This window comes from Thermostilla marina (assembly GCF_054657455.1).
The window spans coordinates 2,823,652-3,054,337 of the sequence record NZ_BAAHYR010000001.1; the positions used below are offsets into that span (position 1 = coordinate 2,823,652).

General features: G+C 60.3%; 166 protein-coding genes, 7 tRNA genes and 1 pseudogene (1 of these 174 cut by a window edge). 76 read left to right on the forward strand and 98 right to left on the reverse strand.

Annotated features, from left to right (window positions below; all coding sequences use genetic code 11):
• Positions 1 to 791, forward strand: the 3' portion of a protein-coding gene (locus ACYQ2I_RS10310) for a TIGR01777 family oxidoreductase (RefSeq protein WP_460166930.1). The gene continues 121 nt to the left of window position 1, outside the view; 791 of the gene's 912 nt are visible here — the last part of the coding sequence; its start codon lies beyond the left edge, outside the window; its stop codon occupies positions 789 to 791.
• Here ACYQ2I_RS10310 and queG read toward each other — a convergent pair.
• Positions 783 to 1,934: a tRNA epoxyqueuosine(34) reductase QueG gene (gene queG, locus ACYQ2I_RS10315; protein ID WP_460166931.1), complete on the reverse strand. Its 1,152-nt coding sequence runs from the start codon at positions 1,932 to 1,934 to the stop codon at positions 783 to 785. The genes ACYQ2I_RS10310 and queG overlap by 9 nt on opposite strands.
• Positions 1,935 to 2,014: 80 nt before the next feature.
• Here queG and ACYQ2I_RS10320 point away from each other — a divergent pair, with 80 nt between their 5' ends.
• From ACYQ2I_RS10320 to ACYQ2I_RS10340, 5 genes are all read left to right on the forward strand, one after another.
• A complete protein-coding gene (locus ACYQ2I_RS10320; protein ID WP_460166932.1) occupies positions 2,015 to 2,869 on the forward strand; it encodes a DUF1593 domain-containing protein in 855 nt (284 codons plus the stop codon).
• Complete coding sequence (locus ACYQ2I_RS10325) at positions 2,770 to 3,453, forward strand: nucleoside hydrolase-like domain-containing protein (protein ID WP_460166933.1); 684 nt, start codon at positions 2,770 to 2,772, stop codon at positions 3,451 to 3,453. The genes ACYQ2I_RS10320 and ACYQ2I_RS10325 overlap by 100 nt, the downstream gene beginning before the upstream one ends.
• Positions 3,454 to 3,625: 172 nt before the next feature.
• Positions 3,626 to 4,960, forward strand: a complete 1,335-nt coding sequence (locus tag ACYQ2I_RS10330; RefSeq protein ID WP_460166934.1) for a Gfo/Idh/MocA family protein — start codon at positions 3,626 to 3,628, stop codon at positions 4,958 to 4,960.
• Positions 4,961 to 5,089: 129 nt separating this feature from the next.
• Positions 5,090 to 5,171: transfer RNA gene (locus ACYQ2I_RS10335), tRNA-Leu, on the forward strand.
• Between the two features lie 198 nt (positions 5,172 to 5,369).
• Positions 5,370 to 6,818 carry a glycoside hydrolase family 27 protein gene (locus tag ACYQ2I_RS10340; RefSeq protein WP_460166935.1) on the forward strand — a complete coding sequence of 483 codons (1,449 nt, stop codon included), beginning with the start codon at positions 5,370 to 5,372 and terminating at the stop codon, positions 6,816 to 6,818.
• Between the two features lie 105 nt (positions 6,819 to 6,923).
• Here the strand turns inward: ACYQ2I_RS10340 and ACYQ2I_RS10345 are convergent, their stop codons facing one another.
• Positions 6,924 to 7,883 carry a DUF1207 domain-containing protein gene (locus ACYQ2I_RS10345; RefSeq protein WP_460166936.1) on the reverse strand — a complete coding sequence of 320 codons (960 nt, stop codon included), beginning with the start codon at positions 7,881 to 7,883 and terminating at the stop codon, positions 6,924 to 6,926.
• Between the two features lie 508 nt (positions 7,884 to 8,391).
• On the opposite strand from ACYQ2I_RS10345, the gene ndk reads away from it, so the two are divergent.
• The 5 genes from ndk (at position 8,392) to ACYQ2I_RS10370 (ending at position 17,182) form a co-directional block, all read left to right on the forward strand.
• Positions 8,392 to 8,850 (forward strand): nucleoside-diphosphate kinase, encoded by a 459-nt coding sequence (gene ndk / locus ACYQ2I_RS10350; protein ID WP_460166937.1) that lies wholly within the window; start codon positions 8,392 to 8,394, stop codon positions 8,848 to 8,850.
• A gap of 149 nt (positions 8,851 to 8,999) precedes the next feature.
• Entirely contained in the window at positions 9,000 to 9,902 is a 903-nt protein-coding gene (locus tag ACYQ2I_RS10355) for a hypothetical protein (protein WP_460166938.1), read from the forward strand.
• A gap of 128 nt (positions 9,903 to 10,030) precedes the next feature.
• Positions 10,031 to 10,816, forward strand: a complete 786-nt coding sequence (locus ACYQ2I_RS10360; RefSeq protein WP_460166939.1) for a 3-ketoacyl-ACP reductase — start codon at positions 10,031 to 10,033, stop codon at positions 10,814 to 10,816.
• Positions 10,817 to 11,189: 373 nt separating this feature from the next.
• Complete coding sequence (locus ACYQ2I_RS10365; protein ID WP_460166940.1) at positions 11,190 to 15,530, forward strand: tetratricopeptide repeat protein; 4,341 nt, start codon at positions 11,190 to 11,192, stop codon at positions 15,528 to 15,530.
• A gap of 203 nt (positions 15,531 to 15,733) precedes the next feature.
• Complete coding sequence (locus tag ACYQ2I_RS10370) at positions 15,734 to 17,182, forward strand: sulfatase family protein (protein WP_460166941.1); 1,449 nt, start codon at positions 15,734 to 15,736, stop codon at positions 17,180 to 17,182.
• Between the two features lie 20 nt (positions 17,183 to 17,202).
• On the opposite strand, the gene ftsH is transcribed toward ACYQ2I_RS10370, so the two are convergent.
• A complete protein-coding gene (gene ftsH, locus ACYQ2I_RS10375; protein WP_460166942.1) occupies positions 17,203 to 19,263 on the reverse strand; it encodes an ATP-dependent zinc metalloprotease FtsH in 2,061 nt (686 codons plus the stop codon).
• Positions 19,264 to 19,806: 543 nt separating this feature from the next.
• On the opposite strand from ftsH, the gene ACYQ2I_RS10380 reads away from it, so the two are divergent.
• Positions 19,807 to 21,798, forward strand: coding sequence for a methyl-accepting chemotaxis protein (locus ACYQ2I_RS10380; protein WP_460166943.1), 1,992 nt, complete (start codon positions 19,807 to 19,809; stop codon positions 21,796 to 21,798).
• 199 nt (positions 21,799 to 21,997) lie between these two features.
• Here ACYQ2I_RS10380 and ACYQ2I_RS10385 read toward each other — a convergent pair whose 3' ends face one another.
• The 9 genes from ACYQ2I_RS10385 to ACYQ2I_RS10425 form a co-directional block, all read right to left on the reverse strand.
• Positions 21,998 to 25,138, reverse strand: coding sequence for an outer membrane protein assembly factor BamB family protein (locus ACYQ2I_RS10385; protein ID WP_460166944.1), 3,141 nt, complete (start codon positions 25,136 to 25,138; stop codon positions 21,998 to 22,000).
• A 240-nt stretch (positions 25,139 to 25,378) separates the two neighbouring features.
• On the reverse strand, positions 25,379 to 28,465 hold the full coding sequence (locus tag ACYQ2I_RS10390; RefSeq protein ID WP_460166945.1) for an outer membrane protein assembly factor BamB family protein: 3,087 nt from the start codon (positions 28,463 to 28,465) through the stop codon (positions 25,379 to 25,381).
• A gap of 289 nt (positions 28,466 to 28,754) precedes the next feature.
• Positions 28,755 to 32,129: an outer membrane protein assembly factor BamB family protein gene (locus ACYQ2I_RS10395; protein WP_460166946.1), complete on the reverse strand. Its 3,375-nt coding sequence runs from the start codon at positions 32,127 to 32,129 to the stop codon at positions 28,755 to 28,757.
• A 233-nt stretch (positions 32,130 to 32,362) separates the two neighbouring features.
• Positions 32,363 to 33,646: an Iota-carrageenase A2 gene (locus ACYQ2I_RS10400; RefSeq protein ID WP_460166947.1), complete on the reverse strand. Its 1,284-nt coding sequence runs from the start codon at positions 33,644 to 33,646 to the stop codon at positions 32,363 to 32,365.
• 181 nt (positions 33,647 to 33,827) lie between these two features.
• Complete coding sequence (locus ACYQ2I_RS10405; protein ID WP_460166948.1) at positions 33,828 to 35,663, reverse strand: arylsulfatase; 1,836 nt, start codon at positions 35,661 to 35,663, stop codon at positions 33,828 to 33,830.
• 88 nt (positions 35,664 to 35,751) lie between these two features.
• Complete coding sequence (locus ACYQ2I_RS10410; RefSeq protein ID WP_460166949.1) at positions 35,752 to 37,317, reverse strand: sulfatase family protein; 1,566 nt, start codon at positions 37,315 to 37,317, stop codon at positions 35,752 to 35,754.
• Positions 37,318 to 37,378: 61 nt separating this feature from the next.
• A complete protein-coding gene (locus ACYQ2I_RS10415) occupies positions 37,379 to 39,796 on the reverse strand; it encodes a glycoside hydrolase family 95 protein (protein WP_460166950.1) in 2,418 nt (805 codons plus the stop codon).
• A 49-nt stretch (positions 39,797 to 39,845) separates the two neighbouring features.
• Positions 39,846 to 41,321 (reverse strand): sulfatase, encoded by a 1,476-nt coding sequence (locus tag ACYQ2I_RS10420; RefSeq protein ID WP_460166951.1) that lies wholly within the window; start codon positions 41,319 to 41,321, stop codon positions 39,846 to 39,848.
• 81 nt (positions 41,322 to 41,402) lie between these two features.
• Entirely contained in the window at positions 41,403 to 42,671 is a 1,269-nt protein-coding gene (locus tag ACYQ2I_RS10425) for a glycoside hydrolase family 117 protein (protein ID WP_460166952.1), read from the reverse strand.
• 749 nt (positions 42,672 to 43,420) lie between these two features.
• Between ACYQ2I_RS10425 and ACYQ2I_RS10430 the strand changes: the two genes are divergently transcribed.
• Positions 43,421 to 43,495 (forward strand) — tRNA-Pro (locus ACYQ2I_RS10430).
• Here ACYQ2I_RS10430 and ACYQ2I_RS10435 read toward each other — a convergent pair.
• Entirely contained in the window at positions 43,461 to 43,610 is a 150-nt protein-coding gene (locus ACYQ2I_RS10435) for a hypothetical protein (RefSeq protein ID WP_460166953.1), read from the reverse strand. The genes ACYQ2I_RS10430 and ACYQ2I_RS10435 overlap by 35 nt on opposite strands.
• A 489-nt stretch (positions 43,611 to 44,099) precedes the next feature.
• Here ACYQ2I_RS10435 and ACYQ2I_RS10440 point away from each other — a divergent pair, with 489 nt between their 5' ends.
• Positions 44,100 to 46,538, forward strand: coding sequence for a hypothetical protein (locus ACYQ2I_RS10440; RefSeq protein WP_460166954.1), 2,439 nt, complete (start codon positions 44,100 to 44,102; stop codon positions 46,536 to 46,538).
• 44 nt (positions 46,539 to 46,582) lie between these two features.
• Complete coding sequence (locus ACYQ2I_RS10445; RefSeq protein ID WP_460166955.1) at positions 46,583 to 47,719, forward strand: lipid-binding SYLF domain-containing protein; 1,137 nt, start codon at positions 46,583 to 46,585, stop codon at positions 47,717 to 47,719.
• A gap of 68 nt (positions 47,720 to 47,787) precedes the next feature.
• On the opposite strand, the gene ACYQ2I_RS10450 is transcribed toward ACYQ2I_RS10445, so the two are convergent.
• On the reverse strand, positions 47,788 to 49,905 hold the full coding sequence (locus tag ACYQ2I_RS10450; protein ID WP_460166956.1) for a HEAT repeat domain-containing protein: 2,118 nt from the start codon (positions 49,903 to 49,905) through the stop codon (positions 47,788 to 47,790).
• Between the two features lie 50 nt (positions 49,906 to 49,955).
• Positions 49,956 to 51,233, reverse strand: coding sequence for a Gfo/Idh/MocA family protein (locus tag ACYQ2I_RS10455; protein WP_460166957.1), 1,278 nt, complete (start codon positions 51,231 to 51,233; stop codon positions 49,956 to 49,958).
• Between the two features lie 215 nt (positions 51,234 to 51,448).
• Between ACYQ2I_RS10455 and ACYQ2I_RS10460 the strand changes: the two genes are divergently transcribed.
• From ACYQ2I_RS10460 to msrA, 4 genes are all read left to right on the forward strand, one after another.
• Entirely contained in the window at positions 51,449 to 52,696 is a 1,248-nt protein-coding gene (locus ACYQ2I_RS10460) for a Gfo/Idh/MocA family protein (RefSeq protein WP_460166958.1), read from the forward strand.
• A gap of 213 nt (positions 52,697 to 52,909) precedes the next feature.
• On the forward strand, positions 52,910 to 54,613 hold the full coding sequence (locus ACYQ2I_RS10465; RefSeq protein ID WP_460166959.1) for a ribulokinase: 1,704 nt from the start codon (positions 52,910 to 52,912) through the stop codon (positions 54,611 to 54,613).
• Positions 54,614 to 54,704: 91 nt separating this feature from the next.
• Positions 54,705 to 55,367: an L-ribulose-5-phosphate 4-epimerase gene (locus ACYQ2I_RS10470; RefSeq protein ID WP_460166960.1), complete on the forward strand. Its 663-nt coding sequence runs from the start codon at positions 54,705 to 54,707 to the stop codon at positions 55,365 to 55,367.
• A 43-nt stretch (positions 55,368 to 55,410) separates the two neighbouring features.
• Positions 55,411 to 55,968: a peptide-methionine (S)-S-oxide reductase MsrA gene (gene msrA / locus ACYQ2I_RS10475; protein ID WP_460166961.1), complete on the forward strand. Its 558-nt coding sequence runs from the start codon at positions 55,411 to 55,413 to the stop codon at positions 55,966 to 55,968.
• 116 nt (positions 55,969 to 56,084) lie between these two features.
• Here msrA and lacZ read toward each other — a convergent pair whose 3' ends face one another.
• The 7 genes from lacZ to ACYQ2I_RS10510 form a co-directional block, all read right to left on the reverse strand.
• Positions 56,085 to 59,288 (reverse strand): beta-galactosidase, LacZ type, encoded by a 3,204-nt coding sequence (gene lacZ, locus ACYQ2I_RS10480; RefSeq protein ID WP_460166962.1) that lies wholly within the window; start codon positions 59,286 to 59,288, stop codon positions 56,085 to 56,087.
• 387 nt (positions 59,289 to 59,675) lie between these two features.
• The gene (locus ACYQ2I_RS10485) at positions 59,676 to 60,242 is read right to left on the reverse strand and encodes an EF-hand domain-containing protein (RefSeq protein WP_460166963.1); all 567 of its coding nucleotides are present in this window, start codon (positions 60,240 to 60,242) and stop codon (positions 59,676 to 59,678) included.
• Between the two features lie 174 nt (positions 60,243 to 60,416).
• The gene (locus ACYQ2I_RS10490; RefSeq protein WP_460166964.1) at positions 60,417 to 63,635 is read right to left on the reverse strand and encodes an outer membrane protein assembly factor BamB family protein; all 3,219 of its coding nucleotides are present in this window, start codon (positions 63,633 to 63,635) and stop codon (positions 60,417 to 60,419) included.
• 316 nt (positions 63,636 to 63,951) lie between these two features.
• Positions 63,952 to 64,647, reverse strand: a complete 696-nt coding sequence (locus tag ACYQ2I_RS10495) for a 3-keto-disaccharide hydrolase (RefSeq protein ID WP_460166965.1) — start codon at positions 64,645 to 64,647, stop codon at positions 63,952 to 63,954.
• 194 nt (positions 64,648 to 64,841) lie between these two features.
• Complete coding sequence (locus ACYQ2I_RS10500) at positions 64,842 to 67,922, reverse strand: outer membrane protein assembly factor BamB family protein (RefSeq protein ID WP_460166966.1); 3,081 nt, start codon at positions 67,920 to 67,922, stop codon at positions 64,842 to 64,844.
• 143 nt (positions 67,923 to 68,065) lie between these two features.
• Positions 68,066 to 69,400 (reverse strand): Na+/H+ antiporter NhaA, encoded by a 1,335-nt coding sequence (gene nhaA, locus ACYQ2I_RS10505; RefSeq protein ID WP_460166967.1) that lies wholly within the window; start codon positions 69,398 to 69,400, stop codon positions 68,066 to 68,068.
• Positions 69,401 to 69,539: 139 nt separating this feature from the next.
• A complete protein-coding gene (locus ACYQ2I_RS10510; protein ID WP_460166968.1) occupies positions 69,540 to 71,081 on the reverse strand; it encodes a hypothetical protein in 1,542 nt (513 codons plus the stop codon).
• Positions 71,082 to 71,466: 385 nt separating this feature from the next.
• Between ACYQ2I_RS10510 and ACYQ2I_RS10515 the strand changes: the two genes are divergently transcribed.
• Entirely contained in the window at positions 71,467 to 71,844 is a 378-nt protein-coding gene (locus ACYQ2I_RS10515) for a hypothetical protein (protein WP_460166969.1), read from the forward strand.
• 23 nt (positions 71,845 to 71,867) lie between these two features.
• On the opposite strand, the gene tsaD is transcribed toward ACYQ2I_RS10515, so the two are convergent.
• Genes tsaD through ACYQ2I_RS10530 form a run of 3 tightly spaced genes read right to left on the reverse strand, consistent with a single transcriptional unit; the run spans position 71,868 to position 75,258 of the window.
• The gene (tsaD, locus tag ACYQ2I_RS10520; RefSeq protein ID WP_460166970.1) at positions 71,868 to 72,899 is read right to left on the reverse strand and encodes a tRNA (adenosine(37)-N6)-threonylcarbamoyltransferase complex transferase subunit TsaD; all 1,032 of its coding nucleotides are present in this window, start codon (positions 72,897 to 72,899) and stop codon (positions 71,868 to 71,870) included.
• A gap of 41 nt (positions 72,900 to 72,940) precedes the next feature.
• Positions 72,941 to 74,404, reverse strand: a complete 1,464-nt coding sequence (locus ACYQ2I_RS10525; protein ID WP_460166971.1) for a S41 family peptidase — start codon at positions 74,402 to 74,404, stop codon at positions 72,941 to 72,943.
• Positions 74,389 to 75,258, reverse strand: a complete 870-nt coding sequence (locus ACYQ2I_RS10530; protein ID WP_460166972.1) for a DUF1207 domain-containing protein — start codon at positions 75,256 to 75,258, stop codon at positions 74,389 to 74,391. Before ACYQ2I_RS10530 ends, ACYQ2I_RS10525 begins: the two co-directional genes overlap by 16 nt.
• Before the next feature lie 360 nt (positions 75,259 to 75,618).
• Between ACYQ2I_RS10530 and ACYQ2I_RS10535 the strand changes: the two genes are divergently transcribed.
• The 9 genes from ACYQ2I_RS10535 (at position 75,619) to ACYQ2I_RS10575 (ending at position 90,736) form a co-directional block, all read left to right on the forward strand.
• Positions 75,619 to 77,013, forward strand: coding sequence for an FAD-binding oxidoreductase (locus ACYQ2I_RS10535; protein ID WP_460166973.1), 1,395 nt, complete (start codon positions 75,619 to 75,621; stop codon positions 77,011 to 77,013).
• A gap of 50 nt (positions 77,014 to 77,063) precedes the next feature.
• On the forward strand, positions 77,064 to 78,305 hold the full coding sequence (locus ACYQ2I_RS10540; RefSeq protein ID WP_460166974.1) for an FAD-binding oxidoreductase: 1,242 nt from the start codon (positions 77,064 to 77,066) through the stop codon (positions 78,303 to 78,305).
• 61 nt (positions 78,306 to 78,366) lie between these two features.
• Entirely contained in the window at positions 78,367 to 79,767 is a 1,401-nt protein-coding gene (locus ACYQ2I_RS10545) for a (Fe-S)-binding protein (protein WP_460166975.1), read from the forward strand.
• A 255-nt stretch (positions 79,768 to 80,022) separates the two neighbouring features.
• Positions 80,023 to 81,924, forward strand: a complete 1,902-nt coding sequence (locus ACYQ2I_RS10550) for an HzsA-related protein (protein WP_460166976.1) — start codon at positions 80,023 to 80,025, stop codon at positions 81,922 to 81,924.
• A 157-nt stretch (positions 81,925 to 82,081) separates the two neighbouring features.
• On the forward strand, positions 82,082 to 83,656 hold the full coding sequence (locus ACYQ2I_RS10555) for a CRTAC1 family protein (RefSeq protein WP_460166977.1): 1,575 nt from the start codon (positions 82,082 to 82,084) through the stop codon (positions 83,654 to 83,656).
• A gap of 203 nt (positions 83,657 to 83,859) precedes the next feature.
• A complete protein-coding gene (locus ACYQ2I_RS10560) occupies positions 83,860 to 86,640 on the forward strand; it encodes a multiheme c-type cytochrome (RefSeq protein ID WP_460166978.1) in 2,781 nt (926 codons plus the stop codon).
• A 94-nt stretch (positions 86,641 to 86,734) separates the two neighbouring features.
• Positions 86,735 to 87,937 carry a ligand-binding sensor domain-containing protein gene (locus ACYQ2I_RS10565; RefSeq protein ID WP_460166979.1) on the forward strand — a complete coding sequence of 401 codons (1,203 nt, stop codon included), beginning with the start codon at positions 86,735 to 86,737 and terminating at the stop codon, positions 87,935 to 87,937.
• A 4-nt stretch (positions 87,938 to 87,941) separates the two neighbouring features.
• The gene (locus ACYQ2I_RS10570) at positions 87,942 to 89,426 is read left to right on the forward strand and encodes an ABC transporter substrate-binding protein (RefSeq protein ID WP_460166980.1); all 1,485 of its coding nucleotides are present in this window, start codon (positions 87,942 to 87,944) and stop codon (positions 89,424 to 89,426) included.
• A gap of 44 nt (positions 89,427 to 89,470) precedes the next feature.
• Positions 89,471 to 90,736, forward strand: coding sequence for an ABC transporter substrate-binding protein (locus tag ACYQ2I_RS10575; protein ID WP_460166981.1), 1,266 nt, complete (start codon positions 89,471 to 89,473; stop codon positions 90,734 to 90,736).
• A 94-nt stretch (positions 90,737 to 90,830) separates the two neighbouring features.
• Here the strand turns inward: ACYQ2I_RS10575 and ilvC are convergent, their stop codons facing one another.
• The 4 genes from ilvC to ACYQ2I_RS10595 form a co-directional block, all read right to left on the reverse strand.
• Positions 90,831 to 91,835: a ketol-acid reductoisomerase gene (ilvC, locus tag ACYQ2I_RS10580; protein ID WP_460166982.1), complete on the reverse strand. Its 1,005-nt coding sequence runs from the start codon at positions 91,833 to 91,835 to the stop codon at positions 90,831 to 90,833.
• Between the two features lie 112 nt (positions 91,836 to 91,947).
• Positions 91,948 to 92,448, reverse strand: a complete 501-nt coding sequence (gene ilvN / locus ACYQ2I_RS10585; protein WP_460166983.1) for an acetolactate synthase small subunit — start codon at positions 92,446 to 92,448, stop codon at positions 91,948 to 91,950.
• 162 nt (positions 92,449 to 92,610) lie between these two features.
• Positions 92,611 to 94,344, reverse strand: a complete 1,734-nt coding sequence (locus tag ACYQ2I_RS10590) for a S1 family peptidase (RefSeq protein ID WP_460166984.1) — start codon at positions 94,342 to 94,344, stop codon at positions 92,611 to 92,613.
• Positions 94,345 to 94,498: 154 nt separating this feature from the next.
• Positions 94,499 to 94,738 (reverse strand): ParB family protein, encoded by a 240-nt coding sequence (locus ACYQ2I_RS10595; protein WP_460166985.1) that lies wholly within the window; start codon positions 94,736 to 94,738, stop codon positions 94,499 to 94,501.
• Positions 94,739 to 95,265: 527 nt separating this feature from the next.
• On the opposite strand from ACYQ2I_RS10595, the gene ACYQ2I_RS10600 reads away from it, so the two are divergent.
• The 3 genes from ACYQ2I_RS10600 to ACYQ2I_RS10610 all read left to right on the forward strand — a co-directional run bounded on the left by ACYQ2I_RS10600 (position 95,266) and on the right by ACYQ2I_RS10610 (position 98,735).
• Positions 95,266 to 95,589, forward strand: coding sequence for a co-chaperone GroES (locus tag ACYQ2I_RS10600; protein ID WP_460166986.1), 324 nt, complete (start codon positions 95,266 to 95,268; stop codon positions 95,587 to 95,589).
• A 111-nt stretch (positions 95,590 to 95,700) separates the two neighbouring features.
• Complete coding sequence (gene groL / locus ACYQ2I_RS10605) at positions 95,701 to 97,314, forward strand: chaperonin GroEL (RefSeq protein WP_460166987.1); 1,614 nt, start codon at positions 95,701 to 95,703, stop codon at positions 97,312 to 97,314.
• A 209-nt stretch (positions 97,315 to 97,523) separates the two neighbouring features.
• Positions 97,524 to 98,735 (forward strand): nucleotidyl transferase family protein, encoded by a 1,212-nt coding sequence (locus ACYQ2I_RS10610; RefSeq protein ID WP_460166988.1) that lies wholly within the window; start codon positions 97,524 to 97,526, stop codon positions 98,733 to 98,735.
• Positions 98,736 to 98,749: 14 nt separating this feature from the next.
• On the opposite strand, the gene ACYQ2I_RS10615 is transcribed toward ACYQ2I_RS10610, so the two are convergent.
• Complete coding sequence (locus ACYQ2I_RS10615) at positions 98,750 to 99,733, reverse strand: CPBP family glutamic-type intramembrane protease (protein ID WP_460166989.1); 984 nt, start codon at positions 99,731 to 99,733, stop codon at positions 98,750 to 98,752.
• A gap of 41 nt (positions 99,734 to 99,774) precedes the next feature.
• Positions 99,775 to 100,404, reverse strand: a complete 630-nt coding sequence (pgsA, locus tag ACYQ2I_RS10620) for a CDP-diacylglycerol--glycerol-3-phosphate 3-phosphatidyltransferase (protein WP_460166990.1) — start codon at positions 100,402 to 100,404, stop codon at positions 99,775 to 99,777.
• Positions 100,405 to 100,692: 288 nt separating this feature from the next.
• Here pgsA and murB point away from each other — a divergent pair, with 288 nt between their 5' ends.
• The 8 genes from murB to ACYQ2I_RS10660 all read left to right on the forward strand — a co-directional run bounded on the left by murB (position 100,693) and on the right by ACYQ2I_RS10660 (position 110,630).
• Positions 100,693 to 101,571 carry a UDP-N-acetylmuramate dehydrogenase gene (murB, locus tag ACYQ2I_RS10625; RefSeq protein WP_460166991.1) on the forward strand — a complete coding sequence of 293 codons (879 nt, stop codon included), beginning with the start codon at positions 100,693 to 100,695 and terminating at the stop codon, positions 101,569 to 101,571.
• Between the two features lie 207 nt (positions 101,572 to 101,778).
• Positions 101,779 to 101,852 (forward strand) — tRNA-Arg (locus tag ACYQ2I_RS10630).
• Positions 101,853 to 102,624: 772 nt separating this feature from the next.
• Positions 102,625 to 103,767 carry a leucine-rich repeat domain-containing protein gene (locus ACYQ2I_RS10635; protein WP_460166992.1) on the forward strand — a complete coding sequence of 381 codons (1,143 nt, stop codon included), beginning with the start codon at positions 102,625 to 102,627 and terminating at the stop codon, positions 103,765 to 103,767.
• Between the two features lie 233 nt (positions 103,768 to 104,000).
• Positions 104,001 to 105,083: a DUF1559 domain-containing protein gene (locus ACYQ2I_RS10640; protein WP_460166993.1), complete on the forward strand. Its 1,083-nt coding sequence runs from the start codon at positions 104,001 to 104,003 to the stop codon at positions 105,081 to 105,083.
• Between the two features lie 215 nt (positions 105,084 to 105,298).
• On the forward strand, positions 105,299 to 105,652 hold the full coding sequence (locus ACYQ2I_RS10645) for a hypothetical protein (RefSeq protein WP_460166994.1): 354 nt from the start codon (positions 105,299 to 105,301) through the stop codon (positions 105,650 to 105,652).
• Positions 105,653 to 105,761: 109 nt separating this feature from the next.
• Entirely contained in the window at positions 105,762 to 107,177 is a 1,416-nt protein-coding gene (locus tag ACYQ2I_RS10650; RefSeq protein WP_460166995.1) for a tetratricopeptide repeat protein, read from the forward strand.
• Positions 107,178 to 107,187: 10 nt separating this feature from the next.
• Positions 107,188 to 108,909: a CRTAC1 family protein gene (locus tag ACYQ2I_RS10655; RefSeq protein ID WP_460166996.1), complete on the forward strand. Its 1,722-nt coding sequence runs from the start codon at positions 107,188 to 107,190 to the stop codon at positions 108,907 to 108,909.
• Complete coding sequence (locus ACYQ2I_RS10660; RefSeq protein WP_460166997.1) at positions 108,906 to 110,630, forward strand: CRTAC1 family protein; 1,725 nt, start codon at positions 108,906 to 108,908, stop codon at positions 110,628 to 110,630. Before ACYQ2I_RS10655 ends, ACYQ2I_RS10660 begins: the two co-directional genes overlap by 4 nt.
• A 13-nt stretch (positions 110,631 to 110,643) precedes the next feature.
• Here the strand turns inward: ACYQ2I_RS10660 and ACYQ2I_RS10665 are convergent, their stop codons facing one another.
• The 3 genes from ACYQ2I_RS10665 to ACYQ2I_RS10675 all read right to left on the reverse strand — a co-directional run bounded on the left by ACYQ2I_RS10665 (position 110,644) and on the right by ACYQ2I_RS10675 (position 114,463).
• Entirely contained in the window at positions 110,644 to 111,909 is a 1,266-nt protein-coding gene (locus tag ACYQ2I_RS10665) for a 3-keto-disaccharide hydrolase (protein ID WP_460166998.1), read from the reverse strand.
• An 80-nt stretch (positions 111,910 to 111,989) separates the two neighbouring features.
• On the reverse strand, positions 111,990 to 113,237 hold the full coding sequence (locus ACYQ2I_RS10670) for an outer membrane protein assembly factor BamB family protein (protein WP_460166999.1): 1,248 nt from the start codon (positions 113,235 to 113,237) through the stop codon (positions 111,990 to 111,992).
• 47 nt (positions 113,238 to 113,284) lie between these two features.
• On the reverse strand, positions 113,285 to 114,463 hold the full coding sequence (locus tag ACYQ2I_RS10675; RefSeq protein WP_460167000.1) for a hypothetical protein: 1,179 nt from the start codon (positions 114,461 to 114,463) through the stop codon (positions 113,285 to 113,287).
• Positions 114,464 to 114,725: 262 nt separating this feature from the next.
• Here ACYQ2I_RS10675 and ACYQ2I_RS10680 point away from each other — a divergent pair, with 262 nt between their 5' ends.
• Positions 114,726 to 115,913, forward strand: coding sequence for an iron-containing alcohol dehydrogenase (locus ACYQ2I_RS10680; protein WP_460167001.1), 1,188 nt, complete (start codon positions 114,726 to 114,728; stop codon positions 115,911 to 115,913).
• An 11-nt stretch (positions 115,914 to 115,924) separates the two neighbouring features.
• Here the strand turns inward: ACYQ2I_RS10680 and ACYQ2I_RS10685 are convergent, their stop codons facing one another.
• The 3 genes from ACYQ2I_RS10685 to ACYQ2I_RS10695 are packed head-to-tail and all read right to left on the reverse strand — an operon-like array spanning position 115,925 to position 121,371.
• Positions 115,925 to 119,092: an error-prone DNA polymerase gene (locus ACYQ2I_RS10685; RefSeq protein WP_460167002.1), complete on the reverse strand. Its 3,168-nt coding sequence runs from the start codon at positions 119,090 to 119,092 to the stop codon at positions 115,925 to 115,927.
• Positions 119,093 to 119,105: 13 nt separating this feature from the next.
• The gene (locus tag ACYQ2I_RS10690) at positions 119,106 to 120,551 is read right to left on the reverse strand and encodes a DNA polymerase Y subunit UmuC family protein (protein ID WP_460167003.1); all 1,446 of its coding nucleotides are present in this window, start codon (positions 120,549 to 120,551) and stop codon (positions 119,106 to 119,108) included.
• Positions 120,466 to 121,371 carry an ImuA family protein gene (locus tag ACYQ2I_RS10695; RefSeq protein ID WP_460167004.1) on the reverse strand — a complete coding sequence of 302 codons (906 nt, stop codon included), beginning with the start codon at positions 121,369 to 121,371 and terminating at the stop codon, positions 120,466 to 120,468. The genes ACYQ2I_RS10690 and ACYQ2I_RS10695 overlap by 86 nt, the downstream gene beginning before the upstream one ends.
• 284 nt (positions 121,372 to 121,655) lie before the next feature.
• Between ACYQ2I_RS10695 and ACYQ2I_RS10700 the strand changes: the two genes are divergently transcribed.
• The gene (locus ACYQ2I_RS10700; protein WP_460167005.1) at positions 121,656 to 122,552 is read left to right on the forward strand and encodes a LamG domain-containing protein; all 897 of its coding nucleotides are present in this window, start codon (positions 121,656 to 121,658) and stop codon (positions 122,550 to 122,552) included.
• Between the two features lie 1,064 nt (positions 122,553 to 123,616).
• On the opposite strand, the gene ACYQ2I_RS10705 is transcribed toward ACYQ2I_RS10700, so the two are convergent.
• The 3 genes from ACYQ2I_RS10705 to ACYQ2I_RS10715 form a co-directional block, all read right to left on the reverse strand.
• A complete protein-coding gene (locus tag ACYQ2I_RS10705) occupies positions 123,617 to 124,255 on the reverse strand; it encodes a hypothetical protein (protein WP_460167006.1) in 639 nt (212 codons plus the stop codon).
• Positions 124,256 to 124,385: 130 nt separating this feature from the next.
• Positions 124,386 to 125,219: an RHS repeat-associated core domain-containing protein gene (locus tag ACYQ2I_RS10710; RefSeq protein ID WP_460167007.1), complete on the reverse strand. Its 834-nt coding sequence runs from the start codon at positions 125,217 to 125,219 to the stop codon at positions 124,386 to 124,388.
• A complete protein-coding gene (locus tag ACYQ2I_RS10715; protein ID WP_460167008.1) occupies positions 125,173 to 125,559 on the reverse strand; it encodes a hypothetical protein in 387 nt (128 codons plus the stop codon). Before ACYQ2I_RS10715 ends, ACYQ2I_RS10710 begins: the two co-directional genes overlap by 47 nt.
• Before the next feature lie 574 nt (positions 125,560 to 126,133).
• Here ACYQ2I_RS10715 and ACYQ2I_RS10720 point away from each other — a divergent pair.
• The 6 genes from ACYQ2I_RS10720 (at position 126,134) to ACYQ2I_RS10745 (ending at position 138,848) form a co-directional block, all read left to right on the forward strand.
• The gene (locus tag ACYQ2I_RS10720) at positions 126,134 to 132,409 is read left to right on the forward strand and encodes a hypothetical protein (protein WP_460167009.1); all 6,276 of its coding nucleotides are present in this window, start codon (positions 126,134 to 126,136) and stop codon (positions 132,407 to 132,409) included.
• A gap of 16 nt (positions 132,410 to 132,425) precedes the next feature.
• Entirely contained in the window at positions 132,426 to 132,740 is a 315-nt protein-coding gene (locus ACYQ2I_RS10725; protein ID WP_460168413.1) for an Imm32 family immunity protein, read from the forward strand.
• 942 nt (positions 132,741 to 133,682) lie between these two features.
• Positions 133,683 to 134,870 (forward strand): hypothetical protein, encoded by a 1,188-nt coding sequence (locus tag ACYQ2I_RS10730; RefSeq protein WP_460167010.1) that lies wholly within the window; start codon positions 133,683 to 133,685, stop codon positions 134,868 to 134,870.
• A 12-nt stretch (positions 134,871 to 134,882) separates the two neighbouring features.
• On the forward strand, positions 134,883 to 135,320 hold the full coding sequence (locus ACYQ2I_RS10735) for a hypothetical protein (RefSeq protein ID WP_460167011.1): 438 nt from the start codon (positions 134,883 to 134,885) through the stop codon (positions 135,318 to 135,320).
• Positions 135,321 to 135,410: 90 nt separating this feature from the next.
• The gene (locus tag ACYQ2I_RS10740) at positions 135,411 to 136,688 is read left to right on the forward strand and encodes a hypothetical protein (RefSeq protein WP_460167012.1); all 1,278 of its coding nucleotides are present in this window, start codon (positions 135,411 to 135,413) and stop codon (positions 136,686 to 136,688) included.
• A gap of 774 nt (positions 136,689 to 137,462) precedes the next feature.
• Positions 137,463 to 138,848, forward strand: coding sequence for a sulfotransferase (locus ACYQ2I_RS10745; protein ID WP_460167013.1), 1,386 nt, complete (start codon positions 137,463 to 137,465; stop codon positions 138,846 to 138,848).
• Positions 138,849 to 138,960: 112 nt separating this feature from the next.
• Here the strand turns inward: ACYQ2I_RS10745 and ACYQ2I_RS10750 are convergent, their stop codons facing one another.
• The 3 genes from ACYQ2I_RS10750 to ACYQ2I_RS10760 are packed head-to-tail and all read right to left on the reverse strand — an operon-like array spanning position 138,961 to position 142,108.
• Positions 138,961 to 139,749 (reverse strand): glycosyltransferase family 2 protein, encoded by a 789-nt coding sequence (locus ACYQ2I_RS10750; protein ID WP_460167014.1) that lies wholly within the window; start codon positions 139,747 to 139,749, stop codon positions 138,961 to 138,963.
• Positions 139,746 to 141,062 (reverse strand): radical SAM protein, encoded by a 1,317-nt coding sequence (locus ACYQ2I_RS10755; protein WP_460167015.1) that lies wholly within the window; start codon positions 141,060 to 141,062, stop codon positions 139,746 to 139,748. The genes ACYQ2I_RS10750 and ACYQ2I_RS10755 overlap by 4 nt, the downstream gene beginning before the upstream one ends.
• Positions 141,059 to 142,108: a glycosyltransferase family 4 protein gene (locus ACYQ2I_RS10760; RefSeq protein ID WP_460167016.1), complete on the reverse strand. Its 1,050-nt coding sequence runs from the start codon at positions 142,106 to 142,108 to the stop codon at positions 141,059 to 141,061. Before ACYQ2I_RS10760 ends, ACYQ2I_RS10755 begins: the two co-directional genes overlap by 4 nt.
• 123 nt (positions 142,109 to 142,231) lie before the next feature.
• On the opposite strand from ACYQ2I_RS10760, the gene ACYQ2I_RS10765 reads away from it, so the two are divergent.
• The 3 genes from ACYQ2I_RS10765 (at position 142,232) to ACYQ2I_RS10775 (ending at position 144,849) form a co-directional block, all read left to right on the forward strand.
• The gene (locus tag ACYQ2I_RS10765) at positions 142,232 to 143,434 is read left to right on the forward strand and encodes a hypothetical protein (protein WP_460167017.1); all 1,203 of its coding nucleotides are present in this window, start codon (positions 142,232 to 142,234) and stop codon (positions 143,432 to 143,434) included.
• Positions 143,435 to 143,524: 90 nt separating this feature from the next.
• Positions 143,525 to 144,022, forward strand: coding sequence for a hypothetical protein (locus tag ACYQ2I_RS10770; protein WP_460167018.1), 498 nt, complete (start codon positions 143,525 to 143,527; stop codon positions 144,020 to 144,022).
• Between the two features lie 125 nt (positions 144,023 to 144,147).
• A complete protein-coding gene (locus tag ACYQ2I_RS10775) occupies positions 144,148 to 144,849 on the forward strand; it encodes a hypothetical protein (RefSeq protein WP_460167019.1) in 702 nt (233 codons plus the stop codon).
• Here the strand turns inward: ACYQ2I_RS10775 and ACYQ2I_RS10780 are convergent.
• Entirely contained in the window at positions 144,807 to 145,601 is a 795-nt protein-coding gene (locus tag ACYQ2I_RS10780) for a hypothetical protein (RefSeq protein WP_460167020.1), read from the reverse strand. The two genes, ACYQ2I_RS10775 and ACYQ2I_RS10780, sit on opposite strands and share 43 nt — an antisense overlap.
• 40 nt (positions 145,602 to 145,641) lie before the next feature.
• Here ACYQ2I_RS10780 and ACYQ2I_RS10785 point away from each other — a divergent pair, with 40 nt between their 5' ends.
• On the forward strand, positions 145,642 to 145,995 hold the full coding sequence (locus ACYQ2I_RS10785; RefSeq protein ID WP_460167021.1) for a four helix bundle protein: 354 nt from the start codon (positions 145,642 to 145,644) through the stop codon (positions 145,993 to 145,995).
• A 115-nt stretch (positions 145,996 to 146,110) separates the two neighbouring features.
• Here ACYQ2I_RS10785 and ACYQ2I_RS10790 read toward each other — a convergent pair whose 3' ends face one another.
• The 15 genes from ACYQ2I_RS10790 to ACYQ2I_RS10860 all read right to left on the reverse strand — a co-directional run bounded on the left by ACYQ2I_RS10790 (position 146,111) and on the right by ACYQ2I_RS10860 (position 159,895).
• Positions 146,111 to 148,093, reverse strand: coding sequence for a phage tail tape measure protein (locus ACYQ2I_RS10790; RefSeq protein WP_460167022.1), 1,983 nt, complete (start codon positions 148,091 to 148,093; stop codon positions 146,111 to 146,113).
• Between the two features lie 69 nt (positions 148,094 to 148,162).
• Positions 148,163 to 148,366: a hypothetical protein gene (locus ACYQ2I_RS10795; protein WP_460167023.1), complete on the reverse strand. Its 204-nt coding sequence runs from the start codon at positions 148,364 to 148,366 to the stop codon at positions 148,163 to 148,165.
• Between the two features lie 20 nt (positions 148,367 to 148,386).
• Positions 148,387 to 148,866 (reverse strand): hypothetical protein, encoded by a 480-nt coding sequence (locus tag ACYQ2I_RS10800; protein WP_460167024.1) that lies wholly within the window; start codon positions 148,864 to 148,866, stop codon positions 148,387 to 148,389.
• A complete protein-coding gene (locus tag ACYQ2I_RS10805; RefSeq protein ID WP_460167025.1) occupies positions 148,863 to 149,252 on the reverse strand; it encodes a phage tail tube protein in 390 nt (129 codons plus the stop codon). Before ACYQ2I_RS10805 ends, ACYQ2I_RS10800 begins: the two co-directional genes overlap by 4 nt.
• Positions 149,253 to 149,293: 41 nt before the next feature.
• Complete coding sequence (locus ACYQ2I_RS10810) at positions 149,294 to 149,677, reverse strand: hypothetical protein (RefSeq protein ID WP_460167026.1); 384 nt, start codon at positions 149,675 to 149,677, stop codon at positions 149,294 to 149,296.
• A 55-nt stretch (positions 149,678 to 149,732) separates the two neighbouring features.
• The gene (locus ACYQ2I_RS10815; RefSeq protein WP_460167027.1) at positions 149,733 to 150,164 is read right to left on the reverse strand and encodes a hypothetical protein; all 432 of its coding nucleotides are present in this window, start codon (positions 150,162 to 150,164) and stop codon (positions 149,733 to 149,735) included.
• Between the two features lie 5 nt (positions 150,165 to 150,169).
• Positions 150,170 to 150,895, reverse strand: a complete 726-nt coding sequence (locus tag ACYQ2I_RS10820) for a hypothetical protein (RefSeq protein WP_460167028.1) — start codon at positions 150,893 to 150,895, stop codon at positions 150,170 to 150,172.
• A gap of 583 nt (positions 150,896 to 151,478) precedes the next feature.
• Positions 151,479 to 152,126, reverse strand: coding sequence for a hypothetical protein (locus ACYQ2I_RS10825; RefSeq protein ID WP_460167029.1), 648 nt, complete (start codon positions 152,124 to 152,126; stop codon positions 151,479 to 151,481).
• Positions 152,127 to 152,170: 44 nt separating this feature from the next.
• Complete coding sequence (locus tag ACYQ2I_RS10830; RefSeq protein ID WP_460167030.1) at positions 152,171 to 152,551, reverse strand: hypothetical protein; 381 nt, start codon at positions 152,549 to 152,551, stop codon at positions 152,171 to 152,173.
• Between the two features lie 10 nt (positions 152,552 to 152,561).
• Positions 152,562 to 152,903, reverse strand: coding sequence for a DUF2190 family protein (locus ACYQ2I_RS10835; RefSeq protein WP_460167031.1), 342 nt, complete (start codon positions 152,901 to 152,903; stop codon positions 152,562 to 152,564).
• Positions 152,904 to 152,963: 60 nt separating this feature from the next.
• On the reverse strand, positions 152,964 to 155,099 hold the full coding sequence (locus ACYQ2I_RS10840; RefSeq protein ID WP_460167032.1) for a phage major capsid protein: 2,136 nt from the start codon (positions 155,097 to 155,099) through the stop codon (positions 152,964 to 152,966).
• Positions 155,086 to 156,507, reverse strand: a complete 1,422-nt coding sequence (locus ACYQ2I_RS10845) for a phage portal protein (RefSeq protein ID WP_460167033.1) — start codon at positions 156,505 to 156,507, stop codon at positions 155,086 to 155,088. The genes ACYQ2I_RS10840 and ACYQ2I_RS10845 overlap by 14 nt, the downstream gene beginning before the upstream one ends.
• Positions 156,508 to 156,607: 100 nt before the next feature.
• Positions 156,608 to 156,805, reverse strand: coding sequence for a hypothetical protein (locus tag ACYQ2I_RS10850; protein WP_460167034.1), 198 nt, complete (start codon positions 156,803 to 156,805; stop codon positions 156,608 to 156,610).
• Between the two features lie 474 nt (positions 156,806 to 157,279).
• Positions 157,280 to 159,604 (reverse strand): terminase gpA endonuclease subunit, encoded by a 2,325-nt coding sequence (locus ACYQ2I_RS10855; protein WP_460167035.1) that lies wholly within the window; start codon positions 159,602 to 159,604, stop codon positions 157,280 to 157,282.
• A gap of 66 nt (positions 159,605 to 159,670) precedes the next feature.
• Entirely contained in the window at positions 159,671 to 159,895 is a 225-nt protein-coding gene (locus tag ACYQ2I_RS10860) for a hypothetical protein (RefSeq protein ID WP_460167036.1), read from the reverse strand.
• 134 nt (positions 159,896 to 160,029) lie between these two features.
• Here ACYQ2I_RS10860 and ACYQ2I_RS10865 point away from each other — a divergent pair, with 134 nt between their 5' ends.
• The 7 genes from ACYQ2I_RS10865 (at position 160,030) to ACYQ2I_RS10895 (ending at position 163,752) form a co-directional block, all read left to right on the forward strand.
• Positions 160,030 to 160,272: a hypothetical protein gene (locus tag ACYQ2I_RS10865; protein ID WP_460167037.1), complete on the forward strand. Its 243-nt coding sequence runs from the start codon at positions 160,030 to 160,032 to the stop codon at positions 160,270 to 160,272.
• Between the two features lie 12 nt (positions 160,273 to 160,284).
• Positions 160,285 to 160,485 carry a hypothetical protein gene (locus ACYQ2I_RS10870; RefSeq protein ID WP_460167038.1) on the forward strand — a complete coding sequence of 67 codons (201 nt, stop codon included), beginning with the start codon at positions 160,285 to 160,287 and terminating at the stop codon, positions 160,483 to 160,485.
• 33 nt (positions 160,486 to 160,518) lie between these two features.
• Positions 160,519 to 161,115 (forward strand): winged helix-turn-helix domain-containing protein, encoded by a 597-nt coding sequence (locus ACYQ2I_RS10875; RefSeq protein WP_460167039.1) that lies wholly within the window; start codon positions 160,519 to 160,521, stop codon positions 161,113 to 161,115.
• Between the two features lie 363 nt (positions 161,116 to 161,478).
• Positions 161,479 to 162,204 (forward strand): amidoligase family protein, encoded by a 726-nt coding sequence (locus ACYQ2I_RS10880; RefSeq protein WP_460167040.1) that lies wholly within the window; start codon positions 161,479 to 161,481, stop codon positions 162,202 to 162,204.
• A 141-nt stretch (positions 162,205 to 162,345) separates the two neighbouring features.
• Entirely contained in the window at positions 162,346 to 163,020 is a 675-nt protein-coding gene (locus ACYQ2I_RS10885) for a class II glutamine amidotransferase (protein WP_460167041.1), read from the forward strand.
• A 117-nt stretch (positions 163,021 to 163,137) separates the two neighbouring features.
• Positions 163,138 to 163,365: an AbrB/MazE/SpoVT family DNA-binding domain-containing protein gene (locus tag ACYQ2I_RS10890; RefSeq protein ID WP_460167042.1), complete on the forward strand. Its 228-nt coding sequence runs from the start codon at positions 163,138 to 163,140 to the stop codon at positions 163,363 to 163,365.
• 6 nt (positions 163,366 to 163,371) lie between these two features.
• On the forward strand, positions 163,372 to 163,752 hold the full coding sequence (locus ACYQ2I_RS10895) for a type II toxin-antitoxin system death-on-curing family toxin (RefSeq protein WP_460167043.1): 381 nt from the start codon (positions 163,372 to 163,374) through the stop codon (positions 163,750 to 163,752).
• Here the strand turns inward: ACYQ2I_RS10895 and ACYQ2I_RS10900 are convergent.
• The 23 genes from ACYQ2I_RS10900 to ACYQ2I_RS11010 form a co-directional block, all read right to left on the reverse strand.
• Positions 163,746 to 165,128 carry a DNA modification methylase gene (locus tag ACYQ2I_RS10900; RefSeq protein ID WP_460167044.1) on the reverse strand — a complete coding sequence of 461 codons (1,383 nt, stop codon included), beginning with the start codon at positions 165,126 to 165,128 and terminating at the stop codon, positions 163,746 to 163,748. The genes ACYQ2I_RS10895 and ACYQ2I_RS10900 overlap by 7 nt on opposite strands.
• 330 nt (positions 165,129 to 165,458) lie before the next feature.
• On the reverse strand, positions 165,459 to 167,750 hold the full coding sequence (locus ACYQ2I_RS10905; protein WP_460167045.1) for a DUF3987 domain-containing protein: 2,292 nt from the start codon (positions 167,748 to 167,750) through the stop codon (positions 165,459 to 165,461).
• Positions 167,747 to 168,040: a hypothetical protein gene (locus tag ACYQ2I_RS10910; protein WP_460167046.1), complete on the reverse strand. Its 294-nt coding sequence runs from the start codon at positions 168,038 to 168,040 to the stop codon at positions 167,747 to 167,749. Before ACYQ2I_RS10910 ends, ACYQ2I_RS10905 begins: the two co-directional genes overlap by 4 nt.
• Positions 168,037 to 168,387 carry a dATP/dGTP diphosphohydrolase domain-containing protein gene (locus tag ACYQ2I_RS10915; protein WP_460167047.1) on the reverse strand — a complete coding sequence of 117 codons (351 nt, stop codon included), beginning with the start codon at positions 168,385 to 168,387 and terminating at the stop codon, positions 168,037 to 168,039. The genes ACYQ2I_RS10910 and ACYQ2I_RS10915 overlap by 4 nt, the downstream gene beginning before the upstream one ends.
• 15 nt (positions 168,388 to 168,402) lie before the next feature.
• Positions 168,403 to 170,103: a DEAD/DEAH box helicase gene (locus ACYQ2I_RS10920; RefSeq protein WP_460167048.1), complete on the reverse strand. Its 1,701-nt coding sequence runs from the start codon at positions 170,101 to 170,103 to the stop codon at positions 168,403 to 168,405.
• A gap of 6 nt (positions 170,104 to 170,109) precedes the next feature.
• Positions 170,110 to 170,451 carry a hypothetical protein gene (locus ACYQ2I_RS10925; protein WP_460167049.1) on the reverse strand — a complete coding sequence of 114 codons (342 nt, stop codon included), beginning with the start codon at positions 170,449 to 170,451 and terminating at the stop codon, positions 170,110 to 170,112.
• Positions 170,451 to 170,906 (reverse strand): DUF669 domain-containing protein, encoded by a 456-nt coding sequence (locus ACYQ2I_RS10930; protein ID WP_460167050.1) that lies wholly within the window; start codon positions 170,904 to 170,906, stop codon positions 170,451 to 170,453. The genes ACYQ2I_RS10925 and ACYQ2I_RS10930 overlap by 1 nt, the downstream gene beginning before the upstream one ends.
• Before the next feature lie 4 nt (positions 170,907 to 170,910).
• The gene (locus tag ACYQ2I_RS10935; RefSeq protein ID WP_460167051.1) at positions 170,911 to 171,636 is read right to left on the reverse strand and encodes an ATP-binding protein; all 726 of its coding nucleotides are present in this window, start codon (positions 171,634 to 171,636) and stop codon (positions 170,911 to 170,913) included.
• A 125-nt stretch (positions 171,637 to 171,761) separates the two neighbouring features.
• Complete coding sequence (locus ACYQ2I_RS10940) at positions 171,762 to 172,562, reverse strand: PD-(D/E)XK nuclease-like domain-containing protein (RefSeq protein WP_460167052.1); 801 nt, start codon at positions 172,560 to 172,562, stop codon at positions 171,762 to 171,764.
• A gap of 156 nt (positions 172,563 to 172,718) precedes the next feature.
• Positions 172,719 to 173,300 carry a sigma-70 family RNA polymerase sigma factor gene (locus ACYQ2I_RS10945; protein ID WP_460167053.1) on the reverse strand — a complete coding sequence of 194 codons (582 nt, stop codon included), beginning with the start codon at positions 173,298 to 173,300 and terminating at the stop codon, positions 172,719 to 172,721.
• Between the two features lie 395 nt (positions 173,301 to 173,695).
• Complete coding sequence (locus ACYQ2I_RS10950) at positions 173,696 to 174,658, reverse strand: EMC3/TMCO1 family protein (RefSeq protein WP_460167054.1); 963 nt, start codon at positions 174,656 to 174,658, stop codon at positions 173,696 to 173,698.
• Complete coding sequence (locus ACYQ2I_RS10955) at positions 174,606 to 175,679, reverse strand: SAP domain-containing protein (protein WP_460167055.1); 1,074 nt, start codon at positions 175,677 to 175,679, stop codon at positions 174,606 to 174,608. Before ACYQ2I_RS10955 ends, ACYQ2I_RS10950 begins: the two co-directional genes overlap by 53 nt.
• Before the next feature lie 29 nt (positions 175,680 to 175,708).
• A complete protein-coding gene (locus tag ACYQ2I_RS10960) occupies positions 175,709 to 176,734 on the reverse strand; it encodes an HTH domain-containing protein (protein WP_460167056.1) in 1,026 nt (341 codons plus the stop codon).
• A complete protein-coding gene (locus ACYQ2I_RS10965) occupies positions 176,734 to 178,497 on the reverse strand; it encodes a restriction endonuclease subunit S (protein WP_460167057.1) in 1,764 nt (587 codons plus the stop codon). The genes ACYQ2I_RS10960 and ACYQ2I_RS10965 overlap by 1 nt, the downstream gene beginning before the upstream one ends.
• Before the next feature lie 5 nt (positions 178,498 to 178,502).
• Complete coding sequence (locus ACYQ2I_RS10970) at positions 178,503 to 178,811, reverse strand: GIY-YIG nuclease family protein (protein WP_460167058.1); 309 nt, start codon at positions 178,809 to 178,811, stop codon at positions 178,503 to 178,505.
• Positions 178,812 to 178,850: 39 nt separating this feature from the next.
• Positions 178,851 to 180,473: an HsdM family class I SAM-dependent methyltransferase gene (locus tag ACYQ2I_RS10975; protein ID WP_460167059.1), complete on the reverse strand. Its 1,623-nt coding sequence runs from the start codon at positions 180,471 to 180,473 to the stop codon at positions 178,851 to 178,853.
• The gene (locus ACYQ2I_RS10980) at positions 180,457 to 182,781 is read right to left on the reverse strand and encodes a DEAD/DEAH box helicase family protein (RefSeq protein ID WP_460167060.1); all 2,325 of its coding nucleotides are present in this window, start codon (positions 182,779 to 182,781) and stop codon (positions 180,457 to 180,459) included. The genes ACYQ2I_RS10975 and ACYQ2I_RS10980 overlap by 17 nt, the downstream gene beginning before the upstream one ends.
• Before the next feature lie 10 nt (positions 182,782 to 182,791).
• Entirely contained in the window at positions 182,792 to 183,007 is a 216-nt protein-coding gene (locus ACYQ2I_RS10985) for a helix-turn-helix domain-containing protein (protein ID WP_460167061.1), read from the reverse strand.
• A 447-nt stretch (positions 183,008 to 183,454) separates the two neighbouring features.
• Positions 183,455 to 184,048, reverse strand: coding sequence for a hypothetical protein (locus ACYQ2I_RS10990; RefSeq protein ID WP_460167062.1), 594 nt, complete (start codon positions 184,046 to 184,048; stop codon positions 183,455 to 183,457).
• Complete coding sequence (locus tag ACYQ2I_RS10995; RefSeq protein WP_460167063.1) at positions 184,045 to 185,610, reverse strand: recombinase family protein; 1,566 nt, start codon at positions 185,608 to 185,610, stop codon at positions 184,045 to 184,047. The genes ACYQ2I_RS10990 and ACYQ2I_RS10995 overlap by 4 nt, the downstream gene beginning before the upstream one ends.
• Entirely contained in the window at positions 185,607 to 186,086 is a 480-nt protein-coding gene (locus ACYQ2I_RS11000) for a DUF2924 domain-containing protein (RefSeq protein WP_460167064.1), read from the reverse strand. Before ACYQ2I_RS11000 ends, ACYQ2I_RS10995 begins: the two co-directional genes overlap by 4 nt.
• Before the next feature lie 759 nt (positions 186,087 to 186,845).
• Positions 186,846 to 186,919, reverse strand: a tRNA-Arg gene (locus ACYQ2I_RS11005).
• Between the two features lie 95 nt (positions 186,920 to 187,014).
• Positions 187,015 to 187,087 (reverse strand) — tRNA-Ile (locus tag ACYQ2I_RS11010).
• Between the two features lie 412 nt (positions 187,088 to 187,499).
• On the opposite strand from ACYQ2I_RS11010, the gene ACYQ2I_RS11015 reads away from it, so the two are divergent.
• From ACYQ2I_RS11015 to ACYQ2I_RS11040, 6 genes are all read left to right on the forward strand, one after another.
• On the forward strand, positions 187,500 to 188,747 hold the full coding sequence (locus ACYQ2I_RS11015; RefSeq protein WP_460167065.1) for an MFS transporter: 1,248 nt from the start codon (positions 187,500 to 187,502) through the stop codon (positions 188,745 to 188,747).
• Between the two features lie 3 nt (positions 188,748 to 188,750).
• Positions 188,751 to 189,794, forward strand: a complete 1,044-nt coding sequence (locus ACYQ2I_RS11020) for a Gfo/Idh/MocA family protein (protein ID WP_460167066.1) — start codon at positions 188,751 to 188,753, stop codon at positions 189,792 to 189,794.
• Between the two features lie 68 nt (positions 189,795 to 189,862).
• Positions 189,863 to 190,912 (forward strand): isocitrate/isopropylmalate dehydrogenase family protein, encoded by a 1,050-nt coding sequence (locus ACYQ2I_RS11025; protein ID WP_460167067.1) that lies wholly within the window; start codon positions 189,863 to 189,865, stop codon positions 190,910 to 190,912.
• Between the two features lie 41 nt (positions 190,913 to 190,953).
• The gene (locus ACYQ2I_RS11030; protein WP_460167068.1) at positions 190,954 to 191,589 is read left to right on the forward strand and encodes a cyclase family protein; all 636 of its coding nucleotides are present in this window, start codon (positions 190,954 to 190,956) and stop codon (positions 191,587 to 191,589) included.
• Positions 191,590 to 191,790: 201 nt separating this feature from the next.
• Entirely contained in the window at positions 191,791 to 193,107 is a 1,317-nt protein-coding gene (locus tag ACYQ2I_RS11035; protein WP_460167069.1) for a four-carbon acid sugar kinase family protein, read from the forward strand.
• Positions 193,108 to 193,283: 176 nt separating this feature from the next.
• On the forward strand, positions 193,284 to 195,008 hold the full coding sequence (locus ACYQ2I_RS11040) for an ATP-binding protein (RefSeq protein ID WP_460167070.1): 1,725 nt from the start codon (positions 193,284 to 193,286) through the stop codon (positions 195,006 to 195,008).
• A gap of 45 nt (positions 195,009 to 195,053) precedes the next feature.
• On the opposite strand, the gene ACYQ2I_RS11045 is transcribed toward ACYQ2I_RS11040, so the two are convergent.
• Complete coding sequence (locus tag ACYQ2I_RS11045) at positions 195,054 to 195,749, reverse strand: Dph6-related ATP pyrophosphatase (protein WP_460167071.1); 696 nt, start codon at positions 195,747 to 195,749, stop codon at positions 195,054 to 195,056.
• A gap of 266 nt (positions 195,750 to 196,015) precedes the next feature.
• On the opposite strand from ACYQ2I_RS11045, the gene ACYQ2I_RS11050 reads away from it, so the two are divergent.
• On the forward strand, positions 196,016 to 196,222 hold the full coding sequence (locus ACYQ2I_RS11050; RefSeq protein WP_460167072.1) for a dodecin: 207 nt from the start codon (positions 196,016 to 196,018) through the stop codon (positions 196,220 to 196,222).
• Positions 196,223 to 196,337: 115 nt separating this feature from the next.
• Here ACYQ2I_RS11050 and moaC read toward each other — a convergent pair whose 3' ends face one another.
• The 5 genes from moaC to ACYQ2I_RS11075 all read right to left on the reverse strand — a co-directional run bounded on the left by moaC (position 196,338) and on the right by ACYQ2I_RS11075 (position 201,384).
• A complete protein-coding gene (gene moaC / locus ACYQ2I_RS11055) occupies positions 196,338 to 196,841 on the reverse strand; it encodes a cyclic pyranopterin monophosphate synthase MoaC (protein WP_460167073.1) in 504 nt (167 codons plus the stop codon).
• Positions 196,838 to 197,413, reverse strand: coding sequence for a dCTP deaminase (dcd, locus tag ACYQ2I_RS11060; RefSeq protein WP_460167074.1), 576 nt, complete (start codon positions 197,411 to 197,413; stop codon positions 196,838 to 196,840). The genes moaC and dcd overlap by 4 nt, the downstream gene beginning before the upstream one ends.
• 67 nt (positions 197,414 to 197,480) lie before the next feature.
• Entirely contained in the window at positions 197,481 to 198,206 is a 726-nt protein-coding gene (gene nth / locus ACYQ2I_RS11065; protein ID WP_460167075.1) for an endonuclease III, read from the reverse strand.
• A gap of 272 nt (positions 198,207 to 198,478) precedes the next feature.
• Positions 198,479 to 199,663, reverse strand: coding sequence for a Gfo/Idh/MocA family protein (locus ACYQ2I_RS11070; protein ID WP_460167076.1), 1,185 nt, complete (start codon positions 199,661 to 199,663; stop codon positions 198,479 to 198,481).
• A gap of 203 nt (positions 199,664 to 199,866) precedes the next feature.
• On the reverse strand, positions 199,867 to 201,384 hold the full coding sequence (locus ACYQ2I_RS11075) for a hypothetical protein (RefSeq protein ID WP_460167077.1): 1,518 nt from the start codon (positions 201,382 to 201,384) through the stop codon (positions 199,867 to 199,869).
• 377 nt (positions 201,385 to 201,761) lie between these two features.
• Here ACYQ2I_RS11075 and ACYQ2I_RS11080 point away from each other — a divergent pair, with 377 nt between their 5' ends.
• Positions 201,762 to 203,357, forward strand: coding sequence for an arylsulfatase (locus ACYQ2I_RS11080; protein ID WP_460167078.1), 1,596 nt, complete (start codon positions 201,762 to 201,764; stop codon positions 203,355 to 203,357).
• A 97-nt stretch (positions 203,358 to 203,454) separates the two neighbouring features.
• Here ACYQ2I_RS11080 and ACYQ2I_RS11085 read toward each other — a convergent pair whose 3' ends face one another.
• Both ACYQ2I_RS11085 and ACYQ2I_RS11090 read right to left on the reverse strand, forming a co-directional pair.
• Positions 203,455 to 203,928, reverse strand: coding sequence for a carboxypeptidase regulatory-like domain-containing protein (locus ACYQ2I_RS11085; protein ID WP_460167079.1), 474 nt, complete (start codon positions 203,926 to 203,928; stop codon positions 203,455 to 203,457).
• Between the two features lie 41 nt (positions 203,929 to 203,969).
• Positions 203,970 to 204,914: a DUF1559 domain-containing protein gene (locus tag ACYQ2I_RS11090; RefSeq protein ID WP_460167080.1), complete on the reverse strand. Its 945-nt coding sequence runs from the start codon at positions 204,912 to 204,914 to the stop codon at positions 203,970 to 203,972.
• Between the two features lie 1,375 nt (positions 204,915 to 206,289).
• Between ACYQ2I_RS11090 and ACYQ2I_RS11095 the strand changes: the two genes are divergently transcribed.
• The 6 genes and pseudogenes from ACYQ2I_RS11095 to ACYQ2I_RS11120 all read left to right on the forward strand — a co-directional run.
• A complete protein-coding gene (locus ACYQ2I_RS11095) occupies positions 206,290 to 207,321 on the forward strand; it encodes a hypothetical protein (protein WP_460167081.1) in 1,032 nt (343 codons plus the stop codon).
• A gap of 170 nt (positions 207,322 to 207,491) precedes the next feature.
• The gene (locus ACYQ2I_RS11100) at positions 207,492 to 207,716 is read left to right on the forward strand and encodes a hypothetical protein (protein ID WP_460167082.1); all 225 of its coding nucleotides are present in this window, start codon (positions 207,492 to 207,494) and stop codon (positions 207,714 to 207,716) included.
• Positions 207,713 to 207,940 (forward strand): helix-turn-helix domain-containing protein, encoded by a 228-nt coding sequence (locus ACYQ2I_RS11105; RefSeq protein ID WP_460167083.1) that lies wholly within the window; start codon positions 207,713 to 207,715, stop codon positions 207,938 to 207,940. Before ACYQ2I_RS11100 ends, ACYQ2I_RS11105 begins: the two co-directional genes overlap by 4 nt.
• A 106-nt stretch (positions 207,941 to 208,046) precedes the next feature.
• A complete protein-coding gene (locus ACYQ2I_RS11110; protein WP_460167084.1) occupies positions 208,047 to 209,474 on the forward strand; it encodes a bifunctional DNA primase/polymerase in 1,428 nt (475 codons plus the stop codon).
• A gap of 151 nt (positions 209,475 to 209,625) precedes the next feature.
• Positions 209,626 to 209,862 (forward strand): helix-turn-helix domain-containing protein, encoded by a 237-nt coding sequence (locus tag ACYQ2I_RS11115; protein ID WP_460167085.1) that lies wholly within the window; start codon positions 209,626 to 209,628, stop codon positions 209,860 to 209,862.
• A gap of 353 nt (positions 209,863 to 210,215) precedes the next feature.
• Positions 210,216 to 211,004 (forward strand): annotated as a pseudogene (locus tag ACYQ2I_RS11120) (tyrosine-type recombinase/integrase); the annotation flags it as partial.
• A 184-nt stretch (positions 211,005 to 211,188) separates the two neighbouring features.
• On the opposite strand, the gene ACYQ2I_RS11125 reads toward ACYQ2I_RS11120, so the two are convergent.
• The 3 genes from ACYQ2I_RS11125 to ACYQ2I_RS11135 form a co-directional block, all read right to left on the reverse strand.
• Positions 211,189 to 211,275: transfer RNA gene (locus tag ACYQ2I_RS11125), tRNA-Ser, on the reverse strand.
• Between the two features lie 225 nt (positions 211,276 to 211,500).
• Positions 211,501 to 214,698, reverse strand: a complete 3,198-nt coding sequence (locus ACYQ2I_RS11130) for an outer membrane protein assembly factor BamB family protein (RefSeq protein ID WP_460167086.1) — start codon at positions 214,696 to 214,698, stop codon at positions 211,501 to 211,503.
• Positions 214,695 to 216,182: an arylsulfatase gene (locus ACYQ2I_RS11135; protein ID WP_460167087.1), complete on the reverse strand. Its 1,488-nt coding sequence runs from the start codon at positions 216,180 to 216,182 to the stop codon at positions 214,695 to 214,697. Before ACYQ2I_RS11135 ends, ACYQ2I_RS11130 begins: the two co-directional genes overlap by 4 nt.
• 563 nt (positions 216,183 to 216,745) lie before the next feature.
• Between ACYQ2I_RS11135 and ACYQ2I_RS11140 the strand changes: the two genes are divergently transcribed.
• On the forward strand, positions 216,746 to 219,943 hold the full coding sequence (locus ACYQ2I_RS11140) for an outer membrane protein assembly factor BamB family protein (protein ID WP_460167088.1): 3,198 nt from the start codon (positions 216,746 to 216,748) through the stop codon (positions 219,941 to 219,943).
• Between the two features lie 219 nt (positions 219,944 to 220,162).
• Here ACYQ2I_RS11140 and ACYQ2I_RS11145 read toward each other — a convergent pair.
• Positions 220,163 to 220,236 (reverse strand) — tRNA-Ile (locus ACYQ2I_RS11145).
• Positions 220,237 to 220,699: 463 nt separating this feature from the next.
• Between ACYQ2I_RS11145 and dnaK the strand changes: the two genes are divergently transcribed.
• Both dnaK and clpB read left to right on the forward strand, forming a co-directional pair.
• Positions 220,700 to 222,610: a molecular chaperone DnaK gene (dnaK, locus tag ACYQ2I_RS11150; protein ID WP_460167089.1), complete on the forward strand. Its 1,911-nt coding sequence runs from the start codon at positions 220,700 to 220,702 to the stop codon at positions 222,608 to 222,610.
• A 195-nt stretch (positions 222,611 to 222,805) separates the two neighbouring features.
• Positions 222,806 to 225,451: an ATP-dependent chaperone ClpB gene (gene clpB / locus ACYQ2I_RS11155; protein ID WP_460167090.1), complete on the forward strand. Its 2,646-nt coding sequence runs from the start codon at positions 222,806 to 222,808 to the stop codon at positions 225,449 to 225,451.
• A 275-nt stretch (positions 225,452 to 225,726) separates the two neighbouring features.
• Here clpB and ACYQ2I_RS11160 read toward each other — a convergent pair whose 3' ends face one another.
• The 4 genes from ACYQ2I_RS11160 to ACYQ2I_RS11175 all read right to left on the reverse strand — a co-directional run bounded on the left by ACYQ2I_RS11160 (position 225,727) and on the right by ACYQ2I_RS11175 (position 230,454).
• On the reverse strand, positions 225,727 to 227,103 hold the full coding sequence (locus ACYQ2I_RS11160; RefSeq protein WP_460167091.1) for a hypothetical protein: 1,377 nt from the start codon (positions 227,101 to 227,103) through the stop codon (positions 225,727 to 225,729).
• Between the two features lie 474 nt (positions 227,104 to 227,577).
• The gene (locus ACYQ2I_RS11165) at positions 227,578 to 228,348 is read right to left on the reverse strand and encodes a hypothetical protein (RefSeq protein WP_460167092.1); all 771 of its coding nucleotides are present in this window, start codon (positions 228,346 to 228,348) and stop codon (positions 227,578 to 227,580) included.
• Between the two features lie 128 nt (positions 228,349 to 228,476).
• Positions 228,477 to 229,445: a tryptophan--tRNA ligase gene (trpS, locus tag ACYQ2I_RS11170; RefSeq protein ID WP_460167093.1), complete on the reverse strand. Its 969-nt coding sequence runs from the start codon at positions 229,443 to 229,445 to the stop codon at positions 228,477 to 228,479.
• 82 nt (positions 229,446 to 229,527) lie between these two features.
• On the reverse strand, positions 229,528 to 230,454 hold the full coding sequence (locus ACYQ2I_RS11175; protein WP_460167094.1) for a dihydroorotate dehydrogenase: 927 nt from the start codon (positions 230,452 to 230,454) through the stop codon (positions 229,528 to 229,530).
• Positions 230,455 to 230,686: the final 232 nt, after the last annotated feature.

The following is a 230,686-nucleotide window of genomic DNA, read 5'->3' on the forward strand; positions in this document are numbered from 1 at the left end:
GCATCACGTGGAATCCCGAGGAACGCGAGATCGACGCCGATGAACTTCCGCCCCTGGATGCCGTCGTTCATCTTGCCGGCGAAAGCGTCGCGGGACGTTGGACCGGCGTCAAGAAAGAACGAATCCGCCGAAGCCGCATCGAAGGCACTCGATTGCTCGTCGATGTGCTCGGTGGGTCGGCCGAAAGACCGCCCGTGTTTTTCTCCGCATCGGCGGTCGGTTTCTATGGTCGTCACGGCGACGAAATCATCGACGAAAGCGAGCCTCCGGGCGAAGGTTTCTTGGCCGATACCTGCGCGGCCTGGGAAGCTGAAGCGCAACGCGCCGGCGAATGGGCCGAACGCGTCGTCATCGGTCGGGTCGGCCTCGTGCTGGCCCGCCACGGAGGAGCGTTGGCGCAGATGTTACCTCTCTTTCGCCGCGGACTAGGGGGACACCTCGGCACCGGCTTGCAGTATATGAGCTGGATCACGTTGGAAGACGTTGTCGAAGCGATTCTTTTCCTGTTAGAAGCTCCCAAGGCAACCGGGCCGTTCAACCTGACGGCACCGAACCCGGTGACGAATCGCGAATTCACTCGCACGCTGGCGACAGTGCTGCGCCGCCCCGCATGGTTTCCGGCACCTTCGTTGGCATTGAGACTCGTTCTCGGCGAAATGGCCGAGGAACTTCTTCTGCATGGTGTGCGGGCAATGCCGAAGAAGCTCCAAGAGCATGGTTTCTCGTTTCGTCATGAAACGCTCGACGAAGGCCTTCGATGGGCGTTGTCAATGCAGCGGCCTTCAACGTGATCCCCCGCAACCTTCGTCGCGCCGATCAGACGTCGTTCTCCCGTTCTCCGTAAACCTCAAGACTTCCTCGGCGGCGTGACGAACGATTTCGTCGCGATCGTGTGCCGCCTGATGGAGGGCGGCTCGCTCCCGTGTGTCGAGCCGACCGCCGTTTCGGCGCGCCCGATCGGCCAAGAGAGTGATTGCCGTTCGAAAGAGTCCGCGACGTTTCGCACGCCATAAAGGCGTCGCTTTGAATTTTCGACGAAACGCCTCTTCGTCCAGGGTGAGTATCTCGACCGGATCGAGCGTTCCCGGTACGAACGGCTGGGGAAGGGGCCGCGTGGTTGCTTGCGCCTTTCGATTCCACGGACAGACTTCTTGACAAACATCGCAGCCGAACAACCACCCGGAAAGACGTTCGTGAACGCTTTCAGGAAATGGATCTTGCGTTTCGATCGTCCAATAGCTGATACAACGTCGGGCATCGAGCACATAAGGCTGCGGAAAGGCTTGCGTGGGACATGCGTCGAGACAGCGTCGGCACGTGCCGCAATGGTCTGCAATCCACGGTTCGTCGCAAACCAGTTCGGCCGTGGTGAGTAAACCGCCGAGCAAAAACCAACTCCCGTAATCGCGCCGCAAAAGCATCGAATTCTTTCCGATCCAGCCGAGCCCTGCCCGTTGTGCCCATTCGCGTTCCAGGATCGGTGCCGTATCGACGAATGCCCGCCAGCGCGCACCGGGGATCCTTTCGCCGACGAAACGGCCGAGCCGTTTCAACAACGGACGAAGGACGTCGTGATAGTCGCGACCTCGGGCGTAACGCGCAACTCTGCCGTCCTCGCAAACCGCTCCGAAATTTTGTTTCTCGGCCGGATAACGCCACACGACCATGATGACGCTCCGACAGTCAGGCAGCAGCCTTGCCGGATGCTCGTAGGCTTCGCGTCGCCTCGCCACGTAGGTCATCCCCGCGGCGTAACCGGCTGCCAGCCAGGCATCGAGTGCATCCAGTGTGTTTGCGAGGCCCGCCCGGCACACTCCCACGGCGTCGAAGCCCAGCCGGAGTGCCTCAGCCTTGACGGCTTCGGTGGCCGCGGCGATTTCGGCGGGCGATCGCGAAGTGGCGGATCCATGTTCGCTGCTTGGAGTCTCGTTCATGCCCCAATTATACTTCTCGCATCTGTGCGAATGAGTTCCGGAGCCCTTCGTTGCCGCGTGACTTTTCTGGAGATCGGCTCATGAATCGGCTTGTGCATTGCTGCTGTTTTATCATTCTGGCGACAGCGACCACCGTATCGTTCACCGAGTTGTCGAACGCGGTGGAGACGTCTCCTGCCAAGAGCCGTATCGTCGTGCTGACCGACATTTCGAACGAACCGGACGACGAAGAATCGCTCGTTCGTTTCCTGGTTTACGCCGACCAATTCGACGTCGAAGGTTTGATCGCCACAACTTCGACGTGGTTGCGTCGCGGCCCGCGCGAAGATCTCATCCGCCGCCACTTGAACGCTTACGCCCAAGTGTTGCCTAATCTGGGTAAGCATGCCGCGGGATACCCTTCGGCAGAATCACTCATGGCTGTAACGGCAACGGGACAACCGGAATACGGTATGGCGGCCGTGGGGCCGGGGAAAACCACTCCCGGCTCACGACTGATCCTGCAAGCTGCCCGAAGACCCGATCCCCGTCCTTTGTGGATCACGGTTTGGGGCGGCGCGAACACCTTGGCGCAGGCCCTCGACGACGCACGACGGGAATGCTCGCCGAAAGAACTCCGAACGCTGACCTCGCGGCTGCGGGTGTACACCATTTCCGACCAGGATGACGCCGGCCCGTGGTTGCGCAAGACCTTTCCCGATCTGTTCTACATCGTTTCTCCTTCGACGACCGATTGGAAAGAATACTGGCGCGCGACGTGGACGGGCATCAGCGGAGATCGCCACTACAAGAACGGCCCCTATACTACCATTTCGACCTGGTCGACAACCCTTGGTTGGAAGAAAACGTCATTCACGACCACGGACCACTCGGTGCATTGTACCCGCGACTCGAATATATCATGGAAGGCGATACCCCTTCGTTCCTCGGCCTGATTCGAAACGGTCTCGCGTGGCACGAAAGTCCGGCGTACGGAGGATGGGGCGGTCGCTACGTGTTGTACCAGCCGTACGGCGAATCCCGGCCCATCTGGACAAACAATCATGACAGCCGCGACAGCGTAACGCTTCCCGACGGAAACGTCGTCTGTTCCGATCCCGCAACCATTTGGCGGTGGCGAGAGCATTTTCAGCACGATTTCGCCGCGAGAATGGACTGGTGTGTCGCGTCGCGCTACGAAGAGGCCAATCACAATCCGTTGCTTGTCATCAACGGTGACGCAGGCAAGGACCCTATCCGCCTCTCGGCGCGTCCGGGCGATGTCGTCTCGCTCAGCGCCGAGGGCTCTCATGATCCCGACGACGATACTTTGGCGATCACCTGGTTTGTGTATCCCGAAGCAGGCACATACCAGGGCCCCGTAAATATCAAAATCACTTCACCGGGCGAAGCTCGGCTGCGGGTCCCGGAAACAGATCGCCCCGAAACGATCCACGTGATCGCTCAAGCAGAAGACGACGGTGAACCGTCATTGTTCGCGTATCGCCGCGTGATCGTGACCGTGCAGCCGAAGGAATAGTTTCGGCAGCGGCGGCGCGAAACGATTCGATCCGTCCTTTCGAGTTGACAACAATTCGCCTGCGAACGATCATCACCGTGCAGTCGCGACACGTGAGGGATACCTTCGCAAGTATTGTCGATTGTCGACAATGTAGCGTCCATTCACTTCCCGACCGAACAGGAGGCCTGCCATGCGTTCCCGCCTGACACGTCGTCGTTTGTTGAAATCTGCCGTCGCTGCGTCTTCGATACTCGTCGTCCCCTCGGGGCTTGTCCGCGGATACACCGCGAACGAGAAGGTGAACATCGGTATCATCGGGTCCGGCGGGCGAGGCGGTGCGAATTTGCAGGGAGTGTCGGGCGAAAACATCGTCGCCTTGTGCGACGTCGATTCCAATCGGCTTGGCCGTGCGGCACAACGCTTTCCCCAAGCCCACACGTATCAGGACTATCGGGAACTGCTCGACAAGGAAAAGACGTTGGACGCCGTCGTGGTGAGCACACCCGACCACATGCACGCGCCGATCTCGATCCGGGCAATGCGAGTGGGGCTACACTGCTACTGCGAGAAACCTCTCACGCACGACGTACTCGAGGCGCGACAGATGGTCGAAGCCGCCCAGGCAAAAAACCTCGTTACGCACATGGGCACCCCCGGTCGCGGCGAGGAACACACGGTGCGGACGGTGGAAATCATCCGCAGCGGCGCACTCGGTGATGTTCTCGAAGCCCACTATTGGACGAATCGTCCCATTTGGCCTCAGGGGTTCGACCGTCCCGAAGGTGAAGATCCGGTACCCGACACGCTGGATTGGAACCTGTGGATCGGTTCAGCGCCGATGCGTCCCTTCAAAGACAAGTGGCCCGAAAATCATCCTGTCTACCAATTGCCCGGTCCGCAACGGAAAAGCCAAGTCTATCATCCGTTTGTATGGCGCGGCTGGTGGGATTTCGGCACCGGAGCGCTGGGCGATATCGCGCCGCACGCCATTCATACCGCGTACTGGGGCTTGGAGTTGACCACCCCGGTCAAGGTCGAAGTGGTTGAACGTTCGGGACCGGTCACCGAGATGTTCCCCTTGGCCAGCGTCATTTGCTTTCATTTCATCGTGCCCAAAACGGGAAAGCCGTTCAAACTCTATTGGTACGACGGCGGAAAGACGCCGCCGAAGGATCTGCTCAACGGGCAGGAGGCCCCCTCGGGCGGATGGGTGATCGTCGGTTCAAAAGAAACAATCGGCGTGGGCAATAAATCGATCAATGCGTTTCCCGACGTTCCCAAGACGCTGCGGCGGTACGGATCAATGTACGAGGAATGGCTCGGCGGCATCAAATCCGGCGATCCTGAAAAGCCCAGCTGCCCATTTTCTTATGCCGGTCCGCTGACGGAATCGTACTTGCTGGGCAATATCGCCCTCAAGCTGGACCGCACCATCGAATGGGACGCGAAACAGGGCCGGATTTCGAACATTCCGGAAGCAAACTCGCTTTTGTCGCGCGAGTACCGCTCCGGCTTCGAGCCGTAACGATTCGGCCACTCGTCGACGAATGATTTCAGGTGGCCCCCAACCACCTTGGCGAGAAGGTTGCGCGCCGACTAAAATAAGAGCTCGACAGGGTTGCGCTGGGCAGACGGCCGAGGCGGCGCCCTTTGAGCGGACGTGGTGGAACTGGCAGACACGCAGGACTTAGGATCCTGTCCCGCAAGGGGTGAGGGTTCGACTCCCTCCGTCCGCAGCTTACCCGTCGGAAACGGGGGCTTGTGGGGGATACTAGGATAGGGCCGAAAGCACGATCGCCGTGCGCTTCTGCCCGGGGTTTTGCGAACTCGACCGTTTTCTCGCGCCGAATGCTCGATCGGCACTTGATGTCGGTGTGCGCGATGAGCCCGCGCATTCCGACGAGGAAAACGGTCCGTCTCCAGAGAGGTTTCCCATGAAACGACGCACGTTCAACTGGGCCGTATTGTGTGGCGCCGCAGCCGCCGGCGCCGGAACCTGGACGACCGCCGAACGCAGTTTCGGTCGGCAAAGCGCGGAAACTCCCGTCGAAGAATGGCTGGCAAGAGTTGCCCCACGCCCGCCGATGGGTTGGAACAGCTACGACGCCTACGACTGCCGGATCAATGAGCAAGAGTTCCGCGCGACGGTCGACTTCATGGCCGAACACCTACTTCCGCATGGATGGGAGTACGCCGTCATCGACTTCATTTGGTTCAACCCGGCCCCCGGCGTCCACCAAATGCCTGGAAAGCGCTTTGGACACCCCGACGTGCGGCTCGACGAAAACGGACGTCCGATCGATCGGCTGGCGATGGATCCGTACGGCCGATTGCTTCCGGCCGTCGAGCGATTTCCTTCGGCGGCGGACGGAAAAGGTTTCAAGCCGCTTGCCGACTATGTTCACGGCAAGGGCATGAAGTTCGGCATCCACATCATGCGAGGTATTCCACGCCAAGCCTATTACGACAACACCCCCATTCTGGGCACGAATCTCCATGCCCGCGACATCGCCGAACCGTGGGACACCTGCCGCTGGTGCAACAATATGTTCGGGGTCGACACCACCAAACCCGGCGCGCAGGAATACTACGATTCGCTGTTTCAGCTATACGCCGAATGGGGTGTCGACTTCGTCAAGGCGGACGACATGATGTTCCCCGTGTATCACAAAGGGGAAATCGAGGCGATGCACAAGGCGATTCGCAAGTGCGGACGTCCGATCGTGTTGAGCCTTTCCTGCGGCGAGGCACCGCTCGGTCATGCCCATCACGTTTTCCGACACGCGAACATGTGGCGGATTTCGGCCGATTTCTGGGACAATTGGGAATCGCTCCGCCACAACTTCGACTTGCTGAACGCCTGGTCGCCCTTCATTGCGCCGGGACGTTGGCCGGATGCCGACATGTTGCCGATCGGCCACCTTTCGCTCGATGGACGTCCCCACGGTCCCGATCGCCAGTCGCAATTCAGCTGGCCCGAGCATTACACCTTGATGAGCCTGTGGTGCATCGCGCGGTCTCCCCTGATGATGGGCGGCGACTTGTTGACCTCGTCCGAAAAGTCACTCTCGTTCCTGAAGAACGATGAAGTGTTGGCCGTCAATCAAAACAGCGTCGACAATCGACAGGTCATCAAGGAACGAAACAAGGTAATCTGGATCGCCACCGATCCCGACACCGGCGACAAATACCTCGGCCTTTTCAACATCGGGGAAACCGAAGCCTGGATCCAGTTCGAGTTCGAGTACGAAATGCTTCGCGGAAAGTTCCGCATTCGTGACCTGTGGGCTCACAAAGACCTCGGCGAATTCGAGAAAACGTTCGCCGCAAAACTTCCGCCCCACGGCGCGGGACTCTACCGCATGACGAAGGTCTCGACGTAACCCCGAACCCGCCTTTAGGGGCACGAAAAGCACAACGGCGACCTCGATAGTGCATCCAGGTCGCCGTTGCTGTCGATATCGATAGACTGTCGCGTCGCAAACCGATCAATAGTCGTACCACAACGCCAGGCCGAGTTTCTCTTCGTATTGATCGTAAAACTCGAACTGCTCGCTCTGGCCGACGAAGTACTGCATTCCCATCCGAAACATGTGTCCGGCCGGTGCGAGCCACATCCACCCGGTTTGCACCACGAGGTTACCGCCGAAATCGACCTCTTCCCGCAGGTGCGAGCCGACCGCCACAAAAGGAGCCCCGATGGCGTCGCCCGGCACGGCGGGCGTGTACTCAACCCCAAACTGGAATTCCCACGGCTTCGAACCACCGTCGGAACTGAACGCCCAACCCATTTCGGCGTAAAGTCGCAGTTCATCGATCGGATACCACGACTCACCCAATACGAGAACGTCGCGCGAATAATTCAGCCGTCGTGTTCCGGGAAAGCGAAGTAAGAACTCGTCACCCAAGTGCGAGCTCAGATGATAGTACGCGAACTTGGTTTGCCACTGCCGCGTACCAAAGGTAATCGGAATGCCGAACCGGAAATCGGCCGAGATGACGTCGTTCTCATGCTCCATGTCCAGCCGAGGCAGTCCCGCCCCTTCGATATCGACCTGAAATCCTTCCGGCCGAAAACTGTCGCCCGTACCGTATCGAAAGATCCCGACGCGTCCCCCCAAGGCAATATCCCACATCCAGCCCCAATCCCGTTCGTGCATCCACTGGGACGCAAATCGGGACTCTTTAACACCGGCAAGATAGGAGCGATAGATAAGCCCATCAGGGAGCACCTGCCAATGGTATGAATCCTCCCTTCCGACAGGGGCCATCGAATAGTCACTTGCATCGCCGACGAAGACTTCGTACGACGCTTGCTCGACCGAATCATCCTGACGGAGGGTGTCGGCAAATCCTTTCGACGGCGACAAGTCTGTTTCGACATCGACCGTCATCCGATCAGCTAAGAACGCCAACGAACGGCGGGTTTGCGCGCGCAGTCGCTGCACGCGAGGCCCTTGAATACCTTGGAGGTTTGGAAGATGCCGACGAGCGTTGCCGAAGAATTCGCCTGCTGAGGCACGGATTCGCCCACCCCCTACAATCAAGACCGCCACAAACGCCCCAATGATCAAAAGGCGAATCGACCGTGCGACGCGAGTCACGGCGTAGCGATTTTGCCTCCCTGCTGAGGCGTCCGCTCGATTGACATCGATCACGATTCTCATCCTTGCGTATCACGTGGTCCAACGGCGCGTACCGATGTCGCCATCGTGCCCCCTTCGCATCTCTTTATCGGCAAAGTATGACGATTCGGGGACTTTTTGTCGGCCTCAATCATCAAAAGCCGGACACATCGCCCCCCTGCTATCCCTTCGAGACGCTCGAACGTCCCTTTCCGTTACAATTGCCCAGCTTGTGAGGCGTTTCACCATCGGCTAGACTGTCGCTTTTCATGCCCCGTCTTCCGAGCAAGTCAACAAATACAGGCTTTGCAAAAACTGGAGAAACTGCGAAATGGAGAGAACGCTCGTTCTGTTGAAACCCGACTGTGTTCAGCGACGTTTGGTGGGGCGTGTTCTTGCGAGATTCGAAGATAAGGGCTTGAACATCGTGGCCATGAAACTCATGCGGGTGACGCCCGAGTTGGCCAAGCGTCATTACGCAGAACACGTCGAGAAGGCGTGGTACCCCACCCTCGAGGCGTTCATCACCGGCGGTCCTTTGGTAGCCATGATCGTCGAAGGTCCCGATGTCATTCGCGTGGTTCGCGAAATGGTGGGAGCGACCAACGGGCTGAACGCGGCACCGGGCACGATTCGCGGGGACTTCAGTTCCAGTCGGCAGATGAATCTCGTGCATGCCTCGGACGGGCCGGAATCGGCCGCCCGCGAAATCGAGATTTTCTTCAATCCCGACGAAATCTGTGAATATACCCCCACGATTGAGCCGTGGCTACGGGCCGCCGACGAGTGATCCCGCGCCCCAATGCGCCCATCGGCTCCTGAAACGCGACAATGACGTATTTTGTACATAGATCGCAGCGGCGAACGGGGGCGATTGAAGCACACGCCCTCCCGCGCCGTACCGGTCGTTGATTGCCGTTTTCGGACCGAGGTGGCGCGATGCGCGTGTATCGTCATTGGCATCGAATCGAGGTCAAGGTTCAGGATCCGCACGGGCGCGATTGGTGGCTTTGCGAATTCGGCTGGTCGGAAAACGCCCCGGACGATGCCGTCCGCATGGCCGAAGAGCGTGTCCAGCGACGCCGCAAGCTGCTCGCCGAAGGCAAGTGGCCGCCGCCTCGTGACGAGAACCGCCCGAGGCCGCCTCGAGATTACGAGCAGTACCCCAACCGGCCGCCGCGAGAGGAAATCGTGCGCGAGATTGCGGGGCCGCGGGGTACAGATGCGATCGTTACCCGCAACAGTTACGGGGCTTTAGTTCTTTGTGCCGCCGAACTGATGTTTGTGGACGTCGATCTGCCGCAACTCCCTGCCCCCCCGAAGAAGAGTTGGCTTGCCAGGCTTTTCGGCGATAAAGACCTACCGGAGGATTCCGCAGAATCGATCGAACACGAGTGCTTGGCACGGATTCGCCACACGCTGGAACGTTTTCGCGTGTTGAACGCACGGGTCTATCGCACGGCAGGTGGGTTCCGCTGCGCCGTACTGGATCGCCCGATGCAGCCCGATTCGGAAGAAAGTCGCCAATTGATGGAAACAATGGAGGCCGACCCGCTCTACGTGCGAATGTGCCGCAGGCAAGAATGTTTCCGTGCACGGCTGACTCCTAAGCCGTGGCGATGCGACCTCGAATTGCCGCCACACAGCTTCCCATTCGCCTCGCCGACGGCAGAACAAAGCTACCGCGAATGGGAAGCGTCGTACGACCAAGGGATTGCCGGGTGGAGCGTGTGTCGCCTTGTCGATACGATCGACGACGGGCCCGTGCATGCGGGCTTCGAACCGCTGATCGGCCTGCACGACCAACTCACACGTTGCGACACGAACGCGCCCCTGGCGTAGGGAACCGAACGTCGCTGCTGCGGTATCGGGGCTGTTTCCGGCGTCCCGCGTTTGTGCTATGGTAGCGTACCACTAGGCGAGCGAATGCCGCGTGCAGGCGAGCATCGTACACGGGGGAGAGACCTGAAATGCAAACCGAGGCCAACGGGCAAGTAGCCATCATTACCGGAGGATCACGAGGCATCGGACGAGGCATTGCCGTCGAGTTAGGAAAACTCGGTATGCGGCTGATCGTAAATTACGTGAATCGTGCCGATGCGGCCGAGGAAACGCTGCGGTTGGTTCGCGATGCCGGCGGGGACGGACTCGCCGTTCAAGCGAATGTGGCCGAATTAGTGGATCATCGGAAGCTAATCGATGCCGCATTGGACAGGTACGGCCGTCTGGACGTTTTGGTGAATAATGCGGGCATTACCTCGCAAGGCCGCAAAGATATCCTTGAAGCGACCGAAGAAAGCTGGGATCTCGTGTTCGCCGTCAATCTGAAGGGGCCGTTTTTCTTGACCCAAGCTGTTGCTCGGGAAATGCAGGATTGCATCCGAAACGGCAGGCAAGAGTCGGGGACGATCATCAACATTTCGTCGATCTCGGCGTTCACGGTTTCGGTCAACCGTGCCGACTACTGTATGACGAAAGCCGCCATGGGCATGATGACAAAACTCTTCGCCCAGCGACTCGCCGAGTCGAACATCCGCGTGTACGAAATCCAACCCGGCGTGATCGAAAGCGATATGACCGCTCCCGTCAAAGAAAAGTATGACCGACTGATCGCCGAAGGGCTCTGGCCGATTCGTCGCTGGGGAACCCCCAAGGACGTTGGTTTGGCCGTGCGGGCGCTCGTTTCAGGTGAATTTCCGTTCAGTACCGGGGAACAAATCCGCGTCGACGGCGGCTTCCACATCCGAACCCTGTAGGTGTCCCCGTCGCGCCGGGGACGGTCTTTTCAGGGGGTACGATTCCCTGTCGGGGCAATTATACTGAATCATCCCGGCACGCTTTCCCAAACGCCCGGAAAACAGCCGACAGGCCGCCCGAACTGCAGTGCATACCGTACACTTGTGTTGCGTGCACGGTACGCACTTCAATACAGAGAAGAAGGCTCTATATTGTGTGCGATCAACGGCTGATTGATCGATTTCGACAACGTTTGCGTATATTTGATCGGGCATCGTCCTCACGTCGGGCGATGGGGCAGATTCTTTTTGCGTGGAAACCGAACAACCACCCCGGGTCGCTCTTGCGTCGGTCTCCACGAAACGGACTCGTGCGACAGGAAAATCATTCGCAATGGCTCGACGCACTCTGAATTCCCGTTTTTTGCTCCTTTTGGTTGCCGCCGTGGTGCTGGTCGGTGGTGTCGGGTTCGGGGTACACCGATTTCAGATCTACCGGAACGCCGGCATCTTTTTGGCGCAGGCCGACGCGGCGGAAAAAGAAGAAAATTGGCCGGATGCGCTCAAGTACCTGCAGTGGTACTTGAACCTGCGCCCGGACGATCTCGACGCCAAGGCTCGTTTGGGCAGCATATTGGTCAAGCTCAAAGCCTACGGCCAGGCCTACCGGGTTCTTGAGGACGTCGTGCGCCGCGATCCCGAACGGGCCCAATCACGTCGCGAACTAGTCGAGGTCGAATTGGCAATCGGCCGATTCCGCGATGCGCTAATCCACCTCGACAAGCACCTCTTGAAGGAAGCTCCCGACGATCCTGAGCTGTTGTTTTTCAAAGGGCGATGCCAAGCGGGGCTGGGAGAATACGCAACCGCAGTCGCGACTTTTCGTGAGGCGACGGCTAGAGCATCGGATTATCGGGAGCCCTACGTAGCTGCGGCCGTCGTGCTGAGGGAGCGTCTCAAGCGTCCTTCCGAGGCCGATCGACAAATCGAGGAATTGGTCACAGCGAATCCCGACGATCCGCAAGCGCACCTAGCGGCCGCCCAGTATTACCATTCCTACGACCTATACGAAAAAGCTCGCCAAGAGGCGGAAGCTGCCCTTCAACTCGCTCCGGATGATATCAACGCGCTGCTGATCGCCACCGATTCGGCTATCCGGCTCGAAGATTTCGACGATGCTCAGACACTAGCCGATCGAATTCTCGAGTTACGCCCCGACGCTCCGGAGATCTACTTGCTGCTTGCCAAAACGGCCGCGGCCCAAGACAAGCCGGACGAAGTCATTTCGTGGTTGGAAAGAGGCCTTGCGGCCACGGACAACGATCCCGAATTGCTTTGGAATTTGGTTCGAACGTTCATCGATCAAGACAAACTCGACCAGGCCGAGGCACGATTGGCCGAGCTGGCCGATACCGACTACCCCAAACAGCGCATCGATTTCGTGCAAGCGCTGTTGTTGTGCGCGCGCGGTGAATGGCGGCGGTCGGCGACGATGTTGGAACGAATTCGCCCGCAGTTTGCCCAGGAACCTGATATTCTCAAGCAGATCGATTTCTACCTGGGCTTTTGCTACGGACAAGTGGGCAACACCGACCAGCAAATGGCGGCCTACCAACGGGCGGTAGATACGGATCCGATGTGGGCTGCCGCGAGGGCGGGTCGGGCGATGGCACTTGTCGGTATGGGCCGTATCAACGAGGCCCTAAACGAATATCGCACGTTACTACAGTTGGGCAAAATGACGCCCGAGATGCTCCTTCAGATGGCGCGGCTGATGGTGCTGAAAAACCTCAGCGCACCGGCCGGAACGCGGGACTGGCGCCCCGTCGAAAGTCTCTTGTCGCAATTGGCCGAGCGCGATCCCGACAGTCCGAGCATTCCCATTTTGCGCGCCGAAATATTGGTCTCCGAAGACCAAACGGACCAGGCCGAATCGCTGATTCAGGCGGCCATTGAAAAACATCCGGATCAAGTCGAGCTCCCGCTGGCGTTGGCGGCCTTGAACGCGCGGGTCGGCAAGTTCGACAAAGCCCGCGAAGTCCTCGACCGTCTGCGAAATCAGCAAGGAGACAGCGCGGCCCTGCGACTGGCCGAAGCCCGCTTGCTTCTTCAAGAGGGCAAGGAGGATGAATTCAAAGCCAGACTCGACGAATTTGCGTCGGGAACCGAGCAATTTCCGCGGGAAGATCGCCTGACGTTGTTGTCGGGTTTGGCCGGATTGGCAATTCAAGTTGGCGAGTACGCGAAGGCCCGTACTTGGTGTGCCGAGTTGGCCGAGGCCGCTCCGAACAATCTTCGGCTACAACTGCTGCTGTTCGATTTGTCGGTGCGTTCCCAAGATCCAGAGGCGCTGGCTCCTGTCTTGGACGACATCAAGCGCATTGAAGGTGAAGGGCCGTTGTGGCACTACGGAACCGCCTTGCGACTTTTCCTTTCGGCCGATTCCAAGGACTCTCCGGAACTCGCCGAAGCCGTCTCGCATTTGCGCGAAGTAGAACGTGAACGTCCCAATTGGTATCGGCCCCCATGGCTGCGTGCAATGATCGAAGATTTGCGCGGCAACGAAGACGCGGCCTTGACGTACTATCTGAAGGCCATCGACCTGGGAGATCGCAGCAGCACGTCGATTCAGCGGGCGGTGCAACTCTTGTACGGTCAACAGCGGTTCGTCGAGGCCGATCAGGTCATTCGCCGCATGCAGGAACGCCAAACGCCGTTTTCGTCCGAGTTGGGACGGCTTGCGTCCGACATCTCGTTGCGATTGGAAGAGTACGATCGGGCTCTCGTAATGGCACGTGGAGCCGCGACCGGTTCCGACGACTACCGTGACCACGTGTGGTATGCGACCGTTCTCAGTGTAGCGGGCCTGCGCAGTCAAGCTACCGGTCAAGCGGAACAATCGCAAAACTACATGGACGAGGCCGAAAAGGAATTTCGCCTGGCCACTCAAATGGCGCCCAAAGAAATCCCCGCCTGGGTCGCGTTGATCCAGTTCTATGCCCGAACGAATCAGTCCGACAAGGCGAATGCGGCGATCGAAGAGGCCCAATCGGCAATTCCCGCCGGTCTGGCACCTCTTGCGTTGGCCCAATGCTATGAGGCACTCAAGGATCCCGAAGCCGCCGAACGTCACTACCGCGAAGCATTGGCGGCATCGCCGGATGATCCGACCGTCGTGCGACAAGTCGCGGAATTCTTCCTTCGCGCCGGGCGCACCGACGAAGCCGAATCGCAGTTGCGACGGTTCGTCGCGGGAGAACTAAACGCCAAGCCGGAAGATGTCGTGTGGGCACGGCGGGCAATGGCCCTGATGATGGCCGGCCGCGGCGGTTACTCGAACCTCACGCAAGGTCTCGAATTGATTCGCCAGAATCTCACCAGCGAATCGGCTCGCATTCAAGATCAGCGTGCCGAGGCCATCCTGCTCGCGTCGCATCCGAAGTATCAAATGCGATTGCGAGCCCGAAAGATCCTGGAAGAGGTCGTCGCCAACACGAACGAAAGCACGCCGCAAGACCGCTATATCCTCGCCAGACTCTATATGGCCGATCGCGACGTCGTAAACGCCTCACGGCACATGCGGGCACTGTTGGCCGCCGCCGGCGACAATCCACTTTACGTACGCACGTACGCGCAATTCTTGTTGGAACAAGGAGAAGTCGCCGAGGCTTCGGTGTGGACGAATCGGCTCGAACAACTTGCCCCAGACGATTTCTCGACCGTCGCCCTGCGGGCGGACATCCTCGTTCGCCAAAAACGCTATGATGACGCAATCGCGCATTTGAAGGCCTACCTCGATAAGCCGATCCCAGAGGAAACGACCGGCAACGGCTCGAATCCCCCTCCCGAAGCGACCTCTCCCGGCGGTAACGGCAACCAAACGGCCGAAACCCGGCCGTCGGTGATGGAGTTGCGGGGAGCCGTCGTCGGAATGGCGTTCGAGCGGCTTGCAGCCTATCTGACCTCGCAGGGCAACCAGGAGCAAGCCGACCGCTATTATGGTGAAGCGGAAGCCCAATACCGGCGTTTCATTGAAGCGCATCCCGAAGCTCAACTGATGTTGGCGGCTTTCTTGGCGCGGCGAGGTCGTCTCGACGAGGCGGTCACGATGCTCGAAGAGTATTGGGACGACAGCGATCCAGCTTTGGTGCAGGCGGCCACTTCAGTGCTGGCATTGAAGGTCGTCGGTACTCCCCTATTCGATCGCGTGCTGGCCGTCGTTCTCGCGGCCGCCGATAAGTTCGAACGGCCGCTTCCCCTGTTGATGAATTTGGCCGACATGTACGGCTTCAACCGCGAAATCGAAAAGGCGGTAGCCGTGTACCAGGAAATCTTGCAGAGGGACCCCACCAACATCGTCGCGATCAACAACTTGGCCGTGATGTTGGCATACCTGCGCGTACGCTTGGATGAATCGGCCAAGCTGATCGATCAGGCAATCAAGCTTGCCGGCCCCACCGGCAACCTGCTCGATTCGCGGGCAATCATTCGCATGGCCCGCGATGACCCGCGGGGCGCGTTGATTGATCTCGACGAAGCGATCGCCGACAAACCCAGCGGAACGCTCTTGTTTCACAAAGCCCAAGCCTTGATGCAGTTGGGGCGTATGGAAGAAGCCAAGCAAGTCCTCGCCCGTGCCATCGAAATGGGCCTGACGACCGATGCGTTGCACCCCCTCGAACGTGCCGCCTTCGACGACCTGGTCGCGGCCATCGGTCCCAAAGACGAGTCGTAATCGCACCTCACCTTTCAGAAAAACGCGGCGTTACTCTCTCCCGTTGGCGCATGGCTCTTACAGGGCCTTGCTCGTCGGTCACACACCACGCCGCGCATTCTGCGTATACCGTTTGATTGCCCCGCGTGTTGCACGCAATTACCATAGCGGCAATGTCGTTGGCTCGATCGTTCACTGAAGATACGCTGAGGAAGGCAAATATCATGAAAGTGCGCATGCAAATCTCGGTGCTCGTAAATGCGGCCCTGACGGCATTGTTTTGCCTATCCATTGTCCGGGCGTATGCTGCGGAATCGCAGCCGAACATCGTGCTTGTGATGGCCGACGATCAAGGCTGGGGAGAAACCGGCTATTACCATCACCCCGTTTTGAAAACCCCGAACATCGACGCGATGGCCGCTTCGGGCCTGCGATTCGACCGGTTCTACGCCGGAGCCCCCAACTGCTCCCCGACACGCGCTACCGTCATGACGGGACGATCCCACGATCGTACCGGCGTGCTCAATCATGGATACGCCTTGCATCGCCAAGAAAAGACGATCGCCCAGGCACTTACGAAGGCGGGGTACGTCACGGGTCACTTCGGAAAGTGGCATCTCGACGGATTTCGCGGGCCGGGCGTTCCCATTCTCGCCGACGACACGCATTCGCCGGGCGTGTTCGGTTTCCAAGAATGGCTCTCGGTCACAAATTTCTTCGACATGAATCCCTTGATGAGCCGCAAGGGGAAGTTCGTGGAGTTTGAGGGAGATTCGTCGGAAATCATCGTCGACCAAGCATTGAAATTCATCGCCGAAGTCAGCGCATCGAAAAAGCCCTTCTTTACGGTAATTTGGTACGGTTCCCCGCATTCACCCTTCCGTGCGTCCGACGCCGACAAAAAGGCGTTCGGCGATCTTTCGCCCGGCGATGCCGACCATTACGGTGAACTCGTCGCCATGGATCGCAGCATCGGCACACTACGAAAAGGCTTACGGGAATTGGGTATCGCCGACAACACGTTGGTGTGGTATTGCAGTGACAACGGGGGACTTCCAAGAATTCAGCCCGATACCGTGGGCGGTCTGCGCGGCTATAAAGGTTCGGTGTACGAGGGCGGCCTGCGCGTGCCGTGCGTGGTCGAATGGCCCACCGTCATTCGCAAGGCCCGAGTGACTTCGTACCCGGCGGCAACACTCGATATTTTCCCGACGATCGCCGACCTCCTCGACCTCCCCGACGATGCGATGCTCCATCCGATCGACGGGATCAGCCTCGTCCCGGTCCTTCAAGGAAAAGCGGGGACAACACGTCCCAAGCCCCTTCCATTCCGACACACCGGACGTGGCGCCTGGATCGACAACGACTGGAAGCTCGTCGTGCCCGACATCGCCAAGGACGCGGTGGAATTGTACAACTTGGCGAACGATCCCCACGAAACGACGAATCTTGCCGAACGCGAACCGAAGCGAACGCAAGCGATGCTGGCCGCTTTCCGCGCATGGAGTGCGTCGGTCGACCGATCGCAGGCCGGCCTGGATTATCCGGAAAAACGCGTGTGGGATGACGAACCGGGCTCCCGCGACTGGGCGACGTCGCCGGAATACGCCCCCTACCTCGATATCCTGAAACAACGACCGGAATACGCCGGCCGAATCAAGTCCTCTCGCTGAGCGGGACGACCGCCGCATATTTACCGATCGCTGTCATCGGTCTCACTCGAAGACGACTCTTCGACATCGGGAGTCTCGCCGTCCGCTTCCGACGGGGCTCCCGATTCGGTCTTCGCCGTTTCCTCGCGAGATACCGACGAAGAATCGGTAGAACCGTGCAGCGATTTGTTCGCCGGCGGGCCTAGAATCGCAGCGATCTCCGCTTCTTCGAGGACTTCCGCCTTTTCCAGGGCGGCAGCCAAGGCGTCGAGCTTGTCGCGTTTGTCTCGCAGCAAGTCTTCCGCGCGTCCCGCGGCTTCGTTGAGAAGTCGTGAGATCTCTTCGTCGATCAATTGCGCAGTATGTTCACTGAATTCTCGCGGGCCTGCCATGTCGCGCCCCAAGAAGGGGTGATCTTCGCTGAAACGATAGGACACCGGCCCGAGACGTCGACTCATTCCCCAGTGCATGACCATGTGTCGGGCCAAGTCTGTTGCCTTCTTCAGGTCGTCCGAGGCACCGGCACTCAGCTCCTGAAACACGAGCCGTTCCGCCGCGCGCCCTCCCAAAAGAAAAGCGAGCCGCATGTATAATTCCGATTCACAGATATTGACACGATCCTCGTCGGGCAAGATCTGCGTGACGCCCAATGCCCGGCCTCGCGGAATGATCGTGACCTTGTGCACGCGGTCGGCGTTCGGATCGAACCAGGCCAGCAAGACGTGCCCTGCCTCGTGATACGCGGTGATGCGTTTTTCTTTCGGGCTGAGGACCTCCTCACGTTTCGCGCCCATCAACACCTTGTCGCGTGCATACTCGAAGTCCGACATGTCGACCTTGTCCTTCCCGCATCGGGTCGCCCACAAGGCCGCTTCGTTCACGAGATTGCGAATGTCGGCACCCGTCAGGCCGACCGTTCCTGCCGCGAGTCGCTCCAGGTCGACATCATCGGCCAAGGGGACCTTTCGGCAATGCACCCGGAAGATGGCCAAACGAGCCTGAAGGTTGGGACGATCGACGGTGATATGCCGGTCGAAACGGCCCGGACGCAACAAGGCCGGATCGAGGATGTCAGGGCGGTTGGTCGCCGCCATCACGATCACGGAGTCGTTTTGGGTGAAGCCGTCCATCTCGCTGAGAATCTGGTTCAGCGTCTGCTCCCGCTCATCGTGACCGCCGCCCAGCCCCGCACCGCGCACCCGACCGACGGCATCGATCTCGTCGATGAACAGAATACACGGCGAGTTTTCTTTCGCTGTGTTGAACAGGTCCCGAACGCGACCGGCCCCGACGCCGACGAACATCTGAATGAATTCGGATCCGTTGACCGTAAAAAAGGGAACTCCGGCCTCGCCGGCAACGGCCCGAGCAAGCAAAGTTTTCCCCGTTCCCGGCGGCCCGTTGAGAAGCACTCCCTTGGGTACGCGACCGCCCAACCGCTGAAAACGTTCCGGATTCTTGAGAAACTCGACGATCTCCTGCAATTCGGCCTTGACACCTTCCAACCCGGCAACGTCATCGAACGTCACGCGATCGCCTTCGGCGGAATATCGCTTGGCGGGACTCTTGGTAAAGCCCGTCAACACGCTACCGCCGAGCATCTGGTCGCGCGTGCGCCGAAACATGAACCACACGACTACCACCAGTCCGATCATCACCGCGATATAGACACCGAACATCCAGCTCGTGCTGTCGGGCGGTTCGTCGGCCGAATAGTTTTCGCCCAAGGCTTGGACGAGTTGCTTGTCGAGTTCACTATCTCCCAACGCGGCGGGTGGCAAGACGACAACGAACTCCTTAGGCGCATCGACCAGTTTCTGCAACCGGCGGTCCAACCGTCTGGGAGGCGTCTTGTACTCACCGTACAAGCGCATGCCGCGAATTTCCGCCTTCGCGATGTTGCCCTCGCTCAGAATTTTTCGAAACTCACCGTACGGGATCGTTTCGCGCTGCGCGGTCGTGCGACCGAACATCAACACGGCCGCAAGCAGCGCCAGGACGCCCAGCATCATGATCGCTTGCGGGGGAATCCGACGCACCCCGCCCGGCCCCTTCGGTGATTCTTTCTTCTCTTCCGGACGTTGTTGTGGATTCTGCTCCATCAAGCACCTCATACCGGAGGTATATACCCAGATAGGCTGTTAGGGGGATGACGCCCGCCCCATGATCTCGCGCCACCAAATGCAATCTTGTATTTTACCGCATCGTGCGAAAATCGACGACAGCACGCCCCATGGATGGGGTATTGTCACGCAAGGCAATACCGACAGGGGGAACGTTTCCACGCAAGTACGGCCAGCCTCAAAAATCTTAACGCAATCCCCTGCCCTGGAGGAGGTTACGCGTTCGAAACTTCCGCAAAAAATTCAATCGTCCCAAAAATGTATCTCGCTGCTTTGTGACAACTTATGACCAAATCTGCCTGAAAAATTATTAGCCTGCTCGACACGTTTTCGTTTTGTGGGCTAGATAGTCTATAAAGCAGACTCCCCTACAGCAACACACCTACCCCCCCACCAAAACGGATTCGGCCGATTTTCCGTTATCAGCGGAATGCGAATCCGATTCCCGCAGGCCGAAATCGGCCATGAGGAGCCTGCCCACGTGAAACCGTTCAATTCGTCCCACCGATGAGGAACTGCACCATGAAGTTTTGGCGTAATCTCTCGCTACGGAACAAGCTGCTTGTCGCCTTTCTCGCTCTCGCTGCGATCGCTGTCTGCATCAGCGGGGCCGGATACTGGGGAATTCGTGATCTTGGTTCCGCAGCCGATGTTCTCGGCTCGAAGTGCCTTCCCCGAGTCGAAGCCCTGAACGCCATCGAAAAATGCGATTACAAGATCGGCGGCGCAGCAGCCCTGTTGACGAACCCCGCGCTTCCTTCAGAATCGCGCGCCGCAGCATACGAAGAACTCGCCGCAGCCCGAAAACATGCCCTGGAATCGCTGGAAACGTATCTGGCGACGTTCGACGAAACGGAACAGGGCGACTTGACTTCCCTGACCGATACCGTAAACCGGCTTGTACAAGCAGCAGAGGAGTTTGAAGAACTCGCCCGCACTGCCGACGAGTTCGGAATTGACAACCCCGTCGATTTCTACCGTCAGATGGAAGCTTTTCGCGGTGACCACCACAGTCGCCTGGCAACCGTACTGGAGGCTGTAACCAAGCACACGCCGTTCGACGGAGGCACGGATTCCCATGCCTGCCGATTCGGCAAATGGTCGGCTTCGCTCGATACCAGAAACGCTCGGCTGCAACAATTGGTCGCCGAGGCCGAGCAATCGCACGAGGCGTTTCACGCGGCCGTCGGCGCGATTCGCAAGGCATTGATCGACAAGGACTATGAAAAGGCAAATCAACTGTACTTTGAAAAGATGCAGCCCGCGGCTGAAGCGGTCTTCGCCCACCTCGATGACATGCTGACGCTGGCCCAACGTGCATCAGAGCTGACCCAGACCCGAGACAAGTTCGTCACCACGAATCTGTACCAAATCCGTGAGGAAATCAACAACGTACTGGCTCCCCGTGCCGAGGCCGATCATCTGGTGGAAACTTCGGCCATTGCCCGGGCCGATAACGCCCAAACGCAGGCCGGCCGCGTATTGTGGATCGTATCCGTCCTTGTGGTCGTCGTAGCCGTCGCTTGGGGCACTTACCAATCGAACGCGATCGCAAAGCCGGTTGTCGCCACGGCAAAGGTACTCGATGCGGTCGCCGACGGCGACTACACCGTATCGCTCGACTACGAGTCGGGCGACGAACTCGGCCGTATGTGCCGCTCTGTCAATCGCATGGTCGACGCGGTTCGCAATGCATTGCGCGATATCGCCGAAAGTGCGGAACAGTTTGCGGAAGGCTCCCGCGTGATCGCTGAAAGCTCGCAGTCGCTCGCAGCCGGATCACAAGAACAAAGCTCGGCCGTCGAGCAAATCAACGGTGCCGTGGAGAACCTCTTGAAGGTAATTGAACAGGTTCGACACGCCGCCGAAGAAGCCGCTGAGCTCGGAAACGAAACGTCGCGTCTGGCTGGCGACGGTCGTCACGCCGTCGAACAATCCAATGAGGCTATGGAATTGATCAGCCAAAGTTCGCAACAGATCGCCGAGATCATCCAGGTAATCTCGGAAATCGCCGGGCAAACCAACCTGTTGGCTCTGAATGCGGCGATCGAGGCGGCCCGCGCCGGAGAGCACGGCATGGGCTTCGCCGTCGTCGCCGACGAAGTTCGCAAGCTCGCCGAGCGGTCCAACGAGGCCGCCGGTGAAATCACAAAACTGATCAAGGAATCGACCGTCCGCGTGGAAGAAGGTCGGGATTTGAGCCTACGAACCGCGGAAGCCTTGGAACGCATCACCGAGGGGGTACAGAAGACGGCCGGACAGATCGGCGTTATTGCCGAAAACGCCGTCCGTCAGGCCGACGGCGCCCGCGAGGTTGCCGAGGCCGTCCGCAGCATCGCAGAAGTCGTCGAGCAAACGGCGGCAGGCAGCGAGGAACTGGCGTCCAGCAGCGAGGAACTCGGCGCGCAGGCATCGACCTTGCGAAACCTCGTGCGACGATTCCGATTCGGCGAAGCGACGCCGGCGGCAGAAAGCACCGAAGAGTTCGTCACCGAAGACATCCATGAGTCTTGACGCACCGTCAAGGGCGATCGAACCTAGGGGCAATTTCCACACCTGAGTCTTCAACATTCAGTTTCGGTCGCCGACGGTTCCGGCAACATCGAATGGTGACGAGACGACAACCGAGAGTCCGGGCGCCGCGTCGAATTCACACCTTGACGACGCATCTATCGCGGCGCCCGTGCTGCCGCTTCTTGAAGTAGAAGAGAACTCAACGGTCGTTTCCCAGGCAAAGCACGCTTCCGTCTTGAAGCGAGACGAATAAACGCCCACCCGCCACGGCCATCCCATCCCACACCGGTGCGGCGGGAAGGACAGCTTCGGTCACCGTCTCTCCGGTCCCCGCCGAAACGACGCGGACCCGGCCCCCCAGCCGGCCTTCATAAGCGGCTGCCATGTCGTCTGCGGGAAACGCTACCGGCGTTCCCGCCACGTACACACGATCGGCAGCCCAAACCAATGCCTTGCCGGCAATGGGCATCGACGCCGTCCAAAGTTCCTCGGCTTTGCTGAACACGCGCAACTTTCGGTCCCTGCCGCCCTGCTTGATGGTCACCGATTGGTTGACGGGGCGGTAAATTCCGGCAAAAAGCTGGTATCCGTTGACTCGGGGATCGAACGGTGCCAAACGAGCCGGCGTGTATCCTCGAACCTCGATAAATCGATCGTCGTCCAACACGAGGATATCGCCGTGCGCTGCTTGCTTTCCGGCTGTAATGTCGTAACGGATCGTCGTGTCGATCGTCCAGTACGTCCGATGATGCGGAATCGATTCCAAGAAACCCGCAGAAGGAATCAAATGGGGCGGCCGCGGCGCATCGGGCGGAAGGGGTGTCAAATCGCGTTCAAAAGCCTGATGCCGCATGTAGAGCAACTTCCCGTCGCTCGAAAGAATATCGGCCTTCAGCCCGTCGATGCCGCTGCCGTTGGATAATTGCGATGTGATGACCGGAAAACCGTTCTCGTCGTACGGCCCGTACATGCGGCGTTGATACACCGGTTCTCCCGATTCGGCTTTCACGCCGAAGACGAATACGCCGCCGTCGAGGAAGGAATTCCTACCGGCCGCAAAATAAGCGATACCGTCGACGACCAGAACGCTTCCGCACACCGGCCACGCCGACTCCACTTGTTCATAAGCGCAGATGTCGCGGTCGGGCAATGCCTTGAACCGCCAAACAAGACGGCCGTCGGCGGCGTCGAGGCAATACACCCACCCGTCGTGGGAACCGAACAGGAGTCGGCCGCGATCATACGTCGGAGGCGAGTCGACGCGCCCGCCGGTCGTGTACCGCCACAGCAACGATCCCGATCGAACATCGAACGCACATACGGCGTGGGCATCGACATCGGCCACATAGAGCCGGCCGCCGGCAATCACCGGCGCGCTCGGGCGGGTTGAAACGTTGACCTGCCATTGCGGCGTCAAAGCGACCGGGCCGGCGCTCCCCGTGCGACCGGATCGGGCCGCATCGTGCCGATAGGTCGGCCAGTCCGCGGCAGTCGCTTCGATTTCAACCGGATTTACGTCAGCCGATTCTCGTTCCAGTCGAACGTGTACGTCGACTTTCGGCACGTCGCCCGAACGCTTCACGTCGGGATCCGGTGCCACTGCGTTCATCGCATTCAGCATCACCCAATTGCAACACGAACACGCCGGCGGTCCGCAGTACAAAAGCCCGTTGGCCGGCATGTAACCGATACCACAAGTACTGCGAATCCACGGGTTCGGAAATTCCAAACCGGTCTCAAAGGCGATGAAATCACTTCCCCCGGTCTTGGTGTTGATGTAAAAGCGCTCCGTGATCCGGTTGCGGTAGCAACGGTCATGGCCCATGGGGCCGGTCATCTGCTGCTCGATCGTGCGCAGAATCTCACCACTTGCAGGATCGTGAGCTTCGGAATAGGCCGACCACACGACACCGTCGGCGAGGTACAAGTCGGCCGGCTTGTGGTGATTGAGAATCGCTTTCCCCCGCCACAAAAGCCGTCCGTCGGCCATCGAAAAGGCGCGGACTTCCTTCGAATCGGCCAAATAGGCTGCCTGCGAAGACAACACCAGTGCGACACCGGCTCCCGCAATACCGATACGATCGACCAACGTCACCGGGGCATCGGCTTGCCAAAGCTCCGCGCCGCTTTCCAGATCGACGCACACAAGGGTTTTCTCGGTCGAATAGACGACGCGCGAGCCGACTGCTCCGAGTGATCCGCCCTGGTATCCAGCCGTCTGTTTTCCCTTCAAGGTCCAAAGTGCACGCCCCGTCTCGGCATCCAGCGCCGTGATACGGCTTGTAGGACGTTCCTTCGGCGCGAGGATGGGACCGTACATTTGCGGTGGGAACGCACTTTCGCCGAGCGCGCCTCCCGATCGAATCGATTCGATGTCGGTCTGATCCCCCGTAACAACCAAGAGCATGCCCTTGTGATACACGAACTCCCGCGTTCGCTCCGTTCCCTCGAATACTTTGATCAACTTTCCGGTAGCTGCATCGAATAAAGAAAGGGGCGCATCGTAACCGGGCGTGAAATACAATTGGTCACCGATCACCACAAGTCGGCGTTGGATCTGGACGGGCATGTGCTTCGTCCGAATATTCACCGGTTGCCAATCGGGCAGCCGATGCTTCCAGAGTACGATTCCGCTAAAAGCATCCCGGGCTACCAGGTAGAACTCGCCCGGTAAAGCCGGATGCTCGGCAGGTGCACGATCTTCGACGGTGAAGATGCGCCCTTGTGCTGAAACCATGTTGGTGATCGACGGCATCGTCATGTGGGACCGCATCCACTCCGGTTCCGCGATCCATTGAAACCTTCTGGGAGGACCGACCAGCCGATCGTGCGACACCGCATTGTTGTCGGCGCCGTAATAGTGCTGGGGCCAGTCGTCCATCCCTTCCGGCCAGGGTTTGACCTTCTTTTCCCAACCGTCCGACGTCTTAATCAAGACGACGCCCAACGGTGCCGTCACGCGAAGCAGTTCATCTTCGGAAATCCCGCACGCATCTTCGACGACCAGCAAGCGAACGAGATTGTCGACGTACGGCAGTCGATTCCCTGTCAACTGCTTGACAGAAACCCGACCATAGCAGCCGGCCTGTGCGATTTGCGACCTCGCCTCCGCGATCAACTGGGGATCGGTATCGAGTCCCTGCACCGTCCAAGACTCACCGCGAGCAAGGAGCAGCGTGTTCTCCCCCCGGCCGCAACCGAGGTGCACTGCCAATCCCCCCGAAAGATTCAGAGAATCGACCACCTGATCGAGCGGTTGTGCGGCGTGAACGGTGCATGCCGCCCATCCGACAACAACAGCCAGCATCAATCTTCCCGCCACGCCACAAAACGCTCGCATGGTTCCCCTCCTCCGGGTCATGTCCCGGCAATCGCATTTCGGAAAACGCACGTGTCGATCCGTGTCGCCTTCGGACCTGAAGAGGGGCCCTTAACCTCGCGCAGCGCGTACTGCACCGCCTGGGCCCCGATCGTCCGAGATATGAATTGCCCGAAACGCGCCGAAAGCACGCCGATTCGGACGCGATATCGCGCCACCAAGCAGCGTGTTGCCGCAAACGGCCTTTTCGGGGCAATCTTGCTATTTCGCGGTCGAGTTCTCTGCCGAAAGGCAGAAAAGCCGGCCAGATTGGGAAACGTAGAAAACGCGACCTTCAGCGACGGCGATTCCATCCCACACGGGAGACTCGATCGGAAGAGAAGACACTGTATCGCCGGATTCTCGATCCAGAATCAGCAGATTTCCGTCGGTCGTTCCGGCCATGATACGGTTCCCCGTCAGTGTCAACGCGTCGACCTTCACTGAATCCTGCTCGGCGTCGAACAGGTCGCGCCGCCAGGTGGCTTTTTCGGCAAGTCGCTCACAACGCCAGGCGGTTTTACCGGTCCGGCTGTTGTTGCTTGCCTCCCAACCGGTCATCCAGCGGGTGTCGAACTCTTCTCCATGCTCAAGATCGAAATCGCGCCGATAGATAGTGCGTCGATCCTCCATTAACCCGACGAGCACGTTTTCGCGGAAGGCGACCAACGGCCGCCGCGGCGAATAGGTTTTCGTCCGCGTTTGGTTTCTCGGCCCGTACGACCAGCAATCTTGGGGCGCCCAAACAGCGCGTCCGTCGGTTTCGATTTTCGAAAACACGCGCCACAAATCGACTTGCATGTCACCGCTACGGCGATCGAACCACCAACGCGACATTGCCACACCGTCGCCTTCCTGCCGCAAGAGATCGAAGTTGTCGAATTCGAGCGCGCTCGACGTGTAGTACCCCTTCTGCGGAATCGTGTCGAGCCGCTTCTTCCAGATCGTTTGTCCCGACCGAGGATCGAATGCAACGACGAAAATACCTCCATCGGCAAACGACTGCCGCCCCGCGGCAATGTAAGCGACGTCTTCGCAAATCAACACGCTACCCGGCACGGGCCACGGCGACTCGGGCTGGGCGAATGCGACCATTCTTTCATCATGAGGCGCAATGCGCTTACGCCAAAGGGGCCTTCCATCACGCAAACGGACGCAATGCACGAATCCATCGCTGGATCCGAAAAGACAGGTCCCACCGTACAGGGTCGGCGGCGTGTCGACTCGCCCTTCGGCAAAGTATCGCCAACGCACTTGGCCCGTCGCCACGTCGAGAGCCGTTACTGCCCTGGCGTGAGGAAGCGATACGACGACCGTGCCGTCGGCCACCACCGGCGGCGAAACCGGTCCTTTCACGTAAAAATCTTCCTGCCAATCGATCGCGACCGGGCCGGAAAGAGCCGAATGCGGATTCAAATCGACCTGCCACCCTATCTTCAAATCGTCCGGAACCACCGCAGCGGTGCTTCCCGACCGAACCGCATCGTGCCGGTAGATCGGCCACTCGGTGCGCGGGTCATACGTTTCCGGTGCCGCGTCTCGTGCGGTTGCTTCCTCGCCGGTCGTCTCAACTGGAAACGTCAGCTCGTCGATCGGCCGATCGGCCGGATTGCCGCCTTCCCGCTGAGGCGCCAGGGCCGCATACCCTCGTAACATCGGCCAACACACGCAGTGCTTGGGTGTGACATAGATCAAGCCGTGAGCCGGAACCCAACCATGATCGCGGCCACAAGCCGCCTTTGTGATTCGATTGGCGTCCATTTGGCCGGTCGTCAGATCGGTAAGATTGAGTTCGCCCGAAAACAAGTATCGTGGAGTTGCAACCGGGGGAAAGCAATGCGCCAAGCCGCCGGGCATCTCAGAAAGGACCTGTCCGTCGGGGATGGACAACCCGACGATACGAATCGGCTCGCGCGTATCATCGGCCCCTCGCCCGCCCTCCAACAACCACAGGCGGTCATTGATGAACAACGGCCTCGCCTGGCGCATGTGGTTCATGCCGGGTAAGAATGCTTGGTCGCGGATGGGCGAACCATCGGCTGCCGCGATCAAATGCAAGGCATTTCCGGGACCGTGGTCGTTGAACGTGGATTCTTCGAAGGCCAGAAGACCATGGTAGTACACGGCCCGCGTAGCCCGCACGACCCACGGATAATCATCACGGCGCCAGCGCACCGTTCCCGACGCCGCATCGAGTACGACGATCTCTTGCTTTTGCCCCTTTTTCACGTCACCTTGTGCAAAGGCGACGATGCCTTCGCCCGCAACCGTAAGGCGAATTGCAGAGCCTTCGTATACCCAAAGCGTGTCGCCGGCATCGGGCCGGAACGCCCGAATTCGATTCTGCTCGACGGCAAACAACGTTCCCTGATCGAAAAGCAGATCGGTAACACTTCCGTTTTCTGCCAAGACGCGGACTACCTTCCCTGTTCGCCCATCCAACGCACACACTTTACCGTCGTCGACAACGAACACGAAATCTTCCCAACCGACCGGCGGCGTGCTTCCTTCGGCGGGACGATATCCAAATCCCCCGACTGCGGGCGACGGGCGAATCTCTCTTTCCCACAATCGCATCCCGTTGAATCCATCACGGGCGATCATACCCGCGTAATAGTTTCTTCCTCCGGCGGTTACGACATTCGCCAGCTCTCGCCAAGGTCCGGCCACCCAGCGGACGCGTCGCGGCGGCCCGACGAAGATGTCGTTGGAAACGGCATTCCCCGAAGCGGAGTGCCGTGGATGGGTCCATTCATCCATCCCCGTCGGCCACGGTTTACGGAATGCTTTCCATCCGCTTGGAACAGACGTCGCCGATGCTGTTTCCCAGCCATCGCCGACCTGCGACGGCACGAATTCTTCTTTCGCCAGCAACACGCCGTGCGGACACAACACACGTCGAATCTCGTCCATCTGGTTACGAGAGACCACCGTCCGCACAATTACGACGTTGACGAGATTCTCGGTGTACGGCAACGGATCACCGGGCGACCAACGGATCTCCGACAGCACTCCTGCAAGACCGTCGGTCAGCCGTTTCTCGAGTCTTTTCACGTCGACATCTTCAGGGGCCGTGAGCACCTCGACGACAAATCGGCCGGTTTTCGCAAGCTCTTCCAACGAGGCGTTTTCGGGATCTCCCAGTTGAACACACAGCCCCCCGGGCACGCCCATCCTTTCCACTAAGTCGGGCAACGATGGGAAATCGTCGGCGTACACCCGGCCCTCGGGCGAGATTGCGGCCCCCCAAATCGCGGCGAAGGCGCATAACAACCCCACGACCTTTCGGATGAACGACGCGCGCGGCATGATCGACCTCCTCGTAAGTTTCGCGGATAGAGAGCGAGGACGGGCTCAGGTGGGTGTGCAATCGACGATCTGCGGTTCCGACTACACACGGTACGGCGCGCAAGCATGCGGCAGGAAGAATCGCGGGAATTTCAATCGCTCAACGCACCATGAAACGCAACAGGGGTGTTGCAGATCTTCGATCGGCCCGATCACACCGTATGCAGGATACCCTGTGGCACTGGAGAGAACAACGTTTTTGAGCAAACTTCCCCGTCCGGCAGCGTCGCCGACGGAACCCGCGCATCCATCAACGGGACGACTGCACGACGGAATCGTCGGCCGACTCGATCGCTTCGCGAAACTTCGCCGGGCGCCAGGCTTCGAAGGCGTCGGTAGGATAAAGCGCCACTGAGGCAAACATCGGATAGTTACACACGCAACCGTGGCCCAGCATCGGCCCGCAGAGAACACCGTCGGCCGGAATGAAGCTGGTCGTGCACCCGGCACGCATCGAGTTCACCGGTATCGTTCGATTTCGAATCACGTCGTACAGTTCGGTCGCGGCATCTCGATAACTCAAAAGGAATGCATTTCCCAAGATACGACCGCAGGTTCGGGCCGAAGGAATCTCAATATCATCGTGGATACGTTCGCCCGTTCGAATGTCGACGAAGAATCCCATACCGCCGGTGTACTTACTGAGTGAGAGAACAAGATAATCGTCCAGAATGTTCGGCGAGTAGATACGAAGATCGAATTCCATTTCGGGGTGCTCTTTTTGCCACACGAGTTCCCCGTCGGCTGCGCGATACACAGCAATGTTATTGCCGTTGTGGGCCATGACAACGAAACGGTGTTTGTGATTGTACCCGACAAATGGTACCGGCGGTTTCATCCACGGCCTCACGCCGGCCGGATCGCTGCCCGGCCATCCTCGATACACCACTGATCGCTCCCATAAGCGTTTGCCGGAGGCAACTTCGATGGCAAAAAGCGTTCCCTGTTCGCTCGGTGCTTTCCGTGGCCGGTAAAAATCGTCGGGGGCGCAATCCAAGCCGTACAGAACACCGTCACCGACGGCGTAGGTGATATAGCCCAGCGAGCCGGGACGACGCCAAAGCAACGCTCCCGTGTGTCGATCGATTGCGATCAACTGTTTTCCGACAACCGCCGTCAGAACGTCGCCGCTCAATCGCACCTCGATCCAGGCGGGTTGTGTTCGAACCGCGACTTCTTCCCCCGTTTCCGTGACCATTCGACGCACAGGCAACGTGAAGTCCCATTTGGCAGCGTCTTTCACTTCGTCCGGAAGCGTCAACGTCGCCACGTGTTTGGCGCTCTCTACGTCGATACACCAAATCGAATCATCCAGGACGCAGTACACCCAGTCATCGGCCGCAACGATGTTGCGCTCCGTCGGCCGTCCGTAGAGCCGGTTGTCAAACAACCGCGTGCTGACGTAGGGTGTCATCGGCAACTCGACACACCACAGGTAAGCCCCCGTGTAGACGTCGACCGCATGAACGCGATTCTCAGTTATCAGAAACATCCGCCCATCTTTCACCAGCGGATAGGGATTTCTCGCGTGCTGATAGTGAGCCTCGGGAGTGAAGTAACGGTCAATGTCACCGGAGTACCATAGGACACCGAGCGGCCATTTGACGAGTCGATCTTTACCGACGAAGCTATTGTCGGCATCAGCAGACTCGTGTGTCCAATCGGCACTTCCCGGCGGCAATCCCGTACGCAACAACGTATTTGCTTCAATCCGAAAATCACTTCTTCCGTCGACACAACGACGCACAACCTCTTCTTTCAGACCGGCCAGTTCCAGCTTCCCGGTCAACGGTCTCAGCAATGAAACGGCCCTCCGTACGGTATCTTCGTGTGATCCGAACGCGTTCGGATCGTTCACGATGACCGTTTCCGCCCAATACGGAGTCACAAGTGTGTCGCGAGAAACCGGCACGACGTGAACTCGCCTTGCCGCAATCCCTCTTGCGGCCAATTCGTTTCGCGCGGCGGCCGTTGCCTGCTCGTCTCGTTCCAAGACGACCACCCGAACATTCGGCCGCGCGGCTGCCGCAATGGCGGCTTGGCCGTCGCCCCATCCCAAAACAGCCGTATACGAGGTCAACCGGCGAGCGGTCGCTTCAACGGGCAAACGGGCCGCGATGTCGCTGGTGGGGCCGCTACCGAAGCAATCGATGTCACCTTTGTCGGTCGCCACGACCAGTTTTCCGTCGGCAACGGCTACGTGCACAGGGTTTCCCTCGACCGGCGCATCCCACGAAATCTTCGGAGATTCACCCGGCGACGGAATGTCGATCAACGCGATCCGGTCCACCCCTCCGGCAATCAATCGATCCCCGGCTTTCGCCAACACGCGCAGAGGCGTTTTCAATTCCCACTTCACAGGAAATTCGACCGTGCCGATCTTTCCCCTCGGCTTCTTTCCGCTATCTACGGCATCGCCGCCTACCGACCAAGTGGGCTTCGTGAGGTCGTACGCAACGATCTTATCCATCGGCCGAAAACGAACGAACGTTCTACCTCGCAGCAGCAAATACTTGGCAGGATCGTCATATACTGCCGCGTACGCCGTATCGCAAGTGAACACCGGCTCCGAATATAAATTCTCGTAGCCGCCGTTCGCCACCAGCTCTTCGGGGCGATCGGATCGCAAGAACGGTCGGCGGGCAAGACACGCCAGAGCCGCCTCCGGTTCTTTCGCCGACCAGATCAGCGGTATGACCAGGTCGCTCAGCCCGTCGGGTCTCGGCGGCAGGTAATCCGGATGAACAGCAAACCAATTTCCGCCTTGAACCCACACGTCCTCGTTGCCGGCGACATACCATGTACCCCGCGGTGGTGTGTACTTGACGTAGAAGGAGGTGTAGGGTTCCATCTGCCCGGTTTCGCGGTCGAACCACGCAGCCAGCGTTCTGCCCGAGGATACGACCACATATTTACCGAACACGGCCGTGTAGCCCTGCGGCGGCAATGCCAGATCGTAATTCCGGCCGTGATCGCACATGCCGTCTTCTACAAGGGACAACGCTTCCGATCGCCAGAGAACCTTCCCGGTTGCGGCTTCCACAGCAACGACATAGGCGCCTTCTTCCGGCCAAATGCCGGCCCCAAAATAGATTACACCGTCGGCCAGAACAGGCGCTCCACGGGCGGGCCACCGCGACACCAGACGTCCGTTGATCAACATGCGAGCATCGGGCAATTCCTCCGGTGCACCGCGTGTCCGCCACACCAAACGTCCGTTTTGCGCATCGACACAATACAGAAAACCGTCATCCGAGACGAAATACACCCGTCCTGCATCGTAGATCGGTGCAAACCGCACCGGCCCACCGACGACTGTCCGCCAGCGCAACTCACCCGTCTCGAGGCCGACGGCCAATACCTCGTCGGATACGTTCGAGGGAACAAACACGGTGCCATCGCCGACCACGGGCGCATAAGTCACATCGGCACACATGCGATATTGATGGTCGTAGGCAGGATCCGGTGAGCCAAGAGCAACCCGCCACTGAAGCGAAAGCCGTCGCGGAAGGTTTTCGTCGGTCGCCGCCGAACGCATACCGTCGTGCCGCCATTGCGGCCAGTCCGCGGCCGACGCAGAACCGATCGAGCACACCACGATGAACAGCCATGCCCAACTTTTCATGACGGATTCCTCGCATACGTTCGGACTATGTCGGCCCTTTGAAAAATCCCAATGGCCGAACCGGCGTTGCACGTCGCATTTCCGTTCGTGACTTCTCGGACAGCAAGGTCGTTACACTGTCGCGCTATGACAACCTAGAAAATCCGCGGAGCCGCGAGGAGTTTCGGCACTCACGGCTGCACTTCTCGCTGATTACAGGATCGCTTGTCCCTTTTTCAAACCGTATGCCGCTTTCACTCCGTACTCTCGGCCTTTTCCGAGTAGTAGCCGATCTTCTCGAGATGTTTGCGATGCAGGCGACGGAATACGTCTTTCGAAACGGCGTCTTCCTCGGTAATCACCGGCTTCGTGACGTACTCAAACCCTTCTCCTGTGACGTTTTCGATTTCCACCTTGTACTTACCGGCATAGAGCACGGGCGCGATCGAAGCGCCTCGCAGTTTCCCCGGTTGATTCTCGTTCATGCGAACGTACTTGAGCAGCTCGGGATGAACGTACTTCATGCTGGTCCAACCCCGCTGCGTGTTCGTACCGAAGACGGCATGCACGTTCTTGATCGATGTTCCTTCGGCAAATGTTCCCGGTTCAGATCCCTCTCGGCTCTTTCGCTTCGAAATGAAACCGGGCGCGATTTTCACGGCAAAATCACAACTCACCGCCTCGACACCGTCCACTTTTACAACGCCGTTGTGCGTCGAATGAGGCGAGAGCAACACACATGTACCGGCATTTTCTGATTTGAGGTTTCGCCCCACCAAATCGAAAGCTCCGCCGATTTGTTTCGGGTTTTTCGGACGAACACCCGTCTCCACTCGCATGGCCACCCCGCCGCGAGTGTAGAGGTTCTCGAACAGGATGCGTTTTCCTGCGTGCACCTGCGCGAGGCCGTACCCTCCGCTGGCGTCGAAGACACTGCAGTCGCGAATCGTACCGTCGGTTGCTCCGAAAAAACCTTCTTGATCGGGCGTTGTGTCGGGCGGCCCGAGGATGATCGTGCAGAATTTCGTCCAGCATTCCTGCACGTTCATATTGCAGATGAGGAAGTTCCGCACGAGCTTGCACGACACGACCCGCAAACCCGCTTCGTGGGGCCGGAATTCGACTGTGAACCGCCCCTTCCATCCACGCAAACTGACGTTTTCCACTTGGAGGTCGTCGGTGCCGAAGTGGAACATATTGACTGCGCGACGTTCGTCAGGCGCGATGTACGGCTTCAGTACCGTATCCGCTTCGACAAAGAGGTGGACGTTCGATTTGAACACGACACCGGCAAAGGCGTAGCGTCCCTTTTTCAATACGAGCTTGCCGCCGCCTCGCGCCGACAGTTCGTCGATTGCCTTTTGCAACTTTTCGCTCTGGTCGATCGTATCATCGCTAATCAAACCATATTCACGCACCAGATCGACCGAGGGCGCATCGTCGCTCAATGTCTCTCGGTATTCGGCACGAATCGAAGATGCCGCGATCACCGCAAATAGTACTGACAACCCCAGGTAGCCATAAAAACCTTTGCGCATAGTTCACCCGTACCTTCTCACTGCAACCGAAACCACAAGATGGGTAAGGCGAGCCAAGGGCAGCTCGTCACACCCGCACACCACCAACCGCAAGAAGTCGCAAGCGGCCGATTCGTAAACAATGTGTCGTGATGACATCGACGAGGATTACCGAAGATGCGTTGTCGCTCTTCGGTTCTTACTATTGAGAATTGCGCTCGTGATTGCGGCGCACGTACACGTAGTACGCGTTTGTCAAGATTTGTCCGTCGGCATCCAATAAATCGGCGTCGACCTCGACAACACCGCTTTCCAGTTCGACCTGAAACACGGCACACGTCGCCTCGTCATCGATCTGTTGAACCCATTGCCGACTGTCGACCCGTAAAGCGACCTTCGCAATCGGTAAGGGCTTAAACTCGGCATCGTACAGCAAACCGGTCACAGGCCCGTGAGCCGTCCAGGCATCGACCTGTTTCTTCACCTCGGGCACGCCGGCGAGTGGGGCCTCGCACTCTTTGGCCCAACGCCGAACCTCGAACGTATAGCTTCCCGCACTCGCCACTTCGAGATGCCAAACACCCGCTGCGGGGGTTCCGCGGGCGATGTTGCCGTGGGAGTATCCCCCCTCCCGTAACTCCGAGAGCCCCAAGTAGATTTCATCGTCAGCTTCGGTTCCCACAATCGGCAAAGGCGGATCACGGTCTTGCGGTGTGACGCGATCCCAATAGCGCGAGAACGCTGCCTTCAGGCGAGCCACGACGTCGGGATGTTCCGCTGCCACGTCGTTTTGTTGAGCGGGATCATTCTGCATGTCGTAGAGCTTCTTCAAACCCACCAATCGCCAGCGTTGCGTCATCACGGCGCTGGCCTCGGAAGTTCTCTCGTATCGGCGCTGCCGTTCGACGACGATAACTCGATCCGGCCATTCTCGCTGTTCATTCCGAAATAGCGGGGCCAAACTCTTTCCGTCGAAGTCGATCGAACGCGGAAGCTTCAAGTGGCACAGTTCGACCAATGTCGGCAACCAATCGATGTGCGCCGTCAATGTGTCGATATCCCGCGGCACCCCTAGATCGCCCGCAGGCCAATAGACGAAGCAAGGTACCCGATGCCCTCCGTCGACCACTCCGCCTTTGGCGCCGGTCATGCCCGCATTGAATACGTCGCGCCCCATCGCCGTTCCGTTGTCGGACAGAAAGATCAGCAGCGTATCGCGATCCAGTCGTTGCTGTTCCAAAAACCGGCGCAAGCGTCCCATGTTCCAATCGAATCGCTCGATGCTGGCATAGAAACCAGCCACTTGCGGCGACAACCCGCGGTCGAGGTATTTTTTGTGAAAATCGGGACTTGGGAACGTACAGGGGCCGTGCGGCACATAGGTCGCCAAATACACAAAAAAGGGGCGGTTCCGATCGCGGTTACGGATATATTCCATCGTCGCGTCGAAGAATACGTCCGGGTTGAAGCCCGGCCGGTATTCACGCTCTCCATTGTGCCAATAGTGATCATTGACACGGTCGTTCCAGAAAAAGTCGTCACTGGTACCGACGCCTCCGTCACCGCAGCCAAGCCATTCGTCGAAGCCGCGATCCATCGGCCGGTACGGGTAATTGGCCCCCAAGTGCCACTTTCCAAACATTGCGGTTTGATACCCGTTGTGCCGGAACACCTCGGCCATCGTGACTTCGCCACGACGAAGATGATTCCCACCTTGGATCGTGTGCCACACGCCCACGTGATGCGAGTATTTCCCCGTCATCAACGCCGAACGTGTCGGCGCGCACGTCGGGTCCACATGGAAGTTCGTCAAACGAACGGAAACGTCGTGCAGCGCATCGAGATTCGGCGTGTCGATCCAGGGATTGCCGTGCGCCCCCAAATCGCCGTACCCCTGATCGTCGGACACGACAACCAACACGTTGGGGCGTGTCGATCTCGGCGCCCCTTTGGCCGTTCCGACAAATCCGGCCGTCGAACAGACAAGCAAAATGATCACCGCTCGATACGAGCGCCGATTCGACAGCTCACCGCGCATGGCATGTACCTCACTTCGCCACGAACCTAACAACGGGGTGCTAAGGACCGTTTTTCTGGTCGTGTCCCCAAAACCGACCTCGTCACATTCACGGTTCGGCCGTCGTTTTCCGGCGTTTCTTTTTGCTGTGAATAATCAGCGGTTGCGGCGAGGGAACATCCTCTCCCGGTTTCCGGAACACGTACGGCATCCACAAATCGCGTGCCTTTTTCCATTCCGCGAGTGTGCGTGTCGGATACCAAGCTGGCCATCCGTATCGGTTGAAATCGTATTCGCTTTCGTGTTCGGCCGTCCAATCGTCGACCGTGTCGGTGGGACATGTTTCCGGAAAAACGCCTTCTGCCCGAAACTCGTCGGAAACGCCTTTGTCGTGAATGACGTTCTTACGCCAGTTTTCGAGTTCCGCCATCAACTCCGCTTTGATGTCGGCATACCGCGGGTCGTCCGCTACGTTGTGTACTTCGTACGGGTCCGTCCGCAGGTCGTACAATTCCACAGGCGGCTTATGCGGAGCGAAGAATGCGGCCTGTTCCGGTGTGAGTTTATTCTCCAGGTAGAGTACGCTCATTTCGGCGAGCATCGGATAGGCACCTTCTTTGTACCGATTGAACTGCAAGTACGGTCGCTCGGGCATGAGATTGAGAATCAACTTGAAGTCTTTCGACCGAATCGCCCGCATCGCATCGTGGGTTTCATCCATCTTGTCGCGCGCTGCAAAGATGTATTTTCGGTGCTTAATCTCGTCACCGAAAAGACTTTTGCCGTGCAAAGGAACGGGCGGCTCGACGCCGGCGACATCCAGAATCGTGGCGCAAATATCGATCGCCATGACCAGGGTGTTCGAAACCTGACCGGGAGCGATTTTACCCGGCCACCGCACGATCAACGGCACGCGAATTCCACCGTCGTACAAGAATTGCTTTCCGCGAATGTGGCACCGCCCGTTGTCGGCACAAAAGAATACCAGCGTGTTGTCCGCAAGTCCTTCTTCATCCAAACGTTTCAGCAACTCGCCAACCTCGCGGTCGACTACTTGCATTTGCTCCAGGCCGTTGGCCCAATCGCGACGGCACAAAGGCGTATCGGCGTAGTAAGGCGGCAACTCGACGTCCTCGATGTCGATCGGCCGAACCGGATCACGCTCGAATTGGCGGTGCGTCCCCGAAAACGTGATGCGCGCAAAAAACGGTTGTCCCGGTTCGCGCTGCGACCAATCGGTACCCATGAACAGCTCTTCCTTGCGGTCGGGCAGAAAATTGACATCTACCTTCCAGCTCATCAACGCCGTGAAATATCCGGCCTCTTGCATCAAGAGAGGAATCGGCTTGATTCCGTCAAGCAATGGTTGCTTGTTGTGCTCCCGATGCTGGTTCGCTCCGATGAAATTCTGATGGAAGCCGGTCATCATGGCCGACCGCGACGTCGAACAAACCGGTGCCGTGGTAAACGCCCAGTTGTAACGAATCCCTTGCGAGGCCAACTTGTCGATATTGGGCGTGGAGACCCCTTTGGCGCCGTAACACGAAAGCTCTGTACCCCAATCTTCGATCATGATCCACAGGATGTTGGGGCGAGAATCCTGTCCCCCGGCCTTACCCTCGACCGCAGGCGACGCCACGCACAATATCGTCGTGGCGATCAACGTCGTTATCACCCAGCTTCTCCACATCTCTTACATTCTCCAGTTCAACATTTGATCGATCCCCACACCTCGCTCAGCGAGTCGACGGAGTGGGTTCCGAGGCCTGTCCGTCCCAGCGATAGACGCCTCCCGGAGCGGTTGCAAACGCGAGTCGGTGTCCGCGGTACACCAGCGTGCAAGGCGATCCCTTCTTCGATCGCACAACCACGTTTCGGAGTCGCCCCTCGGTCCACTGCAAATCGATCTCGAAACCGCCTTGAGCGCACAAACCACTTGCGTATCCGTTCGATAGCGCGGTCGGCAGGGCCGGCAACAACCGGATTTCGCCGGAGTGGCTTTGGACCAACATTTCAGCGATTGCCGCACACGCTCCCAGGTTGGCGTCCGTTTCGAATACCTGCCGTTCCCGCCCTCGCACGCCGACAACGAACAAATTGTCCCAGGTGCTCTCGGCCAACATCTCGCGCAGGAGTGCATATGCCCGATCCCCGTCGAGTAGGCGGACATAGCTCGCGATCACCCAAGCGGTAATACCGCGGTACTCGGGCGAGGCCGCCGCACCGTTTGCCACACGTACGTCCAACGCTTTTCGAGCCGCCTCGAATAGCGCCGGGGTTTTCTCACAATCGATCAAGTCGCCGGGACAAAGCCCCCACAAATGGGAAATGTGGCGATGCCCCGGGTTCTGTTCTTGAAACGGCTCGGACCACTCGGCCAATCGCCCGTCAGAGTTGATTTTCAACGGCGGCAGACGCCGCTTCATCGCGGCAAGTCGATCGCGAAACTCGGCGTCTTTCCCCAGGATTTGAGATGCAGAAATGCACGCATCGAAAAGACTGCCGACCAACTCAATGTCCATCGTCGGACCCATCGAAACCGACACTACATGCCCACGCGGGCTGATGAACCGGTTTTCCGGTGATGTCGACGGGCCGGTGACGAGATATCCCGTGCGCGGATCCTCCACGAGATAGTCTACGAAAAATTCGGCCGCTTCCCGCATGATCGGATAGGCTCGATCCTCCAAAAACTCGCGATCAAGGGTATACCGATAGTGGTTCCAAAGGTGCGTACACATCCACGCCGGCGCCATCGGCCATACAGCGTACGGTGGATTTCCGACTGCCGCGGTGAAATACCACGCATCGGTCGCGTGATGTGCAGTGAATCCTCGGCAGCCGTACGTTTCGCGAGCGGTGATCCGCCCACGAGGACGCAGCCGGTCCAGCAGATCGAAGAACGGTTCGTGGCATTCGCTGAGATTCGCGATCTCAGCAGGCCAATAGTTCATCTGAATGTTGATGTTGATGTGGTAGTCGGCGTTGTACGGCGGATCGAGATGTTGGACCCATTTGCCCCACAAGTTGATCGGCATCGAACCGGGCCTCGATGCCGTAATCAAGATGTAACGACCAAGGTGGAAAAACAGGGCAATCAACTGCGGATCCGCCGTTCCTGCACGAAATGCCGCCAGTCGTTCGTCCGTCGGCAACGCGTCGCGCGCATCGCTTTCTCCTTCGTCGTCGGCGTCTGAAAAACGCAGTTTCACGCGACGAAAGAATCGCTGATGGTCGACTATATGCGATTCTCGGAGTTGCCGATACGACTTCTTTGCGGCAGCTCGAATGCGACTTTCGCAAACCAGCCTCGGATCGTCACCGTAATAGTCGGTCGCCGCGGCCAGCAAGATCGTGAACGCGTCGCAAGCTTCCACCCGGAGGCGGCCGTCCTGAATTGTTACTCGCCCGTTTTCGGGTAACACGCGCAGCATTGTGCAGTAATGCACACCGCGCCACCCCGCAACGGTTTTGCCCGTCGCCACCCCCGAAACCACCAGCGTTCCGTCCGGCTGCGGCCGAACATCGGCCTTCGGTCTCGTGAAGTCCAACGTGCAGTTTACACTTCCGGGGCGATCGCCGATCGTCCGCAGGACGAGGATCTGATCCACCGCACTAGAGAAGCACTCACGTCGGTACTTCACCTTCCCGAGGCGGTATTCAACGGTGGTGATCGCCGTGTCGAGGTCCAATTCGCGCCGGTAATCGTTCGGTTCCTCGTTCGCGGCATACTCGAATCGTAGCGTGAGATTGCCGAGTGTTTGGTAGGTATGCATTCCGAACTCAAGCCGCAGTCCGAGCATCTTGTCTTCGATCAATCGCTCGGCCTCGTAATATTTGCCCTGGAACGCCAACTCGCGAGCGATCGGCAAAAAGCGGGCTCCGTCCGGCTTGTCTCTCGGAATCGGTTGCCCCGTCCAAAGGGTGTCTTCGTTTAGTTGAATCGTTTCCTTGGCGACACCGCCGTAAACAACTCCCAACAGTCGGCCGTTTCCCACCGGCAAACCTTCATTCCAATCAACGGCCGGTCGGCGATACCACAACTTCCACTCGGAACTCGCCGCATAATCGGAAGTGAACAAGAACAAGAGAACGACCGCAGCCGACCAGAGAACTCGTCGCCGGACCGGTAACCCGGAAAAGCAAGACATCATATCAACCACGCTGTTCGCCCCGTCCCCGATTGCAGCACCTAGTATACGTTCAACGCGCAGCCGACTGCGTTTCACCGGTATCCACCGTCGACTTTCGTGTCCTCGAACGAACCGCCGGATCCGGTTCGGCTTCCCACTTAGGAAGCCAAGTTCCCAGTTCGCGTTTCACTTGGGCCAAGTCCGGTTGTTCTGCGAGATTATGAAAATCCTTCGGATCGGCGATTTGATCGTACAACTCCTCGGACCCGTCCGCGTATCGAATGTACCGCCACCGCGCCGTGCGCACGGCATGATTGCCGCGCCCTTGAGTGGTCACAATTGCGCGTTGTGATGGTCGGTCAGGATCCCGCAACCAAGGAACGAGGCTTTCACCGTCCAAACCCGCTACCGGAGATAGGCCGCACAGTTCGACGAGCGTGGGGTAAATATCCAACAAGCTGACAGGCGCGTTGCACACGCCGCTTTCGACGCTTACGCCGGGAGCCACGATGATCAACGGCACTCGTGTCGTCTGCTCCCACAAAGCGAACTTTTCCCAGTGCTCCTTCTGTCCCAAATGGTAGCCGTGATCCGCCCACAACACGACGATGGTGTTGTCTCCAATCGGACTTGCATCGAGCGCGTCGATCAAGCGACCGACCATTTCGTCGGCGAAGCTGACCGATGCATAGTAGCCTTGAACGGCCTCCTTCCACTTCCCATGGTCTACGATCCAACGATGCCAGTCACGCCGGGCCATTTTTCGGCCTGCTTCAGGAACGTCTCCCAAATCGTCGGGAATCGTTTCGGGCAACTCGATTTCCTCGAGGGGATGTCGCCGAAAATACTGTTGGGGCGTGTACCACGGAATGTGCGGGCGGTAGATACCTACGGCCAGAAAGAGCGGCCTGTCATGTCGCTTTGCGAGCTGCTCCACCGCCCACCGAACGACTTTCGCGTCGGCCATCTCGTCCGGCTCGATCGGCAGCGGTGCCCAGTCGAAACGTCCGCCGTAGAAAGCTTTGTCGGAGTTCATCGGAATGCGAGGCGGCAACACTTCCTGCGGCATTTGGCGTTCTTTGGACGGAAAATACGCGTCCCAAGGACGAGGATCGAGGTAGCCCGTATAGCCCTCGCGGCTCAATGTCGCCGCATGGTAAATCTTGCCGCCTCCGAGCGTTCGGTATCCGGCTTGCCGAAACCGCTCCGGTAAGGTTGGATGGGACGCAAGTCGTCGGTTCTCGCGCCAGTCTTGCCAGTTGTAGTAGACGCCGCTGGTCGTGGGTGCCAATCCGGTCAAGACGCTCGTTCGTGACGGATTACAAGCAGGCGCGGCACAATGCGCGTTGTTGAACAACACCCCCCGCTGGGCAAGTCGGGCAATGTTCGGCGTCGGAACCGTCGTTTCTCCGTGCATCCCTTCCACACACGTGTTGAGATCATCGACGGCGATAAACAGCACATTGGGCGGTGCCGAATAACCCACAGCTCCGACAAGCCCCCAAACCGCAACCGCCGCAATGCCAAGACGACCGACACAATGCATACCGCGCATACTCCATGGCCACACGAACTGCTTCGGCCATGCAAGCAAGACAAAGCAGCTCGCCGTACCTTACGCCGCCACCTACTTCGACTGCTCGCGCAATTTGCGAGCGGCCTCCAAGGCACGTTCGCGTTGTTCTTTACTCAGACCATGTTGATAGTAGAACTCGGGCGGATAGTAATACGAATGCCGTTTCATGCCCGGATCGTGAACATCCAGACTCAGATCGCAGTCGAACCGCATCAACACCGAATGGCGCTTACCGCGTTCGCCCGCCTGCGTGTTGTGACAAAGCCCCCAGGTGATTCCGCGCCCGTACGACGTATTCGTAAAGGCATCGGGCACAAAAGGACCGGCGGCCGTCGGCATCAGTTCGGTGATCGCGGCGATCTGGAAATTGACACCGTCCGGCGCGTATTGAATGGTGAAGTGCTCGTTACCATCGCGAATCGCGAACGCGGCGATCCCCTCTCGGAACGGGAACAAGGTCGTTTCGTGCCCCGAACTCATGATCGGATTCAACGGATGCTTGTGGAACGGCCCGAGCGGATCGTCGGCAATCGCCAGTCCGTGCATCCGAACGAGTTGCGGATCCCCGTCGAAATCAGACTTGTAGTACAAGTAAATCTTGCCCTTATACACCAGCGGATAAGGATCGTGGATCGAATATTGGTCCCATTCCCCCGGCGCACCGTTCGGAATGACGATCTTGTGGGTCAGTGTCCACGGTCCGTCGGGCGAATCGGCGTACGCCACCGAAACCGGGCAATCATCGCCGCGTGTGCCGCTGGCTTCCATGAAGGCCTGGAAATAAAGGTAGTACTTGCCCTTCCAAACAAGGATGTCCGTCGTCGTCACCGAACGCCAACCGGGATTCGGTTTCGGCGGACGCGGGACCGCCACCCCTTGTTCCTCCCATGTGAAACCGTCTTCCGAAGTGGCATACCAGATTTCGGCCAAGTCCCAATCCGTCGAGGGGATCGTATCGGTGCACTTGGCCGGGCCTTGCGGCGGCGTCGCGGTTTGGCGGTGTGTGTACCACACGTAATACTTGCCGTTGACGAAAATGACTTTCGAGGGATCGCGGCGGCTGATCGTGCCGTCGTGCCCGTGGTAATCGAAACCTTTCAGCTCGGTGTATTTGAACTGCGTATACAGTTCGTTGTCTTCCGGGCGTGCCGCGGGATAGGCCGAGTAGTTCCGCTCGAGGGCGGCACTCAATGGCCGATTGGGCTTTTCTTTGGGCAAGATGAACGGAAAACCGCCTTTGCTCTCTTGTGCCGAGGCATCAGCGGCCACCATCATGATCACACACACCGCAAGCCACCACCGAATCCCATCCTTCTGCATGAATAACTCCCCTTTCATCGAAAAAACCCTCAAACTTCCTGTGCGGCAAGCAGTCGTGATTCCCGTGCACGTTGCTTGCCCGCCTCCACCGGCGCGACGCAAACCAAAACGCCGGCAACTTTTTTCGCAGCCGACAACCGGGCGCCTACACCGTCCGCACCGGTGTTTCTGCCCCACTCGGCGCCTCGTGGGAACCGAGAAGGGCAGCGCAACGCAGCATGCTTCACCGCCGTCGCACAGCCCCAAATTGCGCGCTGGAAAGGCAAATCCCCGTGCGATTCTCGGTCGGCGACCATGACCGGTCATCCCTTACATTCCGCGCGCAGAGCCCGGCGCACGGCTTCTTCGGCATTTTTGCCGATTGTCGACACTCAGTATATTTCAGATGCGAATTGAAAAACAGCTTCCAATAACCCCGACCGCTACCCGGCCCTGAAGAATCCCCTTAAAGCACCTACCTCCGTGCCGTCGGCGGTCACGGATGACACGTTTCAGTCGGCGTGTGGTCGTTTCACTTCGGGGCCCCCGGTGGCGGCCCGATGCGTTCCGGCAAGACGCCCCGACGATTCTTTGCACGGGCAGCCTCCAGCCTGCGCTGACTCCGCCCCGTCAATCGGTCTGTTCGGAGGCCGCTTTCGCCCCCCGCCGGCGTCGTTTCCGCATAGAGAAATGAGAACTTTCGTCGATCGGCCGTGAATCCCGGGCCCCGTTGACCCGCATGGGGGAACGTGGTATTCTTTAATCGCGTTCGGGGCGTAGCGCAGTCTGGCTAGCGCGTCTGAATGGGGTTCAGAAGGTCGCAGGTTCGAATCCTGTCGCCCCGACATTGGCGGCGCGTGTTTCATTGCCGCCCATGAAAAGCCCGGATTCTCCCGGGCTTTTTCGTTTCTTGGCTTTAGCCATTTTGCCCGCCTTGCCATCTTGCACACGCCGGTGCATGCGATTCTGACCTCAGGCGCTCTTTCCCCCTTTGCACAAGCGGGTTTGGGGACCGTTTGGCGTCGAACAAAGTCCGGCACCGGTTTCGGGCCGCGCAAGTCAATCGCCGCGCCAAACTGCGCTCGAACAGCAAGTACCGGATCACCGCCAGATTGTCGCCCATCAGGCACACCAAGCCAGGTACCGTTTCCTGACTCTCGTCAGGCCTTGCAGCCGTCTTCAACGACTACCGGCGGTATCACAGGCCGGGGCGAACGTCGGGTTTTCACAATGATGGTTTACGGGGGCGTGCTATACTAACGGAAATTGTGTTTTCCGCGGCGAGATGCCGTCCTCCCCCAACCGTTTCCCATTCGGAAAAAACTCATGCACGGATCGTCCTCCCGCTCGTCTCAACGTTTTTCGGGCCTTCTCCGGATTGCGACGCTTTTGCTGGCGGTCGTCGCCGGCATCGGAAGGAGCTCCGTCGAATCCCACGAGTCAGCCCCTTTGCCGACGCGGACTTATTCGTTCGGCTACTGGTTGCATGGCTGGCGAAAACCGCCCGAAGATCCTCATCCGGACGTCTTATGCATTGAAACGGGATACTTCGGGCTGCAACTCAATGTCGGCGATCTGAGACACATTCGATTCGGCTGTCTTGCCGACAATCTCGACTACGTGCAGGCGTTAAACGCGGGCGCGTCACGTCTTACGAACCTTCCTGTCGCCACCTTGAACCTTGAAATCGCGCTCGGTGAGACAACTTACCGCGCCGTTGCGTGCCGTGCCGCGCGCAGGCACGACATGAACCGCCTGGAAGATGTCCGACTGTGGGAATCGGGACGTTACGTCCAACGATATGACCTGCTCGGGCTGCAGTTTGAAGATGCTTCCCGAAACGCCCTCCCCTGTGACGCGGTTTTGGAAGTCGTCGCTTGGCCGGACCGGCTCGTCTTCAATCTCGCCGTAAAGCCGAGCGCATCCTCGGAAAACACCGCAACGAATCTCGATTGGTCCGACGCGGTGATGCGCGCCGAGCTGGAATCGAAAGACGGAAACTGGGCGGCCGAACGAAGAATTACGAATCCCCCCGACGCAAAAGAGGTTTTGTCGCTCTCGCTGGCCTGTCCCGTCATTCCCTCGCCCGACGAATTGAACGTCACCTTGCGCGTTCGTTCCTCGGAGCGTTCCTGGCCGGTCGATTTCGACCCGCGGATCCAGGCGCGTCGAGTCACGATCAGCGGACTCGAACGAGATTGGAAAACCGGCTATACCGACATCCGCAACTATGATGAGTTTGTGATTTCTGCCGAAAACCCCGGCGACGAAACGGTCTTCGTACCCTTTCTGTTTTATCTACGCAATCCGGCCAACATCACCGGATTGTGTCCGATTCTTTGCGATGTGCGCGGCGTGCCGCTGGGGGTGCCCGTTCAATTGAGCAAAAACTGGCACGAGTCGTCCCTGGGCAGCTACCTCCGTGCCTACACGATGCTGCCTTCGCCGCCGGGGCGAGCCGATTACTTACTTCGCGTGGTCTACGGGTTTTACGGCGAACTTCCTTCGGCTAGTCACGCGCAACTCTCGTTGGTCGGTTGGGGAAAGCACGGCCGTTGGGACCAAATGGCGATCGGCTGCTGGGGCGAAACGATGTGCCTGGACACCGACATGAGCGCCGTCGATGTTGCAATTACCGACGTGCGCATGCTCATGACCCGTAACGGGAAAAACGGAAAGATGTGGTCGTGGACCGATGCGGGCTGGGGCGGGGATTGGCTGGGTGTTTTCGATGAAGCAGACCGGAAAATTGCTTTTTCCGAGATGAAAGCCGCGTACATCTCGCATGGTCCTTGCCTGACGGACGTTCGATACCACGGATACTACGGACCGCAACGGATCGCCGAAGTGAGGGCACGTGTCTCGACATTGCGGACGGACGACTATGCTCGTACGTTCCACACGCTGCAATACCGTTTCCAAAAGGCAACCGCATCGCGAGCGGCGTGGTTGTTCAAGATGGGACGAACGCACGCCTTGGTTACACCGCACATCGCGTACGGCAATGCCGCGGGATTGATCGAGGAAGCCGATGTACCGTCGGGACTCAAACCGGGCGATGTCTTTCGCGACCACGTCACCTTGGCAGGCGACGGTCCCTGGTGGGTAGCCTTTCCCGGCGCCGAATATACGAACGGCCGAAGCTGGGGAACCGGATATCGAGCTTTGGTCGTTCGTTCGTATCATGCCGTTTTCGGCGGCAAGACGTACGACCGTCCCACCATTTCCTTTCCCGTAAACCGCGTGCAAAAGGACGGCCGTTGCGATCTCGATTTACTGCTCGTGCCGCCCGCCGAAGTCGGCGAGTTTTCGCCCGGCGACGTCGTCGAGGCGTCGCTGGAGTGGATCACCCTGCCGCGCAACGCCGACGATTATTACGGCCCCAACGAAACGTTTCGTCGGCACTTAGCGGCAAATCCCAATTCGTGGAAGACGACATACCGCGAGGCAATCGGAAACAATTTGCATGTCTCGGTCGTCGGGGGACAGGTCGCTGAGACGTATCCGATTCGCATCGTGGTGACCGATCCGGAAGTTACTGTGACCGTTCGCGGCGGCGTGGGGGCCGTACCGATCACGTTTGAGGGTCTGGCCTCGCCATATGGCTACACTCTGTTCGAAAGACTCGGCGAGCGAATTGTCGAGGTCGACCAAAGCATCCACGGAAACGACTTCTGGCAAACGATGTCGGCCCCAAGCGGTAAACGGTACGCCCGAACGTACAACCTTCCACTCGACGGAAAACCGACATCGGTATGGATTCTTCGCCGGGATCCCCCTGAGGGCCGAACACATACTTCAAGCGCATGCTCGAAATCCGGCGGCCAAGACTCTGCCCGTGACGAATCGGCGTTGCCCCGAAGGCCGAAGCGGCGGTACGATGGGTGACGGTGTGATATCGGCTTTTCCCCCGAATGCATGGAGGCTCACGGATGTTCCGCCGTTTACGTGTTGGGCGATTCGTTGCCCTTGCTACGGTAGCAATAATGCTCTTGTGCTCGCAGGCTTCCGCGCAGACACGCGAAGCCCAGACGCTCCGTGATGCGGTCCAAGTTCTCGACGAAGTGATGGCGATCCCTCTTTCCGGGATTCCGCGCAGTCTGTTGGCCGATGCCAAGGGAGTGGCCATCGTGCCGGGGGTCATCAAGGGATCGTTCGTCGTCGGTGCTCGGTTCGGACGGGGGGTGCTCGTGGTCCGGGACGACAACGGCAACTGGTCGGTCCCTAGGTTCATCACGTTGACCGGCGGCAACGTCGGTTGGCAAATCGGCGTTACCTCGACCGATGTCATTCTGGTGTTCCGGACGAAGAAAAGCGTGGAGAACCTCTTGGACGGCACGCTGACCTTGGGGGGTGATGCCGCCGTAGCGGCCGGTCCGGTCGGTCGCAAAGCCTCCGCCGGAACAGATATCTCCCTGCGTTCCGAAGTGTTTTCGTACTGTCGCAGCCGTGGACTGTTTGCGGGGGTGGCCATCGACGGATCGGTGATTCGCATCGACAATGCCGCAAACATGGCGTATTACGGCACCCCCGATCCCTCCCAGGTAACCAGTTTGCCGGAAGACACGCGAAAACTATTGGCCGCGGTCGCGCAGTACTGCGGTACCGGAAAAGAGGAAGCCGCTCCAACTATGATGGCGCCCTCTCAAGGCAATGAATCCTTCGCCGCTGCGGAGACGTTGCGACGCGAGCTGGCCGCCTCGGCCACGGCGATGTACCGTTTGCTACCGCCGGAATGGCAAACGTATTTGGCCTTGCCCGCCGACGTCTTCTCACAGTCGGGGCACCCCACTGCGGCCGATTTGGGTACCTGCCTGGAACGTTATCGACTGGTCGCCGGAGATGTCCGATATCGAGCACTGACCGGCCGTATCGAGTTTCAAAACACGTACGCAGCGCTGCAACAATATCACAGCGTGTTACAGCGCAATTCACAGCCGTTGCAACTACCGCCGCCTCCCGGCGTGCCGGGGGCGGTCGATCCGAATGCCGTGCCGATCAACCGCTTACCCACCGCAACACCGACGGAAACCTCGAGCCGCGCAACGTTCACTCCCGCCCTTCGATAAAAAACGGCAAGGAACGCCGGATCACGTACCGACGTCCCTTGCCGCGCATTTCGAACACGAGGCGGTCCTTACGGTATCGGCAACAGGATTGTTGCGTTTTCGCGGAAGGTAGCTTCGCCTTCGCGTCCGTTCATGCGATACCGGATGCGCAGTTCTTTGACTACGCCGGGCACCGGGTCGCCCCCAAAAGCCTGGTTGTACGACGCGGACGGAAGGACGATCAACGGCATATCCTTGGCCGCTTTTTGCACCACAGCGGTTACGTCTTTTTCCTTTCCTTCCGCTCCGTAACGAGCTTCGAGGATTTCCAGCTTCACGGGTTCATAACCGACTTCTTGCAACAACTCGGTCACCTCGGCGGCAGCGGGCAATTGCTGCGCGATCTGCATGGCCGCGGCTGTTGCTTCTTTACGCACGTCGGCATTCTTTGCAACGTGCACCACCAGCCGCAGCATGTCGAGGCTGGGATATCGCTGCGCGGCATCGAAGACCAACAACACTTCGTCCTTGCGTGTCGCGGCGGCCAACGCGGCACGACACATCGATACACGGGCGGCGTCGTCCATGTCGAATTGGCGAATGAGCCGAATGTAGCCCCGCAAGGCCCGCACCTGATACGGCCCCTTCTGCTTTGCGATCTCCAGCAACACCGGCCCGGCATCGACGGACATCCATCCGCCCAACAGCCGTGTCGCGGCATCTTGCAGCGCTTGTTCCGGGCTCTTCGCAGCCGCGGCCATCGCTTCGAGTGCTACCGGCCCTCCCATTTCGGCCAAGATCTCCATCAAGGCGATCCGGCCTGCTATGCTCGCCTTTTCGGCGGCTGCGGCAAGTTGCTTTGCGCACGCATCTCGATCCGCCATTCGCAAGCAAGCAGTACGCAAAGCCTTCAGCGCGATGTCGCCTTCCTTGTCGCTACGAGGCTGCAACGCGCGATCGATGAGCAACGACAAATCGTCGAAATCGGCGATTTGTCCAAGCGATGTCAGCGCCGCCGTCGAGATTGCCGGGTCCGGGTCGGAGGCCGCGGCTTTGAGGAGCTCGACCGCCGGAATCAGTCGCCTTCCGACCATGCGAATCAACACCAGGCGTTCCTTGCCCTCGGCGGTTTTGAGTCGGCTTTCGATTTCCGCGTCGACTTTTCCTTTCGGCAGCGCCGCCATCGCCTCGACAGCCGCCTCGGCAGCGGGCGCGTCCGCACATACCGCGATGCGAATCAACACGTCGAGACAAGAATCGTCTCCCGCCCGTTTCAAATAGTCGATGGCCGCAAGTTGCACGACGCCCTGCGTCGATCCCGCGAGATCCCGGATGACGGGTAATGCGTCCGGATCGGCGCGATCGGCGATCGCGATCACCAACAACGCCCGTTCATTTTCGGGAATTTGATCGAGCTGCGACAACAGGGCACGAGCAACGCCTTCACCCTGCAGCTCGCGAGCCGCGGCCAACGCCATTTGTTTTGCCCGACGATCGCCGGTTTTCAACTGCTCCACCAGCAAAGGAATTCCAGCGGATTTTCGGGCCACGATCGCTCCGAATAAGCCTTCCGCCCGCCGAACATCGGCAACATCACTGTTGCGTACCAAGTCGTACAATTCCGCGGCCGTGTCGAGATCGCCGGCTTTCCAAGCCTGCTCGGCCGCCAAAATCAGACCTTCGGCAACCGACGACCGAACAGGTTCCTCTGTATTACCAAGGGCCGATCGCAAGGCTGCGATCGCATCGTTGTTGCCGATCTTGCCCAAGGCCACGGCGGCGGCCGAAGCCACCTCGGAATCTTGGGCTTGCAACAGCGGCGAGAGCACTCCGACCGCGTCCGCATCACGCCGCACGCCGATAGAGTTGATAACGCCGATCAGCACGCGGCCGTGCAGTTTTTGTGCCGCATCACGCAAAGCAGCATCGGCGGCCGGATCGGGAATCGCCTCCAGGGCGATCCGTGCCCAACTGGAAAGCTCGGGATCGGGAAGCAGCTCAGCCAACGCCGGAACAGCCTTGCCGCTGCCCCAAACAGCCAGTTTCTTACATGTGATCGCTTTTTCGGACTTGGGGGCATCGGATTGCAGCAAGGCAATCCAGCCGGGCTCGTCTGCCGCGGATCCCACTTCTGCCGATGCAACCGCGGACGGCAGAAGCAGGCCCAATGCCGTCACCGCCATGAAAAACACGATTCGACGATTCATGGTCTATTTCCTCTCGACGTGGTTTGCTTTCGTTCGATCAATGCTTGTGATCACAGTCGCCACGGTTCGCGGAGTGCTTCACCTCGCAGTCGATTGGCTTGTTCGTCATCGGCGAACGTGCATGTCACCGGATCCAATCGAACCGTACGGCCGAGGAACAAAGCGATGTTTGCCGCGTGGCATGCAATGTGGGAATAGCAAGCGACGTCGGCCGAGGCTTTGGGGCGGCTTCGCGTCTTGACGCAATCGAGGAAGTCGCGAACGTGGAACGTGGCCGGATAGCCGGGGATTTCTTCGACTTTCCGCCCTTGCAAGAGCGCCGGCGAGCTCAGCACGAGCTTGCCGCTGTCGCCCGTTTCGACCCAGCCTTCGTCGCCTTCGAAGCGCACCGGGCAAGACCCCAACGGCAGCCAACCGTCTTCCCGCAAGATCAACTTTACTCCGTTTGCGTACTCAGCGACGATCCGACCGTCTTGCGGGGGATTGTAGATTACCGGTGCCGTATGATCGGCACCGACGGCCCACTGGCACAGGTCGACGCAGTGACTTCCCCATTCCAGTACGCCACCGCCGACGAGGCCGCCCCCTTTTTCGAAATTGAACCCATCGAGCAACTTACGATTGAAGGGGCGCCACGCAGCCGGTCCCAGGTACAGGTCCCAATCCACTTCTTCACGGGGCGGTTCCGGTTCGGGCGGAAGCCAGCCGCTCATTTTGGCGGTCATGCCCGCCGGATGGGCGTGTACGGCACGGAGCTTTCCCAACCGCCCCGTCCTCGCCAACTCACAAGCAAAAGCAAAGTGGGGCAGATTTCGACGCTGCGTTCCCGCCTGAAACACGCGTCCCGTCCGACGCATCGTGTCGGCGAGGATCAAGCTTTGTGAAATGTTCTTTGTGCAAGGCTTTTCGCAATAGATGTCTTTCCCGGCCTTCGCGGCGTACACGGCGGCGGTCGCGTGCCAATTCGGCCCGGTGGCGATCAACACCGCATCAATGTCGTCTCGTGCCAAGAGCTCTCGAAAATCGCGGTACGTGGCACAGTCGCTGTTCCCGTACTTCTTGTCGGCGATTTCTTTGACTGCCTTTCGGCGAACGTCTTTCACGTCGCAAACGGCAACGAACTGAACATCGGGCTGCTCGAGGAAACACCCCAAATCGTAAGTACCCCGCCTGCCGATCCCGATTCCACCGAGGACGATCCGCTCGCTCGGCGGCACGGTTCCATCGGCCCCGAAGACGCTCCCCGGAACGATCTGAGGCACCCCCAGCGCAACTGCCGCGGCGCCGAGAAAGCGACGGCGAGAAACAAAAAAACGATGACGCGACATGTTCGGCCTCCTTTGACGGTATGTCTCCCGTTGCGGTTGCCCGTCGGTGTCGACAAGCGCGTTTATGGTAATTGCCGGAAGACCGAAAAGGAAATTGCACGCGTGAAAAATTCCAAAATCGGTTTTGCATGCGATCTCGTTGCCGGATTGCTACGATAACGTGTGGTGGTTTCTTCCATCCGACTTCCAATTCATGCCCTGTGGAGGTTTTCCAAATGGGTTCCATTCGCTACGGATTGGTCGGCGGCGGGTTCTACGCCAATTTTCAACTGCGGGCGCTCCGTCAAGTGCGGGACGTCGAGATCGCCGGGTTGGTATCGCGACGACCGCCCCAAGCACTTTCGGATACGGTGCGATCGCTCGGCATGGGTGAGGGCAGGATTTACCCTACCGTCAAAGACATGATCCCCCACGTCGATGTGGTCGCCATCTTTGCACCGAATTATGTGCGGCTTCCCATCGTCGAAGAAATCGCCGAGGCGTTGTCGGATGGGTACTCCTTGCGGGCGGTCATCTGCGACAAGCCGCTTGCCCGTAACATTCCCGAAGCACGCCGCATGCTCGATTTACTGCGTCCCTTCGGCATTCCGCTCATCTACTTCGAAAACCAGCTGCACATGAAGGCGGTTCAAGCAGTTCGTGAACAGCTCACTCCCGTAATCGAGGCAATGGGGCCGCCGTCACTCGTGCGGGCATCCGAAGAACATGCCGGACCGCACAGCGCGTGGTTTTGGAACCCGGTGGAATCGGGCGGCGGTGTGATGGCCGACATGGGATGTCACAGTGTGGCCGTCGCCTGGTACTTGCTGACGCCCCCGAACCGCCCCGTTCGGCACCTGAAACCCATAGCCGTTTCGGCCGATTTGTCACTCTTGAAGTGGGGACGTCGTCGTTGGCGGGAGGAGTTGCGAGAACGGTTCGGCGTCGACTATGACTCGCAACCCGCAGAAGACTTCGCCACCGGGATCGTGTCGTTTCTCGATCCCGAGACGAACATCGTCTCGAAAGCCCAATTCACTGTGTCCTGGATGTATGACAAGCAGGGACTGCGGGTCATGCTCGACGGCCTAGGCCCCGGTTATGCGTTCGAAATGAACAGCCTCAAGTCACCGCTGGAGGTCTTCGTCGGCGATGCGGCCGCTGCCGGTGTTGCCGATGCCGAATCGGCCCTCGAAAAGCAACAGGCCACGCGCGGTTTGTTGACCGTTCAACCCAACGAACCAGACTTGTACGGGTACGTCGATGAAAATGTCGATGCGGTACGATCGATCCTGACCGGCACGCCGGCTTTGCTCGATTGGGAGTATGGCCTGGAGATTGTTCGCCTGACGATGGCCGCCTATCTATCGGCCGAACGAGGTGAGACCGTCGATTTGACGGATCCCGAGACAATCGACTATCTCGAAACGTACACTCCACTCATCCAGCAAGGTAAAGGGCGAGAGGTACTCCACATCCAGTAACCCCCCCGATGGAACTACCTGGCCGGGTTCTTGCCGTCTCGGCACACGCCAGTTATCGTAACAAGCGAAGTCGAAAAGACTTCCGGCAATACAGCCAAGCGTGTGGGGGGATTCGGATCGCCCTTACTCATCCGCGATGAGCCATGGGGCGGACGGATCATTGAACATCGGTTCATGGTAACGGTCCGAAAGGACCGCCGGGAGAAATACGGAATGGCAACCAAGCGAACGAAGAAAGGGTACGCAATCGGGGTTGACTACGGGACGAACAGCGTCCGTGCGTTGATCGTCGACGTGTCCGACGGCAAAGAGATCGCAACCTACGTCTACGACTACCCCAGCGGTGAAAAAGGGATTCTTCTGGATCCGAAGGACCCGCAACTGGCGCGTCAAAATCCGGCCGACTACGTAAACGGCTTTTTCAAGTCGGTAAAAGGCGCGTTGCGTCAGGCGGCTTCGGTTCGGGGGTTCAAGCCCGAACTTGTCATCGGAATCGGTGTCGACACCACGGGCTCGACCCCAATTCCCGTCGACGACAAGGGGATGCCGCTGGCCTTTCACGACGAATTCGCCGACGATCTCGACGCCCAGGCGTGGTTGTGGAAAGATCACACCTCGCACGCTGAAGCTGCCGAAATCACCGAAAAGGCAGCCTCGTCGCGACTACCCTACCTTGCCAAGTGCGGCGGAAAATACAGCTCCGAATGGTTCTGGGCGAAAATTCTCCATTGCCGTCGGGTGGCGCCGCACGTGTACTCGGCAGCTTACGCCTGGGTCGAACTGGCCGATTTCGTACCGGCATTCATCACGGGGAATCTGTCTCCCGAAACAATGCCGCGCTCGGTGTGTGCCGCGGGCCACAAGGCGATGTACCATCCCGACTGGGGTGGATTGCCGAGCGAAAAATTCTTGGCACGGTTGGATCGGCAACTTGTGCGCATCCGACGACGATACGCAGCCCGGGCGGTGCCTTCCAACGAACAGGCGGGAACGCTGTGCCCTGAAGTGGCCAAAAAAGTGGGATTACCCGCCGGAATTCCCGTTGCGGTCGGAGCGTTCGACGCACACATGGGCGCCGTGGGGGCCGGAATCAAGCCGGGGACGTTAGTGAAAATCATTGGAACCAGTACCTGCGATATGATGGTCGTTCCCGAAGACCAAGACTTACCCGACATTCCGGGGCTGTGCGGCATTGTGCCGGGATCCATCATCCCGGGCATGTACGGCCTGGAAGCGGGACAATCGGCGGTCGGAGACATTTTCAACTGGTTCGTTTCTTATCTTGCTCCCGCAGAGTACACGGCCAAGGGCGATCCGCACGCCAACTTGACCGCCGATGCCGAAAAGCTCTTGCCGGGCGAAAGCGGATTGCTGGCACTGGACTGGAATAACGGCAACCGGACGATCCTCGTCGACCCGCTGTTGACCGGTCTCTTAGTGGGACAAACCCTGCATACGACCGCTCCCGAAATCTATCGGGCCTTGGTCGAAGCGACCGCTTTCGGCGCATTGACGATCATCAATCGGTTCGAAGAATACGGTGTCAAGGTCCACGAAGTAATCAACTGCGGCGGGATCGCCGAAAAGAACCCCTTTGTCATGCAGATTTACGCCGACGTGTGCAATCGTCCGATGAAAATCAGTCGCTCGGCCCAAACGTGTGCCCTGGGCGCGGCGATTTTTGGTGCGGTCGTCGGCGGCGCATATAAAACGGTCGAACAAGCTCAGCGCAAGATGACCGGCACGAAGAAAAAGGTATTCCGACCGCGGAAGGCCAACGCCGAAACGTATGCGGAGCTTTATACATTGTATCGAAAGCTACACGATGCCTTTGGGACGACGAATTACCAAGACACGTTGTACGATGTCATGAAGCGTTTGATCGCTCTGCGAGATCGCGTGCGATCGTGCCGATGAGTTCTTCACCCGGCCGTGCGGTCGCAACATGCTTTTCGTGACACTTGCGACCGCACGGATAGGATTTCTTCGACGACGGAGCGAACCAGCCATGAGTCTCGAGCAACTTCGAGAGATCGTCTGCGACGCGAACAAGGCCCTCGTTCGACACGGACTGGTCAAATTGTTTTCGGGAAATGCGAGCGGACTGGATCGAGCGACAGGGCGCCTCGTCATCAAGCCCTCGGGCGTTCCCTACGATACGTTGACGCCGGACGATCTTGTCGAGGTCGATCTCGTCACCGGAAAAGTCACTGCCGGCAACCTTCGCCCGAGCGTCGATCTTCCGCACCACTTGTATATCTATCGCAACCTGCCGGGCGTGAACGGTATCGTGCACACGCACAGTAATTACGCTTCGGCTTGGGCCGCCACGGAACGCCCGATTCCGGTATGTCTGACATCGATCGCCGATCAATTCGGCGCAGAAATCCCTTGCACTCCCTACGTCGACAACGAGGGGGATCACATCGGAGAGGCGGTCATCCGGCATCGCAACCGCGCCCCGGCCATCTTGCTCGGTCATCACGGTGCATTTACCTGGGGACCGACCGTATCCGACGCACTGCAAGCGGCCGTCGTTTTGGAGGATGTCGCCAAGACGGCTTTTCTGGCAGCCCAGTTGGGTGAATTGCGGTCGCTGCCTCCGCAAGAAGTCCGGAAGTGGTACGACAAGTATCACCACGGCTACGGCCAAAAAGCCGACTGCCGTTAGACGCACAATTCGAATTCGATACTCGTTCTCGGGAGCACTTCGCATGAGCGAGCGACCCGCCTACGACGAAGCCACTTTCGGTGCAGGATGTTTCTGGTGCGTTGAAGCCGCTTTCGAACAACTCGAGGGCGTTGTCGAAACGATGCCCGGCTACGCCGGCGGACACGTTGAAAACCCAACTTACGAACAGGTGTGCACCAAGACCACCGGCCACGCGGAGGTCTGTCGCGTCGTGTTCGATCCCTCAGTGATCAAGTACGAAGACCTGCTCGAGGTGTTTTGGTCGATACACGATCCGACAACACCCGATCGACAAGGCAACGATATCGGCCCGCAATACCGGTCCGTGGTTTTCTACCACTCACCGGCTCAACAATCGGCGGCCGAAGCGATGAAAGAGCGTTTGGACAAAGAGGGTGTTTTTCCCGCGCCGATCGTGACGTCGATCGAGCCGTTACGAAATTTCTATCCGGCGGAAGAGTATCACCGACATTACTTTCGGCGAAACCCGACACAAAGCTACTGTCAAGCGGTAATCGCCCCGAAGCTCGCCAAATTTCGACAACGCTTCGCCGAAAGACTCCATTCTGCCGATCGATGATAGTTCCGGACTGAAGCCTTTTTCCACCGTCGCAAGCAAGAATACGGGCGACCTTGCCGCAGCGGCAATGGTCGCCCGTTGTCGTTCGGGTTACTGCTTTCGAATGCCGATCCCGCCTACGGCGTTATCGGTTCGATGAAGTAGCGGAACAGGTACGGTTTGCGTGGGTCGACGCGATACTCTTCGTGCGTGTCGGCGCCCCACGAGTTATCGCCGCCTACCCCGTATACGACATGGTCGATGTTGACGGTCACCAAATCGCGACGAGGCAGCTCGTAATCGTGAGTTGCCGAAGCCAAGTCTTCCGCCGTGTACGGCCACGCACTGAATTGGAAGGGCTGCTCGACCGCTGCAAACAAAAGTCCGCGGCCTTGATCGTCCAGGAAGGAAGCCCAGCGAACGTCGGTTCGGTTCGCATTGTCTTGCGGGCGCACATATCCGAAGATGAATTGCTCCAACGGCAACTCGTGCAATGCGATTTCAGCACCGGTCTTGCGATCACAATAGGTTTCTTGCGGGCCGCGCCCGTACCACCGGATGGTCGAAAACGGCTTTCGCAAGGCAAGTGTCGTGCCGAACTTCGGCATTCGGTTCTGAGTGGGGCCGCCGACGCCGCGTCCGGGTAAGTACGCCGCGTCGATGTCGATATGTCCGTTGCCGCGAATTTCATATTGCATGAGACAATCGACATACGTATCGGCGATCGGGAATCGGATCCAGGCAATTACCACCACCACTCCGTGGCGTTCTTCGGCTTGGATTTCCTGCAGTTTCTTGTTGCGGCACGCTTCCTTCCAAATCGGCTCGATGCGGGACATCCGGTTGCGGTACTGGTTGTCGTTGAGCACCTTGTCGAGATTCGGCTCCAAGGGAGCCGCCAAGAATTCGGTCCCGCGATATCGGTAAGACGTCAACGCGCCGGACCGCCGATCGAACACCGCTTGGAAATCGGCCCCCGAGACGATCAACTCGGTGGCGGTCGTTTGCAACGACGCAGGAGCAGCTTCGCTCCGCGGCAAGACGGCCCAGCTTCCGGCGCCCACCCGATATTGCTCCCAAGCGACGACGTGTCCTGCCTCGGCCCAAGGCGTATCCGACTTGAGATAGAACTGAATCGTGAGATACTTTTCCAACGAGGGCAATTTGCCCAGTTTTTGCTTCTCGGACGACAAGTCCAAAATCCAATTGGCCCCCGCCGGTACCGAAGGCACTTCAACCTCGCCGGTTGCGATCTGCTTGCCGCCTGCCCGCAGGATCCAACGACAACCGAATTCGTTCAAGTCGGTAAAATGATAACCGTTACAGATATTGAACTTCCACGCGTCCTGCCCTTCTTGCCAGATCTTGACGTATTGATACACCTTCCGCACTTCGTGCAAATGCGGATTGGGACGCCGATCCGGCTGCACCAGGCCGTTGATGCAAAAGTTTCCGTCGTTCGGAAAGTCCCCGAAGTCGCCGCCGTAGGCGAAGAATCGCTTTCGTCCCAAGGCATCCGTCTTGCCGCCGGGGATTTCTTTGTATAAGCCTTGGTCCACCCAGTCCCAGATGAAACCGCCCTGCAACAACGGATACCGCTCGATGATGTCCCAGTAATCTTTGAAGTTTCCGACGCTGTTCCCCATCGCGTGAGCGTATTCGCACAAAATATACGGGGTTGGGTTGTTTTCGTTCCGACCGTAGCGTTCCAACACCTCCGGCGGTGCGTAGAAATGATTCTCGAAGTCATAGGGTGTATCTTGCACCATTACCGGCCGCGAGGGATCGCGGGCGTGCATGAAAGCGGCCATGTCGGGCCACGATTTTTCGCCGCGCCCCGATTCATTGCCTACCGACCAGGCAAATACACACGGATGGTTTTTGTCTCGCTCGACCAGCCGCTTGGCTCGGTTCAAACACGCGAATGCGTAATGATCTTCGCCGGTTACCCATTGCGCGGCGTGCGACTCCACGTTCGCCTCGTCGAGAATGTACAACCCGTACCGATCGCACAGATCATACCAGCGGGGATCGTCCGGATAATGGGACGTCCGAACGGCATTCAGGTTGTTTTGCTTCATGAGCACGATATCTTGGATCATCCGTTCGACCGACATCACGTAGCCGGTCTCGGGATCGATTTCATGCCGGTTCGTTCCCTTGATGTAGATGGGAACACCGTTCACGCGAATCTGCTTCTCCTTGATTTCCACGCGCCGAAAACCGACATTGTGCGATGTTGCCTCAATTAGTCGATCGCCGTCGCTTTTGAGCTGTAAGACCAATCGGTACAGATTCGGCTTTTCGGCAGACCACAACTTCGGACCGACGATCTTCGTGCGCAGCACAGTAGTCGTCGCACCTGCGCCGGGCACCACGGCATCGGATTCGAGAGTGGCCGCCGTTTCCCCCGTCGCCAAGTCGACCAACTCGCCGACGAGCTTCACCTTCGCCGCTTGTGGGGCAAAGTTGCGCAGGTCGACGTCGACCGAAAAATCGGCCTGCGTAAGCGTGTCGTCGAGATCCGGGTGAACGAAGAAATCCCGAATTTGCACCTGAGCGGACGACCACAAGTACACATCGCGGAAGATACCGCTAAGACGCCACATATCTTGCTGTTCGATGTACGATGCGTCGCTGAAGCGGTAGACTTCCACGGCCACAAGGTTCTTACCGGGGCGAACGGCCTCGGTGATATCGAACTCGGCAGGTGTTCGGCTCCCCTCGCTGTACCCGATCTTTCGACCGTTCACCCACACGTAGAACGCCGATCGGACGCCGTCGAAATGCAAAAATACCCGTCGTCCTTGCCAGTCTGTGGGCAAATCGAATGAGCGCCGATAGGATCCGACCGGGTTGCGGTTCTCGTACGTCGTAAATTCCCGCTTGGGCGGCTCACCCATCACGCGCGGCGGGTCGATCTTGAAGATGGGACGGAAGTTCGCGTAGATCGGCACGCCGTAGCCCAAAACTTCCCAGTTGCTGGGTACCGGGATTTCATCCCACGAAGAATCATCGAAGTCGACTTCGTAGAAATCGACCGGCCTCTTATCGGGGTGATTCACCCAGTGAAACCTCCAGGTACCGTTCAGCAAACGAAACCAGGGAGACTTCGTGCGATCCCCCGCCAGCGCAGCCTCGCGGCTATCGAACGCATAAGCCGTCGTTCGCGGCGGTTCGCAATTGACCTGCACGACCAGATGGTTCTGCCACTCTTCCTTTTCGGGCTTCAACGGCCCATGCCCCTGAGCGCAAACCAGTCCCGCGTTGTGAACCAGCACGGCGCACAAAACGGCCAAGGCCCCTTTTCCCCACTTGCTGCGAATCAAGTATTTCACCATCTGAGTCGGCAACCTCCCAAATGCTATCAAAATGGGGCGACGGAGATTCCGTCGGAGTTCTTTCGGATACGCTCAACTTCCACCGGTGGTTCGTTGCACTACACGAGCCGATTGCGACAATGCCGATCGCTTGCACAATAGTGCTCAAAAGGCGGGCCATGCTCGCGGCGACTCACGCAACGAAAACCACAACGTTCCTAGACAGGAGAGCGAATAAACCATCCGGCGGGGTGAGGAAAACACGATCGGGTCAACGGATAATATCCCCCAGCCGAACCAGTGATGCAAGCCTCGGCATCGTTTGCCGAGTTCATCCGCGCGCAAGAAAACGCGGCAGACAAGCCGTAACCCTCGCTTGCCTACCGCGCTTCAATCGTTCAAAAGCCGCTATTTTTTCTGGACAGGCCGTCGCTCCTTGCCGGCCGCCGGACGCTTCTTCCCAGGCCCCTCGCCCGGCTTCGCCGGCCTAGCGTGACCACCATTCCATCCGGCAGTAAACTCTTTCACGTCGATCACGCCGTCCTTGTTCGAATCCAGCTTCGCAAGCAAAGCCTTGGCGGCCGCCTCATCCTTGTTGACCCGCCGGGCTTTGAGAATCTCCTCGATCGTTACCTTTCCGTCACCGTTCGCGTCCAAGCGTTTGAAGACAACTTCCGGATTCACGGTCAGCGCCTTGGCAAACTCCTGGATCGTCACTTTGCCGTCACCGTCGGCATCCACGCGTGCGAAGAAGCGTTTCGCCCGCTCGGCGTCTCCCTGGAATCGCTTGCCTTTTGCGAATTCTTCCAGCGACAGTGCCTTGTCCTTGTTTGTGTCCAGTTCGGTAAACAAGGCATGCAACCTCGATTGGGGCGACGTTTTCCCCTCGGGATTCGGCCTTTTTGCCGGCTGGCCGAACGCGACACCACCCGCCAACACCACCGTCACGGCCACAAGAGCTACCATCCTCCGCATAACAAGCCTCCTCTCAAAGGACCCGCAGGAGCGCACATCGGACCGAATCGCACACCGCGCATACGGTCCCCCACATCGGCATTAACCCCGCAGACGCCTGATGGTTTTGCACGATTCGCCGAAATCCGTTGCCGGTTTCCGACTCCAACGACCTTTCCCCTCCGCGGAGCTATATCAACGGCCGATGCAAACGATTCGCCCGTCGGAAATCGCCACCAATAGCCTGCCTCGTGCGGCGATCATCCCGTCGAAGATCGGGAGTTGTGTCAAGGTGCGACGTTCGAGCAATCGCCCATCGCGGGCCGAAATCGCCAGCAGCTCGGCGCCGTGTCTCCCTTGCAATGCCTCTTCCTGTTCGTGGACAGCAGCCAAATCATCCGCTGTCAAACCGGTACGTTTCAGCTTTGATTCGTCTAATACGTCGGGCGGTCCCGCCGTGAACAACACGTCTCCCGCCAGTACCATCGCCCTCACAAGAATGGGCAGCTTTTGCGTCCAAGCGTAATTGTGGGGATTGACAACACCGGCGGTCGTCTTTTCTGTCTTGGCTCCCGATTTTAGCATGACCGGATTGGGTGCAGGCTTCCATATCTTCGCCGCGGAATACAGCCGGAACTCCAACGGCGTCGTCCAGCGGTAAAACTGCGGTTCCCGTCCAAAGGCAAAGACGCGGTCCGGCCCCACGACCATGATTTTTCCGGCCGGGGCGTACTTTCCCGCCACGTAATAACCGTTCCAGCCGCTCGACCACGTTTCGGCGTACAGCCAGTAAGTCCGGTGGAACGACGTGTCATCGAGGAACCCCGTCGGACAGAACAGGTGGGTCGTTTCTCCGCCTTGACGTTCCCCCTCTTTCGGACCATACACTTTCGGCCCGAGAATCGGGCGATCACCTTCGAACGTGAACACCTGCGACCGCATGTAAAGGTAACGCCCGTCCGTGCTCAGCACATCGGGACGTCCGACGGCCATGTTCAGCCACTGAACGGTGTCGTGGATGTCTTTACCCGTCTTCGGATCCTTGTCGTCCAAGGCCTTCCACGAGAGCAAGCGACCGGTTACCGCGTCGAGCCGGTAGAGCCGCATCCCCCCATCGCAGAAGAGGTTTCGTCCGGCCACGAAGTAGGCCACACCGTCATGAATCAAGACGCTTCCGTGTACCGGCCAGAGCGACTCGAATTGCTCCTTGATCATGGTTCGGCGGTCGCAAGGAGCGGCCAAGAATCGCCACGCAAGAGCGCCGTCCGAGGCCCGTAAACAATACACGTATCCGTCTGCCGAGCCGAACAGCAAACGTCCGCGATAGTATGTCGGCGGGGAGTCGACCCGTCCACCTGCGGTGAATCGCCAAACTTCTTTGCCGGTATCCGCGTCCAGCGCCAACACTTGGTGCCGATCGATTACCGCCACGAACACCTTGCCATCGGCTTCGACCAGGCTCGACGGTGTTCCGCCGATATCCGTCTGCCAGCGTATGCCATCGCCAAGCTCGACGGGCTGCGGACAATACCCCGCTCGATCGTTGCGTCCGCGATAGGTCGGCCAATCAGCGTCCGTCGCCTCACGCCCCAATGGGGCATCATAAGCCGGTCCGGGCTCCAATCGCTTGTCGTCATCGACGACATCGTATCTACGCGGCTCCGGTGCTAAGGCCGTAAAGTGATGCAACATCGTCTCTGCATAGCAGATGCACGGTGCCGGAGGCGAATATACCAGGCCGTTGCACGCCATGATTCCATAAACGCACGCGCCCCGTACCCAATGATTGAGGTCCCAACTTTGCCGCTTGAGATCGACAAACTCGATTCCTGTTCGCGACGTCATCACGTAGTTGACGGTCGCCCGACCGGGATAGCAACGGTGGTGGAACCAATAGATGTCGAAATTCGGTGCGAATCGGGCGCGGACTTCTCCGGTTTTGAGGTCGTAAGCCACTTCTTCGCCGCTCAACCGCCCGTTCGAACTGGCATGACACCACACGAGCCCGTCGATGACGAACAAATCTTCCGGCGAGCTGTACCCAGAAGGTGGATGAGGTGCCTTCCACAGCGTCTTTCCTGTTGCCGCCGACACCGCGGCGAGCGTATCCGATTTCACCGCACCACCACCCGACTTCACGATTCCAGATTCTTCGCCGCAGGCAAGCAACACGACGCCGTCTGAAACCACGAGCTTCGACGCAAAGTAAGAATACTGCTTTTCCGGCGCAGGAAAGGCTTCTTCCGAATGCCAAATCACTTGTCCCGAACGACGATCGAGCGCCGTGATACGACCGGTGACGAAGTTGAAATAGTAGAGATGCTTTTCGTCGACCGCGGGCGTCAAGGCGGCGACCACGTCTTCGTGCGTCCACAATGTTTTCCCCGAATCGACCGATACTGCCGCAAGCGTGCGTTTTTCGGCCGGACGCACGAGCCGTCCGCCGTCACCGATCGAGCCGGGGCCGATCAACACGTACAACACGCCGCCGTCCAGCAGGATTTCTTCCGCTCCGGAGGTTTGTGGATAGGTCGCCACAATTTCTCCCGTTCGCGCATTCAATCGAACGACCGGCCCGTGTAGGTCCAATGTTACGAACACATCGCTTTGGGTAGCCACCAAACGGCGCGGTGCGTCGGCGGGGCCGTCCTTGAGCCCTTTGAATCGCGTGTACCATTCGGGAATTGCTCGTTTCCACAGAAGCTTACCGTTGAACGCATCTCGACAAATCAAGGCCCAATGCGAGGGCAAAAAGATCGAAGCATGAGAACCCTCGTCCAAGATGTAGAATATCCGCCCACCGGCCGATACCATCGCACTGAAACTCGACATGTGATCGTGGTGCCGCGTCCATTTCGGATCGGCTTGCCATTGGACACCACCGGGCGGTCCGACGACCGTGTCCTCGGCAACAGCGTTGTTGTCGGGACCGTGCAAGTAGTGCGTCCATTCGTCGATCGCATCGGGACGCGGCTTGTGAATCGTCCGCGGACCTGTCGCGTGCGTCGTCTGCGCAATCCCATCGGGCGTCAACACGCGGAGGATTTCCGATTCGTCCGCCGCTCCTTGCGCGTCGATCAATACATTGACGACGTTGTCGATTACCGGGATGTTACAGCCGTCCCAACGATCGACACAGATCTTCCCGTAGAGCCCCCGAGCGTCCAGTTCGCGACGCAACTTCGCCACATGCGCTTCGTCTTGACAAAACGCTTGAACGAAAAAGGCGTCGCTCCGCCGCAAATCGACCAGTGACTCGACGGATTCGGCCTCCAACACGACGATAACGCCGCCGGGAACGTCCTCCGGCAACTGCGGCCGGTTCTCTCCCTGGGCGGATAAACCACTCATCGCCGTGAAGATTCCCAACACAACCCAAATACCGGCCGACAGCGTTTTTTTCCTCGTTGCCATCACGACGCTCGCGTCCTCCTAAACGGTGAAGCTGTACCAAAGGAAATGCCGAATCACGCATTCCGGCGCAATCTGCCTGATCGACTCTTGCCAGGTTGACATTGTCCCTCGACAGCCGACAAGGGCAAGTGCCCGATACACACGACAATGACAAAACGCGGCCTTCTACATTCCCGATCACGTCAGACCGCAAACGTGGCGTGGGAAACACCACTCCAAAACGACACACGAGGACGGACACACGATCCGTCCCCGTGTTTCGAACGTCTTTCAGGCCGGTTCTCGTCGCACTCGGCGCGATCCGATCGGATTGTCCCTAATTGGAAAGCGGAACCAACGTCACGGTGCGGAAGTGAATCTCGGCGCCTTCGGACTGCAAGCCGATCGGACCGGCATCCAAGTTCAAACCTCCGGCCTCGTTGACCTTCTTGCCGTTGACGAACAAGGTCAACGTGTCCTTGTAACAAACGATGACGTACTTGTTCCATTGACCGGGTTCGTTCTCGGCAGCCTCGATCTTGGCGACCCCGACGAATTGACCCAACGCCGGATTGTCTACCTTGCGGAAACGGTCTTCCGGTCCGGTAACCGACGCACCGCGGAAGGCCCAAATATCGCCTGCACTTCCACTTTTCAACTGCGCTTCGACACACTTCGGCATGAACCCGATCGGCTCTCCGTCGATACGCAACAAGACGCCGCTGTTACCCGGTTCTTTGCCGGGAGCCCACCGCCATTCGACCACCAGAATGAAATCGTCGAACGACTGTTTCGTTTCCAGGTAGCCGAGAGGCTCTCCCTTGCAGACGAGGATGCCGTCCTGAACACTCCAGACGTCTTCGGTCTTTACGTTGGGATCGACCAGCCTCCCGACCCAACCGTCGAGTGACTTGCCGTCGAACAACGTGACGACCGCCGGCGGATCGGCCACCGCCATCGGCGACGAAACGGTCACGGCGTTTCCCAGCCAAAGGGCTGCACAAAGCATCATCGTACCAATGATCGTACGCATCCAAAGCACCTCCGAACTACCTGACGACTACCAAGTAGTCTCAATGATGGGACCGGTCACCGCGGACCGAAGCCACCATCCTGAGCTTTTCACAATTCAGCGTGTAAGAGAGTATGATCGGAGCTCATCGGCAATGCAACGCGGAAGGCGGCAACTTGCGAATCGCTTGCGGCAAACCCCGTATTTCGAATGCGCTATTTTCGGCCGAAGCATGCTACCTCGCCGTTTTCCAGGCTCAGCAGCAATCGCCCCGGAACGGCGGCCATCCCGTCGAATACCGGCGGCGCCGGAAGCGGATACGTCGCCTTCAGTTCACCGTCTTCGGCCGAAATCACCATCAGAACAGGGTCGAGCGACTCAGACGCCACGAACGTCTGCAGCGCCTTGGCCGACGGTCCCGCGACAAACAACAGGTCGCCGGCCTTGACCATCGCCCGTACGTGGATCGGAAGGAATTTTTCCCATTGTGGTTCGAGCGAGTCCTTCCGTCGGGCAAACAACCGATAGGGTCCGTCGATCAACTGGTTCGACCAGTGCACGTCGCGTCGACCGTAACCGTAGACCGTCGTATCGTCGATCGCCATGATCCTGGCATAGATCAATCCTTTCACGCGGCCCGAACAACCGCAAGCGATCGATATCTTATCGCCGTAGATCCAATACGATCGGTGCGGCCAGCTATCGTCGAGGAACCCGGTGAGTGTAAGCAGATGCGGACGATCGTCTTCCGTCTTGGTACCGTCGTGCGTGTACGACGTATCACGCAGGTACAAAAAATTGTCGTCGGCGACCAGTAAATCTTCCCGTTCGCCGGGCATGGCCGAAGGTGCATATTGCGACAACTGGCGATCCGTTTGCGGATCAAGGCTGCAAATGGCCGTGCGGCCGAGCAGGCGTCCAGTCGCCGTGTCCAGCCGATACAACTGTAACCCGCCGTCCAAATACGTATTCCGGCCGCACACGAACGCCGTCTGACCGCCCAAATCGAGAACGGCCCCCGAAACCGGTGTAGCCGATTCCAGTTTCTCGAAGGCCAACACACGACGATCGATAGGAGCCGCCAAAAAACGCCAAGCCGGGGCGCCGTCGGTGGTGCGCACAGCCTGCACGTATCCATCACGACAGCCGAACACGGCCAGGTTGCCGCAAATCGTCGGCGGCGAATCGACTGCCGTTCCCGTGAGAAGAGACCAATGCGTCTCGCCATTTTCGATATCCAAAGCCGTCAAGCGGTTTTGAGTTTTCGAAGCGACAAACACCTGTCCGTGGGCAACTGTCACAGGCGTCGGGGCATCGCCCACTTGTGTGCGCCACAACGGTCGCAATTCGGCACCGACGGAGGCCGAGGTCGTACCGGACCGTTTCCGATCATGCCGATGCGTCGGCCAACTCAACTGCAAATCGGGCGTTCGAATGTCGACTTGAGGATCGTATGCGGGCCCGCGAAGCAGTCTCGCGGCATCGGGCACCGGCGCGTATTCCTTGCGTGCGACACGCGACGCAAGTGCGTTGAAGCCGATCGTTCGAGTTGCGATGTAACAAGCACAGGCATGCGGCGGCGCATACAGCAATCCGTTGGCGGGCATCACGCCGTATTTACAGACACCCCGCACCCAGCTATTCCACAACACTTCGCCTTCTGCCAAATCGATGAACTCCGTTCCCCGGCGGCCGCCCAAAATGTAGTTCACCGTGGCGACGTTATCGTAGCATCGGTGGTGATGACCGGGATTTTCCGGTTCGATATGCAAAAGCACCTTGCCGGTATTCAAGTCCCGTTTGGTTACGAAGTACGGTCCCCACGCCGGACTTCGTTTTCCCGGAGCGGGCTTGAATCCACCGATCCACAGGGCGCCGTCGATGACGAACGTGTCTTTGATCGAGGTCATCAACGATTCCGATTCCCAGAGTTTCTCTCCCGTTTCCGCGTCAAGAAGCCGGATGTTTTGACCGCCCGCACAGACTACTTTTCCCCCGACGACTTGTCGCAATATCGGCGCGTCGACCGCCCAAAGCGTGCGGCCGGTCGCACGGTCCAGTGCAAACACCTTCGCACCCGACTGGTAGAACACGCGTCCACCTGACGCGGTCAACGTCAACGTTCGCAGATTCCCTACCTCATCGGAAGTTCGCTGCCACAGCACCTTACCGCTCTGCGCGTCGACGGCGGCAATCCGGACCGGTGCCTCTCCCTCCGTTTTTTTGAGCTGCTGGACGAAGGGCAAAGCCGTGTCCCGATCGAAGACCGGAGAGTCGTCCCGTGCCATCAAGGTTTGCCAGTGTTTCCACTGACTGATGCGAGCCGGCGTGGGTTCGCGAATCACCAGAAACAAAAGCCCGCCGTCGCAAATAATTTCTTCCGTCCCTTCCGTGCCCGCGTACGTCATCAAGTGCTCGCCGGTTGCCGCGTCGAGCTTCTGCAACGCCGCAAACAGGCCCGGAGCGACATAGACGGACTCTCCGACCGCCACGATCTTGCGTTGCAATTGCCTGGGGGTTTCTCCCCAGTTGACGATATGTGGAAACCATTCGGCAACCGAACGTTCCCACAGGAAAGCACCATTGAAGGCATTCCGAGCCACGATCTTCCACGAAGGGGCTTGCCGCACGAACGCCGCCGGTGCTTCGTCGACGATATAAAAGATCCGTCCTCCATCAGCAACGACCGAAAGGACACTCGGAATATGCTCATGACTGCGAGCGTAGCCGGGTCCGGTTACCCATTGCATGAAACGCGGAGGCGCCACCAACTGATCGGAAGAAACGGGGTTGCCATCGGGGCCGTGACGATAGTGCGACCAACCGTCGATCGCCCTCGGCCATGACTTGCGATGCAACGGGTTGTTTGCAGTGCGATCCCACCACACCCCGCCCGGAACCAAGACTCGATCGATCTCCTCGCTCAACGGCTTGCGCTCGGTAACGACCAGCATATCGACCGACCGATCGACGAACGGCAGTTCGGGGCCCGCATTTTCGACAACCCAAATCCTCCCGGATCGGCCTTCGTGAAACACTGTTTCTCGAATTGCGGCGGCCCGGTCGGGCGAAACGAGCAGACACACATGCCGGGCGCCCGTTTCCGAGAACGCCGCGGCCAGGTCGAATGCGTCGTCTCCGATCACAACAACCAAGCCCGATCGTGCGGCAATTTCATTCACCGCCGCATTTTCGGCGAAAGCGAATCCCGCCGTCGCGACGGCGACCACCGCTCCATAAACTGCCGACGGACAACGCAAAAACGCCATGCCTCCGCGGTTTCGTGCACGTTCCATGTTCGCCATCCCCCAGACTCAAGACGAAAACGGCCCCATTGGTCGGGTATTATAATACGACGATTAACGACGCGCGCACGGGTTCTGCAAAAATGCGAAGCCATCTAGAAGCCCATGTCGCCGACGCCCGAAGGCCGCCGCATTCAATCCCCGGATTCGGCCTTGGGAAGCGTTTTCGCGAGCAACGCCAATCCGATAATCGCCGAAGAAACAGACCCGGCGAGAATCCCGATCTTGGCTTGCGTACCAATTTGAGGCGAGGAGAAAGCAAGCTCGCTGACAAACAGCGACATCGTGAAACCGATTCCCCCCAAGCAACCGACTCCCACGATATGACTCCACTTCAAGTCGCCGGGCAGTTGCATCCCCAAGATCCGCGTCGCAAACCAGGTCAGCAGTGTCATGCCCACCGGCTTGCCCACTGCCAAACCCAAGATGATCCCCAAAGCGATCGGCGAGGCCAGTGCGGCTGCGCCGCCGTGAAGTTCCACGCCCGCATTTGCCAAAGCGAAAACGGGCAGCACGAAGAACACCAGCACCGGATGCAGGTAGTGTTCCAAGACCAATCCCGGCGGCTCCATTTTGGCCGCCGTCTCGCGAATCTCCGATACGGCCTCGAGTTGGTGATGATCGAATACAAGACTTTCGGTCGTAAGAGTCGACTCACGCAAGTCCGCCATGCGTTTCTCGATATTGGCTACGAACTGCTTCGGCTCGATTTGCGACCGAACAGGCACCAACATGGCGATCACGACGCCTGCGATCGTCGCGTGCAATCCGGAAGCCAGTACCGCCGCCCAAATGAGAAAGATCAACAGGAGGATGATCCCGAGGCGATTGATTTTCAACACGCGGGTGACGACGAACAACGCCAAGAACAAGACGATTGCCACCCCTAAGGCGACCATGCTGATCTTTTCGGTATAGAAAATCGCAATCACGAGCACGGCGCCGATGTCGTCGACGATTGCGGCCGCGGTGAGAAATACCTTGAGCACCAACGGCACGCGTTTTCCGAAGACCGCCAGGGCCCCCAACGCAAAGGCGATGTCGGTCGCCATCGGGATTCCCCAACCGCGGGCCCCGTCTCCTCCAAGGTTCAGCATCGCGTACAAGGCTGCCGGCACGACCATTCCGCCGATCGCCGCCGAAGCGGGCAGTACCGCCTTGCGGAAACTGGACAACTCGCCGACAACCAATTCGCGCTTGACCTCGAGCCCGACCACGAAGAAGAAAATGGCCATCAGGCCGTCGTTGATCCAGTGGTGGACCGTGAGAGCGTGCCGGCTTCCTTGCCACGCGAGGCCGATCTTCACATGCAGAATGTCGTGGTACAGGCCTCCCCATGAGGAATTCGCCCATACCAGTGCGGCAACCGTGCAACAAAGCAATATGACGCTTCCGGCGATCTCGGAATGCAGAAACGCCAAGAACGCCTTTGTGGGCGATTCCGGTACGTTCGAAGATTCTCGACTCATAAAACTTCCGTCATGGGATTCCATTCGGTACCGACGCGAGAATACGTCGGCCGCGAAGCGCTGCGGCGAGAGGTCCCGCCGCAGCCTCGCAAGACACGTTCAAATCGAGTGGATGGGTTCGGAATCGCACGGCGACGACTCAGAACTCCATCTGGTACTTCTCCGTCATCTTCTGGCGAATCCGTACCGTTTCTTCGTTCACTTTGTCGCGAATCTGGAATATGTTCGCCGCCATGGCGCCGCGTTCTTGGTTCATGATTCGTTGGCGTTCGGCGGTCACCGCCCGCAATTCGGCTCCCGGATCGTACACGGCCCAATCACCGGCGTAGCCGTGGCCGTAATAGTACCCGTATCGGCCGTATCGATAACTACCGTATGCATACGGTCCCACCGGTGCCGATCGCACGTTCGACGTCCGAACGTTACCACGAATTCCCATCGTGCGCACGGCTCCCGAACATTGCCGCATTGCCTTGGCGACAAACGTGCCGTATTCGACCATTTCGGGATCGACGTTGAGAATCGGAAGTTGTTCAATGCGTTTCGCGTAGCGATCGAAGTAAACGGACGCCGACGAGACGTTTTTCAGGTTTCGCCAATCACGCTCGAGATCGGTAAACATTTCCTGGACGGTACGGTAGTACTTCAACGTGTTTTGGGCCTTTTGTTGGGCCAGGTCCCCCGGGCTGACGGGCGCATCCAAGCCGGGGGGCGTCTCCGGCGAATCGATCACACTCAAAACCCGACGCAATCCCGATTCCGACAAGTAACCGGACAACGTGACTTCGGTTCCCTGCGTGTTCGCCTGCCATTGATCGAAATCGGCGATGCGGATTCCCGCCCGATCGATCAAGTCGTCGAACAGTTTCTTTGCTACCGGCTTCAGGATCGTCGCATCGGCACCAAAGTCGATGGCCGCCATTCCGGAAGGTTTGTCGCCGATCCGAATACCGAACCGGAGCCCTTTAACCGACGCCAAGAGTTCGGCAACCTGAGCCGCGTTGAGTCCCGTTCCTTCCAGCACATTGGAATCTTCCAGGCTTTTGCGTACATCGATCGCCGAAACGACTCCGTCCAAATCGAGCGCCATGATAATTTCGCTACCCGCTTCGTCGGAGTACGATGCGGCACGTCGCAGGTACGGGGAAAGAGTGGTGAAATCTCCGCCCGACTGCATTTTCCTCGCCCATCGTAGGGCCCATTGACGGTTCGCCGGGGAGAGGACGCCGACCAGGTCCGGCTTGGCAAAGATCGCGAACGCATCGGTCGGCATGCGCAAGGCCTTGAAAACGTCGATCTTGTCGAATTCGGCATTCTGTTCCTTCGCCAGACGCGTGTAATCGATGGGGTGCTTCGTCTTCACCAACATCGCATTCCAGACGGGTTGGACGAATTCGAGATCCAGCTCGCCGCCGAGAACGACTTTCTCGGCACTCGACGGCACGCGTGCCAATCCGTCCCGAAAAGCTTCGTCAAGGCTTTCCGCCCATCCCTGCTCCTGTCCGTACGGACTGTTCAGCATTTTCTCGACGTTCAGCAGCACGATCGCGTTCGCATGGTCGGGCAACATGCCGGCCAGTGTGCGAAATTCTTGGGCGGTTGTCATGCTGCCGGCCGCGATCCAACCGCACACGACCAATCCGGCAACCCACCGACGGAAGGGTGATTCCACACAACACATCACAAAGAGACTCCCGAAAAGCTAGAGAAAGAGACGAAGCGACCCCTCGGGGAAAAAATACCCCTCAAAGTCAGGGCTTGTCGCATTATCATTGCCGAGCGAAATACAGGCAAGTTTTTTCCGAGTCTTTCTTCCACACTCGCACGCTCACGCGCTCACGACCAGCGCGAGACTGCTGCCTGCAGTGCATGACGCATCTGTCGAAACGGCAATGGTTTGCAATTAGATGAACAATCGTTTGCCCGCCCTAGCGAGGGAAGCATTGGATGAGAGGGGGTTTTTTTTGCGTTGCGGGCGACCTACTATGGACGCTTGTTTCGAATCACACATAGGTCTTGAGGTCATACCACCCTCCAAAGCCCCCTGCACCGAGAAAATACACAACATGGGAAAGCCAGCATCCATCGAGATACCGCAAAGCTACCGGTGGCGACGACACGCCATCGGTCTGCTTGGGTTGATCCTCCTTGCTGGGGGATGTTGGTTTTGGTTTTTCCCTCCTCAGGGGAACTTCCAGGCAACCCTCGAGGCTGCGTGCTGGCGCGGCGGCAGCCTGGCGATGGTCGTTTGGATCGGCTTCTATGAGATCGTTCGGCTACCGACCTGGGTGCTGCTGGCGGCGCCGATCGTATTGGTGATCGCCGTCTACCGTCCGCGGTTGCTTTTGGCGTTGATTCCCGTGTTTCTTCTGATCGCGATCTTCCGTCCGCGCAGGCCTTCCGCCGACCGGAAACGCCGGGCACCACGAAGGTCGAAACCGTGACGTCTTTCGTTGTGCGGTTCGGTTCAACCCTGTGTTTGCCGAACAACGCCGGGAACAGCGTCCAACTCTAAAGAATCGAATGCCCCGGCACGAAATCGCGTGACGGCGATGGCGCCCATGGCTGCGTTGTCGGTACACAATCGAAGCGGGGCGATGTGCAATGTTACGTCTCTTTTCGAAGCTTCTTCCTGCAACCGAGTACGTAAGCGTGAATTGGCCGCCACGCCGCCTCCGACACACAACGTAGGAATGCCGGTCTTTTCGATTGCCAAGAACGCCTTCCCGACAAGACAATCGACCACCGCCTCTTGAAATGATGCGGCCAGGTCGGCAACTTGTTGCGGCGTCAATTCGACTTGCGTGTAGTCGTGTTTGCCGGGGCCGGTAATCGCATAGCGAACAGCGGTTTTCAGGCCGCTGAAGCTGAAATCGAAACGGTTCTCGTCGTCCAAGAACGACCGAGGAAACGCGTACGCCCGTGGATTCCCCCCTTCGGCCGCCTTTTGAATCGAGGGACCACCCGGGTACGGCAGCTTCAGCATGGCCGCCACCTTGTCGAACGCCTCGCCGGCCGCGTCGTCGATCGTCGCACCGAGTAATTCGAAATCGAGAGCGGAACGACACCGATAGATGCAGGAGTGCCCCCCGCTGACGACCAACCCGATACAGGGAAACACATCCTCCCCCGCAGCGATTCGACAAGCGTAGACGTGCGCCTGCAAATGATTGATTCCGATCAGGGGAATGCCGAGCGCCACGCAAAGCGTCTTCGCCGCCACGACGCCGACCAGCAGCGAACCGGCAAGACCGGGCGTGTAAGCGACCGCAACCGCATTCAAATCTCGCAGAGAAATACCGGCGCGGCGAACGGCTTCGTCGATCACCGGCATGATCTTCTCAAGATGCGCGCGGGAGGCTATCTCGGGGACGACGCCGCCGTACACGCGGTGCAACTCTTCCTGCGAAGCGACAACCGAGGAAAGAATCGCCTCGTCGTCGCCGATGACCGCGGCGGCGGTTTCGTCGCAAGTCGTTTCGATAGCTAGAATGTACATTGCCTCGCCTGCAAACGCGAAACTTTGACGCTTATCGAGGGTCAACGATCACCCTCGGCGGCACTCGCCGATTTCGTCGATTGTAGGCGGTTCAAGACGATTTGGAATTGGGGGTCGCAGGCAATCCAGGCAGAAAACAATCCATCTGCTGCCGTTTCTTCACGAGCGCCACCGGCTAATTCCCCCCACCGCCGCAGCAATCGTTGGACGGTCGATCGTTCGAGACGCACGGCACATCCCGGGTTCGGATCGACACCCCACACGTCGCCGGGAGCCGGATTGGGCGACCGATGAATGTCGCGCCCGTTGGGCCGAACATATTTTCCGGTAGTCAGCTTGATCAATTTTCCGTCCGTCAGACGCAGAACACTTTGGACCGTTCCTTTGCCGTAGGTGCGCTCACCGACGATCGTCGCGCGGTCGTGATCTTGCAGACACGCAGCCGTCACTTCTGCCGCGCTGGCCGAATAGCGATTCACCAATACGTACATCGGCACGTGAAAATCACGATCCGATGGGTGCGCTGTGTAGGTACGGTCACCGTCGCGAGAGCGAACAGTCACGATCGTGCCTTTTTCTAAGAACAAATCGCACACGGCCGCGGCTTCCTGAAGAACACCGCCGGGATTGTAACGCAGGTCGAGCACGAGCACGCCGATGCCGGAAGGCTCTGCTTCCAACCGCCGCAACAACGATTCGAGATGTTCGGACGTCCCCCGTCCGAAGCGAGTAATCCGCACGTACACGACGGAATCATGCGCCGGCAAGCGATACCGCCAAGCCCCATCCTTCCTTCGCATCCAGCCGACGACATCCTCCAGCGTGAGGCGTTCCCGAATCAATTCGACATCCGCCGGAACCGCATCACGATCACCGGAAACCGTCAGGCGGATCCGCGTGCCGGGTTCGCCGCGCAGGCGGGAAGCCGCCTCGTCGCGCGTCATGCCCTTCGTAGAAATTCCGTCGATGGCTTCGATGTAATCGCCCGGAACGATTCCTGCCTTTTGTGCCGGTGATCCGAAGGAGACTGCCAGCACGCGAATCGCATCGCCCTCTCTTACCAGGTCGATACCGACGTCGATACGTTCCAAATCAACCGCTTCGCGCAGCTCGGGCAACTCCGATTCCGAAGGCAACGTCGAATAGGAATCCAGTTTCGACAACATGGCCCGAACGGCGGCTTCGTACAGCACGTCTCGATCGATCGGCTCCACGTACATTTGTTCGATCAGTTCGACAGTTTCCAGGAACCGACGCTGAAGCCGAAGACGCTCTTCGAACTGCGGATCCGCTTGCCGCAACCGTTCAGGCAGAATCTCATCTTCCTCGTCGTACCACGATGAATTCGGAGAGCGTTCGGTAATCGCTCCGGAGGCCGAATCCGATTCGGACGACTCCTGCGCGCTTGCCGCCACCAACACACCCGCGGCGAATGCGAGCACCACCCACCCCGCAGTCGCAACCAAGAGACAGAGCGGCCGTCGCCGACTCAATAGTCGTACCATATTCCGAGCCCTACCTGCTCTTCGTGCTCGTCGTAGAATTGCCCGAGATCAAGCATCCCGTTGAAATATTGCAGCCCGAACCGAAGCGCCGATCCATTCATACTGCGCCAAAGCCAGCCGGTTTGGAGCGTAAAGTTTCCGCTGAAATCGACATCTTCCCGCAACCGGGAATTGATCGCGAAAAACGGAGCGCCCCACGCGTCGGTAGGCTGCCCCGGCGCGTACTCGATGCCGAACTGGAATTCCCAGGGTTTCGCTCCGCCATCGTCGTAAAAGGCCCAGTCGGCCTCCGCATACAATCGCACGTCTTCGTTTGGTCGAATGCCCGCACCGAGGACGATCGAATCACGCACGTAATTGCGCCGCTCGCGGGTCGGATTCCGAACCCAGTATTCGTCCCCCAAATGGGAACTCAAGTGAACATACGCGAACTTCGCTTCGATCCGCCCTCGCCGCCACGTAAGCGGAATCCCGAACCGAAAATCCGACGTATCCAAATCTCGATCATTTTCCAAGTTGAGGCGCGGGAACGCGGCTCCCTCGATGTCGAGTTGGATGCCCTCCGGCCACAAGGTGTCTAATGTTCCGTACCGCAACAGCCCGACGCGCCCGCCCAATGCGACGTCCCAAAGCCAGTTCTTGTCTTTTTCGTGAATCCACTGCGAGCCGAATCGCGGCTCCCGCGGGCCGGCAATGTACGACCGATAGATCAGTCCCGAGGGCAGCAACTGCCACACCCAGACACCGGAATCGCTCGGCGGTGGTGCCACAACCACGCCTTGCGCCGCGAAATTCTCACCGGGCAAGATCAAGGAACTCTCACCCGGCAACGCATCATCGATCGGAATCGGCATACTCGGCGGCAGCGCATGCGGTTGGGCCGCGACGCCGTCAGCCCACAGAACGGCTACCGCGAATCCGACATACGCAATGATACCAAGAGTCCCGCTTCTCCAGGGCAACGCGGCGGCGACCGCGCCGAGCGTCAACCCCCTCTTTGAAGGTTTGGATCTCAGAAACGCCGATTCCATGGCTTTGCTTACTCCTTAGCCCCACGCAGGGGCTTTGCTCTCGGTATTGCGCTGCCGAAGGTGGCGTAGTGTAGCAACTTGTGTCATCATGTGTTAGAGCTGTTTCAAACGTTGGTTTCCCCAGGGTTCAGCTCGCGAACCGCAAGTCGGTCGTTATTGGAATTGCACAAAGGGCATGTCGTCATGCCGTGGTCGGAATCGGTGGCAAGAGAGCTACGAGCGGTGGTCGGCCACGCCGGGATTCGGACAGATCCGGCAGAGCTCGTTGTCTACGACTGCGACGCCTACACGCTCGCAAAAGCTGTCCCGTGGGCGGCGATCTTCCCCGAAAACACATCCCAGATCGCCCAAATTGTCGCGATTTGCCGAGATGAAAAAGTTCCCATCTTTTCTCGTGGCGCGGGCACCGGTTTGGCAGGTGGATCGACTGCACTCCAGGGGGGCGTGATTCTGTCGCTCACACGTATGAAACGGATCCGGTCGATCGATCTCGCCAATCGACGGATGCTTGTCGAGGCCGGTGTACTGAATCGCCGACTGGCGGAAGTCCTTCAAGGTTCCGGCCTTCACTACGCACCTGACCCGTCGAGCCAGAACGCCTGCACGATTGGGGGAAATATCGCCACCAACGCGGGCGGGCCGCACACGTTGAAATACGGCGTGACGGTAAACCACGTGTTGGGCCTCGAATTTGTCGACGGAACGGGCGAAATTCATCAAATTGGTCCCGAAGACGATCCGGCCTTGCCGGACCTCAAGGGGCTGATCGTCGGCAGCGAGGGAACATTGGGAATCGTCACGGCGGCTTGGTTGCGATTGATGCCCGACCCGCAAGCGTGGCGCACATTGAGAGCAATATTTCCCTCGCTTGAGGCCGCCTGCGGCGCCGTGGGCGAAATCATCGGCGCCGGGATTGTTCCGGCCGCCATGGAAGTAATGGACCGGGGGATTCTGGAAGCCGTGGAGGAAGCGTTCCAATTCGGCTTTCCGCCCGAGGCGCAAAGTGTGCTGGTGATCGAACTGGACGGTCCCGAAGCGATTCTCAGCGAAGAGGCGGCTGCCGTTGCCTCGATTTGCCGAAAGCACGAAGCCGCCGAAATCCTCCACGCGAAGGACGAGGCCGAGCGTTTGTTGCTTTGGAAATGTCGCAAGTCGGCCGTCGGTGCCGTGGGAAGAATCAGCCCTTCCTATTTCATCCAAGACGGCGTCGTACCTCGAACCCGATTGCCCGAACTGGTACGCCGGGTCGAACAGATCGCCCGAGAGTGGGAAATCCGCATCGTCAACGTCGCCCATGCGGGTGACGGTAATGTACATCCGATTTTATTGTTCGACGAACACGACCCGGAACAGACACGTCGCGCCGAGCAGGCAGGCCGCGCCATCTTGCGTGCCTGCATCGAATTGGGTGGCAGCATTACCGCGGAACATGGCGTCGGTGTTGAAAAGATCGATCTGATGCCGGAATTGTTCTCTGCCGAGGAACTCGACACGATGCGCCGCCTCAAAGAGGTTTTCGATCCGGATGGAATCCTGTCGCCGGGCAAGCTGATTCCCGCCGCAAGCCCGGCGACTTGATCGAGCCGACGGTCGCACCGCAAACAGAAATCACCTGGAATCGTTCGCCGATGCACGCCGAATCGACAGACTGGTTACCTGTTTCCTCGCGATATCACGCCGCCTCGACTCCGGAGGTCGCCGATATCGTGAAGGAAGCGTATGCCCAACGGACGGCGGTTTATCCGTCGGGAGGCGGGCGACACATGGATGTCGGAGTGCGTCCGCAGCGTGAGGGTGTCGGGCTCGACTTCGACGGGTGGGCCGAACTGCTTTCCTATCCCGCCGGCGACTTGACGGTCACGGTCTCGGCGGGAATGCCTCTTTCAAGGCTGGATGCGATCTTGGCCGAACATCGGCAGTGGCTTCCCACGGCGGCCGACTATCCTGCGGGAACGACGGTGGGAGGATGGCTCTCGACGGCAATCCCGACCCCACGTCGGGCCCGGTGGGGTGCTATCGCCGACTCCGTCGCTGCCGTCCGGCTCGTTGACGGGATGGGGCGAATCCTGCGTTTTGGTGTTCCCGTCGTCAAGAATGCGGCAGGATACAATCTGGCACGTCTGCCGGTGGGCACGTTGGGAACCTTGGGTATTCTCACGGAAGTGAGTCTGATTGTCCGACCTCGCCCCGAAGTTCAGCGCGTTTACACAACCTCGCTTGCCGACGGCACCGCAATTCAGCGGATCTTCCACGCTTTGCGTGGCGCCTGCGTGCTTCCGTCGGCGGTGATCTGGACAGCCGGACCTTACTGGTCGTTCATCGGAAGCACCTCGAACTCGCCCGAGGGCTCGGGAACGATGTTCGTCGTCTTCGAAGGACGCGAAACCGAAATCGAAGCTGCCGATATGTGGATGGCGAAGTTCACTGCCGACTGGTCGCTCGATTGGCGCCCGCAGAACGAAGACGATCTTCCGCGGTTATGCGGCACGATGCACGACGCCGGGGACGGGACGATCGTGCGATTCTCGGTCGCTCCCGATCGCGTGGCACACTTTTTGGAAACGTGGCGCCGGTTACGGCCCGGCGATTCATTTCAAGTCGACGTATCGTCCGGTACGATCCGAATCGTCTGTCACGGCAGCTTCCGGCCGGGTGATCTCGACTTTATCGCCGAGCCCGACTGGATGACTGCCTTCGGCAACACGTGGGTAATCGAACGCCATGACGGCGGCGACGATTGGAACCGCCGCACAGTATGGGGCCCTCGCCGCGCCGCAGAAAGTCTTGCCCGCCGGATCAAAGATCGTCTCGATCCCAAGCATATCCTGAACCCCGGCAGATACGTTTTTTCGGAAGACGCCGCCGAATGACTTGCAGATTCGAGAAGCCATACTCGCAAACACAGCCGATATTGCTTACGAAAAAAGTTCGATGAACCGAACCCCCGACGACAATCGGCTCGACTTCCACATTCCGGAAGACGTTTTTCGCCGCTGCGTGCATTGCGGTCTTTGCACGTCCGCTTGTCCGACCTACCAAGAACTCGGTGACGAAAACGACAGTCCTCGAGGACGAATCTATCTGCTTCGCCTGATCCAGGAAGGCCATCTTGCCCCCAAGGGCGCGACACTCAAACACTTGGACTTGTGTCTCGATTGTCGCGCTTGCGAATCGGCTTGCCCTTCGGGAGTGCATTACAGCCGGTTGATCGAGCCGTTCCGCCTCGAAGTCGCCTCGCGACAACGGCGCCGCCTGCGTGGATTCGACTGGTTCCGAGAATTGATCCTGCTGCGCGTTTTTCCCTATCCGAATCGTATCCGTGCGGCCATGACGCCCTGGAGGTGGCTGCAACACTTCAAGCTGGACGGTTGGCTGGAACGCGTGGGCGTCCTACGGCTGTTACCGTCGAAAGTTGCGGCCATGACGAGGCTGGCCGGCCCGCCGACGCCGGGCGGCGCCCGACTACCAAAATTTCTGCCCGCCGAAGGACGCCGCCGCGCGCGGGTTGCCTTCTTCGTCGGTTGCGTCGCCGACGTGATGTTTCGCCACGTTCATTGGGCCACCTTGCGCGTGCTGCAGGCAAACGGGTGTGACGTGGTCATCCCTCGGGATCAAGTGTGCTGTGGAGCCATCCACATGCACGCCGGCGACAGCCTCGGTGCGCGTCGCATGGCCGATCAGAACATCGCCGCGTTTTTGCTGGACGAAATCGACGCTGTGGTGGTGAATCACGCGGGATGCGGCGCGATGCTCAAAGAATACCCGGTATACTGGGCCGACGGCCTCCGCGATGCGCGCGCTCGATTCTCGGCGAAGGTCCGAGACGTCAATGAATTCTTGTTCGATCTCGGAATGACGCCTCCGTCAGGGCGACTCGAGGTTAGCGTTGCATACCACGACGCGTGCCATCTCGCGCATGCCCAGGGTGTGCGTACCGCCCCGCGGGCGCTCATCCGCCAAATTCCCGGTGTCCGGCTCGTCCCTTTGCCGGAGAGCGACATGTGTTGCGGCTCGGCAGGAACCTACAACCTGCTTCAGCCGGAAATGGCTGGCCGCCTTGTGGAGCGCAAGGTCGACAATATTCTTCGGACGGGTGCCCCGATCGTGCTCGCGTCGAATGCCGGATGCATGCTGCAAATCGCTCGTGAGCTTCGGCGACGCAAAGCTCGCGTCGCCGTGCTCCATCCAATGGAACTACTCGACTGGAGTTACACCGGAACCGTTCCCCCTGAAATAGGCCGCGTATTCGGCGGTTCCGAAAACGTTCTTCGCACGACGCCGAATTCTGCGATTCCGGGCAACGAAACCACAAAATTGGAATCCGGCGTTTGAAGTTTGCCGCACGCGCCGTTTTCTTGACCCCCATGCGAGCCTACATACAATCGAATCAAAATACTTTTCGGGTCGTATTTTCAAAAAAGGGCGAAGTGGGGGTATGGTGTTTCTGCGAACTCGCCGTTTCCAAATCGGCGACGCTCGTGGCCGCGCGCTCGGCTTCGTCCAACCTCAAGCCGAATTTCTCAAGCGAACATGCTCGGTCTATCCCACCGTGAATCGACCGGTCCACGTGATTCCTCGCGAGTGGTCGTGCACAGTTCCCTCGGGAAGCCACAGGTTACCGGCTTTCGTGGTGGAAACGTGCGCCGGCTAAGCACAGCTTGTGTCTTATGCCTGATTGTGTCGGCGGCCGAATCGTTCACCGGTGCGGTGCTGCGGGCTGGCGAGCCCATTTCGCCCTCAATCGAGTATCCCGTCGTATTGACGCAGGTGCCGGTGGACGAATCACAGACGGTACTCGATTGGGCCAAGGCCCGCCTTGTTCTCTTGACGCCGGGCAACAATCCGCGAATCCTTCTTCCCGATTTCGCGGCCGCATGCGACCCCGACGTATCGTTTGACGGCCAACGCATTTTGTTCGCCGGAAAGCGTTCGCCGAGTGATCCATGGAACGTTTTCGAGCTTGAATTGAACTCGCGTCGTGTTCGCCGCGTGCTGCGCGATGTCGGGAATTGCCGTCACCCCGTATACCAGTCGACGTTCTTCACGATCGATTCGCCCGAACCTGTCTATCAGTTTACGTTCGTTCGATCGGCGGCCGGTGATTCTGCGACGTCCTTGTATTCCGCCCGCCTCGACGGCTCCCACCTGCGCCGGCTGACTTATAACCTTGCCTCTGATCGCGACCCCGTCACCTGCCGCGACGGCCGCATCGTATACTCGGCGGTACAGCGACGTACAGTCGATCAAGTCCGGCATCCACGTTCGATCCTCATGGGAATCAATGCGGATGGAACCGATCCTGCCCGCGTATGTGCCGAAGCAGGTGAAGCCTGGAAAGGTATGCCTTGCGAGTCGGACGGGCTTTTGTGGTTCATCGAAAACGAGGTGCTTCGACCCGATCGCGCGGGCCGTTTGGCCTGCGTCGAAACTCGACGGCCGCTGCATACCTATCGACCTATCACCGATCCCGACGACGGACTATTTCACTCGCCGGCTCCTGATCCCGCCGGTCGCCTGTTGGTTGCGTTTCGCCCCACGGCACCCGATGCCCGTCAAGATTTTGGTCTGTATCTGTTCGATCCCCAAACAAAAACGCGACAAGCCCTATTCGACGACCGCCGATACCATGAGTTGCAAGCAAAGGCCGTCGTTCCGCGCGTCGAACCCGACGGAAGGTCCAGCGTCGTCGACGAAAAAGATCCGTACGGTCATTTCTACGCGCTGGATGTCTATACGACCGATTGGGCCGACGAAAAGACCTTTCCGCGAGGAACGGCCGTATCCTTGCGAGTGATCGAAGCCATCAAGCGAGCCGACCTCGGCGATACGCCGACGTCTTCAACGTCATCGTTCGACGTCGAGCGTCGAGTGCTGGGTGAAGTCCCTGTCGAAAACGACGGCTCATTTTATGTCCGCGTTCCCGCGAACCTCACCGTCGAACTGCAACTACTCGACGCCGACGGCATGGCACTTCAGGATTGCGGTTGGATTTGGGTCAAGAATCATTCACCACAGGGTTGCATCGGCTGCCATGAAGATCCGGAGCGCACTCCGCTCAATCGCGTCGTGGACGCCGTCAAGAAACCGCCCGTCGTCTTGGACACCGATCCCGATGAGCGTTGGTCCCTCGGATTCGAAGAAGACGTATGGCCGAAGTTGATGCGAGATTGCGTTCCGTGCCACGATTCGACAGCAGCACCTCGATTACCACGCAACGCCGAAGAATCGTACCGCCGTTTAGTAACGCAACCGGCGTCCCCTGCGCTGCCGTATATCGTTCCAAAAGCGGCAAGACGCAGCCCTGTCGTGTGGCACTTGCTCGGCAGGAATACCGCACGTCCCTGGGACGGCGAAGCGGCCGAACGATCCGTCAAGCAACTTCCGCCCGATGCGGAGATCGCTCCCGAAACAATCCGAACGATCATCCGTTGGATCGATCTCGGCGCACAATGGAAGCGATCGGGAGCCGCATCACAGCCCGATGAGTAAGCCCATATTTGCCATCAACGTCATCCAGCCCCGCACCGTTATGAAATCGCCCTACACAACTCACGACAATCGTCTTCCTTTTCGAGTAGCGGTGTATCGCCAAGCGTCGCGCTGTCTGCTAACCGCGATTTTTCTCTGCGGAACGGCAGGGCACAAATTGCACGCTCAGTCGGCCGCATCCCTGCCGGTGTTCACCGATGTCACCGACGAGGCCGGTATCGGCTTCAAGCACAGCTTCGGCGATTTCGACTTGTCCAACATCGTCGAAGGAACCGGTGCGGGCGCGATGTTCTTCGATTACGACAACGACGGCGACCAAGACATCTACTTTTGCAACGGCGCCTGGCTGGACGAGGTCAGCGACAATCGCGGGCGATCTCTGCGAGGAAAACTGGCGAACGCCTTGTATCGAAACAACGGCGACGGCACGTTCACCGACGTGACGGCAACGGCCGGTGTCGGCGACATGCACTTCAGTTTCGGCTGTTCCGCCGCCGACTACGACAACGACGGCGATCTGGATATCTACGTGCTCAATTACGGCCCCAATGTGCTTTATCGCAACAACGGTGACGGCACATTCACCGATGTGTCTCGCGAATCCAAGCTCGACAACTCCCTTTGGAGTCTTTCCGCGCCGTGGTTCGACTACGACAAAGACGGTGACTTGGACGTATACGTCGTCAACTATCTGCTTTACGACCGCGGTGCCTTCCGCGCCTATTACGCCGCCCAGGGATATCCGGGCCCCCTCAGTTACGAAGGACGTCCCGATGCTCTTTACCGGAACAATGGAGACGGCACATTTACCGAAGTAACGCACGACGCGGGAGTGTACAATCCCGACGGCCGCGGAATGAGTGCCACGGTAGCCGATCTCGACAACGACGGCATTCTCGACATCTACGTCACCAACGATGCAATGGAAAACTATTTCTATGTCGGGCGGCCCGACCACACGTTCTTCGAAGATGCCCTGGTTCGAGGGATGGCGTTCGGCGAAGGCGGCCAAGGCGTTTCGTCGATGGGTCCCGATGTGGGCGATGTCGACGGGGACTTGCGGCTGGATGTGTTCATCCCTGACATGAGCTACGGATGTCTCTTGCTCAATCGCGGAGAATTCTTCGAAGACCGGACCAACGCTTCGAATCTGGCGATCGTGTGCGGCCAGTACACGGGGTGGGGAGGCCTACTTTTCGATTACGACAATGATGGTTTCCTCGACGTGTTCGTCGCCAACGGTGACGCGCACCATGAGTACCCCGAGGAAGACGTCCTCATGCGAAACAACGGTGACGGCACGTTTTCCGACGTCGCCGCTCAATCGGGAGAATACTTTCATCAAAAATACGTCGGCCGCGGAACGGCATGTGCAGACTACGACAATGACGGCGACTTGGATCTCTTGGTCGTCAACTTGAACGGTCGTGCGCGTTTGCTGCGAAACGACGGGGGCAACAGAAATCACTGGATAATGGTTGCTGCCAAGCTACCCAACGGTCGGGACGCGATCGGCGCCCGCGTCACTGTCGAAGCCGGCGGGCGCGTTCAGTTTCGCGATCTCGTGCCGGTTCGAGGTTACTTGTCACAGTCGGATTCGCGAATGCATTTCGGATTGGGGGTACACGACCGCGTGGATCGCATAGAAATCCGGTGGCCGGATGGCAAGATTTCGATCCGAGAAAATGTGTCGGCCGACCGGCACATTGTGATCGTCCAGCCCCAACCGTGAGTCCGAAAAGAAAAAAGATACGAGCCGTCGCGCCTCATTGAGACAAATCACGTGCTCAGCTCATCACGCCGGCGGGAGAGTGCTCGATGACACGCCCGGAAAAACGTCCGACGACTTCGTTACAAGCGTTAAAACCAGTGATCGCTTGGATGGCGGTCCTTGGACTTTTCATCCTTGGGCACACAGCACCGGCGCAGGGCCCCATGAAACACCCTGTATTTGTCGGTGTAAAGGTGTGCATGGAATGCCACGACGGTCGTCAAATCGCTTCGCAATGCTCGACATGGATGCTTTCCAAGCACGCGCAGGCGTACGCCGCACTGTCGAAACCGGAATCGTTAGAAATCGCCAAGCGTAGCGGCATCGTCGAACCGCCGACGGAGTCGCCCGTTTGCCTGGGCTGTCATGCAACCGGTGCCGATGCCGAACCCTGGGAACGCGATCCCACCTTTTCCATACTCGACGGCGTCCAGTGCGAGAAATGTCATGGGCCGGGAAGCGAATACATCGATCCCGAAATCATGATGGATCGCGATCGTGCCGTGGCGGCGGGTCTCGTCCTCGGCTCGCGTGATTATTGCCACAACTGCCACGCTCCCAAGGGCTCTCATGAAGCCGTCCTGAAACGGCCTCCCCTTGATATGGACAAAGCGTGGAACGAAATCGCTCACCCCACTCCGGAGGACTACGAATACACGGGACGGCGCGAAATCTCACCGCCCATCGCCCCCTCTCGACCGGAATACATCGGTGCTACGGCCTGCGGCGAATGCCATCGGGGGCGTGATTTCGGCTTCCAGTTCAGCCGTTGGAGACTCGGCCCGCACTCGAAAGCATTCGCCGTGTTGGCCACCGCCAAAGCACGGGAAATCGCCGGCAAGGCCGGTGTGCTCGGTGATCCGCAACGCAGCGAGGCCTGTTTGCGGTGCCACACGACGGCTTTCAACGAACCGGGAGGCGGCCTGCGTGATAGTTATTCCCTGCTCGAGGGCGTCGGCTGCGAAGCATGCCACGGCCCCGGATCGACGCATGCCGACGACATGGCGCGCAGCGCAGCCCATCCTGCCGGCGATTTGCGTCCAGTCCTGCGCGATACATGCCTACGGTGCCATGAAAACGCCCACGGCAAACCGTTTGATCTTGGCGATGCTTGGACGGCCGTTCTCCATCCCACACACATCCCGCCGCCGGAAGAGTATGTCGAACCGCCGTATAAGACACCGATGCATATGGCATTCGCTCCCGACTCGTCGCTCTTGTTCGTCACGTGCGAGGCGGCGAACTCCGTCGCGGTGGTCGACACGCAAGCACGACGCAAGGTCGCCGAAATCCCGGTCGGACGAAAACCCCAGGAAATCGCCTTCACACCCGACGGCTCGCGCGCTTTCGTCACCAATCGGCTCGACGACTCGGTTTCGGTAATCGATGTTCCGTCGCGAAAAGTCATCGACACGCAGGCCGTCGGTGACGAACCGCACGGTGTCGTCGTCGACAAACAAGGCCGCTTCGTCTACGTGCTGAACACGCTGAACAACGATATTTCGGTGATCGACGTCGCCGCACTGACTGAAGTCAAACGCCTTTCTGCCGGCAATCGTCCGTGGTCGGCCGCCATCACGCAGGACGGTTCACGCATCGCCGTCAGCAACGTTTTGTCGGATCTCGTCGGCTTTCGACAGCCGGCTCGCTCCGAAATCACGATCATCGATACGGAAAAAGCCGTCGTCGTCGACAGGCCTGTCGCCGATGCCGCAAACGGATTGCGCGGCGTCGCCTGGCATCCGTCCGGTCGCTTCGCCTTAGTTACGATGGCCAGGCACAAGAACCTCGTGCCGATGACCCGCTTGCTGCAAGGCTGGACGATCACCAACGGACTGGCCGTCGTCTGGGAGGACGGCCGCGTCGATCAAGTGCTGCTCGACGATCCGGGCCTGGCATTTCCCGACGTGATCGACGTCGCCGTCACACCCGACGGCCGCTGGGCCTTGGCGACCAGCGCAAGTTCGAACCGAGTCGCCGTCATCGACATCGAAAAACTCATTGCCCTCCTGGAATCGGCCTCGGACCGAGAGCGGAAAGAAATCTTGCCGAATCACTTGGGAACGGCATACGACATCGTGGCAACCCATCTGGAAACCGGCATTTGTCCGCGGGGCATCGTCATCGCCCCGGACGGGAAATTCGCCTACACGGCAAATTCTCTCGACGACACCCTCACAGTCATCGACATCGAACAAAAGCGCGTCGTCGACACCATCGACCTCGGAGGCCCAAAGGAAATCAGCAAGGCCAGGTGGGGCGAACGTCTGTTTCACAGCGCAAACATTGCATTTCGTCGACAATTTTCGTGCTCAACCTGCCATCCCGACGGGCACGTCGACGGCCTGACCTACGACATCGAACCCGACGGACTAGGCGTCAATCCGGTCGACAACCGAACGTTGCGGGGCATCCTCGACACGGCGCCATTCAAATGGGAAGGAATCAACCCGTCGTTGTCGCGTCAATGCGGACCTCGTTTGGCCGTATTCTTTACCCGTCTTGCCCCGTTCACGCCCGAAGAACTCGAGGCGCTCGATTACTACATCTCAACCATTCCACGTCCGCCGAACCGGCATCGCCCATTCGGTGCACCGCTCACCGAGGCACAACGACGCGGCAAATTGCTGTTTGAACGAACGCACACCAACGACGGCCGTTTGATTCCGCCCGAAAAGCGATGCGTCACGTGCCATTTTCCCCCGTTGTATACCGATCGCCGCATCCACAACGTGGGCACGCAAATGCCGCTTGACGAGACCGGCGACTTCGATGTGCCGCAGTTGACGAACGTCTACAACAGTGCCCCGTATCTGCACAATGGGGCGGCAAAAACGCTGGAAGAAATCTGGACGCTTTACAATCCCTATGACCAGCATGGGGTGACCAACGACATGACCAAGGACCAACTCAACGACTTGATCGAATACCTCAAGACTCTGTGACGCGGCACAACGTATGGATGACGCCCCACGCGAAATACCTTGCGGAGTTACCCGCCCGTGAGGACGTTTTTTCGACAAACAGGTGGGATTGCTTATGCTTAGAACACTCTTGCTGTCGGGAATGCTGCTCGGAATCGTCTCGGCTGTTACAGGCCGCGCCGAGGACACGGCACCGTCGCCTCCGTCCGAGGATGCGGCGCTGCCGTATGTATACACCAAGTGGCAACAGTTCGGCACTGATGCCGGATTGCCCAACGATCACATTTTCGCAATTTGCCCCACAAGCGATGCCGTCTGGATCGGCACGGAAGACGGTCTTGTCCGTTACGAAAAGAAGACCGCCCGTTTTCGTGCATGGCGTGAGGCGGACGGACTCCCCTGGCGCGTCGTCTCGGCGATTGATGTCGATCCTAAGACCGGTGATGTGTGGCTCGGCTTGTTCGGCGGTGGACTTGCCCGTTTTTCGGCCGGCCGCTTCGATCATTTCACGCAACTCAACAGCGGCCTGGTCAACGATGTCGTCTATGGAGTGGCGGTCGAAAACGACCACGTATGGGCGGCCACGACGGCAGGTGCCAGTCGGTACGATGTCAAAACCGGTGAATGGACCATGTTCACCGAGAAAAACTCGCCGATGGAAGAAATCTGGAACTACGGCGTCGATTATGCCCCCGAGGCGGGAAAGGTTTTCTTGGCAGTTTGGGGAAGCGGCTGCCTGGAGTTCGACATCAAAACCGAGCGTTGGAAAGTGTATCTCGACCCCGACCACGAGATGGAAATCGACCTCTACCGCGACGACGGCATCATCCACGTGATCACCACCGCGGTCGATTATTGCGACGGTGCCTTGTGGATTTCGACCTATTTCGGAAACTGTCGTTACGACGGGAGACATTGGCGGGGCTACTACGCCGACGAAACCGGTTTGCCGAGCGATTTCACCAATGGTCTCGCAGCACGCAGTGCCGACGAAGCCTGGATGGCCACCGATAAAGGCTTGGGCCAAATCGCCGATTTTGCGACGGATACGGTTGTCGCTTATCGACGGGTGCCGGACGCCCCGCAGGGCACGGCATCCATCTATCGACGAGGCCGCTTGATCAAAGAAATCTCCATGCCTTTGAACGTTCCTCACAACCACATCACTTGCGTGGCCGTCGACGGCAACGATCTATGGGTCGGCACGGCAAAAGGCCTCGCCAGGGCGGTGGGGGACGGCTACTACCCCGGTTTGCGACCGGTCGAAGCCGATACTCATTCCGAAGCGGCCACTGTTGCAACGGATACGGGAGAATAATCCGATGAAAGCCGCGATCCTGACCGCAATCATTCTGGCGGCAACGTGTGCAGCGATCCGGATACGTGCCGCGGAACCGGCCGATCCGGTGCACTCTTCCGCTACAAGCTCGCTGCTGCCTTGGTGGACGAATCCATTGGGAGACGATCCGACGTTGCGCCGCGTCTTGCAACTGTTGGACGGCGTCTCCCCCTACGAGATTCCTCCGCTTCCTCTGCGGGAAGATTCCCGCTACGCGAACACACCCGACGAACTTGAACCCTTCGGTTACGTGAAGCCGTACAAGCGGCATTTCCTGCGCCAGATGGAGTATACCGGAGCCGGCCGCGCAGTTCCCGAGCCGGATCAAATCGACTCGGTAAGGATCGGCTTTTTGGGCCCCATCGAACCGACCGTGTCCGTCGCCACCGGAGGAAAAAGCCACGAAGAGAACCTCGGTCGCAGCATGCTTCGAGGCTGCACCTTGGCGATCGAGCAGGCGAATGCCGCCGGCGGATACCGCAACAAGAACATACCGTTTGAATTGGTGGTTCACAACGACAACGGCCTGTGGGGCGCTTCCGGGAACGAAATCATCGATCTCGCCTACAAAGATAAAGTGTGGGCGATTCTCGGCACGATCGACGGTGCGAACAGCCATATCGCGATCCGAGTCGCCCTCAAAGCCGAGATCGTCGTGATGAATTCCGGGGATACGGACCCCACCTTTACCGAAACCAACATCCCCTGGGTTTTCCGGTGCATCAGCGACGACCGGCAACAGTGCTATCTGTTGATCGACTATATCTACCGCAAGTGCGGCGTCGATCGATTGGGCATCATTCGGGCAAGCAATCGTTACGGCCGGTTCGGTGTGCGTGAGATTCGTGACGGCAGCCGCCGGTTGGGCAAGCCCGTACCGATCGAAATGGCCTATTTCGTGGGCAGTGACGATTTCTCATTGGAGTTGTCTCGACTTCAAGCGGCCGGTGTCGAGGCCGTCATCCACTGGGGTGACGCCGCCGACGGCGCCCGCATTCTCAATCAAATGCGAAAGATGGGCATGCAACAACCCTTTTTCGCGTGCGATCGCTGCGTCTCTCAAGAGTTCGTCGATATAGCCGGGCCGAATGCCGAAGGCGTCGTTTGCGCCGTTCCTTGGAACCCGGAGCGCGACGACCCGCTGCTGATCGCGTTCCGCAAGGCGTATCGGAACCGATTCGGGGAAGATCCCGACACATACGCGGCACACGCTTACGACGGCATGTCGATGTTGATTTGGGCCATCCAGGTGGCGGGCTTAAACCGTGCAAAAATCCGCGACGTGCTCGCTTCCCGACAAGCTCCGTGGCAGGGTGTCACAGGGGCCATCCCGTTTAGCCCGACACTCGATGACGCGGGCGAGGTCTACCTAACCATTCGGAAAGATGGACGCTGGCACTACTACTCGCGCGAAGAACTCGACCTTGCCCCGGTGGCGGCATCGCCGAACCCCAAAACCACCCGATAACCCGCCGCCCCGTGATCTTCCGGACCGTTTCGGAGACACACTCGATGCCCACTCGCGATTTCGGCCGGCAATTACTCGTTGCGCTCGTCGTCGCCTGCTTCGCGACGTCGGCGAAAGCAACTTCCCCCGACGTCGGTGCAACGAGCATTTCGGCACCTTCGTCTCACACGCCGCGAGAGCCTTTTCGTCGATTCCGGCAAACGATCGAGGTTCCGGTAAATCCTCGTGGAAAGGACGCCGCTCGGTTGCGCACGCCTGCGCAGCAAGGGTTTCGTAATGACGAACCTATTCGCATCGGGTATTTCGGCCCCGCCGACATCGATGCTCCCAACGGGGGCGATGCATGGGGCGGTGCCCTTCTGGCTGTCGAATCAATAAACGCCGACGCGTCGTTACGACGCTGTGAACTGGTACCTTTTGGGGCATCTTCGCCCTGGGATTCGGCGGCCGCCGAAATCGCTCGCGCCATTCACGACAAGCACCTGCGGGCAATTGTCGGTGGAATCGACGGTGCAAGTTTTCACTTGATCGAAACGGTCGCCACAAAAGCCCGCGTGCTACTTGTATCCGGTTGTTCAACCGACAAGTCTGCCGTTTTGGCGGGTGTCCCGTGGGTATTTTCAATCTTGCCGGACGAGAGCCGCTTTGCCTCATCACTTTCGAATGCCGTCAAATCCCATCGGTGGCGCACCGTCTGGATTCTGTCGGACAGCACTCACGACTCACGCACATTTTGTCGAGAGACAGAAAGATCGCTCGATCCCAATGACGTGAAAATCCAACGCAAATTGGTCTGCGAACAAGCCAACCTGCCGCGAGAAATCGTATCGGCGCTCGTTGAAGACGATCCCCGGCTGATCATCATTTCTGCAGCGGCCGATCTCGCCGCTTCATGGATCGATCAACTCCGGCATGCCGGCTGCACCGGAGCCGTAGTCGTCGGACCGCTCGCAATTCGCAGCCGTTTTTTTCACGCGGTAGGTGACGATCTGCGCAATGTTTGGGGACCGCACCTCGTGAACATTTCGCAAGCCGATTCCTTTGCCCGCCGGTTTTATGAGAGATTCGGCAGATTCCCCGATCCGACGGCCTACGCAACCTATGATGCCGTTTGCTTGGTCGCAGCAGCCTTACGCCGGAACGAACAGGCCGACTGCATCACGCTCGCGCAAGACATTCGCCGACTAGCCCCATACCGCGGTGTTTCAGGACCCCTGCAATGGGACACCGCCGGCAGCGTCGACCGCCCGGTTCCCGTGCAGCAACTCACGACCGTGAAGACGCAATTGCTCCATTCCGCTGCGCGGTGACGCAATTCCGGTCCACACTAAAAAAACGACACGCCGCCCATGCAAAGGCAGCGCGTCGTGAATGTTGCCGCAAATCGTCCAAACGACGACGGGATCACACTTCCTTCGCGTCGATCCACGACATCATGCGACGCAGCTTGCGCCCGACCTGTTCAAGCAACTGCTCGCGGGCGATCTGCCGCATGCGTTTGAACGCCGGAGCATTTGCCTTGTTCTCGAGAATCCATTCTCGTGCGAACTCACCGGTCTGGATCTCTTTGAGAATTTTCTTCATTTCTTTGCGCGTTTCTTCGTTGATGACGCGCGGCCCGCGGGTGTAGTCACCGTACTCGGCGGTGTTCGAAACGCTGTACCGCATGTAGGTGAGTCCGCCTTCGTAGAACAAATCGACGATCAGTTTCAGTTCGTGCAAGCACTCGAAATATGCCAATTCGGGCTGGTATCCGGCCTCGACGAGCGTTTCAAACCCCGCCTTGATCAATTCGCTGACACCGCCGCACAAAACGACTTGCTCGCCGAACAAGTCGGTTTCGGTCTCTTCGGCGAAGGTAGTCTCGATCACCCCTGCCCGAGTGCCGCCGATCCCCTTGGCGTAGGCCAGCGCGACGGCCTTGGCATCCTCTCCCGCGTTCGGCCCGAGAGCGACGAGGCAAGGTACGCCGGCTCCACGAACGAACTCTGAACGCACCAAGTGACCGGGGCCTTTCGGAGCCACCAAAACGGCACAAACGCCCTCCGGGAAATCAAACTGGCCGTAGTGCACGTTGAATCCGTGCGAGCACACGATAATGTTGCCCGGCTTGAGGTTGTCGCGAATCTGGGTGCGGAAGACGTCGGCCTGGATTTCGTCGGGAAGCAAGATGGTAATCAAGTCGGCCTGCTTGACGGCCTCCGGTGTCGACAACGGCTCGAAGCCGTGCTCGACCGCCAGCTTGTAATTGTCGGTACCCGGCAACTCGGCGACGATCACGTCGATCCCGCTATCCCGCAAGTTTTGGGCGTGAGCGTGCCCTTGCGAACCGTAACCCAAAATCGCGACCTTCTTTCCCTTGAGGACGGCAAGATCGGCGTCTTTGTCGTAATAGACTTTTGCGGGCATGATGAATTTCGCTCCTTGGTAAACCGTGAAAACGACCGGCCCGACGGCCGATCCAATGCTGCTTGGTCGTTCCTATGTGTCCTTGCGTGTTCTCAGTTCAGGCATATCGCCGTCAATCCGAGTCGCCGTTACTCGACGTACTGCCTCGAACCATCGCGATACGCCCGGTTCGCACCAATTCGATGATTCCGAAGGGACGCATCAGGTCAATGAACGATTCGACCTTTTTCTCTTGCCCGGAAATCTCGATGATCAAAGACTCCGGACCGACATCGACGATCCGCCCTCGGAAGATATCCGTCAGCTCACGGATCTCGCTTCGGCGTCCCGGAGGTGCCGCCACCTTGATCAGCATCAAGTCGCGTTCGACGTAGTCTTTCGAACTGATATCTTCGACGCGGACAACCGTCACAATCTTCTCGAGCTGCTTGCGAACTTGCTCGAGGACATTCGTGTCACCGACGACGACGAACGTCATCCGCGAGAGTTTCGGGTCTTCCGTCTCGCCCACCGCAAGGCTGTCAATGTTATACCCGCGCGAGGCGAGCATACCCGAAATGTGGGACAGCACTCCCGGTACGTTGTGAACCAGTGCACACAAAACGTGTCGCATGCGGAAAGTCTCCCAGCCAACATAAAATCGCTATCATAGCCTTGCCCGCCCCCATGGACAAGTGACGCGGTATGCCGGTTCGCTCGCCGGCGGGACCGACTTCAAGTCCGCACACCGGCGACCAGAAAAGCCGGATGGACACGAGAAACGAGCAAAAACGATTCAGCGACGATATTTAGCACGCCTAGGGGGATCACTTCCCCCCATTGCCCGGAAAACGTACGAGAGTATCGTCAAGCACCCCACAACGGCCAGTAGGTTTCGAATTCGTTCACCGAGTGTTTTGCCCAACAAGTCCTCAACCCCGATGACGACTTCGCGCGGTGGATCGGGTTCCTTCGCTGTATCAGGAGCTGTTTCGCCGACAAAGGCTTCGTCTGTGCCTTGTGTCGTCATAGGGGGCGCACTAACGCCGGAATCTCGCGATACCGGCGACGGCAATGTACTCTCGGGAGAACGGAAGCCATCTGCGGCAGTTTCTTGCTCGATTTGACGGGACGGGTTTTCGGACACCACTGGATAGACAGACGCCGAATCGTTCCGAACATAGTCACCTTCCTGGAGATTTCCCACCGTTGCTAAACGAGCTGCCGACTTCGGCCTTTCGGACTCGAATACGGCTCCTCGTTCCATCGCGAAAGCGGAATCCGACGGTCGCGAGCGAAGCGTGGGAGTAGGCTCGACTTCTCGTCGCGACCCCGCAGACAACTGCTCCATCGGCTCGAAATCCCCTCGGCGGGAATCCGCAGGCGTATTTGTCGGCGCGATGTGCGGTGGCCGGCCATTCTCCGACCTCGCCGTGCCCGCAACATTCGCGGAGAGCACTTGTGACCAGTCTGTCGATGCGGAATCAGATCTCGGCTCGAATCCGGCACGAGGGCGAGACAAGGACGCCACCGGCGGCGCCGACTGCCTTGGGGATCCGGTCGACGTTGCAGTAGAAAGCGGCGGCCGTTGGGCACTTGCAGGCTTGTTGGCGTCTGTCAATGTTCCGATCGGTGCCCACGATTGCGATCCGTCGGTAAAACTCTCAATCGGTCCGCCGACGGGAGAAGCCGGGACCGCCGTAACGATCGTTTCTTGCGGGCGGGTTCCCGGTGGTCCGGTTTCCCCGTGCAGTTTCTCAGAGGGCGTCCCCTGAACCGTCGCCTCGCGGGCGGAAAGTCTCGGAGTTTGCCCCGGCGCCGATGCCAACATTCCCACGGGCGGCGGCGGGAGGTTGTAAAACGGCTCTTTCAAATCCGCCAAGAACCAGCGAACGCGGCCGCAGTACGACCCCATCGTTTCGTGGTTTCCGGACCCAAAAAGCACGCCTGCCAATTCCCCTTTTGCGTTGAAGATCGGACCTCCCGAGTCGCCCTGCCGCGCCGTGGTGTTCAACTCGACCATCTCGAACGGGTGATGCGTGCTGGGCGCCACATACTGCGTGCACCGCCCGAAGGACATCCGGTAATCGCCGCTCCCGTAACCGGCTATCGCCAAGGGATCACCCGGCCTAGGGGCCTCGACGGCAATCGGAACGGGATCGACCGGCGGACGCCAGATTGCTAGTGCCGCCAAGTCCCAATCCTTGTCGACTTTCATCACGGTTGCCGGCGACACGAAGCCGCACGGAAACTTCACCAAGATGTTTCCTTCGGCATCGCGGACGACATGCCAGTTCGTAATGACCAAGCCGTGGTGCTCACTGACCGCTACCAACGTTCCTGACCCTAGGGACGCGCCGTTTCGTTCGACGGCGATGATCCGGGCAACGGCAGGATGGGGTGTCGGCGCAGCCCGTGCCCCACCGTCGGCGGCTTTGGGAATCAGCCCCGCGGTCGCGAGCAAGATCGTGAGAAATACCAATCGGGTGGGCACCACTAGTTGCGACCGTCGCGCAAAATGAGAACGCACTTTACGTCTTGGCGGCCTTTGAACGACGCTCGGCATTCCGTCTTGCCTCGTTGGCCACGATGCGACGCAATAGTTCGCGACGTAAAGCCTTCAGTTCCTCCCGATCCGCCGACCGGGCGTTCTTCTTATCGGTTCGAGCTTCGGACATGACGGCTCAGGCGGCAATCGGCCTGCCCCCTTTCAGATCTTCGTCACGAGGCGGGAAATCACGTCCGTCGTTGTATTTTTCTTTCAGTCGTTGCAACTCCGCACGAAATGCCTGCTCCACGAACTTCGTCAACGTCAAACGAGCAGGATACCCCCCTAAGAACACGGCGGCATCTCTCGCTTCCTCCAACAGCTCGACGGGAACGTACAAAGTGGCACGAACCTTCTTGCCGGATCGATACGACACGGGGACATTCCTCAGTTTTGAAAACGGGCCGTGAGGCAAAACGTAACCGCAAACGAAGGTGATCTTCCGATGTCACGTACCCCCGGCGATAAAACGTCGGACGTTATCACACAACGTCGGCAAACCTGTGTCGCCTCGTGAGAAACCGACTGATGCGCGGCAAACTCCACCCACTCTTTGCAATTTTCCACCACTGATTGGCTCTGAGGCATGAGTCGCCTGCCGCAAAGACATCGACTCCAGACTGCCAAAGTGGCAGAGCCGTCGCTTGAATTCAGCCGGATTGGCACACAGACGGAGCGTTCGACGGGCTGTCGATCCCGTTCGACAGCAACGCAAGTTTCCCTTTGAAGAACACTTAAGACGACAGCCCAAAACTGGCACGGAACTTGCAGGGGATCGGGGCAACCTATCGGGAATGAGATGGTGCACCAATAAGCCGACCAGGTCTACCTCGGTCGTGTGGTTGGGCAAGAACGAAACGCGTGAACTCCGTACATTGATTTTCTCTTGGAGGCTTATCGGAAATGGCAAAAAAGAAGGCAGCAAAGAAGAGTTCGGAACTCACGATTCAACCGATCGGTGATCGGGTGGTGGTTGAGCGAGAACCGTCCGAAGAAACCACCGCCGGGGGGATCGTCCTTCCTGATTCGGCGAAGAAGAAGCCTGCCCGCGGCACCGTGGTGGCAGTCGGCCAGGGGCGTTTGCTCAGTAGCGGCGATCGAACCGAGATGCAGGTCAAGGTCGGCGATCGCGTCTTGTTCAGTTCGTACGCCGGTGACGAATTCCGCATGGGCGAGCAGGAACTCGTTCTGTTGCGGGAAGAGGACATCCTGGCGGTCATCGAGTGATCCGAACGGGGAACGTGCCGGACAAGGCGAAACGAATCATCGCTGCGACGACTTCGAACGTGAAGTTCGGTCCGGCAATCGAAACATGAGACACAAAGGAGACGAAGCGATATGGCTAAGATGATTGCTTTCGATCAGGAAGCCCGCGAAGCGATGCGGCGCGGCGTGAGCAAGCTTGCGAAAGCCGTAAAAGTCACGCTCGGCCCCCGGGGCCGCAACGTGATTCTTCAGAAGAGCTTCGGCTCTCCGACCGTCACCAAAGACGGCGTGAGCGTCGCTAAAGAAATTGATCTGGAAGACGTCTACGAAAACATGGGTGCGCGGATGGTCCGCGAAGTCGCCTCGAAGACGAGCGACGTCGCGGGTGACGGAACCACTACCGCGACCATCATGGCCGAAGCCATCTTCAACGAAGGTCTCAAGGCGGTCGTGTCGGGCGTCAACCCGATCGGCCTGAAAAACGGCATCGAAAAGGCGGTCGCCGACATCACCGATAAGCTCCGCAAGATGTCGATCAACATCAAGACCACCAACGAAATGGCCCAAGTGGCCACGATTGCCGCCAACAACGATGCTGAAATCGGCAAATTGTTGGCCGAGGCCATGGAAAAGGTCGGTAAGGACGGCGTCATCACCGTCGATGAAAGCAAGAGCACCGCAACCGAGGTCGAATTCGTCGAAGGTATGCAATTCGACCGCGGGTACCTCTCGCCGTACTTCGTCACCGACCCGCAAAAGATGGAGTGCGTGCTGGAGGATTGCTACATCCTCATCCACGAAAAGAAAATCTCCAACGTCAAAGACTTGGTGCCGCTGTTGGAAGCGATCGTCAACGCAGGCAAGCCGCTGCTGCTGATCGCTGAAGACATCGACGGCGAAGCCTTGGCGGCGCTGGTCATCAACAAGCTCCGCGGTACGCTCAAGTGCTGCGCCGTGAAGGCCCCCGGCTACGGCGATCGCCGGAAGGCGATGCTCGAAGATATCGCAATCTTGACCGGCGGCGTCGCGTTGTTCGAAAGCCTCGGCCGTAAACTCGACAGTGTGACGCTGGCCGATCTCGGTCGCGCGAAGAAGGTCGTCGTCGACAAGGACAACACGACCATCATCGAAGGTGCCGGCAAGAGCGCCGAAATCAAGGGGCGCATCGAGCAACTGCGCCGTGAAATCGAAAAAACGACCAGCGACTACGATCGCGAAAAGCTCGAAGAGCGGTTGGCCAAATTGGCCGGTGGTGTGGCCAAGCTCAATGTCGGTGCGGCTACCGAAGCCGAAATGAAAGAAAAGAAGGCCCGCGTGGAAGACGCCTTGCACGCAACCCGGGCGGCAGTCGAGGAAGGCATTCTGCCCGGCGGCGGCGTGGCCCTGTTGCGGGCATCGTCTTCGTGCAAGCCGAAGGGCCTGACCGAAGACGAAACCGTCGGCTACAACATCGTTCTGCGAGCCTGTCGCGCCCCGATCATGCAGATCGCGGAGAACGCCGGCCAGGACGGCAGCATTGTCTGTGAAAAAGTGGCCGAGATGAAGGACAACATGGGCTACAACGCCCTCACCGACACCTACGAAGACCTGGTCAAGGCGGGCGTCATCGACCCGACCAAGGTCGTTCGCACGGCGCTTCAGAACGCGGCCAGCGTCGCCACGCTGATGCTCACCAGCGATGCCTTGGTCGCCGATAAGCCCAAGGAAGAGAAAGAATCGGCCGCACCGAATCCGGACATGTACTGATAGGCCGGTTACGCGGGCGATGCGCCCGCTTGCCGTGTGATTGAGCCGTCAATGGGAGCGTCTCCGATCCGGGGACGCTCCTTTCTTTACGGTTGTTCCCAGCCGTCGAACGATTTCTGCACGGCGCAACTTTCATTAAAATGAGCAACGTCGTCGAACACCTTCGAGAGCCTTGTTTCCAGCCCGACACGGATATTGGATAGCCGACCATGGATGAATTTCGAGAACACGTCATCTCGCGGATCCACGATTCGGCATCGGCCGGCGTTCTCGTGTGTTCCGGCGGCGGCTCCCAAGCCTTGGCCGACTTACTGACCGTCCCGGGCGCTTCGAGAACCGTGCTCGAAGCCGTGGTTCCCTATTCCGAAGAAGCAGCCGTTGCCTTCCTCGGCGCACGGCCTGAACGATTCTGCGATCCCGAAACGGCCCGAAGCTATGCGATGGCCGCTTTCTTACGAACAGTCCGCTTTCTTGCCCGCAAGTACGACGTGGCCGAAACCGAGGTCACCGAGTCCTTGGATATTGTGCCTTTCGGAGCAGCGGTGACGGCGGCCTTGGCTACCGATCGCCCCAAACGCGGTCCCCACCGTGTTCATGTGGCGATTCAAACGGCCGAAGTCACGGCAAGCTGGTCCGTCGTTCTGGAAAAAGGCGCACGCACACGAGAACAGGAAGAGCGGCTCAGCTCCGACTTGTTTCTGGAAGCCTTGGCTGTAATGGCCGGTATCGCCGATACGCCTTCGATTCCGTGGCGCGATCGTGAGATACCGGAATGCCGAAAGATCGAAGCCCCCAAAGCATGGCAAGATATCCTCTTGGGACGCCGCGACGCCGTGCGACTCGGTGTGCCGCATGATTGGACGGGCGAGTCGGCGGCCGCCATCTTTCCCGGCGCCTTCAATCCTTTGCACAAGGGGCATCTCAAGATGGCCGAGGTCGCACAAGAAATCCTGGGACGCCCTGTCGAATTCGAAATCTCGGTATTGAATGTCGACAAGCCGCCGCTGGACTACTTCGAGATCAAGCGTCGCACCGAACAGTTTTCCGTCGACGAAAGCGTCTGGCTTACCCGCGCCCCGACATTTGAAGAAAAGTCGGCTCGATTCCCCGGCACGACGTTCGTCGTCGGGCTCGATACCATTTTGCGGATCGCCGACCCGCGCTACTACGGAAACAGCCATGCCGCGTGCGAAGCGGCCATCCGTCGAATTGCCGACCGAGGGTGCCGGTTTCTCGTGTTCGGTCGACTGCAAGAGGACCGTTTCTTGACGCTGGAGGACGTTACACTGCCCGAATCATTGCAAATGATCTGCGACGGCGTGCCTGCCGACCGATTTCGGGAAGACGTATCGTCTACCGAACTGCGACGCGGTTCTCTGAATTCGGACAACACCTCGGAGACCGTGTTTCCGTCCGAATGATCGGCCTCCAAATGTTAGCCGCCGTACAACAAAATCCAACCGATCACCGAGACGCCGTTCAGGCACATATGCAGAACAATGCCAGGTACGATTCGATTCGTGCGCCAGAACAAAAAGCCCAATACGAGCGCAAACGGCAACAAAGCAATCGGATCGACGACCCGGTTCGGGAAAAGTTGTGTGAGCGCAAATTGCAAGGCAAGTACAGGCCCCACCGCCACACCTGCCCAAGCTGCCCCAAGGGCGACATCGCCGAGCAGCCGCTTCGGCCGCAGGCCGATTCGATGGAAACGCAGGTTCCGCCCCCATCGCAGCCATCCCATTATGACGACCACCAGCAACACTTCCGTGGCAAGTTGCCGCACCGAAAGGTCAAGAGCCGCTTCCGGTGCAACCAACTTTTCCGGTGATCGTTGATGCACGGCCGCGAACAAGACTGCCACGACCAACCAGGCGATGATTCCCTTGGGCAACTGCCGGCGTCGGTCGATGAACCGACTTTCCAGGGTTTGAAGCCACCCCTGAAACAATAACCGAAAGACGAGTTCTTCGGCGATCGGAGCCGACAAAACGGCCAGTACGAACACCAACACCTTCACCCATAGCGAAGGACGTTGTGCGATCAATTGAAAAAGAGGATGGGCGCGCCGCAACTCGTCCTTCGGAAGGCTTCCCTCGGTCGCGTTCGAGACCTCCTCTTGGTGTGCCGTCGGATCATTGACGCAGTCCAACGCTTGCGTGCGAATCGACGGCGGCACACACTTCTCCCACGGTACGGCCGGCAACAGGACCATCAGTGTTGCCGCCAAGACCAATTCGAGGAAATTCCAACGCGCCGCGCGAAAGCGGCCCTCCCCGATCAAAAATCGCCGAAAACGCCGCGATGCGACTACCGCGGTCCAGCTACCCAACGCCCCGCTCAATATCGCGGCAACGAGCAGCATCAGGCCCCAATTGGGCTCGGGGAGCGTCGAACTATCGGCAAGCAACCAGGACATTCACCGTCCTCGACTCCGGACGCGCATCTTCGCCGCGCTGTTCACTTGAGGTGCTTGGCAGCCGCCACGACATAGATTGCCCCGGAATAGACCGTGGACACCAACGCGGCATAGGTCGAAACGACCAACGCCCACCAGAGCCAAACCGGTTCCCCCGGTGCCGCCTCGACGAACGAAAGGTAGACCATCGCCACGACAACCACGACGCATTGCAGCGCCATCTTGATCTTGCCCGGCCAGTTGGCCGAAAAATCGACTCCTTGTTGTTCCATGAAACTACGGATCACGGTGATCAACAACTCGCGACCGACGATCACCACTACGATCCACGGATGGAGTCCGAAGGCAGTCTCGAGCATTCGCGGCGAGGCGGCCAAAAAGATGAACGTGCCGCTGATAATCAACTTGTCGGCAAAAGGATCGAGGATGCGCCCCAACGTGGTCACCAAACCGAGCTTGCGGGCAAAATAGCCGTCCAACCAGTCCGTTCCGGCCGCCAAGAGAAAAAGCACTAATCCCACAAGATAGGCAACTTGCCCAGGAAACGACAAAACGCCAAACAGCGCAATTGAGAGAAGAATCCTCGCCATCGTAAGGCGGTTGGGCAGATTGTTCATATCCCGCAACAGACTGCCCTCGCCTTGGGGGGACTTGGGGCTGGATGCGCCCATTCTCTCTCTCCTTTCAACGGCGTTTTCGTGCTTCCCAAAACCTGAATCGGCCTCTGGATTCACGATCCCCTGCCCACTCGAAGTTTTCGCCGACCAAATCGAAGAATCATTGTACCGTCCCGCAAAAACCGCCTGCAATTGCCCTAGGGTGATCGTCGCCCCACTTGGCGACACTCTGGATCGCTTTTCGGGCAATGCGAAAGCGGGTATTCTCATGGTAAGCTGCGGCAAGATGTCGGAAGGATGCCGCATTCGTTCACCTGCGCAAAATCGTTACGGAAACAACCTATGAGTAAATGGAGCGGCTTTGAACACCTCGTGCGGGAACAAGAGCCCCTGGCGATGCACACCTGGCTCCAGCTCGGAGGCCCCGCCGAGTTTTTCGCGGAACCCCAAACCGTCGACGAATTGGTCGGCCTGGTGCAACGCTGCCACGAAACGGGAACCCCCATCCGAGTGCTCGGACGTGGTTCCAACTTGCTGATCCGCGACGAAGGCGTCCCCGGACTGGTGTTGCGATTGTCCGCGCCCGATTTCTGTCGCGTTTCGGTCGACGACAACCGTCTGACGGCCGGAGGCGGCGCGCGGCTGGGCCGTGTGGTGACGACCGCTGTGCACGCCGGCTTGGGCGGAATCGAAGTCCTGATCGCCATCCCCGGCACATTCGGCGGTGCTTTACACGGCAACGCCGGAGCACACGGCGGCGACATCGGCCAATGGGTCGCCGCGGCCGATGTCCTGACTTACGACGGACAAGTTTGCCGCCGAACTCGCGACGAACTCGTGTTCGGCTACCGGCGCAGCAGCCTCGATGATCTGGTGATCCTCAGCGCAGTACTCGAGCTCGACCCGGGCGATCCCAAGGAACTGGCACGTCGGATGCAAAAACTGTGGATCCTGCGGAAGTCGTCGCAACCGATGGGCCATCAATGCGCGGCGCGCATCTTTCGTGATCCGCGGGCGGCATCGGCTGCCGAATTGATCGAAGCCGCAGGCCTCAAGGGTACGCGCATCGGTGGCGCCGTCGTCAGCGATCGCCAAGCCAATTTCATCGTCGCCGAGCCCGAATGCACGGCCGCCGACGTTTTGCGACTGATCGACACGATTCGCGAGCAGGTCAACAGTCGCCTCGGCGTCGAACTGGAACTGGATGTCGAGATTTGGTGAGGCCCGACCGTTCGCGTCTCCAGGCACGCCGAAGCGAATCGGTGATTGAGCGACGGCCTGCTGCCGATGGTTTTTCAGGGGGAGTTGCCGCAATTACCGATTTGTGATATGAAAATGGGTGCTATCGACCGACCGGGATCACCGGCAAAGGGGTGTACTTGCCTCACGTTTTGCTAGGTAGCCAGCAACGGTTTGCCTGCTATTTGTGTCCCCGTGGCTCAATCGGATAGAGCGTCGGCCTCCGGAGCCGAAGGTTGCAGGTTCGAGTCCTGCCGGGGACGCTTTTTTTGCGCCAGGTTTCGAATACCCGCACCTCTCGGACACAGCCGACTTCCGTCAACCCGGCGGAGTCGGCTTTCTGGGTATTTCCGGGCGATTCCGCCGTGTACTGTGCCGCATTTTGCGCCCGAAGGCCCCCTATCAGCCCGTTGCACAAGCCGGGGTTGAGGATCGCTTGGGGGCAAATAAGCCCCCGTGGCTGTGTGGGCCACGCGAGGCGGACGTGAACCGGACAGGGACGAAAAACGCCGGCTCTCGAAGCCTTTTTCTGCGTCCGCGAATCGTGCCATCAGAATCTTGGTCCCGGACGCTTATTCCTTCCCGTTTCGTACCGCTATTCTCTACAATCAGCCCTGGTCTGCAATGAGGTTTTGTAACGGGCTGTTAGGCTGCCTAATCGGCACCTCGGTGGCTGTTCCTCAATGGGCTATCAACAAGTTGTCCACCCAGCTGCGAGCTAATTATAATTTCGCCCCCTCCCGCTTCCTGCCTGCGCGGCGGGTCGCCAACCACCTCAACAGGACGGGGCATGTTCCACGCCGTTTTCTCGGTTGGGGGCTGGCGTTTTTGCTCCCTCCTGGCGAGGGAGGCGGGATTTTCAATGCAAAAAATTTGATTTTTTCGCAGCGACGGAAGAAAATGCCCACGGACTGCTAAGGGGCGGTTCGAATGAGGGATTTGATCGTGACGGCTACACACGTTCCTTGCGCAGCGGGCTTGGGGGGCTTAAGAGATTTGTGCCGCTGCGCAATCACGGTGCTCGCGTTAGTGCTCATGTGCGCGGCTTCCCTGGGCGCTCAATCGGCGGATGGCGATTTGGGCAGGCTGCCCGGCCGTGAGCAAGACGCCGCACGGCGACTCTTGACGTTGGGGGCTCGCCTCGCTTTCGACGAAGACGACCAAGGGCATCGATTCGTCGTGTCGGTCGATCTTTCCGGAACATCCTCCCGCGATCGCGAGGTGCGGTACATTGCTGATTTCTGGAACGTGCGGGAAGTTATCCTTGATGGACTACCCGTCACGAATGTGGGGTTGGTTTATCTTGCCGATCTCCAATCTCTCGAGAGTCTTCGGCTGGACGGAACGCTGATCACCGATGCCGGGATGCCGCTACTGGCTGCATTTCCCCGCTTACGAGCGATCTCTTTAGCGAACACCTCTGTGGGCGACGCGGGCATTGTTCCTCTGGCCGAGTCATCGTCGCTGGTTCGACTCGATTTGAAGGGTACGCGGGTCACCGACGGGGCGTGCGAGCCGTTAGGCCGGATGACGAGCTTGGAATATCTCAATATCGCCGACACATCGATCGGCGCCGCCGGCCTGAAATCGTTGAGGTTCCTAGTAAACCTGAAAGAACTCTACCTTCCGCGAAACGTCGATTCGCGCGCAGTGGAAATGCTTGCCGGGTTTCCGCAGTTACGCTTCTTGAGCCTGCGTGGCTGTCGCTTGTCGGAGAACGAACTTGAACCCATTGCCTCGATCGAGAATCTCGAAGGGCTGAGTCTCGGCGATACCCAGGTGCGCGACGGCGTCATCCCGCTGCTCCAGCGAATCCCAAATCTCCGAATGCTCGACGTTTCGGGCACACAACTCAGTGCCGAAGGCGTGCGTCGCTTGGCGGAATTGAGTCAACTAGAATTTTTGGCCGTGGCGCGACTTCCCGTCGACGATGATGCGATCGCCGATCTGAGTGTTCTTGAGAATCTTCGTGTGCTGGACGTGTCGGACACTCAGATATCGGATACCGCTTTAGAAACGCTCGCCCGCTTACCGCATCTCGAGACGTTGAAACTCGAGGCGACGGGTGTTTCGCCGTCGGCCGCGGCACGTTTTGAGGGAAAGTTGCGATCGCGCGTCACAACGGCGGCTGCGGAAGACGGAGAACGTGCCCCCCTGCTGCCACCCAACCCAAAATAGCACTTCAGCGGGAGTGCATTGTGCCCCATGTGGCTGTGTGTTGAGGTTGCATACAAAGAATCCAGCGAACACGACAAAATTCCGTTCGCAAAATTCTTGTCTTCGTCACACTTTTGGTTTATGGATATGGCAGCATGTTGCAACGATGTCGGATTGCGTCGACACGTAACACAGCGGCTAGTGGGGAGTTGATGTTTCTTGTTTTTGCTGAGCGAAGCTCGGAAGGAGGTACCATGATTGTCCAGCTTTGGCGTCGATTATCGCGGTGGAGGGGCTTTACGCTGGTAGAGCTCCTCGTAGTGATCGCCATCATCGGCATTTTGATCGCGCTACTTCTTCCCGCCGTGCAGGCCGCCCGCGAGGCTGCCCGGCGGAGCCAGTGCACGAACAACCTGAAACAGTTTGCGCTGGCGTGTCAAAACTACCACGACACCAACAAGGTGTTCCCGCGGTACAGCTACATCTCCTTCTTGCAAGGAGCCGGAGAGCAGCGGGATCCGTGGCGGATCTGGCAGGGGTTCAGTGTCCACACGATGATCCTGCCGTACATCGAACAGCGTTCGATTTACGAACGCATCGATTGGAATCGTTGGGATGGATGGTATCGCCAAGAACCCGGCGGCGGTCTCGATTTATGGGCCAACGTCATCGAGGCATACCGATGTCCCTCCGCGGAAAGGCCACCCTACCATGCCACCAACGAATGGGCCGGCGGTCCCGGTTGTAACTATGCGGTCAGCGCCGGGCCGACCTTGTTCTGGTGGCGCCACAACAACAGTTGTCCCGGTGCATTCCGCCCCCAACTGGAAACGGCGATGGCCGACATCAAAGACGGTACGTCGAACACAATCTTGGCGGCGGACGTCGTGTCGGGCGACGGTAGCGGTGCGTTCTACAAACCTGGGGAACCGGTGCGCAACGCGCTCCCTTCCTTCTTCGACGTGAACAACCCGTCGACGGGTATCTTCGTGTCGGAAAACGACATTCGGGCGTGGGGCGTCCAATGTGAAGCCAACAAGAACGACCACCTCAGCAGCAACGGTTGGCAGTGGATGGGCGCCAATTATACGCAAAACGTGTTCAACACGATTGCGCCTCCGAACTGGCGGTATCCCACATGTATTGCCGAAAACCCGCCCGGTTACGCTTCGGACCGAGACGGCTTGTATCCGTCGCGGAGTGAACATCCCGGCGGCAGCAACCACGCGTTCGTTGACGGATCCGTCCATTTCATCCGCGAAACGATCGACTTCAACACCTATCAGGCGTTGGGGAGTCGACGCGGCGGAGAAACGGTCAGTGCCTCCGATCTGTAATGGGCGGGCGCAAAGCAACTGTCTCTGTGGTCGGGCGGGGTATATGAATGAGCCCCGCCCGAGCACGGATCAGGTTGCCGTCCACCGTCGGGACGCGCGAACGTCTCGTGGCGTTTGCCATACCTTGGCAAATGGCGAGCGTTCGTCGTCGTAGGACGCGGTTCGTTGTCCTGTCTCAGGTTGCCGACCGCAAAACCAACAGGAGGGATGTTTGCATGAATATTTATCGCTTAGGCTTTGGTTTGTTGATTCTGACGGCAATCGGAATCGGGTGTTCGAATAGCGAAAAGGTCACGCCCGTCGAACGTGCTCCGAAGGACGTCATTCGCGAACGGCTGCAACAGATCATCGAAGGTGGTGCCGCGGCAGTCGGAAGTGGTGCCGGGGAAATCATGCAGGAACTGGCCCCCTTGAGCGAAGAAGATCCCGCCTTGGCCTCATCGCTGGAAAACGATGCTCGCGAACTGATGAGTGCGCCGCCGTCGAAACAGAAGGAAATCGCCCAGCGGATGCTCGACAAACTGAACGCCGCTGGAAGCGGTTCATCTCCGGCTTCCGGAGGCGAGTAGAAACGCGTTTCATCCTAGAAGCTTTCGGCCGACGGCGAACCAATCGAAATACGTTCGTCGTCGGCTCTTTTGCCCAATTCGACAGGTTTGGTCCGGGTGAGTCTCTCGAATGGAAACTGCGGCCTCCGACGGCGTCCTCGAACAAAAGGTGAATGCCGCCGAGTCACGGAAGTCCGCTAACAAAACCGCCGACCGTAGGCGGCTGCGACGGGCGTTGCTTGTCCTCGCGGTGTTGAGCCTTGCGACGGTATGCGCGTGGTGGTGGTACTTATCGACCCGACCGGAGCCTTCGCCGCTTCGCCACATCATTGCCGCTGCCGATCCTGAAGTGGCCTTGCTACTCGAAGAAGCCGACAAGGTCGTCGGTGACTTGCTTTTCCTGTTTCCCGACTCGTCCGAGGCATGGGATCTCGCGGCACAATTGTACGGTCGGTTCGGGAATCCCGAGGCCGCCATCGAGTGCTGGAACAAGGCGATCTCGCTGGATCCGAATTTTGCGGCCGCCTATCAATCGTTGGCGATGCTTGCGTTGGAGGCCGGAGACAACGCCCGCGCCGAAACGTACTATCGCAAAGCGTGGGCTCTCGAGCCTTCTTCGTCTGTTTATCCTACGCTATTGGCCGAAGTGCTCATCCAACAAGGAAAGCTCGAAGAAGCCGTCAACACGCTGCGGCTGTGTTTGCAACGCCATCCGCGATCGATGTCGGCTCATGCGCTTTTGGGCCAGGCCTTGGTCCAGCTGAAAGAATATGACGAAGCCAAGGATCATCTCGAAATCACCATCCGTCAGGATCCCGGCTACACCAATGCGTACTACAGCTTGTTTACGGCACTTTCCAAGCTAGGCTACCGTCGAGAAGCCGAAGAAGCGATGCGAAAGTTTCGAGAGCTGAAAGCCCGCGACGAGCAACGACATCGAACCGAACTCAAGACGACCGAACACTTTCAAGATGTTGCCGACGCGGTCGCGGTCGTGTACGCATCGGCGGCGAAAATTCGGCTCTCGAAAGGCGACGTGGCGACCACCGAGACATATCTCGCCCGAGCCGTGGAACTCGATCCGGATTGCAGCCAGGCGCTTCGTTTGCGCGCGTGGCTTTCGCATCGCCAGGGCAAGCAAGACGAAGCAGTGACGTTGTTGACGGAAGACGCAGAAAACAATCTCGATGACGCCTCGGCCCAAATAGAGATCGGACGATTGTTTCGAGAGATCGGTGAGTATGATCGTGCCGAAGTCGCCTTTAGACGAGCGATCACCCTCACACCTACGGAACCGGGGCCCTATCTTGCCCTTGTATCGTTGTTGATGGAGCACGGCGGCGATCCGCTGGAGATGGAATCCCTTGCGTTGAAGGCCGCCGCCTGCGAAGCAACTCCCGAAACGCTCGTCGTCGTCGCTCGGACCGCGATGGGAACCGGCGACCGCGCGGCGGCGCTGTCGGCCGTCGAAGCGGCCTTGCGCCTTGATCCCGACAACGCCGCCTTGCGCGAATTATTGCAACGATTGAGTTCTGCGTCTCAGTAATCATCTCGTCATGCTGAAAACGACTTCTCATCCGATCGCGTTTTTGGCCGTCTCGTTGTCGAGTGTGGTCTATCTCGGCTGTGGCGAACGTGCGCAGGAACTCTCTCCCGGACCTTCTGATTCGGCGGGGAAGATCGTTCTTCGGGATGTTACCACCGAATCGGGGATCGACTTTGTTCACACCGACGGAAGTTCGGGACGACGCTATATCGTCGAAACCGTTTCGGCCGGCGTGGCCGTGTTCGACTACGACAACGACGGTCTCCTCGACATCTACTTTCTAAACGGTGCGCCGCTGCCGGGCTACGAGGGTGACGACACGCTCCGCAATCGATTGTATCGAAATCTGGGCGGGTTTCGGTTCGAAGACGTAACTGCGCAAGCGGGTGTCGGCGATACACAATTCGGGCTCGGTGTGGCCGTTGCCGATTACGACAACGATGGAGACCTGGACCTGTTTCTCAACAATTACGGCCACAATGTGCTTTATCGTAACAATGGTGATGGGACGTTTACCGACATAACTTCCGAGGCGGGGGTGGCCGGGGAAGAGACGGTGGGAGCCGGGGCCAATTTCGTAGACGTCGACAATGACGGCCTGCTCGACCTTTACGCTGCAAACTACGTCGATTTCACGTTCGAAAACCACAAGGTGCACCGCATCAAGGGTTTCGAACTCTACTCGGGACCGCGCGATTATCGGCCCGTGCCCGACTACTTGTACCGCAACAACGGTGACGGAACCTTCAGCGATATCAGCAAGGAATCCGGAATCGCTCAACTTGCCGGTACGGGAATGGGCTCTATTTGCTCCGACATCGACAACGACGGCGATCAAGATATCTTCGTGGTCAATGACGTCGCCGGGAATTTTCTTTACCAAAACGACGGAACGGGTCATTTCGATGAGATTGCCTTGTTTGCCGGATTGGCCTACAACGGACAAGGTGATGAAACCGGCAGCATGGGCGTCGACTGCGGCGACTACGACAACGACGGACTTCCGGACTTTTGTATGACGGCCTATCAGGGCGAAATGCCCGTTCTGTATCACAACAACGGGGACGGGACGTTTGAAGACCGTACGCTGATCGCGAACGCAGGCGACGGTTGTTTTCCTTACGTGAATTGGGGCGTGGGTTTCGTCGATCTAGACAACGACGGTGATCGTGATTTATTCATCGCGAACGGCCACCTGATGGACAACATCGACCTCTTCGATCATTCGACCGCCTACAAGGTTCGAAACGTCGTGCTCGAAAACGACGGTACCGGACGGTTTCGCAATATCAGCGACACCTGCGGCGACGGGCTTGCGCCGGTGGAAAGCAGCCGCGGCGCCGCATTCGGCGACCTCGACAACGACGGCGACATCGACATTGTCGTTCTCAATTCCCGATCGAAACCGACGATCATCCGCAACGATCAGTCGACCAAAAATCATTGGCTACAAATTCGCCTGCGCGGCGTGCGTTCGAATCGGGACGGCGTCGGTGCCGTCATCCGTGTCACCGCAAGCGGCAAAACGCACGTCGACGACGTGCACAGCGGCCGCGGCTATCAAAGCCACTGGGGGTTGTGGGTACATTTCGGATTGGGAAACGCCGCACGCGTCGAGCGTCTCGAGGTTCGCTGGCCGTCAGGAACGGTCGATGTGCTTTCCAATATCGAGGTCGACCGACGTCTCGTCGTTACCGAGGGCTCGCATCCTGTCGCAGGAGATCAGCGATGAGACGCCCGGGGCTCTGGATCGGCCTGACGCTTCTCGTACTCGTCGGCAGCGGTTGCCGTCGCAGTCCGTCTTCTCCCGCCGAATCCCGGCGAGCAGAAGGCGATGGACCGATCGTCATGGTAGACCGCACGGCCGATACGGGCATCGACTTTGTCCATACCGACGGTAGCAGCGGGCGGCGGTACATCATCGAGCCGATGAGTGCCGGGCTGGCGCTTCTCGATTATGACGGCGACGGACGAGTCGACATCTATTTTCTCAACGGTGCCCCGCTGGAAGGCTACCGGTATGATCCGCGAAATCCGCCGCGCAACCGGCTGTATCGAAACCTGGGGAACTGGAAATTTGAGGACGTGACCGAGCAAGCCGGCGTGGGCGACACAGGCTACGGGCTGGGAGTCGCTACCGTCGACTTCGACAATGACGGCGACACCGACATCTACTTGAACAACTACGGCCCCAATGTCCTGTACAGGAACAACGGTGACGGCACGTTTACCGATGTCACCACATCCGCCGGGGTGGCCGACGGAAACTACGTGGGAGCCGGCGCGTTGTTTCTCGACATCGAAAACGACGGTGATCTGGATTTGTACGTCGGCAATTACCTCGAATTCGATCCGAGCATGGATGTCGATCGTATGGTGGACGGCATGGCGCATTATCCTTCGCCGCGGGACTACCTACCGATCCCCGATGCACTCTTCCGCAACGAGGGAAACGGCACATTTACCGACATCAGTGTAGCCTCGGGCGTGGCTGCCGTGGCGGGCACCGCCATGGGAATGATTGCAACCGACTTCGACAACGACGGCGACGTGGATGTGTTCGTTCTCAACGACGTGGCCGAGAACTTTCTTTTTGTCAACGACGGTGCGGGGCACTTCTCCGAGGAAGGTGTCGTCCGCGGTGTGGCATACAACGCATACGGCGAAGAAAACGCGAGCATGGGTGTCGATGCCGCAGATTGCGACAATGACGGACTGCTGGATTTCTACATGACTTCGTATCAAGACGAGTTGCCGGTCTATTACCACAACACCGGTGACGGTTTTTTCGAAGACGTTACGCACCTCACCGGGGCCGGTGAAAACTTATATCCGCATGTCAACTGGGGAGTTGGGCTGGTCGACTTCGACAACGACGGCGATGTCGACATATTCGTCGCGAACGGACACACTGAAGACAACATCGAGCTGTCGAGCAAAATGACCTCGTGGCGCGTTCGCAACCAGATTTTACTCAACGACGGCACCGGCCATTTTGCCGATGTTACCGATCGAGCCGGTCCCGGAATGCAATCGGTCTATTCCAGTCGCGGAACGGCGTTCGACGATCTGGACAACGACGGTGATATCGATGCCGTCATCCAAAACTCGCGCGAGGCGCCGACAATACTGGAGAACGTGAGCCGCAACGAAAACCACTTTCTTTTCCTCAGCCTCGTCGGCCGCGAAAGCAACCGAGACGGCGTCGGTGCGCACGTTACCGTCGTCACCGGCAAGCGGCGACAACTTCGGGAACGACATGCGGGACGCGGTTACCAAAGCTCGTACGGCGATCGCCTGCACTTCGGATTGGGCGAAGCCGCGATCGCCGATGCGATCGAAATCCGATGGCCCTCAGGCACGGTCGACCGTTTGGAAAACGTACCCGCCGATCAATGGATTCGCATCGTAGAAGGAACCGGCGAATACACAACAGTGCCGTTGCGAAACTAACGCGGGGTTCCCATCATTCGTCTGCTGTGTTCGACGACGGGATCTCGAGTTCGCTGATCTGGATGTTCCGAAAATCCAGATTCGTGGTTGGATCGTGTCCCTGGATCATGATCGTCCCAGGCTCCAGCCGCAGCCCTTTGCGGGGATTCGGGTCGGGAGAGCGGGTGTCGATCCAGTCGCTCACCTGGAAGCCGTTCACCCAGGCCGCCATGTGCGGGCCGTCGGCCAAGAGGGTCAGTGTAAACCATTCGTGATCGTCGGCGACGATCCTGCGGGCGTTTTGGCGACGGAAGAAGCCGCCCGTGCCGCAGTCCTTGGGTTGCGTTCGATCGCCGTTTTCGAACCCGTTGTGAATTTGGCATTCGTAACCGTTCATCTGTTCGCCGGGAATGCACCGGAAGAAAATCCCGGAGTTCAGGTCATCTCCGTTGACGCGAACATCGGTCCGAAAGATGAAATCGCCGAACTGTTCCTCCGTCTCCAATTGGCCGCGGCCGTCCTCGACATGCAACCAGCCCTCTTGCGATACAGTGAATCGGCTGGGCATCTCGGGATACTGCTTCCAACCGTCGAGCGTCTTTCCATCGAACAACGGTCGCATGCCCAGTGGCTTCAACTTGATATTGCAGAACTGGATTTCCCCCTGCCGAAACTGCAATCCGATATGACCGGCCGGAATCGGCTCGGGATCGGTGTACTGCGCCGCGATCTCACCATCGAGCTTGACGACGAAATCCCCTCCGACGGCACGAATCTCGAAGTTGTGCCACTTCGTCAGGTCGCATGAGCCATCGGCCTTTTGTCGTTGAACAAGGCTGCCGGTGGGATAGTCGTTTTCTTCGGGCAACGCGATGTTTACCTCGTAGCAATCCTTCGTCACGTCGACCGGCTCGGGAATCGTGCGTAGAAAGACACCGCTATTGCCGTTTTCGGGCATTCGAAAATCGACCGACAACACAAAATCGCCGAAACGGCTCGTCGTGTAGAGCCACCCCGGCTTGCCGGAACTCGCTTTCAGCACGCCGCCCTCGACCCGCCAATCGGCATCGCCGGTGTTCTTCCAGCCGAACAGAGTTTCACCGTCGAACAGGAGAATCCAACCGTCGGCAATTTCTTCAGCCGACAGCGAATTGCTTGCCCGCGGATCACGAGGAAGCGTTTCCGCTTCGGCTTGACCGTTTGTCTCGACTTCCTGGTCGTTCTTCGCGCATCCGATTATCGCCAGCAAAGCGACAATGCAGCAAGCAAGCGTGTGGAATGATCGAGTACGTCGTGACATGGTAATCTTCCGTTTCTCGCAAAAAGCGCACACCTTGATCGGCCGTTTCCAAGATTGCCGGGTGTGGATCGGCCGCCGGTCTAGTTTCCTTCAGGATACGGAAGTTTGACCAAGAATCGGTCGGATCGCAAGTAGATGCCCGTTTCATCGGCCGCAGGCGACGCGAGAATGTTCGATTCCCAGGAAAATTCGCCGATCTTTTCGGGCCTGTCGCCGCGTTTCACGACGAAGACGGTCCCTTCGTAATTGACGGCGTAAAAGTAGTCGTCGACGATCACCGGCGAGGCCCAAAATTGCCCTCCAAGGCGAATCTGGGCCGTGATACGCCCGCTCTCAGCGTCGGCACATACCAAGATGCCGGGATTACGAATCACGTAGACCTCGCCCCCGTCGGCCGCAGGCGAGGCATTTCCCATCGACAGGCGATCTGCGAACCACAATTCTTGCATCGCCTCTTTCGGGCGAACCATTCGCAGCGCATACAATCCGGCCGCGGGCAGGAATATCGTCTCGTCGTCCCAGGTCGCCGAAGGAACCGTATCGCAGAAATGGCCGAAACTCGCAATCGTGTTGCCCGTCTGAGGATCGATCGCCTCCAATGCCTCTCGCGACTGGACCAGCACGACCGTTCGAGAATCATCCAAGGGATACGGCACCGGCGAAGACCACAAGGCTTCTTTCCGGCGATTGCGAATCCACCGTGTCGAACCGTCGTTCAGGTCGAGGCCGACGACCAATGCATCGCCGCGGCTGTCCGCTTGAACTACCACCGTCTGCCCCACGATTGCCGGTGATGAAGCCATACCGACATCATTGCGCAACAGAGGCCGTTCATAGGCCAGTCCGCGCAGCCACAACAAATTGCCATCGAAATCGAAACAAGCCACGTCGTTCGATGAGTACTGCACGATTACACGATCCGCCGCGCAAGCCGGAGTCGATGCCGCAACTGCCGAGAACGGGTTTACCACCGTATGTCCGGTTGCCCACAGTTGGCGATGCCACAATTGACGACCGGTTTCGGTGTCGAAGCACAATACGTGCAGTCGATCTTGTGCAGGTCCCGAAGCGGTAACGAACACGCGCCCTGCGATGGTTACCGGTGATGACGCACCACGTCCGACCAGCGGAACCTGCCACGCGGGCTGTTCGGCTGAAAGGATGGGCCCGACGTTCTTGCCGGTGTGCAAGACCCCACGTGCCCCCGGCCCGCGAAAACGCGGCCAATCGGCTGCCGTGGTCGTACTCGCAGCCGTGCATACGATCGTGACGGCCATCAGCCCCCATAAGCGGATCTTTGGATTCCCTGTCGCTCTATTTGTATTCATGATATTTCCCTTAGCATTGCATCGCTGAGCTGCATCGTGTTCGATGGTCACTCCCACACCTGCTCCGGAGAGGTCTGAAACGCATCGACCACCTCGACGACTCCGCCGCCGCCCAATGCATCGCAAATCCGCAAGGAGAACTCCCACGGTCGCGCCCAGGGTTGAGTCTGCTCGTTTTGACACAACTTGATCAGCACACTGTTCTTTCCCTCGCGCAATGGGACTTCGACCCTATACTGGTCGGGCTGCACACCGGAGTGATAAATCTCGAAGCCGGCATATTTCTTCCCGTTGACCCACAATGCCACCGCGTTGACCGTCGAAAATCGGACGGAAACCGTTTGAGCTTGCGGACTGACGACACATGCCACGGCGTAGCCGACGACCTCTTTTTCTTCGACCAATGCCGTGTTGAAATCAACCGCCGTCTGGCCTTGGGGAACTTGCCACGGTTTCCACGTGACGGCGCCATGCTTGCCCGCGTAGCTCGCCGACAAATCAGGAAAGGCTTCGGTCTCAGGGGGATATACCTTTGCAAATCCGGCCCGATCGGTGTTGTCGAACGGCCCCGTCAACCACCAAGACAGGACAAAGCCGTCGTGTCGGTTCACATCCGCCGCAACGCCCAGTTCGCGCAGTCGTGTAGCGATCGCCCACACCTGGTCTCGATCGCGTGCGGCTTCAAACGCTCGGTGCAATACGGCTATTGCTTCCTGCTTGTTTGCCTCGGTAATCTCTTGCGGCACGGACTTCAGCAAGTGCGCAACGGCATCACGACGCAGCTCGAGGCTTGGATCGTCCAGCATTTCGGCGAGTACCGATTCACACCACTTGGGTGTTTTGGGGAGTAAGAGTTCATATGCCAAACGTCTTGCCTGCGGAAGTTGCTCGCGATCCAAAACGAATTGCTGAAGGTCCGAGATCGGCAAGCGATCGCCTCGAGTGTTGCCGGCTTGCACCGCAATTTCGACGGCATTTCGCAGGAAGTTGCGGGCGATTGGATTTGCGTGCCTCATTGCGGCAAGCAATTCCGGAACGACCGACGGACCAGCCGCAGCAAGTCGCTGCACGGCACGAGCAGCATCCCTTTGTCCCGCTCCGTTCGGTCCGGCCGCCAAGACAGTCGGTATCGCTTCCGCAGTCGGTGGTTGCGCGAATCCGACCTCGGTCACTGCGGTCGCGACAATGCCGAGCACTATCAACGTGGCGGTTAACTGCCTTTCCATAAGGGCCCTCCGCTTGATCGCAAAAGCCAAATTGTCTGCAATCGACAATCGCCGACGATATGAGGGTACTTGCGATCGGTTCATTTCTCAAGCAATCTCCACGCCCCTTGTCGTTTTTCCGGCTTCGCCTACATTGACATATGAAATCCATACGGGCGGTCTCGGCATGATTGGGTGTCGGAGATTCCAATCGCCTGTAGATTTTGGCCGGTTTGCGGCAGCGAAGACACCGTTCGGCTACCGCGCAGTCAGGACACATCTCATGCCTTTCGAGCTGGACAGTTATCGCTTTTTTGCCCCGACCGAGATTTTTTTCGGATGGGGAGAACACAAGGAATTGGGCTCGCATGTTGCGCGACTTGGACGGCGCGCTTTGATTCTCACCGGCGGTTCCCACCTTGATACTTCAGGGACGTTCGAAGTAATAGCCGATTCGCTCGAACGCGCCGGCATTACCTGTTTGCGAATCGGCAAGCTCAGTCGTGAACCGCAGACGGCGGATATTGATCGACTCGTCGCCGAAATACGAAAGCACGATCCCGGGCCGGGGGATTTTCTGCTCGCCGTCGGCGGCGGAGCGGTCATCGATGCCGCAAAGGCGATTGCGGGACTGGCGTGCGATCCGCGAGATGTAAGCATTGTCGATTTCTTGGAAAACGTGGGGCGGGGTTACCGAATGGTTGCCGAGCCGCTGCCCCTTGCCGCCGTTCCCACAACAGCGGGAACCGGTGCCGAGGTCACCAAGAACGCCGTAATCAGTTCGTTGGACCCGCCTTTCAAGAAAAGCTTTCGGGATCCTCGACTTATTCCCCGAGTGGCCGTAGTCGATCCCCAATTGACGGTGTCGTGCCCACCAAACGTTACGGCCGCCGCGGGAATGGATGCAATCACCCAATTGATTGAAAGTTACATTTCAAAAACGGCGAAGCCGATCCCACGGGCATTGGCGATCTCGATTTTACCTGCGGCATTGCCGGCCCTTCCCTCCGCTTACGAACACCCCGACGACCGACAAGCGCGAACCGTGATGGCACACGCCGCCATGCTTTCAGGAATTTGTCTGGCCAACGCAGGACTGGGAATGGCGCACGGTGTGGCAGCCGCCTTGGGCGTATTCAACCAGGTGCCGCACGGATTGGCCTGTGCCGTGATGCTGCCGATCGCCTTGCGGACGAATCGATCTGTCTGCGCTCAAGCTCTCGTCGAGTTGGCCGTCGCGACAGGAACGGTCGCAGAAGGCACTTCGGTCGGCGCCGCGATCGATGCCTTTATCGACCGAATCGAGACATTGTGTTCGCAGCTTGGAATTCCGCACAATTTGCGCGATTTGGGGGTCGAGCGGTCTCAGTTGCCGGCTATTGCAAAGGCTTCGTACGGCAACAGCATGAACGGAAATCCTCGCACGTTGTCGCCCGAGGAACTGACGGCGATTCTCGAAGCGGCTTGGTAACGGTTACGGCGTCAACAGAAGTTCCGTGATCGCGGCGGCAACCCCTGCAAGGCGCAAGAGAGATCCTCCAATCGCCACGCAACGACGTGTATCACCTGCTGCTGGATTTGAAGGCGTCCGGCAGCCAAGAGCGCGGTCGCTTCGAGCGCCGCGGTGCGCCATCGCTGCCACACTTGAGGTCGCACGATCAAATTCACGATCCCTGATTCGTCTTCCAAGGTCATAAACGTGATTCCCTTGGCGGTACCGGGGCGTTGGCGCACCAAAACGATTCCCGCCACGCGGACGGCGGCTCCATCGTCCATTTCCGCCAATTGGGATGCGGGCACGACTCTCAATCGGTCCAGTTCTTTTCGAATATGGGCAAAGGGATGACCACGGAGCGAATGGCCGGTCGTGCGGTAATCCGCCAAGATTTCCTCCAGTTCGGTCATCACGGGCAGCGTTTCCGAAGATGTCTCGTCCCGCCGACACGCGATGTGCTCAACGCGATCGAACAACGGCGCATCCTTTCGATCGACTTCCAGCACCTGCCAGAGAGCCCGCCGTCGGCTCCCTCCCAAACCGTCCATCGCGCCGGCTTTCGCCAGGCGTTCCAAAACGTGTCGCGGTAATCGTGTGCGCCGTGCCAACTGAACGGCGTTGGAAAACGGGCCGTTCTTTCGGCGTTCTTCCACCAGGCATTCTGCATGCCGTCGTTGCAATCCGGCAATTCTTTGTAATCCCAGCCGAACGGCACACCGTTCTTCCAGTTTTACCGCCGCCGAAGAGAGTGCCGATCCTTTGTGTTCGTTATCACTCGATGGGGCTCGACGCTCCAGCGTACATTCCCAATCGCTGTGATTGACGTCCACCGGCAACACCGTGACTCCATGTCGGCGAGCATCGGCGATCAATTGCGCCGGAGCATAGAATCCCATCGGCTGACTATTCAGTAACCCGACGAGGAATGCCTCGGGATAGTAGCACTTCAACCAGGCCGAAATGTACACCAAAAGGGCAAAACTGGCCGCATGCGATTCGGGAAAACCATATTCTCCGAACCCGCGAATTTGCCGAAAGACCGTCTCGGCGTACTCCTCATCGAAACCGTTGTGCTTCATGCCGTCGATCAAACGACGCCGAAAAGCGTCGATCAATCCCGGCCGGCGCCACGCCCCCATGGCCCGTCGCAACTGGTCGGCTTCTCCGGCCGAGAACCCCGCAGCGACCATCGCCAACCGCATCGCCTGTTCTTGGAACAAGGGCACGCCCAACGTCTTTTCCAACACCGCCCGCACGGCTTCGTTGGGATAGACGACTTCCTCTTCGCCGTTTCGACGGCGCAGGTACGGATGGACCATGTCGCCTTGAATCGGCCCCGGACGCACGATCGCCACTTCGATCACCAGATCGTAGAAGCACTTCGGTCGCAGTCGCGGCAACATGCTCATTTGGGCGCGACTTTCAATCTGAAAAACGCCCATCGTGTCGGCTCGACCGATCATTTCATACACTTTCGGATCTTCTGCCGGAATCGTGGCCGGAGTGTATTTTTGCCGGTAGGCTTCGGCAATCGCATCCAGGATCTTGTGAACGGCCGTCAGCATGCCCAGGCACAAACAATCGACCTTCAAAATTCCCAGTTCGTCGATGTCGTCCTTGTTCCACTGAATCACCGTCCGGTCGGGCATGGCCGCATTTTCCAACGGCACGAGTTCGCACAACGGACTGCGCGTAATGACCATTCCGCCGGTGTGCTGCGACAGATGCCGCGGAAACCCGATCAGTTCGCGAGCCGATTCGACCAACAGCATTGTGCGCCGGTCGTGCGGATCGACGCCTGCCTCCCGACATCGCTCGGCCAACTCGGGCTCCTCGTGGAAATGTTCGATTTTTTTCGCTATGCGATCAACTTCGTCCAAGGCAAAGCCCAATGCTTTTCCCGCTTCGCGAACCGCCGAACGCGATCGGTACGTGATGACTTCCGCCGTGATTCCGGCTCGATCGCGGCCGTATTTTCGGTAGATATATTGCAACACCTCTTCTCGGCGTCGATGTTCGAAATCGACGTCGATATCCGGTGCTTCGTCGCGCTCTCGGCTGACGAATCGCTCGAAGAGGAGGTCCATCCTTGCCGGATCGACAGAAGTGATTCCCAGGCAATAACAAACCGCCGAATTTGCCGCAGAACCTCTTCCTTGACACAAAATTCCGCGTTCGCGGGCAAATCGCACCAAGTCCCACACCGTGAGAAAATACGCCTCGTACCGTAACTCCTCGATCAAGGCGTATTCATGATCGAGCAATCGCCGTACCCGTTCGGGCACGCCGTCGGGATAACGCTGTTCAGCGCCTTTTTCCGTCATACGCCGCAGATAACTCATGGGTGTCTCACCGGGCGGCACGACTTCTTCCGGGTATTCGTAGCGCAATTCGTCCAACGAAAACTCGACCTGCTCGGCGATTTCGACACTGCGTCGAATCGCCCGGCGCGCGGGAGACCAGAGTTCGGCCATCTCCTTCGCAGCCCGCAAAAAGCGTTGCGAATTTCGCAGCAAGTCTTTACCCAAATCGGCAACGGTCGTTCCAAGCCGAATCGCATGCAACACCTCGCACAAACGACGGCGCTGCGGTGCGTGGTAAAGTACATCGCCCACAGCGACCAACGGCAATTCCGTAAATTCGGCAAGATCCTGCAATCGTCGGATTCGGCGACGATCGTCGCCCCCGTAATACAAGGCACCGGCCAGGTACGCCCGATCGCGAAAGATGCTGCGCAGCCGCCGATACATCTGCGCATCGGCCGTCGTCTCGTCTTCTTCCACCAACACGCCTGCGGCCAGGCCGTCGGCATGTCGTTCGATGTCGCCCAATCGCAAAAGATATTTCCCTTTTGCCGCTCGCCGCCGTCCGCAGGTAATCAAGCGACACAAATTGGCATAGCCGGTGCGATTCAAACACCACAACACGATCGGCGGCCCATCCGTCGGCCGAATCGTACTTCCCACGATCAACTTGATGCCCGTTTCTTTAGCCCGCACATGGGCGCGCACGATTCCCGCAACGCTAGCCTCGTCGGTGATCGCAAGTGCCGCCGTTCCGGCTTCGGCGGCTCGCTCGACCAATTCGTCGGGATGCGAAGCGCCCTTCAAAAAGGTGAAATTCGAATACGTCAGCAGTTCCGCGTACTCGGCCATGCGTTGCTTTCTCTTAGTCGAACCATCCGTGGAAGAACCAACGTTCCGTCTTCAAATCACGGAACACCCACAACCGCCGACCGTCTTCCATTTCGAGTTGAAAATAATCACGTGCGATCCCCGACTCGCGCCACCAACCGGTCTCGATTCGTTCCGGTCCCCACCAGCGGGCAACACGCCGAATTTCGCCCCCGATCCGTACAAACCGCGGCGGTCCGGATTTGCCCGGCCCGCAGAAAATCGCGACGGGCGGTTCCAGCAGTCTCAAAGGGCGAGGGGCCGTGTTCCGTCGAGCGCCCTTGTGTCGTCGTTTTCGTCGCAAACCTCTTCGTACCGGAATCAATCGCATCGTCCGCTCCGGAGTCGCCTCGAAAACCTCTTCGGCAACACACACATGTTCCTCTCCCAGACGTGCAATCAAGCGTTCAAGCAACCGTTCTACGTTTCGCCGTATTTCGTCTTGCCGTTGCGTGTCGGCGAACAACGCTTGTTGCCGCCATCGCAACGGAGCATCCCTCACTACCGACATTCGAAAGCCGAGAACGGCTTCCTCGCGGCACTTCCGCACCGTATCCAGTGCCAACAACATCGTCAGTCTCTCGGGATCATCAGTCGGCCGGAAAACCGATGCGTGCAGGCGACACGTGGTTCGCGACTCGAACAGCAATCGACATTCAACTTCCAAAATTCCGCGGCCGTGCTGCCGCATTTCTTTCAAAATGCGATGCAAGGCAGACTGCATTGCAACCGCAAGCGATTCGGCGTCCTTCAGCGGAGGCTCGAAGTATTCCTCGACGTCATATCGCGGTGCGACATTCCACGCCGGCAACGGCTCCGGAAGCTTTCCCAACAAGCGATCGAGACATTTGCTCGCTTCTTCTCCCCAGCGAGCCACCACCTGCTCCCGCGGCAAACTCAACAAGGTCGCAACACGTTCGATTCCCAACTCGCGGCAGTCTTCACACACGGCCGGTGGAAAAGGCACATTTGCGATCGGCAACCGGCCGATGATGCGCTGCGAGGCCCGAGAACTCACCCATATTCCCCAAGCCTTCGGTTGCTGATATCGGCTTTGCCTCTCATGCAAAGTGCCCGGCCGCACGAAACGCCGAAAGAGGATCTCGGCCATCGCCGCCGCGGCCGAGGGCGACTCTGTGACGACCGCCGCAAATTCCTCGACTCCCGCCTTCAATAATCCGCAAAATATGCGAACCAAAAGTGCTTCTTCGCTCGGATAGAGATGGAGCACCGGCCGGAAATCCAACCACACCAGATTTCCGTCCTGAATCCGACGTCCGCCGGTAAGCGGTGAAAACTGTCCGATCCATCGGGCCAGCAACTTCCACGCTTCTTCCGCTTCCTGCGATCCCCCTTCATCCGATGCTTCCGGAAGCGAACGACACCGGAAACGGAGTTTCGGCAACGGTTCCGGCAGAAACAGGCACAACACGCGTCCCATAACTCAGATGCACCTCGGCCCGACGGTGTTCTACGCAGCTTCCTCGACAATGCAACACCCGAATGCCGATCGTTCGTCGATCGTTTTCTCCGGCTGCGTCGTCCGCCACAGGCTCGACCGCCAACCGGAGGTCGGCCCATGCGGGTCTTTCTTTCATTACCGGTGGACGAATCAACACTCCGCTGGTTCCGTGTTCCTCGGTTGCCAACAAAAACCGGCGATAGGTGGATTCCGGTATTTCATCGAACCATCCGACGGCAATGGCACCGGGGGCTCGCAAAACTTGATCAAAGGCCCAAAACAAGTCCTTTCGACTTCGCACTTGTACAAGCACAAACGAATCACAATCGAACTCTTGGCTCCAAGTTCCCGGCTTGAAAAAGTTCCCTTCCCACGTCGTTTTTTTCCCTTTTTGGTCGGCAGACGGTACCGAATCGAGCACAACGCATATCCCGCCGTCGACGATTAGGTGCGAGGCCAAAAGCAAGGCCGTCGATCCGACCCCGCTGCCCGCCTCGCCAAGGCATTCGATCAATCCCCGTTCCGGCACTCCGCCTCCCGGCAACAAGCGATCGAGCGACGGCAGACCGGTCGAAACTTTCCGCGGTTCGGAAGAATCGGTTCGCTCGAACCACTCGGCCCTTTGAGCCGCCAATTGTCGTCGCAACGCTTCCACCACCGTTGCCCGTCGATCGATCGTCCCGATGTCGGGGCCAAGTTCCCTACCGGCGCCCACCTTGTCTTCTCCCTTGGGATCGGTACCCTTGCAAATCGAGACCGCCGGAATAATGTACACATGAACACTATCGTCGTCAAGCATCGCGTTCTTGACTTTTCTGCCGCTTCGATTTGCCCCACTTCCCACGTTTGTCGGTTTCTCGCTGTCCTTGGCTAGACAAAAACTGCCCATGCGCCATTTGCGAATACCGCAAAAGGTTGCATACAGTCGGACCAACCGTTGACAGTATTTCTCGTCCAGGTAAAGCTGAATCCGACGTCGTAAGCGCGCCCCCGCGGCCGGGTTTCGTTCCGGCCCCCAAAATCTTCCCCCCGCTTCGGAACCGAGATTGTTTTCCTACCTTTACGCACCTTCGAGAGGTCGCCATGAAACACACCATCTTTGCCTTTGCTCTTTTAGCCGCGTGCGCCGCGTCCCTGTCGGCCTATTCCGGCCAACCGTACTTTCAACCCGGCGAAGATCCCCGCCCCGATGGAATGGTTTGGCAGCGCGTCGAAGAACTTTCCGACGAGTTCGACGGCGACAGCCTCGACCTGTCGAAATGGCAAGCCGAACCGGAGGCCAACGGTTGGCGGTGGTACGGTCGTCCACCTGGTTTGTTCCGCGCAAGCAACGTGACGGTCGCCGAGGGACAGCTCCAGGTGACCGTCAGTAAACTCGAAGAACCGGTCGTCAAAGGCGGACACACCTTCACTCACCAAGGCGCCATCGTCCGATCACTGCATCCGGGACACGTCGGTTGGTACTTCGAATGTCGCATGAAGGCCAACGCCACCGTGATGTCGTCCACGTTTTGGCTGATGACGAAGAACAGTACCGGCAAACGTCTCGAAACCGACATTCAGGAATGCGTGGGGCGGACGACCGAACTAACCGAAAAATGGGGCAAAAACTGGGACGAAATCTTTCATTCGAATCTGATTCACCGCGTCAGCAACACGAACCCTGAAAAGGTGCAACTTCAAGGGCACATCAAAACGCCGACCAAGAACCACGAACGCTTTTACGTGTACGGCGCGTGGTGGAAGTCACCGGAAGAGGTCCAATTTTTCCTCGACGGAAAATATGCCTACTCGATCCGTCCCCAGGTTGCCTGGGATGTACCGGCCTACATTCAAATGGCCGTCGAGGTCTATGACTGGAACCCGGTCCCCGAGAAAGATTGTCTCATCGAGACGGGCACACGCGACCAGCGAACGACTCGCTACGACTGGGTGCGCGTATGGAAACTCGTCCCGGCCGAAGCCGATGCTTCACCTTGACCGGGCCGTCGCTCGCGCCCGTCACCGATCACCGGTTTGCGTATCTCGTGAACTGCTCACCGGCGCCGCAAGGCCGGAACGATGTCGCCATCCTTGCCGGCACAGGACGTATGTACGTCTTGTAAAACGCGACCGTGCGCACACCTCTCGCCTCGGCAACGACAAGTCCTGCCGTCGAAACCAAAGTTGAACAATGCGCCCCGGCGGCTTGTCTCAAAACGTCTTTGCAAGCCGCGCGAGCATCCAAAGAATGGCGTCCCGAACGGCAAGAGCCGGCTTCTGCGCTCAAGTTGCTGAGTGCGCGACGCTCGGGCGCACAAACCGCTCCGACAGCCGATGTTTCTCACACGACACCCAAACCCGGCTTGTGCAGCAGGCTGTCAGCTTGGGGTTCCGTTCAGACGCTCGTTCGTACGAGGATTTTTCTCCCGGCGCACACACGCAGCCTGCCTGCGGGTCGGCGGGAAGAGAAGGCTCCCTGACGGAATGTGGCTCGGATCTTCGGATGCCGCTGAGTGGGATGCCGTGCGTGGTGTAATCGCCCCCTCGCCGTACTTCCGCGGTTGCTACTGGGGATGGGGCGTTGAATGTCGAAGAGCCGGAGCACGGGTTGATTGGAAAGGCACAGCGGACCAAACGGTCTTCGGAATTCGGCAATCGCCACGGAGAGACACCGCGCCCCCGAATATCGCGTTACGGCCCACCAACCCGGGTTTTGTCCGCAGAGCGAGGCAGATTCGAAATGGCGGCCGAAATCCGGCGTGCTAGTGTCAGCAAGCTGGAGATGACACCCCTAAGCCCAGGGGTTAGCACCCCGTGCCGCGAGGCCGTCACGCTGGTGTACGTTTCCGGCACTGGAGTACCCCGCGCTTCCGCCGAGGCGGGTCGCACCTTTGCCGGTCGAAGCCCAAAGCAGCGCAGCCACGCCTCGCACGAAGCACCGGCCGTGGTCGACGGCCTGCTCCGTCGTCCTATTGCCTCGCTCGCGACTGCGTGCCGTCCGCTTGAACCCGGCTAACAGTGGATAGGTAACCGTGTATTCATTGAGCTTGAATCCATTTCCTCTAACTGGCATGCGCGGAAGGGCTATCAGCTGCGCCATTACCTCGGTGGGCTGGCCCACCCCCCCTGGATTCCGAGTTCGACGTCTGTTGCGATCCTAAAGTATCGCCAAGCGGCCCAGCATTTCCATACGGCGCGCCGGTCGGCGCTTCGCCAGTCTTCATCGAACAGAAGGCAACCACCTCAGATACCGTCACGCCTTTTCTCAAGAGCCACTGCATTTCCTGCGTGGAAAGCACAATGCCAAGTTCCTTTCGTAACACATGCCGAAAGAGAAGCGGCGACATGTCGTCATAGGGCCCCCAGAACAACAGTTCGATCGGATCGTCGGGATGAAGCACAACATGCGAAAGTCCCTTCTCCGCCGCCACAACACTCGTTATAAGGTCGGCAATCCTTTGATGGGAGGGTGAATCCGCCCGATAACCGATACCAGAACGCGCGGTCAATTGGCCCACAATTTGCCGCTCTATGGGAATCAGAACCTCCCGCACGTGCACCCACCAACGACGGCGACGCCGCCACGAGCCGAACAGCCAGCCAACGATAGGAATTCGCTCTAACGTAGACTCCGGCAGACCAGATACCAAATCTGGGGGCGGCCATGGCGATGGAAATTGCAACGGTTTAGAAAGATTCATACCAGCACGCTCTCACAGTTTGCAAACGTTCGCCGACCTGCGACTCCACAGTCTCCAGGAAGCGACTATCCCGTCGTCAGCGTACACGTCTAAAGCACTCTGCGTCCCCCGTGAACCCCGTTGGTTGCCGTCAGAACCTCTGTCCTTCCATGCATTGGGATGAGCACCATGCGTAGATCGCGGCTTCCACGATCGCGATGAACTCGCACGCGCGCATGCCAGCCCGTAAGGTCACCGACAGAGAATTCGCCAACCCGGGCGGCAATTTCAGCTTGAGTGCCTTGCGAAGTGCCTGAGCCGCCTTACGTTCTTCAGCGAGAACGGGTGCCACGCTTGGACAGCAATCCCTTGCCCGCGACACCCAGACAGAAATCCGACTCACCTGAGGCGAAAGCGAATCCGTTCCCGGCGGGCGCGGCACCGTAGAGAAGGCGTACGTATACCCACCAACCGTCCCCAAGCCAGTGAGTGCTGCTATGAGCTGCCCCTCCGACTGGTTAACGCAACGTTGAACACATTTGACACGCTCCCACGCCTCGCCCCAGGCGTTCGGCTCATCGCTTGGTAGTGCGCCGACGATGTCCCACCTGCCGGACCAGGCGTAGAACTCTCCACAGGCCGAGGTGCAGCACGTCGCAGCGAGGCCGCCACAGTCCGTCTGAACCGACGTGGTGCTCCAGTTGTACCAGTGATCGTAACACTCGCAGCTAATCGGAACGGTGCCCTTTGGATCAACCCAACTTGTGGGCTTGTTCCCCACGTATGCGTACAGGTTAGGACCACCGCTACACCCCACCGGGTCCTCGCTCAGCCACCTTCCCATGGCCGGGTCGTACCAGCGGTTGAGGTTGTTTTGAAATCCTGTGTCGGCGTCCAGCGGCCGGGCGGTGAAGAGGAACAGAGAATCCACCGCCGGCTCACGCCGGCGGCTCGGATTCCGACGTGACCTTGCCAAACGTGTCATAACCGATGTGGCTGACCACGCTGGTTGTCCCCGTCTGCGGATCGTATTTGGCAATGTCGCGCACGGTGTTTAGGTGGTCCGTCAACGTCCATTGGACCAGGTCCGCCGTGCCGCCGTCAACTTCTTCCTCGGCCAGAATCTGGTCCACCGCCGGGCCCCAGAGGTAACGCTGCCGCAGGTGGCCGACCTGCATGGGACCCGAGTTGGTACGCCAAAAGTCCATCACGATCTGGTTGCCGTCGTAGGCGAAAATCCGCCGCTGCTCCGCGTGGCCGTCGCCGTCGGCATCGAGCCGCTTGTACACCCAGCGGTTGGCGTGGTCGTAGGCGTGCTCGATCACCCGGTCTACTGCCGCGGCGTAGCTTGCCCGGTGCTCCGAGTGGTGCTTTTCTGCTTGCCGCCCTTTGCATTGATTTGCACCGCCTTGCACTGAAGCTACCCGAGAGACCGAACCGCGCCGATCCCAGGGCTGGCATCCAGTGGAGCGGCGGCATGGCCGGGGAAACGCGCTCTGACCGATGCGAAGCAGAACGCGCCACCCCGCAGCCAACTTTGTGAAATCGCCCACGCATGACGCTGATGGCTCCATCGGGTACGGCGTTCTTCATGATCCTATCGCCATACCTCTGTAGAGGTATTTCTGGCTTCTCAGATTCTCTGCGTCAGATTCTTGAGGGGGGAGAGCACATTTTTCTAGAATGCGTCTCACGCTGGCATCCAGGCTTCTGGTCTTTTCGCCAGGGATGCCCGCGAGCCGATGCGACCGGGGGTGGGGTCGTGACCGCCTTTGCCGAAATCTCTGATACCTGGAAAGCGGCCACCTATGGTGCTGGCTGGCCGTTCTCCGGGCTCATTTCTCCAGGGTTTGCTACTCGTAGCGCACTTTGCGCGCGTAGTTGACGGAGCAGGACAGTATGCACAAGCCATTTTACACCTGGACCAACTTCTTCCGACGGCTGGGTTTGAAGCCAAAGCGGACGAGAAGGCCTGCCGGGCTAAAGCCCCGTAGCCTGAGGCTTGAGCCGCTGGCCCCTCGCGAGATGCTGGCGGGCGACGTGTTGCTGAGCGGGTTCTACGGGGACGGTGGGCACCTGGTGGTCAAATATGACGTAGTGGGCGAAGATGCGCAACCGTTCGAAGTGGGCATCTATCGCTCCACCGGCGATGCGGCCGCCGAGACCTTGGTTGCCAGTGCGCGGGTAAGCAAGCCGGCCGACTTGGCGGCTGGCACCGGCCACAGCCTTGCGATCAATGCGGCCTTGGCCGATCTCGAAGCCGATTACGTGCTGCTGGCCAAGATCCAAGGCGATTCAAAACCCGGCCATTCGGCCGCCAGCGAAGTGGTCCAATGGGAAGACATGCGTGTCTTCGATGGCGGGGCGTTTCTGGCTCCCGATGGCGCGCTGCACGTGCATGGGACGGCCGGGGATGACCAGGTGGCCGTAGCGGTCGCCGATTCCGGCGGAGTGCGCGTGCGGCTGAACGGCGTCTGGTACGCTTACAAACCCCATGAGGTGTCGAGCGTCCACATTCGCACGCACCAGGGGGACGACATCGTCGCCACAAGCGCCCTGGTAACCGCGCCGGTGTGGGTTTTCGGCGGCGAGGGGAACGACTACGTGCTCGGGGGCAGCGGGGACGATCTCGTGGTGGGCGGAGCCGGGGATGACCGTCTTTATGGCGGCCCGGGCAACGACATTCTGGTTGGGGGCGAGGGGAACGATTATCTCCACGGCGGGCAGGGGGACGACATTATTCACGGTGGGGCAGGCGAGAACACGCTGATTGCGGCCGCAGGGGAAGACGTAGTTTGGGGGGGAACCGGGCAACAGCTCTTGGACGCTCGCTCCGCCACGACGTTCGATGCTGTGGCGGACGAAGACGGCTTGGCCGAAGCGCTTCTTGTCGCCGGCGGCGAGCGTTCCGGATTGTTGTCGCCAAGCGACGCGACCTCCGGGTCGCAGTCACCCTCGAGGCGTTTGGCGTGGCTGGACGACTCGCTTGCCGGCACGAGCGGTTTTGGGGTCGCGGTGGATCAAGAGCAGGGCGGTTCGCCGCTGAAGCGCGAACTGCCGGTCAGCGGAGCGGCCACGGCAGTTGCGGGTAGTCAGGCAGTGGGTGTGGCTGGCGACCACACCGGCGGTGGTCCATTCCTGAAGCGCGAGACGCCCGTCGAGGAACAGGAGTTTGCCCGGCTGTCAGCCGACCGGGGCGGACTGGCGGGCTTGCAGGGCGTGGCCGCAGGCAAGCCGGCCAGCGGCAAGATTCCTGTCGGGTTGATGTCCGCTGGAGGAGTCGCGTTTGAGCGCTATCAAGGTCGGCAGGGCGGGTCCGTGGGGACCGGCCGAGCAGAATGGGCCGGAAAGCAGTCCAACAGCCGTGGGGTGGGCTTTGCCGAGGCCCAGCCGGGGTTGGCTGGCCGGCAGGTGCCCGCGGTCGCCGCGCCGAGTGCGTTCGAGCCCGCGCCACGCGATCTGCGAGCGCCAGGGCAGCCCGGCGGCGGCTTCATGACCCTATCTTCCGGGAGCGGGAGTGGCAGCGGGTCCGGCGGTAGCGGTTCTGCCTCCGGTTGGGGCTCGGCTTCCGGGGGCAGCGGCTCAGCTTCAGGCTCCGGTTCGGCCGGCGGCGGGTCCGGATCTGCTTCCGGGGGAATCCCCCAGCCGGTCTTCCAGCCGCCGCGCCACGTGCTCCATACAGGCTACGTGGTCGATCCGGCCGTGCCCTTCATTCCGGCGGAGATCGGGAACTACGGCTCCACGATCGAAGACAACACGACCCGCCAGGAAAGCTGGGAAGAGGGCGGCATCACCTACACGGCAACCATCGTCAACAACTCGACGCTTTCCATCACGGCCACCTTCGGCCCCGGCAATACCTGGACCTACGACGAATCGCTCGTTTCCAGCTTCACGGTGACCACGACCGGCAGTGACGGTTCGACCGCCTACGAATCGGGCACTTACGACTACACGTTCACCGCCTCGGGCACCACCGACGCGTCCGGGACCGTGGAAACCACGGGCTACACCTTCACCGCCAACGGCACCAGCAGTGCCAGCGGCTCGGTCACCCAAACCTACAGTTCCGGCGGCTGGAGCGACACCAGCACGTACCAGTGGACCTGGTCGGCGAGCTTTCAGGATGCCGTGAGCAACACCACCGACTTGGCCGCCGGCAGCGGTTCGGGCAGCGCCTCGGGCAGCGGATCGACCAATTTCTCCTACTCGGCCAGCGGCTCCTACTCCTATAGTTTTGACGGCGGCTCGGCCAGCGGCACCCTGAGCGCCTCCGGCAGCGACGGCATGTCGTATGGCTACGCGATCACCGCCTCGTGCTCCGGCGGCCAGTGGAGCAAAGCTGGCAATGCCACGGTCAACGAAAACGGTACAGCCGACTACTCCCACACGGGCACGGGCAGCTATGCGGCTTCAGGCAGCGGTTCGGCGTCTTCGTCGGGCAGCGGTAGCGCCAGTGGCGGGGGCAGCGGCGTCCCCTTCGAGTTCCAGTGGAGTTACAGCGGTTCCTTGGGCGAATCGGCCACGCAGACTTCTTCCTACCAAGGCACCACCCAGTTCAGCCTCGCTTCCGAGGGCACTTGGCAAGCCACCGCGGGCAGCCTCTCCGGCAGCGGCTCGGCCACCTGGTCGTACTCGGCCAGCGGCTCCTACTCCTATAGTTTTGACGGCGGCTCGGTCAGCGGCACGTTCTCCGCCTCCGGCTCGGACGGGTTTTCCTACCAGTATTCCGTTAGCGCGAGCAACACCGGCGGCCAATGGACCGAAAGCGGCACCGCCTCGCTCACCCAGACCGGTTCTGCAACCGCCACCTACGGTGGCTCGGGAAGCTTTGCCGCCTCGGGGCAAGCCAGCGCCTCCGGTAGCGGTTCTGGGTATAGCTGGAGCTATGGCGGCACAATCTCCGAAAACGGCAGCGACCAGTCTTCCTACGGCGCCGCCACCCAATTGGTGCTCGATGCCCAAGGCAACTGGGAGCCAACCACCGGCAGCGCCTCGGGCAGCGGGACGAACCAGTGGTCCTATACCTGGGAGGGCTCGTATTCTTACAACGGCGACGGGCTCTCCCTAAACGGCAGCTTCACCGACAGCGGCAATGACGCTTTCTCTTACGGTTACGCTGTTACCGGCAATTCCAGCGAGGGCCAGTGGGACGAGACCGGCACCGCCACCGTCACCCTCAGCGGCCAGAACAGCTTCTCGTATCTAGAGAGCGGCAGCCTGGCCCTGGCCGGCGAAGGCTGGACCCTGACCGGCAGCCTGATGAGTAGCGGCAGCCAGGACGCCTCCTGGTCGTACGACCTCGACCTGGACCTTGACTCGCAAGGCACTTGGCAAGCCACCAACGGCTCCGGCGGCTCCTCGGGCTTGGGCGAGCTGCATTCGTCGTTCACCGGCAGCGGCAACTACTCCTACGCCCTCGGCGACGGCAACATCAGCGGCACGTTTGGTCTGACGACCAGCGAGCACGTGGCCCCCTTCATGTTCTCCACTTCGGCCACCTATTCTGAGGGCCAGTGGAGCGAGTCCGGCAACGCCACCGCCACCGCCACCGGCCAAGGCAATTCCAGCTACACCGGCACCGGCACCGTCGGCATGTCGGGCCAACAGTGGAACGCCTCGATCACCGTCAGCGAAAACGGTAACGACAGCTACCTGTACCTTTACACCCTGGGCTATGTCCTCGACGACCAGGGCGCCTGGACCCTGGATAGCGCCAGCGGCGGCATCGGCGGCAGCGGCCTGGCCAACTGGTCTTACTCGGCCGGCGGCTCCTACTGGTACGACGTGGGGCTGAGCACCGTCATCGGCGACTTCTCGGAGTTCGCCGAGGATCACATGGCCTATTCCTACAACACCACCGACACCGCCGCCGCGGGCGTGTGGACCCACTCGGGCACCGGCACCTGGAGCGATCACGGCAACGGCAACCGCTCCTTCTCGGCCAACAGCCCGTACACCACCGCCGACGGCTACAGCGGCACGGTCCACGAAAACGCCTACGAGTCGTTCAACTACAACTACACGGGCAACCCCGCCCTCGATGCCCAGGGCAATTGGTACTGGTCTGTCGGCAGCGGCCAGTCCAGCGGCAATGGCCACTGGACCTTCAACCGAAGCGGCAGCAAGCCGTACAGTCGCACTGACGGCCAAACCTACTCTGTCTCCGGCACCAGGACGGAAAATATCACAGATCAACTCTCCTACTCGTACTCCACGCTGGCGGCCGTCAACGCCCAAGGCGTCTGGGTTGTCAACGGCGGAGCCACTGCCCAGGCCAGCGGCCAAGCCACCTGGGCGTACTCCGCCAGCGGCTCGTTCTCTTCTAGTTCCAGCTCCTCTGGCTCCAGCACGACCTACAGCGCCACCACCAGCGAAAATGGCTCCACCGGCTCGGGCTACAACTTCTCGCTCCAGTTCGAGCTAGTCGATGACACCTGGCTGCCCACCACGGGTCAAGGCGCGGTCACCGCCACCCGGGAGGAACACTTCTCCCACACCGGCACCCGCCAGACCGACGAGCACGTGACTTCGAATAACTCGGGCAACAGCGGCCGACGCGACACCTCCAGCACCCTCACCCAAGGCCAGACCAAGGACCTCTCCTACCAGCGCACCGACCACTACCTCTGGGCCCCGGGCTCGGCCTTTGGGTCCGGCAGCGGCTCCGGCTCGGCCAGCGGATCGGCCACGAGCCCGTGGCGCCTGACCCAGATCGAAGAGTCGGGAAATGCCACTGCCACGCGCCAACTCGATTACGACTATAGCGGCAGCGGCAGTTCCTGGTCCCAGTGGGGCGATGCGATGGAAGGGGGCTCCGGCAGCAGCTCCTGGTACGCCGTGCGGTCCATCCACCAGGAAAGTCACTCCACGGAAAGCCTCAATCGCACGATCAGCTTTAGCGCCTCGGGCCGGACCAGCAGCTCGGGCAGCAATGTTCGCTCGGCCACGGCCGGCGGGGCGGCCGATTCGTTCTACGACTCCGAGTGGGAGGACCACTGGTGGATCGGCCCGGAGAGCTGGGCCAGCGGCGGCACCTGGCAGAACGCCACCTACGACGACTACAATTACCAGTACCAGTGGACCAAGGTCTGGGTGCCTGAGGGGGAACCCAACGTGACCGAGTCGGTCACGAACCACGTCACCGGCATTGAGAACGGCACTACGACCGGCTGGTGGACCTGGTCTTACGCCGGAGGCTTCGGTTCCGGCTCGGGCAGCGGGAGCGGCTCCTCCAGCAGCACCAGTTGGGGCGGAAGCTGGAGCCCCTCCTACGATGAAACCGTCACGTATCCCGGCTTCTACGAGGGGGCCTACTACGCGACGGCCTCCGGCGGCTATTCCAGTGGCGGTAGCCCAGAAGAATACTTCGCCTACCTCGGCGATGCTTTTTCGTCAGGCGGCGGCACCCCCGGCTCCGGCGGCGGGATGTTCCCGTTTGCGTACCGAGACGAGGAGCTGCTGCTTCAGCAGGGTGAAGGTGGGTCCGTCGCTCAACAGGCGAGCACCGGAGAGGCGCGTGCCGGCGGGCATGCGTGGCATTTGGTCGACCCGGGGGGCAGGCAGGAACACCCGGGCACTGCGAAGAACAATGCGGACACATCATTTGCTGTGGCTGCCGCGAAGCGGGCTCATGGCAGCGGAGAGGCCGTCGAGGCTCAGGCGAATGGGGAGCCATCGGCCAACCGTGACCGAAGACTGCCCGAATGGCGCTGGTGGAACCCGTTCACGTGGTTCAATTGGGGAGTTGACTGGAGCGAAGCGGTGGACCAGGAGATCGCCCTGGTCCGTCAGTTGAACCAGACCTTCGGCACCATGCACACGCGGCTCGACCAGTTCACCGCCGAGGAGCGCGCGATGATCGAACAGGCCCTGGGCCAGAAGTTCAACTGGGAGGCAGCCAGCGCGATCCGGGCTTCCGAAGGGGAGTTGCGCGTACGCGACAAGGTCCTGCTGGGTTCGCAGGTATCCCTTGTGGCAGCCGCCACAGCCGACGCCGCAGCCGCAGGGTGTGCTGCCGCCGGGGTGAATCCCTGGATGGGTACCGCGGGAATTCACGGACCACACCACGGACTTGCCACGCACGCTGAACTCATCCTGCGCGTTGCTCCCCACAGGGTTCTCAAAGTGATCGTTCCGGGCAAATCGCGGTGGCTTTGGTGGGGCATTAAGTAGCGCGAGGTATGGCATGATGGGCAACGCTTTCAGAATTCCTGATTTCCGAACCGGCGATCTGGAGCTGCGCTACGAGAATGGAGTCGTTTGCATTTATGGAACGGCAGAGGGCCTCCGACAGCTAGCCGCGTTTTGCCAGGAACTGTCGAGCAGCCCGGAAATGAGTCATATTCACTTGGAGGATTATCCGATTCTCACAGCGCACTCCGAGAAGGGTGCCATAGCCATTTTTCCAAAGGCAGTTCCGTCGGCATCGGAGACCAAGAGCCTTTGGAGCTTGTTCGCAGGTCGCTGCGCGCGATTGTTTCGGCAGTGGGGGTTCAGAGACTGATCAACAGGCGTAGCGCCGCTATGTGTAACGGCGTGTAGGGGCTGATACGCGCAGCGGTGCCTACCGATGCCAAGGACGCGGCCATCGGAGGAGCCGAGGCCGGCGCAGTGGGCGGTGCTTTCGGCGGGGCATTCCGGGCCTACGGGGCCGTACGCGGCTTGCGACCGGCCGCCGGCAGTGTCAGAGCGACCGCCCACGGCTATCAGCGACTTTTGGAACGGGGCTGGACGCTTGCTGAGTACAACGCTATGAAGGCCGGAGGCCGTGTCCTGACGCAAGTTGACGGGGCCAAGGTCTATATTCTGGAGGTTGCTGTCGGCAAGTTCAATGTCATTGTGGAGAATCCGCAAACTGGCAAGGTGATTACCTCTTTTCGGCATCTCAGCAAGAAGTCCCTAGAGGGGCTAGCGCGAAACTATGGCTGGCACTAACAAAGTGGAATCCGAGTGCGTTTTCTGTGGCAAGACCATTCCCATTGCGGGCTTTGATCCTTGCCAATTAGTCCTGATCACCAACTGGACGGAACCGCGAGAACATCAGCTCGAGCAGGTCTTTTTTTGCCATGCGGAGTGTTTCCGCCGCCTTGTCCGCCCGGGCTCCCCAACCATACCGCTTGTATTTGCCCTGGGTGAGCGATGGTGGGAAGACCGCTGATTTGCCAGCCGATCGATCACATTGCTCGGCATCCACGCTCCAACAGACCGTAGGTCGTCCACCCTGCGCCTTCGACGTTGATCCTCCAGACACTCCAGGAGCGCCGGTGCCCGCTCCGCTTCGGCCAGCGGCCGGGCCGACTCGTTCTACGATTCCGAGTGGGAGGCCCACTGGCGGATCGAGCCTGAGACCTGCGCTAGCGGCGGGAGCTGGCAGAACGGCACCTACCATGACTACAATTACCAGTACCAGTGGACCAAAACCTGGCAGGGCCAAGGGGAGCCCGACGTGAACGAGTCGGCCACGAACCACGTCACCGGCCTGGAGAACGGCCGGGCGAGCTATTGGTGGGAGCACACGTACCCGGTCGGGGAAGGGACGCAGACCGACGAGGACTCGTCCTCCGTCCCCTGGAATCGCTCCTACGACACCACGGTCGGCTATCCCGGCTTCTACGGGGCGGCCTACTACGGGCTGGACTACGGCGGCGGCCGGGAAGAGTATTTCGCCTACCTCGGCGACGCCTTTTCCTCAGGCGGCGGCACCCCCGGCTCCGGCGGCGGGATGTTCCCGTTTGCGTACAGCGAGGAGGACCTGCTCTCCACCCAGGGGCAAGGCGGTACGCAATACGCCATGGCGCTTGCCGGGCGGGTGGATCGGGGTGGGGACGCCCAACGCGCTCGGCCCGATGCGCTGCGAGAGTGGGCTCCGTGGCCACCCGTTTCCGGCGTGGCCACGTCCCGCCCAGTGGCAACCGGGCAGGCTTTTCGTGAAACCCCCTCAGCGGGTTCTCTGCCGGGGGACGGTTCAGGCGGCGCGGTCCTCATGGGCGAAGCGGAAGATGGCTCACAGGAGGAAGACGGCAACTGGTGGAACAGTAGCGGCTGGTTGTGGCTGAACCCGTGGTCTTATCCCATCCTTCGGGTACCCATCAACTATTACACCGGTTACTACGATGCACTCGATCGGGCGAAGGAGCTGGAAGTTGCACGGCAGGCCCGAGATCCCAACCGCATTATGCGGGCGGGCGACATTCCGTCTCTCACGCAGGGTGTTTCGCAGTGGGAAGCGGCAGCCAGGGCCGAATCGCAAATCAAGCAGTTTGGGCGAGATCGCATTGCCGACGCGGTCTACATCGCCGGGGGCGAGATCGTTGGGATGGCGGCCGAGGCCCGGGCTGCGGGACGGGTGCAGCAGCTCGGCCGCGGGTCGACAGCAAACCTGGCCAAGGGAAGCAAGCTTGCCGAGACCCTCCGAGAGCAGCTTGCCATCGAACAGGCGTTGGCGAACCCGAAGGCGGGCAAGATCATCGGGAGCATCGAAATGACCGACCCGCGCTGGCCAGCGAGTGAAGGTTGGGTCAAAATGACGCAGTTCATCAAGCCCGGAGGCGAGCCGATCGAGGTGCACTATCTCTATAACACGATCACAGGCGCCGTGGACGACGCGAAAATCATCATACGAGGAGCACGATAGGAGCTAGGACTCATGCGTGTGCGTGCCAAGTTTCCGGACCAACTGGTGATTCCTCCAGAGATTGAGCCGTATTGCAGGCAGCGGTTCATAACGGGAGGTAAGGAATATGAAGTACATGCAATCTACTGCGTAGATGGACTGATTTTTCTCCAGTACGTCGACGATCTTGGATATCCTTCGTTTCATCCAAGTATCTTATTCGATGTTGTAGATACCTCCATACTGAGTGACTGGGTGTGCAATGTTTTCGCACCCGAACCAGATTTTGGAGCTGTTCTGGCGCTGGGGCCGGAGTTTGTCGTGAAGACCAAGGGCGCATTGCAAGCGATGATTGAACACGAGGCTGACCAAGTGGACCTGTTTTGGAAGCGCATCGAGAGTATCGAGAAAGCGCGGGAGGAGCAGCGATGGCTGGACGAGTTGGAGAAGGAGGAAGGGCAGACCAAGTAGGCGCGCCCGGTTTATCCCAGCCACACGAGTCCGTGCGTTAGCTCGGGGAGGCCGGGCTTGATATCAAGATTCTCGAGACGTTCCAGCAGTGTGGGTGGCCGTTCGGCCACGGCCGGCGGGGCGGCCGATTCGTTCTACGACTCCGAGTGGGAGGACCACTGGTGGATCGGCCCGGAGACCTGGGCCAGCGGCGGCAGCTACCAGAACGCCACCTACGACGACTACAATCACCAGTACCAGTGGACCAAGACCTGGCAGGGCCGAGGGGACGGCGCGGTGAATACTTCGTCCACGAACCACGTCACAGGCCTGGAGGACGGCACGGCAGGCTATTGGTGGACGCACACCTACCCGGAAGGGGAAGGGACCCAGACCGAAGGGGACTCGTCCTCCGGCCCGTGGAACAACTTCTACGACACGACCGTCCCGTATCCCGGCTTCTACGAGGGGGCCTACTACGCGACGGCCTCCGGCGGCTATTCCAGTGGCGGTAGCCCAGAAGAATACTTCGCCTACCTCGGCGATGCTTTTTCGTCAGGCGACGGCAGCCCGGGCTCCAGCGGCGGCATGTTCCCCTTCGCCTACAGCGACGAGGAACTGCTGTTTGGGCAGGGTGCTGTCAGCACTCCCAATCAAGCGGCAATAAGCATAGACAGCGGCGCGGCGGCTCGTGAGTTCCTGCCTCTGGCGGGGGACTATAGGAAGGAGCAGTCTGACGCTGCGAAGGACAAAAGCAATCCGCGGTTTACTTCCACTTCGACCAAGCAGGCCCCTGGGAGGGCACAAGCGGCTGAGGTCAGGGGGAGTGGCGAATCGGATGGAGCGGGCGAAGGGGAGCGAAAACTGCCCGAATGGCGCTGGTGGAACCCGTTCACATGGTTCAGTTGGGGGATCGACTGGAGCGACGCGGTTGACCAAGAGATCAAGATTGTTCGCCAATTGAACCAGACCTTCGGCACCATGCACACGCGGCTCGACCAGTTCACGGCCGAGGAGCGTGCGATGATCGAACAGGCGCTGGGCCAGAGGTTCAACTGGGAGGCTGCGAGCGCGATCCGGGCTTCCGAAGGGGAGTTGCGGGTGCGAGACAAGGTGCTTTTGGGTTCGCAGGTTTCGCTCGCAGCGGCCGGTGTGGCCGACGCCGCGGCGGGCGGTGTAGCAGTGTACGAAGCCGCGACGGGGACAACCTTTTTAGTAGAGGGAGCATCGGTTGGCGGGCGCATGGGGAGTGGCGGTATCTTCCAGATCCGGGCCGCCGGAAAACCACCTTTGATCCGGTTCGATTACCACGCCATCAAACCCGGCGGTGCCAAGGTTCCGCACATTGATTCGCCGCCACTGGGGTGGCACCATTGGCCGTGGGAATGAGTTTCGTGAGCGATCGGCAAGTATGTCTTCCGAGGACGCGATTGTGACGCGAATTCGCGACGCGGGTTCCTTGCTTGCGGCGAGGGAGTATCTGCTCGATGCGGTTCTACCACTGGATTGGGTGACACACGATGAGACACAAGGTTTGTTCGAGGCGATCCTTTTGCTACCAGACAAGAGGCTTTCACGGTATAAAAAGCTCGGTCTCTTGTTTTGGCGGCGAACAACGCCATTTCGGCGATGGAAGCTCCTTTTTCACGCAGTGAGATCCGTCGAGTATAGATTTGAAACGGGATCTATGCGAACAGGCGATTTCTCAATTGGAGACATAACCTATGACTGGGACCGAAGCCTTTCAATCGTTACGCACGAAGGTTTGACCATTCGCGTTGGCATGAATCGTCTCCAGGGCGAGCTCATACCCTGCGCAGAAATCGACCCGCAGCGTATTCTGCGCACAATTGTCGTTCGGTTTTTCCGGCCGCCTGGGGAAGTTAATATATCAGGTTTTAAGTGAGAGCGTGTAATAGGCACGGCATTAAGGCTATGACGTCGCAAGCAGGGTTGCGCACCCGAACGCCACCTACGATGAGTACAATTACCAGTACGAGTGGACCAAGACCTGGCAGGGCCAAGGGGACGGCGCGGTGAATACTTCGTCCACGAACCACGTCACAGGCCTGGAGGACGGCGTAACCAATCGTTAGCGGAGTCGGCAGGTCACCGGGGTTGGGAACGCGGGCTGGGATGTCGGCGTACTTAGCAAAACAGTTCATGCAGCAGCGAATTGTTTTGGGCATGGGGAGTGGTCGGTGCGGGACGCTATCGCTGGCCCAGCTCTTGAGCCGCCAGCCTGGCGTGACGGTTTCGCACGAGGACCCGCCGCTTTTGCCCTGGCGGCGGGAGGCGGGGTGGGACGTGATCCGCGAGCGGTTTGCCCGGTGGCGTCGCTCTCGGCGGGGGGAGATCGTCGGCGACGTGGCGTCGTTTTATCTTCCTTACGTGGAAGATGCCATTGCCCTAGAGCCGGCGATTCGCATCGTATGTCTGAAGCGGCCGCGGGAGGAGGTAGTGCGCAGCTTTTGCCAGTGGCTGGATCGGGTGCAGCCGGTGCCCACCAATCACTGGGCCGAGGAGCCGGCGGGTGGCTGGTACCACGACCCCGTGTGGACCCGCATCTTTCCCCAATACGACATCCAGGATCGCGAGGCAGGCATTCGCCGCTACTGGGATGAGTATTATGCCAGGGTGGAGGAGCTTGTTGCACGGTATCCAGAGCACGTGCGGGTATTCGATACAGACTGGGCCTTGAATACGGAGGGGGGGCTGCGGGAGCTTTTGGCGTTTGCGGGCATTCCGCCCGAGCGGCAGGTGGTGGCAGCGGGCCTGCGGGTGAACAAGGTGCCCAACCGGCCGGGGCGGGGGGCTTTTGCGCGCTCTGGCTGGCATCCCGCGGACCCGAGGCGGTGTGTGATCCTGGTGCCGTTTGCCGGGCAGATCCTGCCGCACTGCGAGCGGGCCTTGAAGGAGCTGGAGCGGCGGGGGTATGCAGTGTGGCGCGTGGGGGGCTATGCGGCCATCGACCAGGGCCGGAACCAGATGGCGACCGACGCCCTTCGGGCGGGCTTCGAGGAGACGATGTGGATCGACGCCGACATCGACTTCCATCCCGATGCCGTGGAGCGGTTGCGGTCGCACCGGCTGCCGATCGTCTGCGGCATCTATCCGCAGAAGGGCAAGCGGGCGCTGGCCTGCCACATCCTGCCGGGCACGCAGCGGATGGTCTTCGGCGAAGGTGGCGGACTAGTGGAACTGCTCTTTGGGGCGACCGGGTTCATGCTGGTGCACCGGCGGGTGTACGAGCGGATGCAGCTCAAGTTGCGGCTGCCGGTGTGCAACGAGCGGTTCGGCTCGGCGATGGTGCCGTTTTTCGAGCCGACGCACCACAGCTATGAGGATGGGCATTGGTATCTGGCCGAGGACTATGCGTTCTGCCAGCGGGCCAGAGAGTGCGGGTTCCGGATCATGGCCGATACGACCGTGCGGCTCTGGCACATCGGCAGCTATGCGTTCGGTTGGGAGGATGCGGGGATGGAGCGGCCGCGGGTGGCGAGCTTCACCTTACATTTCCCTGATCAACAAGAGGGTAAGCCGCCGTGACGTGCAAGGCCTGTGGCGTGCTTCACCGAGGGCTTGGGGGCGATGTTGTGGGCCGGCGAGAGCCTCGGCGACAAGGGACGGCCTGTGGGGTGCGAGGCCTTGACCGCCGTGTTTAACCAAGCGGCATGATGCACCAATCGCGAGACCAAGCGGGGATGACCTGAGTCACGAGTTCGATCGCCTCCTGGCCGCGGCGCTGGTAGCCGTCCTGGCCCAGGGCCGAGATGTGCCGGGCGCCGGGATAGGTGTGCCAGCGGTAGATGTAGCTGGGCAATGAGCAGGGAGCCTGGAGCACGGGGCACGAAGACCTGCCTGCGCCCGCGGGCGGGCAGGCAGGGAGGCTGAGCGGCTCGTGGGAGAGGACCTGGCTTGGCGAAGCGGCCCGAATGCCGGCGTGTTTGAAGCGGGCGGCCAGGGCCTGGTCTTGGCCGCTTTGCATGGCCGGGTAGCCGCCGACGGATAGGAACGCATCCCGAGTAAAGCCCCAGGAGCCGTGGAACAGGCCGCCGCTTTGCTTGCGTTCCAAGTAGGTGCGGCGGTCGATCCAGACTTCGGCCGGCAGGGACCAAGGGTGGCCCGCGCGAAAGACAGCGGCCATCGCCTCCAAGTGCCAAGGAAGATAGATGTCATCGTCGTCCCACACGGCGTAGGCCTCCACATCGGGCGAAGCCAACGCAGCGCAGGCGTTGCGCTTCTCGCCCAGCGTGCGGAAGCGGTGCGGTGTCGTCACGAGCTTCACGCCCGGCAAGTGATCGCAGGCTTCGGGAGCATATTGGCCGGCATCATCCAGAAGAATGAGTTCCCGAAGCTCGGCAGGATAGGACTGCCGCAAGAAGGATTCCACCGCCTCGGCCAACTGGGCGGGCCGATTGAACGTCGGGCACAGGCAGGCGATCTTCATGCCGGCAAAACCTCCAACCAAGGCCGCAGCTTGCGATTGCCCACGCAGGCCCGACAGAACGGGGCCATCGAGTCGCGCCATCGAGCCAATAGCTCGGCGAAACCCGGCTGCACGCGGCACCGCGGTATTTCATCAGGCGGTGTCCCCAGGCCCAACGGCACCGCCGGCGAGTTGCAGCAAGGGTAGAGGTAGCCCTCGTAGAGCAAATATCCCGGGCCCACGCAGTCGGCGGGCAGCGTTTCCTCGCCGTAAGGGGCGGTGGGCAAGCGCCAGTGCCGGCGGCAGTCCACCACCCGGCACTTGGCCCCATGCATCCGGCGGAGCGCTTCCACCTGCCGCCGGTTCCAGTCGTAGAGCGAAATCCGCAGGGTGTCGATGAGCTCGATCGCCCGCTCGATCTTCGAGAGGGCCAGGGCATTGGTATAAACCTCGATCGGCCCGAGCCGGGCTTCTCGCAGCATGTGCAAGCCCTGGGCGAGATGGGCCCACAAGAAGGATTCGCCGCCGGCGACGATGATTTGGCGAAACGGGGGATAGCCGGAACGCCGGGTTGCCTCGATGAGCTGGCCGATTTCATCGGGAGTCATCTGATAGGCTCGGGCTCGGGCCATCAGGTGCTGCTGGCTGCACTGGGGGCAGGATGCCTGGCACAGCCCCGTGGGCCAGAGATAGAGCACATGGCTGCGGCTGTCCACCGGCCGCCGGCCGGCTAGGTAATTTTCCGGCGGTGGGGCGGCGCCGATCTGGCGGTTCTCTTTGGCGTGCTGGAGATTCCGGCCACGATACTCGTGGTCCACGTGCACCAGCGGCCAATCGGTCACCCTGAGTGTCTGGATGCCATGCTCCTGGCGGCGAAGGGCCAGCACATCATCTTCGCTGCCCCAGGTGGTGATCCGCTCGTCCCAGCCCCCCACGAGGAGCCAATCGGCAGTAGTCATGCCCACAAAGGCCCCGGTACCCCAGGGCCAGGGTCTGATAGCTTTCCACTCGTCCCAGCGATATTGGCCGTCGAAGGCGGGTATCCTGCGCACCAGAGTCCACACGGCTTGCCCATCGCGGATGTTCTCGGCCGCGTGTTCGACAAGGCCCGGCGGAACCAGGCAGTCCACGTCAAGGCAGATGATCTTGTCACAGTAGGGCAGCAGGGCCAGGATGGCCTGATTGCGGGCGGCCGAGCGGCTGAATTGGCCTTCGCAGGCCGTTTGCACATGGACGCGATACGGCACAGTGATCCGGGCGTCGGCCAGCGACTGGTAGCAGCGACGTACGATCTCGGGCTTGATTCCAACCGCAGCAATGGCGATGCCGATCATGCAGCCTTGCTCCATGCAGTGCCCAGGGAATCGAAAAGCCGCTGCCAGCCGGCCAGGATGGTTTCCGGGTCAGCCAGGCGCTCGACGTGTGCCCGGGCGGCCTCGGCCATGGTGAGCCGACGGCGTTCGTCGTAGGCCAGGTGGGCCGTGTAGTAGGCCAGCTCCTGGTCGTTATCGCACAGGTAGCCGGTCACCCCGTGACGGACCATCTCCCGCCAGCCCCACTGGTTCTGAGTGACGATGGGCACGCCGGCGGCCATCGCCTCCAGGCCCACGCGTGGCCAGTTCTCCCGGGCACCGCCGTTGATGCAAACAAGCGCGTGGCAGCGGCCGAGGAACTCTTGCGTGGGGATTTCCTGGGGCTTGAGGCACGTGGCCCAGGCGGGCGGTTTGCCCAGCTTCTTTTCCAGCCTGTCGTTCCAGCCCATCACCAGGGCCTTGCGGTGCGTGTAGGGGATGGCCCCATAGATGGGCCACGTGTTGCTCGACCACTTGTCCAGGTCGGGCCGGGCCAGGCGGCCCACGACGAACTCCGTGTTGGGCAGGTGCCGGCGGGGACTAAAGGGGAACTCGGCCAGGTCGAACGCCCCGCGAATCAGGTGGCCTTGCTCGGGCCGGTAGCCGAGCTTCTGTAGCTCCGGCTCGAGCATCGAGCGCTGGAACTGGCTTTGGAAGACGTAGGCATCGGCCGGGCCATGATCCTGGGCGGCGCGCCGCTCGTCGGGAAACATGAAGGTCATGCAGTTGACCCACACCACGCGGCAGCCCAGTTTGCGGAGCCGGCCGTAGACGCCCCAGAGATTCCCGTTGCACATGGCCACCACGACCGAGCCGGCCAGCCCGGGCACCTTCTCCAGCTCGGCCGTTGGCACGTGATGGGTCACGGCCCCAATGGCGTCCAGCCGCTTTTTCCAACGCTCGTCGCGGCCCCAGGTGGGAATCAGGTGGACTTGCCAGCCGGCCTTTCGCCAGAGTTTCACCGTATGCCAGCATTCCGTGTTGGCCCCGCCCAGCGAGCCGGGGTAACCGAGGACGAAGATCTCCATGCCTTACTTGACCTCCTCGATCCACTTGGGCGGCCTCAAAGGGCAACGCTCGGTGGCCATCTTGATCTTGTTGGCCAAGGCCGAGCCGCCAGGCCGCACGCGGCAGCCACACAACCGGCAAGTTTGCCGCCCTGCGTCGAAGTGCTCGCAAGGGCGGCAGAGCGTGTCGAAGATCTCTCGTACGCGCTCCTCGCTTCGCACCGGCCGGCCGGCAGCGATCCATCGTTTTACCGCACCGCCGTATCGAACGAGCCGCGCTGCCATGCTCATCATCAACTACTGGACTCCTCGCCACTGCTGCTTGCTGGACTGCCGCCGGACGACGAGCTGGGCGTTCCGCCGCCGGAGAAACTGCTGCTTGAATCGCCGGACGAACCGGACGAACTGCTGGGCGAGCCTGACGAAGACGAACTGCTCGACGACGAACTCGGCGCGCTGCTGCTGGACGAACTGCCCGGCGGGGGTGGAGGTGGCGGCGGTGGAGACGAACCACTTGACGAGGAGCCTGAGTCGCTTGACGAAGATGCGCCGGGGCTGCTTGACGACCCGCTGGAGCTGGACGGACCGGCGCCGGAACTGCTCGAGGACGACGGGCTGCCGCCGGAAGAACTGCTCTCGGGGCCGGACGACGATGAGTTGCTCTGGCCGCTGCTGCTGGAAGCCCCGCTGGAGCTGGAAGAACTGCTGCTGGAGGGCGACCCGGACGAACTCGACGAGCTGCTCGAACTGGCAAGGCCGGATGAACCGCTGGACGATGAACTCGACGGCGGGCCGGAGCCGCTCGACGAAACTGGGCCGGACGAACTGCTGGGAGACGACGGACCACTTGACGAGCCGCTGGAACTGGAAGAACTGCTAAGGCCACTCGACGAAGACCCGCTGCTGGAAGGGCCACCGCTTGACGACAAGCTTGACGAGCTGCCAGACGCCGAGCTGCTTGACGAACTTCCGGAGGAGCTGCTGGAAGAAACGCCCGAGGACGATGAGCTGCTGCTGGATGACGAGCTGCCTGAAGAACTCGACGAACCGCTGGACGACGAAGACGAACTGCTCCCCGAGGAGCTGCCGGATGAACTGCTCGAACTCGACGAGTTGCCGCTCGATGAACTGCTGGAGGAGCTGTTCGACGAAGAGGACGATGAACTCGACGAGGCGCCGCTGGAGGAACTGCTCCCAGATGACGAGCTGGATGAGGAGCCCGACGAACTGCCGGAGGAAGAACTGGACGAACCGCTGCTGGACGAAGACCCAGAAGAACCGCTCGACGAAGACGAACTGGAGCTGCCGCTGGAGGAACTGCTTGAGGAGGGCGGGCAGACTGTGTAGGTGTATTCATCGCCCACAGGACAGTCCACCGGCATGCAGATTTCCCGGGCGGTGACGACCAGGCAGCCGTTTTCGTCCACGGAGACGCCCGTGATGACCGTGACGCATTGGCACTCGCCGGAACCGCCAGACGAACCGGAACTGCCGGACGAGCTGCTGCCGCTGGAGCCGCTGCTGGAGCTTCCGGAGCTCGACCCGGATGATCCGCTGCTGGAGCTGCTCGATGGGCCTGACGAACTGCTGGACGATGAGCAACTGCTGGACGAACTGCTCGAAGACGAGGAACTGCTGCCGGAGGATGAGGAACTGCTGCTCGACGAGGACGAAGAGCTGCTGGATGAAGATGAGCTGCTCGACGAACTCGAACTGCTGGTGGGCAGGCAGCAGTCGTACTCGTTCTCGTATTGGAACCAGTACTCCACCCGGGCCTCGGCCTGGCTGCCGAAGCGGACCTCTTTCATCCGCACGATGGCCCCGAGGCCGGCAGGCAACAGCCGGCAGCAGGACGCGCCGTCGCTTCCGCTGGACGAGGGCCACTGGCCATCGCAGCACTGCTGGTTGGCCCGGCGGCAGCACTCTTCCAGGTAGTTGAGGTCCACCCCATTGCCTTCGAGCCCTTCGCCGTCGTTGGGGTCTTCGACCGAGTTGTAGGCATAGCCTGTGCGGCCGCTCGGCTTGGCCACCCAAGAGCCGTAGCCTTCCGCCATGTCGCTGTGGACGACCTCGACGAACTGGTATCGCCAGCGATTGGGGCCGAGTTGCTCGGCCGCGGTGAGCCGGGCCCAGAAGTCTTCCTCGTCGGGCACGCCGATCTTGACCACCGCCCACTTTACCCCCAGGCCGGGCTGCTTCCAGAGAATGACCGCTCCGCCCTCGGTGTCGCAGCTTTCCAGGTAGCCGCAACTGCCTTCGGCGATATCGGCCCGCGTGTGCCACTCGTGCGTGACGTTGACCCGGGCGACCGTGACCCCGCTTACGCAGGCGTAGTGGGCGATTTCGTCGGCGGCGACCGGCTCCAAGAGCACGGCGAACCGGCCGGAGTGCCGCGGTTTCTCGGGCACGACCCCGTGGCAGGCCGGCTCGTTCTTGAAGGCCTGGAGGTTCTCCAGCGGGTGGATGATCGGCTCATCCAGGCCCAAGACGTCGAACCGTTCGCGGTCCGCACCCGTCTGGTTGCGGACCTTGATGATCGTGCTGCTGGGATAGCGCGGATCGCAGGATTGCCCCTGGCTTCGCTGCCGGGCCTTGAAGTCCAGGGCCGTGTCGATGAACGTGTTGAAGGCCTCGGCCGGGATTTCCAGCTTCTGCCCGGAGCGCACCTTCTTGAAGCGATTGCCCATCAGCGACCACAACCTCTTGATCAAGCGTCCAATCACGTCCCGATCCCCAGGCCCGAGAAATCCCCGTACTCGTAGACCCGCTCGACGTAGGCGGCGATCGGTTTTTTGACCAGCACCTTGGCCGCGGCATCCTCGTCGTCGGCATAGCGGACCCAGAGATATTCCCAACCCTTCTTGCTGATGCCCGTGATGCTGCCGACCTGAAGCCCGGTCAGGTTGGGGCTGGCGGCGAAACGGAAGGTGATCTCCCAGTCGTCTTGGCCGCGCTTCGAGCCCGAAGCACCCAAGAAGAGCACCTCGCCGGCGGCGAAGCCCCGAAACTGAGCGTTGTTGACCTTGCCCGTCAGGAAAAAGAGCGTGGCCTTGTAGGCACCTGTGACCAGGTCCGAGGCGATGTAGTGCGTCTCGGAGAAGTTGTAGACGGGAACGGTGATATCGACGCCTTCGACGTTGTCGTGGGTGACGCCGATGGCCCCTTGGAAATCCGGGGCGATTTTGCCCGGCGGGGCGTAGCGGCCGACCGTCTGGAGGCTCTGGGTGATGTGCTGCGTGCCGCCGCCCGTGTCGAACTGGTACGTGGAATCACCGGTCTCGGGCGGTTGAAGCTCGCCGTAGCGGACCGAGCCTTCCCAGATGTCCTCGGCCAGGCGCTCGATGTGGAGCGATTGGCGGATCAGGCCGTCGTAAAGCACCGGCGCGGCGGCTGCCAGGGCCGCCTTGGCCGCCAGGTCGTCGTCCGTGCCCCGGACAATATAGATAAGGTCGATCGAAGGGCTTTCCCCCTCGGTCGACTGGCGGCTTTCCCATTTTTCGTGGACGGTTATCATTAGGCTGAAGGCTGAAGGCCGTAGGCTGAAGGAGGTGGGGATGCGGGATCACACGAAACTGAAGGCGTTTCAGCTCGCCGACCGACTCGTGCTCCTTGTTTACAGGGCCACGCGGGGCTTTCCCGGCCACGAGCAGTTCGGTCTGACCAATCAAATGCGACGTTGTGCCGTATCCATCGCTTCCAACATCGTTGAAGGGTGCGCTCGGAGTTCCGAAGCGGACTATCTGCGATTCCTCGACATTGCATATGGATCATCTCGCGAGCTCATCTATCAGGCGTCGGTAGCGTTCCGCCTGGGCTATTTTCAGGCAGAGCAGTACGAACCCTTAGAATCATTGGCTCTGGAAACGTCCAAAGTTCTCAACGGCCTGATTCGCTCACTGCGTACGTGAGCCCCGCGCCTTGCGCCTTCAGCCTTGCGCCTTCAGCCTTGCGCCTTCAGTCTTCAGCCTTCAGCCTTCAGTCTTCAGCCTTCGGGCTTCAGCCTTCGGGCTTCAGCCTTCCGCCTCAGGCGAATACCAGGCTGCCCTGCTGGGCCTGTTGAACCAGCTTCTTGGTATTCTTGGCCGTCTCCTCGCCTGCCCGGGCGGCGCGTTCCAGGGGACCACCGGTGCCAAGGCCGCCCGCGGCCAAGGGGTTGAAGGTGCCGGTCACGCTGACGGAAGGCCGCACCAGCCCCTCAAAATCAAACCCTTCCAGGTCGCCGACGCCCTTCACCCGCTCCGGGCCGGCGGTCTCTTTGATCTCCGCCCGTTTGCGGGCCGCCTCGTCCAGGGCCTCTTGCCACTGGCGCTTGGCCTCGGCCACCGCGCGTTCGGCTGCCTTGAGGTCCGCATCGTACTGCCGTCGGCGCTCGACGTGCCGGCGTTGGCGCTCCTCTTCGAGGGCTTCGAGCGTGCCGCGCTCTTCCTGGTCGATCGCCTGGCGTTTGGCCTGCCGGGTAGCCTCGATGTCGCGGAGTTGCTGCTGGGTGGCCCGATCTCGCCGGCGCTGTTCCCGGGCGAAATCCTCGTCCAGAATCCGCATGGCGGCCTCCGCGTCGACGCTCTCGTCGAACATGGCCATGAGCTGCACGAACTTCTTGGCGATCCAGTTCTGGGCCGTGCGCCAGCCGGTGACCAGGTGATGGGTGAAGGTGGTCCAGGCCTTGGACATGAAGGCCACCGTCTCGACCCAAGCGGTTTGCATCCCGGCCCAGGCCGAGGTGAGAATCTTGGCCGTGCCATAGACGGCCTCGGTGGCCACGGCCATGAAGGCCTCTTTGAAGCCGATCCACTTGTCCGTAAGCCACGCGATGCCCTTCTGCCACTCCATCTTGAGCGTCAGCCACAGAATCCGAGCGGCCAACCCGATATCGCCGGCGGCCAGGGCGTCGGAGATGCCCCGCCAGGCGGCCAGGGCCGTATCCCGTAGGGCGGCGAACTGCTGGCCCAGCCACGACAGGGCCTGCTGACCGGCCCCGGAGACGTAGAGCAGATATCCGCCCAAGGAAGCCAGCGCTGCGGCCACGAGACCCACGGGCGTAAGGATCGCGCCGAAGGCCACAGCCAGCAGCTTCAGCGCCGTAGCCACACCGGTGAGAATGGTTCCGAGCGTTCCGAAGACGTACCCGAGTCCAGAGAGCACCCCGCCGAGCAGCATGATCGTCGCACCGGCCCCAGTGGTTGCGGCAGCTACCTTGAAAATGGTGAGCACCAACTGTCGATTTTGGCGAACCCACTGGCCGATCGATTTGATGAGGCCGGTCGCCCAGTCGGCGAACCTCTTGATCGCCGGGGCGAGCGCCGCCCCGATGGTGAACACGCCCTGTTTGACCACGCGCCAAAGCATGTTCAGGGCATCGGTAAGGGCGGCGGCCGCGTTGGCATCCTCGCTTGTGATGGTAAGCCCAAGCTCACGTGCCTGCTTCTGCAGGGCTTCGATCCCGGCGGCCCCCTGTTCCATCAGCGGCAAGAGCATCGTGCCCGAGCGACCGAACACTTCCATGGCCGCGGCGGCTTTGAGCGTAGGATCCTCGATCCGGGCGATTCGATCGGCGATGAGTTTGAATTGTTCCTCGGGCGCAAGGCCCACGAGCTGTTGAACCGACAGAGCCAACACGGCCAGCGCATCCTCGGCGGTGCTGAGACCCTGCAGAGCATCGCCAATCGTCCGCTGCATCCGCCGCAGGCCGTTTTCCAGGCTGGCAAGATCGGTGCCCGACTGCTCGGCGGCAAAGCTCAGCTCCGAGAGGGCCTCGGCTGAAACGCCGGTCCGCTTGGCCATCTTCTGCACAACGTCGCCCATCCGGGCAAACGTCTTGGCCGCTGCCAACGCACCGCCGAGGACGGCCGTGCCGGCCAGCATCATCCGCCGGCCGATCGCCGTGACCGACTGGCCCCAGGCCCGCAGCCGTCTCGAGGCGGCCTTCAGCCCGCGGACCAGGCGGCTATCGTCGGCGAACAGCTCAACGAACGCCTGGCCGGCTCGGATACCAGAAGGGTTCGGCATGGTTGATAGGCTGCAGACTGGAGGCTGAAGGCCGTAGGCTGTTAGGAGAGGGGGGCAAGTCAACACATCCTACAGTCTGCGGCCTTCGGTCTTCTTGAAGACTCCCATCTCCACAAGCTGCTTGAGGGTCACCTTAGGGGAGGGTTTTTCCGCCAGCGGATGAAAGTCCGCCGGGCCGAGCGCCCTCTGCCGGTGGCCGCGAAAGGCGTTGTAGAGCATGGCCAAGAGGTGGGACGTGTGGTTCCACTGTTCGTGCTGGCGGCCCTCGGCCATCCAGCAGAGTTCCCGCACCGTCAGCGGTCCGGGGTCGACGCCGACGAGTCCGGCGAGCTGGTAAACGAGTCGCCAACGGTCGTCAGGGCCGCCTCGATCTCTTTTGGCAGCGTCTGCCGGCCGAGCCGCGCCTTGACCAGCTCCTTGACCCGTTCGGCCAACTGGCCGTACTTCTCGATGGCCAGCCGGAGCGTCTCCCGCTGGCCCGGCTCGGGGAAAAAATCCACCAGCTCCTCGACGAGCGCCTTCTTCGCCTGGGCGATTCTCTCCCCGGCCATGGCCCGGGCGAAGTCCACGTCGGTGACTTTCTCAGTGTCCGCCTGCGGCTTGCAGATGCAGTAGACCACGTCGCACAGCAGGATCGGGTCGATCAACAGCCGCGGAAAGGTCCGCTCGATGTCGAGCAGGTCCTCTTTCAACAGATCGCGGACCCGCTTGACCGCATCCACGGTCACGGCGATCGTCCAGGTCCGGCCGGCGCTGTCCTGAAACGTTCTCATACTCCGGTAGTGGCCTCCAGCGTCGGTTTGAGCGTAAAGTCGACCGTGATAGCGTCCTCCAGCGGCTGGCCTTGCGAGAGGCTCGTAACCGCCCACTTGCCCGTGTAGCTCAGCGTCGGGTCGGAGATGGTCACGTCCAGCGGCGTGCCGCCCGTGTAGGCAGTGATCAACGCCTGCACGGCCGCATCGTCGGGCGAGTAGACGGCCGTGCCCGAGATAGTCAGCTCCTTCAGGGCCATCACGGTCCGCTTCACCCCCTGGCTATCCCGGGTGGTCACATCCGCTTCGCTGCCGCCCAGCTCGACGGTCACCTCTTTGGCCAGTTTCAGTTCGTTGCTGCCGATCGAGAGCGTGCACTCACGGCCCAGTTTCCAGTTGGTTGCCATGTCAACTCCTTCGGCCTTCGGTCTTCAACCTTCAGCCCCCGTTACCGTACCGAACCTGCCCAGAACTTCGGCAGACGATCCTTGACCTTCAGCAGTGCCGGCTCCATGAAAGGCCGCTTCGGGTAGCGAGCCCCGCGAAACCGTCCGCCGTGCTCGTGGGCCTTGCCGGCCGTGCCGAACAGGTGCACCGCCGGACCGATCACTACCACCTGCCGCCGCTTATCCACGGCGTAAAGGATCGCTTTCGGCAGCCTGCGAGTGTGCGTGTGGGGCGGCTGCCCCGGCGGGGCAGAGCCCTTTCGCTTGCGAAGACTTCGCCGAGCCGCCAGGCGGATCGCCGCCCCGGCATGGCCGAGGCTTTTGATACCAGCCCGCCTGGCCTTGCGGGCGACCCGGTGCATCCGGCTTCTGGTCTTCACCTTCATCCCCACCACAACCCTACCCTTCAGTCTTCAGCCTTCAGCCTTCAGTCTTCAGTCTTCAGTCTTTCATCACGCGGAAGGTCAAGGTGATGATGCTGGTCAGCGTGCGCAGCTCCTCCAGGTGCTCGACCGCATAGACCGGATCGTTCTGGACCTTCACGCACAGGGCCTCGGGCATCGCTGCCGGGCGTCGCAGCCGGAAGTGCCGGACGATCTCGTCGACCAGCCCCATGAGAAGGTCGATCTGGTCGACCGAGTCGGCGTCGAGCTTCTGCTGCACGGCCACGTCGATCTGGCACTCGTGGCCGTCGTCCGAGCGGCTTGCAGCCTCGATGGTCAAGGCCCTGGGGACGACGCTCACCTGGAGCGTTTTGAGGTCCGCCGGCTCGAACCGGGGCCGATAGAGCCGCCGGGCGGCGAACGGGAGACTCCATCCTTTGCCGTTCAGCTCCGAGACGACCGCATCGGCCAGGGTGACGATCGTGGACATGCCGGTCATCTCCTCGCACGCGACTTGGCGGCCGGTCGCCGGGCTGCTCGACGCTTGGCAGGCCGCCGTTTGCTGCGGCCGGCCCTCTTGGTTTGTACGGGTGGTCCCGGCACCAGACTGGCCAACAGGCCCAAGAGGTAGACCAGCCAGCCTTTCATCACCAGCACGACAAGGACGAACACCACGCCCGCTGCCAGAAGCCAGGAGAGAATCACGCGGAACGGACGCGAGAGAAGATCAAGCAACCGGGCCAGCAGGCCGGCGGCCGGCCGGCGCAGGTCGCGGTCTTTGTCGGGCCGATAGTTCGGGTCGGGTCTGCGCAAGCGCTCGAAGGCCCGCCTCAGACCCTCGGCGCCGTCCGTGTAGTCATCCTGCCTGTGCAACACTCTGCCGTCCGGGGCTTGGACGTAGATCGTCGGCTTGCCGGCCGTGTGGAAACCAGCCTTGGTCACCGCCCAGTGATCCGGGGGATAGTCTTGCACCAGGCACTCGGCCGCGATATCGGCCAGCGGGCCTTTCAGGTCGTCGAGCACCCGGCGGCGGTCGGACTCGGTGCCGATCACCGTAAGGCGCAACTTGGTGCTGTCGTCGGCCAGCCCTGCCGACTGGAGAATCCGCGTGGCTTCGGATCGGCTGATCTGGCGGCCGCCCAGCGTGATCCGCTCCGCCCCGGAGCCGTTGAGCCCGGAGCGATCGATGCCGAAGTTCTGCATGCCGTCCTGCTCCACCACCGGAAGCTGGCCATCCTGCTGGGAGGCACCTCCAGGGGGACTGGAAGGTGCGGCAGGTTCGCCGCCGGCACGATCGGGCGGCAATGGCTTGGCCGGCGGCTGGGAAGGTCGGGCCGGTTCGGACCGCGAAGAGGGCGAAGACGCCGAGGAGCTGCTGGGCGCCGCGTTGCTGCCGGAGGTCGGCCGCGTGGCCCCATCCCGCCGGAGCACCACGCGGACCGTCTGCCCGGGCGAAAAGCTTAGAGTCCACTGCCGCTGGACATCGCCCCACCGGGCCGTCACGCGATACCGGTAGCGCTGGCCCGGCTCCAAGGGCGGCGTCTGGAGGCGAGCCCTGCCGCCCTGAAGCCGCACCGCGTGCTTGTCGAACCAGACTCCAGCGCCGGGCGGAACGACCTCAAGCTCGAACGTGGCCGGTCGCCCATCCGTGCGGTCGACAACAATCGGTTGCCACTGCGGCCAGGCCGGCACGATCGGGCAACCTCCCGAACCGCACTGGCCAAACAAGAGCGGAAACAAGAGTGCGTACATGCTGCTTCCTACGGTCTTCAGCCTTCAGCCTTCAGCCTTAGGTCTTCAGCCTTCAGTCTTGATTCCTCGGGACCGGCGGCGGGGGCGGGGCCAGCAGGATCACCGCCCAGCCGCCGCCCAGCCCCGTCCAGCTCCGCTTGAACTCCTCGGGCGTCATCCACTCGATCTGGTTTTCGCCGATGTAGTTGTTGTCCAAGACGGCGAAGTAGCGATCGTCGGCATGCACCAGGTTGACCATATGCGCGATCCGCGCCCCGCCGTACCGGCCGCTGGGGCTATAGGTGTACGTGACCGCGGGCATCCGGCCCGTGCGGCAGGCGAGTTTTAATAGTTCCAGGTCGCTGCCCTCGTAGTTCAGAAAGCCTGGTGCCTGGCTTGCGCCGCGCTGGCGGGCCATCTCGGGCAGATACTTTTCGACGGCGCCGGGATACGCCCCGCCGGGGATGCCGTGCTCCTGAATCCACTTCGGGGCCTCTTGATAGGCCGGCACGTTCTGCCACAGGGCCGCATGGTGGATCGAAGTCCACACGCAGCAGCCCTGACCCCGCGAGGTCGTGTTGCGGCGATGCAGCTCGACAGGCAGGTCGCACTGGACTTCGGTCCCATCGGGTGCCCTGCTGCCGCCGAGGGTGGCCCCCAAAGCCACCGCAGCCAGCCCCAGAAGGCAACACAACAAAGTCAGAGCTCGCAATCGCATCATCACGCTTCCTTCAGCCTTCAGCCTTCAGCCTTCAGTCTCAGTTGTTACTCCACGCCGACCTGCTTGGTGTGAATCCGCAGCAGCCTGCGATGCGGATCGCTCCAGCGCCACTCGGGTTCACTGCCTGGCGCCACCACCTCGTAGACCAGCGTCTTGCCGCCGGTGGTCTCTCGAATCTGATCTCCCCGCCGGGGCAACGTCTTCTGGCCGGCGAGAATGAGGTCGTCGGCCGCAATCAAAAAGTCTCGGTCGGTCCACTCCATGCGCACGCCGCCGTAGCCGTCGTCGAGCTTCAAGAGCGTCCGCCCGACGATCGCTTGAACAGTCGTCTCGTCGGTCCCGCGTCGGTAGATAACCGGCCGCGAGGCATGGACCTTGAGCCGCTCGGCCAGCCAGCCCAGGCCGCTATCGAGCATGTCGGACATCGTAACAGGCTCACTGGCTCAAGCGCACGCGGACTGTGCTGTCGGCGTCCGCGGCGGCGGCGACCGCCTTGCCCAGGTACTTGTTCAGTCCGCCACCATCCGTGGTGACGGCCACCTGGTTCGTCTCGTCCCAATAGGCCTTTTGGCCGGCGGAAAAGGTGACACCGCCGCCGGACTCCTTGGCGAAGTCGAACACGCCGGCCACGGCCAGGGAGCCCGGCGTGCCGGCAGGGATCGGCGTTCGGGCCACGCCGACCAGGTCCCCTTGAACCACCACGTCGCCGGCCGCCACATTGGCCGAGGGTGTGTAGTCGATCTGTTCGCCTTGCTCGACGAATACTGCGATTGCCACGTCGCTTTCTCCTTCAGTCTTCAGCCTTCAGCCTACAGCCTTCGGTCTTCAGCCTGTCCCTCACGCCTCGCCCTTCATCTTCACGCCGCCACGCGGGTCTTGCAGGGCAACGCCGAAGTCGTGATAGCCGCGCATCTGGATGCCCAGGACCGAGAAGTCCGCGTCAGCCGTCTCGATCGTGGGGCTCTCCTGGCCGTTGAGGAACGCCACCTCGACGACCGGCAGGTCGTCCGGCGTGGCCAACAGGTACCAGGCCTTCGACGAGTTGCCCGTGTAGTTGCTGTTCGACAGGTACCGGCTCACCTCCACCCGGAACTTGCCCTGGTGCGGGTTGGCCACCGGGTAACGGCTGCTCGCGCTGGGTTGCCGGAGCTCCATCGACTTGTAGAGCTGCGTGCCGATGGCCGAAAGCGCGGTGGGCACCAAGAGGATCGCCGGCATGATGCCGATCGGTTTGCCGTCCGAGTCCACCTGGTCCATGAAGGCCACCTCGGCCTTCGTAAGCCCGTCGATCCCTAGCGCCGTGTCGGCCCCTTCCAGGTAGTTGTTGTTCCCGGCAGAGAAGAACGTGGCGTTATCGAGGAAGGTGCTCCAGAACACGTCGTTCAGCTTCAGGCCTGAGCCCCGCCCGAGTTTTCGCGGCACGGTGGTGATCGCCCCCAGATCGTCGTTGATGATGTCGCGGCGGTCGATCGACAGTACCAGGCCGTAGGTGTCGGCCTTGTTGGTGTAGGTCTCTTCTCCCAAAGTGCCGTGCTTCAGTTCCCCGCCCGGGGCGACCTGCTCGTACTGGTCCGTGCCGATCAGCCGGTAGCTGGTCACCGTCTTGAAGTCCGAGACGTTTCGCGTAGCGCAGATGTTCCGCCACGTCCGCTCGACCGAGAAGAAGCCGTCCAGGAGGAACTTGTTGGCCACGTTGGAGAGGATGCCGCCGATATCGATCGTCGAGAAGCCGGCCTCCAGGTCCGGGCGGAAGGCGAACCGCAACACGGTGCGGCTGTCGCGGAAGCTGCGGCCCGTGTAGCCGTTGGCCCAGGCAGCTTCCAACAGAAGCTCCTGCAGGCCGATGCCGCCACGGAACCGGCGGCCGGCCGCCTCCAAGGTCGGCTCGTCGAAGAGGTCCTCTACGCCGGCGGCCTTGGCCGTAAGCATGCAGGCCGCCTCGAGCAGTCGCCCGGTCACCGCCTCCGGGCTGCGGGCGTGCACGGCCGGGGCCTTGGGCCGCTCGGCCCGCAAGACCTCCAGGGCGCAGCGGCTGACATCCCACCCATCCCGGATCGCCTGGGCTTCAATCTCCGGATGCCGGCCGGCGCAGACCTGGCGGATAGCCAACACACGGGCCGCCTCACCGGCCTGGTCGGCCAGAGAATCGCCGGCTTGCTCCCCAGCGGGCTTCGTAGCAGTGGCGGCCTGGGTCTCCGCAGTCTCGCCAGGCTGCTCTTGAGGGCCTGCCTTCTCCGGGGCAGGCAGGTTGGGGTTGGAAAGCCTCTCCATCGCTTGGTTCTCCTCCTTGGTTGCTTGCACACCGGCCGCGGCCACACTGGCGCTCGTAGCCCCGTCGGCGCCCAGGTCCACGAAACTGATTTCTCCCAGGGTCGCCTTGCGGACCACGTTGACCGGCCCGGCGAACTGGCGGCCGTTGACCAGCACCTTCTGGTTCTCTCTGACGAACTCGAACTCCTCGACGGCCGCGGCGATCGAGGCCTGCCAGGGGAAGCCGTTCCGCGCACTGGCGACGATCTCCCGGGCGGCCGCCGTGTCGCGCGACACCACGCCGGTGGCCACAAGCTTGCCCTCCTCGATGCGGATCGCATCGGTGTGGCCCACGCCGCTTGCCATGTCGTGGCCGAAGCGGACGGGGCGGCTCTGCGACGGGATGGCCAAACCGGCCAAGTCCACGATCACCGGGTATCGCCAGCCGGCAATCCGCATCGGCCCGCCGGTGTAGGCGACCATCGAGAATCGTGGCAGCTTCGGCCTCCCGTCGGCAGGACCATCCTCCACCGCTTCGATGGTGATGTCGCTCGGGTCGCAGACCAGGTTCAGATGGGCCTCTGTGCGCACCCTTCCCTGGCGCTGGCAGACCGCCCGGCGCTGGGCCGGATCGGGAAACTCCTTGACCATGATCGCATCGCGCATGCACCGCGCGATGAACTCCTCGTGCAACTCGCCCGGCTTTCGCTTAGGCAGCGGCATTGGTGACTTCCTGCTGTTGGTTGTCGTTGTTTGGATCGCCCTGTTCGGTTGGCGCTGCCTCGGCCACGCTCAGCCCCAGCTCGCGCATCAAGGCCAGTTCCTTGGCCCGCTGGCGCAGGGCCTCCTCCCAGTCGCGGCCCTGCCGGGCGTACTCGTGGGCCAGCGTGGTGGTATGGCTGGCAAGACGCGTGGCCTGGGCCGTGGCCTCCTTGGCCGGGTCCACATGCTCCTGGCCGTCCCAGAACCACTGGTGCGGCCAGTCGGCAAATGGCCCCACGTGCTCGGGCCAGACTTCTGGAATCAGCACCGCCTCGTCGAGCCAGGCGGCGAGCACCCGATCCAGGACCACGGCTTCCAGGTGCGCCTGCTCGACCCGAAGGCTCTTGTAGTAGGTCTGGTGGTCCAGCCGCCCGGAGGCGTAGTTGTAGCCCGACGAGTTGCCCGCCGCGATGTTGAACGGCATGTTCAAGCAGCGGGCGATTTCGTTGAGGATTTCTCGTTTGAACTCCGCGTAGGTGGTGGCGGGCTGCTCGGCCTGGAGCTGGCTCATCTTCCAGCCGCCCGGCATAGTCAGCAGGGCCCGGCTTTCCAGCTCGATGGGCTCGAACGGCTCGGCCGCGTCCGCCTCGCCACCCGGCGGGGCGTCGGTGTAGAGGATGCCGGCGAAGTCCGCTGCCGTCTCGGCCGCCGCAATCACCGCCAGTGTGAATCGTCGAAGCTGGGCAAACAGGGGCAAGGCCGGCATGATGTCGGGGATGCCGCGGACCTGCCCGGGACGGTCGGATCGGAACCAGTGGACCATCGCCTCGGCCGGCACCCGGTCGTACTGGAGGCCCGAGGACCGGGTCGTATCGCCCGGATGGTCGCGGAGCACGTGGTACTCGACGGGGTTGCCGAATCGATCGAAGACGATCCCGTCGGTGAGGCTGTAGGCTGAAGACTGTAGGCTGTAGTCGCCCAGTGCAGGCTTCTTTCGGTCTTCAGCCTTCGGCCTCCAGCCTAGCTCCGGCGTGGCCACCTGGTCGGCCTCGACCAGGCGCAGGTCGAGCTTGACCGGCGTGGGCAATCGCGGGTTGCTGGTCAGTATGGCGAAGGCCTCCCCGTCCTGGGCTCGGGCCATGCGCATGGTGCGGAGCTTTTCGGCCAGGCCGACCGCCTTGGCCCACCGGGAAAACTCCCGTTCGATCCGCCGGTTGGCCTCGGCGTTGCCCGTGAGCATCTGGAGCCGCGGGCCGGTGCCCACGCAGTCGTTGGCCAGCGTCAAGACGATCCCGCGGGCGTAGCTGTTGTTGGCCACCTCGTAACGGGCCCGGTTCCGCAGGATCCGCCGGACCTCGGGGCTGTTGGCCGCCCGGGCCGAAAGCCCGTCGGCGGCCGCCCAGTGCCGGCGGTTCTCCTCGGTGGTCATCGCCGCGTCGTAGCGGGCCTTGAGGGCCCGCCACGAACGCGGACGACGACGAGCGGGGGTGGCCTTCCTGGGCCACAAAAGACGCATCCACGCGAACAACTCAGTTCACCCCCGGCGGGACGAGCTTGTTGAACCGCAGGCCGCGCCGCTTTTTCTGTACGGCCTCTTTCGCCGATAAGTACTTATCCGCCTCGATCTGTTCCGACAGCGGATGCTGCTCAACGCTTCCCGCGTCGCCAGCCACCTTGGCCGGTCCCTCGGCATTCTGGCGGATCGTGTCGTCGAGGTTGTCGGTCATCTGCTGTTTCTCCCGCAACGGCGAGCCTGCCTGACGTGGCCCTGCGGCCGAGACGTGCCGCGTATGCTGTAGGCTGAAGACTGTAGGCTGTAGGCGCCCAATGCAGGCTTCCTTCGGTCTTCAGCCTTCGGTCTCCAATCCAGCTCCAGCGATGTCGCCCTCGGCTGCCACAGGGTCGGCCCGCCTATCTCTTACATATGCCAATTGGCCGCGATCTGTCGGCTGGATCGCCTGAAAAGCGAAAATCGTGCTACATATAGCAATCTCGCCCTGCCATGCCGGGGAGCAGCTCGTAGGTCACCATCCGCCGTCCGCAGTGCCGGCACACCTTACGGCGGCGGATGCGCCCGCTCGGCAAGGGCTCGGTATGCGTGGTGCGGAAGTGGCGGCACCCGCATCGGGGGCAGGCGATGCCGCGCTCCGGTTTGGGCCGTGGAGTTTCCGGCGTGGGGGAGGCGTGTTGCGGCGAGTGGCTCATCGGCCCCGTTTCCTCCGTTGGAGTTGGGCGAAGCTGATCCGCCGGCGGCCGTTGCTCGGCTCGCCCGCCATCCCCGGTAGCGTCACCCCTTGGATCGACGCGGCCACCGCGCAGCCCACCAGGCAGTCCAGCCAATGATTGTCGCCACCCGAGGGGCGCAGCTTCCATTCGTCTACGGTCCGGCCCCGGCCTTCGGTCTTCACACGGTACTCGGCCGTAAGATGCTCGGCCAGCAGCCGGTGCTGCTCCGGGTCACTGCCGAAGAGCGACAGGCAGCCCGAATCGCCCATCGCCACCGCCAGCCGGGCGTAGACGAACGACTTCCAGAAGTTCGCATCGTAGATCACGTACCGCACGGCCCGGCGCCCTTGGACGTTGGGGATGCGCCAATTCAGCCCGCAGCGATCTCCCGGTTTTCGTCGGTAGTCGTTCAGCGGCCGGCTCGATGCTCCGATGAACCGCCCGTGGCTGGGCATCACCACGGCGGCATGGGCCGACTGCCGGCAAAACTGGTAGACCACGTCGGTCGACTGCCCCCAGTTGGCGTCGACCAGGCACCGCTCGATCCGCATGGCCGCCCCATCGTCACGCCGCCACTCGCGGCCCAGGTAGTTGTGCGTGAGGGCCTCCAGCCCCGCGTAGATCGAGCCCTCCAGGCCGGCGCCCTTGGCCACCTGGCTGAGCGTGGGCTGGGCGTCTCGGGCCGTGAAATAAGCCCGTCGCTGGTCGGGGTATGCCCCATAGTCGATCACCACCCCCGTGAAATCGTCCTCCCACGCCGCAACCACATAGAAGAGCAGCGTCTGCTGCACGTCGACAAACATCGTCAGGTGGTTGCAGCCCACAGGTACCTCGCCGCGACCCAGGCGATTGATCTTGGCGGCGATCTTCTCGGCGGTCAGGTCGTCTTCTTCGGGCACCTCTTCTGGCAAGGGCTCGTTCTGGTACTCCGCCCAGAAGGCCCGCTCGTCCTGGAGCTTCAGGTTCATGGCATGCTGGATGGCCGACAGCTCGTCGTGGTTGTAGCGCTCCGGCCAGGCAACCACAGCCCCCTCGTCCATGGCCTCACGATTGGCACGGTAAAACTCGGTCGCCTCTTCGCCGTGGCCGCCGCGGCGGAAGCTCTCGGCACGCAACTCGGCGTATCGCTGCCAGAGTTTTTCGTTGGTGGGAAACTGATAAACCATCTTCGTGCGTTCGCCCTGCCACTGCGGGTGCTTGTCGCGATCAAGAATCCGGTCGGCCATGTCGCCCGGGCGGATGACCGTGCAGGGCATGATGCCGCTGATCTTCTTGCCCGGGCCGGCCAGGCCCAACACCGCCCCGGCCAGGATGCTCTCGCGGGTGGCACACTGCGAGAGGCTGCGTGCCGACTCATCGGTCTGCGGGTCGTCGAGCACCACCAGGCTCGGACGCACCGTCTTCCCGTCAGCACGCTTGTATTTCATGCCGCGAATCCGGCCGGTGATTCCAGCGACCTTGATGATCGCCCCACTGCCCAGCGAATAGCCGTCCGGGCGTAGAAACTGCCTCAGCCGCTCGTTGTCACCCCAGCCGGCGGGTTGGATCATCGGCAGCACGATCTCCCGAGCCGTCCAGCCGATGTGCGTGCGCTGGCCTCGATAGAGCTGACCGGAGCAACGGTTGGCGATCCCGTCGAGGCACTGGATCGGGAAGACTACCTCGGGGAAGTCCTCCAAGAGCAGATCATTGCCGTCCAGTTCCGTCTTGATCGAGTCGAGCATGTCCATCGCATGGCCTTCGTCCGAGCCGATCAGACACACGAACTCCCGGTGGCCGTACAGCACTGCCCAGATGCAGGCGCACTCACAAAGGCTGCTTTTCCCGAACCCACGAGGGGTGGCCATGGCAAACAGCCCACCTTCCAAAACCGCCTGTTCGATCTTGCCGATCACCTTCAAGTGATCCGGCGACCAGGCCAAGTGAAACGTCAAAGGGAAGTACGATTCACAGAAGAAGCGGAAGTTCCGCGACGCCTTCTCCTTCCGCTCGGGATCGACGACCTCGGGCAATTCGCCGATGTCGCGGCCGGCCAGCGACAGCGCCGCATTCCGCGCTCGGGCCCGTTCCTTGAGCGACTCGTAAGGGTCGGCGTCCGGCTCGGGTTTCGGCTCGTGGCGGATTTGCACCAGCCAGGCCACATAGCGAAACAGGTCCACATGCCGGCCGTCGCCGATGCGGAAGCCCGCGCGCATACGGTGGCGGTAGAGCTGCCGCTCGCCCGTCACCTCGCCCAGCGGCGTGGAGTTCAGCAGGCGCACTAGCTCGCTTGGCTTCAATCGCCTCGGGTCAATCGCCACGTTTTCCACTCCCGCTGCGACCTCGACACGCGAACCATGCCCAACACGCTCCGGGTAGTTGAACGTTTAGACGCGACGTGAAATTTCCCGCACAAGCCACGCTGCATAGTGGACCAGGTTCAGCGTGCCGTCGGCGCCCGTCGGGGCACCGGCGTCGATGTCCGCTTGGAGCATCTGGATGGTGACCCGTTGAGAGCCGGCGGCCGAGAGAATCATGGCCGCATCCTCCAGGGATAACGCCTGGGGGTTGAGGGAGCGGCCGTGCCGTCCTTGGGCGTTCCTGTCGCTCATCGCGTGCTACGCTGCGGCGAAAAAGTATTCCGGGAAATCCATGCCGACCGGTGGGAATTTCGCTTGATGCGTTCCGAAAAAAATGGCTGATGTGTCATGACGCATTTGAATCCCCAAGCCAAAGGAGAAACGCGATGCAGACACGAGAAATCACCTTCCGGGCGACCGAACACCCCAGCGCGCTGGAGGCCCTGCAGTACCTGGACGCCTCGGGTGACGACCGCGCCATCTTGATCGGGGCCGACGGAGGGAGAAGCGTCAAATATCTCACCCTCACGCAGGCCGAGGCCGAGCGGATCGAGGCTGCGGGAATCCAGTTCGCGTATCTTTCCTGCCACAAGTCCGGGCGGATCATGACTATCCCGGTCAACGACTGAAGGAGAACGATCATGGCAAAGCAACTCATGACCGAAAAGCGATTCGAGACCAAGCTGGCGAACCTGCTTACGCGGCGGCTCGCCTCCGTCGGCGGCCACGTCACCACGTTCCATGACGCAAGCGTATTGACCATGAACCGAGGACTGGTGGTCACCTTGCCCAATGGCCAGCAGTTCCACCTCACCATCGTCGAGAGTACACCACGGCACTAACCCCTGTTTTCCCCTGTTCCAAGGAGCGATGCGATGAAACGCGACGAAGTACAAATCGGCAAGGTGTACACGGCCCGGGTGACCAACCGGCTGGTGCCGGTGCGGATCGACGGAGAAAATCGCCACGGCGGTTGGGACGGGACCAATCTGGCCACCGGCAAGAAGGTCCGTATCAAAAGCGCCCGGAAGCTGCGGGGCGAAGTGAAGGCCGAGGGCGCGAAGCCGGCCGAACTGGCCGACGCAGTGGGGACCGCCCCTGGTGGCCGGCACGCGGGGCCCGCGGCCAAAAAGGCCACCACGTCGCCCACGGCGGCCAAGGGCGGGAAGAAACCCGCTCAGGCGACCACCAAGGCCAAGAGCAAGAAGGCCGCCACGCGGGCCAAACGTGGCGAACCCAAGGCCAAGCGTCCGAGCGTCCTCGACGCCGCTGCCCGGGTGCTGGCCGAATCGGGCGAGCCGCTGGGCGCAAAGCAGATCGTCGAGGTCGCGGCCCAGAAGGGCTACTGGCACTCGCCCGGCGGCAAGACACCCCACGCCACGCTCTATAGCGCGATCATCCGCGAGATCGCCGCAAAGGGGAAAGGGTCCCGTTTCAAGAAGGTCGAGCGGGGCAAGTTCGCCAGGGCCTGAAACCCAACGCGCCGGCCGCCCAACCCCGGGGAATTTCCCGCACGTTTCTTTTGGCCTTGGCCCACAGGTCCCCATTCCCGCCAGCGACGCAACACGCGGCCACTGTGGGCCACACGTGGCCAACGTCGGCCAAGCCGTACCCAGAGGTAACACCCCAACGTGCCCCGACGGCAGCGCCCATCTGGCCGACCGGCCCAAAGCGTTACTCCCCGGCCAGCTGCAAGCCCGGGCCTGTGCTACGCAGGGCCCCAAAAGTATTCCGAAGAATCCAGCCCGCCGGGCGGGAATTCCGCTTGATGTTCTCGGGCGTTCATGGCTCCTCTGTGATGTACGCATGAACATTACACCACCGAGGGGGATGCCATGAACGCCGACCAACTCACCTTCGGAATCGAGATCGAAACGATCGCCCCGCAAAACGCCATCGACCAGCACGGCCTCAGAATCGGACCCTGTCGCCGGGGCCTTCAGGTCCCCTACCTGCCCGATGGCTGGAAGGCCTCCCGCGACGGATCGGTAAGCAGCCGCATGGGCCACGGCTGTGAGATTACCAGCCCCGTGCTCCGCGGCGAAGCGGGCATCCGCCAGGTGATCGAGGTGGTCGAGGCGCTTCGGGCCAAAGGGCATTGGGTCAATCCCACTTGTGGCGTGCATATCCACGTTGGCTGGGACCGCCACTGGCCGGCCCAGGCCCTGGCCCGCCTGGTCACGATTGTCGCCTACCTCGAAAAGGGCCTCTACGCGATCACTGGGACCAAACGCCGCGAGCGGGGGCGGTACTGCGGCGGCGTGCGCAAGTACGGCAGCGACAAGGATGCCAAGCCGAACCTGGACCGCGACCGCTACCACGCCTTGAACCTGACCAACCTTGCCCGGGGAACCAAGGGCACGGTCGAGTTCCGCGTCTTCTCCGGCTCGCTCAACCCGGTGAAGGTCGCCGGGTGGATTCAGGTCTGCCTTGGGCTGGTCGAGCGGGCCCGAAGCGCCAAGCGGATGCCCACCTGGGCGCCGAAGGCCCCGACGGGCGGCTGGAAGAAGCCCGGCCCGGGCCAAAGCGAGACGGAACGCCTGCTGGGCTACTTGGCCTGAGGCCGCGGCTACGCACGCATTCACGGCGGCAAGCAGTACGGATGGATTTCGGATGCCATCCCGCAGGATCAGGTCAAAGCCGAGTTCCGCCGCCTGGCCCGCAAGTACGACGCCATGCCCTGATACAGGAAGGAGGCCACGATGTGCGGGATATTCGGGTTCATCACGAAGGACGGTCGCGGGCCGGACCTCGTCTGCCTGCGGCGGATCGCTGCCAAGACGGAGACCCGCGGCCGCCACGCCTTCGGCCTGGCATGGATCGACGCCGACGGCGTGCTCCAGACCTTCAAACGCCCGGGCGCGGCCACGGCCAACCTTGACGACCTGGACCAATGCCGCCGCGCCGTGGCCATAATCGGCCACTGCCGCTGGGCCACCCACGGCGCCCCAGAGGACAACCGCAATAACCATCCCCACCCGGCCGGGCGCGGCTGGCTGGTGCACAACGGGGTGGTGCGCAACTACGGGAGGCTCCTGCGGCGCTACGGCCTGCGGCCCAAGACCGATTGCGACAGCGAGGTGCTGGGGCTGTTGATGATGCGCCGCGCCGGGCCACTTCTCCAGCGTGCCGCCTGGGTGGTGGCCCAAACCGAAGGCCCACTGGCCATGCTCGGCCTGTGGCGAAAGCCCGTCCGCCTCTTGATGGTCCGCCGCGGCAAGCCGCTCTGCTTCTCCGAGACGCCCGGCGGGTTCTACTTCGCCAGTCTGCCCGCGGGGCTGCCGGGTAAGGTGACAACACTCCGCGACCAGTACACCGGCGTGCTTCGGCTTGAAGACGGGTTGGTCAGGCATCAGGACCTTTCGATTCTTGCGTAGACGCATCACACACCTCTTCAGCCGGCCGCCATTTGGGGGGGGCGCGACGCCTATTCCCGCCTTGGCCGGGACGGCGTGGCGGTGTATACTATGTGTATCCGACGAGGAGGGACCGACATGCCCAAAACCCTGATCCGGCATGGCAACAGCCTGGCGCTGGTGATCGACAAACCGATTCTGGAAATGCTCCAGATTTCCGCCGACACGCCGCTAGAGCTCTCGACCGACGGCGATTCGATTCTCATCTCGCCGATCCGCGATAAGCCGCGTCAGCGGAAGCTCCGCGCGTCGCTCGAGAAGATCAACCGCAAGTACGGCGATGATCTCCGACGGTTGGCGGAGTAGGCGCTGGTGCCCGATTTTCTCAGCATCGAAGACGTTCTGACGCTGCACGCCGATCAGGTCGATCTCTACGGCGGCGAACACGGAGTGCGCGACATGGGGCTGCTCGAGTCGGCCGTCGCACAACCCCGCGCAACGTTCGGCAGCGAATCCCTGCACAAGGACCTGTTCGAGATGGCGGCCGCCTATCTGTACCACCTGGTGCAGAACCATCCGTTCCTTGATGGGAACAAGCGGACCGGGTGCGTGGCGGCGCTGGTCTTTCTGGATCTTAATGGCATCGAGATCGACGCTCCGAGAGGCAGTCTTTACGACTTGACAATGGCCGTCGCCACGGGGCAGGCAGGCAAGAGTGAGATCGCGGAATTCTTCCGGACGTACGCTCATTGAGCGGCCTCCCGGGCTTGTGGCAGGGTGACGGTTCCCTGTCGTTCGGCCTTCCGGCCCGTGAAGTTCTCGAAGCGCTGGACGATCACGTCGCAGTAGAGCGGGTCGAGTTCCATCAGGAATGCCCGCCGGCCCGTCTGTTCGGCAGCGATCAGTGTGCTGCCGCTACCGCCAAAGAGGTCAAGCACGTTCTCGCCGGCAAGCGACGAGTACTGCATCGCCCGCACGGCCAGCTCCACGGGCTTCTCCGTCAAGTGGACCATCTTGTTCGGGTTGATCTTTTTGACGCTCCAGACGTCGGGCACATTCTTGGGACCGAAGAATCGGTGCGCTGTGCCTTCCCGCCAGCCATAGAAGCACCACTCGTGGTTACCCATGAAGTCTTTGCGGGTAAGCACGGCGTGCTCCTTGACCCAGATGATCGCCTGCGAGAAGTAGAGCTTGCACACCTTCAACACCGGCGGGTAGTTTGCGCAGTTGGCGTATCCGCCCCAGATGTAGAAGGCATGGCCTGGCAAGAGCACCCGCGCCATCTGGCCGAACCAAGCGTGCAGCAGCCGGTTGAACTCCTCGTCCGAGACGAAGTCGTTCTCCAGGGGGCGGTCCTTGGCCCGCAGCTTGCGGTGCGTGGGGATCGCCTTCTCGGGGTGCCGGGCCACACCGGAGACTGGAGGCCGGAGACCGGAGGAAGATTCTTGTGGCAGCTTCCCTCCGGCCTTCCGCCTCCTGCCTGCTGCCTGGAACGAACTCAGCCCTGCGGCGATCGCGTTGTTTGACCGCGGCTCGACGCGAACATTGTACGGCGGATCGGTATTCACAAGGTGGGCGGGCTGGCCGTCCAGCAACCGGTCCACGTCTTCCGCCTTGCCCGCATCGCCGCACAGAAGCCGGTGCTCGCCCAGCAGCCACAGGTCGCCTGGCCGTGTGGTCGGCTCGTCGGGCGGCTGGGGAACTTCGTCGGGATCGGCGAGTCCCTCCTTCACGCCGGGGTCGAGCAGCTTGGCCAAGTCGTCGGCGGTGAATCCAAGCAGGCCGAGATCGTAGTCGGCGTCCTGGAGTTCGCCCAGTTCCAACGGCAACAGGTCGTAGTCCCACGTGGCCAGCTCGGCCGTCTTGTTGTCGGCGATGCGGTAGGCCTTGACCTGCTCGGGCGTCAGATCCTTGGCAACGTGGACCGGAACCTTCTCCAGGCCCAGCTTCTGTGCGGCCTTCCAACGGGTATGCCCGCAGATGATCACGCCTTCGGTGTCCACCACGATCGGCTGGCGGAACCCGAACTGACGGATCGATTCGACCACCGCGTCGACGGCCTGGTCGTTGATGCGCGGATTCCGCTCGTACGGCCGGACGTCGGCGAGCTTACGGTTTTCGATTTTCATGCTTCAGACTCCATTCGGGTTTCGGACCCGTAAAACAAACTTTGCTGCCAATGGCGACCGTTCCCGCCGCCCCTTCGGAGGGGTTTTTGCCAGGAAGTACCTAATTGACCGCCGACGCCTCCCTCATGCGCATATACACGCAAATGCGCGCGCGCGTGGGGGGGTAGGCGGAATAGGCGGTAACTAGAATAAAGAAGACGTAAGTATCTATTATTTCTACATTTACGTCTTTTCCAGTTACCGACTTTGCCTAGGCGGTAACTAGGCGGTTTCGTCGGTAACTGGGCGCAGATATTGCCAGTTACCGACTTTTGAGGCGGTAACTGGCGGTTACTGCAAGAGCCGATAGCGCTGTCCAATGCGTCCTCCTTCGTTCGTCGAGCCGATCTCGTAGGCGATGCGCCGCTGGCTCAGCAGGGTGTTGCGCACCTCCTCGATGTCCCGGTCACTCCAACCCAGACGCCGCGACAGATACCAGTGGGGCATCCAGTCGTCGCCGCGACGCTTCCGCCAGTTTCCAAGCACCTCGAGCATTCGCTTGCAGCGGGCGTCGAACTCGCCTTCGGCCACGTGTTGGCCGGCCATGAAGAGCATCCGCCGAGTCTGGTAGTCCACGAATCGCCACGCCCACTGCACGGCCGGCTCGTCGATCTGCATCTGGAGATGGTTCTTGCTTGCGGCGTAGACCAGCGCAAGCTTGCAGGTCTTCTCGTAAGCCCGAGCCCAGATGGCCATGCCCGCCGGGTCGTCCCGGTCTTCGGCTTCGGCATAGCGGTCGTCGGCCAGCGCGCGGAACTCCTCGAGCGCCTCTTCAGCTTCCGGCGTCGCCTCCACGCAGACCGGGATGGGGTGCCAGTTCTGAAGGTTGCCTTCGCCGGGCCGGAAGTCGGCCCACCAGCGTGCGGTGCACAGGATGGCCTCTGGGATCGGCCGCGACAGCGGCGTCTGGCCCCGGCCGCGCTTGCCCGCCTCCAGCACGATCAGCCGGGCGAAGAAGCCATTATTGAGCATGCGGACGCTTAGGGCCTCGTAGTAGTACTTGGGCACGGCCGTGCCGAGCATGCACAGCGACGGCTGGTCGATCACCCCGGGCGAGCGGCCGCCGGCCTTAACCCGCATGGGATAGATCGCGCTGCTGGCGGTGTACATCTTCAGCAGCACGTTCATGATGCCCTCGTGCCGGGCATCGGAGGCCCGGTTGATGGCGTTCATCAGGCCGTCGATCTCGTCGGTCTGAAACAGCACTGAGGGTGTGAGGAACAAGCGATCCTCGACGCCTTCCCCGGAGGCGAAGGCGTCGCCCAGGCAGTCCTGGAGCCCAACCTCGACGCAGATCCGCTGATTGACTTTGCGAGGCTCATTTTTGCCCGCGCCACTGTTGGCCAGAGCCAAGACGTAGAGGTTGGTACGGTTGTCGGCCGCATCGCGTACCTTGCGGCCGGCCAGGAAGGCCTGGAGCACAAGCGCTGCGGCAAACGCCAAGACCGGCTGAGGATAGGGCGAGACGGCCAGCGTGTAGTCGGTCACCTGCCGAATGAAGCCGGGCACGTCCAAAAGGTCTTCCGGCATAGGGCCGGGGTCGGGTGCCGTGGGCTCGGTCGGGGGCGGTGCGTCGCTTGAGCTGATGATACCCGACAGGTCCACGGCCTGCGGCACACCGGAATCGCCGCCGAAGCCTTGCGTTCGCAGGGCCGACGCCGCTGCAGCGTAGTCGCCGCCATGTTCCAGCAAGGCGTACACAGCAAACGGCGAGTACGCCTGGTTCGGCTCGAAGGGCGGGGCGCTCGACGTGAAACAGTAGAATGTACCGTTCCGGAGCGTGGCGGAGGTGCCGAATATCTTTCCCGGCCGTCGCCAGTGCTCGTTGCCGTCACCGCCGGCAGGTTTGGCAAGCGTCCAGCCGTGTCGCTGGAGAACGACTCGGATATCGCCCCGCTGGTTGAAGTCGTCGCCGGGGCGGGTGTCGCCGCCGCACCGGCCATTGTTGCCACACGTCGGCGATGGCCAATACTCGTTGAGCGCCCATGCGGCCTCTAGTAGCGTCTCCCGCTCGGCGGCAGACAAGACCGGTAGTCTCGCAAAATCACCTCGCACCAGTTCGTAGCCCGGCGTAGGGGCGCACAGGAACAACCCCCCTTGGCCGCGAGTCTCGATCATCGTGAGTACCACCTGCCATCGCCCCTGGGCGTCCTGCCGGGGCTTGTAGGTCTTGCCCGCGATGGTCACCTCGTCCGGCCCGGCGGCCCACTCGATTCGCTGGGCGAGCTTCAGGTTCCCGCATACGGGTTCCCGGCAGCGATAGACGACGTGCCAGCCGCCCGAGGGCGATTGCTCGATGACGAGGCCATCGAGTAACCTTGGGGCGACTTTGCGTACCTTGGCACGCCAGGCGTCGAAGGCCTCGCCGCCCAGGTCGAAGTCGAGCATCTCCAGGTTGCCCGAGACGGCCCCGCAGACCAGGCACAGGGCATCGGCCTGCCGGCACCAGGCCGCAAGCTGCCCTTCGCGAGGCAGCGCGTGCTGGAACTGCTTCCACCGCGGCACGGCCGGGCGCTTCTCCGACCGCACCGCCGGCAGCACGCACAAGCCCGCTCGCAGGTATCGCAAAGCCGCCTCGATCATCGTCGCCTCGCCGCGTCTTTCTCACACGCTCTCCGTGCTCGCCCCAAGGCCCGCTCGATGGTTTCCGGTCTGCGGGAGCGGAGGCGCCACTGGGCCAAAGGCTGCCAGCGGCCCAGAAGGCGGCGACCGATCCTGCGGCGGCAGGCATACACGGTTCGTTTGTCGTCCTCAAGCAAAAGCTCGTACACCCGGTACCGGCCCGTACTATCCATCCACACCCGGTACCGGCGACCGCCGTGGACGATCACCGCCGGCTCGTCGGGCCAGTCGAGCTTGACGTAGCTGCTCATGTGGATTCCTCACGTCGTGCAGGGATATCGATCATCTCCGGCATCGTTTCCTCGAAGTGGCACACACCCAACAGGTTCCATGCGGCGTGGGCCAGGTGGTCCTCGCCTCTGTCGCCTTGCAGGTACAGGTAAATGTGCCGAATCGCATGATTGAGCATCACGCTGGCCGGGATGCCCTTGGTCCAGTTGTGTTCGCCGTACTTGGCCGCGCCTTCGGCGCAAGTCTCGGCGAGGCGCCTGAGTCCAATGGGCGTGATCAAGTCCCAGCGCTGGCCGTCGGCGTCGGTGCTGCGCACGGCGCCGCTGGGAAACTGCGTCACGTCGCTGTTGTCGAGTTCACACCACACGCTCAAGCCTCCTTGTCAGAAGGGGATGTCTTCATCGTCGAAGTCGCAATGGGCCACCGCAGGCACCGGCTTGGGCATCTCTCCCAGCGTGTAGCCCACGATGCGGTCGTACTTCTCGCCGACCACTGAACGGACGACAATCTTCTCGGTCCACGCCACGCCGCCGCCTTCGGCAATCTCGACGGCCCGTTCGGCCGTCTCGGGCACCGGGTCGGGCGAGCGGCGCCGCCACCACTTTTCGGCCTTCCAGCGGGCGTAGCCGCCATGCTCGAAGCAGACCCATTCCGACATCCAGGTGAACTGGCCGATGCGGTATTCCACACGCATGGACCGCGGGGCGTCCGACGGCGCGCCGCGCTTGGTGTGAACACTGTAGCGGATGTCCAGGACCTCGTACTCGGTGTCGGTCACCTGGTCGGAGAGCACACCGGCGGTGCTGGCCCGGGCGTCGTGCTTCCGTCTTTCCGGCGGCGGGAACTGGTGGCCGCACTCCGGGCAGCGGGCGTACCCGGCGGCGATCACCGCGTGGCACTCGGGACACTCCTTGGCCGCCGCCTCGCCGCTGCCGCGCCCGGGCGCTTCGGGCATCTTCAGTTGATCCACCGGTCCGTGGCGCAGGGCGTTACCGCCGAAGTCCAAGACGAGGCAATTCTGTTTGCCCGGATGCAAACGGAACCCGCGGCCTACCATCTGGTAGAACAGTCCCGGCGACATCGTGGGCCGCAGGATGGCCACGCAGTCGATGTTCGGGGCGTCGAAGCCGGTGGTCAGGACGTTGACGTTGACCAGGTACTTCAGCGGCAGCAGCCTGTGGCCGAACAGGTCGCCTGGGAGCGGTTCGCGGCGGAAACGGGCGATCAACTCCGCCCGCTCGGCAGCCGGCGTCTGGCCGTCGAGAAACCCCACCTCTTGCCCGCTCATCTCGGCAAGCACCCGGGCCACGTGCTTGCCGTGCTTCACGCCGGAAGTGAACACCAGCACGCTCTGGCGGTCGTGCGTGTAGGCGACGATCTCGCTGCAAGCCGCCGCCACCAGCCGCTCATCGTCCATCAAGTCCTCTACCTCGTCGGCCACGAACTCTCCGCCGCGAACGTGGAGGGCGCCGAAGTCCACCTTATGGCTTCCGGCCTTGGTCACCAGGGGGCAGAGGTAACCGTCGCGCATGAGTTCCCGCACGCCCACCTCGTAGCAGACGTGGTTGAGAATCCCCTCGGGCGCGCAGATCGGGCCGCTGTCCAGCCGGAATGGCGTGGCCGTAAGCCCAATCACCCGCAAATGCGGGTTGACGACCTTCGCCTCGGCCAGGAAGGTGCGATACATGCCTTCGTTGTCGGGATCGGGCGTCAGAAGGTGGCATTCATCGATAATGGCCAAATCGAACCTGTCCAACTCGCAGGCCCGGCGGTAGACCGACTGGATGCCGGCGACGATCACCGGTTTGTCCGTCTCGCGGCGGCCCAGGCCCGCCGAGTAGATGCCGATGGACACCTCCGGGCAGAGCCGGCGAATCTTCTGGGCGTTTTGTTCCAAGAGTTCTTTGACATGGGCCAGGACTAGCACCCGGCCGTGCCATCGGAGTACGGCGTCTTTGACCAACTGGGCGATCACGAACGACTTCCCTGCCGCTGTGGGCAGGACCACTGCCGGATTGTCGTCGCGCGTGCGCAGGTGCTCATAGACGGCCTCGACAGCGGCCTGCTGGTACGGGCGAAGCATCTTCGATTACTGGTTCTGGGCGAGGGTAAGATAGAGCTGGACCGCCAAGCGGGGCAGGTCTTCGAGCCTGACGATGGCCACCCAGGGTCGATGGTTGCTGCGATGCAGGAGCACGGGGATGTTCTTGCCGGCATCCCCAATGGCCTGATCCAATGCGGCATACAGCCGCAGGGCCTCGCACCGTTTGACCTCGAAGTGGACGTCCGCGATGGCCGTGCGGATGTCGGGGGCGTCCGGATCGCCGCAGTACTGCCTGCCCCTGCAGGCCTCGACCCGGAACAGCCGGGCGATCTCGGCCGCCGCTTCACGTTCGCCGCGGCAGCCCTTGCGCCGAGACTTCGCGCCCATCACGGCCTCCGCCACGGCGGCGTGCTCGATTGGGCCTGCTGCGGCCGGCCGGTGGCGGCGTCCCGCTTCTCGTAGCCCTTGACAACGTTGACGATCTCGTCGGTATCCTTACGCCGCCTGCAACCGACGCGGATCACCAGCGGCAGGTTGTGCAGCTCCACGCTGTCGCGCGGCGTGAGCACCCCAACGGCCCGGCAGATGGCCGAAAGCTCCGCCCGGGCGATCTTGACGGCCAGCTCGTTGGGGTTGTCCAGGTTCAGCCGCGCCCAAAGCTGCCGGCCCTTGTGCTCGCCTTCCACGATCGTAAAGACCAGCTCCAGGTAGCTGCCCGTGCCGGCCTTGTTCGGCTTCATCTCCGATTGCGTAATCATCGCCAGGTACTTCCCGGCAGGGATGGGATCGAACGTGGTGGCGGGCTCCACCTGCGAAGCGTCGAATCCAGCCAGATTGACCATGCTTTCAGCCTCCTTGGGGCTTGGGGTTGTGGTTGCTGATCGCCGCGACGAAGGCCTCCCACGACAAGGGCAGGCTCTCCGAGATGCCGTAGCGATTCTTGGCCACCAGTTGGGCCGTTTCCTGCAAGACGAGTTCCCGCTGGTCGCCGGCCAGGCGAATGGCCCCCACGAAGTCCGACCACTCGATCATCGTGTTGGCCAGGTCGGGATGAATCTCCGGGGCGCTCTTTTCCAGGTCGATCCCGTCGATCGTGGTGATCGAGCGGCGCGCGGCATGCGCCAGTAGAAGCACGGCCACGCCCGAGTTGACCAGCCGATCCAAAACCGGCAGGAGGTACTGGTAGACGTAGTTCTTGAGCACCTGCCGGCCGTTGCCGTAGCCGCCGTGGGAGCGGTTCAGCGTCTGCTTCATGCCCGCAGGCGTGCCGTCCACCCCGGCTACGTGCTCCTCGATCCGCCGCAGGAGCCAGTCGATCGAATCGACGACCACGGTCTGGTAGTCGTGGCCACCGGAGGCCAGGCCGTCGAGCCAGGGCTGAATGTCCGGCCAGGTGGCCAGGTACGGCGTGCGATGGCACTGCACATGCGCAGCGCCGTTTTCGCAGTCGATGATCAAGGGCCGGTCGGCCGAGGCCCCATAGGTGGTTTTCCCCGAGCCGGGCGGGCCGTAGACGATGCCCTTGGGGGCACGCAGGTTGGACCGGGTCAAGACGGTATCGGGAAGGGGCATAGCAAATCTCTCCCACGCAAAGGGAAGCAGGAAGTTCAAAAGGGCCGGTCGCACTTCGGGCGGGGCAGCGATCCTCATCCACCTCATGCCTACCCGGCTTCAAAAGACCCGAGAGGCGACCGGCTTTAGACGTAGTCGAACAGGCGGCACTCCTCATAGCCGGTGGGCCAGGTGTCGGTGGCCATGCACCGTCGCAGGCGCTCGATGGCCGCCTCGTTCTCGCGCCGGGCCTGGGCCAGGGCGTCCTGGTGGACCTTCCACACGCCCGAGCGGTACGGCTCCTTCTTTTCCACAGCGATAAAGTGGACCGGCATAGGCAAGACGATCACCTGGGACAGCACCGCCTGATAGAACGCCACCTGGTGGACGTAGGCGTAGCGCCGCGCATCCGCCTCGAACCAGTCCAGGTCGTCGCAGGTCTTGAGGTCCACGATCCCCCGGTGCGGATCGAACCAGTCCATGCGAATCTGGCAGGGCATCTCGCAGTACTCGGCCCGCACGACGCCTTCGGGGGTGCCTTCCGAAAGCAGGTCCCTGGCCAGCCCGTGCCCGCGCACCCCTTCGGCCATGCGCTGGACCAGGTCGCACTGCCCGACGGTCAGCACGGGCTTCCCTTGCGCGGCGGCCCACTCGGCGAAGGCCTTGGTGTTCGAGCCGTAGGGTTGTCCGGTCTTCGGGTTCACCGGCCCGCCAACAGCGTATTGCTCGTCGAAGGCGTCTCGGCCTTCGAGCACCAGCGTGTGCAGTGCCCGGCCTACGAGATACGCCGGCCGGTCCTCGTCCTCCACCAGTCCCAGCTTCTTCTTGCGGTACAAGAGCGGGCAGCGCCGGAAGTCGGCAAGCTGGTGGCTGGTCAGGTGCTCCGAGGCCTTGGCCTGGTAGACCTCGGCCGATTCGTGGATCAGAAACGATGCGGCGATCGTCATCGAGGTGTCTCCGTATGGACCAGCGGCCGTCAACGCCGAGCGAGAAGGCGTCTTCGCCGAGCGAGCTTGCGTCGACCCGGCGAAGCCGCAAGTGATGAGAACGGCCGCCGGCTCTATCTCTTATGTATGCCGTTTGCGGCCGATCTGTCGGGCTTTTCAGCCCGTTTCCAGCCCGGCTTGCTCGAAGTACGCTCGGGCCTCTTCAAGGGCTTTGCGAACCTGGTGGCGGGAAATAGCCAACTCGCGGGCCACCGAGGCGACCGTGCCGGTCATCAGCCGCCGGCAGATGTCCCGCAGGTGCTCGGGCATCTGGGCCAGGGCATGCTCGATCGCTTCCTGTTGCTCCAGCCGCGAGAGCGGGTCTTCGGACTCCCTGCCCAGCCGCCGGGCGACGTCTTCCGACGAGACGGTGGCCGACAGCGGCTTGAGCCCCTCGCCGGTGGAGGTGTAGTCGTTCTCCAGAGAGAGCGGCCAGACACCATTGCCTCGCTTGCGCCGGTTGCGGCTCCGCAGCAGCATGGCCACCGCCCGCGAGACCACGCGGTTCAGGAAGGTCTCCAGAGAGGCCCGGGCCGGATCGAACCGCTCGGCCTTTTCGAGCACCGCCAGCCAGAGTTCCTGCTCGATGTCTTCCTGCTCGCTGGGACTGAAGTCCCTCCGGCGGCAAAGCTGGCGGGCCTTGGCCTGGATGAGCGCCTTGGCGTACTCGGTGACGACGAACTCTTTGTCTTGTGGCATGGCAACCTCCAAGACCGGAGGCTGTCTGCCACAGGGGTTCTCCCAAGCAAGACGCGGCGTCGCGGCACCACACCGCAACAGAAAGCACTCGCGCCCCTGGCGACCACCGGGCTCGGAGCCTCACGGTCGCCAACTGGGCGCCACAACACACGTGGCAATGCCACAAACCGCGTGGCATTTGAAAACGAGGAGAAGCGGATCAGAGCCGCAACCGAAAACGCCGTTTGCTGGCGATCCGGACCCGGCGGGCTTGACCCCTGCTTGCGCCCAGAAACGCTCCTCTTGCAAGTGCAAGCTCCGCCGGCACCTATAACGACAGCAGTTCCTTCGAGTGGGCCGACACATTACCGGCCCACCGATGACCGGCCGTTTTGGGGCTCGCCCCTTGGCAAGAATCAGGTCACCCACTCAATCGGGCGCTCAGGGGCGTACTTGAAGGAGAAACCCGAAGAAATCGAGATCCTGAGATGATGAGCCAGTGTCTTGTGTTCTCGCTCAATGCTGTCGATAGCACGGGAAACTGCCATGGACACTGACTTTCGGACCTTCTCCGCGTCAGTGCGTTCACGCTTGCGGCCGCCGAGGCCAGTGGCCCTACCAATTTCGGCCCCTAAAGCCTCCATCTCCGACTGAAGGCGATCAATGTGACCGAGGTCGTTGTGTCGCTTGGCATCCTCTAGCTCTTCTTGCAGTTCACGGAACCGCTTGCCATACTCCGCACGCGCCTGGTCATCGAGCACGGGCCCTGAGGTGCCGCCCGTGATTCTCGTGTCGATTCCTTCCGCAGCCGCCAACAGCATCACGGCTGGAATGTCGCGACCCGGCTCTGCCAAGAGCCGCGCGATGTAGAACAAGCCGCGGCTGTCCTGCATGAACACGGTTTCACCTTGGAACTTGAGCACCCACATTTGCCCGCGGCGCCGGAACACGCACTCGACCCGTGCGAGATCATCAAGCACCTTTTTGGCGTCGTCCTCGCATGGCTTGGGTCTAGCTAATGATCGAGCTGTCATGCGGTAAACGAAGATCCGTTTTGCATCACTCTCGAAAGGATGTTCGCAGATAGAACATTCAAAGTCATCCTCGTCTTCGATGGCCTCCTGAAAGGCATCCGCCGACATCAGGTTCTGGCAATGCTCGCACTCGACCATTTCTGCCTTGAATAATACTCCTTGCTCTACAAACAGATCGAGCACCCCCTCAACCTGGTTGCAGTCCGCATCGATAAGGCTGGCCAAGTCCCCAGGGCGCAGCGGCGCAGGTGAGAACATCTCCGAAAGCCGCGCGTCGACCTCCTCAACGACGTCAAATAGGTCTTGATGCTCGCGAGCTATGACTTCGGATTCGGGAAAGAACATATCGTACGGTTTGCTCGCCGTTCGGAGTCGGAAAATTGATACGATTGTGCTGCCCGATGATGATCACGTGGACTTCGGCTTCCAAGGGATTGTTGGCCGGGGGCGCCTCCACGTTTGGAAGCCAATAGAAGTTGCCCAAGTGCCCCACGCCGCTCTTGCGAATCGCGCCCAGCGCCGCGTCGATGGGTGCCTCACCGAGAAGCGGGTCTGCCGGGGATGCGCTCCTGCCCTCGAACCTCCGCCCTTGCAATGTGCGATAGTTGATCCCGTGCGAACGCGTTTCCCCCCTGCCGGCTTCTTCCAGCTCGTGAAGCCTCTTGATGGCGGGCCGCAGGTCGACGATCAGGAAACGGTTGATGTCCAGCCATCCCAGGACCAGATCAACGAACTCCTTTGCGACGTCTTCGTAGCGGAATCCGCTCGGAAGCTGCGAGATCTGCAGGAATGCCGTGTTGGCCACCAGGTCCCATTCAAACGCCACCAGAGTTCGCGCGACACGACGAACGAATGCCCGAAGTTCCACAGCGTCCCCCTCCTCGGTCGCTGTGGTACTATCGTACTCGGGAGTCCGCTCCCACCACTCCCGCTTCTTGACCGCTGCAACGCGGAGGCGGCGCCCGTCGTGCTGAATCGTAGACAGCTTCATTTCGTCGGGCAGCACCAGCGGAAGGGCGGCATTCAGGTACCGGCCAAGCCGATGCTTCTTGAGGAGGTTTTTCACCCAATCCTTGTTTCGCCAGCCAGCAATGGAGCTTCGCGGTCCCTGGTAAAGGTACACATGTTGCTTGCCCCAGGGGATCACCTCATCGAGAAACCGAACAATCGATGGAATCGACAAGGTTCCGTCCTTCAACGCCTCCTCGACGCGGCCACGGATTTCCTCCTTGGTGCCTGATTTCGGCAGATCGCAGCGGGCGAGGAACTCGCGGATCTGCGATTTCCTCAGCGCCAACAGATCTGTGACGATCTGTGCTTGTTCCTGGTCCGTGAAAGTAGGCGATGAAAGTGCCTTGCTACTCATATCGCCGGAAGCCCCAGCCAGTTTCGAAGTTACCTCTCGCTCCTTCCGCCAGCCGGCTCCTGTTCGTCCACCTCAAGGATGCCGTACGTCCGTCGCGCAACGCCGATTTCATACTCGGCCAGCAGTGCCACCAGTTGCTCGCCGTTCATCAGGGCCACAGGCACGGCATCTGGCCGGGCGGCTTCCTTGATCGCGCCGGCGCTAAAGTCGCTCGTGGTGATGATCAAGCCCTGCTCGTGGGCGCCCAGGCTGCCCCGGACTTGCTGCACAATCGGAGCCTGCACCCGGTTCCTCGGTTTCCATTTCTTCACCTGGACGGCCATGCGAGTGCGGATCACCTCTCCAACGACCAGCGTGCCGCGAACGTCGATGCCGCCATCGCCAGAACGTTTCGTAACTTCAATGTCTTCAAAGCCAATCTCGGCCAGCAACTGGGCAATCAGTTCCTCAAACTCTGTGGCGTCCATCGCCAGCACGCGTTTGTGAAGTGCCTGACGAACACGCCTGTTGTGCTGTTCGATCTCGAAGGCCAGCCCCTTGCCCATCCAGCGGGAAAGACCGACATAACCGCGCCCGTGTTGCACAAACCGCGACTGCTCGCCCCGCTGCTGCCGGCGGCGAATCTCGGTCAGTACCTGGGCGTACATCGTCGCCTCCGGCGTCCTGCCTTCGGTGGCGATCCAATTGTGTTCAAGCGCCTTGGCCGTGATGTCCCGGTAGTGCATCGGCCGCTTGTTGCCGAACTGCTCCAGAACCTTCTCGGCGGCGTCTGTGAAGGAATACTGCCCCTGCGGTTTCTTGCCCTTTTCCGGCGCCATGGGTGGCAATTCCACTCCGTCGCGGATGGTGAACGTATTGGGGCCGGTTTGGATGAATGGTGAATCGTCGCCGCGTTTCTTGATGTCGCTGTAGAGCTGAGCGGCCACGGTAGCATGCGGTGTCTTCCCCCGGGTCTGCCAGAGATTTTGAGCGAGAATCCGCTCGGTGATCTCCTGAGCGGTCAGCGGCCCACCCGCCTCGGTCAGCACCTGGATGGCGGCTTGTTTCACGCCCATTACTTGCCCCTCCGAGCGCGCGACGGGGTCTTCTTCGTTGTTTTCTTCTTCGCCGTCTTCTTGCGCAGGCGGCTTTTCCTGGCATAGGTCGGGTATCTGTCGTACACCGTCTTCAGCAACCGGTTGTGCCCCAGCTCGCCGTACTGGTCGAGAATGGCCGCCACATCGGCACGCAGGTCCTCGGGCAACTGCCCCAGGGCCTCCTCCGCCCGGGCAACGTCCGCAACCGCGATGCGGGTCTTTTCCTCCTCGGTGTCCTCGTCGATCGTGATAAGCCCCTGGGAGCGCAGTTGCTCGAGGTCCGAGTAGAGCTCCTTGGCAAACGGGCCGTAGTGGTAGGGCACGAACTGGTAGAAACGTCGCCGGCCGTTGGCCTCCATCTGGAGCAGGAACACGTATTTCATCAGGGCCGTGACCAGCACCGGCGACCGGTTGCGCCGGGCGGCTTCGGCCAACAGGGCCAGTACGGTCAGCCGGGGTAAGGCCTCGTACAAGTGCTGGGCCGCCGCAATCTGCTCTGCATTGGCCGCCTCCCACTCGGCAGTCAGCTCGCCAGTGAAGGCGCGCGCCATCAATGATCTGAGGGAGTACTCGTCGATCGCGGTTGCGTCCATATACCGCTGTCGCGTCTCTCGCAGAGCGCGGACTTGATCTACAAATGCCTTCTGCACCGGTATCGGGGGCAGGATAACATCGAGTGCCCGGACACGAGCGTGGTTGAATCCGGTTTGTGCCGAACCGGGCGCGTTCAAGATGATGTGTTGATACCAAGGTGTGGCAAGAAGATACGCAAGGTACTCCCCTGTGATTTTCGATGGCGACGGTCTAATGATACAAACATGTTGGTTCACAACCGCCGGAGGTATGTCTTCCGGGGCGAACGCAACTCGTCCAATCGAAGCACCCGTGATGTTAAGCAACACGTCGCCCGGCTCTACGCGCACACGTGACATCTCTTCAAAGATCGATGCCGGTAGATGAGCACAGTCGTCGAGGGACAGCTCCAGCATCCGGACATTCTGACTTCGCAGCAACAAGGGCCCATCTGCTACGTAGTTTCTCGCTCCACCACGAGGCGTGTAACCACTGGTCACGAGAGTCGTGACGTTGCCAAGCGGTGTTTTCGAGTAGCCGCAGGGATTGCTCGTCGGATCGCCGAACGTGTAGTGAAATATTGACGGTAGGATTGCATCGAGAATCTCGGACGCGCTCAAGCGTTTCCGGCGAATCTCGTCGGCCTTCTGGAGAATCTCCACGATCCGCTCCTGGACCGGAAGCGGCGGCACAGGAATCTGTAGGGACTCCCAGAAGATACGGGGCACCCGTTGTCGGCCGGAAGTACCAGTAAAGCTAGCAACGGCGGCGTCAATAACCAGCCGCTGTCGGACAAAATAGAAGAGGAACTCAGGCAACACGTCCGAATGGGGTCGAAGGACGTAGAACTCGGACGAACCAAACGCCAAGTCGCCGGGAACTCCCCTGACCAAGGCGGACTTGCCATTCTGCACGCAGGGCGTGATCTTCGCGAACAGGACATCGCCGTTACGGAATTTGGTTCTTCCGCTGCGGCAGGAAGCCAACCGGACCATCCTCGGGCTGCGTAGTGTTCCGGCGAATTCGTCGATGTCCGCCATTTCATAGAGCGGCACCATCGGGTCGCTGGGGTCGCCCGCCGGCAACGCCTCTCGCGGATTGACCATCACCGCCTTGGCCAGCGGGACGGCCTCCCACCGACTTCCCGAAGGTTGCCGTTTTGCCCTCATGCCACTCACCGTTCCCCGCACGGTGGATTGTATCGAGCCCGGATTTCCTGCTCGATGGACACACGCCCGGCCGACTGAAGATGAGGGGTATAATAGGCCGCCACCATCAGCGTGCCAGCGCAGTTCCACTGCCAGCAGTCCTTCCGGTCATGGTTTTCCACGCGCGTCCTGATCTGGGCAGACTCGCCCACATCCACCACGTCATACTTGCCGTCGTGGGAGCAGAGAATGGCATAGACCCCGGCCCGGTCGTCAAGCTGCGCTGTGTTGCTATACGGCCCTTCGAACGTGTACTGGCCGATCCTGATACTCATAGGCCTTCTCCTTTACTGAGTGCCTGGAAGCGAATCGAGTTATGTGCTTGTCGTCGCCTCGTTGATTCCTCCGTTGGCGTTCGAGACCAACCCTAGCAAATCCTGGAGATCGGTCTTGATGTCTTCTTCCAGTTCCAGCAGCCGATTGATGAGGACCTCCGGCTTCTCGTGCTCGACCGCCTCCGCCTGGTGGGGGCAGTAGCGCCCGGCCGTAAGGTTGTAGTCGGTCTGGCGGATTTGCTCGACGGTGGCCCACCAGGACTTGTCACTTTCGAATTGTGTGAGGTCGTCCGATTTTACGATGGCCCGCACACCGCCGGATCTCTCGTGCTGCCAACGATAGGGCCACAAGGAAACCATGTGATCGAGATCGCCGTCGGTGTCGAAGTCGGGCAAAGGGCGACGGGTGGCCCCCAGATCGCGGCCGTCGCTCTCCACACGATAGAACCAGACGCGAGAGGTCCGCACGTCGTCGCGGCCCAGCGGCCGGCGGAAGACGACGATGCTGGTTTTCGCACCGCTGTACGGGTTGAAGACGCCGTTGGGCAGGCTGAGGACGGCCAAGACCTCGAACTCTTCGACCAGCCGGCGGCAGATCTTGCGGAGCATCTTCTTGGAGTCGAACAGCAGCCCCTCCTTGAGCACAACGGCTGCTCGCCCACCCGGCCTGAGAGCATTCATCATGTGCTGGATGAACAGCGCTTCGTACAGCTTGATGTGGTAGGTGAACTGGGCGGTCCGCTCCTGTTTGGTCGGACCGAAAGGTGGATTGGCCAGGATGATGTCGTACTTGCCCTTGCGGATGTCCTGGGCCTTGTTCGACAGGCTGTCGTCGTTCTGGAGGCGACTGGAACCGTCCTGGTGGAGGATCATGTTGATCAGAGCCAGTTTGAAGACCAGCGGGACGTGCTCGACGCCGAACAGGTGCCGCTCCTTCAGCTCGCGCAGCATCCGCTCCTTTTCCACGGCGGAGATCCGTTTGCGGCGAATCAGGTCGCGGACGTACTCGAACGAACGGACAATAAAACCGCCTGTCCCGCAGGCGGGGTCGTAGATCGTCTCACCGATTTGGGGCTCGATGATCTGGACCATGCGGTCCACGATGTGGCGCGGGGTGAAGTACTCGGCGAACTCTTTGTTCTGACCAAACCGCTGCAGCAGATACTCGTAGGCCCGGCCGAAGATATCGTAGCGTTCGCCCTCGCCGAAGCCTCGGGCCATGATCTCACGGAGATTCAGCTCCCGCAGACGCGAGACCAGGGCGCGGATCGTGGTGGTGTAGCGCAGACGGAAGACGGTGTCTTTGAACAGCCGCTGCACGTCGGCGGCGGAGCGGTGGGTGGATTTGAGCGTTGCCAGGTCGGCAAACATCTGCCGGCAGAAATCGACGGAACTGTCGAACCCGTGCTGTTTGGCGTAGCCGTCCGGGTCGTCGGCCCACTTGTGGAATCGGTAGATTTTGGGAATAAGGGCTTGGTCGTCGGGAAGCGTTGTGCCGGCAGCTTCCTCGTGTTCCAGTTGGATTTCGTCCCAGAGCTTCAGAAAGAGAAACAGACTGAACGTTTCCAATCGCTCTGTAGCATGGAGGGCGTCATCGCGGAAGACGTTGGCGATCTCCCAAAGCTCGTCGCCGAACTGATTGAAATCAGGTGTATTGCTCATTTGTTGCCTCCTCTACGGGTGTCCCTGTCTCCAGGGCCAGGGCTTCGTCGGCCAGGCTCAGAAGCTTGTCCAGCCCGCCGAATAGCGCCTTGATCCGCAGTAGCCCGCCCGCTTGTTCGAGCAAGTGGCTTCGCAGAACTTGCTCAGGTGTGATATCCGGCTTTGCACGTTTAAAGTCGCACACCATGAGAACGATCTCCCGCTGGTCGCGGTTGAGGTTCTTTTCCAGCGCCCACTTCTCGAACTCTCTCCTGCGGTGGAGCGTTTCGAAGTCTGCCTCGCCCGTCGCCACGGCGATGAAGTCCTCGAGCGTCGCTTCCGGCTCTCCATAGAGGTCCCGAAGCGCGGAGAGATCGAACCCCATAGTGGCCAGGAAGGAGTGGTCCGGGGTCGTGGGCCCCTTGAAGTAGCGCCAGCAGAGGATAGTCTGCGCAAAGCGCTGCCTGAGGCCCTCGCGCTCCAGGCCGGCTTTGAGTTGGGCCTCGACCTGGCGGCGGAGTTGTTCGAGGATGGCAGGCGAAATGGTCTCGGAGAAGACCAGGTGGACGGGCACGTCGGCAATGACCATCTCTTGTTCGGTGCCGCGCGGGCCGCGCCCGCCTTCGCCACCCTCGCCGCGGCCTTCTCGCTCGCCGGCGATGACTTCTTCCTCTTCCTGCTCGAGAGGCTCATCCACGACGCCGGGCGTGTCGTTGGTGATCGCCGGTTCGAGCCGGGTGATGTCCACGAAATCGACGAGCTTGTAGATTTCCTTGCCTGTCTCCCTGCACTTACGAGTGCCGCGACCCTTCATCTGGACGTAGAGCACCTTGGACTTGGTGGGCCGGGCCATCAGCAAGACCTCGACATCAGGCGCGTCGATGCCCGTGTCGAGCATGCCCACGCCAACAAGAACGATGGGCCGGGGGGCCATATTGGGGTCCTTGTGGGCCTGATCGATGATCGCCTTCCGTTCGGCTGGCCCAGTGACGCGCTGGAACTCCTCGATCAGGTCCCGCGCGCCGGGCATCTCGTTGTGCACGGCGACGATGAAACGTTCAGCAGCCGCGTCGTTCTTGGGCAGGTTGTTCAGTTCGTTGTATTTCTCGATCAGCGCATAACGAAGGTTCTTCGCGTGGGCTATGGAGGCCGCGAAGACGATGGTCTTGACTGGCTGGCGAGTGCCGAGAATCTCAAAATACTTCTCGGCGATGAGTTCGTTGCGCTGCGGAACATCCACGGCGCGGCCCAACTGCTCCGGCTCGTAGTCGAAGCCCATGTCGTGAACGCCTTCTATGTCCACATTGGTGTGAAACTTGAAGTGAATGCATTGCGCAAGGCGCTCCCATTCGGGCACCTCGGCGTTCGTTTCGGCTTGCCGTATCGTGTAGCGGTAGATCGGTCCGCGGTACTGCCCAAGGTCGGTGAAGAAACGATCTGTGTTGACCGTTTCCTTGTCGGCCGGGGTAGCCGTCAGGCCAAGAAGGATCGCCCCGCCTTGGGCAAAATGGTCCAGCACACCGTACCAGTCGCCGAAGTACGAGCGGTGGCATTCATCCAGGATCACTATGCTGAAATGGTCTTGGGGATAGGACTTGTACTTTTCGCGCACTGCCAGATGCTGCACGGTGGTCACGAGTACGTCGCGGTGTCGGTCCTCGGGGCCACCCGTGGCCCGGCCGATGTCAAAGTTGTCGCCGAGATGGGTCTTGAACTTTTTGACGGTTTGCATCGCCAAGGCGTCCCGGTCGACGAGAAACAGCGCCCGGCGAATCAACCCAACCGACCAAAGCTTGGCAATAACCCCGGCGGCGGTAATGGTCTTCCCCGTCCCGGTGGCCATCTGGAGGTACATTCGGCGTCGGCCAGCCTGAACAGCCCCCAATACCTGGGAGACAGCAACGCGCTGATAGTCCCGAAGCGTACCGTTCAACTCAGTCGCTTGAGGGCGGAAAAACTCGCCGAACTCGGCTGGCGTCGGAAAGGCGGTTATTTTTTCTGGGAGGGTGTTGGCCTTGAGGTTTTGTCGCAGAAAGACCTGGCCGTCGCTGGCGAACAAGAGCGGCACGTCGTGGCCGGTGTTCTTCCAGTAGGTCCGGGCATAGCCTTTCGCCTGGTCCAGGGCGGCCCAAAGGTCTTTACCCGGCTTCTTCGCTTCGAGGATGGCAACCACTCTCCCATCCTGAAGGAAAACCCGATCGGCTTCTTCGCCGTCCAGGTGCTCGCGCCAACGCTTCCGCGTGACGTCGAAATCAGTCACGTCCCATCCGCGCTCCCCAAGGTGCTTCTCGATCAGCAGTTCGGCTTCGTCTTCGTTGATCGGTCGCATGGGCGCATCCTCATCGCACGCTGGGCAGATGGCGATCAAGCAAACCCACACCTTCATCCCCCAGCTCGCGGGCCGCTTCCTCCAGCCGTTGAACTGCCAGGGGCGATGGCTTGGCCCGGCCGTTCTCCCAGCGGTTGAGCGTTGCGAAGCTCACACCAAGCTTGGCCGCAAACTTCTCCTGCGTAAGCCCTAGCTTCCTACGCAGCTTGCGGACAAGCAAGGACATCTGTTTCTTCGTGCTCACGAGGCTCTCCCCACCAATTCCCCGGACAACCCGTAAAGGGGGCTCTCATACTCTATAGCGTATGACCGGCCGCAGCGCTGTCAAGTGGGAAGGTAAAGCAGGCCACACCCGGTTGGCCCGAATAAGGTTTCCGGACTCCGGCCGCAGCGCTGTCAAGTGGGAAGGTAAAGCAGGGGACCCACGACTGGGGAATGAAAAGCCGGACCACGGGGGCCGGTTATCGAGGGGCATTCGTTGACGCGGCAAGTCTGCGAAGCTCCGCCGCCTGGCGTTCCAGACGCTCGGCCAGACGGGTCAGCTCTTCGGCAGTCGCCGGTCCCAGGCAGGACAGGCCAAACGGCAGCGTCGCGCCCCGTGCGTCAACCGGACTTTTGTAGTGTACATCCACAAGGTCACAGCCCCCAAAGCCCGCCCCGGGGCGAAACACGATCACCGTTCCAACGATATTCTCGCAACGCGGGTCATGGGGATTCTGATGGATGATGACGCGGTCCCCTGGTTGTAGCCGGAAACTTGATCGACTCTTTCCCATTTCCAATTCCTTTTCTGACGGTCCTTTGCCGGTGGTCCGAGCGTAGATCCCCGGGCGGCGTGGTCAGCGAGCGAGACCTCGGACGCGTCCCCGGACTCGGCCGAGCGGAGTTCGCGCCACATTGCCCGCTGTTTGCGCCAGTCGAGAATCGCTGCGATGGATCGCACATCGCGCTCGGTGATTGGGTCGCGGCCCTGGGTGACGGGCGGCAGAAAGAGCAGCTCTTCCTGGATGTCGGGGGCAAGATGGAGAAGCTGCATTACCTGGGTAATCCGCGGCTGGGTGACATGGGCGAGCCGGGCAAGCTCGGTCGTGTTCCGCACCACGCCTTCCCGTAGCAGGCGATCGAACTGGATCGCCAGGGCCATCACCCGAGACACACGCGGCACGCGGCCGAGCGGCAGCAGTGGCTCCAATGCCGGTTTGTCCGCCAGCCGTTTCCGGCCCCGGGCACTGCGGGTGAAGACGACCTGCTTGGTCACTGTGATCATGCCGCACCTGCCGGTTGCTTGCGGGCCAAGGCCTTGATGGCCGTCGGATGGAACGATACCGCCACCGTGCTTTGGGCCGCGTCGAACTCGACGCGGGCCACCAGCAAGGCCACCAGTTGTGCCTGTTCCCGCGGGCTCAAAGCGTTCCAGGCGCCGTCGAAGTCGGCCAGGGCGGTGTCGATGTCGGCGGCGGTCAGTCGGTCTTGCTCGTGCTTTTGGAGCTGATGCTGGACCTCCCGCAGCCGTGTCTCACACTGGGCAATGCGGTCGTGGAGTTCCGCCATTTGGTCGGGAGCCGGCGCTGCTGCGTTCCGGGCCAGCCGGCGGAGCTCCGCGTGGTGCCGGCCCAGTTCGCGCCGTAGCCCGCGTTCTTCTGTGAGGAGTGCAGCCCGCTCGGCCTCGAACTGCTCCCGGGCTTGCCGGAGCACTTCGGCCCGCAAAGTGCGGTCGCAGCCAATGGCCCGAATCTCGTCGATCACGACCCGCTCGATTTCGCCGGCGGGCAACGAGGGAGAAGGGCACGCCTTGCGCCCGTTCTGGATGGCCCGGGTGCAGGTGTAATAGCGGTAACGCCGCTGCCTTTTGCAGGTGAACGTGTGGGTCATGGCCCGGCCGCAGGCCTTGCAGTACAGCAAGCCCCGAAGCAGGGCCCCGTATTTGTTCCGCACTGCCACGCCGCCCGAGCGGCCGTTGTGCCGCAGCGTGGCCTGGACCTGCTGGAACAGCTCGGCGTCGACGATCGGCTCGTGTTCGCCTTCGTGCAGTTCCGTCTTGTACTTGATCTTGCCGACGTACAGCGGGTTGGTCAGCAGGGCGTACAAAGAACCCTTGTCGAACGGCCGGCCACCTTTCAGCTCACCCCGACGGGTCTTCCACACCTTGTTGTGCCACCCGCGGCGAGCAAGCTCCTCCACTACCGGTAGCAAAGACCCCAGCGACAAGTAGAGCCGAAGGATTTCCCGGACTCGGGTCGCTTCCTGGGCGTTGACCACCAGGCGCGGACGGCCACCCGAGCGGTCGACGTCGTAGCCGAGGATCGGCGTGCCGCCGGTCCATTTGCCCTTGCGGCGGGTGGCGGCGATCTTGTCGCGGATTCGCTCGCCGATGATCTCCCGCTCGAACTGGGCGAACGACAAAAGCACGTTGAGCACCAGCCGGCCCATCGACGTGGCCGTGTTGAACTGCTGGGTAACGGAAACGAACGACACGCCCTTCCGCTCGAAGATCTCCATGAGCCGGGCGAAATCCAAGAGGCTCCGGCTCAGCCGGTCCACCTTGTAGACGACCACGCAATCGACTTTGCCTGCCTCAATGTCGGCTAAGAGGTGCCGCAGGGCCGGTCGGTCCAGATTGCCGCCGGTAAAACCGCCGTCATCGTAGCGGTCGGCAAGGAAGGTCCAGCCTTCCCCGGCTTGGCTGCGGATGAACGCCTCGGCCGCCTCCCGCTGGGCATCCAGGGAGTTGAACTCCTGGTCGAGGCCCTCGTCGGTGGACTTGCGGGTGTAGATGGCGCAGCGAATGCAGGTCGCTGCCGGCTGGGTCGAGTGTTTTCTGCGGCTCACCTCTTGCCCTCCAGACGAAAGAAGCGATATCCATTGATGTGGCTCCCGGTGATCGCCTTGGCCACCGCCGAGAGCGACGGGTAGCGCCGGCCCTCGAACTCGAAGCCGTCGGCCAGTACCAGGACCTGAAGCACACGACCCTTGTACCGACGCACGATCGCGGTGCCGGGCGGCGGCAGCCGGTGATCGAGTTTTGGCTGGCTGGCCGTCACCACCTCGCCCACTTGGGGCAAGCGGCGGGCCTTGGGCGCCATGACCCGAAGCTGGGTGCCCTTGGCCAATTCCTCCGCCCGGCGACGAGCGCGGTCGCTCAGGTCGCCTTCGACAAGAGCTTGGAGCTTCCAGGCGATCTTACGGACCAGATACGCGCGATTCCAAGAGCGGGTCGGCTCGCCGAACAATTCCGCGTACCGCCGGGCAAGCTCGCCGGTGGTCATCCGGCAAAGCGCGGCAAGTTCTTTCTCTACGTCGGGCATGATAGACCGTCTCCGAAGTTTCAAGCGCAACGGCCCGGTGCAGCGATTGGCAACCGAGCAGCCCTACCGGGGCTCAAGGCACAGTGAGCCTCGGATTTTCCGAAAGCTCAAGGCCCTGGGGGAAGAGTTTGGGCGGCTTTTCCGGCCCGCGGCGAACCGCCAGATGAGCGGTGTGGCACCGCGATGGCGTTATGATCGGCGCCCGGGCGCGAGTTCCGCAGATAGCGGGCCACGCCCCGGGCCAAGATGGCGGCCACTTGCGCAAGCCGCTCCTTCGGCGTCAGTTTCCGTGGCAATCGATCCGGCATTGCGACAGGCTCCATGATGAGGTCACCTGCCGTTTATATATGCCGTTTGCGCCGCAAGTGTCGCGATTTTGCGAGGTTCTTGCTTCCCGCCCGCTCAAGAAGAGACACGCGCGCGATGTCTCTAGACCATAAACGCCCGGTTGACTTTTCCCAACCACCGGCGGTTTAGAATGGGCGCGACCTGACGATTTAGGATGGATTCTAAATCCCCGGTTGGCGGCAGGGGAGAGACACCGAGACTTGCGGAGCAGGTGCTCGCACCCGAGCCGCGCCCAGCCGTCCAAAGAGCGCCGCGGCCTTGCTGGCAGAGACAGACCGAGACGCACGGCCAGTTGCAACCTATTGCGAAAAAAGGCCTTACGTCGCGTCGGAGAAACGCCGCTCCCTGACGGTCCCGGCTCGGGAAGCATCTAAACCCCGGGTAGCAGGCTTTGCGGCGCGTGTGGAAAGGTACGCCCGGGAGGACTCGAACCTCCAACCTGCGGATTAGAAGTCCGCTGCTCTATCCAGTTGAGCTACGAGCGCTTGTCGTTGGTCGCCCTCGCCGATCGGGTGAGCTGTGCCCGCACGCGAGCACGAGCCCCGGCGAGTCGCTGTCCGCTCACCAAGGCGAAATGCAATAGGCCCGGAGGGATTCGAACCCCCGACCAAGGGATTATGAGTCCCCTGCTCTAACCGCTGAGCTACGGGCCCGTCACGGTTCCTCTGCGCGGCCCGAACCGGCTGTTCTCTTGCTCACCCAAATGACGGGTGCCAAACAGGTCTTTGAATTTTTGATTGTAGCCCTCTGGTCGAACTGCGCGAAGCGAGCCGCAACACAAGCGACTGAAGGAACAACCGCCGACGAGAAACAGGAATCGCTAGAAAACCACCCACCGTTTCTCGGTGGTTCGTCGGGTTGACACGTGCGCCCAAATCGTCTCGCCCCACGAGCTTGCGATTGCATTGTACACAATACCATACACCGGAAACGGCAGTCGATGGGCGGGACTTGTCTCCAGTACCGTGACGTGTTCTATTGATACGCCGTTAAGCATTCCTGTTTTTCGCACCGGGTACGTCGCTTGATCTGCCGGCGTATCGAGACGTCGAAAGGTTCCGGTTCATGCGCAAACGACATCTGCTTTTGCTCGGCACCTTCTTGCTGTCGATGTTGTTGTACGTCGACCGGGCGTGCATCTCGACGGCCAAAGAACACATTTTGGCCGACCTTGGTTTTGACGACAAGTTGTGGGGGTGGATCCTCGGTGTGTTCGCCCTAGGGTACGCCTTGTGCCAAGTGCCGGCAGGCGCGTTGGCAGATCGTTTTGGCCCCCGTCGCGTTTTGGCCGGGGTAGTTGCGTTTTGGTCGATTTTCACGGCCGCTACCGGCGCGGCATGGAACTTCGTTTCCATGCTGGCTTTCCGGTTGTTGTTCGGGGCAGGTGAAGCGGGTGCCTTTCCCGGCGCTTCGCGAGCGTACTTTTCATGGATCCCCTCCCAAGAACGCGGGCTGGCGCAGGGTATCACGTTTTCGGGCTCTCGGATCGGAGCGGCCGTCACGATGCCGCTGATGCCGTTGCTCATCAATGCCGTGGGGTGGCGGGAAACGTTCTTTTTGTTGGGAGCAGCGGGAATCGGTTGGTCGGTTTTCTGGTGGCTGTGGTTTCGCGACGATCCGGAAGAACATCCGACGATTTCCGAAGAAGAAAAGGCGTACATTCTTGCCAACCGCCAGCAACCGAGCGAGGCTGCGGGCAAATCGTTGTCCCCGAGTACGCTCTTCGGTTCGGCGAATATGTGGCTGGCGATGCTCCAGTACATTTGCTCGAACTTTACTTTCTACTTTGCGATCGGCTGGTCTTTTCCGTACGTGAAAAAGACGTTCGAACTCAGCGCGTTTCAGGCAGGCATCTGGTCCGGCATTCCGTTGCTATGCGGAGCCTTGGGCAATTGGGTCAGCGGCGGCTTGGTCGACAGGCTGTATCGCGCGGGCTTTCTGCGAGGTTCGCGGCGTTTTCCCGCGGCGTTGGGGTTTGTGTTGGCGGCGGCCGGAATTGCGGGAACCGCCCAAGCCGACACCGCCGCCATGTATTGCCTGTGGCTTTCCGTCGCGATTTTCGGTGCCGACATGACGTTGAGTCCCTCGTGGGCCTTTTCGATCGACATCGGGCGAGAACACGCGGGCACCGTCTCGGGAACGATGAACATGGCCGGGAATCTTGCCGCCTTCCTGACGATGCTTGCTTTTCCGTATCTTCAAGCATGGACACACAGCCACAAACCCTATTTTTATCTGGCCGCGGTCTTGAACCTTGCCGCCGCGGGAATGTGGTATCTGACACGCCCCGACAAACCGTTGGAGGAGTATTGATCGATGGCAAAGCTACACGGCGTTTGCGTCGGCGCGGGATACTTCAGTAAGTTTCAATACGAGGCCTGGAATCGCATCCCCGAAGTCGAAATCACGGCGATGTGCAATCGCAATATCGACCGGGCGAAACCGATCATGGAAGAATTCGGCATTCCGCGGCACTACGTCGATTACCGCGAGATGCTGGAAAAGGAAAAGCCCGATTTCGTCGATATTATCACGCCGCCCGATACGCATCTGGAAATGTGCCGCATTGCGGCCGAGATGGGCATCCACATCATCTGTCAAAAACCGTTGGCCCCCACCTTCGACGAGGCCAAGGAAATCGTCGCTCTGACGGATCGGGCAGGCGTTCGCTTCATGGTTCACGAGAACTTTCGTTTTCAGCCGTGGCACCGGGAGATCAAGCGCCTACTAACGGCCGGTGCCATCGGAGATCGGCTGCACTCGCTCTACTTTCGCATGCGCATGGGTGATGGATGGGGTGAAGACGCTTACCTCGGTCGCCAGCCGTACTTTCGCACGATGCCGAAATTGTTGGTATTCGAGACAGGTGTTCATTTCATCGACACCTTTCGCTATTTGGCCGGTGAGGTCGAAGGCGTGTTCAGCAAGTTGCGAAAACTGAACCCCGTCATCGCAGGTGAAGATGCCGGCGTGATCGTGTTCGAGTTTGCGTCCGGCGCCGTCGGCATTTGGGATGCAAATCGCTACAATGAGTCGAATGATCCCGATCCCCGCTATACGTTCGGCGAGTTCTTGGTCGAAGGCAATGGCGGTTCGATTCGGCTGTACACCGACGGGCGTTTGACCATCCAGCCGCTGGGTGAGCCGGAGCGTGATCATGCGTATCGCCACGAACGGCGCAATTTCTCGGGCGATTGTGTTTACGTCACACAGAGACATTTTGTTGATTGTATGCACTCCGGCGCACCGTTTGAGACGAACGGACATGACTATTTGAAAACGTTGGCCGTGCAAGAGGCCGTTTACCGATCTGCCGAAACCGGTCTTCCGCAAAGAAACCTCGCGGCATCTGCTTCATGACGGCCTTTCGCGGCACGGCCCCCGCAAATCACACTACGAACAGGCAATCATTTGGGAGAACTGGCAACGTGAGCAAGACGTATCGAATTGCTGTAGTTCCCGGGGATGGAATCGGTCACGAGATTGTGCCTGCGGCATTGGAAGTAATGCACGCGGCAATCGAACCGACCGGCAACGGTTTGGAGGCCACGTCGTTCCCATTCGGCGCGGGGCATTATAAGGCACACGGCTGTTTCATGCCGGAAGACGGCCTCGAACAATTGCGCCCCTTCGATGCGATACTTTTTGGGGCCGTGGGGCTGCCGGATGTCGACGACCGCTTGCCTGCCAAAGAGTACACGTTCAAGGTTCGTTGCGGTTTTCGACAGTACGTCAACTACCGCCCGTGCAAACGCCTGAAGGCGATTCCCGGACCGTTGCGATCCGACGAGCCGTTCGACTTCGTCATCATCCGTGAGAACAACGAGGGCGAATTCATCCTGACGGGATCGGTGCATCATCCGGAGGCCCCCGAGGGTTTCGCCACGCAACTCAGCGTGTTCACCCGCAAGGGGATCGAACAGGTTGCCCGGTACGCCTTTGGATTGGCCAAATCCCGCAGGGGTAAACTCACGAACGTCACAAAGTCAAATACCTTGATTCACAGCTTGGCTTACTGGGATCGTGTGATCCGCGAGGTGAGCGAAGAGTTTCCCGAGGTCGAATACGAAAAGATGTACGTCGACGCCGCGGCCGCCAACATGGTGTTGCATCCGGAACGGTTCGACGTCATTTTGACGACAAACATGATCGGCGACATTCTCAGCGACTTAGGCGGCGCACTCGTCGGGAGCTTAGGGCTGGCCCCCAGCGGCAACATTAATCCCGAACGCGAGTACCCGTCGATGTTCGAGCCGATTCACGGTTCGGCACCGGACATTGCGGGCAAGGGAATCGCTAATCCCGTGGGCGCCATCGAATCGGGTGCCTTGTTGCTGGAGCATCTGGGCGAAAAGGACGCCGCCGCCCGGATTCACCACGCGGTGTGCCGCGCGTTGGAAGACGGTATTCGCACGCCGGATTTGGGCGGCGACGCCACGACCGCCGGTTTCGCTCGCGAAGTCGTGGCTCGGCTGTGACCTCGGCCCAACGAAGGCTCGCATGACCAGAGATCGAAGCTATGCGCCGAATCATCGACCTTACGCTCCCCATAAAACCCGGCATGCGGGGATTCTCCCCCGAAGTTGCTTCACGCATCATCCCTGACGGTTGGAACGCAACGAACTACACGATCTATTCGCATTGCGGAACGCACATGGATGCGCCGTGTCATTTCGTCGAGGGAGCCGCATCCATCGACAGTGTCTCACTGGAAGCGTGCATCGGAAATGCCGTCCTTGTGGACGTAACCCCGGTCGAACCCAAAGAGTCGATCGGCCCCGAACGTCTGGCAACGGCAGCCGACCGCATTACGCCCGGAAGCCGCGTGATTCTGCGCACCGATTGGCATCGCCGAGTCGGTTCGCCGGAATATCGTGACGCTCTTCCGCGCGTCAGCCGAGAGCTGGCGGAATGGTTCGTCGAACGAAAGCTTGCGTTACTTGGCGTTGAACCGCCTTCCGTGGCCGACGTGCACAATATCGAAGAAGTCACCGCCGTGCATCAAGTGCTGCTGAAAGCCGGAATCGTCATCGTCGAAGGCTTGGCCCATCTCGACGAAATTCCCGGCGACACATTTGAATTGATCGTGCTGCCGCTTCGCATCCCCGAAGGTGACGGTTCGCCGGTACGAGCGTTAGCCCTTGTCGACGATTGACCGAAAGCCGTTTTCACACGATGAGCGTGCCTTGAGCCCTTCCCCCAATCAATACTGTCTGTTTGCTAATTTTGGGCCCTGTGTAATACCTGCATTGTCATGTCTACCGACGGTCCCCAAGTTCGAGGCGTATCTTTCCCGGAACGGATTCGTTCGTTGCCGCCGGTACCCGACGACGTCGACTGGGCGGACGTTCGGTCAATGCTGCTCACGTCGAAACGGCGCATCGTCGTCTTGGACGATGACCCTACCGGCACGCAGACCGTCCGGGATTTGCCCGTCTTGACCGAATGGTCTGTCGAGGCCCTTGTTCGGGAATTCGAAACCGATACTCCGGTCTTCTACATCCTCACAAACTCACGCAGCTTGCCGGAATCGAAGGCGGTTGCCTTGAACCGAAACATCGCGACGGCGCTTCGAGAGGCTTCTCGCCGCACCGGTACCGCATTCAGTGTCGTCAGCCGCAGCGATTCGACCTTGCGGGGTCATTTTCCTGCGGAACTGGACGCATTGGAATCGGTACTGGGAAAGCCCGACGGGCGCTTGATTTGCCCCTATTTCGAAGAAGGGGGACGCTACACGATCGAAGACGTTCACTATGTTCGCGAGGGCGACTATCTGATTCCCGCCTCGGAGACGCCATTTGCCGCCGATCCCGCGTTCGGCTACCGAAACTCGAATTTACGTGAATGGATTGCCGAAAAAAGCAGCGGCAAGATTTCGGCGGAATCCATCGTCTCGCTCTCCCTCGAAACGATTCGAACTAAACCGCTCGAGTCGATTACAACAGTTTTGGAGGGCCTCTCGGACGGTCGACATTGCATCATCAACGCAGCTTGTCCGCAGGACGTACTACGAACGGCTGCGGCAATTCACCGCGCCGAAGCCAACGGCAAGCGGTTCCTGTTCCGTAGCGCCGCCTCGATTGTCGCCGCGTTGGCGGGCATCCCCCCGGCACCACCGTTGGACAAGCAGGTCTTCCACGCCTCAGAGGGGGCCGGTGTGCTGATCATCGTCGGTTCCTATGTTCCCAAGACGACGTCCCAACTCGAGGTTCTTCGGAAAAAAGTCGATTGTGCCGCTTTCGAACTAAATGTGGATCAGGTACTCGACGAATCCAGACGAGACAAGCTGATCAGCGAGATCGTCGATCGATGCCGGGCGCCGCTTGCGGCCGACCGACCGGTGATCGTCTACACAAGCCGGCAGCGTCCGAAAGATCAGGGAGAAAAAAGCCTGCGAGTCGGTAAGATCGTCTCCGATAGTCTTATCGAGGTCGTGCGGCGAGTGCAGTGCCGTCCGCGGGTTCTAATCGCCAAGGGAGGCATTACCTCGAGCGACACGGCGACAGCCGGTTGCGGCATCCGTCGCGGTTGGGTGCTGGGACAAATTATACCGGGAGTACCGGTCTGGCGTTGCGGCCGGGAAACCCGGTTCCCCGGTATGCCGTTGGTCGTGTTTCCCGGCAATGTGGGTGATGAAAACGCCCTTGCCGAAGCGGTTCTGCGGACTTTATAACACCCGGTGCTTTCCCACTTCGGTGGAGTCGCTATACCGAATACGGTACAATCGACACGAACGTGCCGAGAATCGAAATACCCATCCCCGGAGATTCTGCGTCCGCCTTCATTTTCTCGACCGGCGGGTCGCATGATTCACCCGGTCTAGAATGTTTGCGAACGGAGTGCCGCGCCGTGCCGTCGCTGTTCGTCATTCGAGGAAACGACCAAGGAACGCGTGTGGAGCTGAACGCGCCCGTCGTAAGCATCGGGCGCGACGCCTCGAACGTGCTACAACTTCATGACACGCAGGTCTCACGGCGTCACGCCGAAATTCGACGCGTCGATGATCGCTATCAAATCGTCGACCTGAACAGTTCCAACGGCACGTTCGTCAATGGAAAGCGGATCACCGAGCAATGGCTCGTCAGCGGAGATCAACTTCAGTTCGGTCGCACGCTCGTCCTGTTCACGCGACCGACCGAGGAAAGCCCCGAAGACCTTTCGGCGGTCGTGAACATCGCCTCTCCGCAAGATACCGGCGACCGCTCCCAGATCATCAGCTCGATTCCGCAAGAAGAAGGCAGTCGCATCTTTTCGGCGGAACTTCCGCATGCCGATACCTGGACGGCGAGGGCACGCAGCAATCTGCAGGTGATGTACCGGATCGCCATGGCGATCAGCCATACCCTCGACATCGACCAGCTCCTGAATCGCATCATGGAGCTGATTTTCGAGTGGGTCGAGGCCGATCGCGGCTGCATCATGCTGATCGATCCCGACACCGATGAGCTCGTTCCCAAGGTACGGCGTACGCGGCAGGGAATTTCGGCCGAGGACAAAATCATCATCTCGAAGACGATCCTCGATTACGTCCGCGAAAATAACGAAGGTGTACTGACGAGCGATGCCCGCGAAGACGAACGCTGGACCGAGGCAGCCAGCATCGTGCAAGCCGGCATCCGTGAAGCCATTTGCGTGCCGATGCAAGGCCGTTACGGTGTGGTCGGCGTCATTTACATCGACACGTCGATGTCTCCTCAAGAGGTGTTGCGCCGCGGCAGCACGAAGAAATTCACGACCGACCATCTGAAGCTAATGGTGGCAATCGGTCATCAAGCCGCCTTGGCCGTCGAAGACACCCACTACTACTCGGCCATGGTGCAAGCCGAACGTCTGGCGGCAATCGGGCAAACGATCGCCATGCTCTCGCACCACATCAAGAACATCCTGCAAGGAATTCGCGGCGGCAGTTATCTCATTCAATTGGGACTCGACAAGCACGACGAAGAACTCATTCGCAAAGGCTGGAACATCGTCGAGAAGAACCAGAATCGCATTTCGTCGCTGGTCCTCGACATGCTCACGTTCAGCAAAGAGCGTGAACCCGATTTGCGCCCCGCCGATTGGAACGAAACGATCGCCGACGTCGTCGAGTTGATGCACTCCCGCGCGCAGGAAAACAACGTCGAATTGACCTCGTCTCTGGCGAACGACATCCCGGAACTCGTCTTCGATCCCGAGGCCGTGCATCGCGCCGTGCTCAACCTGGTTACCAACGCCATCGATGCAGCAGCCGAACTCGAGGATCGTCAAGGCCGCGTCCACGTGGCGACGGACTACAGCGCGTCGGCACGACGTGTGTATGCGATCGTGGAAGACAACGGGCCGGGCATTCCGCCCGAGCTCCTCGACAAACTGTTCAACCCCTTCGTGTCCATGAAAAAAGGGGTAAGAGGCACAGGCCTAGGGCTCCCCGTTAGTCAGAAGATCGTCCGCGAGCACGGCGGCGAGATCCGCGTCGAAAGCGAACCGGACCACGGCACGCGCTTCGTTATCGAGATCCCTGCCGTTCGGCCCAGTAGTGACAGTCCGCGAGAAACGGGATCGCACACGCAGGCATCGTCGACACCGGAATGACGCACGTTTCCCTTCCGCTCCATGTTCGCAGGCGGCTAGCCCTTATCACTTTTCCGATCCACCACAGCCCGCACCGGCCGGAACAACATCCGCGAACCAGAAGCCGTCACGTTCCAAAGTCTTTCCCACCTCAACCGGTATCGGTCGGGAAAAGGCCGGACCGTCAAGACAAAAAGTGTGAAATTCTCCGTTTTCGCCGCATGGATCGACATCCGCCGGCAATGCGGCTAGGAAGCCCTCGTCGTACATCCGTCCCGCATATTCGCCGGGCAATCGTCTTGGATCGACACACGTGACGACCGCCCTCGTTCCCGCGACCACCATTTCCCGTGCCAGTTCCGAAGTTCCTTCGCGGCCGCACCACACCGGAAACAATGGTTCGATTCCGCTTCCGTTCATCATTTGCTGACGGTACCGGCGGATGTCCTCTAGAAACAAATCCCCGAAAGCAACGTGCGTCACCTTCTCGGCTCGTGCCCGCTCGAGCGCAGCGGTCATGCGATGCTCGTACTCTTCGTTCGCACAAGGGTGCGGCAGGTTCACAGGCCAAAGGGGCAAACCGACGGCTTCGGCCTGAAGCTCAACGAGCCGTTTTCGAACGGCATGCATCGCGACGCGATCGAATTCTTCGTTGAACGTCGTCAGCAAACCGACGACTTCACAGTCGGGCATTTTCCGGAGCCGATACAATGCCCAGGCCGCGTCCTTACCGGAACTCCAGGATAATAGTACTCGCTGCATTGTTTACCCCAGAAACGCTTGCGCCTCTTTGCGAAACGACTGCTTTTTCGGTTCGTGTGCCGCGTGTCCCCGCCACGCTCACCGGTCTGTGAATGGGATGCAAGGGAACCGCCGAACCGTCTACCTACTTGGCGAGCGATGTTTTTCCGCTACAATTCGGCAGTGCCTCAGCCGACTGTCGATCACGCGTATTGCCGCCGTTTGTGGAACTTTGTCGGCAGGTACGAGTGCGATTGTCAACTACAAGGGCAAAAGGGAGAGAATTGATGGCCGATAGCGTTTTCAAAAAGGTCGAAGTCGTCGGAACGTCCACCGTTTCACTGAGCGACGCAATCCAGAAAGCCGTTGCCAAGGTAGCCGAGACCGAAGCGAAGCCGAGTTGGTTCGAAGTCGTCGAACAGCGTGGAGCGATTGCCGACGGGAAGGTTCTGCAATTCCAGGTCACGCTGCGAGTGGGCTGCAAGATCGAGTAGGCCGCTCAAACCGGCAACCGGCACAGCGAACTCGATCGCCCGGATCGGGTTCGCTGTCCAATCCGGGTGGTGGCGCCGTTCACTGATCTGACAATTACCGCGCCGAACCGGTCTTTTATTCTCTGTCGCTTCGCAGGAAATGTCCTGATCGGCCGCCCGATTTCTCCTCCAGTCGCACCGCGTCGATCTCCATCCCGCGATCGACAGCCTTGCACATGTCGTAAATCGTCAGTGCGGCCACGGAAACGGCCGTCAACGCCTCCATTTCGACGCCCGTCTTCGCCGACGTGACCGCCGTCGCCTCGATGCGTACGGTGCGGTCGTCCGGAAAGTCGAAGCCGATCTGCAACGAATCGAGGGGAACATTGTGACATAGAGGAATCAAGCGACTGGTTTCTTTGCCCGCCATGATTCCTGCAAGTCGGGCAACCGCAAGCACGTCCCCTTTGCTCATGTCCCCCTGCCGAATCTTCTCGAGCGTCTCCGGTTGCATGCGAACGGTTCCCGACGCGAGGGCGATGCGCCGCGTCACGGCCTTGTCGCCCACATCAACCATCCGAGCGGCACCTCGCTCGTCGAAGTGCGTGAGTTCTTGCTCTCGTCGTCCGTCGCGACTCATTGCATTTCCTCGTACTCGTTGAACGGCACGTGGCGACGACAATCTTTCACGCCCGGGTTCAGTTCCTTGAACAGCAGGCTGGGCTGGATGTCGGTGTTGTTTTGATACTTTTCGCTGGCGTATTCTGCGTATTCGCCGCGGATGTCATGATAGAAGATCTGGCATATCTGGACGCCTGCATAAATGCGCACCGGTTGCACGGCAAACATTTCCAACGTCCAGTACCCGCGGAATCCGACATCGCCGAACCCGGCCGTCACATGCACGAAGAGTCCCAAACGGCCGATCGACGACCTCCCCTCGATCATCGGCACGAATCCCCGCGTGGCCGTGTGCTCGGCCGTTCGTCCCAAGTAGAGCTGATTGGGCGTCAAGACGAGCCCTTCTTCGGGAATCTTGATCCGTTTGAATCGATTGGGGCGGCGCATGTCGAGCACGACCTCATCGTACACCAACAGTTCGTCGTGCAACGTAAGATTGTAGCTGTTCGGATTCAGGTTCTCGCGTCGAAAAGGTTCGATGATAATGTTCTTTCCGAGGTTCGCCTCAATTTCTTTTCCGGACAAGATCATCGCCGCTTCCCCTTTCCTAGCGTTGCTCGATTTGTTCGCTGCGCCGAGCCTACCTTTGCTTCCAAGCTCAGGTTTCGACACCGATCCGAGGACAAAAATCGTTCATCGGACAGGTTTCGCACTTCGGCTTGCGGGCGGCGCAATGTTTTCGCCCGTGGCGGATCATTCGATGACTAAAGTCGATCCATTCGCTTTCCGGCAACAGGTTCATCAAGTCTTGCTCGACCTTTTCGGGATCCGTGTTCTCGGTCAATCCGAGACGACGACTGATCCGCCCCACGTGGGTATCGACGACGACGCCGGTCGGCAAACCGAACGCCGTACCGAGCACGACGTTCGCCGTTTTGCGCCCGACCCCTGGAAGCTTCACCAATGCGTCGAGCGAACGAGGCACTTTACCTCCGTGTTCTTCGGCGAGCGTACGACAACACGCCTGAATGTTTTTGGCCTTGTTGCGATAGAACCCCGTGCTCTTGATATCTTCCTCCAACTCTTCCAAAGGCGCGCGGGCATAATCTTCGGCCGACCGATACTTTTTGAAAAGATCGGCGGTCACAATATTCACACGCTCATCGGTACATTGAGCGGACAAGATCGTGGCAATAAGCAACTCGAGCGGATTCCTGAATCGCAACGAACACGTTGCGTCCGGGAATTCCTTCTCCAACACGCGGCAAACCTTGCGCACGTAGGATGCCGACACTTTCGCCGGACGATCGGCAGATTCACCTGCTTTCGATCCCGTTTTCCCTTTCGGGGACGGCTTCGCCTGTTTCGGTTTTTTCTTGGCCATGCTCGTCGGTCGCTTATGACGCCCCAAACAATTGAAGACGGATCCAGCCCCGCTGGAAAACTTCGGTGCCCAAGCCGGTCACTACTTCCGGGTGCCGCGCAGCATCCTTGATCCGGTACCCCAATCTGTCGCATTTTACCGGGAATCAGCCCGGCGGGCACCCCGCCTCTCGTGCTGCCGCAGGGCGCAAGAAGAAACGCTGCGTGACGGCCGTTCGTTTGACCGTGACGCAGCGTGACCTGGTTCGTCCCCGACTTGTTCGGGCCTTACTCTTAGAACGTGCGAATTTCCACCGCTTCCCCACCTCGTTCCGACGACAGATACGCACTATAGATCGTCGAGATCGTGTCGGCGGCAAGAGCACTGTCGCTTTGAGGGGTGTCGCCGTAGGCAACCGTCCGGTAAAAAGCCTCGATTTCCTGCGGATAACCGGTGAACCAGTCTTCATCCGGCGAAGTGCAAGCCCACCCCTGCTTCGTACCGATCTTCTCCAGTACGTAAATGTCCTTGAAGTACTCTTCCTTCGGGTTGTACGTCTGCATCGCCGTGTTGGGGTTGATGTTGCAAATCGCGCGATGATTGTTTGCGCACACCTCCAACCAGTTGTGAATTCCTCCCAGGACGATGTCGGAAGCGAAGACCGTGGCAATCATGCCGTCTTCGAATTCGACGTGCATCATCGAAAAGTCATCGATGTCGTAATAGTCACAGCGAATGTGGCCGGCATCCCGGAAAGAGGGCAAGCGCGTCAGCGCGTGCGCACGCGCCGAGACGGTCTTCGGCCGGATCGGTTTCCCGTCGCGAGTCAAACCCTCGACGCGTTTCAGATACAGCGCCGCGGTCAGCGGGTGACACCCCTTCCCGATGAGGACGCCGCCACCGCAGAATTTCCAGAAAGCGTACTCTTCCGAATGAGAACCGCTGTGGGCTTCCTCGGCGTGAATCCACAGGATTTGACCGCCGGTTTTCTCGAGGATTTCACGTTCCTTTTGGATCGCCGGGGCAAACACCCAGTTCTCGGCGTAAAGCAGACGGCCTTCACTTTTCGCCTCGGCTTCGAGAATGCGTTCCACGCTCGCCAAGGCCGCGTCAAGTGCCGTTTGTTTGGGAAATCGATCGCCGTGGAAGTCCTCGCTGCCGTCACCGAAATACCCGGTCAACGGCTTCTCGCAAATCACGAACTTGTTACGGCGCAGCACCTCGATGGCGATCGGCTCGTGGGTCACCGGCGGTGTGCAAATGTGCACGACGTCGACCTGGTCGATCAATTCCTCCATCGAGGAGAACGCCTTGATACCCCGCTTTTTCGCGTATTCTTCCCTAGCTTTTTCATTCCGGGAATACACGCCGACGACATCGACGTTCGTTCCATACACCTTGCGAATCGCTTCGAAATGAAACGACGCCGAAAACCCGGAACCGATGATACCCGAGCGCACGGTCTTTTTCTGTAGCATTGGTTCTTCCTACCCTTTGTTCGGAGAACAACCCCCCCTTGCACCCGCAAGCCCCGCTTCCTCGAAAGTAAGGGGGACGAACGTTCCCAGACGCCACACAGAGCCGCCACATGGAGCTGCGGGGACGTGATTGATGGGGATATGATACCGCATCCCCTATCGGCCTTCCATGGCGGGGTAAGCGACGATGCAGACCGCGGCAATCACGCAATCAACCGACCACGTTTTTTCGCCCGCTGAACGGCATTTTCGATCGCGTCGGCGACTGTCCGCAGGGCCTTGATGCGTGCGTAGAGTTTGCAATTGGCCTCGAGAATCGTCCACGGTGCGTAACTTGTGCTAGTTCGGCGAAGCATTTCGTCCACGGCAACGGCGTACTGCGGCCATTTCTCCCGGTTTCTCCAGTCTTCCTCGGTTATTTTCCACTGTTTTGCCGGGTCTTCTTGGCGAGCCTTGAATCGCCTCAATTGCTCCTCTTGGTCGATGTGAAGCCAGAACTTGACGATCACCGTTCCGAATTCGGCCAACTGCCGTTCGAATTCGTTGATTTCACGGTAAGCGCGGCGCCATTCGTTTTCTGTGCAGAAACCTTCGACTCGCTCGACCAAAACGCGTCCGTACCACGAACGGTCGAAGATCGTAATGTGACCTGCTTTGGGAACGTGTTTCCAAAAGCGCCAAAGATAATGGTGAGCCTTTTCTTCAGAATTGGGTGCCGCGATCGGGACGACCTCATAACCGCGCGGATCCAATCCTCTCGTCAACCGCTTGATATTTCCGCCCTTGCCTGCGGCATCCCAACCTTCATAGACGATCGCCACGGGAATTTGGGCCAAGTACAATTCGTGCTCCAAACGGAACAGCCTTTTCTGAAGCCGATCCAACTCTTCTTCGTATTGCGCGCGATCCAGCGAAACCGACAGGTCGATGCGATCGAGAATCCGCGGATTGGCCATCGTTGCTTCGGTCGGAACCTGCATTGGAACCGGTTCGACTTTCGGCGTATTTTCCCGACGTTGCAGCTCGCGTTCGATCGCCGTTGCGATCGTTTCAAACACTTTTACGCGGGCAAAACGTTTCTGCGTGGCCTCGACAACCGTCCAGGGGGCTTCGGACGTGCTGGTTCTTGCCAGCATATCCTCGACGACAGCCAACCATTTGTCGTAATGTCGATTTTGATTCCATTCCCGCTTTCCGATTTTCCAAGCGGTCGCGGGATGCTTTTCCAGCCTTCGAAATCGACGACGCTGCTCTTTCTTGTCGATGTGCATCCAAAACTTCAGCAGCACGGCGCCCGAGTCGGTCAATTGTCGCTCGAACTCGTGGATTTCTTCAAACGCACGATTCAAGTCGGCTGAGTCGAGGCCGCGCTCCATCCGCTCGACGAGGACGCGACCGTACCAAGACCGATCGAAAATCGCGAACAGCCCGTCTGCCGGCAAGGCATTCCAAAATCGCCACAGCCAGGGGTATCGCGCTTCAGTCTCGTCGGGAGCCGATACGGCATGCACCTTGAAACCGCGAGGATCCAGTGCCTGGGTCAACCGATTGATGACGACACCTTTACCAGCGGCCTCCCAACCCTCGAATACCAGGATGACGGGCACGCCCGCCTGACGAGCCGCGCGTTGTGCCTCTCCCAAGCGAGCTTCAATCTGCGGAAAAACAGCGTCGTAGGTTTCGCGGTCCAATCGCTGGTTGAGATCGACAAGTTCGAGCATGGGTCGTATCTCCCGACTTCGTCGGCTTGTGAAGGGCACAATACGGAAAGCAACGTGAGGAAGGTGCGTGTCTCGTGTGAGGTGAATGGTCTGAAAAAATGTAGCCCCCTCTCCGATGAGGGGCGAACTTCGACGGGACAGAAGCGCGCCGACTGTACGGTTTGTTACCGGTCGCGCCGATTTTACCGGTCGCGGAGCCAAATACAGGCGGAGCCTGGCTCTTCCGAGGAGGTATCCGACCGGATGCCTGCCCGAAAACCTACCCATTCCCCTTGTCTCCAATCGGCGGAATGTGGAACAATCTAGAGAACGTGGGGGAAGTTATCGTCTATTCACACGGGCCGAACGGAAAACATTTTCTGCGCGGAGGGTCTGCCATGTGGCGCGTTTTGTTCGCTTCTCTACTTACCATCTTTTCCATCGTGGTCGCGTCGCCGTGTCGGGCGGAAACACCGCGTCCCAACATCGTATTGATTCTCGCCGACGATATGGGGTACTCGGACATCGGCTGCTTCGGCGGTGAGATTCCCACTCCCAACCTCGACGCATTGGCTCGCGACGGACTGCGTTTTACACAGTTCTACAACACCTCTCGTTGCTGCCCGACGCGCGCATCGCTGTTGACGGGGCTCTACCAGCATCAAGCCGGCATCGGCATGATGACGACAGCACGACCGGACGCGCCGCCGGCATATCAAGGCTATTTGAACCAACATTGCGTGACATTGGCCGAGGTCTTGAAATCGGCGGGCTACCACACCTACATGGTCGGTAAATGGCACGTCGGCATGTCGAAACAATCGATGTGGCCGTGTCGCCGAGGGTTCGATCGCTACTATGGTATTCTTTCGGGCGCGTGCGACTATTTTCGTCCGCAAGCGAAGGCCGGTTTGACGCTGGACAGCTCTCCCGCCCCGGCACCGCACGAAGGATACTACACAACCGACGTCTTCACCGATTACGCGATTCGGTTTCTTGAGTCTCAGCCGGACGATGCGCCGTTCTTCCTTTACGTTGCCTACAATGCGCCCCATTGGCCGTTGCAAGCCAAACCGGAAGACGTCAAAAAGTTTCTCGGCAAATATCTGTGCGGATGGGATGAAATCCGAAAACGCCGCTGGAAACGGCAATGTGAGCTGGGAATCGTCGATCCGGCTTGGGGATTGTCACCGCGAGATCCCGTCGTTCCGGCCTGGGACACACTGACCAAGACGGAGCAAAAGGACCTCGATGCCCGGATGGCCACGTACGCGGCTCAGGTTCATTGCATGGACTACAACATCGGCCGCCTCGTGACTGTGTTGCGCCGAATGGGAAAACTGGAAAACACGCTGATTTTGTTTCTCTCGGACAACGGCGCCTGTCCCGAACCGTGGAACGACCTCAACCCGACGGGTACCGCGCATTTGGGAGGCGGCAAATTCAAGGATCCCAATGATCCGACCAAAGGTGGTGCCTGGTCGTACGGACAGGGTTGGGCCAACGCGTCGAATACTCCTTTCCGGCGTTACAAAACGAAAAGCCACGAAGGCGGTATTTCCACCCCCCTGATCGCCTACTGGCCCGCAGGAATCCGCGTTCCCGGTGGGACGATCATTCACGACGTCGGTCATATCCGCGACATCATGCCCACGGTCGTTGAACTTGCAGACGCCGAGTATCCCACCGTGCGCAACGGTCGTTTCATCCATCCGGCAGAAGGGAACAGCCTGGTACCCATCTTTGCTCAAGGAAGCCGCATTCCGGAGCCATGGCTCTTTTGGGAACACCGCCTCGAGGGAGCCGTCCGACATGGTCGATGGAAGGCCATCTATTTCGAAAACACAGGAGAGTGGAAACTATACGACATGGAAACCGATCGAACGGAACAACACGATCTTTCCAACCGATATCCGGAATTGTTAGAAGTGCTTAAACGTCGCTGGTTCGATTGGGCGATCCGTTGCGAAGTACTTCCGAAGACGATCGAATGATCGATCGCGTCTCGCTTCGAGTGGTCGGCGCCGCTTGTCCACCACTTCGTCGTTTTGACAAGCAGCGTGCTTCCACCGACCTGCTTCGCGCAAACGACTACAGTCGGAAGTCAAATTCCGTCGACGATTCGTCGACGAACACCTTCAACGTGGACTCGCGGTTGTACTGGGCAGGAATCCTTTCTGCTTCGGCGGAAACGGCATCGGGATCCTCTTCGCTCGCCTGTCCGTCCTCGGACGGAATTCCCCGCGATGTCCAAATCCGGACGGTTTTCTCGCCTTGCGTTGTTCCGGCTGCTTCGGAATTGAACATCAGTTCGTACCGTCCCGATTCGTCCGTCACGGCCCAGGAAAACGTTTGGTCTTGCGACTCGAAGACAACCAAGGCTTTCGGCAACGGTTCGCCTTGAAACGTGATCGTACCGGACACGGGCACCAACTCGAGTTTCTCGTAATCAGGCCCGGTGCGATCGCATCCGATTCCTATCGCGACAAGGGTTGCCGACGCCGCACACAAGAACCGAAACTTCACATTCGCTACCACGTCGTCTTTCTCCCCCTCTGTGATCACGAGCTGCTCCCTCGCGGATGTCGCCGCGTTGCCGAAAGCCCTCAAAATTCCGTCACGACCTCGTTTCCGTTTCGCGAACCCAGTGATTGATACGTGTCGCCGTCGATCGTGTCGCCGATGAAGCGCACGGTGCCATCCCCCATCAGAAACTCGGCGCCGCCGACGTGGTAACTCCCGAACGACAGCTCCATCAGTCGGCCGTGGATTTCAGGATGGTTCACGAATGCATTGATGGGAGCAAGCGTCGTTCCGACAAACTCCGAGAATTCGGTGCCGCTGCTGCTACCGGTACATTGACAAGGATCGATTTGGGGTGAACCGATATACCAGAAATCCATCCCTTGTCCATCTTTGACGAACGTAGGATCGGTTCGCGACTCGCCGATCATGATTGTGTTGGAAGTCCCATCCGTCACGTCACCGAAACGAACGGAACTACAGGCGTAAAAGTAGCCATCCTGGTCAAGATTCTCCAACGATTTCGTGCCCGGGATCACGATCGTGCTCGTATCGTCGGAACTGGCTGTCGAACCGGCGTTTCCTCGATAACTGCACGGAACGCGGCGATCGATTCCACTGTTGTCGAAGTGATCCTCGATCGGCATACTCGGACAACGATACACAGGAATGATCGTCTCGCATGCGACCTGATTCTCGGATCCCGAGTTCCAATTACCCGGCCCGCTTTCTTGAAAATGGATCGTGTCGTAGATCGATTTCAGTTCGATAAACGGAAGTATGTGCAAACTCCAGCCGGTGCCTCGATTTCCCCAACCATACGGGAAACGGCCGAATGCATCATGGTAATTGTGCATCGCAAGACCGATTTGCTTGAGATTGTTCGCGCATTGGGCACGGCGGGCCGCTTCCCGTGCCGCCTGCACCGCCGGCAAGAGCAAGCCGATCAGAATGCCGATGATCGCAATGACGACCAACAGCTCGACCAACGTAAACCCACCGAGAACACGGCGACAACGTTTCCGCATGACTCGCCCCTTTCGTCGGATTGTAAATGGGAACGACCAATGCCGATCGACTCGATCGGGTACCGAATTGTCGTCCCCATCCTACGGAAACGGCGCAAGCGCAACGTTACGATCCTGTGAGAATCTCGTCGAGAACGCTCCGTGGGCTCGTCACTCGCCCCTCGCAAGCCCCACAACGCGATCCAAAGCTCGGCGCTATTGTGCTGACTATTGTCGAATCGAAGTGCCGTGCCTGCAACACGAGTCTCCACGCCACTCGACGGCGCAACAAGAAAGCCCCATCATACGATGGGGCAAGAAAGCGGATGGGGAGGGACTCGAACCCGATTCCGCAACCGGTTCTGAGCAAAGCACTTACGGCGATTCGCCCGAGGCCGGTGGCGCAAAATCCGGCGCACTTTCCGGCGATTCGGTCGAAATCCCACCCGAACTAGCGGCCCTTTGGGCAACCCTCGACGAAGCCCAGCGCCGGGAACTGATAGCGGCGCTGGAGCGATTGCAGCGGCCGACCACAAGGGAAGGGGGGGCCTGAAACTGTGGGGACGAATTACCCCAACCGCAGGGGCAAGGACGCGTTTTTTTACGGGGAAATTCGGCCCCCTGTTCGATACGGGATGGCCGATTCCAGCCCCTCAGCGGCTCGCTCTTGCGTTCTGCGACTGGTGGGCGACAAAAGTATCGGCTCGACGGCCGAGCGTGGCACACGCATACCGTGGGTCCTTCCAGATGCCCCACCAGCAGAACGGCGGCGGGAACAGCCACCGCAGGGAATACAGTTTGTTTCGGGGAGCCGAAAATCGCCTAGCGCTGTCCACGGGCGGGTAAATGAGCCTCCTATAAAAGGGGGCCTAGAGGCTCAAAATGAGGCTCCATAAAAAGGGAGGCTGGAGCATCAAAACGGCGGCCGGCCGGCTGGCGGATCGGTCGGGAAAGTTGCAGAAGTTGATACAGCGTGCCACCATTTCCGCCGTGGGGTGATCCGGATGTACGAGTTGGACGCTGAGGAAATCCGGCGGTGCACGGCCACGTGCAAGGACGGCCGACCGTGCCAGGCGTGGGCCTGTTGGGGCGATCCGGCGCAGCGGTGCCGGCAACACGGCGGCCGGCCACGCCACAAGCGCCCCGTGTGCCGGTGTGCGGCCTACCAGTGGCCCCATCGGCCCGGCGGGGGCCTGTGCCTGTGGCCCCACCCGCCGATTTCTGTTTGCCCCACCCCGGCCGGCACGCACGGGGAGTTCCGGAGCTTGCGTCAAGCGCTGCGGCGCGGATAATCAACGTGGGCGGCTAGGGTCCCGGGCCCGAAAGCCGCGACACCACAGCGGTTGCCGCCTACCTTTTTCAAGCGTGGTGTCTTTGTATCACGGAGGTGGTGACCGTGTCTGTGCCCTTGGTTTATCATCTTTGCCCAGCGTATTGCTTGGTTGATTTGGGCGGCGGTTTCGTAGCGCTGGATTTGGTGGACGAGCTGACCGCCGACGAATTGGCTTTGCTCGACAGGCACATGCAAGAAGAAGTCTACGGAGCTTGGAACCAGGCGTGCGATAAGGGTTACGATTTTCCACCGTGGCGGTTTTGGATCCGTTCCATAGCGGAACTGCAGGATGATCCGGAAATGCTGTTGCGGAATGAGAGGCAGTTGGAAGACCTGTACCCATTCATCTGCCGTTTTCGGAGGAGACCCGATGAATGGTTGCTGCCCCTCGACATTGCAGATGCCGTAGAACGCATCTTGCCTTGGAAAGTTTGGGATTTCTACGCCGAACTGTATTTCGAGTGCAAACGAACCCAGAAACTTATCTTGAAAACTCGGCGATACAGGCTCCCTCAACAGGCGTTTCCTGTTTTCAACCCGGCACTATCGGCCATCTCCACGATGCCAGCGGCTTCTCCATCACCGCCCCTGGTTGCAGAGGCACAACAACAGCCCACCGGCCCTGATGCCGGGCAACGCCCATCGGAATCCGATGCCGAAGAGCAGCAGGCTGCCGCGCCCGGGGAACCATCGACTTCGGCTCACCGGACCGCTGCGCGCCGGTTGCCCGGCGAGGAAATGAACGTCTTGGCCCGCGACTATCTGAGGCTCCACGCCAAACAACGCAGGGTGAGCGTTAAGGAATTGGCCGAGTATCTGGCCGGCAGAAACCCGGCGGGCACTTGTTCCACGTCCACCGTTTGCAAACTTCCGGCGTGGCGGGCCTATCAAGACGAACTGGAGCAGCGGGGGCTGAAAGGCAAGAAAGCCAAACCCAAGATGCGGGCGTTTTCGGATGTGGAACACGCCGTAGGCCAACCCGATGCGGAGTTGGAGAGGCTGATTAGCGAGCAGGGCGCAGATTACGAGCCGTCCCCCCTCGAAGAGGATCCGCCCGGGAGGCCGCACAGAGTGCGCACAGATCACCGCATATAGCGTGCCGGCCGGCCCGTTCGGCGATTTGTTCGCGAACGTTCGCTCTTTTGACGCGAACACTTTTCTTCAGTTTTTCGCGGGAGGGGTCTTGCGTTCGGCAAAAAAATGGCGAACGAACGGCCTTATCAGTAGAGGTGGTTTTCAAACCTTTACTGATAGGACACCTGGCCATGTCGAACGAATCGATTCCTCGGCTTTTGACCCCCGGGCGGATTGCCGAGGCTCTGGGGGTTCCTCTGCCGCGCGTGCTGTACGTGCTGCGCACTCGGCACCACATCCGACCGGCGGCACGGGCCGGCACGCTGCGGCTGTATCGCAGCACGGCAGTGGCTCAAGTGCGCTACGAACTGAACCTAATCGACGCCCGGCGAAGCCGGCAGGAGGTGCCAGAATGAACGATGGGGGCAAGTTGCTGCTATCCGAGCGTGAAGCGGCCCGGGCGCTGGGCGTGTCGGCCCGGCACTTGTATACCTTGCGGAAGCGCGGCGAAGTCCCGTTCGTGCTGCTTGGGCAGCGGGTGCTGTATTCGCCGGCAGCCCTGCAAGGGTGGATCCGGGAGCGGAGCATCTGCGGAAGCCGCACCAGCGAGGGCGCCGACGATGACCCGCAACGGGCGTAAAAAAACCCGGCAGCCCGAAGCTGGGGGAGCGGGCGGCGGCCGGGCACGAGGTTTCGGGCATTCTACCGCGCCAAGCCGGCCGGATCCATGTTGTGATGAATCCGACTTGGCCGAGCTGGTAGCACAGCGGCGGCGGGAGCTTGGCCTGGATCCCAGCGGCGGGCCGTTCGATCACGCGGGGCCACAGGAAGCGGTGCCGACCGACGGCGACATGCTGGGAATCGCGTTGGCCTACGCGCGCCGTGGCTGGAGGGTGTTGCCGGTGTGGCGACCCATCGGCAGCGGTTGCTCTTGCCGCCGGAAGGCCGCTTGTGACCGGCCGGGCAAGCATCCGCGCTGCCGCAATGGAGTCAAGAGCGCCACGGCTGAGGCTGAGCGGATTCGGCGCTGGAAGTGGACCACGGCGAACATCGCAATCGCCACGGGGCCCGGATCGTGCTTGTTGGTGCTGGACATCGACCCTCGAAGTGACGGCTGGAGAACGCTTGCAGAACTGCAACGGCAATTGGGCACGCTGCCCGCCGGCCCAGTGGTGGCCACCGGAGGTGGCGGCGAGCATCGCTACTTCGCCTACCCGGTCGGCTTCGATGTCGGCTGCCCGACGCTGGGCCCCGGCGTGGAAATCAAAGCGCAAGGCGGCTGCGTGGTGGCCCCGCCGAGCCTGCATGTGTCCGGCCGGCAATACCGGTGGCAGCGACCCCCGGAGGCGGCCCCGGCGCCGACCCTGCCGCGCCCGTGGCTCGAACACATCTGCGGCAAGGCCGACCGGCACGAAGCGACCAACCCGCTAGGGAGCGCAGAGAGCGCAGAAGCGCAGGAAAGCGCAGAAGCGCAGGAAAGCGCAGGATTCATAGAAAAAACAGGAAGAAGCAAGCAACGGTCGCGTGTGTGGGTGCGGGGTCATCGCCGAGCGAGCGATGAACACAAGGGCGCGGTCGGTTTCTCGGCGGAGATTGCGGCGGCAATCGAGGAAACCTTGCCGCTCGCCAAAGGCGGCCGCAACCGGGCGCTTTTCGCGCTGGCCCGCCGATTGCAGGCGATCGACGACTTCCGCAATGGAGGGTTTGAGATGGTCGAGCATGTTTTCGCCCAGTGGCACGACCGTGGCGTTCGGGCCGGCGTAATCGGGACCGACCCGATCGAAGTTACGCTCGGCGAAGCCCGCTATTGCTGGGAGCGGGTGCGTTTTCCGGCCGGGCAGGGAGTCCTTGCCCAAGCGATACGCCGGGCGTCCCGCCAGGTGATCCTGCCGGAATCCTGCAACGGGCTGTCGGAACAGGCGCGGAGCGTTCTTCAAGTACTGGCGTGGCTCGCACACCACAACGACGGGGACGTCTTCCTGAGTTGGCGGCAGGTGGCACGGCTTGCTAAGCTGAGTTCGCCGAAATCGGGAGGTCAGTTGTTGGGATATTTGGTTTCTCACGGCTTCCTGCAAGAGACCAAACCGCCCGTCCCACAGCAGCGGAAGGCCGCTTGCTTCCGTGTGCTGATACCTTACGAGATAATCGACCCGCCGCATTCCAGGCGTGCGTAGGGGCCGCCGCCGCGCCGTTGTCGCGTCTTGACCGCCCCTGCGCTCCGCGCGCCGGTGGGCCCGTTTGGGCAAGACCTGCGCCACTTGCGGCCGGCGAAGTTTGCCGCAGGTTGGTTGACAAAACGGCCCATTGTGTGATAATCAGCACATTATGAAAGCCAATTCACCGCTAACGAAACCGCTGCGGAAGACACTGGCCGAGTGCACCACGCCCTTGCTGGTCATTGCCAAGGCGACCGGCATTGCCCGGGCGAGTCTGATTCGTTTCCGCCGGGGGGAAACTTCGCTTCGGCTCGACAAGGCCGACGCGCTGGCCGCCTACTTCGGCTTGGTGCTGGTTCGGCGCGATGAAGTAGCGCCCAAACGCCGGCCGAAAAGGAACAAGTAGCACGAAAAAAGCCCGGCAGCGGGCCGGTAACCCACACTGCCGGGCAAACGTGAAAGGATGTTGTAATGGCGAGCATATCGCGCGACCCGAACGGGCACAAGCGTATCCTTTTCGTCGATTCCGACGGCACCCGGCGCTCGATCCGGCTTGGCAAGCTGCCGATCAAAGCGGCCGAAACGATCAAGCACCATGTCGAAACCCTGCTTGCCTGCCGGACCAGCGGCACCCCGTGGCCGGCCACCACCGCCCGGTGGGTAGGCGAGCTGTCGGACGATATGGCCGAAAAGCTGGCCCGGGTGGGGTTGATCGACCGTCGGCCTGCCGAGCCGTTGGGAGCGTACCTCGCACGCTGGATGGACGGCAGGCGGCAGTACAAGGCCACTACCCGCGATACCTGGTCCAGGACGCTGAACGACCTGGTCCGGTTCTTCGGTGCCGATCGGCCGTTGGCCACGCTCGACCACCAGGCGGCCGCGAAGTTCCGCCTTCACCTGATTGAGCGTGGCTTGTGTGATACGACCATCCAGACGCGACTACAGCATGCCCGGCTGTTCTTCCGCCTGGCAGTGTGCGAGGGAGCCCTTGCGGCCAACCCGTTCGAGCACGTGCGGCACAAGGGCGGCAACCCGGCCGAACGCCGTAGCTACGTGCCGAGGGAGCACGTGGAACGAGTGATTCGCCAGTGCCCCAACGCCACGTGGCGGCTGTTGGTGGTGCTGGCCCGCTACGCTGGCCTGCGGACACCCAGCGAGCCGTTCTCGTTGCGGTGGTCCGATGTTCTCTGGGATGAGGACCGGCTGATCGTCCGATCACCCAAGACGGGTGACCGGGCGGTTCCCCTGTTCCCTGAGATACGCAAGTGGCTCACCGAGGCATGGGAACAGGCGCCGGACGGGGCCGAGTACGTGATCCCTGAGCAGATGCGACAGCGGGCGATGGGGCCCCACGGGTGGCGAAACGCCAACCTGAGAACGACACTGGCCAAGATCATCAAGCGTGCGGGGCTGGCCCCGTGGCCGAGGCTGTGGCATTCCCTGCGGGCAAGCTGCGAAACCGACCTGGTGCGGGAGTACCCGCTGCCGGTGGTGGCCAAGTGGCTCGGCAATACCTCGATGATTGCCATGAGGCACTACGTGGACGTGACCGACGAGCACTTCCGGCAGGCGGCCCAGGGGAGCGAAACGTGCAGCGGCAAGGCGGCGCAAAAAGCGGCGCAGCAGACGCCGGAAATGGGCGCAAGTGGCCGAAATGAGCGGAAGCCGGAATCGGAAAAACGCGGTTTTTCCATGGATTTCTGCACATTGCAAACTGGTGCAAATACTCTAGCGGATGGGGAGGGATTCGAACCCCCGGTACCCGAACGGGTACAGCAGTTTTCAAGACTGCCGCCTTAGACCACTCGGCCACCCATCCGACCGCGTCAGAAAGCCCCTATTGAGCCCCTGCGCCGCACGTACGCCACTACAAAAGGGGCACCTAGAGGCCCGCAATTCGGCGCTTATTCTACCCGAAACTTCTCGGACGACAAATACGCCCCACCCTGACATGAATTCGCAGCCCCCTTTCCCCGAACCTCACAGCCGGCCCCTTGCATGAGCCCGGCTCACCTTCGAGACAGACCGCACATCTCCCTTACTTTCACGGGCTACCGTTCCTACCTACACACAAGAGGGAACCGTCCTCGAGCACGATGAACAAGCGTCCTTGTGCCGCAGCCATGCCGTCAAACACAGGGGCTGAGGGCAACGGCATCTCCGCGGTCACCTCCCCGGACGTCGACGACACTGCCTGAAGCACAGTCCCTCGTCGCCCGCTATAAACGGCCGGATCCACCTTCCAGTCGCCCTTCGGTCCCGCCAGCCACAAGACGTCACCGGCCAAGACCATCGCTCGGACGTGAAGGGGCCACGCAACCGACCAAATCGTATCTGTGACGGCGGCATTGACGCTACCGCTACTGAATCCCCGCTTGCTCAAGATTTCTTCCGACGGCAAATCGTCCGAGCGATCGGTGCACGACAAATAGAACGGCTCGCTGAATCCTTGATTCCGCGGAATCGCGTTCAACCGACCGTAGAAAAAGAGCCGGTCGTCTCCGACTGCCATGATCCGGGCTCCGCCGCCCTGCCCCATTGCCACGCCGGTTCTCGGATTGATCGGTCCGACGCCCCACGTCCACACGACACGATGAAACCATGAATCGTCGAGAAATCCGCCGGCACACACCAAGTGGACGTTTCCTGAACCGTCCAGCAACCGCCCTTCTCGATCGAAAGCGAGATGACGCAGATACACAAATCGACCGTCCGAAGAGAGAACGTCGGGAAGCGCCCCCGGCATTTCCAACCGCCGAAGATACCCCGGGCCCACTCGCGGTTGGCGCCCTTCTTCATCGATCAGATATATCGGAGTCGCCGAAAGAAGCTTCCCCGTTTCGGCGTCGACACGATAAACTCGCATGCCCCCGTCCACATACGACGATCGCCCTGCAACGAACCACGCAACCCCTTCCAATACGAGCACATTACCGGGAACCGGCCACACAGATTCAAGGCGATCATACGACACCAACTGTCGATCTTCCGGTGCCGCCAGAAAACGCCAGCACATCGTCCCTGAATCGGCGTCGAGGCAATATACGTAGCCGTCGCGACATCCGAACAAGAGCCTTCCGCGCCAAAACGTGGGCGAGGAATCGACTCGGCTTCCTGCCGTAAATTCCCACTGTTTGCGCCCGCTTTGGGAATCCAAAGCAATCACTTTGCCTTCATCGACAGATACGGTGAAGACCTTGTGGTCCGCCACGATGGGCTGGGTCAACTTGCCACCCAGCGTGACGTTCCACACAGCGTGTAAATCTTCGGCTTCAACGCGACAACCGGCCCCCGACCGCAACACATCGTGCCGGTGCGTCGGCCGCCACAAATCGCTCGACGCCGCATCGTCCATCGCCAACGGCACACCGAACGCCGGTCCGCGTTCCGTCCGGCCGGCAAGAGAGGAAAGAGCAAATCCACTTTCCTTGTTTGACTTGGGTTCCGATCTTCTCGCGGGCGCCAATGCCAAGAAGCCGGTCAACCGTCCCGACGGATAACACTCACAGGGGTTCGGCGGTGCGTAAAACATGCCGTAGGCGGGCATCGTGCCGAACAAGCAGGCGCCACGCACCCAGTGGTGCGCGTACATGTTTCCGGTGCGCGTGTCGATCATTTCGATCCCCGGCCAAGATGGTACGACGTACCCGGCGGTCGCCTTAGGCATGCAGCACCGATGATGCATCACGCCGATATCGAGCGAAGCATCGAACGCCCAGCGGCGCACAACCTTCCCCGTCCGCAGATCATATCCGATCAACTCGCCATCGGGCTGCTTGAATCCTGAATTAGTATTCCATGCTTCCGCCCGCGGCACCCATACGATGTCGTCAATCACATGTATGGAAATCGGAGCCAGGCAACGGCTCACCATTCCGTCCACTTTCCACAACCGCCGTCCGTCCGATACGTCGTACCCCGACACGCTGCGATCCGTCGCGAAACAGACGACACCGTCGTGGACGACCAGAGCAGGCCCAAAGTTTGCCGTATACTGGACAGGCTTTTCGATCGGTACCTGCCAGATTCGCTCGCCGGTCGCAGCATCAAGGCACACGATTTGCGAAACCGCGTGGTAGAACACGCGATCACCGGACACCGCGGGCGTAAGCGGCGTCACGTTTCCTGCGTGTACTCGCCATACGATCTCGCCCGACGCCACATCGATCATCGCCACCGATCGGTCGCTTGTCACACGGACGGTAATCTCCGGCCGTTTCCAGCCATCGGGCACGCGCTTCCGATCCGTGTAGGGCTGCGGTGATTTTTGGTCGTCCATCAGGACAAGTAACCGGTCGCCGCAATGAACGATTTCTTCCGCCCCTTCGGTGCCGCCGAACACGCGCAGCAATCGACCGGTCGCGGCGTCGAGCTCACTTACCGGTTCCCCAACACCTAGAGTGACGTACACGCGATCCCCCCAAGCCACCAGGCGTCGGGGAAGTTGAAACGGCCCGAGCTTCAGCGGATAGAGCGAACTCTGCCACGACTCCATAGGGCGTCGCCACAACTCGACGCCGCTGAAAGCATCGCGGGCGATCAATGTCCATTGGGAAGGCAACCACATCGAAGCCGCCGGTCCTTCGTCAATAATGGCAAACACTCGCCCGCCGGAAGCGACAACAGCTGGCACGCTCGAAAGATTTTCGTGGCTGCGCGTCCATCGGGGCCCGGCTTCCCATTGCAAATGGCGAAGCGGCCCCACCTCTCGGTCGTTGCCGACGGCGTTACCGCCCGGCTCGTACAGGTATTGCGGCCATTCGTCGATCGTGTCCGGTCGCGGTTTCTTCCACGATTCGAGAATCGCGCCGCTCGAATCAAGCAAAACGGCCGATCCCTCGGGCGCGAGCACTCGCCGTATCTCAGCCTGTGGCAACGGCCAGACCGGTGTACGGCCGTCCGTCTCGCCGCCGCGCACGATCAGCAGATTCACGAGATTGTCAATATACGGAAGGTGTTCTCCGTCGAACTCGCGAATCGATGCCTTCCCCCCCGGCCCGGCAGCCTGCAATCGCTCGCGACCGCGGATGACTTCCTCCGAAGAAGTGCTTAGCCCCTGCACGAGGAAGCCGGAACGCCGGGCCAGATCGAGCAACAAGTCGCACTCATCGCAACCGATCTGTACAACCAACCCTCCGGCAACACGCGTGTTGCCAAGGAGTTGTTCGGGATCGGCGGCGATGCTCGAAACGGGAGCGATCAACCACGCTGCGACGGCAAGACAGATTGCGACTCTCATCATTTCAGCAGATCTCCCACCAGATCAGGACGTTCGACGGCGTTCGGAGGAACCCAACCGCTCTGATCTCGCTCACGTTTGATCCGCCACGCCTCGGCGGCACTCTTCGCGTGCTTTTCCGTCCGATGATCAAGAGGCCAATTCGGGTCGGGCGAGTGGGCCTCCTCGAAGATCGCGAGCGCTTTCTTTACGAGATCCGGGCGAGCCGAGGCCAAGTCGTGCGTTTCTCCCGGATCCGCTTCGAGATCGTAAATCTCGACCGGTTTCGTCACGCCGTTGCGAACCGCCTTCCATTTACCGAAACGGGCGGCTTGGATCCCACCGTTTCCTTCATGCAATTCCCAATAGAAATAATCTCGCTCCGGCGCCTTGCCGCCTTTGAGGTACTCGACCAATGAAATCCCGTCGGTGCGGTATCCCGGCGGCGGAGTGACACCGCTGAGTTCGACGAACGTGGGCATCAAGTCCCAAAACGCCCACGGCTGATCATCGACGCGACCGGCCGGCACGTTCCCCGGCCACCAAGCAAGGGCGGCTTGGCGCAGCGCCCCCTCGTACATACCGCGTTTGAACCCGCGAAGCCCGTTGTTCGCTTGCTTGAACAACCTCCCCATTTCCGACTTGGGACTGAACGACGAGCCGTTGTCGCCTGCAAAGATCACCAGTGTGTTCTCGGCAATTCCCAATTCGCGCAGCGTATCGAGCAACTCGCCGACGTCGGAATCCAATCGTGTCACTTGGGCCGCGTACGCTTTTTGCTGTTCGGTCCACGGTTTGTCGCGGTAGATACCGTAGTCGTCGATCTCGTGACGACCATGGGGCAAGGTAACCGCATAAAACAGAAAGAACGGTTCGTCGGCATGCTCTCGCACCCATCGAATGACGTCACGCTGAATCAGCTCCTGCGCATAAATCTTGCCGACCCCGCGACCGTCGTTACCCGGTAGGACGAACGGTTGATCGTCGTCGTACAAGTATGTGGGAAAATACGAGTGCGCATGTCGCTGACAATTGTACCCAAAGAAATGATCGACCCCTTGTTTCAGCGGGCTGCCGCTGGTCGTGAAATAGCCCATGCCCCATTTTCCCATCGTCGCGGTCGCGTAGCCGCCGGCCTTGGCAACTTCGGCAATCGTCACGACACCATCGGGAAGCGGGAGTTGCCCTTCCGGGGGAACCTCGTAGTTCCCGCGGATCGGGCAATGGCCGGTGTGCAGGCCGGTGAAAAACGATGCACGGCTGGGAGCACATACGGAATCCCCACAATAGGCCTGCAAGAAGCGAGTTCCCTCGGCAGCCATGCGATCCAAACACGGTGTTTGGATCAATTCTTGCCCGTAGCATCCCAGATCGCCCTGAGCGATGTCGTCGCTCAAAATGAAAATGAAATTCGGCTTCCTGGTTTCCGCTTTTGCCTGCATTCCAATCGCAAGGCAAACGGCGACCGCGAAAAGAGCCGCAACAGCCCCCGAGGTGTTCCTTTTCATCGATGGAATCCTCCCACGTCAAGTGGACAACGCAAAGACAACCGATGGGAAACGATCGCGACGGTCGATATTGTCGACGGTGCGACATTGTAGACGGAATTGTGGGCCATCTCTACATGTGCGAATTCGGCAGCGACGAACCCGAGTCGACGCTTCGCCAAAATGAATCCCACCTTCTAGCGGAGACTCACGTTCAAGCCGGCCAAGGCGACCCTGGTAAAGTATTGTTGCCGCGCAAGAAACACAAGAACGCCATCTATCGAATTTGCCGCACCACCCTTTTTCTTGCATGCCATCGAAATCGACAGGCAACTTGCTGCATTTTGGGCCGAAAGCGACATACACTAACGGTCGGTTGTGCCGTCCTGTTTCGAAACGAAAGAACCATCCTTTCGCCGGAAACGGCCCAAGACGGCCCTTTTCCGGCCGTGACGGAAAAGCAAACTCGAGAGCCTAGACCCGCTTGAGGAGCACCGATCGCATCCCAAATCGCTCTCCTTCGTGATTCCCAAAATTCTCGCCGCATTCCCCGACATATTCGCCCGTTGAAGAGAGGTTCCGACATGACTTATTACACATGGTTTTGGGGCGTTATCGTGCTCACGATGTCGCAGGCGTTCGCAGCCGCCGATCAACGCATTGTCCAGGAAAGCGGCGTCTCCGGCGGCCTTGCCGTCCTCGCCGGCATCGATGATCCCTCGACGCTTGCTGCGTTGACAAACGATTCGTCGTTCGTCGTGCAATACATCGATACGCGTCAGCCCGACCTGGATCGTGTCACCAAGTTTCTTCGTGAAAAAGGTTGTTACGGTCGTGCGACGGTTGCCCGCTTCGACGGAAGACGGCTCCCATACGTCGACAACCTGGTCAATCTTCTGATCGTTTCCCCCAAATTCACGTTTCTCGATGACGAAGAAATCATGCGCGTTTTGGCGCCGCGCGGTGTTGCCTGGATCGGAAATCGCAAATTACGGAAAGACATACCGCCGGGAACCGGCGACTGGACGCACCATATGTTCGACGCATCCGGCATCGGCAGCGGAGCCGACACCACTCTCCGGCGTCCCCGAAGTCTGCAATGGAAATCGGGCCCGGAATATTCCCGCAGTCACGAGAACATGTCGAGCGTCAGCGCCGTGGTCAGTGCGGGCGGCCGGATTTTTTCGATCATTGATGAAGGGCCTGCGACGTCGATCTATTTGCCTCCTAAATGGAGGGTTGTTGCCCGCGACGCGTACAGCGGTGTCCTCCTTTGGAAACGAACCATCACTAGCTGGCACGCAAGGTTGTTTCCGCTCAAATCGGGACCGTCACAACTCCCTCGGCGCTTAGTTGCCGACGAAAACTGCGTGTACACGACGCTCGACTTCGACGGTCCGATTCACCAGCTCGACGCCGCCACGGGTGAGACGCGCGCCGTGTTCGCCGACACCGACCATACCGAAGAGATACTTGCCGTCGGCGACAAAGTGATCGCCGTCGTCCACACCGAATCGGCGGCCGCGCCCTATCGAGGACGCATTCCCTCCGCATTCCCGACCTCGCTGTTCGAAGAACAAAGCGTCAACTTGCCGGGCGACCGCGCGATTGTGGTCGTCGACGCGCATTCGGGTAAAACGCTATGGAAAACGTCCGCCGGCCCTTTCATCCCGTTGACGGTCGCAAGCGACGGCCGAAACGTTTACGTTCTTCGTGGAAATCAATTAGTCTCGCTAAACCTCGCCGACGGTCGGGAAAACTGGAGCGTCGAGGCCGCTGAGCGATCCCCTCGTTACGGCACGTCTTCGGGCCCCGTCTTGTTGACTTTTCAGAATGCGGTTTATACGGCGATCGCCGGAACCTTGACTGCTTTCGACTCGGCCGACGGTCGAAAGCTGTGGTCGGCACCGTGTGCTCAAGCCGGGTACAAAACGCCGCCGGGAATTCTCGTGGCAGGCGGACTCATTTGGGATGTCGACACCGGAGGTGAACCGTATCGCCCCGGCAGCGACCTCACGCAAATCAACCGATACTTCACCGGCTACGATCCGCGCAACGGCAACGTGGTCAAACGCATTCCTGTGACCGCAGATCATGGTTATGCCATCATGCACCACCGATGCCACGTTCCACGGGCATCCGCCGATTGGATCATCACGAGTTTCCCCGGTATCGAGTTTTTCGATGTGGCGACCGGAAAAGTAACGCACGACAGTTGGCTTCGGGGCGCCTGTCTCTACGGCTTCCTGCCCGCCAACGGTTTGATATACCTACCGCCGAACCCCTGCGCGTGCTACATTCGCGCTCGACCTACAGGATTCTGGGCCGCTGCCGGAAAACGCACTCGCCCCCGCGAGCTGTTCCCCGCGGCACGCCTCGAATCGTTCGTCGATGCTTCGGCAAGTTCGCCGTCCTCGTCACCGGCGAGCCGCCTCGAGATCAGCAAAGCCGATTGGCCGACCTACAGAGGCGACGCTTCGCGCAGCGGATGGCTGGCGGCCGACATCTCGCCCAAATTGCGACCACTGTGGACGGCGAAAGTCGGTCCGGGCGCCACCCAGGCGATCGCCGTGGGCGACCGGGTTTTCGTTGCCTGCAAAGACGACTGTACGGTCCACGCGATTGAGGGACATACCGGTAACCGGATCTGGGAAACCACTCTGAGCGGCCGTATCGATTCGCCGCCGACCTATTACGCCGGAACATTACTGGTCGGTTCTCACGACGGATACGTGTATTGCCTCGACGCTGCAACGGGTCGCCTTCGGTGGCGTTTCTGCGCAGCCCCCATCGACGAACGGTGCGTCGCGTACGACCAGGTCGAGTCGGTGTGGCCGGTTCATGGTAGCGTGCTCGTGCACGACGGCGTTGCTTGGTGCTGCGCAGGACGATCTTCCTATCTCGACGGCGGCTTATGGGTCTTCCGCCTGAACCCCATTACGGGTGAACAGCTTTCGTGTACTCGCATCGATTCGCTCGGTGAGCAAGATGAGCAACCTCCCATCGAACCGACGATGTTCGCGCGCCTGGAAATCGACGGGGCCAAGAACGACATCCTCTCGACGAACGGAACTCACGTATTTTTGCGTCATTGGACATTTGATCTCGACGGGCATTCTGTGGCGCAAACAATCCCTCACTTGATGTCACCCACCGGATTCACGGACGACACATGGTTCCGGCGCACCTATTGGCTCTATGGGGCGGCGTACGTCTCGGGGGCACAAGGTTGGGCTCGAGCGGGCAACGTGTGCCCCAGCGGTCGAATCCTTTGCTTGACCGACGATCGAATCTACGGCTTCGGCCGCGACTGGTATCCCCCCTCTCCGGGCGTACAACACCAAATGTACCTGGCCGGTGAACGCGAGCGCCTGTTTGCCGCTTCCAAAATAACCCGCGAAGTGACTGCCGACACGGAAATCGCTCTCCCGCGAAAACGCAAGAATCCTTCAAAGTCTGGGAACACGGATTCCCCCCCGACGGATGACAGCTCTTGGACACGAGAAACTGGTTTTCAAGTGAAATCCTTGCTTGTCACCGGCACGGGAGATCGACAGTACATCTTCGCCGCCGGACCGATCGGCAACTGGATCATTTCAGAAGACGCCTTTGAAGGCCGAAAGGGAAGCGTTCTTCGCGTTGTTGCTGCCGCAGACGGTTCGACGGTGAATGAAGTCTCACTGCCAGGCGTCCCCATCTTTGACGGGCTATCGGCAGCAAGAGGTCGCGTATACATGACGCTATCCGACGGTCGATTGGTTTGCTTCGCGACGGCCGAATGATTTGCCGTTTGCTGCGAGCCTGGGTCCTGTGGCCGAAAATCTCACGCAGCCACGTTTCCCGCTGAAGGCGCCGGAAACGCATCGCGCCGCTTGCACGTTTTTGCGCCCGCAAGCCGTAGAATCGGAAACGGCCGGAATCGGGGAAATGGAGCGGCAAGAAACGCAAAAACCCCGGTGTGTGCCGGGGTTTGCGAGGACATGCTAGTGCTTTTAGCCTAGTGGGCGCACCTGGACTCGAACCAGGGACCTCATCCTTATCAGGGATGCACTCTAACCAACTGAGCTATGCGCCCGCTCGTATATCGAATCATCGGCGAAACGAACCGCAAGGGTGAGGAAACCTTCCCACCAGGGCTCGCCCGACCCATGACACACTCGATTTTATGCGTGATCGTTGCCGTGTAAAGGGGGGTAGTGAACGCAACTCACCCCCTCTTTTGAGCCTCTCAGATCGCACAAATCCCCTAATCACCCGGGTGCCATTTTGGCAGTTCTTTGGCGTACCTCCCGTTCTCCGGAATACCACAATTCGCCGCAACCCTAAGAACAGCAATATGTTACGAACCGCGACCAATTCCCGAAACAGAATGGCACATACTTTGCATCGGCTACGACATGACTGGTAACCGACGCAGCAAGCCCAAACGAAACAACGCAACAGGGCCCAGTTTTCGACGCTTAACTCGAAATCACCACGCACGCGGATCACAACAGAGGACGGGATCCGTCGAGCATATGAAATAAGGAGAACATCAGATGGCAAGCGAAAAAATCATCGGAATCGACCTTGGAACTACCAACTCGGTCGTCGCAGTCATGGAAGGCGGCGAGGCGAAGGTGATCCCGAATCCGGAAGGGAATCGCCTCACCCCCAGTGTGGTCGCGTTCAACGACCAAGACGAAATCCTGGTGGGAGAGCCCGCGAAGCGTCAGGCCGTGACCAACCCGAAGCGAACGATCTTCTCGATCAAACGCTTCATGGGTCGGCGTCACAGTGAGGTTTCTTCGGAAGAAAAGATCGTGCCTTACGAAGTCGTCGGCGGTGCCGACGAATTTGTCAAGGTACGAGTCAACGGTCGCGACTACACGCCGCCGGAAATCTCGGCGAAGGTTTTGCAAAAGCTGAAAGAATCGGCCGAGGCCTACTTGGGCCACCGAGTCAACAAGGCCGTTATCACCGTGCCCGCCTACTTCAACGATTCGCAACGCCAAGCCACCAAGGATGCCGGCCAGATCGCCGGGCTCGAGGTGATGCGAATCATCAACGAACCGACGGCGGCGGCATTGGCTTACGGTCTCGACAAGAAGAAGGACGAAAAGATCGTCGTCTTCGACTTGGGGGGCGGTACGTTCGACGTCTCGATTCTGGAAGTCGCCGAGGGCGTATTCCGCGTGATCAGCACCAACGGTGACACGCACCTCGGAGGCGACGACTTCGACAAGGCCCTTCTCGACTACGTTGCCGACGAATTCAAGAAAGAAAACGGGATCGACCTGCGGGACGACCCGATGGCCTTGCAACGACTCCAAGAGGCATGCGAAAAGGCCAAGAAAGAACTCAGTAGCCTGCCGCAAACCGATATCAATTTGCCGTTCATCACCGTGACCGACAGCGGTCCGAAGCACCTGCAAATGACCATCACGCGGTCGAAGTTCGAGCAGCTCGTCGAGCCGTTGATCGAACGCTGCCGCGGCCCGGTCAACGCGGCGCTTCGCGACGCAAAATTGTCGCCTTCGGACATCGATGAGGTCGTCCTCGTCGGTGGTTCTACCCGAATTCCCAAAGTGCAGGAACTCGTCAAGGAAATGTTCGGGAAAGATCCCCACAAGGGGGTGAACCCCGACGAAGTCGTCGCCGTCGGCGCCGCGATCCAAGGTGCTGTGCTCGCGGGCGAAGTAAAAGACGTGCTGTTGCTTGACGTGACTCCGCTTTCGCTCGGAATCGAGACCCTTGGTGGGGTCATGACGAAGCTGGTCGAACGCAACACGACCATCCCGTGCAAACGCGAGCAGGTGTTCAGCACGGCGGAAGACAACCAAACCGCCGTCACGATCAAGGTCTATCAAGGTGAGCGAGAAATGGCGGCCGACAACCGCTTGCTCGGGCAATTCAACCTCGAAGGGATTCCTCCCGCGCCTCGCGGTGTCCCGCAAATCAAGGTTACGTTCGACATCGACGCGAACGGAATCCTGAACGTAAGTGCAAAAGATCTCGGCACGGGAAAAGAACAAACCGTGCGGATCGAACAGTCGGCCGGGCTCACGGAAGAGGAAATCGAACGCATGCGAAAAGAGGCGGAAGAACACGCGGCCGAAGACAAACGCAAACGCGAGCTGGCCGAACAGCGCAACCGAGCCGACAACATGTGCTGGCAGCTTGAAAAGCTGATCAAGGAGAACGATGCCAAGCTGAGCGCCGGCGACAAAGAAGCCATGGAAAAGGCGATCGAGAAAGTGCGGGAAGCCGCCAAGGGCGACGACGTCGACAAGATCAAGTCGGCCTTGGCGGAACTCGAAGCCGCGTCGCATGCCTTCAGCAAGACGCTGTACGAGCAAGCGGCCAAGAACGCTTCCGCAGGCGCAACGTCGTCCGAGGCCGGCACGGCTCAAGCGAGCGAAAAGTCGGCCGACGACGATGCGATCGACGCCGAATTCGAAGTAAAGTAATCGCTTCGGCTTCCAACCGCCGAAGCAGCGAAGATACTTCGGCGGCACAACCGATCATGGGCCGCCTAGAGGGAGACGGATCGTCGTTTCCGCTCAGGGCGGCCCCCTTTTTGCCCGAACCGCAGATTGACACGAATCATCCCCAGCCGATTTTCAAACCGACAAATCGAATAGTGATATACGGAGGAAACAATCATGGCATTCCGATTCGATAAACTGACCGTCAAGGCCCAAGAAGCCGTGGCCGACGCCCAGACGTTGGCCGCCGACCGGGGGCACCCGGAAGTGACACCGATCCATTTGCTGGCGACGTTGGTTCGTCAGCAAGACGGCATCGTCCCGGCCGTCCTAAACCGCATCGGGGTCGACCGACGGCAACTCGAAACGATGATCGAGGCAGAGCTGAACCGCTTTCCTCGGGTCCAAGAAGGCCCCGAACCGGGCGCATCGACCGAGCTGGGCAAGGTACTGCAAGCCGCCCAACGTGAGGCGGATTCGCTGAAAGACGACTATGTTTCGACCGAGCACTTACTCTTGGCTCTTGCCAAGACCGAATCGAAAGCCCAACGTGTGTTGTCTTTGAATGCCATCGGCGAAAAAGAAATTCTTCAAGCCCTCCAGGGCATTCGCGGCAGCGCGCGTGTAACCGACCAGAATCCCGAAGACAAGTTCCAAGCTCTAGAGCGATACGGCATCGACCTGGTCGCCCGCGCCCGACAAGGCAAGCTGGATCCGGTGATCGGGCGCGACCAGGAAATCCGGCGTGTCATGCAGGTTCTGTCCCGACGCACGAAGAACAATCCCGTGTTGATCGGGGATCCCGGCGTGGGCAAGACGGCCATCGTCGAGGGCGTAGCTCAACGGATCGCCGAAAATGACGTTCCTGAAAGCCTCAAGAACAAGCGAGTGATCGCACTCGACATGGGCGCATTGGTCGCCGGCACCAAGTTTCGCGGCGAATTCGAGGAGCGTCTCAAGGCCGTGCTCCGTGAAGTCGAGGAAGCACAAGGCAACATCATCCTGTTCATCGACGAATTGCACACGGTCGTCGGAGCCGGTCGGGCCGAAGGCGGCGCCGATGCGGCCAACCTACTCAAGCCCGCCCTGGCCCGCGGCGACCTGCGCTGCATCGGTGCAACGACGCTTGACGAATACCGGCAATACATCGAGAAGGACGCCGCTCTCGAGCGGCGATTCCAGCCGGTGTACGTCGGTGAACCATCGGTGGAAGACACAATCGCCATCTTGCGAGGACTTAAGCCGCGGTACGAAGCCCACCATAAAGGCGTCAAAATCAAGGATTCGGCATTGGTTGCCGCTGCGGAACTTTCCCACCGTTACATCACCGACCGCTATTTGCCCGACAAGGCCATCGACTTGATGGACGAAGCGGCCAGTCGCCTGGCGATGGAGCTCGAAAGCGTCCCCGCCGAACTCGATGAGCTCCAACGGCGTTTGGTCCAATTGGAACTCGCCGAGCGACAATTGGCCGACGAGACCGAGGAGCACGCGGTCAAGAAGCGGCAAGAAATCCAAGACGAGATGAAGAGTCTCCGCGAAAAACTGGCCGAACTACGCAGCCAATGGGAACGCGAAAAGGCCGGATTGGGAGACGTTCAGGAGATCCGCACCCGCCTGCAGGAGGTCGAACACGAATATCGCCAAGTCGAAGCAACCATCAAAGAAAAGCAGGCCCGCGGTGAATTCGTCGAACCGGAATTTCAACGCTTGAGCGACTTGTACTCTCGCCGCATCGAACTGCAAAAACAACTGGAACAGGCCGAGGCACAACAAGAGAACGGTTCCGAACGCCGGTTGTTGCGAAAGGAGGTCGGCCCGGAAGAGATCGCCGAAGTGGTCAGCTCATGGACGGGAATTCCCGTCGCCCGCATGTTGGAATCCGAGCGTGCCAAACTCCTCGTGATGGAAGAACGCCTCCACCAACGCGTCGTCGGGCAAGACGAAGCCGTGGAAGCCGTAGCCAACGCCGTGCGACGTAGTCGTGCCGGACTGCAAGATCCGAATCGACCGATCGGATCCTTTCTGTTCCTCGGCCCCACCGGTGTGGGCAAGACGGAACTTTGTAAGGCGTTGGCCGAAGCGCTCTTCGACGACGAAAACGCCATCGTACGTCTGGATATGAGTGAGTTCATGGAACGTCATACCGTCAGCCGCCTGATCGGCGCCCCGCCGGGATACGTCGGCTACGAGGAGGGCGGACGCCTCACCGAGGCCGTGCGCCGGCGGCCGTACTCGGTCGTTCTGTTGGACGAAATCGAAAAAGCGCACCGTGACGTGTTCAACATCTTGCTGCAAGTGCTCGACGACGGCCGTCTGACCGACAATCAAGGCCACACCGTCGACTTCACGAATACCATCATCGTGATGACGTCCAACATCGGGAGCCAGATCATCCAACAGGTAACCGAGGAAGGCGGCAGCGAGGACGAATTGCGTGAGGCGATCACTCAGGCGCTTCGTTCGCACTTCCTGCCGGAGTTCCTCAACCGTATCGACGAAACGATCATCTTTCATCCGTTGCGGCGGGAACAGATCCGCAAGATCGCCGATCTGCAAATCGAACGATTGCGAAAGCAACTCGCCAAGCGCAACGTCGAACTGGTCGTCACCGATGCGGCCAAAGACGCGATCGCCGAGTTGGGTTACGATCCTACCTATGGGGCGCGCCCGCTCAAGCGGGTCGTGCAAACGCGGATCCAGAACCCCTTGGCGACCGAATTGCTCAAAGCCGGGGAAGGCCGGGCCTTGGTCGTCACGGTCGACTACGACGGGCACGACTTCACATTCACCGTCACCGAACCGGCAGAAGTTGCCGCCTGAACGGCATCGGCAACAAAGCCGTCTCCCCGGTTCTCGACCGGCAAGAAAATGCGATGGTCGTCTCGTCGCTCGACAAGACGACCATCGACGCGGGAGTCCTTCGGACGCGGAGCCGAGTTTCCCCGACAAGTGGGAGTTTTGGAGCGTACCGCCGAATCTCACCGGACAGATCGGCGGCAATGCACGCGGCACGATTTGCCGTCGCGAGTCTTCTGAGCCGCCCGGTACTCGTTTTGGTACCGGGCGTTCGCTCTTCACTGTTTGACTATCATTCCTTAGAAGGCGTACTTCGCCATCAACTCGGTGCGGAACGAGCTGCCGTCCCGCTTGCCGATGTAGTGGGTGTCCCACTGGCTCAATTCGATACCGACGATGAACTTCTTCGTGACGTTGTAGCTCACATTGAAGAAGTACATCTGGCTGTACGCGCGGCCGCCGTTCGACAAGTCCTGATTGAACGGATCGTCGATCACGTAGCCGGCGTGGCTGTGCAAGCGGTCCGTCCAGTCATAGCCCACGTCGAACCAACCGCCGCTCGAACGGATCGTGTCGCGGGTACTCGTGTTGACACCCTGCAAGATGCCGCCAAGGAACGTGCCGAGGTTTTCGCCGGTGAACAATTCACCTTTGACGGTCAACCGATCGGTCAACGGGATGTTGGCATCGAAGTTCAGCGACCAGGTGCGCAGATATTTGTCGTACTCGGGAGCGCCGTCGGTGAAGTCCCAAATCTGGTTGCCGATGTGGCTCGACACGCCGATTTCCCACGGCTTGCAGCCCTTTCCGCGACGCCCGAGCTTCCACGCCAAGCGTCCCTCGATCACCGGCCAATCGGTGTGATCGGGCAACGCCGTCGAACTCTTGTCGCTCCACAGACTGTCGGCCAAGGCGATCTGCGCCGTCACCAGCGAGGTATCGGAGAAGTGGAAGTAACGCTCGGCCCGCAACTGGGCACGTCGATACCCGATATTCCCGGTACCCCACGCCACTGAGTAGAGCAACACACCGGGGTACAACGGAGAAATGACGTCCCACGTTTGACCGAACAACAACCGGTAGTAGTCATTCTTCACTTCCACGTAGGCGTGACGCAAAAGCACACCGGCCTTGTTTTCGTAGACCGCGTCACCCTGGAAATCGATTTCGACCTTACCGCCGCTGGTGGCACAGAACCAAGCCGGCAGCTTGGGACCAGTCACATCGATTCCCAAGCGGGTACCGCGGGCATCGAAATCCCAGTTGTGCTCCCCGCCGTTGTGATCGTCGGGTGAAATCACGTACAGGGAGTAGTCGCCGGTCTTCGTGCGTTCCGTCTCGTAGACCGTCCAGGCCCACAAGAAGCCGTAGGGCACGATTTTGAAATCGCCCTTCGTCCAGGCCAAATCCTTCATCTCGGCCTTCAGCTCGTCGAGCGTATAGTACTCGACCTCCTCTTCCGCCGCCGGAGCCGTCAAAGCGGTCGGATAGGTATTTACCTCCGGTAGACGGGTCGGCCGTTGCTGTAATTGCTGAAGTTCCGCGCGAAGGCGCTGGGTCTCGGCCTCGAGCTCGGCAATCCGGCGATCGATGGGCTCATCGGCCCGCACCAAAACGGCGGCCGGAACCATCAACCAGGCTGCCAGACACAGCCATGCAACATAGCGCATTCTCATGGCACAACATCCTTGTACACATAGGACAAACGGGAATAGCCGCAACCGAGAGACTACCGGCACGTTGTGCCGGTCCGGCGGCAGTCATTCAAGCAACGCTCCATCACCTTAGGAAACCGCCGTATCTCCCGCTCAATCTGGAAACACCGGGATCGTTTCGTGACGCCGACGGTTCCACAACGCTAGGCGCCGTCGTGCACAGCCGAATCGATCCCGACGTTTCGCCAAGCCCCTACGCTGGATATCGTCCGGAAATTCCGAATACCCCATCGATTGAGTCTCCTCAACGCGCGTTTTTCGCCGGTTTGCCGGACGGCAGAACGCGATGTTCGGGTCTGGTAAGCATTGCGGGCAATCGGTCTAACTATGCGGCTTCCCCCTAGATGAAGGGACAACGCGACACGCCGGGAGATGTATATGATATAGTAGCCTTCTCCCCAGGCTGGGCGCCGTTTTTCGAGCAGCTGCACGCGTTCAACACCGGGAAGAAGAATTCCTCTCGTGCGATGACTCCAACAGTTCGCTCAACTGGGCAAACTTTGCCGGCGAGAGCGTCTGCTCGAGCACGGGATCACGGCGTCCCACACAATAGAGCTGAAGCATGAACCCGCCGCACGTGTCGCGGCATCCCATGACGCGCAGCCTGAGCGGTTCCTGTACATGCTGCTCGCGAATATCCGCAGAGAGAGAGCAGCACTCCAGCGCACGCTTTGCCGTCCTCAGCGATACGTTTTGACCCAAGATCGGCCGCAGCCAGTAATCGCACTTGTGGCAATAGGGTTTCTTCATCAGATCGCCCACCGGCAAGAAAAACCCGATCGCAAAGAGCAACGCATCGAGCATCCAACTTCCCCAAACCCATCGGCCGACGATCTTTCGCGAGCCGATGAAGCGTCCTCGTTCGGCACTCCACACCAAGAAGCCGCCGAACGAGCCGGGAAGAATCGGTTCTCCGTCGGAGGCTGTCAGCCGAGCCATCATTCGAGTCTCAGGCTCGATTTCCGCTTGGAAGGTGTGGTAGGCGATCCAGTGAGGGGTCACAATACCGGCAATTAGCGCGAAGCATGACGCCGAGTACAGCAACACTCTTTGACCTGCCACAGGCAGCATTCGGACGACGCCACACCAGATGATACCGCCGGCCAAACCCGATAGCGCGGGAAGCAACAGCCAGGGGGCCCAATATCGGCTGATCAGCCATTCTGCGTAGCCGATCCCCGCCCCGACACCGATCGAAAGCAACACGAGTGCAGGCCACCAAACGAGTCGCCTGCCCCGTGCGTTGCCTTGCTTCAATGAGTCTTCAAACCGTGCGTCCACACGTGCTTCTCGGATTCCACATTCGATACGTTGCCGACGGTTTGACGGGGCGTTTAGTACGCCAGGCCGCACGCTTCTTTGGCGCGTCGAAGCACTTCGGACGCCTTTCGTCGAGCCGTCTGCGCTCCGTCGCCCAGCACTTCCCGCACAAAGTTCGGTTTGGCCTCCAATTCCTTACGGCGCTCCCAAGCTTCGGCAAAGTAGTTGCAAGCCACTTCGGCCAGCGCCTTTTTCACCTCGCCGTAGCCGAACCCGCCGCGACGGTATTTTTCGGCCATTGCCTCGCGCGCCGCGTCATCCACGAACAGCGAGTAAAGTTGGTACAGGTGGTCGGTGTCGGGATCTTTCGGCTCTTCCATCGGTCGGGAATCGGTGACGATGCGCATGATCATCTTGCGCAACCGGCTCGGCTCTTCGAAGATGGGCAGCGTATTGTTGTAGCTTTTCGACATCTTTTCGCCGTCGGTCCCCGGCACTCGGGCCGAATGATCGAGAATCTTCGCCTTGGGCAGTACGAACGTTTCACCGAACCGATGGTTGAAACTGCCTGCCAGGTCGCGACAAACCTCGATGTGTTGAAGCTGGTCTTCCCCGACGGGCACCGTGTCGGCGTCGTACCCCAAGATGTCGGCGGCCATCAACACGGGATAAGTGAACAATCCCGCGTCGGCCGCCAGCCCTTTCGCTTTCTTGTCCTTGTAGGCGTGACACCGCTCCAAGAGCCCCATCGGGGTCTGGGTCATCAAGATCCAACACAGCTCGGGAATCTCGGGAATATCCGACTGCACGAACAACGTCGCCCGATTCGGATCCAACCCCAGAGCCAGCAAATCGATCGCCGCGTCGAGGGTATACCCTTGGAGCAGCTTCTTGTCACGAATCGTCGTCAGCGCATGATGATTGGCGATGAAATAGTACGCCTCGTCGGCAACCTCTTGCAGTTCAATATACTGCCGAATGGCACCGAAGTAGTTTCCCCAGTGGAATCGCCCGGTCGGTTGAACTCCCGAAAGAACTCTCATGGCTGGTCGCTTTCCTGACCTTTAATCTTCCACCTATTTGCTTACGTCCAACTTCTGCTGCACACGTGCCGGAACGACGGATTCAGCGCTTCGGCAACTCGATACTACCGACGATGTCACGCAACGTCGTCGCCCCCAACTGGGCCAACGCGTCGGGTAGCGCGTCGAGAATTTCCATGGTAATCCGAGGATGATAAAAATTTGCCGTCCCGATTTGTACGGCCGACGCGCCGGCTACGAAAAACTCCATACAATCGTCCAATGAACCGATCCCCCCCACGCCCACGATCGGGATGCCGACCGCGCGGGCAACCTGAAACACGATCCTCAAGGCGATTGGTTTGATCGCCGGCCCGCTCAAGCCGCCCAACACGTTCCCCAGTCGTGGCTTACGGCGTCTCCAGTCGACGGCCATCCCCAGGCACGTGTTGATGGCCACGATCCCGTCGGCCCCTCCATTTTCGGCAGCCTTCGCGATTTCGACAACCTGCGACGTGTTCGGCGTCAATTTCGCCAAAACGGGCAGACTGCCGCAAACGCCCTTCACTGCCGATACGACAGCCTCACACAAACCGGGATCGGTCCCGAAATCGACACCCCCGCTGACATTCGGACACGAGATGTTCAACTCCAAAGCCGCGACGCCGTCCTCGGCTGCCAACTGTTGTGCGAGCCCCCGGAAATCGTCGATGGAACGACCGGCGATGCTCACGATTATAGGACAGCCTATCTCCCTCAGATACGGCAATTTGACAGCTAGGAACTGATCCAGTCCGTCGTTGTCCAATCCGATCGAGTTCAACAGCCCCGACGCCGTCTCGACCGTTCGCGGCGGCGGATTTCCGATCCGCGGTTCGCGAGTAATCGTCTTGGGAACGATACCACCCAATCGGCCCAGATCTACCACCCCGGCCATTTCCCGGGCGTATCCGAATGTGCCGGAAGCCACAAGAATCGGATTTCTCAGTCGCAGCCGACCGATTTGAACCGACAAGTCAACGTCGCACATGAGGGAAGCTTTCGCGATGGAGTGTCTCGAGGCGATCCAGGGGAAACGGTTCCTCGACCGGAACGCCCCCGGCATTTCTCCAGGCGGTCAGGGGGCACAAGTCTTTAAATGAGGGGAAGTTCCGGCGATAAAACGCCCAATGTACCACCGGCGGCCCCAATCGACAACCATGCGAAAACGGAAGACCGCCGCGGTGTTTCAGCGTCGCTTTGGAATTGCCGGCCAACAAAAA

Coding starts and splice junctions, on each gene's coding strand:
- queG (WP_460166931.1), bottom strand. CDS start 1,934: ATGAACGAGACTCCAAGCAGCGAACATGGATCCGCCACTTCGCGATCG.
- ACYQ2I_RS10320 (WP_460166932.1), top strand. CDS start 2,015: ATGAATCGGCTTGTGCATTGCTGCTGTTTTATCATTCTGGCGACAGCG.
- ACYQ2I_RS10330 (WP_460166934.1), top strand. CDS start 3,626: ATGCGTTCCCGCCTGACACGTCGTCGTTTGTTGAAATCTGCCGTCGCT.
- ACYQ2I_RS10340 (WP_460166935.1), top strand. CDS start 5,370: ATGAAACGACGCACGTTCAACTGGGCCGTATTGTGTGGCGCCGCAGCC.
- ndk (WP_460166937.1), top strand. CDS start 8,392: ATGGAGAGAACGCTCGTTCTGTTGAAACCCGACTGTGTTCAGCGACGT.
- ACYQ2I_RS10355 (WP_460166938.1), top strand. CDS start 9,000: ATGCGCGTGTATCGTCATTGGCATCGAATCGAGGTCAAGGTTCAGGAT.
- ACYQ2I_RS10360 (WP_460166939.1), top strand. CDS start 10,031: ATGCAAACCGAGGCCAACGGGCAAGTAGCCATCATTACCGGAGGATCA.
- ACYQ2I_RS10365 (WP_460166940.1), top strand. CDS start 11,190: ATGGCTCGACGCACTCTGAATTCCCGTTTTTTGCTCCTTTTGGTTGCC.
- ACYQ2I_RS10370 (WP_460166941.1), top strand. CDS start 15,734: ATGAAAGTGCGCATGCAAATCTCGGTGCTCGTAAATGCGGCCCTGACG.
- ftsH (WP_460166942.1), bottom strand. CDS start 19,263: ATGGAGCAGAATCCACAACAACGTCCGGAAGAGAAGAAAGAATCACCG.
- ACYQ2I_RS10380 (WP_460166943.1), top strand. CDS start 19,807: ATGAAGTTTTGGCGTAATCTCTCGCTACGGAACAAGCTGCTTGTCGCC.
- ACYQ2I_RS10385 (WP_460166944.1), bottom strand. CDS start 25,138: ATGCGAGCGTTTTGTGGCGTGGCGGGAAGATTGATGCTGGCTGTTGTT.
- ACYQ2I_RS10390 (WP_460166945.1), bottom strand. CDS start 28,465: ATGCCGCGCGCGTCGTTCATCCGAAAGGTCGTGGGGTTGTTATGCGCC.
- ACYQ2I_RS10395 (WP_460166946.1), bottom strand. CDS start 32,129: ATGAAAAGTTGGGCATGGCTGTTCATCGTGGTGTGCTCGATCGGTTCT.
- ACYQ2I_RS10400 (WP_460166947.1), bottom strand. CDS start 33,646: ATGCGCAAAGGTTTTTATGGCTACCTGGGGTTGTCAGTACTATTTGCG.
- ACYQ2I_RS10405 (WP_460166948.1), bottom strand. CDS start 35,663: ATGCGCGGTGAGCTGTCGAATCGGCGCTCGTATCGAGCGGTGATCATT.
- ACYQ2I_RS10415 (WP_460166950.1), bottom strand. CDS start 39,796: ATGATGTCTTGCTTTTCCGGGTTACCGGTCCGGCGACGAGTTCTCTGG.
- ACYQ2I_RS10420 (WP_460166951.1), bottom strand. CDS start 41,321: ATGCATTGTGTCGGTCGTCTTGGCATTGCGGCGGTTGCGGTTTGGGGG.
- ACYQ2I_RS10425 (WP_460166952.1), bottom strand. CDS start 42,671: ATGCAGAAGGATGGGATTCGGTGGTGGCTTGCGGTGTGTGTGATCATG.
- ACYQ2I_RS10435 (WP_460166953.1), bottom strand. CDS start 43,610: ATGCACCGGCGTGTGCAAGATGGCAAGGCGGGCAAAATGGCTAAAGCC.
- ACYQ2I_RS10445 (WP_460166955.1), top strand. CDS start 46,583: ATGTTCCGCCGTTTACGTGTTGGGCGATTCGTTGCCCTTGCTACGGTA.
- ACYQ2I_RS10450 (WP_460166956.1), bottom strand. CDS start 49,905: ATGAATCGTCGAATCGTGTTTTTCATGGCGGTGACGGCATTGGGCCTG.
- ACYQ2I_RS10455 (WP_460166957.1), bottom strand. CDS start 51,233: ATGTCGCGTCATCGTTTTTTTGTTTCTCGCCGTCGCTTTCTCGGCGCC.
- ACYQ2I_RS10460 (WP_460166958.1), top strand. CDS start 51,449: ATGGGTTCCATTCGCTACGGATTGGTCGGCGGCGGGTTCTACGCCAAT.
- ACYQ2I_RS10465 (WP_460166959.1), top strand. CDS start 52,910: ATGGCAACCAAGCGAACGAAGAAAGGGTACGCAATCGGGGTTGACTAC.
- ACYQ2I_RS10470 (WP_460166960.1), top strand. CDS start 54,705: ATGAGTCTCGAGCAACTTCGAGAGATCGTCTGCGACGCGAACAAGGCC.
- msrA (WP_460166961.1), top strand. CDS start 55,411: ATGAGCGAGCGACCCGCCTACGACGAAGCCACTTTCGGTGCAGGATGT.
- lacZ (WP_460166962.1), bottom strand. CDS start 59,288: ATGGTGAAATACTTGATTCGCAGCAAGTGGGGAAAAGGGGCCTTGGCC.
- ACYQ2I_RS10485 (WP_460166963.1), bottom strand. CDS start 60,242: ATGCGGAGGATGGTAGCTCTTGTGGCCGTGACGGTGGTGTTGGCGGGT.
- ACYQ2I_RS10490 (WP_460166964.1), bottom strand. CDS start 63,635: ATGGCAACGAGGAAAAAAACGCTGTCGGCCGGTATTTGGGTTGTGTTG.
- ACYQ2I_RS10495 (WP_460166965.1), bottom strand. CDS start 64,647: ATGCGTACGATCATTGGTACGATGATGCTTTGTGCAGCCCTTTGGCTG.
- ACYQ2I_RS10500 (WP_460166966.1), bottom strand. CDS start 67,922: ATGGAACGTGCACGAAACCGCGGAGGCATGGCGTTTTTGCGTTGTCCG.
- nhaA (WP_460166967.1), bottom strand. CDS start 69,400: ATGAGTCGAGAATCTTCGAACGTACCGGAATCGCCCACAAAGGCGTTC.
- ACYQ2I_RS10510 (WP_460166968.1), bottom strand. CDS start 71,081: ATGTGTTGTGTGGAATCACCCTTCCGTCGGTGGGTTGCCGGATTGGTC.
- ACYQ2I_RS10515 (WP_460166969.1), top strand. CDS start 71,467: ATGGGAAAGCCAGCATCCATCGAGATACCGCAAAGCTACCGGTGGCGA.
- tsaD (WP_460166970.1), bottom strand. CDS start 72,899: ATGTACATTCTAGCTATCGAAACGACTTGCGACGAAACCGCCGCCGCG.
- ACYQ2I_RS10525 (WP_460166971.1), bottom strand. CDS start 74,404: ATGGTACGACTATTGAGTCGGCGACGGCCGCTCTGTCTCTTGGTTGCG.
- ACYQ2I_RS10530 (WP_460166972.1), bottom strand. CDS start 75,258: ATGCCGATTCCGATCGATGATGCGTTGCCGGGTGAGAGTTCCTTGATC.
- ACYQ2I_RS10535 (WP_460166973.1), top strand. CDS start 75,619: ATGCCGTGGTCGGAATCGGTGGCAAGAGAGCTACGAGCGGTGGTCGGC.
- ACYQ2I_RS10540 (WP_460166974.1), top strand. CDS start 77,064: ATGCACGCCGAATCGACAGACTGGTTACCTGTTTCCTCGCGATATCAC.
- ACYQ2I_RS10545 (WP_460166975.1), top strand. CDS start 78,367: ATGAACCGAACCCCCGACGACAATCGGCTCGACTTCCACATTCCGGAA.
- ACYQ2I_RS10560 (WP_460166978.1), top strand. CDS start 83,860: ATGAAACACCCTGTATTTGTCGGTGTAAAGGTGTGCATGGAATGCCAC.
- ACYQ2I_RS10565 (WP_460166979.1), top strand. CDS start 86,735: ATGCTTAGAACACTCTTGCTGTCGGGAATGCTGCTCGGAATCGTCTCG.
- ACYQ2I_RS10570 (WP_460166980.1), top strand. CDS start 87,942: ATGAAAGCCGCGATCCTGACCGCAATCATTCTGGCGGCAACGTGTGCA.
- ACYQ2I_RS10575 (WP_460166981.1), top strand. CDS start 89,471: ATGCCCACTCGCGATTTCGGCCGGCAATTACTCGTTGCGCTCGTCGTC.
- ilvC (WP_460166982.1), bottom strand. CDS start 91,835: ATGCCCGCAAAAGTCTATTACGACAAAGACGCCGATCTTGCCGTCCTC.
- ilvN (WP_460166983.1), bottom strand. CDS start 92,448: ATGCGACACGTTTTGTGTGCACTGGTTCACAACGTACCGGGAGTGCTG.
- ACYQ2I_RS10600 (WP_460166986.1), top strand. CDS start 95,266: ATGGCAAAAAAGAAGGCAGCAAAGAAGAGTTCGGAACTCACGATTCAA.
- groL (WP_460166987.1), top strand. CDS start 95,701: ATGGCTAAGATGATTGCTTTCGATCAGGAAGCCCGCGAAGCGATGCGG.
- ACYQ2I_RS10610 (WP_460166988.1), top strand. CDS start 97,524: ATGGATGAATTTCGAGAACACGTCATCTCGCGGATCCACGATTCGGCA.
- ACYQ2I_RS10615 (WP_460166989.1), bottom strand. CDS start 99,733: ATGTCCTGGTTGCTTGCCGATAGTTCGACGCTCCCCGAGCCCAATTGG.
- pgsA (WP_460166990.1), bottom strand. CDS start 100,404: ATGGGCGCATCCAGCCCCAAGTCCCCCCAAGGCGAGGGCAGTCTGTTG.
- murB (WP_460166991.1), top strand. CDS start 100,693: ATGAGTAAATGGAGCGGCTTTGAACACCTCGTGCGGGAACAAGAGCCC.
- ACYQ2I_RS10635 (WP_460166992.1), top strand. CDS start 102,625: ATGTGCGCGGCTTCCCTGGGCGCTCAATCGGCGGATGGCGATTTGGGC.
- ACYQ2I_RS10640 (WP_460166993.1), top strand. CDS start 104,001: ATGATTGTCCAGCTTTGGCGTCGATTATCGCGGTGGAGGGGCTTTACG.
- ACYQ2I_RS10645 (WP_460166994.1), top strand. CDS start 105,299: ATGAATATTTATCGCTTAGGCTTTGGTTTGTTGATTCTGACGGCAATC.
- ACYQ2I_RS10650 (WP_460166995.1), top strand. CDS start 105,762: ATGGAAACTGCGGCCTCCGACGGCGTCCTCGAACAAAAGGTGAATGCC.
- ACYQ2I_RS10655 (WP_460166996.1), top strand. CDS start 107,188: ATGCTGAAAACGACTTCTCATCCGATCGCGTTTTTGGCCGTCTCGTTG.
- ACYQ2I_RS10660 (WP_460166997.1), top strand. CDS start 108,906: ATGAGACGCCCGGGGCTCTGGATCGGCCTGACGCTTCTCGTACTCGTC.
- ACYQ2I_RS10665 (WP_460166998.1), bottom strand. CDS start 111,909: ATGTCACGACGTACTCGATCATTCCACACGCTTGCTTGCTGCATTGTC.
- ACYQ2I_RS10670 (WP_460166999.1), bottom strand. CDS start 113,237: ATGAATACAAATAGAGCGACAGGGAATCCAAAGATCCGCTTATGGGGG.
- ACYQ2I_RS10675 (WP_460167000.1), bottom strand. CDS start 114,463: ATGGAAAGGCAGTTAACCGCCACGTTGATAGTGCTCGGCATTGTCGCG.
- ACYQ2I_RS10680 (WP_460167001.1), top strand. CDS start 114,726: ATGCCTTTCGAGCTGGACAGTTATCGCTTTTTTGCCCCGACCGAGATT.
- ACYQ2I_RS10685 (WP_460167002.1), bottom strand. CDS start 119,092: ATGGCCGAGTACGCGGAACTGCTGACGTATTCGAATTTCACCTTTTTG.
- ACYQ2I_RS10690 (WP_460167003.1), bottom strand. CDS start 120,551: ATGGGACGCGTGTTGTGCCTGTTTCTGCCGGAACCGTTGCCGAAACTC.
- ACYQ2I_RS10695 (WP_460167004.1), bottom strand. CDS start 121,371: ATGCTTGACGACGATAGTGTTCATGTGTACATTATTCCGGCGGTCTCG.
- ACYQ2I_RS10700 (WP_460167005.1), top strand. CDS start 121,656: ATGAAACACACCATCTTTGCCTTTGCTCTTTTAGCCGCGTGCGCCGCG.
- ACYQ2I_RS10705 (WP_460167006.1), bottom strand. CDS start 124,255: ATGAATCTTTCTAAACCGTTGCAATTTCCATCGCCATGGCCGCCCCCA.
- ACYQ2I_RS10710 (WP_460167007.1), bottom strand. CDS start 125,219: ATGACACGTTTGGCAAGGTCACGTCGGAATCCGAGCCGCCGGCGTGAG.
- ACYQ2I_RS10720 (WP_460167009.1), top strand. CDS start 126,134: ATGCACAAGCCATTTTACACCTGGACCAACTTCTTCCGACGGCTGGGT.
- ACYQ2I_RS10725 (WP_460168413.1), top strand. CDS start 132,426: ATGGGCAACGCTTTCAGAATTCCTGATTTCCGAACCGGCGATCTGGAG.
- ACYQ2I_RS10735 (WP_460167011.1), top strand. CDS start 134,883: ATGCGTGTGCGTGCCAAGTTTCCGGACCAACTGGTGATTCCTCCAGAG.
- ACYQ2I_RS10745 (WP_460167013.1), top strand. CDS start 137,463: ATGCAGCAGCGAATTGTTTTGGGCATGGGGAGTGGTCGGTGCGGGACG.
- ACYQ2I_RS10750 (WP_460167014.1), bottom strand. CDS start 139,749: ATGAAGATCGCCTGCCTGTGCCCGACGTTCAATCGGCCCGCCCAGTTG.
- ACYQ2I_RS10755 (WP_460167015.1), bottom strand. CDS start 141,062: ATGATCGGCATCGCCATTGCTGCGGTTGGAATCAAGCCCGAGATCGTA.
- ACYQ2I_RS10760 (WP_460167016.1), bottom strand. CDS start 142,108: ATGGAGATCTTCGTCCTCGGTTACCCCGGCTCGCTGGGCGGGGCCAAC.
- ACYQ2I_RS10780 (WP_460167020.1), bottom strand. CDS start 145,601: ATGATAACCGTCCACGAAAAATGGGAAAGCCGCCAGTCGACCGAGGGG.
- ACYQ2I_RS10785 (WP_460167021.1), top strand. CDS start 145,642: ATGCGGGATCACACGAAACTGAAGGCGTTTCAGCTCGCCGACCGACTC.
- ACYQ2I_RS10790 (WP_460167022.1), bottom strand. CDS start 148,093: ATGCCGAACCCTTCTGGTATCCGAGCCGGCCAGGCGTTCGTTGAGCTG.
- ACYQ2I_RS10795 (WP_460167023.1), bottom strand. CDS start 148,366: ATGGCCGAGGGCCGCCAGCACGAACAGTGGAACCACACGTCCCACCTC.
- ACYQ2I_RS10800 (WP_460167024.1), bottom strand. CDS start 148,866: ATGAGAACGTTTCAGGACAGCGCCGGCCGGACCTGGACGATCGCCGTG.
- ACYQ2I_RS10805 (WP_460167025.1), bottom strand. CDS start 149,252: ATGGCAACCAACTGGAAACTGGGCCGTGAGTGCACGCTCTCGATCGGC.
- ACYQ2I_RS10810 (WP_460167026.1), bottom strand. CDS start 149,677: ATGAAGGTGAAGACCAGAAGCCGGATGCACCGGGTCGCCCGCAAGGCC.
- ACYQ2I_RS10815 (WP_460167027.1), bottom strand. CDS start 150,164: ATGTCCACGATCGTCACCCTGGCCGATGCGGTCGTCTCGGAGCTGAAC.
- ACYQ2I_RS10825 (WP_460167029.1), bottom strand. CDS start 152,126: ATGATGCGATTGCGAGCTCTGACTTTGTTGTGTTGCCTTCTGGGGCTG.
- ACYQ2I_RS10830 (WP_460167030.1), bottom strand. CDS start 152,551: ATGTCCGACATGCTCGATAGCGGCCTGGGCTGGCTGGCCGAGCGGCTC.
- ACYQ2I_RS10840 (WP_460167032.1), bottom strand. CDS start 155,099: ATGCCGCTGCCTAAGCGAAAGCCGGGCGAGTTGCACGAGGAGTTCATC.
- ACYQ2I_RS10845 (WP_460167033.1), bottom strand. CDS start 156,507: ATGACCACCGAGGAGAACCGCCGGCACTGGGCGGCCGCCGACGGGCTT.
- ACYQ2I_RS10850 (WP_460167034.1), bottom strand. CDS start 156,805: ATGACCGACAACCTCGACGACACGATCCGCCAGAATGCCGAGGGACCG.
- ACYQ2I_RS10860 (WP_460167036.1), bottom strand. CDS start 159,895: ATGAGCGACAGGAACGCCCAAGGACGGCACGGCCGCTCCCTCAACCCC.
- ACYQ2I_RS10865 (WP_460167037.1), top strand. CDS start 160,030: ATGCAGACACGAGAAATCACCTTCCGGGCGACCGAACACCCCAGCGCG.
- ACYQ2I_RS10870 (WP_460167038.1), top strand. CDS start 160,285: ATGGCAAAGCAACTCATGACCGAAAAGCGATTCGAGACCAAGCTGGCG.
- ACYQ2I_RS10875 (WP_460167039.1), top strand. CDS start 160,519: ATGAAACGCGACGAAGTACAAATCGGCAAGGTGTACACGGCCCGGGTG.
- ACYQ2I_RS10880 (WP_460167040.1), top strand. CDS start 161,479: ATGAACGCCGACCAACTCACCTTCGGAATCGAGATCGAAACGATCGCC.
- ACYQ2I_RS10885 (WP_460167041.1), top strand. CDS start 162,346: ATGTGCGGGATATTCGGGTTCATCACGAAGGACGGTCGCGGGCCGGAC.
- ACYQ2I_RS10890 (WP_460167042.1), top strand. CDS start 163,138: ATGCCCAAAACCCTGATCCGGCATGGCAACAGCCTGGCGCTGGTGATC.
- ACYQ2I_RS10900 (WP_460167044.1), bottom strand. CDS start 165,128: ATGAAAATCGAAAACCGTAAGCTCGCCGACGTCCGGCCGTACGAGCGG.
- ACYQ2I_RS10905 (WP_460167045.1), bottom strand. CDS start 167,750: ATGATCGAGGCGGCTTTGCGATACCTGCGAGCGGGCTTGTGCGTGCTG.
- ACYQ2I_RS10910 (WP_460167046.1), bottom strand. CDS start 168,040: ATGAGCAGCTACGTCAAGCTCGACTGGCCCGACGAGCCGGCGGTGATC.
- ACYQ2I_RS10920 (WP_460167048.1), bottom strand. CDS start 170,103: ATGCTTCGCCCGTACCAGCAGGCCGCTGTCGAGGCCGTCTATGAGCAC.
- ACYQ2I_RS10925 (WP_460167049.1), bottom strand. CDS start 170,451: ATGGGCGCGAAGTCTCGGCGCAAGGGCTGCCGCGGCGAACGTGAAGCG.
- ACYQ2I_RS10930 (WP_460167050.1), bottom strand. CDS start 170,906: ATGGTCAATCTGGCTGGATTCGACGCTTCGCAGGTGGAGCCCGCCACC.
- ACYQ2I_RS10935 (WP_460167051.1), bottom strand. CDS start 171,636: ATGCCCCTTCCCGATACCGTCTTGACCCGGTCCAACCTGCGTGCCCCC.
- ACYQ2I_RS10940 (WP_460167052.1), bottom strand. CDS start 172,562: ATGACGATCGCCGCATCGTTTCTGATCCACGAATCGGCCGAGGTCTAC.
- ACYQ2I_RS10945 (WP_460167053.1), bottom strand. CDS start 173,300: ATGCCACAAGACAAAGAGTTCGTCGTCACCGAGTACGCCAAGGCGCTC.
- ACYQ2I_RS10950 (WP_460167054.1), bottom strand. CDS start 174,658: ATGTTCTTTCCCGAATCCGAAGTCATAGCTCGCGAGCATCAAGACCTA.
- ACYQ2I_RS10955 (WP_460167055.1), bottom strand. CDS start 175,679: ATGAGTAGCAAGGCACTTTCATCGCCTACTTTCACGGACCAGGAACAA.
- ACYQ2I_RS10960 (WP_460167056.1), bottom strand. CDS start 176,734: ATGGGCGTGAAACAAGCCGCCATCCAGGTGCTGACCGAGGCGGGTGGG.
- ACYQ2I_RS10965 (WP_460167057.1), bottom strand. CDS start 178,497: ATGAGGGCAAAACGGCAACCTTCGGGAAGTCGGTGGGAGGCCGTCCCG.
- ACYQ2I_RS10970 (WP_460167058.1), bottom strand. CDS start 178,811: ATGAGTATCAGGATCGGCCAGTACACGTTCGAAGGGCCGTATAGCAAC.
- ACYQ2I_RS10975 (WP_460167059.1), bottom strand. CDS start 180,473: ATGAGCAATACACCTGATTTCAATCAGTTCGGCGACGAGCTTTGGGAG.
- ACYQ2I_RS10980 (WP_460167060.1), bottom strand. CDS start 182,781: ATGCGACCGATCAACGAAGACGAAGCCGAACTGCTGATCGAGAAGCAC.
- ACYQ2I_RS10985 (WP_460167061.1), bottom strand. CDS start 183,007: ATGTCCTTGCTTGTCCGCAAGCTGCGTAGGAAGCTAGGGCTTACGCAG.
- ACYQ2I_RS10990 (WP_460167062.1), bottom strand. CDS start 184,048: ATGATCACAGTGACCAAGCAGGTCGTCTTCACCCGCAGTGCCCGGGGC.
- ACYQ2I_RS11000 (WP_460167064.1), bottom strand. CDS start 186,086: ATGCCCGACGTAGAGAAAGAACTTGCCGCGCTTTGCCGGATGACCACC.
- ACYQ2I_RS11015 (WP_460167065.1), top strand. CDS start 187,500: ATGCGCAAACGACATCTGCTTTTGCTCGGCACCTTCTTGCTGTCGATG.
- ACYQ2I_RS11020 (WP_460167066.1), top strand. CDS start 188,751: ATGGCAAAGCTACACGGCGTTTGCGTCGGCGCGGGATACTTCAGTAAG.
- ACYQ2I_RS11030 (WP_460167068.1), top strand. CDS start 190,954: ATGCGCCGAATCATCGACCTTACGCTCCCCATAAAACCCGGCATGCGG.
- ACYQ2I_RS11035 (WP_460167069.1), top strand. CDS start 191,791: ATGCTGCTCACGTCGAAACGGCGCATCGTCGTCTTGGACGATGACCCT.
- ACYQ2I_RS11045 (WP_460167071.1), bottom strand. CDS start 195,749: ATGCAGCGAGTACTATTATCCTGGAGTTCCGGTAAGGACGCGGCCTGG.
- ACYQ2I_RS11050 (WP_460167072.1), top strand. CDS start 196,016: ATGGCCGATAGCGTTTTCAAAAAGGTCGAAGTCGTCGGAACGTCCACC.
- moaC (WP_460167073.1), bottom strand. CDS start 196,841: ATGAGTCGCGACGGACGACGAGAGCAAGAACTCACGCACTTCGACGAG.
- dcd (WP_460167074.1), bottom strand. CDS start 197,413: ATGATCTTGTCCGGAAAAGAAATTGAGGCGAACCTCGGAAAGAACATT.
- nth (WP_460167075.1), bottom strand. CDS start 198,206: ATGGCCAAGAAAAAACCGAAACAGGCGAAGCCGTCCCCGAAAGGGAAA.
- ACYQ2I_RS11070 (WP_460167076.1), bottom strand. CDS start 199,663: ATGCTACAGAAAAAGACCGTGCGCTCGGGTATCATCGGTTCCGGGTTT.
- ACYQ2I_RS11075 (WP_460167077.1), bottom strand. CDS start 201,384: ATGCTCGAACTTGTCGATCTCAACCAGCGATTGGACCGCGAAACCTAC.
- ACYQ2I_RS11080 (WP_460167078.1), top strand. CDS start 201,762: ATGTGGCGCGTTTTGTTCGCTTCTCTACTTACCATCTTTTCCATCGTG.
- ACYQ2I_RS11090 (WP_460167080.1), bottom strand. CDS start 204,914: ATGCGGAAACGTTGTCGCCGTGTTCTCGGTGGGTTTACGTTGGTCGAG.
- ACYQ2I_RS11100 (WP_460167082.1), top strand. CDS start 207,492: ATGTCGAACGAATCGATTCCTCGGCTTTTGACCCCCGGGCGGATTGCC.
- ACYQ2I_RS11105 (WP_460167083.1), top strand. CDS start 207,713: ATGAACGATGGGGGCAAGTTGCTGCTATCCGAGCGTGAAGCGGCCCGG.
- ACYQ2I_RS11115 (WP_460167085.1), top strand. CDS start 209,626: ATGAAAGCCAATTCACCGCTAACGAAACCGCTGCGGAAGACACTGGCC.
- ACYQ2I_RS11130 (WP_460167086.1), bottom strand. CDS start 214,698: ATGATGAGAGTCGCAATCTGTCTTGCCGTCGCAGCGTGGTTGATCGCT.
- ACYQ2I_RS11135 (WP_460167087.1), bottom strand. CDS start 216,182: ATGAAAAGGAACACCTCGGGGGCTGTTGCGGCTCTTTTCGCGGTCGCC.
- ACYQ2I_RS11140 (WP_460167088.1), top strand. CDS start 216,746: ATGACTTATTACACATGGTTTTGGGGCGTTATCGTGCTCACGATGTCG.
- dnaK (WP_460167089.1), top strand. CDS start 220,700: ATGGCAAGCGAAAAAATCATCGGAATCGACCTTGGAACTACCAACTCG.
- clpB (WP_460167090.1), top strand. CDS start 222,806: ATGGCATTCCGATTCGATAAACTGACCGTCAAGGCCCAAGAAGCCGTG.
- ACYQ2I_RS11160 (WP_460167091.1), bottom strand. CDS start 227,103: ATGAGAATGCGCTATGTTGCATGGCTGTGTCTGGCAGCCTGGTTGATG.
- trpS (WP_460167093.1), bottom strand. CDS start 229,445: ATGAGAGTTCTTTCGGGAGTTCAACCGACCGGGCGATTCCACTGGGGA.
- ACYQ2I_RS11175 (WP_460167094.1), bottom strand. CDS start 230,454: ATGTGCGACGTTGACTTGTCGGTTCAAATCGGTCGGCTGCGACTGAGA.